This is a genomic window from Enterococcus sp. AZ009, assembly GCF_050548785.1.
Taxonomy (GTDB): domain Bacteria; phylum Bacillota; class Bacilli; order Lactobacillales; family Enterococcaceae; genus Enterococcus_D; species Enterococcus_D entomosocium.
The window spans coordinates 1902514-2133199 of sequence record NZ_CP172960.1; the positions used below are offsets into that span (position 1 = coordinate 1902514).

Annotated in this window: 228 protein-coding genes and 1 other RNA gene (2 of these 229 running past the window's edge); 123 read left to right on the forward strand and 106 right to left on the reverse strand. The window is 41.9% G+C overall.

Features of this window, described 5'->3' with window-relative positions:
* The 8 genes from IGJ74_RS09135 to IGJ74_RS09170 form a co-directional block, all read left to right on the forward strand.
* On the forward strand, positions 1–157 hold the 3' end of the coding sequence (locus tag IGJ74_RS09135; RefSeq protein ID WP_255324184.1) for a BppU family phage baseplate upper protein. It extends 1223 nt beyond the left edge of the window; the window shows 157 of its 1380 coding nt (coding positions 1224–1380); the start codon falls outside the window, past its left edge; its stop codon occupies positions 155–157.
* Between the two features lie 5 nt (positions 158–162).
* Positions 163–477, forward strand: coding sequence for a hypothetical protein (locus tag IGJ74_RS09140; protein ID WP_255324183.1), 315 nt, complete (start codon positions 163–165; stop codon positions 475–477).
* Positions 470–607 carry an XkdX family protein gene (locus tag IGJ74_RS09145; protein WP_218193572.1) on the forward strand — a complete coding sequence of 46 codons (138 nt, stop codon included), beginning with the start codon at positions 470–472 and terminating at the stop codon, positions 605–607. Before IGJ74_RS09140 ends, IGJ74_RS09145 begins: the two co-directional genes overlap by 8 nt.
* Before the next feature lie 79 nt (positions 608–686).
* Positions 687–1121, forward strand: coding sequence for a phage holin family protein (locus IGJ74_RS09150; protein WP_255324182.1), 435 nt, complete (start codon positions 687–689; stop codon positions 1119–1121).
* A 46-nt stretch (positions 1122–1167) separates the two neighbouring features.
* Positions 1168–2211: an N-acetylmuramoyl-L-alanine amidase gene (locus IGJ74_RS09155; protein ID WP_218193570.1), complete on the forward strand. Its 1044-nt coding sequence runs from the start codon at positions 1168–1170 to the stop codon at positions 2209–2211.
* Between the two features lie 314 nt (positions 2212–2525).
* Positions 2526–3005: a hypothetical protein gene (locus IGJ74_RS09160; RefSeq protein WP_218193569.1), complete on the forward strand. Its 480-nt coding sequence runs from the start codon at positions 2526–2528 to the stop codon at positions 3003–3005.
* A gap of 12 nt (positions 3006–3017) precedes the next feature.
* Positions 3018–3629: a hypothetical protein gene (locus tag IGJ74_RS09165; protein WP_218193568.1), complete on the forward strand. Its 612-nt coding sequence runs from the start codon at positions 3018–3020 to the stop codon at positions 3627–3629.
* A complete protein-coding gene (locus IGJ74_RS09170) occupies positions 3622–4041 on the forward strand; it encodes a hypothetical protein (RefSeq protein ID WP_218193567.1) in 420 nt (139 codons plus the stop codon). The genes IGJ74_RS09165 and IGJ74_RS09170 overlap by 8 nt, the downstream gene beginning before the upstream one ends.
* A gap of 463 nt (positions 4042–4504) precedes the next feature.
* Here IGJ74_RS09170 and IGJ74_RS09175 read toward each other — a convergent pair whose 3' ends face one another.
* Complete coding sequence (locus IGJ74_RS09175) at positions 4505–5032, reverse strand: DUF308 domain-containing protein (RefSeq protein ID WP_218193566.1); 528 nt, start codon at positions 5030–5032, stop codon at positions 4505–4507.
* Positions 5033–5203: 171 nt separating this feature from the next.
* Between IGJ74_RS09175 and IGJ74_RS09180 the strand changes: the two genes are divergently transcribed.
* On the forward strand, positions 5204–5641 hold the full coding sequence (locus tag IGJ74_RS09180; RefSeq protein ID WP_218193565.1) for a GNAT family N-acetyltransferase: 438 nt from the start codon (positions 5204–5206) through the stop codon (positions 5639–5641).
* A 792-nt stretch (positions 5642–6433) separates the two neighbouring features.
* Here IGJ74_RS09180 and IGJ74_RS09185 read toward each other — a convergent pair.
* From IGJ74_RS09185 to IGJ74_RS09195, 3 genes are all read right to left on the reverse strand, one after another.
* On the reverse strand, positions 6434–6625 hold the full coding sequence (locus IGJ74_RS09185; protein WP_218193564.1) for a hypothetical protein: 192 nt from the start codon (positions 6623–6625) through the stop codon (positions 6434–6436).
* A 594-nt stretch (positions 6626–7219) separates the two neighbouring features.
* The gene (locus IGJ74_RS09190) at positions 7220–7573 is read right to left on the reverse strand and encodes a hypothetical protein (protein ID WP_218193563.1); all 354 of its coding nucleotides are present in this window, start codon (positions 7571–7573) and stop codon (positions 7220–7222) included.
* Positions 7574–7867: 294 nt separating this feature from the next.
* On the reverse strand, positions 7868–8617 hold the full coding sequence (locus IGJ74_RS09195) for a peptidylprolyl isomerase (protein ID WP_008381897.1): 750 nt from the start codon (positions 8615–8617) through the stop codon (positions 7868–7870).
* A gap of 182 nt (positions 8618–8799) precedes the next feature.
* On the opposite strand from IGJ74_RS09195, the gene IGJ74_RS09200 reads away from it, so the two are divergent.
* The gene (locus IGJ74_RS09200) at positions 8800–9891 is read left to right on the forward strand and encodes a DUF871 domain-containing protein (RefSeq protein ID WP_005236098.1); all 1092 of its coding nucleotides are present in this window, start codon (positions 8800–8802) and stop codon (positions 9889–9891) included.
* Between the two features lie 177 nt (positions 9892–10068).
* Entirely contained in the window at positions 10069–11019 is a 951-nt protein-coding gene (locus IGJ74_RS09205) for an alpha/beta hydrolase (RefSeq protein ID WP_087664158.1), read from the forward strand.
* 50 nt (positions 11020–11069) lie between these two features.
* Here the strand turns inward: IGJ74_RS09205 and gap are convergent, their stop codons facing one another.
* On the reverse strand, positions 11070–12080 hold the full coding sequence (gene gap, locus IGJ74_RS09210) for a type I glyceraldehyde-3-phosphate dehydrogenase (RefSeq protein ID WP_042890377.1): 1011 nt from the start codon (positions 12078–12080) through the stop codon (positions 11070–11072).
* A 249-nt stretch (positions 12081–12329) separates the two neighbouring features.
* On the opposite strand from gap, the gene obgE reads away from it, so the two are divergent.
* The 7 genes from obgE to IGJ74_RS09245 all read left to right on the forward strand — a co-directional run bounded on the left by obgE (position 12330) and on the right by IGJ74_RS09245 (position 19622).
* A complete protein-coding gene (obgE, locus tag IGJ74_RS09215) occupies positions 12330–13643 on the forward strand; it encodes a GTPase ObgE (protein WP_008381892.1) in 1314 nt (437 codons plus the stop codon).
* A gap of 180 nt (positions 13644–13823) precedes the next feature.
* Entirely contained in the window at positions 13824–14399 is a 576-nt protein-coding gene (locus IGJ74_RS09220; protein ID WP_218193562.1) for a DUF456 domain-containing protein, read from the forward strand.
* 72 nt (positions 14400–14471) lie between these two features.
* A complete protein-coding gene (gene rnz, locus IGJ74_RS09225) occupies positions 14472–15428 on the forward strand; it encodes a ribonuclease Z (protein WP_087664157.1) in 957 nt (318 codons plus the stop codon).
* A complete protein-coding gene (locus tag IGJ74_RS09230) occupies positions 15412–16200 on the forward strand; it encodes an SDR family NAD(P)-dependent oxidoreductase (protein WP_016612306.1) in 789 nt (262 codons plus the stop codon). Before rnz ends, IGJ74_RS09230 begins: the two co-directional genes overlap by 17 nt.
* Before the next feature lie 12 nt (positions 16201–16212).
* The gene (locus tag IGJ74_RS09235) at positions 16213–16650 is read left to right on the forward strand and encodes a lipopolysaccharide assembly protein LapA domain-containing protein (protein ID WP_005236087.1); all 438 of its coding nucleotides are present in this window, start codon (positions 16213–16215) and stop codon (positions 16648–16650) included.
* Positions 16651–16797: 147 nt separating this feature from the next.
* Positions 16798–19098 carry a single-stranded-DNA-specific exonuclease RecJ gene (recJ, locus tag IGJ74_RS09240; RefSeq protein WP_218193561.1) on the forward strand — a complete coding sequence of 767 codons (2301 nt, stop codon included), beginning with the start codon at positions 16798–16800 and terminating at the stop codon, positions 19096–19098.
* 11 nt (positions 19099–19109) lie between these two features.
* Positions 19110–19622 carry an adenine phosphoribosyltransferase gene (locus IGJ74_RS09245; RefSeq protein ID WP_005226167.1) on the forward strand — a complete coding sequence of 171 codons (513 nt, stop codon included), beginning with the start codon at positions 19110–19112 and terminating at the stop codon, positions 19620–19622.
* A 76-nt stretch (positions 19623–19698) separates the two neighbouring features.
* Here IGJ74_RS09245 and IGJ74_RS09250 read toward each other — a convergent pair whose 3' ends face one another.
* Both IGJ74_RS09250 and lexA read right to left on the reverse strand, forming a co-directional pair.
* Positions 19699–19911: a hypothetical protein gene (locus tag IGJ74_RS09250; protein WP_005236082.1), complete on the reverse strand. Its 213-nt coding sequence runs from the start codon at positions 19909–19911 to the stop codon at positions 19699–19701.
* Between the two features lie 129 nt (positions 19912–20040).
* The gene (lexA, locus tag IGJ74_RS09255; protein WP_005226165.1) at positions 20041–20661 is read right to left on the reverse strand and encodes a transcriptional repressor LexA; all 621 of its coding nucleotides are present in this window, start codon (positions 20659–20661) and stop codon (positions 20041–20043) included.
* 136 nt (positions 20662–20797) lie between these two features.
* Here lexA and IGJ74_RS09260 point away from each other — a divergent pair, with 136 nt between their 5' ends.
* The 17 genes from IGJ74_RS09260 (at position 20798) to IGJ74_RS09340 (ending at position 39852) form a co-directional block, all read left to right on the forward strand.
* Positions 20798–21037, forward strand: a complete 240-nt coding sequence (locus tag IGJ74_RS09260; RefSeq protein ID WP_005236078.1) for a DUF896 family protein — start codon at positions 20798–20800, stop codon at positions 21035–21037.
* Positions 21038–21137: 100 nt separating this feature from the next.
* Positions 21138–23135 (forward strand): transketolase, encoded by a 1998-nt coding sequence (tkt, locus tag IGJ74_RS09265; RefSeq protein ID WP_430608375.1) that lies wholly within the window; start codon positions 21138–21140, stop codon positions 23133–23135.
* A gap of 372 nt (positions 23136–23507) precedes the next feature.
* Positions 23508–24377 (forward strand): glucosaminidase domain-containing protein, encoded by an 870-nt coding sequence (locus IGJ74_RS09270; protein WP_087664155.1) that lies wholly within the window; start codon positions 23508–23510, stop codon positions 24375–24377.
* 200 nt (positions 24378–24577) lie between these two features.
* A complete protein-coding gene (gene cysK, locus IGJ74_RS09275; protein ID WP_005236064.1) occupies positions 24578–25507 on the forward strand; it encodes a cysteine synthase A in 930 nt (309 codons plus the stop codon).
* 167 nt (positions 25508–25674) lie between these two features.
* Positions 25675–26115, forward strand: coding sequence for a Fur family transcriptional regulator (locus IGJ74_RS09280; RefSeq protein WP_005226158.1), 441 nt, complete (start codon positions 25675–25677; stop codon positions 26113–26115).
* On the forward strand, positions 26112–26498 hold the full coding sequence (locus tag IGJ74_RS09285; protein WP_005236057.1) for a RidA family protein: 387 nt from the start codon (positions 26112–26114) through the stop codon (positions 26496–26498). Before IGJ74_RS09280 ends, IGJ74_RS09285 begins: the two co-directional genes overlap by 4 nt.
* 111 nt (positions 26499–26609) lie before the next feature.
* Positions 26610–27311, forward strand: a complete 702-nt coding sequence (locus IGJ74_RS09290) for a DnaD domain protein (RefSeq protein WP_016611727.1) — start codon at positions 26610–26612, stop codon at positions 27309–27311.
* A 24-nt stretch (positions 27312–27335) separates the two neighbouring features.
* Positions 27336–27992 carry an endonuclease III gene (nth, locus tag IGJ74_RS09295; RefSeq protein WP_005236053.1) on the forward strand — a complete coding sequence of 219 codons (657 nt, stop codon included), beginning with the start codon at positions 27336–27338 and terminating at the stop codon, positions 27990–27992.
* 595 nt (positions 27993–28587) lie between these two features.
* Positions 28588–28962, forward strand: a complete 375-nt coding sequence (locus tag IGJ74_RS09300) for an LPXTG cell wall anchor domain-containing protein (protein ID WP_005236050.1) — start codon at positions 28588–28590, stop codon at positions 28960–28962.
* A gap of 14 nt (positions 28963–28976) precedes the next feature.
* Complete coding sequence (locus tag IGJ74_RS09305; protein WP_034872689.1) at positions 28977–29780, forward strand: WxL domain-containing protein; 804 nt, start codon at positions 28977–28979, stop codon at positions 29778–29780.
* 42 nt (positions 29781–29822) lie between these two features.
* Positions 29823–30635, forward strand: coding sequence for a WxL domain-containing protein (locus tag IGJ74_RS09310; RefSeq protein WP_087664154.1), 813 nt, complete (start codon positions 29823–29825; stop codon positions 30633–30635).
* A gap of 13 nt (positions 30636–30648) precedes the next feature.
* Entirely contained in the window at positions 30649–31776 is a 1128-nt protein-coding gene (locus tag IGJ74_RS09315) for a DUF916 and DUF3324 domain-containing protein (RefSeq protein WP_086372962.1), read from the forward strand.
* 1 nt (position 31777) lies between these two features.
* Entirely contained in the window at positions 31778–34831 is a 3054-nt protein-coding gene (locus IGJ74_RS09320) for a WxL domain-containing protein (RefSeq protein ID WP_255324116.1), read from the forward strand.
* Positions 34832–35130: 299 nt separating this feature from the next.
* On the forward strand, positions 35131–37182 hold the full coding sequence (locus IGJ74_RS09325) for a glucosaminidase domain-containing protein (RefSeq protein WP_087664152.1): 2052 nt from the start codon (positions 35131–35133) through the stop codon (positions 37180–37182).
* A gap of 18 nt (positions 37183–37200) precedes the next feature.
* A complete protein-coding gene (gene lepB / locus IGJ74_RS09330) occupies positions 37201–37680 on the forward strand; it encodes a signal peptidase I (protein ID WP_015509748.1) in 480 nt (159 codons plus the stop codon).
* A gap of 121 nt (positions 37681–37801) precedes the next feature.
* Positions 37802–38653 (forward strand): hypothetical protein, encoded by an 852-nt coding sequence (locus IGJ74_RS09335; RefSeq protein ID WP_254910584.1) that lies wholly within the window; start codon positions 37802–37804, stop codon positions 38651–38653.
* Positions 38653–39852, forward strand: a complete 1200-nt coding sequence (locus IGJ74_RS09340) for a hypothetical protein (protein ID WP_218193040.1) — start codon at positions 38653–38655, stop codon at positions 39850–39852. Before IGJ74_RS09335 ends, IGJ74_RS09340 begins: the two co-directional genes overlap by 1 nt.
* A 75-nt stretch (positions 39853–39927) precedes the next feature.
* Here the strand turns inward: IGJ74_RS09340 and IGJ74_RS09345 are convergent, their stop codons facing one another.
* Together IGJ74_RS09345 and recU are read right to left on the reverse strand one after the other, a co-directional pair.
* A complete protein-coding gene (locus tag IGJ74_RS09345; protein ID WP_430608377.1) occupies positions 39928–42249 on the reverse strand; it encodes a PBP1A family penicillin-binding protein in 2322 nt (773 codons plus the stop codon).
* The gene (gene recU / locus IGJ74_RS09350) at positions 42239–42877 is read right to left on the reverse strand and encodes a Holliday junction resolvase RecU (RefSeq protein ID WP_086372968.1); all 639 of its coding nucleotides are present in this window, start codon (positions 42875–42877) and stop codon (positions 42239–42241) included. The genes IGJ74_RS09345 and recU overlap by 11 nt, the downstream gene beginning before the upstream one ends.
* A gap of 70 nt (positions 42878–42947) precedes the next feature.
* Here recU and IGJ74_RS09355 point away from each other — a divergent pair, with 70 nt between their 5' ends.
* The 8 genes from IGJ74_RS09355 to IGJ74_RS09390 all read left to right on the forward strand — a co-directional run bounded on the left by IGJ74_RS09355 (position 42948) and on the right by IGJ74_RS09390 (position 48602).
* Positions 42948–43493, forward strand: a complete 546-nt coding sequence (locus IGJ74_RS09355; protein WP_008379834.1) for a DUF1273 domain-containing protein — start codon at positions 42948–42950, stop codon at positions 43491–43493.
* Positions 43494–43564: 71 nt separating this feature from the next.
* Positions 43565–43975, forward strand: coding sequence for a cell division regulator GpsB (gene gpsB, locus IGJ74_RS09360; protein ID WP_005226142.1), 411 nt, complete (start codon positions 43565–43567; stop codon positions 43973–43975).
* 19 nt (positions 43976–43994) lie between these two features.
* Positions 43995–44360: RNase P RNA component class B (gene rnpB, locus IGJ74_RS09365), an RNA gene on the forward strand.
* Between the two features lie 66 nt (positions 44361–44426).
* Entirely contained in the window at positions 44427–45590 is a 1164-nt protein-coding gene (locus tag IGJ74_RS09370; protein WP_005236030.1) for a THUMP domain-containing class I SAM-dependent RNA methyltransferase, read from the forward strand.
* Complete coding sequence (locus tag IGJ74_RS09375; RefSeq protein WP_005236028.1) at positions 45587–47101, forward strand: carboxypeptidase M32; 1515 nt, start codon at positions 45587–45589, stop codon at positions 47099–47101. Before IGJ74_RS09370 ends, IGJ74_RS09375 begins: the two co-directional genes overlap by 4 nt.
* A gap of 147 nt (positions 47102–47248) precedes the next feature.
* Positions 47249–47908: an HD domain-containing protein gene (locus tag IGJ74_RS09380; protein ID WP_016620164.1), complete on the forward strand. Its 660-nt coding sequence runs from the start codon at positions 47249–47251 to the stop codon at positions 47906–47908.
* An 83-nt stretch (positions 47909–47991) separates the two neighbouring features.
* Positions 47992–48372 carry a hypothetical protein gene (locus IGJ74_RS09385; protein ID WP_005236023.1) on the forward strand — a complete coding sequence of 127 codons (381 nt, stop codon included), beginning with the start codon at positions 47992–47994 and terminating at the stop codon, positions 48370–48372.
* Positions 48369–48602: a hypothetical protein gene (locus IGJ74_RS09390; protein WP_005236021.1), complete on the forward strand. Its 234-nt coding sequence runs from the start codon at positions 48369–48371 to the stop codon at positions 48600–48602. The genes IGJ74_RS09385 and IGJ74_RS09390 overlap by 4 nt, the downstream gene beginning before the upstream one ends.
* Before the next feature lie 158 nt (positions 48603–48760).
* Here the strand turns inward: IGJ74_RS09390 and IGJ74_RS09395 are convergent, their stop codons facing one another.
* The gene (locus tag IGJ74_RS09395) at positions 48761–49087 is read right to left on the reverse strand and encodes a hypothetical protein (protein WP_005236019.1); all 327 of its coding nucleotides are present in this window, start codon (positions 49085–49087) and stop codon (positions 48761–48763) included.
* Positions 49088–49180: 93 nt separating this feature from the next.
* Here IGJ74_RS09395 and IGJ74_RS09400 point away from each other — a divergent pair, with 93 nt between their 5' ends.
* Together IGJ74_RS09400 and IGJ74_RS09405 are read left to right on the forward strand one after the other, a co-directional pair.
* Positions 49181–50344, forward strand: coding sequence for a VanZ family protein (locus tag IGJ74_RS09400; RefSeq protein ID WP_008379845.1), 1164 nt, complete (start codon positions 49181–49183; stop codon positions 50342–50344).
* A 58-nt stretch (positions 50345–50402) separates the two neighbouring features.
* Entirely contained in the window at positions 50403–51749 is a 1347-nt protein-coding gene (locus IGJ74_RS09405) for a DEAD/DEAH box helicase (RefSeq protein ID WP_218193042.1), read from the forward strand.
* 37 nt (positions 51750–51786) lie between these two features.
* On the opposite strand, the gene IGJ74_RS09410 is transcribed toward IGJ74_RS09405, so the two are convergent.
* A complete protein-coding gene (locus IGJ74_RS09410; RefSeq protein ID WP_218193043.1) occupies positions 51787–52224 on the reverse strand; it encodes a GNAT family N-acetyltransferase in 438 nt (145 codons plus the stop codon).
* A 70-nt stretch (positions 52225–52294) separates the two neighbouring features.
* Here IGJ74_RS09410 and IGJ74_RS09415 point away from each other — a divergent pair, with 70 nt between their 5' ends.
* From IGJ74_RS09415 to cls, 4 genes are all read left to right on the forward strand, one after another.
* Positions 52295–53347, forward strand: coding sequence for a DUF7278 family profilin-like fold-containing protein (locus IGJ74_RS09415; RefSeq protein WP_218193044.1), 1053 nt, complete (start codon positions 52295–52297; stop codon positions 53345–53347).
* A gap of 351 nt (positions 53348–53698) precedes the next feature.
* Entirely contained in the window at positions 53699–56341 is a 2643-nt protein-coding gene (gene alaS / locus IGJ74_RS09420; protein ID WP_005236010.1) for an alanine--tRNA ligase, read from the forward strand.
* Between the two features lie 277 nt (positions 56342–56618).
* The gene (locus IGJ74_RS09425; protein WP_005236009.1) at positions 56619–57761 is read left to right on the forward strand and encodes a cation diffusion facilitator family transporter; all 1143 of its coding nucleotides are present in this window, start codon (positions 56619–56621) and stop codon (positions 57759–57761) included.
* A 24-nt stretch (positions 57762–57785) separates the two neighbouring features.
* A complete protein-coding gene (gene cls / locus IGJ74_RS09430) occupies positions 57786–59252 on the forward strand; it encodes a cardiolipin synthase (RefSeq protein ID WP_008379854.1) in 1467 nt (488 codons plus the stop codon).
* Here cls and IGJ74_RS09435 read toward each other — a convergent pair.
* Positions 59232–59648 carry a ribonuclease HI family protein gene (locus IGJ74_RS09435; protein WP_005236004.1) on the reverse strand — a complete coding sequence of 139 codons (417 nt, stop codon included), beginning with the start codon at positions 59646–59648 and terminating at the stop codon, positions 59232–59234. The genes cls and IGJ74_RS09435 overlap by 21 nt on opposite strands.
* Positions 59649–59713: 65 nt before the next feature.
* Here IGJ74_RS09435 and IGJ74_RS09440 point away from each other — a divergent pair, with 65 nt between their 5' ends.
* The 19 genes from IGJ74_RS09440 to IGJ74_RS09530 all read left to right on the forward strand — a co-directional run bounded on the left by IGJ74_RS09440 (position 59714) and on the right by IGJ74_RS09530 (position 78994).
* Complete coding sequence (locus tag IGJ74_RS09440; protein WP_087664149.1) at positions 59714–60124, forward strand: EbsA family protein; 411 nt, start codon at positions 59714–59716, stop codon at positions 60122–60124.
* A 208-nt stretch (positions 60125–60332) separates the two neighbouring features.
* A complete protein-coding gene (locus IGJ74_RS09445; RefSeq protein WP_207463006.1) occupies positions 60333–62003 on the forward strand; it encodes a formate--tetrahydrofolate ligase in 1671 nt (556 codons plus the stop codon).
* A 228-nt stretch (positions 62004–62231) separates the two neighbouring features.
* A complete protein-coding gene (locus IGJ74_RS09450; RefSeq protein WP_005235998.1) occupies positions 62232–62639 on the forward strand; it encodes a hypothetical protein in 408 nt (135 codons plus the stop codon).
* The gene (locus tag IGJ74_RS09455; RefSeq protein ID WP_005235996.1) at positions 62632–63339 is read left to right on the forward strand and encodes a CBS domain-containing protein; all 708 of its coding nucleotides are present in this window, start codon (positions 62632–62634) and stop codon (positions 63337–63339) included. The genes IGJ74_RS09450 and IGJ74_RS09455 overlap by 8 nt, the downstream gene beginning before the upstream one ends.
* Entirely contained in the window at positions 63336–63821 is a 486-nt protein-coding gene (gene lspA, locus IGJ74_RS09460; protein ID WP_005226122.1) for a signal peptidase II, read from the forward strand. The genes IGJ74_RS09455 and lspA overlap by 4 nt, the downstream gene beginning before the upstream one ends.
* Entirely contained in the window at positions 63805–64713 is a 909-nt protein-coding gene (locus IGJ74_RS09465) for an RluA family pseudouridine synthase (RefSeq protein WP_061054170.1), read from the forward strand. The genes lspA and IGJ74_RS09465 overlap by 17 nt, the downstream gene beginning before the upstream one ends.
* Before the next feature lie 243 nt (positions 64714–64956).
* Positions 64957–65493: a bifunctional pyr operon transcriptional regulator/uracil phosphoribosyltransferase PyrR gene (gene pyrR, locus IGJ74_RS09470; protein WP_005235992.1), complete on the forward strand. Its 537-nt coding sequence runs from the start codon at positions 64957–64959 to the stop codon at positions 65491–65493.
* A 19-nt stretch (positions 65494–65512) separates the two neighbouring features.
* Positions 65513–66793 carry a solute carrier family 23 protein gene (locus tag IGJ74_RS09475; RefSeq protein WP_005235990.1) on the forward strand — a complete coding sequence of 427 codons (1281 nt, stop codon included), beginning with the start codon at positions 65513–65515 and terminating at the stop codon, positions 66791–66793.
* A gap of 47 nt (positions 66794–66840) precedes the next feature.
* Complete coding sequence (locus tag IGJ74_RS09480; protein WP_005235988.1) at positions 66841–67767, forward strand: aspartate carbamoyltransferase catalytic subunit; 927 nt, start codon at positions 66841–66843, stop codon at positions 67765–67767.
* A 36-nt stretch (positions 67768–67803) separates the two neighbouring features.
* On the forward strand, positions 67804–69087 hold the full coding sequence (locus tag IGJ74_RS09485) for a dihydroorotase (protein ID WP_087664147.1): 1284 nt from the start codon (positions 67804–67806) through the stop codon (positions 69085–69087).
* Between the two features lies 1 nt (position 69088).
* Complete coding sequence (locus IGJ74_RS09490) at positions 69089–70168, forward strand: carbamoyl phosphate synthase small subunit (RefSeq protein WP_005235984.1); 1080 nt, start codon at positions 69089–69091, stop codon at positions 70166–70168.
* A 1-nt stretch (position 70169) separates the two neighbouring features.
* Positions 70170–73355, forward strand: a complete 3186-nt coding sequence (gene carB / locus IGJ74_RS09495; protein ID WP_087664146.1) for a carbamoyl-phosphate synthase large subunit — start codon at positions 70170–70172, stop codon at positions 73353–73355.
* A 21-nt stretch (positions 73356–73376) separates the two neighbouring features.
* Positions 73377–74153, forward strand: coding sequence for a dihydroorotate dehydrogenase electron transfer subunit (locus IGJ74_RS09500; protein ID WP_005235982.1), 777 nt, complete (start codon positions 73377–73379; stop codon positions 74151–74153).
* Positions 74153–75076, forward strand: a complete 924-nt coding sequence (locus IGJ74_RS09505; protein WP_016611756.1) for a dihydroorotate dehydrogenase — start codon at positions 74153–74155, stop codon at positions 75074–75076. Before IGJ74_RS09500 ends, IGJ74_RS09505 begins: the two co-directional genes overlap by 1 nt.
* The gene (pyrF, locus tag IGJ74_RS09510) at positions 75076–75795 is read left to right on the forward strand and encodes an orotidine-5'-phosphate decarboxylase (RefSeq protein ID WP_008379878.1); all 720 of its coding nucleotides are present in this window, start codon (positions 75076–75078) and stop codon (positions 75793–75795) included. The genes IGJ74_RS09505 and pyrF overlap by 1 nt, the downstream gene beginning before the upstream one ends.
* Positions 75792–76427, forward strand: a complete 636-nt coding sequence (gene pyrE, locus IGJ74_RS09515; protein WP_005226111.1) for an orotate phosphoribosyltransferase — start codon at positions 75792–75794, stop codon at positions 76425–76427. Before pyrF ends, pyrE begins: the two co-directional genes overlap by 4 nt.
* A 157-nt stretch (positions 76428–76584) precedes the next feature.
* Positions 76585–77262, forward strand: coding sequence for a carbonic anhydrase family protein (locus tag IGJ74_RS09520; protein WP_016620153.1), 678 nt, complete (start codon positions 76585–76587; stop codon positions 77260–77262).
* Between the two features lie 323 nt (positions 77263–77585).
* Positions 77586–78503: a helix-turn-helix domain-containing protein gene (locus IGJ74_RS09525; RefSeq protein ID WP_218193045.1), complete on the forward strand. Its 918-nt coding sequence runs from the start codon at positions 77586–77588 to the stop codon at positions 78501–78503.
* Positions 78503–78994: a pyridoxamine 5'-phosphate oxidase family protein gene (locus tag IGJ74_RS09530; RefSeq protein WP_016620151.1), complete on the forward strand. Its 492-nt coding sequence runs from the start codon at positions 78503–78505 to the stop codon at positions 78992–78994. The genes IGJ74_RS09525 and IGJ74_RS09530 overlap by 1 nt, the downstream gene beginning before the upstream one ends.
* A 253-nt stretch (positions 78995–79247) precedes the next feature.
* Here the strand turns inward: IGJ74_RS09530 and efbA are convergent, their stop codons facing one another.
* Positions 79248–80948 carry a fibronectin-binding protein EfbA gene (gene efbA, locus IGJ74_RS09535; protein ID WP_086332386.1) on the reverse strand — a complete coding sequence of 567 codons (1701 nt, stop codon included), beginning with the start codon at positions 80946–80948 and terminating at the stop codon, positions 79248–79250.
* A 108-nt stretch (positions 80949–81056) separates the two neighbouring features.
* Complete coding sequence (locus tag IGJ74_RS09540; RefSeq protein ID WP_087664143.1) at positions 81057–81455, reverse strand: DUF1622 domain-containing protein; 399 nt, start codon at positions 81453–81455, stop codon at positions 81057–81059.
* 126 nt (positions 81456–81581) lie between these two features.
* On the opposite strand from IGJ74_RS09540, the gene IGJ74_RS09545 reads away from it, so the two are divergent.
* From IGJ74_RS09545 to IGJ74_RS09660, 24 genes are all read left to right on the forward strand, one after another.
* The gene (locus IGJ74_RS09545; protein WP_005235969.1) at positions 81582–82157 is read left to right on the forward strand and encodes a hypothetical protein; all 576 of its coding nucleotides are present in this window, start codon (positions 81582–81584) and stop codon (positions 82155–82157) included.
* A 377-nt stretch (positions 82158–82534) separates the two neighbouring features.
* Positions 82535–83587 (forward strand): tryptophan ABC transporter substrate-binding protein, encoded by a 1053-nt coding sequence (gene trpX / locus IGJ74_RS09550; RefSeq protein ID WP_430608381.1) that lies wholly within the window; start codon positions 82535–82537, stop codon positions 83585–83587.
* Positions 83588–83665: 78 nt separating this feature from the next.
* A complete protein-coding gene (locus tag IGJ74_RS09555) occupies positions 83666–84550 on the forward strand; it encodes an ABC transporter permease (RefSeq protein ID WP_008379889.1) in 885 nt (294 codons plus the stop codon).
* Positions 84550–85308, forward strand: coding sequence for an ABC transporter ATP-binding protein (locus IGJ74_RS09560; RefSeq protein ID WP_008379891.1), 759 nt, complete (start codon positions 84550–84552; stop codon positions 85306–85308). The genes IGJ74_RS09555 and IGJ74_RS09560 overlap by 1 nt, the downstream gene beginning before the upstream one ends.
* A 414-nt stretch (positions 85309–85722) precedes the next feature.
* Positions 85723–86592, forward strand: coding sequence for a shikimate dehydrogenase (locus tag IGJ74_RS09565; RefSeq protein WP_176374274.1), 870 nt, complete (start codon positions 85723–85725; stop codon positions 86590–86592).
* A 40-nt stretch (positions 86593–86632) separates the two neighbouring features.
* Positions 86633–87658, forward strand: a complete 1026-nt coding sequence (aroF, locus tag IGJ74_RS09570; RefSeq protein WP_005226100.1) for a 3-deoxy-7-phosphoheptulonate synthase — start codon at positions 86633–86635, stop codon at positions 87656–87658.
* Between the two features lie 36 nt (positions 87659–87694).
* The gene (gene aroB / locus IGJ74_RS09575) at positions 87695–88750 is read left to right on the forward strand and encodes a 3-dehydroquinate synthase (RefSeq protein WP_086316124.1); all 1056 of its coding nucleotides are present in this window, start codon (positions 87695–87697) and stop codon (positions 88748–88750) included.
* 19 nt (positions 88751–88769) lie between these two features.
* Positions 88770–89936, forward strand: coding sequence for a chorismate synthase (gene aroC, locus IGJ74_RS09580; RefSeq protein ID WP_016620144.1), 1167 nt, complete (start codon positions 88770–88772; stop codon positions 89934–89936).
* A 45-nt stretch (positions 89937–89981) separates the two neighbouring features.
* Positions 89982–91064 carry a prephenate dehydrogenase gene (locus tag IGJ74_RS09585; RefSeq protein WP_008379898.1) on the forward strand — a complete coding sequence of 361 codons (1083 nt, stop codon included), beginning with the start codon at positions 89982–89984 and terminating at the stop codon, positions 91062–91064.
* A 9-nt stretch (positions 91065–91073) separates the two neighbouring features.
* Positions 91074–92363, forward strand: coding sequence for a 3-phosphoshikimate 1-carboxyvinyltransferase (aroA, locus tag IGJ74_RS09590; RefSeq protein ID WP_430608383.1), 1290 nt, complete (start codon positions 91074–91076; stop codon positions 92361–92363).
* Entirely contained in the window at positions 92360–92866 is a 507-nt protein-coding gene (locus tag IGJ74_RS09595; RefSeq protein ID WP_218193046.1) for a shikimate kinase, read from the forward strand. The genes aroA and IGJ74_RS09595 overlap by 4 nt, the downstream gene beginning before the upstream one ends.
* A 1-nt stretch (position 92867) precedes the next feature.
* On the forward strand, positions 92868–93749 hold the full coding sequence (gene pheA / locus IGJ74_RS09600) for a prephenate dehydratase (protein WP_016620141.1): 882 nt from the start codon (positions 92868–92870) through the stop codon (positions 93747–93749).
* The gene (locus IGJ74_RS09605) at positions 93724–94194 is read left to right on the forward strand and encodes a GNAT family N-acetyltransferase (protein WP_005235950.1); all 471 of its coding nucleotides are present in this window, start codon (positions 93724–93726) and stop codon (positions 94192–94194) included. The genes pheA and IGJ74_RS09605 overlap by 26 nt, the downstream gene beginning before the upstream one ends.
* Positions 94195–94310: 116 nt before the next feature.
* The gene (locus tag IGJ74_RS09610; protein ID WP_087664141.1) at positions 94311–95585 is read left to right on the forward strand and encodes an LCP family protein; all 1275 of its coding nucleotides are present in this window, start codon (positions 94311–94313) and stop codon (positions 95583–95585) included.
* Between the two features lie 93 nt (positions 95586–95678).
* Positions 95679–96527 carry a DegV family protein gene (locus tag IGJ74_RS09615; RefSeq protein WP_005235946.1) on the forward strand — a complete coding sequence of 283 codons (849 nt, stop codon included), beginning with the start codon at positions 95679–95681 and terminating at the stop codon, positions 96525–96527.
* A 177-nt stretch (positions 96528–96704) separates the two neighbouring features.
* Positions 96705–97247: a GNAT family N-acetyltransferase gene (locus IGJ74_RS09620; RefSeq protein ID WP_005235945.1), complete on the forward strand. Its 543-nt coding sequence runs from the start codon at positions 96705–96707 to the stop codon at positions 97245–97247.
* A complete protein-coding gene (locus IGJ74_RS09625) occupies positions 97240–97497 on the forward strand; it encodes a TfoX/Sxy family DNA transformation protein (protein ID WP_005235943.1) in 258 nt (85 codons plus the stop codon). The genes IGJ74_RS09620 and IGJ74_RS09625 overlap by 8 nt, the downstream gene beginning before the upstream one ends.
* A gap of 189 nt (positions 97498–97686) precedes the next feature.
* Positions 97687–98166 (forward strand): DUF6530 family protein, encoded by a 480-nt coding sequence (locus tag IGJ74_RS09630; protein ID WP_005235941.1) that lies wholly within the window; start codon positions 97687–97689, stop codon positions 98164–98166.
* 18 nt (positions 98167–98184) lie between these two features.
* Positions 98185–100452, forward strand: coding sequence for an AAA family ATPase (locus IGJ74_RS09635; protein ID WP_430608386.1), 2268 nt, complete (start codon positions 98185–98187; stop codon positions 100450–100452).
* Between the two features lie 321 nt (positions 100453–100773).
* The gene (locus IGJ74_RS09640) at positions 100774–101226 is read left to right on the forward strand and encodes a hypothetical protein (RefSeq protein ID WP_242691943.1); all 453 of its coding nucleotides are present in this window, start codon (positions 100774–100776) and stop codon (positions 101224–101226) included.
* Positions 101227–101313: 87 nt separating this feature from the next.
* Positions 101314–101982 carry a hypothetical protein gene (locus IGJ74_RS09645; protein WP_008379910.1) on the forward strand — a complete coding sequence of 223 codons (669 nt, stop codon included), beginning with the start codon at positions 101314–101316 and terminating at the stop codon, positions 101980–101982.
* A 15-nt stretch (positions 101983–101997) separates the two neighbouring features.
* Positions 101998–102846, forward strand: a complete 849-nt coding sequence (locus IGJ74_RS09650; protein ID WP_005235936.1) for a sce7725 family protein — start codon at positions 101998–102000, stop codon at positions 102844–102846.
* A 120-nt stretch (positions 102847–102966) separates the two neighbouring features.
* The gene (locus tag IGJ74_RS09655) at positions 102967–103119 is read left to right on the forward strand and encodes a hypothetical protein (RefSeq protein ID WP_170927527.1); all 153 of its coding nucleotides are present in this window, start codon (positions 102967–102969) and stop codon (positions 103117–103119) included.
* A 1363-nt stretch (positions 103120–104482) separates the two neighbouring features.
* Positions 104483–104893 carry a hypothetical protein gene (locus tag IGJ74_RS09660; protein WP_016620133.1) on the forward strand — a complete coding sequence of 137 codons (411 nt, stop codon included), beginning with the start codon at positions 104483–104485 and terminating at the stop codon, positions 104891–104893.
* Between the two features lie 160 nt (positions 104894–105053).
* Here IGJ74_RS09660 and IGJ74_RS09665 read toward each other — a convergent pair whose 3' ends face one another.
* Positions 105054–105440 carry a hypothetical protein gene (locus tag IGJ74_RS09665; RefSeq protein WP_016620132.1) on the reverse strand — a complete coding sequence of 129 codons (387 nt, stop codon included), beginning with the start codon at positions 105438–105440 and terminating at the stop codon, positions 105054–105056.
* Between the two features lie 213 nt (positions 105441–105653).
* Between IGJ74_RS09665 and IGJ74_RS09670 the strand changes: the two genes are divergently transcribed.
* The 4 genes from IGJ74_RS09670 (at position 105654) to IGJ74_RS09685 (ending at position 107071) form a co-directional block, all read left to right on the forward strand.
* Positions 105654–106022, forward strand: a complete 369-nt coding sequence (locus tag IGJ74_RS09670; RefSeq protein ID WP_218193048.1) for a hypothetical protein — start codon at positions 105654–105656, stop codon at positions 106020–106022.
* Between the two features lie 36 nt (positions 106023–106058).
* Positions 106059–106337: a hypothetical protein gene (locus IGJ74_RS09675; RefSeq protein ID WP_016611786.1), complete on the forward strand. Its 279-nt coding sequence runs from the start codon at positions 106059–106061 to the stop codon at positions 106335–106337.
* Entirely contained in the window at positions 106334–106621 is a 288-nt protein-coding gene (locus IGJ74_RS09680; RefSeq protein WP_005226077.1) for a hypothetical protein, read from the forward strand. Before IGJ74_RS09675 ends, IGJ74_RS09680 begins: the two co-directional genes overlap by 4 nt.
* 96 nt (positions 106622–106717) lie before the next feature.
* On the forward strand, positions 106718–107071 hold the full coding sequence (locus IGJ74_RS09685) for a DUF2200 domain-containing protein (RefSeq protein WP_005235929.1): 354 nt from the start codon (positions 106718–106720) through the stop codon (positions 107069–107071).
* 313 nt (positions 107072–107384) lie between these two features.
* Here the strand turns inward: IGJ74_RS09685 and rsgA are convergent, their stop codons facing one another.
* Together rsgA and mgtE are read right to left on the reverse strand one after the other, a co-directional pair.
* On the reverse strand, positions 107385–108326 hold the full coding sequence (gene rsgA / locus IGJ74_RS09690; protein WP_016611787.1) for a ribosome small subunit-dependent GTPase A: 942 nt from the start codon (positions 108324–108326) through the stop codon (positions 107385–107387).
* A 152-nt stretch (positions 108327–108478) separates the two neighbouring features.
* Entirely contained in the window at positions 108479–109843 is a 1365-nt protein-coding gene (mgtE, locus tag IGJ74_RS09695) for a magnesium transporter (RefSeq protein ID WP_016611788.1), read from the reverse strand.
* Between the two features lie 409 nt (positions 109844–110252).
* Between mgtE and IGJ74_RS09700 the strand changes: the two genes are divergently transcribed.
* Positions 110253–111239: a DNA/RNA non-specific endonuclease gene (locus tag IGJ74_RS09700; protein ID WP_218193049.1), complete on the forward strand. Its 987-nt coding sequence runs from the start codon at positions 110253–110255 to the stop codon at positions 111237–111239.
* Positions 111240–111271: 32 nt separating this feature from the next.
* On the opposite strand, the gene IGJ74_RS09705 is transcribed toward IGJ74_RS09700, so the two are convergent.
* On the reverse strand, positions 111272–111526 hold the full coding sequence (locus IGJ74_RS09705) for a LexA family protein (protein ID WP_016620130.1): 255 nt from the start codon (positions 111524–111526) through the stop codon (positions 111272–111274).
* 341 nt (positions 111527–111867) lie between these two features.
* On the opposite strand from IGJ74_RS09705, the gene IGJ74_RS09710 reads away from it, so the two are divergent.
* On the forward strand, positions 111868–112353 hold the full coding sequence (locus tag IGJ74_RS09710; protein ID WP_005235922.1) for an AmiS/UreI family transporter: 486 nt from the start codon (positions 111868–111870) through the stop codon (positions 112351–112353).
* 16 nt (positions 112354–112369) lie between these two features.
* Here the strand turns inward: IGJ74_RS09710 and IGJ74_RS09715 are convergent, their stop codons facing one another.
* A complete protein-coding gene (locus IGJ74_RS09715; RefSeq protein ID WP_218193050.1) occupies positions 112370–113614 on the reverse strand; it encodes a glycosyl transferase in 1245 nt (414 codons plus the stop codon).
* Positions 113615–113776: 162 nt separating this feature from the next.
* Here IGJ74_RS09715 and IGJ74_RS09720 point away from each other — a divergent pair, with 162 nt between their 5' ends.
* The 4 genes from IGJ74_RS09720 (at position 113777) to IGJ74_RS09735 (ending at position 116028) form a co-directional block, all read left to right on the forward strand.
* Entirely contained in the window at positions 113777–114169 is a 393-nt protein-coding gene (locus IGJ74_RS09720) for a hypothetical protein (protein ID WP_010748336.1), read from the forward strand.
* A 60-nt stretch (positions 114170–114229) separates the two neighbouring features.
* Positions 114230–114769, forward strand: coding sequence for a sigma-70 family RNA polymerase sigma factor (locus IGJ74_RS09725; RefSeq protein ID WP_218193051.1), 540 nt, complete (start codon positions 114230–114232; stop codon positions 114767–114769).
* Positions 114759–115553, forward strand: coding sequence for a hypothetical protein (locus tag IGJ74_RS09730; protein ID WP_218193052.1), 795 nt, complete (start codon positions 114759–114761; stop codon positions 115551–115553). The genes IGJ74_RS09725 and IGJ74_RS09730 overlap by 11 nt, the downstream gene beginning before the upstream one ends.
* 307 nt (positions 115554–115860) lie before the next feature.
* On the forward strand, positions 115861–116028 hold the full coding sequence (locus tag IGJ74_RS09735) for a hypothetical protein (protein WP_005235914.1): 168 nt from the start codon (positions 115861–115863) through the stop codon (positions 116026–116028).
* Positions 116029–116270: 242 nt separating this feature from the next.
* Here the strand turns inward: IGJ74_RS09735 and IGJ74_RS09740 are convergent, their stop codons facing one another.
* Entirely contained in the window at positions 116271–117596 is a 1326-nt protein-coding gene (locus IGJ74_RS09740) for a dihydrolipoyl dehydrogenase family protein (RefSeq protein WP_218193053.1), read from the reverse strand.
* Between the two features lie 183 nt (positions 117597–117779).
* On the opposite strand from IGJ74_RS09740, the gene IGJ74_RS09745 reads away from it, so the two are divergent.
* Positions 117780–117968 (forward strand): hypothetical protein, encoded by a 189-nt coding sequence (locus IGJ74_RS09745; protein ID WP_005226063.1) that lies wholly within the window; start codon positions 117780–117782, stop codon positions 117966–117968.
* 62 nt (positions 117969–118030) lie between these two features.
* Here IGJ74_RS09745 and IGJ74_RS09750 read toward each other — a convergent pair whose 3' ends face one another.
* From IGJ74_RS09750 to IGJ74_RS09760, 3 genes are all read right to left on the reverse strand, one after another.
* Positions 118031–119008, reverse strand: a complete 978-nt coding sequence (locus IGJ74_RS09750) for a Gfo/Idh/MocA family protein (RefSeq protein ID WP_015509684.1) — start codon at positions 119006–119008, stop codon at positions 118031–118033.
* Between the two features lie 23 nt (positions 119009–119031).
* Positions 119032–119472: a heme-binding protein gene (locus IGJ74_RS09755; RefSeq protein ID WP_308169224.1), complete on the reverse strand. Its 441-nt coding sequence runs from the start codon at positions 119470–119472 to the stop codon at positions 119032–119034.
* Positions 119473–119544: 72 nt separating this feature from the next.
* A complete protein-coding gene (locus tag IGJ74_RS09760; RefSeq protein WP_121261368.1) occupies positions 119545–120570 on the reverse strand; it encodes a Gfo/Idh/MocA family oxidoreductase in 1026 nt (341 codons plus the stop codon).
* A 204-nt stretch (positions 120571–120774) separates the two neighbouring features.
* On the opposite strand from IGJ74_RS09760, the gene IGJ74_RS09765 reads away from it, so the two are divergent.
* The 4 genes from IGJ74_RS09765 (at position 120775) to IGJ74_RS09780 (ending at position 123667) form a co-directional block, all read left to right on the forward strand.
* Complete coding sequence (locus IGJ74_RS09765) at positions 120775–121668, forward strand: MurR/RpiR family transcriptional regulator (protein ID WP_218193054.1); 894 nt, start codon at positions 120775–120777, stop codon at positions 121666–121668.
* A complete protein-coding gene (locus tag IGJ74_RS09770; protein ID WP_218193055.1) occupies positions 121665–122630 on the forward strand; it encodes a Gfo/Idh/MocA family protein in 966 nt (321 codons plus the stop codon). The genes IGJ74_RS09765 and IGJ74_RS09770 overlap by 4 nt, the downstream gene beginning before the upstream one ends.
* Positions 122631–122788: 158 nt before the next feature.
* Entirely contained in the window at positions 122789–123013 is a 225-nt protein-coding gene (locus tag IGJ74_RS09775; protein WP_005226057.1) for a hypothetical protein, read from the forward strand.
* Between the two features lie 177 nt (positions 123014–123190).
* The gene (locus IGJ74_RS09780) at positions 123191–123667 is read left to right on the forward strand and encodes a GNAT family N-acetyltransferase (protein ID WP_208788281.1); all 477 of its coding nucleotides are present in this window, start codon (positions 123191–123193) and stop codon (positions 123665–123667) included.
* A gap of 71 nt (positions 123668–123738) precedes the next feature.
* Here the strand turns inward: IGJ74_RS09780 and IGJ74_RS09785 are convergent, their stop codons facing one another.
* From IGJ74_RS09785 to IGJ74_RS09820, 8 genes are all read right to left on the reverse strand, one after another.
* Entirely contained in the window at positions 123739–124782 is a 1044-nt protein-coding gene (locus IGJ74_RS09785) for an AI-2E family transporter (RefSeq protein WP_005226055.1), read from the reverse strand.
* 172 nt (positions 124783–124954) lie between these two features.
* Positions 124955–125812 carry a triphosphoribosyl-dephospho-CoA synthase gene (locus IGJ74_RS09790; RefSeq protein WP_218193056.1) on the reverse strand — a complete coding sequence of 286 codons (858 nt, stop codon included), beginning with the start codon at positions 125810–125812 and terminating at the stop codon, positions 124955–124957.
* A 12-nt stretch (positions 125813–125824) separates the two neighbouring features.
* Positions 125825–126910 carry an acyltransferase family protein gene (locus tag IGJ74_RS09795; RefSeq protein WP_218193057.1) on the reverse strand — a complete coding sequence of 362 codons (1086 nt, stop codon included), beginning with the start codon at positions 126908–126910 and terminating at the stop codon, positions 125825–125827.
* 24 nt (positions 126911–126934) lie between these two features.
* Positions 126935–127528: a malonate decarboxylase holo-ACP synthase gene (locus tag IGJ74_RS09800; protein ID WP_218193058.1), complete on the reverse strand. Its 594-nt coding sequence runs from the start codon at positions 127526–127528 to the stop codon at positions 126935–126937.
* Between the two features lie 3 nt (positions 127529–127531).
* Positions 127532–129214, reverse strand: coding sequence for a biotin-independent malonate decarboxylase subunit beta (mdcD, locus tag IGJ74_RS09805; RefSeq protein ID WP_430608393.1), 1683 nt, complete (start codon positions 129212–129214; stop codon positions 127532–127534).
* The gene (locus tag IGJ74_RS09810) at positions 129204–129503 is read right to left on the reverse strand and encodes a malonate decarboxylase subunit delta (protein ID WP_005226050.1); all 300 of its coding nucleotides are present in this window, start codon (positions 129501–129503) and stop codon (positions 129204–129206) included. The genes mdcD and IGJ74_RS09810 overlap by 11 nt, the downstream gene beginning before the upstream one ends.
* A 25-nt stretch (positions 129504–129528) precedes the next feature.
* Positions 129529–131175 (reverse strand): malonate decarboxylase subunit alpha, encoded by a 1647-nt coding sequence (gene mdcA, locus IGJ74_RS09815; protein ID WP_218193060.1) that lies wholly within the window; start codon positions 131173–131175, stop codon positions 129529–129531.
* 5 nt (positions 131176–131180) lie between these two features.
* Positions 131181–132095, reverse strand: a complete 915-nt coding sequence (locus tag IGJ74_RS09820; protein ID WP_218193061.1) for an ACP S-malonyltransferase — start codon at positions 132093–132095, stop codon at positions 131181–131183.
* A gap of 117 nt (positions 132096–132212) precedes the next feature.
* On the opposite strand from IGJ74_RS09820, the gene IGJ74_RS09825 reads away from it, so the two are divergent.
* Entirely contained in the window at positions 132213–133067 is an 855-nt protein-coding gene (locus tag IGJ74_RS09825; RefSeq protein WP_042890734.1) for a LysR family transcriptional regulator, read from the forward strand.
* 211 nt (positions 133068–133278) lie between these two features.
* Here IGJ74_RS09825 and IGJ74_RS09830 read toward each other — a convergent pair whose 3' ends face one another.
* The 5 genes from IGJ74_RS09830 to IGJ74_RS09850 form a co-directional block, all read right to left on the reverse strand.
* Complete coding sequence (locus IGJ74_RS09830) at positions 133279–133698, reverse strand: cupin domain-containing protein (RefSeq protein ID WP_061054195.1); 420 nt, start codon at positions 133696–133698, stop codon at positions 133279–133281.
* Positions 133699–134043, reverse strand: coding sequence for a carboxymuconolactone decarboxylase family protein (locus IGJ74_RS09835; protein ID WP_016611809.1), 345 nt, complete (start codon positions 134041–134043; stop codon positions 133699–133701).
* A complete protein-coding gene (locus IGJ74_RS09840; protein ID WP_194188467.1) occupies positions 134012–134578 on the reverse strand; it encodes a flavodoxin in 567 nt (188 codons plus the stop codon). The genes IGJ74_RS09835 and IGJ74_RS09840 overlap by 32 nt, the downstream gene beginning before the upstream one ends.
* Positions 134579–134742: 164 nt before the next feature.
* Positions 134743–135624, reverse strand: a complete 882-nt coding sequence (locus IGJ74_RS09845) for a LysR family transcriptional regulator (protein WP_034878550.1) — start codon at positions 135622–135624, stop codon at positions 134743–134745.
* A 636-nt stretch (positions 135625–136260) separates the two neighbouring features.
* Positions 136261–136968: a flavodoxin gene (locus IGJ74_RS09850; RefSeq protein WP_255324117.1), complete on the reverse strand. Its 708-nt coding sequence runs from the start codon at positions 136966–136968 to the stop codon at positions 136261–136263.
* 345 nt (positions 136969–137313) lie between these two features.
* Here IGJ74_RS09850 and IGJ74_RS09855 point away from each other — a divergent pair, with 345 nt between their 5' ends.
* Complete coding sequence (locus IGJ74_RS09855; RefSeq protein WP_087664118.1) at positions 137314–137826, forward strand: GNAT family N-acetyltransferase; 513 nt, start codon at positions 137314–137316, stop codon at positions 137824–137826.
* A 92-nt stretch (positions 137827–137918) separates the two neighbouring features.
* Here IGJ74_RS09855 and IGJ74_RS09860 read toward each other — a convergent pair whose 3' ends face one another.
* From IGJ74_RS09860 to IGJ74_RS09890, 7 genes are all read right to left on the reverse strand, one after another.
* Positions 137919–138170, reverse strand: coding sequence for a hypothetical protein (locus tag IGJ74_RS09860; RefSeq protein WP_008380019.1), 252 nt, complete (start codon positions 138168–138170; stop codon positions 137919–137921).
* A 273-nt stretch (positions 138171–138443) separates the two neighbouring features.
* Complete coding sequence (locus tag IGJ74_RS09865) at positions 138444–139394, reverse strand: zinc-binding dehydrogenase (protein WP_218193063.1); 951 nt, start codon at positions 139392–139394, stop codon at positions 138444–138446.
* Between the two features lie 529 nt (positions 139395–139923).
* On the reverse strand, positions 139924–140493 hold the full coding sequence (locus IGJ74_RS09870; RefSeq protein ID WP_218193064.1) for an NUDIX hydrolase: 570 nt from the start codon (positions 140491–140493) through the stop codon (positions 139924–139926).
* Positions 140494–140517: 24 nt separating this feature from the next.
* A complete protein-coding gene (locus IGJ74_RS09875) occupies positions 140518–140967 on the reverse strand; it encodes a pyridoxamine 5'-phosphate oxidase family protein (protein ID WP_016620089.1) in 450 nt (149 codons plus the stop codon).
* A gap of 10 nt (positions 140968–140977) precedes the next feature.
* The gene (locus IGJ74_RS09880; RefSeq protein WP_087664115.1) at positions 140978–141823 is read right to left on the reverse strand and encodes an SIR2 family NAD-dependent protein deacylase; all 846 of its coding nucleotides are present in this window, start codon (positions 141821–141823) and stop codon (positions 140978–140980) included.
* A complete protein-coding gene (locus tag IGJ74_RS09885; RefSeq protein WP_218193065.1) occupies positions 141777–142586 on the reverse strand; it encodes a protein-ADP-ribose hydrolase in 810 nt (269 codons plus the stop codon). Before IGJ74_RS09885 ends, IGJ74_RS09880 begins: the two co-directional genes overlap by 47 nt.
* A gap of 60 nt (positions 142587–142646) precedes the next feature.
* A complete protein-coding gene (locus tag IGJ74_RS09890) occupies positions 142647–143492 on the reverse strand; it encodes an SDR family oxidoreductase (RefSeq protein ID WP_005235843.1) in 846 nt (281 codons plus the stop codon).
* Between the two features lie 115 nt (positions 143493–143607).
* On the opposite strand from IGJ74_RS09890, the gene IGJ74_RS09895 reads away from it, so the two are divergent.
* Entirely contained in the window at positions 143608–144075 is a 468-nt protein-coding gene (locus tag IGJ74_RS09895) for an Rrf2 family transcriptional regulator (RefSeq protein ID WP_008380035.1), read from the forward strand.
* A 417-nt stretch (positions 144076–144492) separates the two neighbouring features.
* On the opposite strand, the gene IGJ74_RS09900 is transcribed toward IGJ74_RS09895, so the two are convergent.
* The 6 genes from IGJ74_RS09900 to IGJ74_RS09925 all read right to left on the reverse strand — a co-directional run bounded on the left by IGJ74_RS09900 (position 144493) and on the right by IGJ74_RS09925 (position 148704).
* On the reverse strand, positions 144493–145470 hold the full coding sequence (locus tag IGJ74_RS09900; RefSeq protein WP_087664112.1) for a D-isomer specific 2-hydroxyacid dehydrogenase family protein: 978 nt from the start codon (positions 145468–145470) through the stop codon (positions 144493–144495).
* Positions 145471–145482: 12 nt separating this feature from the next.
* Entirely contained in the window at positions 145483–146115 is a 633-nt protein-coding gene (locus IGJ74_RS09905) for a ketohydroxyglutarate aldolase (RefSeq protein ID WP_218193066.1), read from the reverse strand.
* A 17-nt stretch (positions 146116–146132) separates the two neighbouring features.
* On the reverse strand, positions 146133–146540 hold the full coding sequence (locus IGJ74_RS09910) for a PTS sugar transporter subunit IIA (protein ID WP_087664111.1): 408 nt from the start codon (positions 146538–146540) through the stop codon (positions 146133–146135).
* A gap of 12 nt (positions 146541–146552) precedes the next feature.
* Positions 146553–147371, reverse strand: coding sequence for a PTS system mannose/fructose/sorbose family transporter subunit IID (locus IGJ74_RS09915; RefSeq protein ID WP_005235832.1), 819 nt, complete (start codon positions 147369–147371; stop codon positions 146553–146555).
* Positions 147364–148116 carry a PTS mannose/fructose/sorbose/N-acetylgalactosamine transporter subunit IIC gene (locus tag IGJ74_RS09920; protein WP_005235830.1) on the reverse strand — a complete coding sequence of 251 codons (753 nt, stop codon included), beginning with the start codon at positions 148114–148116 and terminating at the stop codon, positions 147364–147366. Before IGJ74_RS09920 ends, IGJ74_RS09915 begins: the two co-directional genes overlap by 8 nt.
* A 102-nt stretch (positions 148117–148218) precedes the next feature.
* On the reverse strand, positions 148219–148704 hold the full coding sequence (locus tag IGJ74_RS09925) for a PTS system mannose/fructose/N-acetylgalactosamine-transporter subunit IIB (protein WP_005235828.1): 486 nt from the start codon (positions 148702–148704) through the stop codon (positions 148219–148221).
* 286 nt (positions 148705–148990) lie between these two features.
* On the opposite strand from IGJ74_RS09925, the gene IGJ74_RS09930 reads away from it, so the two are divergent.
* Positions 148991–151330, forward strand: coding sequence for a transcriptional antiterminator (locus IGJ74_RS09930; protein ID WP_218193067.1), 2340 nt, complete (start codon positions 148991–148993; stop codon positions 151328–151330).
* A 333-nt stretch (positions 151331–151663) separates the two neighbouring features.
* Here IGJ74_RS09930 and lepA read toward each other — a convergent pair whose 3' ends face one another.
* Positions 151664–153499: a translation elongation factor 4 gene (gene lepA / locus IGJ74_RS09935; RefSeq protein WP_005235823.1), complete on the reverse strand. Its 1836-nt coding sequence runs from the start codon at positions 153497–153499 to the stop codon at positions 151664–151666.
* Positions 153500–153644: 145 nt separating this feature from the next.
* Between lepA and IGJ74_RS09940 the strand changes: the two genes are divergently transcribed.
* The 4 genes from IGJ74_RS09940 (at position 153645) to IGJ74_RS09955 (ending at position 156524) form a co-directional block, all read left to right on the forward strand.
* Positions 153645–154859 (forward strand): GNAT family N-acetyltransferase, encoded by a 1215-nt coding sequence (locus IGJ74_RS09940; RefSeq protein WP_005235821.1) that lies wholly within the window; start codon positions 153645–153647, stop codon positions 154857–154859.
* 51 nt (positions 154860–154910) lie between these two features.
* Entirely contained in the window at positions 154911–155396 is a 486-nt protein-coding gene (locus IGJ74_RS09945) for a nucleoside 2-deoxyribosyltransferase (protein WP_005235819.1), read from the forward strand.
* Positions 155397–156062, forward strand: a complete 666-nt coding sequence (locus IGJ74_RS09950) for a hypothetical protein (RefSeq protein ID WP_008380055.1) — start codon at positions 155397–155399, stop codon at positions 156060–156062.
* Positions 156063–156338: 276 nt separating this feature from the next.
* The gene (locus tag IGJ74_RS09955) at positions 156339–156524 is read left to right on the forward strand and encodes a hypothetical protein (RefSeq protein ID WP_005226019.1); all 186 of its coding nucleotides are present in this window, start codon (positions 156339–156341) and stop codon (positions 156522–156524) included.
* A 59-nt stretch (positions 156525–156583) separates the two neighbouring features.
* Here IGJ74_RS09955 and lepB (IGJ74_RS09960) read toward each other — a convergent pair whose 3' ends face one another.
* From lepB (IGJ74_RS09960) to clpB, 4 genes are all read right to left on the reverse strand, one after another.
* Positions 156584–157153, reverse strand: coding sequence for a signal peptidase I (lepB, locus tag IGJ74_RS09960; RefSeq protein ID WP_060792036.1), 570 nt, complete (start codon positions 157151–157153; stop codon positions 156584–156586).
* A 167-nt stretch (positions 157154–157320) separates the two neighbouring features.
* Entirely contained in the window at positions 157321–158274 is a 954-nt protein-coding gene (locus tag IGJ74_RS09965) for an ABC transporter ATP-binding protein (protein WP_005235811.1), read from the reverse strand.
* A complete protein-coding gene (locus IGJ74_RS09970; protein ID WP_005235809.1) occupies positions 158271–159812 on the reverse strand; it encodes an ABC transporter permease/substrate-binding protein in 1542 nt (513 codons plus the stop codon). The genes IGJ74_RS09965 and IGJ74_RS09970 overlap by 4 nt, the downstream gene beginning before the upstream one ends.
* A gap of 165 nt (positions 159813–159977) precedes the next feature.
* Positions 159978–162584: an ATP-dependent chaperone ClpB gene (gene clpB / locus IGJ74_RS09975; protein WP_008380058.1), complete on the reverse strand. Its 2607-nt coding sequence runs from the start codon at positions 162582–162584 to the stop codon at positions 159978–159980.
* A 307-nt stretch (positions 162585–162891) separates the two neighbouring features.
* Here clpB and IGJ74_RS09980 point away from each other — a divergent pair, with 307 nt between their 5' ends.
* Positions 162892–164418: an ABC-F family ATP-binding cassette domain-containing protein gene (locus IGJ74_RS09980; RefSeq protein WP_061054206.1), complete on the forward strand. Its 1527-nt coding sequence runs from the start codon at positions 162892–162894 to the stop codon at positions 164416–164418.
* Between the two features lie 39 nt (positions 164419–164457).
* Here the strand turns inward: IGJ74_RS09980 and IGJ74_RS09985 are convergent, their stop codons facing one another.
* From IGJ74_RS09985 to IGJ74_RS10040, 12 genes are all read right to left on the reverse strand, one after another.
* Positions 164458–165489 (reverse strand): lysylphosphatidylglycerol synthase transmembrane domain-containing protein, encoded by a 1032-nt coding sequence (locus tag IGJ74_RS09985; protein WP_016620081.1) that lies wholly within the window; start codon positions 165487–165489, stop codon positions 164458–164460.
* Between the two features lie 27 nt (positions 165490–165516).
* A complete protein-coding gene (locus tag IGJ74_RS09990) occupies positions 165517–165789 on the reverse strand; it encodes a DUF1294 domain-containing protein (protein ID WP_005235800.1) in 273 nt (90 codons plus the stop codon).
* A 33-nt stretch (positions 165790–165822) separates the two neighbouring features.
* Positions 165823–166731: a diacylglycerol/lipid kinase family protein gene (locus IGJ74_RS09995; RefSeq protein WP_008380060.1), complete on the reverse strand. Its 909-nt coding sequence runs from the start codon at positions 166729–166731 to the stop codon at positions 165823–165825.
* 101 nt (positions 166732–166832) lie between these two features.
* Positions 166833–168065: a peptidase T gene (gene pepT, locus IGJ74_RS10000; protein WP_218193068.1), complete on the reverse strand. Its 1233-nt coding sequence runs from the start codon at positions 168063–168065 to the stop codon at positions 166833–166835.
* An 11-nt stretch (positions 168066–168076) separates the two neighbouring features.
* A complete protein-coding gene (locus IGJ74_RS10005; protein ID WP_278251911.1) occupies positions 168077–169195 on the reverse strand; it encodes a Nif3-like dinuclear metal center hexameric protein in 1119 nt (372 codons plus the stop codon).
* On the reverse strand, positions 169192–169887 hold the full coding sequence (locus IGJ74_RS10010) for a tRNA (adenine(22)-N(1))-methyltransferase (RefSeq protein ID WP_034872664.1): 696 nt from the start codon (positions 169885–169887) through the stop codon (positions 169192–169194). The genes IGJ74_RS10005 and IGJ74_RS10010 overlap by 4 nt, the downstream gene beginning before the upstream one ends.
* A gap of 95 nt (positions 169888–169982) precedes the next feature.
* Positions 169983–170441 carry a hypothetical protein gene (locus IGJ74_RS10015; RefSeq protein WP_016620078.1) on the reverse strand — a complete coding sequence of 153 codons (459 nt, stop codon included), beginning with the start codon at positions 170439–170441 and terminating at the stop codon, positions 169983–169985.
* A gap of 23 nt (positions 170442–170464) precedes the next feature.
* Positions 170465–171397, reverse strand: coding sequence for a primosomal protein DnaI (gene dnaI, locus IGJ74_RS10020; RefSeq protein ID WP_016611842.1), 933 nt, complete (start codon positions 171395–171397; stop codon positions 170465–170467).
* Positions 171397–172773 carry a replication initiation and membrane attachment family protein gene (locus tag IGJ74_RS10025; protein WP_087664101.1) on the reverse strand — a complete coding sequence of 459 codons (1377 nt, stop codon included), beginning with the start codon at positions 172771–172773 and terminating at the stop codon, positions 171397–171399. Before IGJ74_RS10025 ends, dnaI begins: the two co-directional genes overlap by 1 nt.
* A gap of 13 nt (positions 172774–172786) precedes the next feature.
* Complete coding sequence (gene nrdR, locus IGJ74_RS10030) at positions 172787–173257, reverse strand: transcriptional regulator NrdR (protein WP_005226004.1); 471 nt, start codon at positions 173255–173257, stop codon at positions 172787–172789.
* Positions 173258–173460: 203 nt separating this feature from the next.
* Positions 173461–174102 carry a FusB/FusC family EF-G-binding protein gene (locus IGJ74_RS10035; protein ID WP_086299410.1) on the reverse strand — a complete coding sequence of 214 codons (642 nt, stop codon included), beginning with the start codon at positions 174100–174102 and terminating at the stop codon, positions 173461–173463.
* A 246-nt stretch (positions 174103–174348) separates the two neighbouring features.
* Complete coding sequence (locus tag IGJ74_RS10040; RefSeq protein ID WP_008380072.1) at positions 174349–174678, reverse strand: hypothetical protein; 330 nt, start codon at positions 174676–174678, stop codon at positions 174349–174351.
* Between the two features lie 177 nt (positions 174679–174855).
* Here IGJ74_RS10040 and IGJ74_RS10045 point away from each other — a divergent pair, with 177 nt between their 5' ends.
* Positions 174856–175635, forward strand: coding sequence for an ABC transporter ATP-binding protein (locus IGJ74_RS10045; protein ID WP_087664098.1), 780 nt, complete (start codon positions 174856–174858; stop codon positions 175633–175635).
* Positions 175636–175809: 174 nt separating this feature from the next.
* On the opposite strand, the gene coaE is transcribed toward IGJ74_RS10045, so the two are convergent.
* From coaE to IGJ74_RS10180, 27 genes are all read right to left on the reverse strand, one after another.
* A complete protein-coding gene (gene coaE / locus IGJ74_RS10050; protein WP_086299408.1) occupies positions 175810–176403 on the reverse strand; it encodes a dephospho-CoA kinase in 594 nt (197 codons plus the stop codon).
* On the reverse strand, positions 176400–177242 hold the full coding sequence (gene mutM, locus IGJ74_RS10055) for a DNA-formamidopyrimidine glycosylase (RefSeq protein WP_087664097.1): 843 nt from the start codon (positions 177240–177242) through the stop codon (positions 176400–176402). The genes coaE and mutM overlap by 4 nt, the downstream gene beginning before the upstream one ends.
* A 15-nt stretch (positions 177243–177257) precedes the next feature.
* On the reverse strand, positions 177258–179903 hold the full coding sequence (gene polA / locus IGJ74_RS10060) for a DNA polymerase I (RefSeq protein ID WP_086299407.1): 2646 nt from the start codon (positions 179901–179903) through the stop codon (positions 177258–177260).
* 125 nt (positions 179904–180028) lie between these two features.
* Positions 180029–180721, reverse strand: coding sequence for a Bax inhibitor-1/YccA family protein (locus tag IGJ74_RS10065; protein ID WP_087664096.1), 693 nt, complete (start codon positions 180719–180721; stop codon positions 180029–180031).
* The gene (locus IGJ74_RS10070) at positions 180714–181187 is read right to left on the reverse strand and encodes a MaoC family dehydratase (protein WP_005235769.1); all 474 of its coding nucleotides are present in this window, start codon (positions 181185–181187) and stop codon (positions 180714–180716) included. The genes IGJ74_RS10065 and IGJ74_RS10070 overlap by 8 nt, the downstream gene beginning before the upstream one ends.
* 141 nt (positions 181188–181328) lie before the next feature.
* A complete protein-coding gene (murC, locus tag IGJ74_RS10075) occupies positions 181329–182663 on the reverse strand; it encodes a UDP-N-acetylmuramate--L-alanine ligase (RefSeq protein ID WP_005235767.1) in 1335 nt (444 codons plus the stop codon).
* A 114-nt stretch (positions 182664–182777) separates the two neighbouring features.
* Positions 182778–183242 (reverse strand): SprT family protein, encoded by a 465-nt coding sequence (locus IGJ74_RS10080; protein WP_005235765.1) that lies wholly within the window; start codon positions 183240–183242, stop codon positions 182778–182780.
* Entirely contained in the window at positions 183239–185425 is a 2187-nt protein-coding gene (locus IGJ74_RS10085) for a Tex family protein (RefSeq protein ID WP_087664095.1), read from the reverse strand. Before IGJ74_RS10085 ends, IGJ74_RS10080 begins: the two co-directional genes overlap by 4 nt.
* Positions 185426–185560: 135 nt before the next feature.
* Entirely contained in the window at positions 185561–186295 is a 735-nt protein-coding gene (locus IGJ74_RS10090; protein ID WP_034878541.1) for a metallophosphoesterase family protein, read from the reverse strand.
* 164 nt (positions 186296–186459) lie between these two features.
* Complete coding sequence (locus tag IGJ74_RS10095; RefSeq protein WP_005235761.1) at positions 186460–186831, reverse strand: VOC family protein; 372 nt, start codon at positions 186829–186831, stop codon at positions 186460–186462.
* A gap of 22 nt (positions 186832–186853) precedes the next feature.
* On the reverse strand, positions 186854–187267 hold the full coding sequence (locus IGJ74_RS10100; RefSeq protein ID WP_008380094.1) for a DUF1149 family protein: 414 nt from the start codon (positions 187265–187267) through the stop codon (positions 186854–186856).
* A 93-nt stretch (positions 187268–187360) separates the two neighbouring features.
* Positions 187361–188413: a SepM family pheromone-processing serine protease gene (locus IGJ74_RS10105; RefSeq protein WP_008380096.1), complete on the reverse strand. Its 1053-nt coding sequence runs from the start codon at positions 188411–188413 to the stop codon at positions 187361–187363.
* Entirely contained in the window at positions 188403–188897 is a 495-nt protein-coding gene (gene coaD, locus IGJ74_RS10110; RefSeq protein ID WP_005231326.1) for a pantetheine-phosphate adenylyltransferase, read from the reverse strand. Before coaD ends, IGJ74_RS10105 begins: the two co-directional genes overlap by 11 nt.
* Position 188898: 1 nt before the next feature.
* The gene (gene rsmD, locus IGJ74_RS10115) at positions 188899–189453 is read right to left on the reverse strand and encodes a 16S rRNA (guanine(966)-N(2))-methyltransferase RsmD (RefSeq protein WP_218193070.1); all 555 of its coding nucleotides are present in this window, start codon (positions 189451–189453) and stop codon (positions 188899–188901) included.
* Positions 189454–189553: 100 nt separating this feature from the next.
* Positions 189554–189898: a YlbG family protein gene (locus IGJ74_RS10120; protein WP_005235753.1), complete on the reverse strand. Its 345-nt coding sequence runs from the start codon at positions 189896–189898 to the stop codon at positions 189554–189556.
* Positions 189885–190313: a YlbF family regulator gene (locus IGJ74_RS10125; protein ID WP_005235752.1), complete on the reverse strand. Its 429-nt coding sequence runs from the start codon at positions 190311–190313 to the stop codon at positions 189885–189887. Before IGJ74_RS10125 ends, IGJ74_RS10120 begins: the two co-directional genes overlap by 14 nt.
* A complete protein-coding gene (locus IGJ74_RS10130) occupies positions 190300–191430 on the reverse strand; it encodes a CAP-associated domain-containing protein (protein ID WP_005235750.1) in 1131 nt (376 codons plus the stop codon). The genes IGJ74_RS10125 and IGJ74_RS10130 overlap by 14 nt, the downstream gene beginning before the upstream one ends.
* Positions 191431–191445: 15 nt before the next feature.
* On the reverse strand, positions 191446–194874 hold the full coding sequence (locus tag IGJ74_RS10135) for a pyruvate carboxylase (RefSeq protein ID WP_218193071.1): 3429 nt from the start codon (positions 194872–194874) through the stop codon (positions 191446–191448).
* A 22-nt stretch (positions 194875–194896) separates the two neighbouring features.
* Entirely contained in the window at positions 194897–196060 is a 1164-nt protein-coding gene (locus IGJ74_RS10140; protein WP_008380107.1) for an FtsW/RodA/SpoVE family cell cycle protein, read from the reverse strand.
* A gap of 2 nt (positions 196061–196062) precedes the next feature.
* On the reverse strand, positions 196063–196362 hold the full coding sequence (locus IGJ74_RS10145; protein WP_008380108.1) for a YlaN family protein: 300 nt from the start codon (positions 196360–196362) through the stop codon (positions 196063–196065).
* 371 nt (positions 196363–196733) lie between these two features.
* Positions 196734–197768: a diacylglycerol kinase gene (locus tag IGJ74_RS10150; protein ID WP_005235735.1), complete on the reverse strand. Its 1035-nt coding sequence runs from the start codon at positions 197766–197768 to the stop codon at positions 196734–196736.
* A 10-nt stretch (positions 197769–197778) separates the two neighbouring features.
* Positions 197779–199209, reverse strand: coding sequence for an Asp-tRNA(Asn)/Glu-tRNA(Gln) amidotransferase subunit GatB (gene gatB, locus IGJ74_RS10155; protein WP_005225979.1), 1431 nt, complete (start codon positions 199207–199209; stop codon positions 197779–197781).
* Positions 199206–200678: an Asp-tRNA(Asn)/Glu-tRNA(Gln) amidotransferase subunit GatA gene (gene gatA / locus IGJ74_RS10160; RefSeq protein WP_061054217.1), complete on the reverse strand. Its 1473-nt coding sequence runs from the start codon at positions 200676–200678 to the stop codon at positions 199206–199208. Before gatA ends, gatB begins: the two co-directional genes overlap by 4 nt.
* Positions 200678–200983, reverse strand: a complete 306-nt coding sequence (gatC, locus tag IGJ74_RS10165; RefSeq protein WP_005225977.1) for an Asp-tRNA(Asn)/Glu-tRNA(Gln) amidotransferase subunit GatC — start codon at positions 200981–200983, stop codon at positions 200678–200680. The genes gatA and gatC overlap by 1 nt, the downstream gene beginning before the upstream one ends.
* Positions 200984–201198: 215 nt before the next feature.
* Complete coding sequence (gene ligA / locus IGJ74_RS10170) at positions 201199–203229, reverse strand: NAD-dependent DNA ligase LigA (RefSeq protein ID WP_218193072.1); 2031 nt, start codon at positions 203227–203229, stop codon at positions 201199–201201.
* 13 nt (positions 203230–203242) lie between these two features.
* On the reverse strand, positions 203243–205486 hold the full coding sequence (gene pcrA, locus IGJ74_RS10175) for a DNA helicase PcrA (protein ID WP_061054219.1): 2244 nt from the start codon (positions 205484–205486) through the stop codon (positions 203243–203245).
* Positions 205487–205700: 214 nt separating this feature from the next.
* Positions 205701–207167 (reverse strand): alpha-amylase, encoded by a 1467-nt coding sequence (locus IGJ74_RS10180; RefSeq protein WP_016611862.1) that lies wholly within the window; start codon positions 207165–207167, stop codon positions 205701–205703.
* Between the two features lie 205 nt (positions 207168–207372).
* Here IGJ74_RS10180 and IGJ74_RS10185 point away from each other — a divergent pair, with 205 nt between their 5' ends.
* The 3 genes from IGJ74_RS10185 to IGJ74_RS10195 are packed head-to-tail and all read left to right on the forward strand — an operon-like array spanning position 207373 to position 210981.
* Positions 207373–208128, forward strand: coding sequence for a DeoR/GlpR family DNA-binding transcription regulator (locus tag IGJ74_RS10185; RefSeq protein ID WP_061054220.1), 756 nt, complete (start codon positions 207373–207375; stop codon positions 208126–208128).
* On the forward strand, positions 208125–209042 hold the full coding sequence (gene pfkB, locus IGJ74_RS10190; RefSeq protein ID WP_008380122.1) for a 1-phosphofructokinase: 918 nt from the start codon (positions 208125–208127) through the stop codon (positions 209040–209042). Before IGJ74_RS10185 ends, pfkB begins: the two co-directional genes overlap by 4 nt.
* Before the next feature lie 13 nt (positions 209043–209055).
* A complete protein-coding gene (locus IGJ74_RS10195; RefSeq protein ID WP_218193073.1) occupies positions 209056–210981 on the forward strand; it encodes a fructose-specific PTS transporter subunit EIIC in 1926 nt (641 codons plus the stop codon).
* A 43-nt stretch (positions 210982–211024) separates the two neighbouring features.
* On the opposite strand, the gene IGJ74_RS10200 is transcribed toward IGJ74_RS10195, so the two are convergent.
* A complete protein-coding gene (locus IGJ74_RS10200; protein WP_016620053.1) occupies positions 211025–212356 on the reverse strand; it encodes a hypothetical protein in 1332 nt (443 codons plus the stop codon).
* A 130-nt stretch (positions 212357–212486) separates the two neighbouring features.
* On the opposite strand from IGJ74_RS10200, the gene IGJ74_RS10205 reads away from it, so the two are divergent.
* A complete protein-coding gene (locus IGJ74_RS10205; RefSeq protein ID WP_008380128.1) occupies positions 212487–212666 on the forward strand; it encodes an SPJ_0845 family protein in 180 nt (59 codons plus the stop codon).
* A 111-nt stretch (positions 212667–212777) separates the two neighbouring features.
* Here IGJ74_RS10205 and IGJ74_RS10210 read toward each other — a convergent pair whose 3' ends face one another.
* The 8 genes from IGJ74_RS10210 to IGJ74_RS10245 all read right to left on the reverse strand — a co-directional run bounded on the left by IGJ74_RS10210 (position 212778) and on the right by IGJ74_RS10245 (position 220531).
* Positions 212778–213659 carry a helix-turn-helix transcriptional regulator gene (locus tag IGJ74_RS10210; protein WP_086373007.1) on the reverse strand — a complete coding sequence of 294 codons (882 nt, stop codon included), beginning with the start codon at positions 213657–213659 and terminating at the stop codon, positions 212778–212780.
* Between the two features lie 170 nt (positions 213660–213829).
* On the reverse strand, positions 213830–214414 hold the full coding sequence (gene yihA / locus IGJ74_RS10215; protein WP_008382206.1) for a ribosome biogenesis GTP-binding protein YihA/YsxC: 585 nt from the start codon (positions 214412–214414) through the stop codon (positions 213830–213832).
* A 70-nt stretch (positions 214415–214484) separates the two neighbouring features.
* Entirely contained in the window at positions 214485–215729 is a 1245-nt protein-coding gene (clpX, locus tag IGJ74_RS10220; RefSeq protein ID WP_005235713.1) for an ATP-dependent Clp protease ATP-binding subunit ClpX, read from the reverse strand.
* A gap of 226 nt (positions 215730–215955) precedes the next feature.
* Complete coding sequence (gene tig / locus IGJ74_RS10225; protein WP_005235710.1) at positions 215956–217239, reverse strand: trigger factor; 1284 nt, start codon at positions 217237–217239, stop codon at positions 215956–215958.
* Positions 217240–217358: 119 nt separating this feature from the next.
* Complete coding sequence (locus tag IGJ74_RS10230; protein WP_101699066.1) at positions 217359–218306, reverse strand: hypothetical protein; 948 nt, start codon at positions 218304–218306, stop codon at positions 217359–217361.
* Between the two features lie 37 nt (positions 218307–218343).
* A complete protein-coding gene (locus IGJ74_RS10235; RefSeq protein WP_086332413.1) occupies positions 218344–219174 on the reverse strand; it encodes an RDD family protein in 831 nt (276 codons plus the stop codon).
* 2 nt (positions 219175–219176) lie between these two features.
* Positions 219177–220208, reverse strand: coding sequence for a signal peptide peptidase SppA (sppA, locus tag IGJ74_RS10240; protein WP_218193074.1), 1032 nt, complete (start codon positions 220206–220208; stop codon positions 219177–219179).
* A gap of 32 nt (positions 220209–220240) precedes the next feature.
* Complete coding sequence (locus tag IGJ74_RS10245) at positions 220241–220531, reverse strand: hypothetical protein (RefSeq protein ID WP_005235701.1); 291 nt, start codon at positions 220529–220531, stop codon at positions 220241–220243.
* Positions 220532–220976: 445 nt separating this feature from the next.
* Between IGJ74_RS10245 and glmS the strand changes: the two genes are divergently transcribed.
* Positions 220977–222788: a glutamine--fructose-6-phosphate transaminase (isomerizing) gene (glmS, locus tag IGJ74_RS10250; protein WP_008382201.1), complete on the forward strand. Its 1812-nt coding sequence runs from the start codon at positions 220977–220979 to the stop codon at positions 222786–222788.
* 289 nt (positions 222789–223077) lie between these two features.
* On the opposite strand, the gene glmM is transcribed toward glmS, so the two are convergent.
* From glmM to nifJ, 4 genes are all read right to left on the reverse strand, one after another.
* Positions 223078–224433, reverse strand: a complete 1356-nt coding sequence (gene glmM, locus IGJ74_RS10255) for a phosphoglucosamine mutase (protein WP_008382200.1) — start codon at positions 224431–224433, stop codon at positions 223078–223080.
* A 39-nt stretch (positions 224434–224472) separates the two neighbouring features.
* Positions 224473–225564, reverse strand: a complete 1092-nt coding sequence (locus tag IGJ74_RS10260) for a CdaR family protein (protein ID WP_005235690.1) — start codon at positions 225562–225564, stop codon at positions 224473–224475.
* A complete protein-coding gene (gene cdaA, locus IGJ74_RS10265; RefSeq protein WP_005235688.1) occupies positions 225561–226442 on the reverse strand; it encodes a diadenylate cyclase CdaA in 882 nt (293 codons plus the stop codon). The genes IGJ74_RS10260 and cdaA overlap by 4 nt, the downstream gene beginning before the upstream one ends.
* Positions 226443–226712: 270 nt before the next feature.
* Positions 226713–230396 (reverse strand): pyruvate:ferredoxin (flavodoxin) oxidoreductase, encoded by a 3684-nt coding sequence (nifJ, locus tag IGJ74_RS10270; RefSeq protein WP_218193075.1) that lies wholly within the window; start codon positions 230394–230396, stop codon positions 226713–226715.
* Positions 230397–230623: 227 nt separating this feature from the next.
* Between nifJ and IGJ74_RS10275 the strand changes: the two genes are divergently transcribed.
* Positions 230624–230686 carry the beginning of a DsbA family protein gene (locus IGJ74_RS10275; protein WP_016611872.1) on the forward strand. The gene runs 453 nt beyond the window's last position, so 63 of the gene's 516 nt are visible here — the first part of the coding sequence; it begins with the start codon at positions 230624–230626; the stop codon falls past the right edge of the window.

The following is a 230686-nucleotide window of genomic DNA, read 5'->3' on the forward strand; positions in this document are numbered from 1 at the left end:
ATTTCCACAGTATCATGCGTATGCTCTTCAGCAATTTACTACACCAGAAAGATATTCAAGATTCGAACTTACTAGAGAAGCAATAAAAACAATAGACCAGCAGCAAAACAAAAAAATGAATCAGTTGGCGCAACGAATAACTGATCTTGGAGGATGATAAAAATGGAAGGACACAAAGCAATCTACGACACAAGGGACTTACAAGATCTGCGGCCGCTATTTACGCCGGAGGATCGCCCTGTATTCCATCCCTATACGGAAGTAGCACCACCGACTGATCCGCACGTGGTGGTTATTGGTTTTGATTTTAATCGCCAACGTTGGAATGTAGTGAGTGCTGCAACACCCGAAGAGGTCGAGGAGTTACAAGAAACGACGGATACTTTAGGACGATCGGTTGTACAGCTGACGTTACAAAATCTACAACTGTCACAACAAGTAAGAGAATTGACTCAAGGAGGGCAAGAACATGCTTAATTTTGAGACGATTCAGGATTGGTACAATCGTGGATGGATGACAGAAGAGGATGTCAATCAGTTTCTGTCACTTGGTGTGATCACAGAAGAGCAGGCAAATACTATTTTAGAAGGAGGAGGGAAGTCTTAGGACTTCTCTTTTTCAATTTCGGAAAGTGAAGGTAATCGGTATGTTTTATTTTGTCAGTCTTTTTATAGGAGGAGATTTTATGGTTCATTTATTTGGAGGAAGTTTAGATGTCATTGATGTCTATTTGACCTTTGTCGTTATTGATTTAATCGTAGGATATTTTAAAGCGCTCAAGTCACATAGTTGGATGTCTGCAGTGAATTTAGAGGGATTGTTTACGAAATTCATTACGTTTGCGACAATTTTTGCAGCTGCTTCTCTTGATAAAGTGGCGCCAATCATTGGGATTAGTTTACCAATCAACATTGCGCTTGTATGGACGATCTTACTTATTTTCTATGAGATCAGTAGTATTTTAGAAAATGCTTATGAGTCAGGGGTCAAGGTTGGTTTCTTACAAAAGTGGCTTGCGGTGTTCAAGGAAAGTGTACACAAAGAATCAACACCACCAGATTATGGCGATGGCCAAAGCGAGACGGAGAAAACAATTTATCCGAATAAAGATCAAGAGTAGCCGATTGGTTGCTCTTTTTCTATATCAAAAAATGGAGGAAAACACTATGACAAAAATTGTAGATTTACGAGGCGATTCAAGAATTTTAGGACCATCTAACCCCAACAGATCCGTGGCAGGCATCACAAAAATTGCTCGTCACCATTCAGCAACAGCGACCGGTGATGTGTGGGCATTCCAAAATCACTGGCGAGGAACACTTAGCTGGGGAACTGGTGGTTACCACGAGATTATCTTGCGTGATGGATCAGTTCAATTAATCTATCGGGATAACGTCACGACCAACGGCGTAGGAAATCACAATAGCAAGACTTACCACATTTGTGTGGTAGGTAATGGTTCCTTTACTGCAGAACAAGAAAAAGCTTTTGACGAGCGTGCTCGTGCAGCCATGCAGCGATTCAATCTGAAAGCATCCGACGTGTTAGGGCATAACGAGTTTTCTGGCCATGGATCCAATAGTTGTCCTGGAACGAATATGGCGACTGTTCGTAGTCGACTAGGAGCGTCTGGTGGCTCAACATCGACGCCACAACCAGCTCCTACACCTACTTACAATGTAGAAGCTTGGAACAAACGTCAGGTAGTGAGTACTGACGTGCTAAATGTACGTGCTGCTCAGAACACGAAATCTGCCATCATTAAAACGCTGAAACGTGGACAAACGTTCAACGCTACTCGTATCACTCGGAATGGTGAAAGCGTCAATGGTTTCACTACTTGGTTTGAAGTCGATGGTGCTGGTTGGGTGTCTGGTGCATTAGTTACTGAGGTTTCTAATAATAATACATCTGCAGCAACACCGCCGGCTAACGTTTGGCATAGTCGTTCAGGAACCGTCACAGTGACTGCAGCTAAGGGAATCAATTTGCGAGGAACTTCTAGCGGAGATACCACTAATCCGACTGGATTAGGCATTCTTGCTTTGTTGGGACGTGGCCAACAAGTAAAATATGATCGTGTGTTAGTCCAACGAAATGGTCATGCTTTCGTTCGTCAACCTCGCTCCGGAGGATTTGGGTGGTTAGCGATTGGACAGACAAAAGATGGTAGAGTAACGGAGTACTGGGTTAGCGGTGCTACTGTATAATAAATAAACCTCCATCTTGATATACAGATGGGGGTTTGTTATTTAATAATAATGTAATATTTGTAAACGAAGTTCTGAAGGTTGATACCAAAGCTTATTTTAGTTTTTGTGACACAGGATATACTTTCTGAACTCTCGTGTCAAGGTATATGTGTTGATTTTTGAATATAGTGATGTTATATTAATTGTGCATATTCCACTTTTGTAAATAAATATTATCTAAGTTTTGAAAGTAGACATTTTTAAGCATTATAATTGTTTTCTTTATATTGGCTCAACCAATTTTTTATTTGATTTTCCTAAGGGGTGTTACGTTGCAAATAGAGTACATTGTAAATTGTCCAGAAGATAACTTGGAATTAGCTAAGGATTACATAATAACCACGTTTGGAAACGATGAAAGGATGCTAGATAATTTTTTGCAAATAATTAAAATTATCGAATCTCAATTTTCTAGCTTTGATAATAAACTTGTTAATAAAGATGGTACAAAATTTAGACAGCCATATGAGATAACACTCAGAAATGCACTAGGAGTGGCGCAGAGAGCAGAAATAATTAAAAAATTATATAAACATGATTTAAGCTATGAAATTAGGATTGACAAAACTTATGAACATTTTAGATTGATTTTTTTTGTTAACGATATGATAGCTAAATGTGTTTTTACTTTTGGATTTACTAAAGTTGACCTAAAACCGGAATCTGATCAAACAGATTTTTGTGCATTTCACACAGAAAAAATAGCTCAAGATTTTGTTTTAGGGCATTCAGAAAAATGGTTGAATCCCTAAGGAGGGGTGAACATGAATAACGATTTTTTAACAAATTTACTCACATCAAAATATCCTGCATTAATTGAAAAAGAAAATTCTGTACAAAGACAGAAGTCCTTGGAGCTATTGAATATTCGTTTAAATAATAATATTAATGTAGAAAAATTTGCTGAAATTTTAGGACTAAGCGAGAAAGAATATCTAGAATTTGAATTCGGAGATCTTAATCATGAAGTGTCGGAATATGATGCTTTAATTACCAAGTCTCATAAATATGTAACAGAAAAACTACTATTTAATCACGTCAAAGTAATCATGAAAGACGACTTTTTATCGTTTTTCCAGTTAGATGAAGGTCAAGAAACTGATGAAGTTAAGGTTTTGTACAGTCATGAACAGAAGATTAATTCCAAAACAAATATCTATGAAAATTATATACCCGGACTAACTAGCTTTCAAAACCTCAGTATTCATTGTTCAGATTTTGAAATCTCTCCGGGAGCGCTTAACAAAAATAGTCGTCCGAATAATAAACTGAATGAATTTCGTATTAGGGATAGGAGTTCTGAGTCAGCACGATTTACAAACAAATCTAATAGTCTTATAAGAGGCAACAATAGGGGGAGATATTCGCTTGTCTAGTGAAGAAGCTTTATTTCAATTAAACAAAATTTTTATCGAGCACATCAAATTAGAGCATGCAAGTGATGAAGAAATTGAAGGTTTAGATGATATCGAAATTGATATTAATTTACTGTTTGATGATGCTGAATCAGAATACAAAAATGATGGAATAGTTCGTATCAAACACGATATTTCTGGTTTTTATATGGGAGTTAAGCTTTCGATAGTTTTAATCTCAGAGATATTTGTTAAGAACAATGAGAGTTCCCTCAATGAAATGATTGATGAATCAATGGCGGAATTAGCTAAACCAGGATTAAATCGTGCTTCAATCTTAATTTCCCCACCAATAGAAAGTTTCATACAATTTCCTGTAGTTATTGATTTTTATGAAATGTATAAAGAATTCAAGGAAAAAAATAAAAATTAGTAATTCATTGGGTTTTTAATAGTACAAATAATTACGCCCTCTTACTCAGAACCGAGTAGGAGGGTTTTTCGATAATCGTTTATTTATCTGAACAGTCTCAGGAATACTATAATTACAAAGAATGCAAGGGAAAAGAGCACTAGGTGAAAAACAATTGTTAGAAAAATTGAAAACGCACGCCTCATAGGACCCACCTGCTTTTTGTTTTATTATAGCAAATTTTAAATTGAGAGAACTAGTATGGTGATTGCAGTGTTTATAATTTATTAAACGTAGCTCTTGGTTGACATCGTGCTTGCATCAAGATACAATCAAACTACCAATAAAATAACTTTTTCATTTTTCTATTGCCCACTTCACCCTCATGAAGTGGGCTTTTTGTATCGAAAAAAACAGCTTCATTTCAAACGCTGTTGAAATGAAGCTATATGTTACTTTAAAATTTCTATTGAAAGGTGATGACCTATTGTTTTAACTGGGATCTAAACATAAAGTATCCAATTACTTCTAGAATTCCCATGGCAATTAAGGTAAAGCCAAATACTTGTAGAAGAATCAACAAACTTGCGAATGGATTAAATAGTAACAATGCACCACCTATAACTAGAATTACACTATAAATTATCCAAGCCACAGATTTAGTATTAAGACCCAGTACTAATTGAAAGGCTCCATTAGAAATGATAGATAGACCGAGTAGGATTGGGAGAACAGATGCGATGGTACTCGCAAAAAGAAGTACGACAAGGGCTAATACAAGTAAAAATATCCCACTGAATAGACCTAATCCCCAGTGACCAGATTCTTTTCTCGTTTTAAAATCTTCGAGAATATTAATTAGGCCGATCAAAGTTAAATAACCAGCAAGTACATATCCAATAAAATTGAAGAAACCAGCCGGATTAATGGCAATAACTATTCCAAAAATTACATAAATAATAGCTCGAAGAATTGCGTGACTCTTAAAATTTCTTTTTAATATAACTAACATAATAGACACCTCTTTTTTGTTTTCTCAATTTTACATTTTCTTATGATAAAAAGCGAGTATTTAGGTAATTTAAAAAATATGAAATTAGCATATCATAGGTATTAATTTAAAAAATATGATAGCCTTGGGTCAGATGAAATATAGCGTAATAAAATTTGAAGGAGGTTCATCATGGATTATCATGTTTTAAGGAAAAATGATTCTAATTGGTTAGCGGCAGCCACGGAAATATACAATGCTGATTGGGCAGCAGCTAAGTACTTGTCAAAAAAAATGATAGATGATGAGTTCAACGACTGGGAAGGAATTGTGTTAGCTGAAACTACAGATCAAATTGTCGGTTTTTGTTCATTTGTTAGTAAGGATATAGTTGATTTAATATATAGTCCATATATCGCAATAGTATATGTTGATCCGAATTTTAGGGGCAGCGGTATAAGTAAAGAGTTAGTGAAGATTGCGGAAGAACAATTGCTAAAAGTGGGATTTCAAAGTATATATATTGTTACACAACATGTAGGTCTATATGAAAAGTGGGGTTATTCCCAAATTGAGGAAGCAGAGGATAAGTTCGGAAGAAGCATGAGAGTATTAGAAAAGAAGTTTTAGCATAATACCTTATATAGATGTAAAAGGACAGGCTTTATTCATTCCGTTATCGCTAAATTTTCCGATTAACCAACAAGGTGATTTTCTATAATATAGTACAAAAATATTGCCTAGATTGGAACGGAAAAGCTTTTTGTTTGCACAAAATTCGAATAAAAAGTAAATTTAAATTACCCTTAGCTAACACTTTTTCATTTTTTTAACCTTCTTTCCAATACCACTCCTCCCGGGAGTGGTTATTTTTTTGCGAAAAAAAAGCACAGCATATTCTCATACGCCGTGCAGGTGGAACTATGTTCCGTCATCAATGTAATTATACACTAAATTAATGCTTTATCAAGTAACTTTGCTTACCTATCAATTACGAGTGAGAAACATTAATAGTCTTGGTCCTAACAAAATATCATCTCAATCACATTAAATCAGAGACAGAATTTTGTTAATTCCAATAATATCAATCGTATTTTAATAAGAGAAGTTTAAGGTAAGCCATAATATTTGCGATTCCAATTTCTTTAACGTACCATTATTATGTAACATATATAAGAAAAGAAGAGTGCTAGGCAGGGGGAAGCTTGGGGAAGTGTGCCTAGTACTCTTCTTTTTTATTTTATCATTAATGCATCATAATAGATATTATTGATCAGAATAGCGTCTAATATTTTCGAAAAAGTCCATTTACCTATATTTGAGTAAGGGGAGTCTTGCTGGAACATAGGTTGCATGATTTCATGGAATAAGTTAAGATAATTATGCTAACACTTTTAACATTTTTCCAAAAAAGCCCTGTCCTTAATTGGATAGGGCCTTTTTGCGTTCTGCGATTAACTGCTCTAATTCTACCAATTCCTCAAGAGATGCGTTTTTGATGTAACCCTTAGCTCCAGAGCGATTGCGGACGTGTTTCATTTGTTCCTTGTTTTTTTCTTGCCATTTTCTTGATGCTTTAAGTTGAGCATCAGATGTTTTCTTTTCAGTCAACACTCGCACTCCTTCCTAAAAAAGTTGAATAAGTTTCATTACGATAGAAATGGTGATTAAAACCATAAGTATCACCAAGGCGGAATTTAGAATTTTCCTTCTTTTCATATTCTTCGACATTAGATTCATTCCTTTCATTATGATATAATCAAAGGGAAGGGAGGGCTTTCGCCCTATCCCTAGTCGTTGAGAAGCTTGACTAGCAGTTCGAGTAACTTTTCAATTATGGCTAGTATTGCGAGTACTAAGCCAATTTTGATTGTTAGTTGCTCTTGCTTTTCAAGCTTTTCTTTTTCCCTTCGTTGTTTCCTCAATAATTTCAACTCCTTTCTATACTTATATTATATATCGGATACATATGCTTGTCAACGATTTTATTCAAATTATTGAAAAAAGTAGCCATATTTTGGCTACTTTAAATTTAATTATAAGGTGTTATATAGTAAAGAAAATCGTGTTTTTTTAGAACAAGACTGACATAAAATTCAACACAAGCAGTTCCGAAAATACACTCTTGTGATTCAGACACATGATCAGGAAACTCCTCAACAAATGTTTCCAGACCAATATACTTTTGTTCGTACATAGTAATGATATTCATACGTCAAACCACTTTACTTCAGAGTAATAGTCAACATTTCGTATTTCATCATAATGGACAAGAGTGTCGTCTAAATAAATTCCTAGATCATCGTAACCTTTCAGCATACCTGTAACATCAGGCATGAATTTATCATCTACAGTGTAGTTGAGCTGTATAGCTAGCTTCTTACTTTTTGTGACTGCGGTTTGCAAGAATTCATTGATTTCTTCTTCTGCCATTTCCGGCTTAGCAGGGCAGGTGTACTTCAACTCTTTATCTATTCTTGCGATGTCAGCTGTATGCTCTGACAAGAAGAATCCAATCCACTTCAATTTTTTTCTGTCTTCATACGGTTTTAGAACACTCATACATTTATCCCTCCTTAATTGAATTGTACGAACATCCGTTCTCTCGGTAAAGCGAACAGGAAATTAAATTTTTGGTGATTGTTTTGGTGATTGCTAAATGAAAAACAAGAAAACCGAGAAACTTCTGAAAACCTATTTAGTTGTAAATCATGTTGTAAATACTTGATTTAACGGGAATTTGGAACGCTAAATAAATAAGAAAAGATAGAAAAATAATTTTAAATCGTTGGCGACCAAAAGTAAAAGAAAACCGCTGAAATTCCCGAGTATCGGAGACTTCAGCGGTTTTTTTATTTATTCTTTGGCTTCTTGTAAGACCTTGATCGTTTCGATCTTCACTGGCTCAACCGGTTGAGAATTCTCACCATTGCCAGAGTCTTGGGTTTCTGCTTGCGCAATTTTATCTACGACATCCATGCCTTCGATCACTTGACCAAAAACGGTATAGCTACCGTCCAATTGTGGTGTTCCACCATTTTTGTAGGCTTCGATGATTTTTTCAGGATAGTGTTGGATCGCTAGACCGTCGGATACGTCTTGATCATTTTGAACGATGTAGAATTGACTGCCTTGGCTGTTTGGCGCACTTGATTTTGCCATTGCCAATGCGCCTCGCAAGTGATAAAGCTGGTTCGAGTATTCTTCGCCGAATCCTTCGCCCCATATGCTTTCTCCGCCAGTGCCATCACCATTAGGGTCGCCCCCTTGGATCATAAACTCTTCTACGACACGATGGAAAGTCAATCCGTCATAATAACCATCTTTGGCATGGGTCAAAAAGTTTTCGACTGCTTTGGGCGCAATCTCTGGGAAAAGTTTGATTTTGATCGAGCCTTCCTCCGTCACCATTTCAACTAAAGCTTCATTCTCTTGCACATCCGTTGATAATTGCGGCAATTCCAGGGCATTCAAGTCAACGGATTCTGAGGTTGACGTGCTTTCTGCCGAATTGCTTGATGAGGGATCGGTGGTACTTGAACCTGTACAAGCAGCTAATAATAAAAGGCTAGCAGCTGCTGTCAGTGTGAATAGGATTTTTTTCATTCTTTCATTCCTTCCAGTTTTCTTAATGATAATCATAACAAAAAAGAGACATAGAAGAAAGCGCAGATTTTGTGGAATGAGAAAGAAACAGGCGGAAAGGTGTAGACCACTTTTTAGATGTTTGCTATAATGAAAGAGGATTCATTATAATAAACGGATAGAATTTACAGGAGGTTTTTTTGATGGGAAAATTAGGGATATCGATTTATCCAGAGCGCTCAACGTTTGAAAAGGACAAAGCGTATTTAGACTTGGCACACAAATACGGCTTTAAACGGGTATTTACCAGTTTGCTGCAAATCAACGATGACAAAGAAAAAGTCTTGGCAGACTTTAAACAAGTCGTGGATTATGCCAATCAGTTAGGAATGGAAGTCATGGTAGATATCAATCCTGGTTTATTCGAACAGCTAGGTATTTCTTATGATGATTTATCCTTCTTTGATGAGATGGGCGCTTACGGTGTTCGGTTAGATATTGGTTTTACTGGTTCAGAAGAAGCCAAAATGACGCGTAATCCTTACGGGATTAAAATCGAAATCAATATGAGCAGTGGTACGAGCTACGTGGATAACATCATGAGTTATTCACCTAATACTGAAAATTTACTCGGCTCGCATAACTTCTATCCTCATCGCTATTCAGGGTTGGGCTACGACCATTTCGTTTTTTGTTCGGAAAAATTCCGCAAATACAATTTAAATACGATGGCTTTCGTGAATTCTCACGAAGCTGATTTCGGTCCATGGCCAACACAAGATGGTTTATGCTCTTTGGAAGATCATCGTGATCTGCCACTAGCTACGCAAGTCAAACATTTAGTGTTGACGGGTTTGATCGATGATATCTCTGTTGGAAATGCCTATGCTTCAGAAGCAGAATTGGCAGCAATGGCTGAAGCGTTTCACGCGGATTATCCGACATTAAGAGTCGATGTCGTTGACGGAATCACTGAAGATGAACGAATTTGTCTCTTCGATAATCTGCACAGCTATCGAGGAGATCGTTCGGAATACATCTTGCGTTCAACGATGACGCGGATCTATTATAAAGACAAGGAATTTCCACCTCATGATACCCGTGATATGGTAAGAGGGGATGTCTTGATCGATAATGCTGGCTATGGACAATACAAAGGGGAGACGCAAATCGCCTTGAAAGCAATGAAAAATGATGGTCGAGTCAATGTCGTTGGTAAGATCGCTGATGAGGAACTATTCTTATTAGAATTTTTGAAACCTTGGTCAAGTTTTAAATTGGTCGAAAATAACTAATTACCACGAAAATCAGCCATTGCCAACAAAGATTGTTGGCAATGGTTTTCTTTTTGGGCGCTTGCGATTGACAAACATGAGCAAAAAACGGTAATTTATGTAGTGGGTTCTTTCCTTGAGGAATGACGAAACCATAATAATATTATGTAAACTATATAACAAGAGGACGTGACAAGTGTGAAATTGCGCTGGAAGATTGCCATCGGAGTGGCTGTATTAGCAATTGCGGGGTTAGGGTATGCAGGAAACTATTTTTATGATTATGCGGTGGTTCCTTCAGAAAAAGATTTCTTGGAAGGAGATACCCCTGGTACGGATGAAAATCAGACAGGAAATGAATCGCAAAATTGGTTTACAGATCCAGCAAATCGTGAGATGTGGCAGCTGACTTCTGAAGATGATTTAAAATTATCCGCCATTTATCTACCGGCGGAGGAGAAGAATCGAGGAAAAACGGCGATCATCGCGCATGGCTACATGGGGAATGCAGAAACGATGGCGGACTATGCTAAGATGTATCATGATTTAGGCTATAATGTCTTGGTTCCAGACGCTCGAGGGCATGGTCAAAGCGAAGGAGATTATATTGGTTTTGGGTGGCACGAACGTAAGGATTATCTGCAATGGATCGATGAAGTACTCGCAAAAAATGGTCCTGAAGAAACGATCACTTTGTATGGCATCAGTATGGGGGCTGCCACGGTAATGATGACCAGTGGGGAAGACTTGCCGAAAAATGTCACTTCTATCATTGAAGATTGTGGGTATACCAACGTCAATGAAGAATTGGGTTATCAACTCGATCAATTGTTTGGTCTACCGGCCTTTCCATTGATGAATGTCACTAGTCTTGTCACAAAAATCCGAGCGGGGTATTTCTTCGGTGAAGCAGATGCAGTCAAACAACTGCAAAAGAATACGCGTCCGATCTTTTTTATCCATGGCGATGCGGATACGTTTGTTCCTTATTCGATGCTGGATATTTTGTATAACGCGACCGATGCACCAAAAGAAAAGTGGGTTGTTTCAGGTGCCGAGCATGCGAAAAGCTACAAAACAGATCCAGACCTTTATAAAGAAAACATTGCAGCTTTTTTGGACAAATACGATCATCCAGCAAGTGAATAAAAAAGTGCCGGTTCTAAAAAAGAACCGGCACTTTTTGCTTGACCTTTAGCTTATAAACGAGCAAATTCTTCTAGCAAGCGAATCATTTGGCAAGTAAAGCCGTATTCATTATCATACCAAGCGACGGTTTTCACCAGTTGGAAATCGCCAGCAGTGGTTACTTCTGTTTGTGTCGGATCAAAGATAGACCCTTGAGTGGTACCAATCACATCTCCAGAGACGATTTCACGGTCATCGTAACCGAATGACGGATTATCGACGGTGTGTTTTCTGATCGCTTCATTGACTTCATCGGCGGTTACTTTGGTTTTCAAAATTGAGACTAACTCTGTTAAAGAACCATCGACGACCGGAACCCGTTGGGCGTGGCCTTGTAATTTGCCATTTAATTCTGGAATAACTAGACCGATTGCTTTGGCGGCACCCGTTGAGTGAGGGATCGTGTTATCAGCAGCGGAACGAGCGGCTCTTAAGTTTCCGCCTTTTACAGGACCATCCAATAGCATTTGAGTAGAAGTATACGCATGAACCGTCGTCATCGTACCAACTTCGATCCCGAATTCCTCATTTAAAAAGTAGGCCATTGGAGCTAAGCAGTTGGTCGTACAAGAACCTGCGGATATGATAGTATCATCCGGTGTTAACGTGTCTGAGTTGACATTGTAAACGATCGTTTTCATATTACCAGCTGGTGCGGAGATAACGACTCGTTTGACACCTGCATCAAGATGGGCCTGGGCTTTTTCTGCGGAAGTGTAAAAACCCGTACATTCTAATACGATATCGACGCCATTTTCTTTTGCCCAGGGGATTTTGCTTGCGTCTGGTTCAGCGTACACTCGGGTCTCTTTGCCATCGACAACGATAGCATTATCCGTTGCAGTAACAGTTCCAGGGTACGTGCCGTGGGTCGAGTCAAATTGCAATAGATGTGCTAACATTACGGGGCTTGTTAAATCATTGATTGCCACAACTTCAATATCGGCAGAAACTTCTCTGATCCTACGAAAAGCCAAACGTCCAATTCGTCCAAAACCATTGATTCCAACTTTTACTGTCATTTCTTGTTTCCTCCTTTGATTGTGTACTGGTACACTTAAAAGTTTGCTACGATTTCCTGTGACTGTCAAAGAATAACCCTTAAGAATTCGCGATTTCTTACGGAAACCCATGAGAAAAGATAGACAAAAGGCGTTTCGGTCGTTACAATAAAATAGACTTTCTTATTAGAGAAATAGTAACCACTTAAAGTGAGATAACTGATAATCAAAAAGTATAGAAGGTAGTAAAAAAAGAATGGAGGACAAATAATGTCCATGTTTTTAGATCAAGTGACAATCGATGTCAAAGCAGGAAAAGGCGGCGACGGAATGGTTGCTTTTCGCCGAGAGAAATATGTCCCAGACGGCGGACCCGCAGGTGGGGACGGGGGACGTGGCGGTGATGTCATTTTAGTCGTAGACGAAGGTTTGCGTACATTAATGGATTTCCGCTTTAATCGTCATTTTAAAGCGCAACCCGGGGAAAATGGCATGAGTAAAGGAATGCACGGCCGTGGCTCAGATGATACTTACATCAAAGTACCCCAAGGCACCACCGTTCGTGATGCTGAAACAGGTACCTTATTAGGTGATTTGATTGAGCAAGGTCAAACATTAGTAATCGCAAAAGGCGGGCGGGGCGGCCGTGGGAACATTCGGTTTGCTTCTCCAAAAAATCCAGCCCCAGAATTAGCAGAGAACGGAGAACCCGGTCAAGAAAGAAAGATCGAGCTCGAACTAAAAGTCTTAGCAGATGTTGGTTTAGTTGGTTTCCCTTCAGTTGGGAAGTCAACATTACTCTCTGTGATTTCGTCTGCTCGTCCAAAAATCGGCGCGTATCATTTTACAACACTGGTGCCAAATTTAGGCATGGTAACGACCACTGATGGTCGTAGTTTTGCAGTAGCCGATCTGCCTGGCTTGATCGAAGGTGCTTCGCAAGGTGTTGGTTTAGGGACTCAGTTTTTACGTCATATCGAACGGACGCGGGTCATTTTACATGTGATCGATATGAGCGGCATGGAAGGGCGCGATCCATATGAAGACTATTTATCCATCAACAATGAATTGTCGACCCATAACTTGCGCTTACTAGAGCGCCCACAGATCATCGTTGCCAATAAGATGGATATGCCGGATGCTGAAGAAAACCTAGCCCTTTTCAAAGAGCAGCTGGCAAAAGAAAAAACGGATGAGTTCGCGGATGAACCAATGATTTTCCCAATCTCTGGTGTCACTCGTAAGGGAATCGATGCCTTGCTGAATGCGACAGCGGATCTATTGGAAGTCACTCCTGAGTTCCTCTTGTACGATGAAGAAATCGAAGAAGATGTGGTTCATTACGGCTTCCAATCGGATGAACCGGAGTTTGCAATCGATCGCGATCCTGATGCAACTTGGATCTTGAGCGGTGAGAAAATCGAAAAACTATTCCAAATGACGAACTTTGATCACGATGAGACTGTGATGCGTTTTGCTCGTCAATTACGTGGATTGGGTGTCGATGAAGCATTGCGTGCGAGAGGTGCCAAAGACGGTGATATTGTGCGTATCGGTAATTTTGAATTTGAGTTTGTCGAATAAGCGTTTAAAAGAACATCATTTTTTTAAAAAAATCCTTCATAGTTGAATTGGTTTTGACTGCCGATCATTGATTTTCTCTAAGAAATCAATGATCAGCAGTCTTTTTGGTTTCTTTTTTCATTTAAATGATTTACTGTTAAAATAAAGAAAAGAACAAATAAACCAAAGGGAGCGATTTTTATGTCAAAACGAGTCATTGTAATGAACTTTGATGCTAGTGCCAAAGCGTATCAAGCCTTTTCTGAAGTGAAACGGATGCATATGCAACGAAAGATCAAAGGAGAGCAAATGGCGGTTCTTACCCACACCAATGAAGGCGTGCATCAATTTAAAGTCGAGGATTTTCTTGATTTTACTGGAAACAATAAGACATCAACTGGTGGTTTGATCGGGATGCTCGTTGGTGTGTTAGGTGGGCCTTTGGGAATCATGTTGGGCTGGTTTGGCGGTAGTATGATCGGTGCTACTCGTGACGCAAAAGAGATCCAAAATGCGCAAATGCTCTTCGAACACGTCGGAAACCAAATTGGTGTAGGCGATACGGGGTTATTATTGATTGCCGATGAAGAGGACAATCGTCCTTTGAACCAACTGATCATGAATGAATTAGGCGGTGACATCACTCGTTTTGACTACGATGATGTCGAGGCAGAGATCGAGACGGCCAAAAAAGTCGAAGAATCCACCAAGGCACGTGTTCAAGAGGATTGGAAAAATTCCCATAACGATGAATCCGATAGCCAATCCGAGAAATAAAAACCGCAAGCTTCAATTGCAACTTGATTTCTTTTCCGCTAAAATTGGAAAGAGATGAAAGGAAAGAAGCTTATGGAATTAGAATTTTTAGGAACAGGTGCTGGAGTGCCTGCGAAACATCGAAACGTGACCAGCACTGCGTTACGATTATTAGATGAACGCAATGCCGTTTGGCTTTTTGATTGTGGCGAAGGGACACAAATGCAGATCTTGCATTCTACGATTAGACCGAGAAAGATTGAAAAAATCTTTATTACCCATCTTCATGGTGATCATATTTATGGATTGCCAGGATTGATCAGCAGCCGCTCCTTTCAAGGCGGAGACACACCTCTAGAGATTTATGGACCCAAGGGGATCAAAGCATACATTCAAACCGTTTTGCGGATTTCTCAGACGAAAGTCAGCTATCCATTGCATTTTTTTGAGATTGAAGAAGAAGGGATTCTTTTTAAAGATCAGCAATTTGAAGTATCTTGTCTGCGCCTTGATCACGGGATTGATAGTTTTGGCTATCGTATTGTCGAAGCAAGCCATCAAGGGGAGTTGCAAGTGCAAGCATTGCTTGAATTTGGGCTGAAACCTGGTCCTGTCTTCGGACGTTTGAAAAAAGGTGAAGTAGTTACCCTCGATGATGGTCGTCAAATCAATGGGGCAGATTTTTTAGGTCAAGCCAAAAAAGGACGGATCGTGACAATATTAGGTGACACCCGTAAATGTCAAAACGCCGTGCTTTTAGCGAAAGATGCGGATGTTTTGGTACATGAAAGTACCTTCAACAAAGAAGAAGCCAAGTTGGCTCGCGCTTATTTTCATTCGACGACGCGACAAGCTGCTGAAGTTGCCCAAGAAGCTCACGCCAAGCGTTTGCTATTGACCCATATCAGCGCGCGCTATGTTGGCAAAGATATTACAAATTTAGTAAATGAAGCAAAAGAAGTATTTCCGAATACGTTGATCGTCAAAGATTTTGATATTGTCGAGATCCCTTTTGCCGGAGAGGAAGAATCAGATGAACTTGGAGAATAAAGTTGTCGTTGTAACAGGTGGTTCTGCCGGACTTGGAGAACAAATCTGTTATGAAGCCGCAAAACGTGGTGCGATCGTCGTGACTTGTGCCCGGAGGACGAATTTGATCGGAAAAGTCAAAGAACAATGTATGGAATTAAGCGGCAAAGAAGCGTATGCGTTTCAATTGGACGTAGCAAATCCTGAAAGCGTGGAGCGCTTATTAGAAAAAATCAGTGAGAAAGTCGGAAAGATCGATGTCTTTGTCAATAATGCTGGCTACGGGATCTTTCAAGAGTTTACAGAGATGGATCCTGCGGTCATCCGTAATATGTTTGAAGTCAATGTACTTGGGATGATGGTTTTGACTCAGCAAGTTGCGATTCAAATGGCTGAACAAAAGCATGGTCATATCATAAACGTTGCTTCAATTGCGGGTAAGATAGCTACGCCGAAGACCGCAGTTTACTCTGCAACGAAATTTGCTGTACTTGGTTTTTCTAACGCCTTACGTTTAGAACTAAAACCACTGGGGATTAACGTAACAACGGTCAACCCAGGGCCGATCGAAACGGCATTCTTTGACCAAGCAGATCCTAGCGGTAGTTACTTATCATCGGTGGGCAGCCTTGTCCTTGAACCAAACAAATTGGCACAAACGATCGTCAAAGCCATGATTCATCCAAAACGAGAAATCAATCGCCCACATATTTTAGGGGCGGCAGCAAAACTGTATACACTGTTTCCTGCAATCGGGGATTATATGGCAGGAACGATGTTCAACAAAAAATAGGAGTTGAAACCCATGAAAAATCAATGGCGTGTTATCGTTGGTATTTTACTGATTTTAGTGATCGTTTTATTTGCGGTTGCAAACAATATGACTGTTCCGATCAATTTTGGCTTCACAACGATTCAATCGCCACTGATCTTAGTCATTATTGGTTCTGCTTTGTTAGGCGCATTGATTTTGTTGCTGGTTTCCACAAGTGCAATGTTCCGTCAAAAAAAAGAACTAAAACAATTGAGAAAAGAGCTCTCGGATTATCGCACGAATAACGAGAAAGTTCTGCAAGATGAACGAGAAGCCTTGGAACGAGAATATATCAACAAGCAGGCGGAGTTAGCAGCTAGGCAGCAACAACTCGACGATCAAGAAGCGCAACTTTCGTCACGTGCTGCAGGCGCCTCAACGCCGCCAACGATTGATGAAGAAATGAAGTCTTTTGAATCGCAAGCCTAGAATACATGAGAGCAATTAAGAAAAGAGTTTGCCGGCGCATCGTTCGCTGCAAGCTCTTTTTTGTGACATGAAAAAATAAATTGTTTCTTTCGTTGTTTTTCCTTTTTACATAAACTTTGCTATAATAACCTAGTTAGGAGTGATTTGGTGAAACGTGCAAATTTTCATTGGGTGCTACCGCAAGATAGCGAAGCTACCCCTGTATTTAAAGAATTGATCCAAGCAAGAAAGATTCCTGAGCGCATCGGCGCGTTGCTATGGCAAAGAAATATTCGAACAGCAGAAGCGCTAGACGCTTTTTTATCAACGGATCTGCAATACCTTCATGATCCGTTTCTCTTTCATGATATGGATAAGGCCGTGGAACGGATCCATGAAGCCATTTTAAATGGTGAGCGGATCTTGATTTATGGCGACTATGACGCAGATGGGATTACGAGCACCACCGTATTAAAAGAAACACTGGAGTTGCTAGGGGCTGAAGCTGAATATTATCTGCCCAATCGCTTTTCAGATGGGTATGGTCCCAACATAACTGTCTATAAAGATAAAATTGCGGCAGGGACGCAATTGATCATCACCGTTGATAATGGGGTATCTGGACATGAGGCAATTGCTTATGCTCAAGGGCAAGGGGTCGATGTGATCGTGACGGATCACCATGAACTTCCTGCAGAACTCCCAGAAGCCTTTGCCATCGTTCATCCCCGTCACCCTGAAGGAAACTATCCGTTTGGTGATTTAGCGGGAGTCGGTGTCGCATTTAAAGTGGCTTGTGCCCTATTAGAAGAAGTGCCCGTCGAACTGCTGGACCTTGTTGCAATTGGGACGATTGCTGATATGGTTTCTTTGACAGATGAGAATCGACTACTAGTCAGCAATGGCCTGAAAATGATCCAACAAACTGATCGGCTTGGTTTGAATGAGTTGTTGACGGTCAGTGGATTGAAAAAACGAACAGTCAACGAAACCGATATTGGTTTTGCTGTTGGCCCCCGCCTCAATGCAATTGGTCGGTTGGAAGATCCTAATCCTGCTGTTCGTTTGTTAACCACATTTGATGAAGAAGAAGCAGTAACCTTAGCCAAGACATTAGATACGATCAATCAGCAGCGAAAAACTTTCGTTGAAGAAATCATGAAAGAAGCGCAAGAAAAAATCGACCCTGCCAATCATGTTCATCTGGTCGTAGGTGATAACTGGCACGAAGGGGTTTTAGGAATCGTAGCTGGACGTATCATGCAAAGTACCGGACAGCCCGTGATCGTTTTGACCAAAAAAGAAAATGGGTTAGCAAAAGGGTCAGGTAGAAGTGTCGCTGCGTTGAATCTATTTGAAATGTTGGCTACGATGAAAGACATGTTTACCAGTTTTGGTGGTCATCATGCGGCGGTCGGCTTAAGTATCCCGATTGATCATTTGGACATGTTACAAGCTCAGATGAATCGCTATGTGGAAGAAAATGGAATTGATCTTAGTCAGGGAATCCCCTTAGCGATCGATGAGGAACTGCCATTGGCGGAAGTATCGATCAACTTTATTGAGTCTTTAAACGTTTTAGCGCCTTTCGGAACGGACAATCCGTTACCGAAATTTCTGTTTTCCAATTTATCGACTCAAAATGCCCGCCAGATTGGTACCGAAAACCAGCACTTGAAGTTAGTGATGACAGATGAGTCCAATCTACAGCTAGATGTGATTGGCTTTGGTTTTGGAAAAGACTCAGTAGAGTTTGAAAATGATCGACTATCGATCGTTGGTCAGCTTTCAATCAATGAATGGAATGGCAACAAAAAACCGCAGCTGATGTTGGATGACTTTGCAGTGGAAGGGCTGCAGTTGTTTGATTATCGTTCGAAAAGGAGTCGGCAAGGTGTCTCTCTGGGAAATGAAACATTAGGGGTCGTTTTCAATAAGAAACTGCCTCGAGAGCTGCAAGGATTTTGTGGACAAACGATCTTATTCGACTCGGTGGCTGCTGTGAAAGATACATTTTGTGCTGGTCCGTTCCAAGAGATCGCGTTTTTAGATTGTCCTGCTGATTCTGCTGTGATCAAAGAGGTCGTTCAAGCGCTTCATGCTTCAAGAATTGCGTTTGTGTTTTACTCGACGGAAGATGCCTATTTAGACGGGGGAGGCACCAGAGAGCAATATGGTCGGCTTTTTCAATTGATCAAGCAGCAGCCTCGTTTGGATATTCGCTACAAATTAAAGATGGTCGCTAACTATCTAAAAATTCCAGAAAAATTACTTATTTTTATGATTCAGGTGTTTTCTGAGCTGGAATTTGTTACAATACAAGATGGTGTTTTGAATAAAACGGCTGATCCTGTTTCTCGTCCGCTGACAGAGAGTCATTTGTATCAGCAACGACAAAAAATGATCAAAACAGAAGAATTTTTATTAATGAGTGATTTATCAACCCTACGTCAGTGGTTGACAGTCTAGGAGGAAAAAAAATGGATTTAAAAGAGTATATTGCTAGTATTCCGGATTATCCCCAAGAGGGAATTATTTTTCGGGACATCTCGCCGTTAATGGCTGATGGAGAAGCGTATCGTTATGCGACACAGCAGATCGTTGAGTATGCACAAGAAAAAGGCATCGATATGGTGGTAGGACCAGAAGCCCGCGGATTTATCGTTGGTTGTCCAGTTGCGTACCAGTTAGGTGTCGGCTTTGCCCCAGTACGTAAAAAAGGCAAATTGCCACGGGAAACCATTGAAGCAGAGTATGAAAAAGAGTATGGCGTGGATGTTTTGACGTTGCATGCCGATGCTATCAAACCAGGACAACGTGTCTTGATCTGTGACGATCTACTAGCAACTGGTGGAACGATCAAAGCAACGATTGAACTCGTAGAAAAACTAGGCGGTATCGTTGTGGGCTGTGCCTTTTTGATCGAACTAATGGATTTACATGGAAGAGATAAAATCCAAGGTGTTGAAATCAAGACGTTAATGGAATACTAAAAAAGAAGAAACAAAAAAAGGACTCGCAGGAGTCCTTTTTTGTTTCTTCTGCCTTATGGCGTATGTAGGGGAAGGATCATGGTTCGTAACGATAAAAATCATGATCGTGATAATAATGGCGGTTACGTTTGCGCTCTGCTTGGCGGAATTTCTTTTCATCCCATAGCATGAACCAAAGCATCATTAGAGGACAAAAAATCAGAACAGCACTTAGAACGCCAAAATAGCCAATAACAATACCCATCAATAAAACCCATAACATAAAACCAAATCGACGAACTGCTTTCATCTCATTCACTCCTTAAATAATACGAACTTATGTTTGTATACTTATTATACGAATGTTTGTTCGGTTTGTAAAGAGGAAAGAAAAAAAATCTTCGTAAAAACGAAGATTTCCTAGTCAGCTCGTTGAGCATCAAAGCAGATGTCGATACAACCCAACAACCAATCCTAAAATCGTTACGTCAGGCAAAATGATTGGTTCTAAGTAATCATTTTCCGGTTGTAAACGAATGTAATTCTTTTCTTTATAGAATCGTTTGCAAGTAGCTTCATCTTCATCTGTCATAGCGATCACAATATCACCATTTTGCGCACTTTGTTGTTTGCGAACGATCACTTGATCGCCGTCAAGGATGCCAGCATTGATCATACTTTCTCCTCGGATCGTCAACATAAACAAACTACCGGTACTATTTGCTAAATCTGGCGGAATCGGAAAGAAATCGGATGCATCTTCCACTGCTAAAATCGGTTCTCCCGCAGTTACGACACCAAGCATCGGAATGGATGCTGGCTGAACATCGATTTTTTCAAGACCGGAAGCAGTTAATTCAATGGCTCTGGGTTTTGTAGGATCTCGCAAGATCAACCCCTTTTTTTCAAGTCGGGACAAATGGCCATGAACAGTTGAGGTAGAAGATAACTGAACGGCTTCGCCAATTTCGCGAACAGTCGGCGGATAGCCTTTTTCAGTGACACGGGTATGAATGAACTTAAGAATTTCGATTTGTCGATTTTCTGTTCGTTTTGCCAAAACTGACACCTTCTTTCATTTGATAACATTAGTGTACCATAGGTATATCGAATATTCAAACAAATGTTCGCTTTTTACACTATTGTTTTTATTCGCTAGTTTGTAGTAAAATCAAGAGGGAAAAGGAGGAACGAATATGCTATCTCAAGAAAAATTAGCTCGAATCAATGAACTTGCCAACAAGAAAAAAACAGAGGGTTTGACTGAGGCAGAAACGAACGAACAAAAAGTTCTACGTGACGAGTATTTAACCGCCTTTCGTGGAGGAATGCGTCACCATATCGAAGGAATGAAGATCGTTGATCCTGAAGGTGCTGATGTGACACCAGAGAAATTAAAAGAGATTCAAAAGAAAAAAGGTCTCCACGGCAGATAATTGTGAATTCCTTTTCATTGCTATTGAAATAAGCATCTGAATCACGTATAATAAAAGATGTAATAAAGGTAAAAAAAACCTAAATTAGGAGGAACTACCATTGTTTGATAAAATCGATCAATTAGGAGTGAACACCCTTCGTACATTAAGTATCGAAGCCGTACAAAAAGCCAATTCAGGACATCCAGGATTACCGATGGGGGCAGCACCCATGGCCTATGCCTTGTGGACCAAACACTTGAAAGTCAATCCAACGACTTCTCGCAACTGGGTGGATCGTGACCGCTTTGTTTTGTCTGCTGGACACGGTTCGGCGCTATTGTACAGCTTGTTGCATGTGTCTGGTTACGATGTGACCATTGAGGATCTAAAAAACTTCCGTCAATGGGATAGCCGCACACCAGGACATCCAGAAGTCGATCACACAGACGGCGTGGAAGCAACCACTGGACCTTTAGGACAAGGGATCGCTATGGCAGTCGGTATGGCAATGGCCGAAGCCCACTTGGCTGCAACCTACAATCGCGACAAGTATCAAGTCATCGATCACTATACCTATGCCTTATGTGGCGATGGGGATTTGATGGAAGGTGTTTCGCAAGAAGCTGCATCCATGGCGGGTCACATGAAATTAGATAAACTGATCGTCTTGTACGATTCAAACGACATTTCCCTAGATGGTCCGACCTCAAAAGCCTTTACAGAAAATGTCGGTGCGCGTTTTGAGGCGTATGGCTGGCAACACATTCTCGTTGAAGACGGCAATGATTTAGAAGCGATCTCGAAAGCGATCGACGAAGCAAAAGCTGAAAGCGACAAACCAACCTTGATCGAAATCAAGACTGTGATCGGATACGGTGCGCCAAATCAAGGCACCTCTGCAGTTCATGGTGCGCCGATCGGTGCCGAAGGCATTTCAGCAGCCAAAGCGATTTATGGCTGGGAATACCCAGAATTTACCGTACCTGACGAAGTTGCCGCGCGCTTCAAAGAAACCATGATCGATGAAGGACAAAAAGCTGAAGCAGCTTGGAACGAAACCTTCCGTGCCTATGAAGCAGCCTACCCAGAACTTGCGGCGCAATTCAAACAAGCCTTTGCGGGTGAATTGCCAGCAGATTGGGATGCAGCATTACCAAGCTACGAAGTTGGCAGCTCACAAGCTAGTCGAGTATCCAGCAAAGAGATGATCCAAGCCTTATCCAAAGCCGTCCCTAGTCTCTGGGGTGGATCGGCTGACCTTTCTGGATCCAACAACACGATGGTGGCAGCAGAAAAAGACTTTGAACCTGGCCAATACGAAGGCCGCAACATTTGGTTTGGTGTCCGAGAATTTGCGATGGCGGCAGCGATGAACGGAATCCAATTGCATGGCGGTACGCGAATCTATGGCGGAACCTTCTTCGTCTTCGTTGATTACTTGCGTCCAGCGGTGCGCTTGTCTGCGATCCAGCATGCACCTGTGATCTATGTCTTGACGCATGACTCCGTGGCGGTGGGAGAAGATGGACCGACGCATGAGCCAATCGAGCAATTAGCCAGCGTCCGGTGCATGCCAAATGTCCAAGTGATTCGTCCAGCAGACGGCAATGAAACCCGTGCTGCCTGGAAATTGGCCATGACGACAACGGATAAACCAACGGTCTTAGTCTTAAGCCGACAAAATCTACCAGTGATCGAAGGCACGCAAACCGGTGCGGATGAAAATGTCGCAAAAGGTGGCTACGTGATTTCAAAACAAGCTGGTGAAACACCAGCGGGGATTTTGATCGCCACAGGTTCTGAAGTGAATCTTGCGGTTCAAGCACAAGCTAAATTGGCAGAAGAAGGCATCGATGTATCGGTGGTCTCCTTACCAAGCTTTGATCTGTTTGAAGCGCAAAGCTCAGAATACAAAGAAAGCGTCTTGCCAAAAGCAGTGAAGAAACGGGTAGCGATTGAAGCGGCTTCCCCATTTGGTTGGGAACGTTACACCGGTTGCCATGGAAAAGTGATCGCGATCGATCACTTCGGTGCATCAGCACCTGGCGACAAAGTATTAGCAGAATTCGGCTTTAGTGTTGAAAATGTTGTGAATACTTTTAAATCAATCGATTAATTGATCGACAATCAATCAAAGCTAGCACGTTCGAGAATCTTTTCGATTTTCGAGCGTGTTTTTTTCGAGTACTGCTCACTCTGAAAGTGCCAGAGTGACTTATTTAAGGTAGTAGTGGCTAAGATTTCTGAAAAATGGTTTCACCACAAGATATAGACTCTTTTAAATAGTAAGAGAGAAGCAATACAATCCCATTCTAATAGTTTTTTTAAAAACTTCTCAGTAATTAACAAACTGAGAGGGATGTCCAGAAAGTTTTTTAAAAGTCTTTTGTCGGGTCAAAAGTGAACATTGTTTGCACTGCTAGGCATTTTTCCGTATAATAGCTGTATTGATTTATTTGAAAAAACGTACAGTTACTGGAGGAAAAAGATGGGAAGTTATCAAACAAGAAGTGAAAGACATCATCAACCAAAGAAGACGATGAAAAGACCTAGTAAAAAGGCGGTGGTCTCTTTGATGGGTGCAGGAATGATGTTAGCACCAATGACGGTCACTTTCGTTCCTCAACAGGTACAAGCTGCTGAGAATCAATATGCGACGCAGGACATCTCAGGGTTCATCGAACAAATTGGCTGGTCAGCACAAGATGTTGCTGCCAACAATGATCTATATGCTTCTGTGATGATCGCTCAAGCGATTTTGGAAAGCGGCTATGGTTCTTCCGCATTATCCAATGCCCCCTATTACAATTTATTTGGGGTCAAAGGCAGTTACAACGGACAAAGTGTGTATATGCCTACCCAAGAGTATTTGAATGGTCAGTGGGTAGAGATGAATGAACAGTTTCGTCAATATAACTCTTATTGGGAATCGTTTCAGGATCATGCGAACGTCTTGCGAAGTACAAGTTTCGCGACAGGGACTGCTCATTACAGTGGTGTCTGGAAAAGCCAAACAACCTCATTTTATGATGCAACGAATTACTTGACGGGACGTTATGCTACCGATCCAGGTTACGCACAAAAACTGAACTGGTTGATCGAAACCTATCAGCTTACACGGTTCGATACAGGAACGACACAAAATACAGCTTGGACAAACACAACTAGCACAACGACCAGCGAAACAACGACGACCACGTATTCAGGTAGTACATCTTCAGCACAGAGCTATCAAGTTGCTTCTGGGGATACGCTTTGGGATATCGCCAACCGATTTGGCACAACCGTTGATGCGTTGATGGCATCGAATGGATTATCCAGTGAGATCATCGTTATCGGACAAGAGTTGATCGTATAAGTAAGTTAAAAACCTTAAGATGGATTGCTACAATTGCAGCCAATCTTAAGGTTTTTTTGACGTGGCAATCAAACTCTGGTCAGTGGAAATAGAACAAAGTATAAAACTATATGTAAAAAAATTTGAAATTGCTTACTTTTTATTCGCAACTCCGAGGTATTTTAGGTAGAATGGAAGAATAAGAACGGGAGGGATTTTCAATGACAAAAATCTATCAATCGGTCAATGAATTAGTTGGTCATACGCCAATCGTCAAATTAAATCATATCGTAGAAGAAGGTTCTGCTGATGTGTATGTGAAATTAGAGTTTTTCAATCCTGGGGGTAGCGTAAAGGACAGAATTGCTTTAGCCATGATTGAAAAAGCCGAAAAAAGCGGCTTATTGAAAGCCGGCGATACGATTATCGAGCCAACCTCAGGAAATACGGGGATCGGTTTAGCCATGATCGGTACGGCGAAAGGCTATCGGGTTGTGTTGGTTATGCCAGAAACGATGAGTATCGAAAGACGGAAAATCGTACAAGCTTATGGTGCAGAGTTGATTTTGACGCCTGGGTCTGAAGGGATCACAGGATCCATTAACAAAGCAAAAGAATTAGCGGAGCAAGACGGCTACTATATGCCATTACAATTTGAAAATCCAGCTAACCCAGAAATTCATGAAAAAACGACAGGAAAAGAAATTGAGGATGCATTTGAATCAAAAGGTTTAGATGCTTTTGTCGCTGGAATCGGCACTGGTGGAACGATCACTGGAGCGGGCAAAGAACTGAAGCGCGTCTATCCTAATTTGAAAATAGTTGGTGTTGAGCCTGCTGAATCTGCGATTTTAGAAGGTGGTAAGCCAGGACCGCATAAGATTCAAGGGATCGGTACTGGATTTGTCCCTAAAGTATTAGATACCGAAATTTATGATCAAGTCATTGCAATTGCCAGTGACGATGCGATGAAAACTGCACGGCAAGTTGGGATGAAAGAAGGGATTTTAGTTGGAATCTCTTCAGGGGCTGCGATCCAAGCTGCTTTACAGGTAGCAAAAGAACTAGGCAAAGGCAAAAAAGTTTTAGCAATCGTGCCTGACAATGGCGAACGTTATTTGTCCACAGCACTGTATCAGTTTGAAGACTAACAATCGAGAGAAAGCAGGCATTGAAATGTCTGCTTTTCTTTCTCGAAAAAAGGGGACGGAAGCGGGCTGAAAAAAGCGTTTTGCCTTTGAAAAAATAAGGAAAGCTGTTTGAATTTTTAGGTTTTACATAGTATGATAGGTGAGATAAGAGAAATGGAGGAACTCCTGTGAGTACGATCTACGATGAAGCGATCAAACGATTAAAACATGAAAATATTCGTATTACACCGCAGCGAGTAGCGATATTAGAGTTTTTAGCCAGTCACGATGCCCATCCGACCGCTGAAGAGATTTATCGAGCGATTGAAGTTCATTTTCCTGGTATTAGTGTCGCAACGGTATACAATAACTTACGTTTGTTCACAGAAATTGGCTTTGTAAAAGAAATGAATTATGGAGATGCCTCCAGTCGTTTTGATTTTACAACGGAGCCTCATTATCATGCTATCTGCCAAAAGTGTGGAAAGATCGCTGATTTTTACTATCCAGGATTGGAAGATGTCGAAATGGCGGCTTCGAAATTAACTGGGTATCAAATAAATAACCATCGACTAGAAGTTTATGGTCTATGTCCCGAATGCCAAGTGAAAGAGGAGGAAACAAAATGAAGATAATTTCTACAGATCAAGCACCACAAGCAATCGGTCCTTATGTTCAAGCAAAAATCGCAAACGGCTTTTTGTTTGCTTCTGGTCAAGTGCCATTAGATCCTGTTTCGGGGGAAGTTGTCGGTACGACGATTGAAGTACAGACTCAGCAAGTATTGAAAAATATCAACGCGATTCTTGAAGCGGCGGAACTTACGCCAGATGACATCGTTAAGACGACATGTTTTTTAAAAAATATGAATGATTTCGTTCCTTTCAATAATACCTATAGCACATTGTTCAATGAAGAGTTACCTGCACGTTCTGCTGTAGAAGTTGCCCGCTTGCCAAAAGATGTTTTGGTTGAAGTTGAGATCATCGCAGCAGTCAAAGAAAAAGCGTAACCAAGAATGAATCGTGGGACGTCCGCCTTTGCGTCGTCCCCTTTTTATTGGATCGATCCTGGACCAAAGGATCATAGAGTTTCAGGTGAATCAAGGAGAAGAGGATACAGTATGGTTTCGTTAAAGGACTATTTAGCAAAAGGGCAAACAACGATATCAAATTTGCTTTTAGAAAATTACCATCATCTTGGATTGACAAATGACGAATTTTTGTTATGGCTGCAGTTGTATCGCAGTCATGAGCAAGGAAATGATTTCCCTGATTTACGTGAGATTGCCTCTGTGATGGGGAGTGATCAAAAAGAAATTTATCATTGGTTAAATCAATTACTTAAAAAAGATGTACTGCGAATGGAATCAAAAAAAGATGCTGCCGGAAAAATGGTTGATTATTATGATTTCACAGGAATCTATGACCGTTTAGAATTTCTCTTGACACAGCAATCGAAAAATGAGGCAGTAGAATCAAATGAAGAAAAAATCCGTGGGTTATATCGCTTGTTTGAAGGCGAGTTTGGTCGGCCATTGTCAGCAATCGAATACCAGCGGATCGGGCAGTGGTTGGATGAGGACCATTACGATCCGGAATTGATTCAGTTTGCTTTGCGAGAAGCGGTTTTGAATCAGGCTTATAGCTTAAATTACATCGATCGTATCTTACTTTCTTGGGAACGTAAGAATATCACGTCGAAAGCGCAAGTTGAGGAAGAACAAAAAAGAAGAAAAAAACAATTTCTTCAAAATGAGAGTATTTCACAGGAAGAAGGGCCAATGCCTAAAATCCCTATGCATAATTGGTTAGAAGGAGAGTAATAGACAAGGAGTTCAAATAGTCCTATGATCAGCAAAGAAAAAACAATGATCGCCATCGAAACAATGTACGAGATGTTTCCCGAAGCGCATGGTGAATTGGTATCCAAAAATGCGTTTGAATTATTGATCGCAGTCATTTTAAGTGCGCAAGCAACAGATGTCTCGGTAAATAAAGTCACCCCGGCACTTTTTGAGGCTTATCCTACACCGCAAGCTTTGAGCGAAGCACCTTTAGAAGATGTGATTGCAAAAATCAAGTCGATCGGTCTGTATCGAAACAAGGCAAAAAATATCAAAGCTTGTGCTTCGGAACTATTGCTACGTTTTGGTGGTGAAGTGCCGAAAACAAGAGAAGATTTGGTTTCTTTGCCAGGTGTCGGCAGAAAAACTGCGAATGTGGTACTTGGTGATGCCTATGGGATACCGGCAATCGCTGTCGATACCCACGTCGAACGGGTGTCAAAAAGATTGCGCATTTGTAAATTAGATGCCAATGTACTAGAAGTTGAACAAACGTTGATGAAAAAGATTCCCGAACCATTATGGGTCAAAACCCACCATACGATGATTTTCTTTGGCCGTTATCATTGTACCGCGAGGGCGCCAAAGTGTGAGATTTGCCCGTTGTTGGCGATGTGCCAAGAAGGAAAGCTTCGCATGAAGGGGAAGAAAACCATTTAATGGTGAACATAGACCAAAAGTATCTAGGATCAAGACGCTAAGCGAAATCGCTTAGCGTTTTTTTTTGCACAAATTTATAAAAAAACAGGTAATTAACGTAATACCCTTTATTAAAGCCCTTTCAAGTAACTGGAAAAACATAAGCTTACTGAATTTTTTTGATTACACCACTCAAAATCAGGTGTTTTTTCACAAATAGATCGTGTGAGGGGTGATGCTCGATGCGAAATGAACCTTCCAATACGCCTTTTTTTTGAAACTATTTGTAAGCTTAGTATGATGGGCTTCTTTCGCAAAATTTTTACCCTTTCTTTTTATAAAAATGCTTATTTTTGGTCAATAAAAAGGAATATTAATAAGAAAATTCACCCATTGGTGAAAAATAATATTTCAAATCTGTGAAAATCATCAGTATAGTGAACTTTGTCAAAAGTTATAAGTCTTTCTCTGCTATTTTACGAATGACAGAAAAAGCGTTGCACACTTCAAATGATTCTGAAACGATCTCAAAATCATTTTTGTTAACGGGTCTTAGGCAAACGCTGTTTTGAAAAGATCACTTATAAGACGTGGCAAGTATAGAGGAGGAGGGAGAATGAAAGGAGAAAAGGTATGGAAATTAGTTCGTATGGTTCTGTTTTGCACTCTTTTTTATGGGATAACTATTTCTACGGCAGCGGTGAATGCTCAGGAAGTGCAGTCGGTTGAAACAGAAAGCTCTGTGCTCTTTACCGGTGTTTATGAGCCTATTGGGCAACCCGAACCAGCACCGCCAGCAGGCCCTACAGAGAATATATCGCCACCAAACAAGGTAGCAAAACCAGGTGGTATTTTACCAAAGACCAACGAGACAAGAACTTACGGCGTAATCTTTCTTGGATTACTGCTTGTACTGGTTGTATTGTATGTGCAATATACCAAACATCGATCAAAATTTGTGATGGTTAAAAAGAAAAGACAAATAATTTGAAAGCAGGGATTAATTTGAAATTCGTACGATTTGCATCGGCAGCTGTTTTAGCTGCAACTTTATTTACTATTAGCGCGGAAGCCTTCGCTACTGAAAGTGTAACAAACCATGATACAGAAGGGAAAGTTCTCTTTGTACCAAACGATAGCGAAGCGACAGTGGTTCAACCACCAAATCCTGGTCCTAATGGTCCAGATGTAGAGATCAATCCAGTCGGCCCGGAAGGACAAACGGGACCATTGACGATTGCTTACGCACCTACGCTTAATTTCGGTGAGCAAGTGATTTCTAATACCGATCAAGAATATAAGCTAGTGGCTGAATTACACAAGCTAAAAGACGCGGAAGATAGTGAAGAAAGAGTTCCATATGTTTCATTTGCTCAAGTCCAAGATACGCGTGGGACAAATGCTGGTTGGGACTTAAAAGTTTCCTTAAGTGCTTTTGAATCAGGAACACAGAATAATGAACTGACTGGAGCAAGAATTCGTTTTAATTCGCCAAAATTGGAATATAACGGAAGCAACCAAGAAAATGAGCCACAAATTCATGCGGATGGATTGATTTTAGATGCTACAAATAGTGAACGTTCGGTTCTGACTGCTGCTCAAACAAAAGGTGCTGGCGTATCGTCAGTCGTTTGGGGCGATCAGGAAGAAATCAATCGACAAGTAGAAGCAGGTGCAGAGGTTGTTGAAAATGCTGGAATCGAGTTACTTGTTCCTGGATCAACAGCAAAAGACGCTGCTCTTTATGAAGCAACTCTTACTTGGACTTTGGCTGCAACAGCTGGACCGGACGGAGAAACGGTTGAGTAACTTGGTTTTGTACTGAATAAAAAAAGAAAGAAGGAACTAGAAATGAAAAAGATTCGTTTAACTACGGTCGCTGTATTATCCACCACTTTACTAGCAGGAGGCGTTCAAGCCTTTGCCCAATCTTCATTAGAAACGACTACCGATAACGTTGTAGGGTTTACCTCAGACGGAAGCGATCTAACAGTGGTACAACCGCCAGTCGTGCACCCAGAAGTAGAAACAATCGAACCAACACCGCCAGGACAAACGGGCCCATTTACCATTGCTTATGCACCACAAACATTCGATTTTGGTCAGAATGCTATTTCTACCAGTGATCGTTGGTATTCAATCGTTGCTGACGAGCGTAATTTGGCTGATCAATCAGGGACGACACCGTACGTATCGTTTGCCCAAGTGCAAGATACCCGAGGAACGCATGCTGGTTGGACATTAAATGTTAGTCTAACTGATTTTACTTCTGAATCAGGAGATGTCTTGACTGGGGCAAAAATCAAGTTGGCAAACCCTGAAATCGTGTTCAACAAAGGCGAGGGTGATCGAGACTTACAGCCAAGTGCCGTTATCAATAATGAAGAACAAAATGCGTTGATCCTAGATGTCAACGATCAAGACATTCCTGTCATGCGTGCTTCGGTCGGTCAAGGCGCGGGCGCTTCATCGATTTACTGGGGAGATCAGGAAAAATTGACGGAACAAAATCTTAATAAACAAGAAGGCGAAATGATCAGAAATGATGATATTCAACTATTTGTACCAGGCTCTACCACGCAGCTAGCAACTAACTATACTGCTGAAATGACATGGACGCTAACTGCTTCTGTTGATAGTGGCGGCGAAACAGTAAATCCGTAAGAAGGATCATAGCTTGCAACAAGAAACAACTGGCAGGAATAGTAAATTATTCCTGCCTTTTTTGGAAGGAGAACCACTTTTGACTGAACAACGTATGAGAATGAAATGGATAAAAACGGTTACCTGTGCGGTCATCCTACTATCATTCTTTTTTTCACCAAGAATGAGCTATGCTCAGACAGAATCAGAATTAAACTTTTATGTGACGCCTATCTTACCGGAAAGTCAGCTGGAAGGAGGGGCGTTGGGGTATTTCGATTTAAATCTTGGGGCAGGAGAACGTGATGAATTGGCTTTAGAGATCGAAAATGGTTCTGATCAAGCGATCGAAATAGAAATTTCTGCCCATACGGCATTTACGAATGTGAATGGTGTTGTGGAATATGGCAGGGATGCAGAATCCCCTGATCCGACTTTACCTGCATCAATTGATGAACTGGTAGAGGTGCCTGAAACCGTATTGTTCGATCCATTAGAAAAACGAATCATTTCTTTACCGATTACGATGCCAGAAGAGGAATTCAAAGGGGTTTTGGCAGGTGGCATTCGAATCAAAGAGGTTATTTCGGAAGAGGAGCAAACACAATCTGCTGAAGAAGGATTAGGCATTCGGAACGCATTTTCCTATGTCATTGGTGTGGTAGTAAGCAACAATCGGTCCGCAACGGATCCGGGATTGGAACTGCTTGATGTTTTTGCCGATCAAGTAAACTACCGAAACGTATTTAGTGCTGTTATCCAAAATTATACAGCAACATTTGTCAATCAATTGGAAGTAACAGCTGAAATTCGTTCTGTTGATGGTGAGACGATCTTATATGAAACAAGTCAATCATCTATGCAAATGGCTCCTAATTCACATATGCATTTCCCAATTCCCTTGGATGGCGATCGTTTTCGTAATGGGGAGTATGTATTGAATCTTACTGCGCGGTCAGGAGAGGAAGAGTGGTCTTGGGAACAGATATTTAGCGTAGAGGCAGAAGATGCTCGCCGCTTAAATGAACTCGATGTCACTGTAGATACGTCACTCAATTGGTGGATGATCGCCACGGCTGGTCTAATCAGCTTGCTTCTAATTATTGCGATCATCCTAATTGTTCATAAGAAAAAAAATGCAAAGGAAGGTGGGAAAAGTTGAAATGAAGAATACCCCGCACAAGGTAATAATTGCGATCATTATTGGATTACTAAGTGTGCAAACTTTTTTTCCAAGTCTGAGCAGTATCCTATTGCCGGAAATTCACGCCATCGATCACACGATTGAACCGTTGGACGAAACGCAGAATATGTCCTTGCTTGATAAAGCAACACAACCGATCCAAACAAAAGAATTTGACATCCATCAACCTTTTTTTCAGTTTCCAGTTAGTGTGATTGAAGGTGTCGTGGATCAACCGATCGACGTTTTCGTCGTATCAAGCCAACCTTTAAATGAGATTACGCTAGTTGTAGCGAAAGAAGCAGCGATCGTGGAAGAAGAATTTGCTGCAGAAGTGAAGAATAAGAAGCTGTCTGAAGAAGAACAGGAATGGACGCTCACCTTTGATGAAGAGCTAATGGAGTTCGAGATTCCTATCGTCTTTAATAAAATAGGCGATTATCGACTTTTTATAGGTGAAGCGGAACTAACGATCGAAGTACAGGCAGAAGATGACGGGGAAGAGGACTTGGATGATGATGCAGATAATGAAACGATCGAGACAGAGGTCTCACCATCAGACACGCCGCAGGAAGGGAAACGAACCACGCAACCTTCTAATGACGCGAAACTAAATGAGAATCAGCAAGACACAGAAGCTGACCAAGCAGAAGCAATTGCCCAATTGACAGAACCGGTCACACCGTTAGACGAAATCAGTCATCGGGATGTTTCCAACTGGCAAGAGTTTATGGCGGCAATCGTGAATAGAGAAGTAAATTATATCAATATCGTAAATGACTTTGAATCATCAAACAATCCTACTCAAGGAGTTTCCGGAGTGGCTGCGGGAAGTGCAACTTCCAACCCGTCGAATGGGGTAGCCTATATTTGGACCAATGCTTCTGGAATTTCGAGAACGCTTGTGATCGAAGGCAATGGGTATCAAATCGACTTTAGAGCTGTTGCTGTCGGATTTTATGATAGTACCGTCAATAGTGCATCGCCGTGGGATATCACGTACCAAAATATCGATATCGTTCATGGCAACTATTATGGCTTCATGAATTTTACAAATATGAGTATTCCGCAACAAAATCTATCCAGAATGCGTTACCACAATTTAACCAACGCGGGCAATCAGTTGATCCACTCGTTAGCGACACCTGTTATTATGTCTGGCGAAGTAATATCGCATCAAACTCCGACATATACTTCCAGATCTGGACGTGTGCAAACGATCAATGCAACCAACCAAGCAAATATGGAAGTAACACAATTGGAAATTCTTGATAACGCAACAGTTGACATGTCGACAATAAATTCCGGCAATATCTATTTATATTATGCAACGGGGCGTATGACTATTGGCAATGATGCAAAGATGTCTCTGCGTGCAGCTGGAACAGCCGGTGAGGCTTTTGGAGCAAATATTTATATTGCGAATGGACGGATCAATATCGGTAATCGATCAGAGCTTCATTTGACTGCCCGAGCCAACTCCCCCGCAATCAGTATGTATGCTAGCGGCGCCCACTTTGAAATGTCTGAGGATAGCAAAGTGGTAATCAAAGCTGACGGACGTACCACAAGCCTCAATGGATGGGGCTATAACATTATCTACATGGGTGCTGGAAGCACGATGCTTATTGGAAATAAAAGCAGTGTCGAAATTGATGCAGTGAATCAAGGGACCACCACCTCCGGAGTGATCCATGTAGCCGGTGCCGCCACATTTATTGTTGCTAAAGAAGGAGTCTTGGATATTAAGTCGGACGGAACCAATCCCTCTCATTCCTTGATGACATTTTTGAGCTCGGCCTCAACCTTCACTTTTGCGGATGCACAACGCATCAATTTAGAGAAAACAAGGGCGGTTACCGGAAATGCAGCAAATAGTAGCCTTATTTCGATTTCCGGCAGCGGCGGGCTATTAGATGTGGATATTCAAGCTGCGAAGCAATGGCGGCATGGAAACTTGACGGAGGAACCAGACTTCAGTTGGAGTCCAATCTTCAATTTAAAAGTGAATTTTGCCTCTACCTTGTCATCGATTTCGAATGTTTCTTCCATCTCACAAGAGATCGTTGATCATTTTCGCGCGAATTTTACCACAAGAGCACAACGTATTCTATTTGAATATATTCCAGATGTCGAGGTTCATTTAGAACCATTAACGGAAGATCCGGCACTGGAAGGCTCAAGAATCATTAGGGGAAAAGCCACACCATATAGTGTGATTCGTTTTGACGGAGATCCAGCGATTCCCGCACCGCAACTGCAATCACCCTCTTTTGATGATAACAGCTTGTTTCATCTTCAAGCAGATGCCAATGGTGATTTCAGCTTGACCTTAGCCGAGGGGGAGCGGTTTACAAAACATAATACGGTGACGGCTTACGCTTTCTTAAATGGAAAATTCGATACAGCTGAAACAGTTGTTCAAGAGATTGCCACAATGAATCCACGAGATCCGATCGCGCCAGATATTGAAGTGAATCCAGAAAATAAACCGGATATACCAGAACATTTAGGGTTTATCAGTATCGATTTCATCTCCCAGTATAGCTTTGGAGATGTATCAATAAGTGCAGATACCAAACAGTACAAGGCATTGCCACAACGTCTTAGCAGTGCTGATGGCTCAGTAACTGAGGAACGGCCAAATTACGTGCAGATTTCTGACCGGCGCGCTCAATTTACCGGCTGGGAATTAAACGCGACATTATCCGCTGCAGGATTTCGTAATGATCGAGGAGAAGAACTTCGGGGTGCACGAATTATTTTAGAAAATGCAGTTATGCTGACGAATGCCGCCAATTCAGCAATTCCTCCCACTTATAGTGAATCAATGATCCTTGATCCTGGGGTACCCGCTTTGATCGCTGAAGCGGATGCAAATGAAGGAAGCGGTACCTGGATTCAGCGCTACGGGGATATGGGGACGATGGGGGATAGTGTCAAACTTGAAGTACCCATTGGATCAAATCCGCGTAACATGACCTATCAAGCAACGATTGAATGGGAGTTAAGTTTTGTCCCATCTACCGAATGATCGATGCTCAATCTTATCAAATGGAAGCTGTTGACGCCTATGACAGCTTCCATTCTTGATAGGAAGACAGTGAATAAATCGGTTGAAAAGCAGTGGATTTTAACGCTTTTTTATGGTAGATCACGCTGCTGAGCAAAATCTGCTTAAGCTGGCTAAATCAATCGTTTGCTTCAAAAATAATCGCGAAGATACAGAGTTCACCTAAACTCGTGCAAAAACTATTCAAGCAACTTTGAATCAGTTCGTCAGGTTTTGATCAAAACCAATGATGCCGGCTGAAACAAGAGAAAGGAAACTGTATGAAGAGTAGAAAAAAGAAGTCATATTTAACATTATTCAGTGCTGGGATTTTAGCAAGCCAACTTTTTGTTTCTCCCGTATTACTGGCGAAAGAAAGCCCTCAGCCTGATAACTATTCAGAAAATACAAATGTCGAACAGCAACTTGATGACCAAGATTCATCGGCAGCAGAAGCCCAAGAGAGTCAAGAAGACGTCAGCAAAGAGCAAACGGAGGGCTCGACCGAGTTATCCTCCGAATCAAATGAGCCGCTTATGGATTCAGAAACAGCAGATACCGTTGTAGAATCTCTTGATTCGTCTGAAGAAGCAGACTCAACGCAAACGACCGAGTCATCGGAAACGACCGAACTAGAGGAATCAGAGTCCGCGGAACCTTCCGAGGAAGAGGAAAAAATAGATGCTGAAACGGACGATCTAGAAGTAGAAACAGAGAACAAGCCAAAAAAGACCGACTTGATTGATGAGTCATTGGCACCAAAAGAAAATGAAATTTCAACTGAGAGCAACGAAAATACTGAAAATGCAAAAAAAGAGGAGCCGAAAACACCTCCGATTATTGCACCTGAGCAAGTAATAAACCCTGTCGTTCAATCACCAGATGCTACTTCTCACTTGAAAAATTCTTTTTATGATGGACGTACCATTGATTTACCAGAGAGTTTTCGGGCAGCAAAGATCGCAGATTCGAATCTGTTAGATTTCACCTTGCCGATATTAGCTGATTATGATGCGCAATGGCAAGCGGCATTCGTCTACGAGATCATCGGGCAAATTGGTGAACTAGAAGAACCATTGACGATGGACGAATGGATCAATGAACGGATCAAAGCGGTTATAAAAGGAGAAGCTAGCTGGATAGAAAAAGAACAGCAGGTTGAACAATTACAACCGGGGGATCTTTTATATGACGCAAATAAGTTAATCGGTATCTACCTCGCAGATGGTTACCAAGCAAGTTTAGTGACAAATCAAGAAGAGCCAACGAAAACTGCCATCGAAGTTCAGCGGGTTTCTATCGAAGAGCTGCTATCGATCAGACGGCTATCAAATCCTGAATTGGCTACATATGGCGAAAAGCTAGTTACTGAATATCCAGCCCCTTACGAATTTACAGTGAATCAAAAGACCCAGACGTTTATTGAAACATTGGCACAAGAAGCCCAAAGCTTAGGGCAAGAATACGATGTCTTTGCTTCGGTATTGATCGCGCAAGCGATCCTTGAAAGCGGCAGTGGCGACAGCGGGCTTTCCAGCAGTCCCCATTATAACCTTTTTGGGATCAAAGGCAGTTATCAAGGAAACAGCGTGACTTTACCAACAATGGAAGATAAAGGCAACGGAGAACTATTCCAAATTCAAGCCGCCTTTCGTTCCTATTCAAGTTATCGAGATTCCATGGCTGATTATGTCAAATTGATTCGCGGAGGAATCACTGGAAATCCAACCTTTTATCAAGACGTGTGGCGCTCTGAATCAAAAAACTATCTTCGGGCAGCAGATGCTTTGACGGGCACTTATGCGACCGATGTTAATTATAGTAAAAAAATCAATTCGCTGATTGCGGTCTATGGATTGACGCAATATGACCAAGTGATCGCAACAGAAACAGGCTTGTTTATCCAAGGAAAAGAACAAATTCCAGAAGAGTATCGCTCCCTCATGACATTTCGAGAATACAACGGTCGTGACTACAATCTTTCTGGTTCGTATCCTGTTGGACAATGTACTTGGTATGTGTTCAATCGCGTGAGTCAATTAGGCGGTCAAGTAGATGACTACATGGGAAATGGTGGTCAATGGGGCAATACCGGACGACGTTTAGGTTACAACGTCAGTCAAACACCTAAAGCAGGCAGTATGATCTCTTTTGCACCTGGAACAGCTGGATCTGATCCTCGTTATGGGCATGTCGCTTTTGTTGAAGCCGTTGGTCCAAATGGTATTTTGGTTTCAGAAGGAAATGTCTATGGTGGAACCACAATCTCTTATCGCGTGATCAGCAATGAATTGGCGCACTCATCAAGTGTTTCATATATTATGCCAAAATAAGGATGGAGGGCTGGCAATATGAGTAAAAGGCATAGACAAATAGGTCTTCCTATCAGCGGTATCTTTTTGATGGTCCTTTTGCTTATTGCGTTTCTTCAGCCGTATCGACTGGCGTTAGTCAGAGGAACGTCCATGCTGCCGACGATCGAGGATCGACAAGTTGTGCTGATCCATAAAAAGCGCCAGCCAAATCGCTATCAGCTGATCGCTTTCGAACAGGAAGGGAAATTTTTGATCAAGAGAGTGATTGGTGTGCCGGGGGATTCCTTCGTTCGTACACAGGAGCGTTTGTTGATTGGGGCGGAGGATACTGACTTTGATTTTTCATTTATGATCACTGTGAAGGATGAAGCCGTTGAGGCGTTGCCGATTCGGGGGTACCTCAAAGAAGATGAGTACTTTGTCGTTGGCGATGCACTGCTCACTTCAAGTGATAGTAGAGAATTTGGAATCATTTCAAGTAAAACCTTTTATGGTGTGGTGACCACGTTCTTCTGACACATCAGCTTCTTGAAAGGAAGTTTGCGATGATTCATTTCTTGCAACATATCAACGAGACTAAGTTTGTATCAAAAGGGATGAATAAAACGAATTTTAGTTTTGATGGAAGGAAGAGACTGTGATTTTTATCTATATTGGGATGATACTGCTTGCCATTGGAGCAGGTAGTATCATCGGTTGGCGATTGTATCGAGAATATTTATTAAGAAAAGTTGAAAAGCAGCTGTCGTCAGATGCTTTAGCCAAAAGGAAACTGCGTTTATTTAAGCACAACCTGCGCAGTGGGCACCTGCTAATTGTATTGGGCTGCAGTAGTGCCATAATCGTAAGTGTCTTGCTACTAACAGTTTTTCAGCTGACAGGCGGCATTCATTTGCAAAGGCTGCAAGAAGAAACTAGTCAATTGAAAGAGGAAGTCTTCGCGCTAAGAACTGAGCAAACGGAATGGATGCGTATGCCGATTTTTGCTTATCCTGAGAACGGCTTTGCTTTTGAAGCGATTGATTGGGAGCATTTACTCGTATCCAATGATCGTGAAGCACAGTTTGCAGCTGAATATGAGTTGGCCTATCAGTTATCACCATATCTAGGTCGCACCGTAGCGATGATTTTTGTTGATCAGCCCTTGCAAGAAATCTCGATTGTTCTATCTAGCAAATTACCATCAATTGATGACTTAAACGGATGGGAAGAAAATTTTTCTCGTCTACTCCATGATATGCAGAACGTTCCCTTGATCACCCAAGGAACCTTCTCTGTTCAATTTTCCAAGGATTCTGATCAGTCCTTTGAGCAGACGATCATTCGTGACGAGAATGGAGTTTGGACCCTTTTAGAACGCAGCTTTCCAAACACTGACGCTCAAGAAGTAGCTAATAACGAGGGGAGCGAAAGCATATCCTCTACTCCTCAAACGGATCAAAGTGAAACGATCAATACAAATGAACAAAAAGGCAGTGTGAAAAATTAATGATGAAAAAGAAAAACAAAGGTTTGTTTTCTGTCCAAAAGCTAATGGATGAAGTAAATCAATTATCCATAGGAGAGCTGAATGAATTTGAGGAGACAAATCAAGAAGAGGGAATCATTGAGGATCAAGGGTCCGCAAAGGCTACGCCTGAAAAAAAAGAGAAAGGAACCAATCGACAAGCGGACAATGAACCCCCTAAAACCCAGAAAGAAACAGCGAAACCTGTCGCACAGACTTTAGCAAAACCGATTTCTCACCAAAGAGTGTCTGTTGATCAACAGACAGATCAAAGTGTCAAAAAGATAGCAGTGCAGCAAAAATCCTCTGGGAACCGTGATAACCACGCCAAAGATAGTCAACTCGTTGAAGACAAAGGAGAACGTATGGAGAAAGAATTGAGTATAAACCAGACACATCAGCAAGAGTCAGAAGAACAAGAAAAGGATCATATGATTGAAAATTTATCTTTTGAAATTAAAGAATTGATTTTAGAAAATGAGCAACTACAGGAAGAAAAAAAACAGTTAAAAAAACAGCAGAAGGTAGTGGCTCAACAAGAAGCAGAGGCAAAAGAATTAAAAGCTTCGCTAGTAGAAGCGAATAAGAAAGTCAAAGACCTAGAAGAACAGCTTACAAAAGTAGATACAGAAAAACTTGAAGCAAAGATCCAGCAATTAGAAGCTAAGTTAGCTGTTCAGCAAGAAAAAGAGCAAAAAGAGAAACAAAATTACGAAAAGGAACGCGCTGAATGGACGTTGAAGCGGCAAGAAATCCAGCAGTTGCAAGAAGTAATTGCTGATTTGAAACAGCAATTGGCAGAAAAAGAAGAGCTTGCAGCAAAAGTTTCAGCTAGCGAATCAAATGAAGAAGTCGCAGAGCTTCAGGCGAAGATCGAAGCACTACGGGAAGAAAATGCAACCCTACAAATCGAAAACGAGCAGTTCCAAACAGAAATCAGTGAGGTTTTAGTCTTTGCTAGAAGAAAAGCAAATCGCACGATTCAAGAAGCGAAGATCGAATCTGAACGAATGATCCGTACGACAGAAATGCGAATCGATGGCATTCATGATCGTGCCAAGGAGATTCTTTTTGAAGTGAACGAGACAAAAGAAAATGTGATTCATTTGTTTGACGATCTGCATAAGCAAGTTTATCAGCTTTCAGATAAAAAATTGCTTTTTGAAGAGCTTGAAAAGTAAGCTTCTACATTTATATGGTCGTTAGTAAAAAAACAGTAGATCAAAATCTGATCTACTGTTTTTCACTATTCTCAGTTATTCGGAGTTACCATCATTTGGTTCTGGTGGATCCGGCGGTGAAGAAGGATTTTCTTCACTGCTGGAAGGCGTTGTTGAGCCAGGATCCTGACTAGAAGCAGGTGGTGTAACGACTGAAGATGAATCATCCTCATCAGGTGTTGTCACTGGGGGTGTCACTTCGCTTGATGATTCTGTTGTACTTGATGGTGTTGCTTCACTACTTTCTGTAGAAGGTGTCGTCGGTTCAACGTACGAACTACTGCTGGACGAACTTGGTGCTGAATAGCTTGGCTGCGTGTATGTCCCTTCAAGATAAAGCTCTCTTCCGATCCGTGTCAGTCCATCTGGCATTGTCCAGTCCGTGTTTTCTACAGAAGCAGAAACATAGCGCATCAATTCACGATAGACATCAGAAGCCACATGGGTACTGCTATCAGTGATCGGTGTCATTTTGTCGTTGTATCCGGTCCATACCGCCAATGAGTAGGAGGGAGTATAGCCGGCAAAAGTAATATCCGGATAAGCACCGTTTGATGTATCCAGTTGTGCTAGCTGGTCATCGGTGTAATTGGAAGTTCCCGTTTTCCCTGCTTGGTATAACCCATCGATTTGCGCATTGGTCCCAGTACCGACAGAAATAACATCTTTCAAAATATCGGTCACCATATAAGCCGTCGTATCATCCATTGCTTCTTGACCATCAACTTTAAAGGATTCTTCATCTTCGGTCCCATCTTGCATGACGATTTTGTTGACGTACTGAGGTTCATAATAGGTTCCACCGTTTGAAAAAGCAGCATAAGCAGCGGCCATTTTCAGGCTGGAGATCCCATATTTTGTGCCATCTAATTTATCCGTATTGCTAGAAATCGCATTAGATTGAGTAATCGTGTGGTATTCGATACCCAACCCGCTAAGAAAGTCGGCGATATTATCCGCTCCAACTTCATCAAACAATTTCACTGCTGGTACATTTCTGGATTCTGCTAAAGCAGTTCGAAGCGTGATATTGCCCATATATTGGCGATCCCAGTTGTACACAGGAATATCGGTTCCTTTATAAGTATAAGGTTCATCTAAAATCATTCTACCGGTAGAGTCTTGTAGAAATTGGAAGGCAGGGCCGTAGTCTGTGATCGGTTTAACGGTCGATCCAAAGTCCCGAGCGACGTTGACAGCCAGGTTGTTTGCTAGAACGTCATCAACGTTGCGGGCACCAATTTGAGCCGTGACTTTGCCCGTATTGACATCAACTAAAGTAGCGGCAACTTGCATCTTGTCGTCTGGATAATTAACATAATCATCGCTGTTGACGATGTCATATAACCGTTTTTGCGCATCGATATCGACATTGGTGTAAATATCTAAGCCATCGGTATAAACATCTTTGCCGGTTTTTTCTTTGACTTCTGCGATCACTTCGTTGAAGTAATTATCAAAGTACTTCCACTCTTGGTTTTCTCGCGGGTTTTCTTGCAATCCTTCTTGAATATCTTCGGCAACGGCCGCATCATATTCCGCTTGCGTGATTTTCTCGTTTTCAAGCATTGCGCCTAAAACCACATCTCGACGACTTTTCGCATTATCAGGATGAGCGAAAGGATCAAACGCAGAAGGGGCATTTGGTAAACCAGCAATCAAAGCGGTTTGCGCTAGGTCTAGTTCAGCCAAAGGTTTGCCGTAAAACTTCATAGCAGCTGTTTGCATTCCATAAACCCCGTTGGACATATATACCTTATTAATATAGTAAGTCAAAATTTCCTGCTTTGATTTGGTTTGTTCAAGCCGAACCGCCATCCAAGCTTCTTGTGCTTTTCTTCGTAACGTTTGATCTTCGGCGCTGGTAGAAAAGAAGGACAGCTTGATCAATTGCTGAGTCAACGTACTTCCGCCTTGCATACCGCCGGTTGTGGCATTGGATAATGCAGAACCAACGATTCGGATCGGATCGACACCGATATGCTGATAGAACCGACGATCTTCGACAGAGACGATCGCATCTTCCAGCAGTTGGGGAATCTCACTTGCGGTGATTTTTTCTCTCGTTTCACTTCCGAATTCAGTGATCAATTCACCGTTGGAGGCATAAAAGCGCGAAGAAACAGTCGAATCCAAACGTGTTTCATCAAGTGCTGGTGCATCTTTGGCGTACCACCAAAACAGCCCCATTCCTGATAAAATCCCGATACAGCCTAAGAAAAATAGGCCCATAAACACTTTTAAAAGAATACTCCCAATATTTCGTTTGCCTTTGGCTTTAGGGGGCTTTGGTGCTTTTTTAGCAGTACCTTTCTTAGAGTCATGCCGAGAGGTCCTCGATTGTGATTCATTTGCCATACTCATCATTCTCCTTCATCGTTAAAAATTGATCAACTGCTTTTAAATAGGGAATACGCGGCGCAATAGTGGGGATGATTTCGATTCCATTGGTTTCGATATAGGCCAACGTCAATGATTTTTTTCCCGTTTCCTTTTGCAGGTGCCACTGAGAAACTAAGCACTTGCTATCTAGAAAAAAGCAGCGTTGTAGACTAGAAAACCATAAAAGAACAAAACATAATCCCGCTTGTTCCAAACAGTCTTCCATATGCTTGATTTGGTGTGGATGAAAATTTTTAAAGGGAAATGACGTTTTGTTTTGAGTCTCTTTCGCTTCAAAGTCGATATATTGCCCTTGATAAACCCCATTGTAATCGGTGGTAGAGGCCTCTCGAAAGTAGGCTTCTTTGATTACGGCGGCGCTTCTTCTCGGATAATCTACCTTGACGATTTGAACTGGTGTCGGTTTCTTATGAATGACCGCAAGTTTGCGATTTAAATAATAAAGGTTGCTTTCATTGATCGCTTCTTCAAAACGCATCCCACGATTGGCATACGTTTTTGGCTTTATTAGTTTTTCTTGCATTTTTTGTTTTTTGCCGTCATCATAGGTAGTAGATTGTCCATTCGGGTAACGAATAACCATGTTGTTCACACTCCTAGGCAACATTATACCAAAAAGTCGTTTGGAAAGAAAAGAGATGACCAGAGAAACAATGAAAACCTTATACTTTACTGGCTATCGTAATTATGAATTAGGTGTCTTTCAAGCAAAAGATCCCAAGATTGCAGTTATTAAGAAAGTAATAATGTCGGCATTGACCAATTATGTCGAAGAAGGGCTAGAATGGCTCTTGATCAGCGGGAATCTTGGAGCAGAGCTGTGGTGTGCCGAAGCCATTGAACAATTAAAACAAACATACCCGGAACTGAAACTAGGAATTATTTTTCCTTTTGAAGGGTTTGGTGAAAATTGGAACGAAACGAATCAACAGGCACTGCAAACAGCGAAGTCATTTGCCGATTATGTCAATGCCACCAGCCATAAGCCTTACCAAGACCCCAGTCAATTAAGAAATCACACAGCGTTTTTACTGGAGCATACTGAAGGTGCACTTGTGTTATATGATGACGAATTTCCAGGAAAACCTAATTATTTCTTAAGAGATGCGAAAGCCTATAGTGAGCAAAATCCCTACTTTATTCATCAAATAACAATGGATGATTTACAAAACGCAACATTTGATAGTAATTTACTTTGATTTTCGTATATTTTTTGATAGAATGGTCTAGAAAGTGAAAACCATTTGGAATAAACAATGAGGTGTAAATAATGGCAAATTTAATTTATAGTCCAAAAGATATTCTGCAACAAGAATTCAAAACAAAAATGCGTGGATATGATCCAGTGGAAGTGGACGAGTTTTTAGATAATATCATTAAAGACTACGAAAGCTACAATAAAGAGATCTTAGCCCTGCAAGAAGAAAACGATCGTCTGACAGCGAAAATCGATCAATTGTCGAAAAACCAAGCAATCGCTTCTCGTGTTCAACAAGAAGCACCGAAAAGCCAAACAGTCACAAATTTTGATATTTTAAAACGTTTGTCTAATCTTGAAAAAGAAGTGTTTGGCAAAAAGCTTGATCGTGAATCAGAACCTGTCACTCGTTCTTCTTCATACAACAGCAACTATACAAATGCTGATTTTGAAGACGACAACGAAAAAACCCGTCAATTCTAATGTAGAAAAGATAGTTGTGATTTTCGGGTAATTGCGGCATAACTCGATTATGCTGAGGAAAGTCCATGCTCGCACAAGCTGAGACGCTTGTAGTGTTCGTGCCTAGCGAAACCATAAGCTAGGGTACTTGAGAAAGTAACGGCAGGAAAAATGGCTAAGGTGCAAGCTATGCCAAAGTATCCTTGAAAGTGCCACAGTGACGAAGCAAGCCGGGAAACCGTCTTGGTGGAACGCGGTAAACCCCTCGAGCGAGCAACCCAAACAATGGTAGGGGCACTTTTTGCACGGAAATGAACGGAGCAAGAAGGCAAGTAATTGCAGATAGATAATTACCCAGTGTTTTCTTCTCCCTGAGGAAAATACGGACAAAACATGGCTTATAGAAAATCACAACCTATCAGGGAATCCTTCCAGCAACGGAAGGTTTTTTTATACCAAGAAGGAGAGCGTTATGACTGAAAAAACATTTAATTGTATTGCCACCGCTGCGAGCGGTTTAGAAGCACTAGTGGGCAAAGAATTACGGGATTTAGGGATCGAGTGTGAGGTTGAAAACGGCCGAGCGCGCTTTAAAGGGACAATGGAGACCATTGCTACCGCGAACTTGTGGCTCCGTACAGCCGACCGTATCAAAATCGTCGTTGGGGAATTTGACGTATTGACTTTCGATCAGCTGTTTGAAGAAGTTAAAGCGTTACCGTGGGAAGACTTTTTACCGTTAGACGCTGAATTTCCAGTAGCCGGAAAATCAATCAAATCAAAATTGTATAGTGTACCTGACTGCCAAGCGATTACCAAAAAAGCAATCGTCAATCGCTTAAGAGAAGTATATCATCGTCCGGCAAGTGTGCCGCTGACTGAAACTGGCGCTTTTTTCCAATTAGAAGTCGCTTTATTGAAAGACCATGCGATGATCACATTGGATACGACTGGCCCTAGTTTGTTTAAACGCGGCTATCGTTTAGAAAAAGGGGGCGCACCTCTGAAAGAAAACATGGCTGCGGCTTTAGTGATGCTGACAAATTGGTACAAAGACAAGCCTTTTGTCGATCCCGTTTGTGGATCAGGCACATTGTGTATTGAAGCAGCTTTGATCGGCCATAATATCGCCCCTGGATTTAATCGGGAATTTGTTTGCGAAACGTGGGATTGGTTCCCAGCAGAAGTATTTGAAAAAGTACGGAAAGAAGCAGATGAAGCAGCAGATTATGATGTCGAATTAGATATTACCGGTTCGGATATCAATGGTCGAATGATTGAGATCGCCCGCCGGAATGCGGAAGAAATCGGTCTAGGAGACTCGATCACCTTCAAACAACAAGCTGTTAAAGACTTTAAAACAGAAAAAGAGTATGGTGTCGTTGTGGCTAACCCTCCTTATGGCGAACGCTTAGGAGAAGAAGAGTCTGTTCAGCGACTGTATCAAGAAATGGGCCAAGTGTTTCGACCGCTTAAAACATGGAGTAAATACTTTTTGACCAGTGACTTGACTTTTGAGACCCATTACGGCGAAAAAGCGACAAAAAAACGCAAATTATACAACGGTGCGATTCGTACCGATCTCTTCCAATACTGGGGACAACGTCCGCCACGCAAAAAGGAGTTTGCTGAATGAAAGAACAAGAATTTCTGAAAGAATTAAAAGAAATCGATCTATTACAACAAGCAATGGGGATCTTAGGCTGGGACAATCAAACGGGGATGCCAGAAAAAGCCAGTGATTACCGGGCGGAAGTTGACAGCTATTTATATGGCCTCTATTTTGACAAAAAAATTGGAGAGCCGATCCAAGAAGCAATCAGCTATTTTGGGAAACACCCAGAAGAATTATCAGAAGTTGGGAAAGCGGCTTATCAGCTAGTCAAAGAAGAGTATGAATTGCAAAAAGATGTACCAAATGAGTTGGCGATGGCGGCTTCCGCAGCAACGTCAAAAGCACATACTGCTTGGCTCAAAGCCCGTAAAGAAAAAGATTTTTCTTTATTTAAAGACGCACTTTCTGAAAATATTCGCTTGACGAAAGAATTGATTCCTTATTGGAAGAAGAATGAGCTGACAAACTATGATGTGTTGTTAAACCAATACGAACCAAATATGACGGTTGAGATCTTGGATAATGTTTTCTCACAAGTGAGAGACGGTATCATGGATATTCGTCGTCAATTGGCTGAAAAAGGAACAGCACCAGATACTTCGATCCTGTCACGTAAGATGACCGAAGCGCAGCAACGTAAATTTATCTCAAAAGTGATTGCCGACTTAGGCTATGACTTTTCTCGCGGCCGCTTGGATAATACGGTCCACCCATTTGCTACGGGGATCAATCACAACGATGTGCGTTTGACTACTCGTTGGAGCGAAAACGATTTTTCAATGGGACTATTCGGTGTAATTCATGAAGCCGGACATGGAATGTACGAGCAAAATATTGACGAAAAATACGAAGGAACACCGGTTCATGAAGGAGCGTCTATGGGGATCCACGAATCTCAATCGCTTTTTAATGAAATCATTATCGGCAGTAATCGCAATTTCTGGGCCAAGCAATACCCATTTTTCCAAGAATGTGCGGAAGGCTCGTTTGATGATGTGTCTTTTGACACCTTCTATGATTCTTTGAAGCATTCTAAAGCCAGCTTGATCCGTATTGAAGCTGACAGTTTGACTTACGTAATCCATATCATTATTCGTTACGAGATCGAAAAAATGATCTTTAACGAAACCGTATCGATCGATGAACTGCCGAAAATCTGGAATGACAAATACGAGGAATATTTAGGGATTCGTCCAGAGAATGACCTTGAAGGAATCTTACAAGATGTTCATTGGTCAGGTTCCAGCTTTGGTTACTTCCCATCCTATGCGTTAGGGTATATGTATGCCGCGCAATTACTGCATGCGATGGAAAAAGAAATCAATGTCGATGAAGTGTTGGCTTCAGATGATTATTCACCGATTCGTAAATGGCTGACTGAAAATATCCATCAATATGGCGCATCAAAGAAACCAAATGAATTGATTTTAGATGCAACGGATGAATTATTGAATCCTCAATATCTATTAGACTATTTACGCAAGATATATTTTAGTGTCTATAAAATCAGCGAGACGCAAGATTTCGCTTAAAAATAACGAGTGGAAAGAAGCTTCGCAAGACGTTGCCGCCCTAACTGTTTCGTGGGATGCTCGTTTTGTTGAACTTCTTTTCCTTTTGTATCGATAACCATTGAAAAAAGGAAGGCTTGCTGCTTTCGTATCGAAAGAAGGAGAAAGATGAAGGAAGAAAACAATGTTACCGATCTTAGCAAAGTAATTGCCTATGCCGAAAGTATTTTGGGGAATGATTACACAGGACATGGGTTTGATCATGTCAAACGGGTGGCGGGCTTAAGTCAAGCTATCATCGATGCCGACGAATTGGCGGTTGATCGTTTTGTCGTACAGGCGGCAGCTTACTTGCATGATACGGTGGATGACAAAGTTGTGGCGGATGTCACAGCGGCTTATGCCGAAGTGCGAGTTTGTTTGACCGCAGCAGGGGCAAGTGAAGCACAAACGAAAGAAATTTTTTCTATTATCGAAAATCTGTCTTTTTCAAAAGAACTTTTGCAAGGTGCACAAGTTGTCTCAGTAGAAGGCCGCGTCGTTCGTGATGCAGATCGTCTCGATGCTTTAGGTGCGATCGGTATTTTACGGACGAGCTATTTTGGTGGCAGTCATCAACACCCGATCCATGTCAGTGACTTAGCCCCAAAGACGTTTCAAAATCATGAGGATTACCGAAAAGGGACGACGGTGATCAATCATTTTTATGAAAAACTATTTTTGCTTCCTGAAAAGATGACCACGGATTATGGCAAAAAAGAAGCTCAGCGACGTGTGGTTTTCATGAAGGATTTTTTAGAAGAATTCTATGCAGAATGGGATGTCTAACTTTGTTTAGAGTTTTTTAAACTGAAATTCGATTATTTCCTTTTTCCTTTATTGTTCTTTATAATAGTAAGTACAAAGGAGGGATGGAAATGTACTACCAACAGGCATTACAACCGAGTGAACTATTGCCAGCGATTTCCAATTCAGGGGAATGCTTTTTTGTCATTCGGGCTGAGCTACCCATCCGGCAATATCAAATCGCAGTCTATCTTTACGACGATCAATTCTTTTTGTTGCAAGATGATCGCTTGTTTGATCAAATCGAACAAATCTCTAGTGAGACATTAGGGGACGAGGAAGAGATTTTACCATTTATCGAAGAAGCGTTGGAAGAAAACCATTATTTATTAGTGGAAAAAGCGTTTATTCGTTTAGATCTATCTACTTTACAAAAGATGACCGATCTTACTAGTTTCGATATCTTGTTTTATGAATTTTTTGATTCATGGGGGGAAGAAGAATGAAACGGACTGAATACGTAACACTCCAAGACAAAACATTGATTGACCTATTCCAGCAGTTAGGAGAGGATGTTTCGAATCTCGAGCTGATCGATGAAGAAAAGAATATCGATGTGGTGGTTGTGTCGAATAGTGACTGGCAATATTTATTGGAACAAGTCAATGATGATGTAAAAGAATCTTTTGCTGATACGTCAGAGACAGACCTGGATGAAGAACTAGCCGACGAATAAACGCTTTTTGTGGTTGATAAACTGTTTTACTACGGGAGTGGTGGTTGGATCTTTTGAAGGGATTTAGCAATCTAGGCAGCTTACCAAAAAAAATACGAAGCGATCTCATTTCCCATTAAGAGGAACAGGATCATTTCGTATTTCTAGGTAGGTTGCTTTTATTTTGTCCGCAGACGAACGTTTTTGACTTTTAGATAGCCGCGAATCAAGTTGAGAATAAGTAAAAGAATGCCCACAATCAATGGAATCGCTAATAAGTAGGGCGAGTAAAGGTGGGTTTCTTGCACGTGTTCAAGAGAAGTTTTCTCCACTTCATTGATGGCTTGTTGAATGACTTGTAAACTAAATCCAGTCAGAAAACCAGCAATGATGAATAGGGCAAATCCTAAGTAGGGTATATCGGAAGACCGGCGAAAAAGAGCAAAAGCTACATATAAAACCAAAAGGAATGCCGGTACGCCAAAGGCGAAATAGGGATTTAACATGGTTTTTTAACCTCCTTTTCTTTTATGATACTCCAAAATTTACGTTTTGGGAAATAGCGTGTAAGATAAAAAGAAAACGTGAAGGAGTTCTTTATGTCCGCTTATATTACCCCAATAAAGGTTGCTCTGCTAGTTTTTCCATTTCTAGCATTGGCGATATCAATGATTTTTTTTGTTATCCAATATCGAAAATACGGTCGTTTTATCTTTTCTCGTGCACTGGTTCTTTATTCGTTTGTCTTCTATTTATTATGCGCCTATTTTTTAGTTATTTTGCCATTGCCCTCGATTGAAGAGGTAGCTCATATGACTGGTCCTAAGATGGAATTGCAGCTAGGAGCATCCTGGCACCATTTTGTCCAACAGACGGTCTTAAATATCCACGACCCGCAAACCTATCTTCCTGCCATGAAGCAGGGGGTCTTTCTCGAACCACTCTTTAATTTATTGTTGACCTTGCCTTTCGGCGTTTACTTACGTTATTACTTCAAGTGTTCTTTTCTGAAAACGCTGGCGATTACGTTTTGTCTGACGTTGTTTTTTGAATTGACTCAGCTGACAGGACTTTATTTTATTTATCCCCGTCCTTATCGCTTATTTGATGTTAATGATCTCTTTGTCAATACACTAGGAGGATTGTTGGGGTGGAGCATTGCCCCGCTATTTACGTTCTTATTGCCATCAAGAGAAGAGATGGATGCAGATTCATACGCCAAAGGTACTCGGGTAACCGTAACACGAAGGATATTTGCTTGGTTGATCGATTGGGGAATACTGAATGTGGTCAGTTTCATTGTGGTGATCGCTGTTCGTTTGCTTACTCAACAGACGGTACGAGACTTTAGTGGGGACTATTGGTACTTTGCTCTTGAAGTATTACTGTACTTTGTGTTGTTTGCTTATCTTGCCAAAGGACAAACGATTGGAAAAAAACTCGTACGAATCAAAATCATGCAAGAAGCCCGTCAGAGGGTCAGCTTGGCTGCGTTATTGAAACGTTATGGTTTGTTTTATCTGATTTATGCCAGCATCAGTCGGGTCAACATCTTTTTTGCACCGTTTCTTGATTCGGATAATACGCTGCTTCTGGTCGTCAGTTTATTGATGGTGGTCATTTTTGGCTTGATCCAGTTTGGCTTTTACATGAATCTCTTTTGGGCTGCAATAAAAAAAGAAAGCCGCTTTTTCTATGAACGCCGCAGTGCAACGTATACAATTAGCACGATTGATCCAAAACCCGTGACAAAAGAAAGTTAGGAAATCAAGGCAACATATGCTATAATCCAAAGGATGCTAAAAGAAAGAAGGTGTTTGAATGTCTTTTGAGTCATTTAAATTTCAACCATTTATTTATGAAGCACTTGCTGATAAAAAGTTCTCTAATCCAACAGAAGTGCAAGAAAAATTGATACCTGTTATCCAAAAAGGCCGTAGTGTTGTTGGACAATCTCAGACTGGGAGTGGTAAGACCCATACATTTTTACTGCCATTGATGGATAAAATTGATGCCGAAAAAGATGAAGTGCAAGTCGTGATTACTGCACCGAGTCGTGAATTAGCCACACAAATTTATCAAGCCGCAAAACAGATCGGCGGGTTTCATGATCCGGAGATTCGTGTGTCAAATTTTGTTGGAGGAACGGATAAACAGCGCCAATTGAGCCGTCTGCAAAATCAACAGCCCCATGTCGTGATTGGGACACCTGGTCGTATCTTGGATATGATCAACGAACAAGCCTTAGGGGTTCACACTGCCAATGTATTTGTCGTGGATGAAGCAGACATGACCTTGGATATGGGCTTTTTGGAAGAAGTCGATCAAATTGCGGGGCGTTTGCCTGAGAAACTACAAATGCTGGTTTTCTCCGCAACGATTCCAGAGAAATTGCGCCCATTCTTGAAAAAATACATGGCCAATCCATTGATCGAAGAAATCAAATCGAAAGCAGCCATCTCTGATACGATCGAGAATTGGTTGATTTCTACCAAAGGGAAAAATACCAATAAATTGATCTATCAATTATTGACTACAGGCCATCCCTATCTTGCCATCGTTTTTGCCAACACGAAGAGCCGTGTGGATGAAATTACGGATTACTTAAAGGAACAAGGCTTAAAAGTAGCGAAGATCCACGGCGACATCAGTCCTCGTGAAAGAAAACGGATCATGCGCCAAGTGCAAAATTTGGACTACCAATATGTTGTCGCAACAGATTTAGCTGCGCGAGGAATTGATATTGAAGGGGTTTCTCATGTCATCAATGCCGAGATTCCAGCTGATTTGGATTTCTTTATCCACCGTGTTGGTCGGACCGGTCGAAACCAAATGAATGGGACTGCGATCACGTTGTATGATCCAAGCGATGAAGGAGCAATCCAAGCAATCGAAGATTTAGGGGTTGTTTTCCAACCGAAGGAAATCAAAAATGGCGAGATCGTTGCTACCTATGATCGGAATCGTCGTCAAAAACGGGAAAAATCTCGAGACGAATTAGATCCAACTTTAATTGGTTTAGTCAAGAAGAAGAAGAAGAAAATCAAGCCTGGCTACAAGAAAAAAATTCAATGGGCTGTTGATAAGAAGAACAAAGAAAAACGGAAGATCGAACGTCGTCAAACGACTCGAACTGCTCGCAAAAACAAAAAAAATTCGAATAGTTAATGCTTACCAAAACAGCAGTCAAGGAAGAGTAGTTCTCTTACTTGACTGCTGTTTTTAATTGTTTGGTCATTTCTACACACAATACGCCATCTTCAGCATAGGGCTCAGATGTTTTTTGATATCCACAGGATTCATAAAACGCACAAGCGTCGATCTCTGCGGATAAAACTGATTGGAGGGCTCCCTCTTGGATACCAAGTATTTCGAGGTAATGCAATAATTTGGTGCCGTATCCTCGGTGCCGAAAGGCCTTAGCTACGCAAAAGCGATCAGGTTGCAGAGTGTTCGGTGTAGAGAATTGATAGCGAATGGTAGCGATCGGTGTGTTTCCATCAAGCCAAAGAAAGTATGGACAGGTTTGGTCTTTTTCATCAAATTCCCATTCTGCCGGAATGTGCTGTTCTTCTACAAAAACGGCTTGCCGCAAGGCGAAAACCGCTTGTAGCATCCACGGACTGCGTCCAAAATAAAGCATCAGTCGTTTTCCTCCTTTTTCGTGGTATACTCGTTATATAGTAATTGTAGCAGATGAGAGGAGAAATGACGTGGATTTTTTTGAGGCGTTACAATGGTCACATTGGAAGACACTGTCCTTTGAAATCAAAGAACAGCTGATCCAGCAAATTTTAATGTATTTTGTCAGTCCTTTAAAGGAGATCACCGATGTCCATTTTAGTCAGTTGACGTATGCAGGATTGAAATGTGCTACCTTTGAATTAACGATCGATGGCGAAGACTTTGTCTTTATACCAGGGAATTCTGAGGCGATCTTAGGTTGGGATCTCGGTGTGCAAGGATTACCGGCTACTTGCTGGAGTAAAAATTGGCAGTCACCACCCAATGAGATCATTCGCCAACTGGAAACAATCTATGAGTTAGAAACCAGCCAGGATTGGGGGATTTTTGTCAATGAGTCGACGAGCCCTTTGCGTAAAGCTGTGATTGATCCCATGCTAGTCCAAAAAAGTTCTCTGCCTGCTGGCGCAAGGTATATCGGGCAGTTAAATACGATCACTGGGGAGTTTCACGGGTTAGTCGATCAATTCAGTGTTTTCGAAAAAGAGCTAAAGGCACAATTCACAGCACCAGCGTCCTTTGAGGAAAGCTTGCGTTGGGAATTACCCGCTTTTTATCACGAAGAGAATCGCTATTTTGCTGCACTAGAGCCGTTATCGGAAACCTATCAGTTATTTACCCACGAATCCGTCAGTCAAACAGAATTGAAACAGCAGTTAGATAAACAAGGCTTTCAGCTGCTTTCAGAGGATCAATGGGAATATGTCTGCGGTGCTGCTACTCGGCGACTTTTTCGCTGGGGCAATGAAAAGTCTTGCGACGATGGTGTCTCTTTGCCAACCGCTGAATTGCTTGAACCGAATTTATTTGGCTGCACCTATGGGCTTGCGGATGCGTGGGAGCTGACAGATGGCTTGTCTTTAAAAATGGAGAACTGGCAAATTTGTGGGCATCCCTTATTCGATGCATTGCCTTATGCCAGTTATTACCGTTCACGGAAAATGCTACAGCCAGATCAAAAGCTTTCTCCGCAGAGCTATCGTTACCGCAAAGCGATTCTGATCAATAAAGACCGGATTTGAGGATTGACTTTTTCGACACATTTCCTTATACTTTGAATGACGAAGGATATGGTCGGTTTGATGATTCATTACAGAAAGTTTTTCACTGCTGAGAGAAAAACATGAATTCAGACGGATTGCTCCCTTTGGTGCTCAACTGCAGCAGAAATGTTGCCGTCCACTCCGCGTTAACGAGTCTAAGAGGTAATGAGTCACATCATTGCAAGCAAGGTGGTACCGCGTATCGACGTCCTTGCTCTGCAATGGTGTTTTTTTATCGTCAAAACGACTCTACAGGCATAAGAGCGCCTTACCAGCAATTTTGTCAGCCCCTGTATCTTAAGCGAACACAGAAGAAAGTAGGAGAATAACGTGAAACAATTATCCAGTGCAGAAGTACGCCAAATGTTTTTGGACTTCTTTCAATCAAAAGGTCATTCAATTGAACCAAGTGCGTCCCTTGTCCCAGTCAACGATCCAACCCTATTATGGATCAATTCAGGGGTGGCAACGCTAAAAAAATATTTTGACGGCAGTGTTGTTCCTGAAAACCCAAGAATGACCAATGCGCAAAAATCAATTCGGACCAACGACATCGAAAACGTTGGGAAAACAGCAAGACACCATACGATGTTTGAAATGCTAGGAAACTTTTCGATCGGCGATTATTTCAAAAATGAAGCGATTCATTGGGCATGGGAGTTTTTGACTTCCCCAGAATGGATGGCTTTTGATCCAGAAAAGTTATATGTCACGGTTTATCCAAAAGACACAGAAGCAAAACGGATCTGGGCAGAAGAAGTCGGCTTGACACCAGAGCATATCGTTGAGATTGAAGACAACTTTTGGGACATTGGTGCAGGACCATGTGGACCGGATTCGGAGATTTTCTATGACCGTGGTCCTGAGTTTAATGACGTAGCGGAAGATGATCCCGAAAACTATCCTGGTGGCGAAAACGAGCGCTATTTGGAAATCTGGAATCTGGTCTTTTCAGAATTCAATCATCAACCAGATGGCTCCTATGAACCACTACCACATAAAAACATTGATACGGGGATGGGGCTGGAACGAATGGTTTCCATCGTTCAAAATGCACCAACCAATTTTGAAACAGACTTGTTTCTGCCGATCATCAATGCAGTGGCAGATTTAAGCGGTCGTGTGAACTACGGCGACAGCAAAACGACAGATATCTCCTTTAAAGTGATTGCAGACCATATCCGCGCGCTTTCTTTTGCGATCGGCGATGGGGCACTTCCTTCAAATGAAGGCCGTGGCTATGTTTTACGTCGTTTATTACGTCGTGCAGTCATGCATGGGAAAAAATTAGGGATCGATGCTGCCTTCTTATACAAATTAGTACCGATCGTTGGCGAGATCATGGAAAGCTACTATCCTGAAGTACTAGAGCAGCAAGAATTTATTGAAAAAGTGATCCGCAACGAGGAAGAACGTTTCCATGAAACCATCAATGAAGGGTTAGATATTTTAAATCAAGTGATTGCCCAAGTAAAAGCAGACAACCAAGATACGTTAGCTGGTCAAGATATTTTCAAATTGTATGATACTTACGGCTTCCCAGTTGAATTGACAGAAGAAGTGGCGGAAGACGAAGGGTTGAAAGTGGACCATCAAGGATTTGAACAAGAAATGGATGCACAACGTGCCCGCGCTCGTGCGGCTCGACAAACGGAGCTTTCAATGGGCGTACAATCCGCTTTATTGACGGATATCAAAGTAGACAGCCGTTTCGTTGGCTATGATTCACTTGAAGCTAACAGTGAATTATTAGTGATCATCCAAGACGAAGCGTTACACGATTCTGTTTCGACAGGTGAAGCAAAACTGATTTTTGCCGAAACACCATTTTACGCAGAAATGGGTGGACAAGTTGCGGACACAGGCACAATCGTAGCAGAAGATGGTACGATCGTAGCGGAAGTGACGGATGTCAAAAAAGCACCGAACGGTCAGTTCTTGCATACTGCTACAGTCAAAGCGCCACTACAAGAAGGCGTGAACTATTTCTTACAAGTGGATCAGCATCGTCGCAATAAGATTATCAAAAATCATACGGCGACTCACTTATTGCATAAAGCGTTAAAAGAAGTATTAGGTAGCCATGCGAACCAAGCAGGTTCATTAGTTGCTCCAGGACATTTGCGCTTTGACTTTAGTCATTTCGGGCAAGTGACCAGCGAAGAACTGAGCCAAATGGAACAAATCGTCAACCAAAAAATTTGGGAAGCCCTCCCTGTTGTGACGATCGAAACGGATATCGATACCGCAAAAGGCATGGGAGCGATGGCACTCTTTGGTGAAAAATATGGGCATGACGTTCGCGTCGTCAATGTTGCCGATTGGTCGATCGAATTATGTGGGGGAACCCATGTGGCAAATACGGAGGATATCGGTATTTTCAAAATCGTTTCTGAATCAGGGATCGGTGCTGGTGTTCGTCGGATCGAAGCCGTGACTAGTCAAGAGGCCTATACGTTATTGCATGAAGAAGAAACGCAATTAAAAGCAATCGCAGGAATCGTTAAATCTGCCCAATTAAAAGAAGTCGTTGCCAAAACAGAACAACTGCAAGCGCAGCTACGTGAATTGCAAAAAGAAAACGAAGCTCTTGCCAGCAAGTTAGCAAATCAGCAAGCAGGGGATGTTTTCAAAGATGTCAAAGAAGTAAATGGTCTGCGTCTAATCACAGCGAAAGTGACTGTTAAGGACATGAACCAATTACGTCAACTAGCCGATCAATGGAAACAAAAAGACCATTCTGATATTTTAGTGTTAGCTACCGCGAATGATGGCAAAGTGAATCTTTTAGCTGCTATGAACAAAGTAGCCAATGAAAAAGGATTGAAAGCGGGCGATTTGATCAAAGAGATCGCACCTAAAGTTGGTGGCGGCGGTGGCGGCCGTCCTGATATGGCACAAGCCGGCGGGAAGAATCCTGAAGGAATCACAGCAGCACTTGAGACCGCAGCAGCGTGGTTAGCTGCCAAGTAAGCACACTATGGTTGAATCTGTACCCGCGAGTTCCTTTCCTTCTAAGAAGATAGGTGAAAGAGGAGCGTAGGTCTTTAACACATTCCTTTTTTGAACGAAGATGACGGAGGGGGAGACCCTTCCGTTATCTTTTTCCTTTTTTCCTACGTGTTATCTGAAAATGCGTTCGATAATTGAAGGGAATTCGCTTTTTTTTCGAAAAAGCGATACGAATAGTTGTTTAATTGAATTCCTTCGGGGTAAAATAAGAAAGATGGTTTTTTGAGAGGGTGATGATTTGCTAAACTTTTTTTTAAATCGTAGCAAAAAAAATGGTGTCTACGAACGCACAGCCATTGGGAAGTTAGCGGGTAGCCTCGGGTTGCTTTCCAACCTCCTATTATTTGCCGGAAAATTTATCATTGGCTTATCTGCACAATCTGTTTCGATTATGGCCGATGCCATCAACAGTCTTTCAGATACAGCCTCGTCTATTTTAACATTGATCGGTTTTCGGATCTCGGCGAAACCAGCCGACAGTGAACATCCATATGGACATGAGCGATTTGAAGCCATCAGTGGGTTTGTGGTATCTTTGATCATCACGTTTGTTGGCGGTCAATTTCTCATCAGCTCTGTGCAACGCATCATGGAACCGACGAGTATCCGTCTTTCACCACTATTGTTTATCGTTTTGGTTTTATCGATTTTGATCAAAATCTGGCAGGGAGCAATGTACCGCAAACTGGCGAACCTGATTGGCTCTCAAACACTTAAAGCCAGTGGGCAAGACAGTCTCAACGATGTGTATACAACGGGTGCGGTTTTGTTTTCAGCGACGATCGAGTGGTTGACTGGCCTACGTATCGATGGCTTTGTCGGCTGTCTGATTGCCTTGTATATTTTGATTAGCGGAATCAAAATGATTCGTTCCTTTATCAACGAATTATTAGGGGCACGCCCAACGCAAGAAGAAGTAGCTGCCATGGAGCAGCGCTTGGATCACTATCCGACGATTCTCGGTTACCATGATTTACTGGTTCATAATTATGGACCGAAAAATCGCTTTGCCAGTGTGCATATCGAAGTGGATGAAACGTGGTCTTTACGAGAAGCGCATGAGGTGATTGATGCTATTGAACAAGATTTTCGCCAATCTTTAAAGGTCGACCTTGTCTGTCATCTTGATCCAGTACCAATTCAAGATCAGCAGTATCGGTATTTAAAAAAAGAAGTGTCAAAGATCATTCGCTTCGTTGATCCGCAGTTACGGATGCATGATTTTCAGGTCAAAGGAGATCTGTTGGCTTTTGATTTAGTGATTCCCGCAAAATCGGCGTATAGTGATCAAGAAATCGAAGAAATGCTGAAACAAAAAATCAAAGAAACACTAGGGGACTATGAATTGAAGCTTGCTTTCGATCATAGTTACCTATTATAGGGTTACAGGATATAGGAGGAAACTATGATAAAAATGGATATGAGCATGATTTCCACGGTATTATTGGCACTTTTGTTTATTAATACGATTGCTGCCTTTATTACTGTTTTTCGGAAACCACGCTCGATTGCAAGTGTCTTTGCTTGGATGATGACGTTGGTATTCATCCCCGGCATCGGGTTTTTGTTGTACTTGTTTTGTGGTCGGGGGATCGACGGAGAAATTATTTATAAATTTAGTGAGCACCACCAAAGTAGGATCAATGAGTTGAATCAAATCATCAAAGTGCACAATTATTCTTTTCCTGAACATCCTTACTCAGATGACAATCATCTATTAGAGCGCTATTTTAAGAACCTTGATGAATCGCCCTTGACTAAAGGAAACAAAGTAGAATTTTATACAGATGGAAAAGAAAAATTTGCAGCATTGTTTGAAGACATGAAGCAAGCAGAAGATAATCTGCATGTGGAATATTATTCGTTTTTTAATGATGAGATCGGTGGCCAATTTCTGTCTATCTTGATCGATAAAGCCCGTGAAGGTGTTGAAGTGCGTTTGGTCTATGATCCATGGGGGTCACCGAAAGCCAATCGGAAATTCTTTCAACCGTTGATTGATGCCGGTGGAAAAGTCGTGCCTTTCATCACTTCGAAGAACCTGATCCGTAACACACGATTGAACTATCATCTACATCGAAAAATCGTTGTGATCGATGGTCAAATTGGTTGGACTGGCGGCTTTAATGTCGGCGATCAATATTTAGGGAAAAAGGCCAAATTTGGCTATTGGCGAGACACCCATGCGAGAATCGTAGGTACTGCCAGTTTTACACTACAAGAGATTTTTATTCGTGACTGGAACGCATCTGTAAAAAAAGAAGAGGATCAACTGGAATACGAGGATCGCTACTTTATTCTACCGCCGAAAGAGCTCTCTGGAAATGTTGATTTGCAGATTGTCGCTGATGGTCCTGAAAGTGAGACCCAAATTCTCAAAGGCGGTTTTGTAAAAATGATCTTAGCTGCCAAAGAATCGATTTGGATCCAAACGCCTTATTTGATTCCTGATGACAGTATGATGAACGCATTGGAAATTGCCATCCACTCAGGTGTAGACGTCCGAATCATGATCCCATGTATGCCTGACCACCCATTCATTTACCGGGCAACACAGCATTATGCCAATTATTTGCATCGTCGTGGTGCAAAAATCTACATCTATAACAATGGTTTCCTCCATGCGAAGACGGTCATGATGGATGATACCATTAGTTCCTTTGGGACGACAAATCAAGACATTCGGAGTTATGCCTTGAATTTTGAAGTCAATGCTTTTGCCTACGATCACGATGTCACGCAAACGTTGAAAGGCTTCTTTGAAGAGGATATGGCGCAATCCACATTACTGACGGATGAAATTTTAGCTAAGCAGTCTTACTGGTTGCGCTTCAAACAAAACTTCTCTCGGTTATTGTCTCCGATCCTTTAATTTCAACGCCTTTGCTAATCCTTGGCGTGCCAAATGGTCGGCACCTTTGTTTTGGCTCTCAGGGATCCATTGGATGATCGCTAAAGGGAACTGTTTCAACAAGCATTGAATTTCCGTTAAATAATCAGAAAAAGCAGGGTTTTTGGTATAATTCTTGTCGATAGTCTGCGCAACGACTTTGCTGTCGGTATAGAGCATAATCGTCTGTTCCTGTAACCCTTTGTCAATCAGCAGCTGCAACGCGTTTACCATCACAGCGAACTCTGCTTGGTGGTTAGTTGAATCAGGTAGCGGAAACGCAATTTGCTCATGCAGATCAGTACCGACAATGACGATTCCACCGCCACTAGGGCCGGGGTTGCCTTTCGTGGAAGCATCAAGATAAACTTTTAACATTGTCTCACCCTTTTTTGATATGATAAAGATAGTATACTAGAAATTTTATGTTGTGAGGAACTTTTATGAAGCGTAAATTGTATTGGCAACCGGAAGCTGCTACAGCGATCATTTATTGGTCGTTTACTATGATGATATTATTTATCAGTTTGATTCTTTCGTTAGAAAATACCAGACCTTATTGGAAAAGCAACCTCGTTTTAGCCGTCTTTTTCTTTTTTGTATGGTTAGGTATTCACCGAAGCATGCTCATCAGAAATGATTTGCTCCTTATTCGCTATGCCCGCTTATGGAAGAAACGCCTTGTTTCTTTACCTGAGATAGAAAAATGGCAAATTGAAAACCATTTAATCAGCATTACCGATCATCAAAAAACGTATACCTTCACGTTACGTAAAAAAGATGTGGTATGGTTAGAAACTTTTTTTCAAGAAAAAATCCCTGAAAAAAGGGTGCAGGTCGAAACCAACGAGTAATTCATAGAAATCTAGAAAACAGCGATCACTCCTTTTGGCGGCACAGCCTTAGGAAGGACGTTGTTTTTGTTTACATAGAGGATTCGGCAAACTTCTTGTAAAAGTGTGGAAAATCTCTCTTTCTTTCTGAATAAAATCAAGTATAATAAGAGCATAGCAAACAAAATGCATTTTAAAGTGCTAAATAGTTCGTGAATTGAGGGTAAAAATGAAATCAGATATCGAAATTGCACAAGAATCAATGCCTAAACCGATTATTGAAATTGCTGAACCACTTGGTTTAACAGGGGATGACCTAGAACTTTATGGCAAATATAAAGCAAAAATCGAATGGTCAGCAATCAACGAAAAAGCAAACAATCCGCTGGGTAAACTCATTTTAGTCACAGCGATCAGCCCAACGCCAGCAGGGGAAGGTAAATCAACCGTGACCATTGGACTTGCAGATGCGTTAAATCAAATCGGCAAGCAAACCGTCATCGCCTTACGTGAGCCATCATTGGGCCCAGTAATGGGCATCAAAGGCGGCGCCACCGGCGGCGGCAAAGCACAAGTTCTACCGATGGAAGACATCAACTTACATTTCACAGGTGATATGCATGCGATCACGGCTGCCAATAACGCCTTGTCTGCGTTGATCGACAATCATATCCAACAAGGCAACGAATTAGGGATCGACGGACGTCGGGTCACATGGAAACGCGTTGTCGATTTGAATGATCGAGCGTTACGACAAGTGATTGTCGGTCTAGGGGGACCGTTACAAGGCGTTCCCCGAGAAGACGGTTTTGACATCACCGTTGCTAGTGAAATCATGGCGATTTTGTGCTTGGCAACAAGCATTGATAATTTAAAAGAGCGATTAGGAAAGATTTTAATTGGTTATTCTTTTGAGAAACAACCAATTTACGTAAAAGATTTGGCGGTCCAAGGTGCTTTAGCCTTACTTTTAAAAGATGCCCTCAAACCGAATCTCGTTCAAACGATTGAAGGAACCCCTGCGCTGATCCATGGCGGACCTTTTGCGAATATCGCCCATGGGTGTAACAGTGTCATCGCAACCGAGACGGCTTTGCACTTAGGCAAATACACGGTGACCGAAGCTGGGTTTGGTGCTGACTTAGGCGCAGAGAAATTTCTTGATATCAAAACACCGAATTTATCAAAGGCACCAGATGCGATCGTAGTGGTAGCAACGATCAGAGCACTGAAGATGCATGGTGGGGTCGCTGTCGCTGATTTAGGGACAGAAAACTTAAAAGCATTAGAGCGAGGCTTCAGTAATTTAAAGCGTCATGTTGAAAACATGCGTAAATATGGTATTCCAGTTGTCGTTGCGCTTAATGAGTTCTCACAAGACACAGAAGCGGAGCGAACATTAGTCGAAACCTTGTGCCAGCAAATCGACGTCACCATCGCACGGACAGCCGTTTGGGCAGAAGGTGGCGCCGGTGGAACGGATCTAGCAAAAGCAGTGGTTCAACTAATCGAGGAAAAACCCGCCAACTATCATCGCTTGTATACCGACGATTTGCCTTTAGCGGATAAAGCTTCTTTGATCGTGCGGGAAATCTATGGAGGAGCTGAGGTTGAGTTTGCACCAAAAGCCAAAGCGCAGTTACAAAGCTTCAAAGAGCAAGACTGGGATCAGCTGCCGATTTGTATGGCAAAAACCCAGTATTCCTTCAGTGATGATCCAAAGCGATTGGGCGCACCAGATGACTTTACAGTAACGATTCGCGAATTCGTGCCAAAATTAGGTGCTGGCTTTATCGTTGCCTTGACTGGTGCCGTGATGACAATGCCTGGATTACCGAAGAAACCTGCGGCTATCAATATGGACGTGACTTCTGATGGCCAAGCAATCGGTCTTTTCTAAAAGAGTGATCACAAGCAAAGAAGACATTCGCTGCATTTGAAACGAAAAAACGGAAAGAGATGATTTGAAAGGACGGATGCAAGCGGCATTCGTCTTTTTCTCGTTCATTAGACGTGATGGAAGATAAAAGTAGGGATTCTTGTTATAATAATCAAGGAAGCAAGCAAAAGTCTATTTTCTTTCTTTTGATAATCAAGTATACTTAACCAATTGAGGTGATCTTTGTCAATGGAGCTACAACTAACTAGGAGGACTGGTTTTTATGGAATGGGCAGTCCCTTAGAGGTCATGCAAGGGAAAAAAAGAATCGCTGCCATCAATCATCAGCAAACGATTTTTTTAGAGTTAGCTGAGCAGACACCGATTCGTGTGCGCATGTTTTTTTTAGAAAGTCAGCCTTTTCAGCTACCACAAGGCCAATCAGCGCTCAAGCTGGAGATCGTGATGAATCCTACGCTTAAAAGATTATATATCGGCTTTTATTTAAGCCTTTTTCTCATGATGGGGGTATTGGGCTTATTCTCTATCTCCCTTTACTCGTTGCTTTTTGTCGGGGTGTATTTGGTGGCATATTTTGTCTTTGTTTTGATTTATTTGAAAAAAGCGTATCTTATCAAGGAGGTTCCTCATGGCTAGTGGTGCAGATCAATTTTTGAGTAGTTTTAATCGAATCGAAAAGCGGCTTCGTGACGAATTGGATAATCCACGGAATATGGGTTTTTCTGAAATGGTTCGTCGCTTGTCAAAAAGCAAAAATATCAATGTCAGAAGAGCAGAAGATGATCTATTACAAATGGCTCAGCTGCGCAATGCCATCGTACATGAAAAAATCGGAGAAAACTTTGTCATTGCTGAACCGAATGAATGGGTCGTCAATCGCATTCAAGAAATTGAACGCTCTTTACTGGCACCTGAAAAAGTCATGCCGCGTTTTGCGAAACGAGTGACTGGTTTTGAAAAGCACCTGCCATTACCAGAGTTATTGAAAATCGTTGCCCAAAAGCGCTATTCACAATTTCCGATCTATGATAATGGTCGATTTTTGGGCTTGATCACTTTGCGGATGCTGGGATACTGGTTAGCGAAAGAAAGCCTCCATGGTGAAATCAAGTTGACAGGCAGAACGGCAGATGAATTATTAGCAGGAGATGGGAAACGATCAAATTATTGTTTCGTGTCGGCAGAAACGACCATCGTAGAAGTGGAAGAATTGTTTCAAAAAAATGCCCTGCTTGAGGCGGTTTTGATCACCAAGGATAAAAATCCGAATGGAAATCTCTTGGGCATCATCCGTCCACGAGATATTTTTAAAGAAGAAAGAGTGGAAAATTTATGATCGCGTTGTTTTTTTTGTTAAGTGCTGTTGTCATTGGCTTGGATCAATGGCTGAAAATTTGGATCGTTGCCAATTATCAACTAGGTGAAACACATTCTCTGATCGACAATGTGTTGTCCCTGACCTATCTTCAGAATACCGGTGCAGCTTGGAGTATTCTAGAAGGAAAAATCACTTTTTTTGCGATCATCACCGTTATCGCGGTTGCCGTCGTTGTTTACCTATTGTTTCGTTACCAAAAAAGCAGTTTGTGGTTTCGCTTTGGATTGGCATTTGTTCTAGGTGGCGCTATCGGAAACTTCATCGATCGCTTGCAGCATGGCTTTGTGGTGGACATGTTCCAGCTTGATTTTATCAATTTCCCAATTTTCAATATCGCTGATATGTCATTAGTGTTTGGGGTAATCTTGATTTTTATTTATGCACTGGTAGATGACGAAGCAAAAGGGAAACAAGGAGAATCAAATGGAAAAGCAAATTGAAGTAATCATTAAAGAAGAAAAAGGGCGGGTCGACAAAGTGTTGGCTGAACGCTTGCCTGACCATAGCCGTTCACAAGTTCAACAATGGCTGAAAGAAGATGCCGTTACTTTAGAAGGTGAAACGGTTCGGGCTAATTATAAAGTAAAAGCAGGCGATCACTTGGTCATCCAAGTGCCAGAGCCGGAAGTAGTAGATTTAGAGCCAGAAAATATTCCTTTGACGATCGTCTATCAAGATGCTGATGTGGCAGTCATCAACAAGCCGCAAGGGATGGTGGTTCATCCATCCGCTGGGCATCCAAATGGCACCTTGGTCAATGCGTTATTGTACCATATGGATGATTTATCCACGATCAATGATGTTGTTCGGCCAGGAATCGTTCATCGAATCGACAAAGATACGTCGGGTCTGTTAATGATTGCCAAAAATGATCAGGCGCATGAGTCGTTAGCGAAACAATTGAAAGACAAAACCTCGTTACGCAAGTATGTGGCATTGGTCCATGGCAATATCAGCCACGAAAAAGGCACGATCAATGCACCGATCGGCCGCTCGAAAGTCAATCGGAAAATGCAAGCCGTGATCGAGAATGGCAAACCCGCAGTGACTCATTTCACCGTGTTGGAACGCTTTGATCAATTTACCTTGGTGGAATTGCAATTGGAAACTGGAAGAACCCACCAAATTAGAGTGCATATGCAATATATCGGGTTCCCGTTAGCCGGTGACCCAATCTACGGACCAAAGCGTACCTTAAAAGGCAACGGCCAGTTTTTACACGCCAAGCTTTTAGGTTTCGCACATCCCGCTACGGGTGAGTCAATGGTCTTTGAAGCCCCATTACCAGAGCTGTTCGCGGACACGTTAAAAAAATTGCGAAAAAATGATTGATTTTTTTGTGTGAGAACTGTATAGTAATTGTAACAACTAAATAGCTCCTTTAAATGTAGTCCCGTGAGGCTAAGAAGGAATGAGTAAGCAGACGACTCCCGCGTTGGAGATTCGAACCCTTACTAGATGATAACGTGTACCCAAAATCCACAGAATGGGATTTTAGGCAACGATCGGAAAACATGACTCCTACCTCAAGCAGGTAGGAGTTTTTTTATGTTCAAAATTAGGAGGGAATAACATATGGCAGCGAAAGAAGTAGTAGATGCAGTAACAATGAAACGAGCGTTAACGCGGATCACCTATGAAATTATTGAAAGAAATCGCGGCATTGATAACTTGGTGCTGGTAGGAATCAAGACAAGAGGCATCTATATCGCTCAACGAATAGCAGAACGTTTAAAACAACTAGAAGGCGTAGAAGTACCTGTCGGTGAATTGGACATCACCTTGTACCGAGATGACAAAAAGGCAGAAGATGATCCAGAGATCCATTCATCAGACATCCCGACTGCCATTGATGGCAAAGAAGTCATCTTGATCGATGATGTCTTGTTTACAGGACGGACGATTCGGGCAGCTTTGGATGCCATCATGGATATTGGTCGACCAAAGCGAATCTCACTCGCCGTTCTAGTTGACCGCGGTCATCGTGAACTGCCGATTCGGGCAGATTTCGTTGGGAAAAATATTCCAACTGCTTTAAGTGAAGAAATTATCGTGGAGATGGAAGAATCAGATGGTTCTGACCGGATCATGATCAATAAAGAAAACGACTAGGAAGAAGAGTGACAGCAACATGCAGAAGCAAGAATTTCGTAATCCAGACGCAGTTTTAGACATCAAAGATCGGCCCAAAGCACTGCCTTGGTTAGGTCTAAGCTTACAACATCTTTTCACGATGTTTGGGGCAACAGTATTAGTTCCGATCCTCGTTGGGATCAACCCCAGCATCGCTTTAGTTAGTTCAGGTATTGGAACATTGGTTTACTTGGTCACAACGAAAGGGAAGATTCCTGCGTATCTAGGCAGCAGCTTTGCGTTTATCGCAGCGATGCAGATGCTGATGAAATCTGATGGCTACCCAGCTATCGCACAAGGCGCCATCACGACTGGGTTGGTTTACGTGATCGTTTCGATGATCATTAAACGTGCCGGTGCAGCTTGGTTGGATAAGATCTTACCACCGATCATTGTCGGTCCTGTGATTATGGTGATTGGATTAGGGTTAGCCGCTAACGCCGCCCAGAATGCAATGTACAATGACTCAGTCTACGATTTCAAGTACATTCTGGTAGCTTTGGCTACCTTAGGATTAACGATTTTCTTCAATATGTTTCTGCGAGGGTTTTTAGGATTGATCCCGATCCTTCTGGGGATCGTGGGCGGATACTTGATCGCCTTAGCAGCGGGGATCGTCGATGTGCAGCCCATCATTGACGCCAACTGGTTTGGCATGCCAAGCTTCGAGATTCCCTTCATTAACTATGAACCAAAACTGTATCTGAATGCAATCACTACGATGGCGCCGATCGCTTTTGTTACCATGACCGAACACATCGGTCATCTGATGGTCTTGAACAAATTAACGAAGCGGAACTTTTTTGAAGAGCCAGGCTTGAACCGAACACTATTGGGCGATGGGTTTGCTCAAATTGCAGCCGGTCTCGTTGGGGGCCCCCCAGTGACAAGTTACGGAGAAAACATTGGGGTTTTAGCAATTACACGGGTCCACAGTGTGTTCGTCATCGGTGGAGCAGCAGTTCTAGCCATCGTACTAGGCTTCGTTGGAAAACTAAGCGCATTGATCTTAAGTATTCCTGGTCCAGTCATCTCAGGGATCAGCTTCCTGCTCTTTGGCGTCATCGCTGCCAGCGGGTTGAAAATTTTGATCGACAACAAAATCGATTTTGATCGTAAGAAGAATTTGATCATTGCGTCAGTGATCCTTGTGGTAGGAATCGGCGGTCTTGTCTTCACGGTCGGTACCTTCACATTATCCGCAATGGCGTTAGCAACTGTCCTAGGGATCTTCTTGAATCTTATTTTACCTGACAGCTCTCGCAGCGAAGAAAAATAACTTGTACCAACTCATCGTTTAAACAGAATCAAAGGAGGAATTCATTCATGATTATTCAATCCGAAAGAATCAGCTTAAAGCATCTTTTGACGGTAGAAGCATTGACGGACCGTGAAGTGATGGGACTCATCCGCAGAGGACAAGAATTCAAAAGAGGGGCGAAATGGATGCCCCAAAAAGAACAATATTTCGCAACAAATCTCTTTTTTGAGAACAGTACCAGAACCCACAAAAGCTTCGATGTTGCTGAGAAAAAACTAGGGATCGAAGTCATCGAATTTGAAGCCTCCACCAGTTCTGTTCAAAAAGGCGAGACCTTGTATGACACGGTCTTGACGATGTCGGCTTTAGGTGTAGACGTTGCGGTCATTCGCCACGGCGATGAAAATTACTACGACGCTTTGATCCAAAGCAAAACGATCCAGTGCAGTATCATCAATGGCGGGGACGGCAGCGGCCAACACCCAACGCAATGCTTGCTAGATCTGATGACGATCTATGAAGAGTTTGGGCATTTTGACGACTTGAAAGTCGCAATCGTAGGTGACATCACCCACTCACGGGTCGCAAAATCAAACATGCAAATGTTGAAGCGTCTCGGAGCGAAAGTCTTCTTCTCAGGTCCAAAGGAATGGTATGACGAAGAATTTGAAGTATACGGTCATTGGCTACCATTAGACGAATTGGTCGCAGAAGTCGATGTTATGATGATGCTTCGTGTCCAGCACGAGCGCCATGATGGAACGGAAAGCTTTTCAAAAGAAGAATACTTAAAAAATCACGGGTTGACCGTCGAACGCGCCGCAAGAATGAAAGAGCATGCGATCATTATGCACCCAGCACCGGTCAATCGCGATGTGGAGTTGGCTGATGCCTTAGTTGAAAGCTTGCGCTCGCGAATCATCACACAGATGTCCAATGGCGTCTTTGTTCGAATGGCGATTCTTGAAGCAGTGTTGAACGGTAAGGCCTAACAGGCAAAAAGGAATGAATTAGAGGAGGAAGTTTACATGAAAACACTCATTAAAAACGGTAAAATCATCAAAAAAGACAATCACTGTGTTCCTGCAGCAATTTGGATCGAAGAAGGAATCATTCGCGGGATCGGTACAGCATTTCCCGAAACAGATTTTGACGAAGTCATCGATGCCAAAGAGCAATTGATCACGCCAGGTTTAGTGGATGTTCATGTACACTTCAGAGAACCAGGCTTTGAATACAAAGAAACAATCGAAACAGGCAGCATCGCAGCAGCTCGTGGTGGGTTCACGACAGTTTGCGCAATGCCAAATCTTGATCCAGTTCCCGATACACCGGAAAAATTAACAGCTGTTTACGAAAAAATCAACGCAGATGCGTCAATCAATGTCTTACAATACGCCCCGATCACTGAAAACTTACGCAGTGAAACGTTGACGGATGCAGCTGGAATGAAAGCTGCTGGCGCTTTCGCCTTGACGAACGATGGCGTGGGTGTTCAGACTGCTGGCACAATGTATCTGGCAATGAAGCAAGCAGCCGAAAATGACTTGGCCTTGGTTGCCCATACAGAAGATGACTCCTTACTCTTTGGCGGCGTGATGCATGCTGGTAAAAAAGCAGAAGAACTTGGACTACCGGGGATCTTGAGTGTAACGGAAGCTTCTCAAATCGCTCGTGATGTACTTTTGGCGGAAGCAACGGGTGCTCATTACCATGTCTGCCATGTCTCGACCAAAGAAAGTGTTCGAGTGATCCGAGATGCCAAAAAAGCTGGTATCCATGTGACAGCTGAAGTTTCTCCTCATCATTTGCTTCTAATCGATGAAGATATTCCTGCCGATGAAGGCTTTTGGAAAATGAACCCACCGTTACGTGGGCAAGAAGACCGTGAAGCGTTGATCGAAGGTCTGCTGGATGGCACGATCGATTGTATCGCGACGGATCATGCCCCACATGGCTATGAAGAAAAAATGCAAAGCTTTTCAAAAGCACCATTTGGCATCGTCGGATCAGAATATGCCTTCCAATTGTTGTACACTCATTTTGTCAAAACAGGACGCTTTACCTTGCAGCAACTAGTGGATTGGATGACCGTGAAACCAGCATCAATCTTTGGTCTAAGCGCCGGAACGATGATGGTCGGAGACAAAGCCGATCTCGCGATTTTTGACTTAGAATCAGCTTATAACGTGGATCCTAAGCAATTTCTATCAAAAGGAGTCAATACGCCTTTCGGTGGATGGACGTTATATGGGGATACAAGTTATACATTTGTAAATGGAAAATTAGTATGGCAAAAAGGTGGGCAATAATATGAAACGTTGGCTTATTTTAGAAGATGGAACATACTTTGAAGGCGAAGGCTTTGGTGCCAGTATCAATGTTTTTGGTGAGATTGTTTTTACCACCAGCATGACGGGCTATCAAGAAGCCATTACGGATCAAAGTTTTAACGGACAAATCATTACGTTTACGTATCCGATGGTTGGAAATTACGGCGTCAACCGAGACGACTACGAATCAATTTCACCGACATGTAAAGGGGTCGTTGTGAAAGAACACGCGCGTCTAGCGAGCAATTGGCGGAAACAGCTGACGTTAGATGAATTTTTAAAACGCAAAAATATTCCAGGGATCGCAGGAATCGATACACGCGCGCTGACAAGAAAGATCCGTCAACATGGGACCATGAAAGCGAGTATCGTTGATGCAGGAGATGTCTTTGACCATGCCTTTGATCAATTAAAAGCGGCGGTTTTACCAACCAATCAAGTGGCACAAGTTTCTACCTCAAAACCTTATCCAAGTCCTGGAACGGGTCGCAATATCGTGGTCATCGACTTCGGCTTGAAGCACAGTATTTTACGGGAATTGTCACGCCGCAACTGCAATTTAACGATTTTACCATACAATACGACAGCGCAAGAAATTTTAGACCTCGCACCAGATGGTGTAATGCTGACAAATGGACCGGGTGATCCTAAAAGCTTGCCAGAAGCAATTAAAATGATACAAGGGATTCAAGGCAAGGTACCGATCTTCGGGATTTGTTTAGGCCATCAGCTCTTCTCATTAGCGAATGGGGCAGATACCTATAAAATGAAGTTCGGTCACCGCGGATTGAACCATCCGGTAAGAGAGATCGCCACTGGTCGGATCGATTTTACCTCACAAAACCATGGCTTTGCTGTGGATGAAGCATCCATCGATCCTGAAAAACTAATGGTGACACACGTCGAAGTGAACGATGGCACGATCGAAGGGGTTCGTCATCGCCGCTACCCAGCATTCAGTGTCCAATACCACCCAGATGCGGCACCGGGCCCGCATGATGCGGTCCACTTATTTGACGAATTTTTAGAGATGATCGATGCATGGAAGGAGCAGAACTAATATGCCAAAACGTACAGATATCAAGAAAATCATGGTAATCGGTTCTGGACCGATTATTATAGGACAAGCGGCAGAATTTGATTATGCCGGTACACAAGCTTGTTTAGCTTTACGAGAAGAAGGCTACGAAGTGGTGTTAGTCAATTCGAATCCCGCAACGATCATGACGGACAAAGAAATTGCTGACAAAGTCTACATTGAACCAATCACATTTGAGTTTGTCTCACGGATTTTACGTAAAGAACAGCCTGATGCAATTTTACCGACATTAGGCGGACAAACGGGCTTGAATATGGCAATGGAATTAGCCAACTCAGGTATTTTGGATGAATTAGGAATTGAGTTGCTAGGAACCAAATTAGCAGCAATCGACCAAGCAGAAGACAGAGATCTATTCAAACAATTAATGGAAGAATTGGATCAACCGATCCCAGAATCCGAAATCGTGTCAACGGTGGAAGCAGCAGTTGATTTTGCGAAAAAAATCGGCTTTCCAATCATTGTTCGTCCAGCATTTACGCTAGGGGGAACGGGCGGCGGCATGTGTAACAATGAAGAAGAGCTGCGCCAAATCGCTGAAAACGGCTTGAAGCTCTCGCCCGTGACCCAATGCTTGATTGAACGTAGTATTGCAGGGTTTAAAGAGATCGAATATGAAGTGATGCGGGATTCTGCAGACAACGCGATCGTTGTTTGTAATATGGAAAACTTCGATCCAGTCGGCATCCACACCGGCGATTCCATCGTCTTTGCCCCTAGTCAAACACTGTCAGACCATGAATACCAAATGTTGCGAGATGCGTCATTAAAAATTATTCGCGCATTAAAAATAGAAGGTGGTTGTAACGTTCAGTTGGCACTTGATCCACATAGCTTTAATTACTATGTGATTGAAGTAAATCCGAGGGTTTCTCGTTCCTCTGCACTAGCAAGTAAAGCAACAGGTTATCCAATTGCCAAACTGGCAGCGAAAATTGCCGTCGGTTTAACATTGGATGAAATGAAAAATCCAGTCACAGAAACCACCTATGCAGAATTTGAACCCGCCCTTGACTATGTTGTGGCAAAAATTCCTCGCTGGCCGTTTGACAAGTTTGAAACGGGGGAACGTCGATTAGGAACACAAATGAAAGCAACTGGAGAAGTGATGGCCATTGGTCGTAATATTGAAGAGTCATTACTGAAAGCTGTTCGTTCATTGGAAATCGGCACACATCATATCGAAATGAAAGAACTAGAAGCTCTTTCTGACAATGATCTGATGGAGAAGGTCATCAAGGCGCAAGATGATCGCCTGTTCTACGTCATGGAAGCCATCCGAAGAGGGTATACTATCGAAGATTTGAATGAAATGACGAAAATCGATTTATTCTTCTTAGATAAAATGCTTCACATCTTTGAGATCGAACAAGCATTAGCAAACGATCCACAATCCCTTGATGTTTTGAAAAAAGCCAAGCAAAACGGCTTTACGGATAAAAAGATCGCTGAGCTGTGGGAAACCACGGAAGCTGAGATCCGCACGCTGCGCCATGAGCAAAAGATTTTGCCCGTCTACAAAATGGTAGATACATGTGCCGCAGAATTTGAATCAGCAACACCTTATTTCTACAGCACCTATGAGTTTGAGAATGAAAGCAAGCGCAGTGAAAAAGAATCTGTTCTTGTCCTAGGTTCTGGACCGATCCGAATCGGACAAGGGGTGGAGTTCGACTATGCAACAGTGCACTCGGTGAAAGCGATCCAAGCTGCTGGCTATGAAGCGATCATCATGAACAGTAATCCTGAAACGGTTTCGACTGATTTTTCTATCTCCGACAAGCTGTATTTTGAACCGTTGACCTTAGAAGATGTCTTGCATGTGATCGATTTGGAACAGCCAATTGGGGTCATCGTCCAATTTGGCGGGCAAACGGCGATCAATTTAGCCGAACCTTTGGTGAAAGCCGGAGTCAAAATCCTAGGCACCAGCATTGAAGATCTCGATCGTGCCGAAAACCGCGATCTCTTTGAGCAAGCATTACAAGCACTAGATATTCCGCAACCACCAGGCGACACGGCGACGAACGAACAAGAAGCGATCGCCATCGCACAAAAAATCGGCTATCCTGTTTTAGTCCGCCCAAGTTATGTCTTAGGGGGACGTGCGATGGAAATCGTGGAAAACCAAGCCGATTTAGAAGATTATATGCGTCATGCAGTGAAAGCATCACCAGAACATCCTGTCTTGGTCGATCGTTACTTGGTTGGTAAAGAATGTGAAGTCGATGCTATCTGTGACGGCAAAACTGTTTTGATTCCTGGAATCATGGAACATATCGAGCGTGCAGGGGTCCATTCAGGAGATTCAATGGCAGTCTATCCACCGCAAAATCTTTCGGATGAACTAATTGCTACGATCGAAGAATATACCAAACGCTTGGCATTAGGTTTAAATTGTATCGGTATGATGAATATCCAATTTGTCATCCATGAGAACAAAGTGTATGTCATTGAAGTAAATCCTCGTGCTAGCCGAACCGTGCCATTTTTAAGCAAGGTAACAGAGATCCCAATGGCACAAATTGCCACGAAGGCGATTCTCGGGGAAGAGATCACAGCGTTAGGTTATCAAGACGGACTTGCTCCAACACCAAATGAAGTACACATCAAAGCACCTGTCTTCTCCTTTACAAAACTTTTAAAAGTCGATACTTACTTAGGCCCTGAAATGAAATCAACGGGTGAAGTAATGGGATCAGACAAAGATTTGGCAAAAGCACTTTATAAAGCTTTTGAGGCATCAGGCCTGCATATTCCTGAATTTGGAAAAGCACTTTTCACCGTTGCAGACGAAAGCAAAGAAGAGGCAGCAGCACTGGCGGCGCGTTTCGTAGAGGTCGGCTTCACCTTAATGGCTACCAATGGAACCGCTGATTACTTTGAAGAAAAAGGCCTGCAAGTGACACGAGTTGCTAAAATCTCTGATCAACAAGCAGAAGAAACGGTTGTTGATTTGATCCGTAAAGGAACGACCCAAGTAGTAGTCAATACCATGGACAAAGATCGCCAAAATGCAACGGAAGACGGATTTATCATTCGCCGAGAAGCAGTGGAGCATGGTGTACCGACCTTTACTTCTCTTGATACAGCGGATGCAATTCTAAAAGTGATGGAATCCCGCAGTTTTTCAACAAAAGCAATTTAACGCAGATAAAGGAGTTTTTTGATGAAGCAAGAAATCATGACCATCAGCAAACAGCGTCAACTGGCACCACGGATTTTTGAAATGACATTGACTGGTGAATTAGTCAATGAGATGAGGACCCCAGGGCAGTTTCTGCACCTGCGGGTTCCTCAAAATGCCTTTCTTCTTCGCCGACCGATCAGTATCAATCATATCGATGCTGAGAAAAAAGAATGCCGAATCATTTACCGGGTCGAAGGAGATGGCACACGAATTTTTTCAGAAATGACCGTTGGTGATCCAATCGATGTGATGGGGCCGTTAGGAAATGGGTTTCGCTATCATCATTTAAATCAAGGGGACACTGCATTTATCGTAGGTGGCGGTATCGGTGTACCGCCGCTCTATGAATTATCGAAACGTCTGACCCAACAAGGCGTCCACGTCATTCACTTTTTGGGCTTTGCCAGCAAAGACGTCATGTATTATGAAGAGGAATTTCGTGCACTAGGAGACACGAGGATTGCTACCGATGATGGCAGCGCTGGTTTACAAGGAAATGTTGGCAACCTGTTGTTAGCTGCAGAGCAAACACCTGCGGCGGTCTTTGCCTGCGGAAATAACGGTCTTTTAAAAACCACCGCCCAGCTTTTCGAAGACCTTTCAGATGTTCAATTATCCATGGAAGCGCGAATGGCTTGCGGGATGGGTGCCTGTTATGCCTGTGTTTGCCATACGAAAGATGACGAACAAGGTACAAAAAGTGTCAAAGTTTGTGACGAAGGGCCTGTATTTCAGGCGAGAAAGGTGGTCATTTAATGTCGATCAACGTCGAGCTACCCGGATTGAGTCTAAAAAATCCGATCATGCCTGCCAGCGGCTGTTTTGGGTTTGGTGCAGAATATGATAAATATTATGACATCAGTCAATTAGGTGCGGTGATGATCAAAGCGACCACACCTGAACCACGTTTCGGCAATCCAACCCCAAGGGTAGCGGAAACGCCTAGTGGTATGTTAAATGCCATCGGGTTGCAAAATCCTGGGTTAGAAACGGTCATGAATCAAATATTGCCGGACTTAGCTCAAAAACATCCAGAGTTACCGATCATTGCAAACGTTGCTGGTTCGACCGTCGAAGATTACGTTCTTGTGTGTCAGGAAATCAGTCAGGCAGAAAATGTCAAAGCGATCGAACTGAATATCTCTTGCCCTAACGTCAAACATGGCGGTATCACTTTCGGAACCGATCCTGCGGTTGCTGGTGCATTGACTGAAGCGGTCAAAAAAGTCTCGCAAGTGCCGATCTATGTCAAACTTTCGCCGAATGTGACGGATATTGTCCCAATTGCAAAAGCGATCGAAGCAGGCGGCGCCGACGGGTTTACGATGATCAATACGCTTTTGGGCATGCGGATCGATTTAAAAACACGAAAACCGATTTTAGCCAACCAAACCGGGGGCTTGTCTGGTCCATCAATCAAACCAGTGGCGATCCGCCTAATCAAACAAGTGGCGCAAGTTTCTCAATTACCAATTATTGGCATGGGGGGCGTGATGTCAGTGGATGATGTACTTGAAATGTATCTGGCAGGTGCAAGTGCAGTTGCAGTAGGAACTGCAAACTTTACCGATCCTTACATTTGCCCAAAATTGATTGAAGAATTGCCTATCCGAATGGCAGAATTAGGGATCACTTCTTTGGAACAGTTGATAAAAGAAGTGAGAGAGGAGCACGTGTGATGAGTGAACGACCAATTATTGCCTTAGATTTCCCCAACAAACAGGCTATTGAAACATTTTTAGCGCAATTTCCTGCGGGAGAAAAATTATTTGTAAAAGTTGGAATGGAGATTTTCTACCAAGAAGGACCAGCGATCGTCACTTGGTTGAAATCCTTTGGCCATGACATTTTTTTAGATTTAAAATTACATGATATCCCTAATACTGTTGGACGAGCAATGGAGCGCTTAGCTTCTTTAGGTGTTGCTTTGACGAATGTTCATGCAGCCGGCGGGATTGAAATGATGACTGCTGCTAAAAAAGGTCTGCAACAAGGAACCCCCGCTGGAGACAAAGTCCCTGATTTGATTGCAGTTACCCAATTGACCTCCACTAGTGAGGCACAAATGCATCATGATCAGCAGATCATGACGTCACTGCAAGAAAGTGTTATCCATTACGCCACTTGTGCCCAAAAAGCTGGATTAGACGGTGTTGTTTGCTCCGCACACGAAGCAAAACAGATCAAGCAAAGAACAACCGATGCCTTCATACGCTTGACGCCTGGTATCCGACCAGCTGGCAGTGAAGTTGGCGATCAAAAACGGATCATGACACCTGCACAAGCTCGCAATGCGGGGGCTACCATGATCGTTGTGGGACGTCCAATCACCCAGTCTAAGACACCGTATGAAAGTTATCTGCAAATAAAACAAGAATGGAAGGAAGCTAGCCAATGAAAGAACAATCCAATCAAATTGCCAAAGATCTTTTAGACATCGAGGCGATTTTTTTACGACCGAATGAACCATTTACTTGGGCAAGCGGCATCAAAAGCCCTATTTACTGCGACAATCGAATCACTATGAGTTATCCTCATGTACGTCGCGCCATTGCGAAAGGCTTAGCTGCAGTCATCAAAACGACTTATCCCGAAGCAGAAGTGATTGCAGGGACCGCAACAGCCGGGATTCCCCATGCTGCTTGGGTCGCTGAATTGTTAGATTTGCCAATGGTTTATATTCGCAGCAAAGCAAAAGAACATGGCAAAGGCAATCAAATTGAAGGTCGTATTCAGCCAAATCAAAAAATGGTCGTCATTGAAGATTTATTGTCAACAGGTGGCAGTGTCTTAGAAGCTTGTGAAGCAGCCAAAAGAGAAGGAGCCGACGTATTAGGCGTCGCTGCGATCTTTACTTACGAGCTGCCTCAAGTCCAAGAGAATTTTGACCAAGCAGGTCTATCCTATGTGACTTTGACAAACTATACAGCGTTGATCGAGTCGGCTTTAGAAACGGGTGCTATTCAAGAGTCTGATGTTGCCCTGTTACAAGAGTGGCGAAAAGATCCTGCTGCTTGGTTGAGTGAATAAGGAATTGAAATAAGAAACGGATATGTGAGGGAATGACCAAGCATATTCGTTTTATTTTCACCTATTTTCTGATAGCATTGGGAGAAAGTTTTTTTGATAGGAAGGGCTATTCCTTGCTGTCAACTTGAATTAGGAGGCTGTTTTTTTGAAAAGAAATATGGATGTTCCCTGGAGTTATTCCGGAGACAATGGACCTGAACATTGGCACACTTTGTGCGATTGGTATGCACAAGGCGCCGAATTTCCTTACCAATCCCCAATTGCTTTAGTTCACGATGAAACCGAAGAACCTATCGATCAGGACTTGGCTTTTCACTATAAACGAGAGCGGTTCACGGAAAAAGAATTCAAAAATACGATTCACTTCGTTCCATATAACAAAGAAAGTTATGTCACATTTAAAGGGATCAACTACTATTTGACGGATATTCATTTCCACATGCCGTCTGAACATATTATCGATGATGAACAGCAAGAATTAGAGTTTCATCTCGTCCATATGAATGAGGACGGAGAAAACTTGGTTGTGGGCATCTTATTCAAATTGACGGATAAGCTCAACTGGATCTGCAATCAGCAAGACGACAGCATCTGGGACTTTGAAAACCATACGCAATGGTTTGATCCGACTATGTTCTTACCAGAACGCACCCACCATTTCCATTATGTGGGTTCGTTGACGACACCGCCAACCAAAGGGCCAATCAATTGGTTCGTCTTTGACTGGATCGGGGAGATGAGCCGCCGCTTCATTTTGGAATTCCGGGAAGAAGTGTTAGAAAATAATAATCGCCCATTACAAGACCGCAAAGATCGGCCTATTTATTTCTATTAATTTATAAAAATAGATCCTTTTACGTAGTGTTTATCACTGACTTCATTTGATGGTCAGTATAGAAACCACTTCGTAAGGGTAATTTATAAAAATGATGTTAGAATTTTTAGAATCTCATTGACTAGAAAAAGACGAAAACTCTTCGTCTTTTTTTATTTTTATATTCTAGGACCATGAAGGCTATGCTAAAATATTAAATAAGCTGATTCTCGGCAGTTAATGCATTGTGAAAATAAATACAAATATAGTTTTTTTTGGAAAAAGAGCAGACACGGTAAAGCTTTTTTGGCTGAGTATTTTATAGTGAAAGAAAGGAAATCCATATGCATGCATGGGAAGCAAACCAAAAATCCATCGATTTTATCGAAGACAATCTTGCTGAGTCGCTAGAGATCGAAACGTTAGCACAAGTCGCATCACTTTCTGTATTTTATTGTCAACGCTTATTTACTCGCTTAGTTAAAATTTCTGTTAGGGAATATATAAAACTGCGTCGTCTGGCCAGAGCCGCTGTTTTATTAAAAGACAGAAAAAGTCGAGTCATTGAGGTCGCATTTGAGGTTGGTTTTAACAGCCATGCAGCATTTTCAAGAACCTTTAAGACCGTTTATGGACTTTCACCTTCTCTTTACCAAAAAGCGCCGATCGGTTTGCAAAATTTTGATAAGCCGGATCTATCTTTAGGGTATATTGTCACAGAAGAAGGCAATCCATTGATCAGCGAAGGAGTCGTTTTGGAGATTCAGAAGAAGCGAAATCAGCAACCGCTGGTTTTTTGTGGCGTTGTTGGTTACTATCCATTTAAGTATGGAAAAATGCTGGGCCAACGAACAGGGATTGATCCGATTGATGATATTTGGCATGATTTTTATCAAAAGACTGCCAATCAGCCTCGCACCGATCATTGCCTGATCGGTGTTTCATTTCCGGGAGATGCGCCTGAAGGCTATTCAAGTTATTTTGTTGGTCAAATATCTGATGGTTCGCAATTTCTCAACTGCACTGAATGGACTTTACCAGAACGTGAGTATATTGTTTGCAGTTTTGATACGGTCTCAGAGCAACTGATCATCAATATGGGAAAGGCGATGCGTTATACCCGTTTTTGGCTCAAGAAAAATGGCTGGATTGCTGAGAATTTTTTTCCTGAGCTTTATCAAAAAGGGGAAAATCATGTGGTTCATGTCGAATTATGGATTCCTTTTAAAAAAAGAATTAAGATGCAAGGAGGAACAGAATAATGACCCACCAGTATGAAGAAGGAATAAAGCTGCTTGAAGAAAAATTCGGACATTTTAAAGACAATGTGATTGCCCTTGCGACGACAGCTTGTGACAAAACTGTAGAGGGACACATACAACCAGTCGTTCGAGAAGTTGATGCTTTTTATGAAGAGGGCGTTTTTTACGTGTCGACACACGAGCAATCCAATAAAATCAAGCAAATCAAAAAGAACCCAGCAGTTTCCATTGCCGTTAGCGGTGAATGGTTTACTGCGGTCGGTCAAGGGGAGAATTTAGGTTGGGTGCTAGACCCTAAAAATGCAGAATTAAGAAGCAAAATTCGCAAAGCCTTTGTCTGGTACGACGAAGTCAACAATGAGAATGATAAAGGCTGTTGCTTTCTAGCAATCCATTTGACCAAAGGAACGTTGAATATCAATCATTGGGAAAAGCTGTATCATTTTGATTTCGAGAAGAAAGTCACTATGGAGGATGGTGGAATTTATTAGCCAACAGAACCTACTGGCTGCAGGTGAGTTTCAATTGCCATTCTATCGGATCTAGCAGATACTTCGATGGCTAAATTCTGAGAAGGTTTGCCTTTTGTGGTTTAAGCTAAGGAAAATTGTCGCTGAAAGAGCAGTAGATAGAAGGAAAAAGCATAAAAACCGATCACAAGCGCGTGCCTCTTCGCAGCGCTTTTGTGGTCGGTTCTTTTATTGATTACACTATGATTTTTTGATCCGAATAGACTGAGAGCAGCTAGGACTGTTTTAATCTCAAAATTCCCTCATCAGGTGTCACAAAAAGCGTTTTTTGATTCTCATAAATGACGAATCCAGGCTTGGCACCATTCGGTTTCCGAATATGTTTGACTTGCACGTAGTCCACCGGTACTTGGGCAGATTGACGATATTTTGAGAAATATGCGGCAAGCTCTGCAGCTTCCATTAAGGTTGTCTCACTAGGATCATCCGAACGAATGATGACATGCGAACCAGGAATGTTTTTAGTGTGCAGCCAGATATCACTCTTACGAGCTGTTTTTAAGGTCAGTTGGTCATTTTGTAAATTGTTTTTTCCGACGAAAATTTCAGTTCCGTCTGAAGAAAGAAATCGTTCTGGTTGCGAAGGAGCGGCTTTTTTACGCTGTTTCGTCCGATTTTTGACATAGCCTTGTGCAATCAGTTCTTCCCGAATAACCGCCAGATCCATTGGAGAGGCGATTTCTAATTGGGCTAACACGGATTCGAGATACGCGATTTCTTCTTTCGTTTCGGCAATCTGCTGATGGACCAGTTTGACAGCATTTTTTAATTTCTGATAACGTTGAAAATATTTCTGAGCATTTTGATTGGGAGAAAGAGCGGGATCTAATTTGATCGTCAAAAGCCGATTCTCATCATAGTAATTTTCCAAATCAACTGAAGCAGCACCACGGGGGACTTGATTCATAAAGGTCGTCAAAAGCTCACCTTTTTGACGAAATTCTTCGGCGTTTTCTGAATCGATTAACGTTTGTTGGCGTTTCTTTAACTTCAATTGGTTCCGTTTCAGTTCATTCTCAATCTTCTTTAGTAATTCGCCACCTTGTTGTTTGACCCGATCTCTTTCCGCCTTGTCGTGATAAAACGCATCTAAAAGCTCGCTCAGACTCTGATAAGAGGTGACAGTGGTGGTCGCATCGATCAATGATGGATAGGGAATTGGTGTAAAATATTCCTTTTTCTCTGACTGGAGATAACTTGGTGCTAGCTCCTGGGTAAGCTCTGTAAAGAAAGCTTCCCACTGACGCAGTTTTTCATTGGGATTGGCATTGATTCGAGCGATTAATTCTTCTGCTGTATCGCGGCCTAAGCCTTGGAATCGTTGTTGAAGTTCTTTTGCCGTCAAGGGATCGATGGTCGATAATTCTTCAAAAATTTTGGTGCGAGAGGCTGTAAAAGGATTAAGTGTTGTTTGCTTTGGTGGTGCAATATAAGTAGCACCCGGTAATAAAGTACGATACGTATTTTGTGAATGACCAATGTGTTTGATTGTATCGACAATTTTTCCGCTCGTCTTATTCATTAATAAAATCGTGCTGTGACGGCCCATCAATTCGACAATCAAGACGAGGGATTGTAAATCACCTAGTTCATCTCGTCGAGTAAAATGAAAATGGATCACACGGTCATTGTCGATTTGTTCGATTGATTCTAAGATCGCCCCTTCTAAATATTTCCGCAGCATCATCAAGAAATTCGGTGGGGTTTCTGGATTGCTATAGGCGATCGTTGTGCATTGCACACGAGCATAGGTGGGATGTGCGGATAGCAAAAGTTTATGATTTTTCCCTTGGGCACGGAGCACAAATACGACCTCATTTTCATAAGGTTGATGAATTTTGTTCACACGTCCACTGGTTAATTGATTTTGTAATTCTTTGACCATTAAATGGGTAAAAACACCATCAAAAGACATATTGTTTCCCTCTTTTCTTATAAGGATAGTTTGACTGAGGGATTGATCCTTCCAATGTCAAATATTCCTATCTATTATACCGAAGAATCCAAAGAAAAGCCATGGCAGCTAGCTTTCCTTTTTCTTGTTAGGTTGGTGATCGGTGGTTTGCAGTGCACGCTCAATTTCTTTGTTCAAGAAATAAGAGATGACTGTTCGAATAATAACGACTGCAGCTAGACGTACGATGTCTTCGAAAGTAGGGTGGATGATCGTCTCAATAATATCTGCTGCAATCAAGATCTCAAGACCTAATAAGACATAACTCCCTAAATAATTGCGGATAAAATTATTCTCTCTGGCTGCCACCAAACGGTCCTTTTCTGTTAATTCGTAGCGCACGAAATCAATGCCTGCGATCAATACACCCCAAACGATGACGAAAATGGAGAGAAAGTTTAAACAGACAACAATGAAATCGAAGATTGAATTGGCTCCAGTCATCAAAGAACTAGCTAGATTATGCATAATGACTCCTTTACCGTTTTCTTTTATCTTACCGAATTATCGAAGAAATGTGAAGTTTCTTGACGTTCTAGAAGGGAATTGATAGTATGAATTAATAGTAGGATTTTTAAAAAAGGTGGGCAAATTATGGAACAAGTTAGGAACTTTGTTCATTACACGAAAGAAAAAACAGTGGAAAGCTGGCAGGCTTTGTTAGATGATCTATACCGAGATCAGAAAAAAACGATTTTCACGCTGATCGGAGGCATTCTTTTCGCGCTGGTTTTTGCAGGCTTGATCGTTTTTTCTCAAAATCGCATCAACGCCTCTTTAGTGGATCGAATCGCTTTCGACAAGTTACCTTCGGAAAAAGTACAGCCATTACCATATTTGACAGCTGATAAGACGATTCGAGAAACAAGAGCGATTTCTGTGATGTACAGTAAACCAAATGGCCCACAGCTGGATCAAGTGTTTGATCTGATCCAAGCACAGGAAGACGAAATGAATCGAACATTTTTTTATTATCCGATCGTCTATGACGTGGCATTTTTCTCCAATGAATATGACATTGATCCTGATAAAGTGACCTTTGTCTTCTATGAAGAAGGAGTCGAGAAAAATCGCTTTACTTTTGATTCATTTGAGCAGCCAACGACGGAATTCATCCCAGAATTGAATCGTTTACCCATGTGGACGATTCGTTCTTCTGCCAATGATTGATAAAAAAATCTGACAATTTGACAGAAAATTGTTGACGTTTTTTTATCAATAGGCTAAACTGAATTCAATCAAGAAAGAAAACAAGTTGAGAAGGAGGAACAATCATGAAACTATTTATTCCATTGCAAGTGAAATCATGGCAAAACTGGCGTAGATAGTTGTATTGATGGGACCTCATTCCATAGATACAACTTTTTAGAGAACCTTCTAAAGTGCTGTATCTATGCTGGTAGTTGAATTTATCGCCGCATAGGACAACCTTCTATGCGGCTTTTGCTTACTTGCAATTGCCGTCACATAGGCAGTTGCTTTTTTTGTTCTCAAAAACCGTAAAAACGAAAACACGAAAAACGTAAGCAGAAAAAGGAGAATGAAAAATGAAAAACAAGGGATTAATTGCATCGGTTGCCGTTATTTTATTATTTTTAGGAGCGACCTTTGTCTATCAGTTAGGAATGAGAAGTGGGACCAATCAAGCCAGTGAGACTTCGGAACCAGTAGAAAAAGCTGAAAAAACAGTTGGAATCCTGCAGTTTGTCAGTCATGAAGCGTTAGATGCGATCACCGAGGGGATCAAAGAAGGCCTTAAAGAATCAGGCTATACCGAAGGGGACAACTTGACGATTGAATTCCAAAACGGCCAAGCGGATCAAAGTAAATTGGCAACGATGAGTCAGCAGCTGCTAAATAAAGATGCCGACGTTTTGGTTGGGGTAGCAACACACGCAGCACAAGCGTTGGCGAATGTCACTCAGGATGTACCAATCGTTTTAGGAGCGGTCACTGATCCAGTTGGGGCAAATCTCGTGGCAGATATGGATCAACCCGGTGGAAATATCACTGGTGTTTCAGATAAAGCACCCGTCGCTGCGCAAATCAAACTAGCAAAAGATTTGCTGCCGGAGGCAAAAACAGTCGGCATTTTGTATTCTTCGACTGAAGACAATTCGAAATACCAAGTGGCAGAAGCAGAAGCTGCTGCCGAAGAAAATGGCTTGACCAGCAAATCGTATGCCGTTCCTTCAAGTAACGAAATTGCGCAAATGGTGCAAGTGATGGCACGAGAAGTCGACTTTATCTATATTCCGTTAGATAACACGATCGCAAACGCAATGCAGACGGTAGTACAAGAAGCCAATAAATCAAAAACGCCCATCATCACGTCTGTTGATACGATGGTGGAACAAGGCGGCTTAGCAACGGTTGGGCAAGATCAATTTACGATTGGGGTCGAAACTGGGAAGATGGTGGCAGCAATTCTTGACGGGACGGCCGAACCTGCGACAACTCCGATCTATACATTCAGCGATGGCGCAACGATCATTAATGAAACACAAGCGCAGTTATTGGGAATCACTATCCCAGAAAACCTCAAAGACGAGGCAAAATTGATTACAACGACACCGGAAAGTGAAGCAAGTGATGAGTAACAATTAGGAACAGCAATCACCTGCGATCACCGAGAGAGTCTTGAAAGAGAAAACTTGTAAGAATATGGAGGAAGAATGATGATTGTTTCAGCAATAGGGCAAGGGCTACTTTGGGGAATCCTGGGATTAGGGATTTTTATGACCTATCGTATTTTGAATTTCCCGGATATGACGACGGAAGGGTCCTTTCCGTTAGGCGGTGCTGTCTGTGTGACAGCGATCACCCATGGGGTGTCGCCCGTCTTAGCGACTTTGTTAGGAGTATTGGCTGGGATGTGTGCGGGCTGTGTGACAGGACTTCTTTATACAAAAGGCAAAATTCCCGTGATTTTAGCAGGTATTTTGGTGATGTCTTCATTGAACTCGGTCATGCTGTTTGTGATGCGCTCACCAAACCTCTCTTTATTAAACCAACCGAAAATTCAAGATTTTTTTACTAGAATGAATTTACCGAATTATTATGATACGGTGATTATCGGATTGATCATGGTCTTGTTGATTGGGGGCGTCTTGGTTTACTTTTTCCATACCAACTTGGGTCAAGCTTATATTGCTACCGGGGATAATGAACACATGGCCAAGTCAATGGGGATCAATACGGATCGAATGAAAATCATTGGACTGATCGTCTCCAATGGCGTGATCGCACTCTCAGGCGCATTGATCGCTCAAAACGACGGCTACGCCGACATAAGCAAGGGAATCGGTGTGATCGTTATCGGACTGGCGTCAATCATCATTGGTGAGGTATTATATGGTGAATTGACCTTGCTGGAACGTCTGATCGCTATCGTGATCGGCAGCATTATCTACCAATTATTGATCCTATTTGTGATCAAAGCTGGATTTGATACGACTTACTTGAAGATCTTCTCTGCAATCGTCTTGACGATCTGCCTGTTGATCCCTCAATTTAAACAAGCCTTGCATCTACGCACTGGTTTTGAAACGGAGGATGAATAATGTTAGCCTTAAAAAAAGCCTTTAAAGTTGTCGGCAACGGACCGAATGAGAAAAAAGTACTCTTGAATAAAATCGATCTTTCTTTAAAACCAGGAGAATTTGTCACGGTCGTCGGAGGAAATGGCGCCGGCAAAAGTACGTTATTCAACTGTATCTCAGGCACCATGCCCTTGACGAGTGGGCAAGTGATGATCGATGATCAAAACGTGACCGCACTTTCGGAAGAAAAACGCGCCCGCTTTTTGGCACGTGTCTTCCAAGACCCGAAAATGGGGACGGCTCCCCGTATGACAGTGGCAGAAAATCTTCTATTAGCACAAAAAAGAGGGGAAAAACGGTCACTAGGTCTTCGACAACTCCAAGGGCAAAGAGAAACGTTCTATGCCCTTTGTAAAGAAATCGGCAATGGGTTGGAAAATCATTTGGATACGCCAACGGGCAGTTTATCTGGTGGTCAACGACAGGCACTAAGTTTATTGATGGCAACGATTCAAACACCAAAACTGTTGTTGCTAGATGAACATACGGCTGCGTTAGACCCAAAGACCTCCAAACAGCTGATGCAAATCACAGCAAAACGCGTGGAAGAACAAAACCTAACTTGTCTCATGATCACCCATCGGATGGAAGATGCATTAAAATACGGAGACCGCCTGATCCTGCTCAGAAAAGGGGAAATCGTCAAGGATCTTTCAGCAGATGAAAAAGCTCGCTTAAGTTTACCAGAACTGTTACTGTTCTTTGAAGACGACTTATAAACCCTTGATAGAACAGTGTTTTCAAAAAAAATAATCAAATAAATGAAAAAAATAAGAAAAAATCATTGACATCTTTCAAAGTTAAACCTATACTTAGGTCAATCTTACATCAGTTTGGAGCGAAGGACTATGCAAAAATTATTGCTAACGAACCCCACACAACTGAATAAATATTACTTTAGCTATTTTAGATAGGTTTGTATTCATGAAGGCATGGGTACAAACGCTAAGTTTGTATCTATGATGGCTAGAGCATTTCGTAATGAATTCGCAGCCACGTAGATCGTAAAATCTATAGTGGCTATTTTTTATATTCACATATCTAGCTTTGCCGATATGTAATGTTTGAAGGTGTTCACTGTAGATTCTTAAATTTACGGTGGACATCTTTTTTTGTTGAAAGGAATGAACCAGATGAAACAAATGATAACCGGTCACACACGGTTGGCGGCGCTATTTGCCAAACCAGCCAAACACAGCATCTCTCCAGCGATGCACAATCTTTCTTTTGAAGAACAAGGGATCGACGCCGTGTATCTGGCCTTTGATGTTGAGCCGGATGATTTAGCCGCTAGTATCCAAAGCATCCGTCAGTTGGATCTCTTAGGTGTCAATCTATCAATGCCCCATAAAATGGCAGCAGTACCGTTGATGGATGAATGCTCACCAGCAGCCGAGCTGATCGGCGCAATCAATACAATCGTCAATCAAGAGGGGCGATTGATTGGTCACAATACAGATGGTATCGGCTTTATGCGCGCACTTGAAGACATTCAAGTGTCGATCATTGGAAAAACGATGACTGTGATCGGTGCAGGTGGAGCAGCGACAGCAATCATTAGTCAAGCTGCACTAGATGGTGTCAAAACGATCCGTGTCTTTAACCGCAAGGATGAGTTTTATCCAATCATCCAGGAAAAATTGACACAGATCGCAGAAAAGACCGCCTCTGAGATCACATTAACGGATTTAGAAGATCAGACGGCTCTAAAAACAGCCATCGATCAAAGCAGTCTTTTAGTTAATGCTACTGGCGTGGGGATGAAGCCGAATGATACGGTAAGTCCTCTAAAAGACAAAACACTCTTGCGGGAATCATTAGCTGTCTATGATGTCATCTATAATCCAAGAGAAACGCAGCTTTTGAAAGATGCGAAAGAAGTCGGTGCCAAAACTGCAAACGGCTTAAGCATGTTGCTGTATCAAGGTGCAGCTGCATTTAAACTTTGGACAGGCCAAGAAATGCCTGTTGAAAAAGTAAAAGCACTTATTGAATCCATGTAAAAAATAAAAAAATTAGAAAAAACGAAAGTAGGAAGAAAAAATGATCGTAATTATGAAACCAGGCGCTACGCCAGAACAAGTTGAAGTTGTTGTAACTAGAATCAAAAAAGAAGGCTTAGATGTTCAAGTCAACCAAGGAAAAGAACAGGTCGTTATCGGGTTAAAAGGGGATACACGCCGCATCCAAGATGTTGCTTTTCGCAGCTACGAAGGTGTCGAAGATGCCATTCGGATCTCAAATACTTACAAATTGACCTCTCGTGAGTTCCATCCGCAAGATACGGTTGTGGATGTAGATGGTGTGAAAATCGGTGACGGCAACTTTGTTACGATGGCTGGTCCATGTTCGATTGAAGGATTAGACCAAATTCGTGAATGTGCCCGAATCGCCAAAGCTGGTGGTGCACAAATCTTACGTGGTGGTGCCTTCAAACCCCGCACGTCGCCTTACGCATTCCAAGGGCTTGAAGAAGAAGGGCTAAAATACATTCGCCAAGCAGCTGATGAAACTGGCATGAAAGTCATCACAGAAGTCATGGACGAAGGGCATATCGATATGGTGGCGGAATACAGTGATATTTTACAGATTGGTGCTCGGAACATGCAAAACTTCAAATTGCTAGCTGCCGTTGGAAAAACCGGGAAACCAATTGGCCTTAAACGAGGCATCTCAGGCACGATCGACGAATGGTTGAATGCTGCGGAATACATCGCCGTTCAAGATAAAAGTGAAGTGATTTTCATTGAACGTGGGATCCGAACTTACGAAACAGCAACCCGTAATACCTTTGATCTAAGTGCAGTACCAATCATCAAAAAATTGAGCCACTTCCCAATCATCGTTGATCCTAGTCATGGAACAGGTATTTGGGATCTTGTACCACCAATGGCAAGAGCGGGTGTTGCTGCTGGCGCCGATGGGATGATCGTTGAGATCCATCCAGATCCAGCCAATGCTTGGTCTGATGGCCCTCAATCACTTAATGAAAAAACGTACATGAACATGATGAAAGAAGTCCATATCATGGAAAAAGCGATGAAAGAAATCAAAGCGTTGCAAGACTAAGCGTGAAGACAACCAATAAAAGAGGTGCAAAAATCAATGTTACACATTCACTTAGAAGACCATTCCTATGATATCCTCATTAAACGAGGGGCGTTTCGAAAAGTCGGAACCTGGGTACAACAGTTGTGGGACAAACAGCGCATTGCCGTCATTACAGACAGCAATGTCGCACCCCTGTATGGCGGACAAATCGTTGATTCCATAACCGCTGCCGGGTTTGAAGCGACACTGTTAATCGTACCAGCCGGCGAAAAAAGCAAATCACTAGAGCAAGCAGCTAGTTTATATGATGGTCTTGCCCAATTCGGAATGACCAGAAGCGATGGGATCATTGCCCTTGGTGGCGGTGTGATCGGTGATCTCGGAGGATTTGTTGCTTCTACTTATATGCGCGGCATTGATTTCTTGCAGATTCCGACGACGTTATTGGCACAGGTCGATTCAAGTATCGGCGGAAAAACAGCTGTAAATACTGGCAGTGCCAAGAATCTCGTTGGCACGTTTGCCCAACCAGCCGGTGTGATGATCGATCCAGATTTACTTGAAAGTTTGCCGCTTAAACGCGTCCAAGAAGGCATTGCTGAAATCATCAAGTCAGCCGCTATTGCAGATCCTGAACTTTGGCAAACGTTAGCAGGTTTGAAAGATGAAGCCGATTTGTTGGCCCACGCTGAAAATGTGATCACAGCTTCTTTAAAGGTTAAACAAAAAGTAGTGGAAGAAGACCCCTTTGATCATGGTAGTCGTCTGACACTGAACTTCGGTCATACGATCGGTCATGGCTTAGAAAGAACGGCTGCTTTTGAGACAAGTCACGGAGAAGGCGTTGCGATGGGGATGATTATGATCACCCGACATGCAGAAGTCACCGGATTAACACCAAAAGGTACGACCCAGCAACTTACAGAAATGGTTGAGAAGTTTCACTTGCCGATTACACCAAGGGAAATAGATAAAGAGCAATTATACCAAGCAATCACTCATGATAAAAAAGCCCGCGGGCAACAATTGAAGATTATTCTATTAGAAGCGATCGGTCAGGCGAAAATCGTGACGATCCCGACTGAAAAAATCAAAGACTACCTAGTATAAGAAAGGAAGGTAACGGATCATGCGTTATATTACAGCAGGCGAATCACATGGACCAGAGTTGACCGCCATTATCGAAGGGTTACCGGCAGGATTGCCATTAACAGCAGAAGACATCAATTTTGAATTAGCGAGACGACAAACCGGCTATGGTCGTGGGGGACGGATGTTGATTGAAAAAGACCAAGTCCGTATCACTTCCGGTATCCGTCATGGAAAAACATTAGGCTCTCCTGTGACTTTAGTGGTCGAGAACAAAGATTGGAAAAATTGGACCAAGGTCATGGCAATCGAAGAGGTACCAGAAAAAGACCGCAAACTACGACGAGTGGCACGACCAAGACCTGGTCATGCTGACTTGGTCGGCGGCATGAAATACCACCATCAAGATCTACGAAACGTCCTGGAACGTTCATCTGCCCGGGAAACGACTATGCGGGTAGCCATCGGCGCAATCGCGAAGAAAATTTTGAAGGAGCTTGGCATCGATGTGGCAGGTCATGTAACGATGTTAGGCGGCATCAAAGCAGAAATTCCAGAAGGCTTGACTGTCAAAGAAATCGCACAACGCTCTGAAGCCTCGGAAGTAAGAGTCTTAGATCCATCTGTCGAGGAAGAAATTAAACAGTTGATCGATCAAACGAAGAAAAATGGTGATACGATCGGCGGCGTAGTGGAAGTGCTTGTTGGCGGCGTTCCTGCTGGTCTTGGCAGTTACGTGCAATGGGACAAAAAACTTGATGCGAAGATTGCCCAAGCCGTGGTCAGTATCAACGCCTTTAAAGGTGCTGAGTTCGGTGTTGGCTTTGAGGCAGGTGTTTTACCGGGTTCTAAAGTCATGGATGAGATTTTATGGGACGAACAACGGGGCTACACCCGTCGCAGCAACAACCTAGGTGGTTTTGAAGGCGGCATGACGAACGGGGAACCAATTGTGGTTCGCGGGGTTATGAAGCCGATCCCGACCTTGTACAAGCCGTTGCAAAGTGTTGATATCGACAGCAAAGAACCGTATAAAGCAAGCGTCGAACGCTCAGATAGCACCGCTGTACCAGCAGCTAGTGTTGTTTGTGAGAGTGTGGTGGCAACAGTGGTGGCCAATGAACTATTAGAAAAGTTTCCAAGTGATTCTTTCGAAGAATTGACCGCATCTGTTCAGGCGTATCGAGAATACTTGTTAACCTACTGATTAAAGAAACAGCAAAAAATTCCAGTAGAAATGAGGATTCTTTTCATGAGCCAAAATATCTTCGTCGCCGGTCTAGGATTGATCGGCGCTTCCTTAGCAACATGTATCAAAAAGGCACATCCGCAAGTGCATTTGATGGGGTGGGATTGTCAGGAAACCAATGAGATCGCATTAGCAACAAATTTAGTAGACGAAGTGCCCCCTTCATTTTCTGAAGGTGCTGTCCGTGCCGACGTGATTTTGTTGGCATTGCCGGTAGAGATCACCAAAAACTATCTTGCCGAACTGGGGGCACTTTCATTAAAGCCTTCGGTGCTAGTAACAGACACCGGCAGTACCAAAGCGGAAATCACGCAATTTGCCGAGTCCTTTTCCTTTGATTTTATTGGGGGCCATCCGATGGCTGGCTCTCATAAATCAGGGATCACAGCAGCCGATGAGAACCTTTTCGAGAATGCTTACTATATCTTCACACCGACGAAAAGTCAGCGGGTGGAAGAACTACAAGAGCTTTTTCGCGGCACTAGAGCCAAATATGTGGCACTTGCTCCCCAAGAGCATGATCAAATCACAGGGATGTTGAGCCATCTGCCTCATATTATTGCTTCGGGATTAGTCAATCAGGCAGATGCCTTCAACCACGAACACCCTAGAGCACAGCAACTTGCAGCAGGCGGTTTTCGCGATATCACTCGCATTGCTTCTTCAGATCCTCGTATGTGGACCGATATCTTATTGAGTAATCGACAGGAGCTGCTGCAGCTGATCGATGAGTGGCAAAAACAAATGACGACCATGGCTCACTGGTTGCAGAAAAAAGACGAACGGGCGATCTTTCGGTTTTTTGAATCCGCGAAGGAAACACGGGATCAATTGCCGGTTCATCAAAATGGGGCGATCCCAGCATTCTATGATCTATTCATCGATGTACCGGATCATCCCGGCGTTGTCGCTGAAGTGACGGGGCTATTGAGCGAACATCAGCTCTCTTTGATCAACTTGAAAATTCTTGAAACTCGAGAAGATATTATTGGTGTTTTACAGATTTCATTCAAAACGCAAAATGATTTGCTGCAAGCAGAGCAGCTGATTCAAAAAAAGACGACCTATTCATGTCGAAAAAAATAGGAGGCCGTTATGAAACTAAAAAAAGCAACACATCTAAAAGGGACGATAGCAGTCCCTGCTGACAAATCAATCTCGCATCGTAGTATCATGTTCGGGGCGTTAGCCGAAGGGACAACGATTGTCCGTAATTTCTTGCGTGGAGAAGACTGCTATAGCACCCTTCATGCATTTCAATCATTAGGCGTTCCAATCCATGATGACGGTCAGTCGATCACGATTGAAGGACAGGGCTTTAATGGCCTTAAGCCTGCCCAAGACCCAATTGATATCGGCAATTCTGGTACAACAATTCGCTTAATGATGGGGATTTTGGCTGGACAGCCATTTACAACCACCTTATTCGGCGATAACTCTTTGAATAAACGTCCGATGAACCGAGTGATGCTGCCATTAAGAGAAATGGGTGCCAATGTGAGAGGGCATGAGCAGACGGAGTTCCCACCGATCACCGTTAATGGTACTGCTTCTTTACAGCCCATCAATTATCAGATGCCCGTAGCAAGTGCCCAAGTAAAATCGGCGCTGATTTTTGCGGCAATGCAAGCACAAGGTACCTCGACGATTATTGAAAAAGAGGCGAGCCGTAACCATACTGAAGAAATGATCCGTCAATTCGGTGGCGTCATCACAACACAAGGCAAAACGATCACTGTGACGGGACCTCAAACACTCCAAGGACAAGAAGTAATTGTTCCTGGTGATATTTCCTCCGCTGCTTTTTTCCTAACAGCCGGCGCGATTATGCCAGAAAGTGAGATCGTTTTAAAAAATGTCGGGATCAACCCCACTCGTACAGGAATTCTTGACGTGCTTGAGGAGATGGGTGCTTCAATTGCTTTTTCTAATCAAGACGATCAGAATCAATCAGCTGACCTTACCGTTCGAAGTTCTACCTTGCAGGCAGTAACCATCGCTGGCGATATTATCCCACGCTTGATCGACGAATTGCCGATCATTGCTTTGTTAGCCACGCAGGCTCATGGCAAAACGGTGATCAAAGATGCGGAAGAACTGAAAGTAAAAGAAACCAACCGAATCGATGCAACTGCCGAAGAGTTGACAAAACTTGGGGCGGACATCACTCCCACCGAGGACGGGTTGATCATCAACGGTCCAACCCCTTTGCATGGCGGACGTGTGTCAAGTCGGGGGGACCATCGCATCGGCATGATGCTGCAAATTGCCGCCTTATTGACAGATGAAGAGGTAGAATTAGAAAAAGCCGAAGCCGTAGCAGTTTCTTATCCTGATTTTTTTCAGGATGTCGCACGTTTGGCTAAAGGAGGAAACAGCGAGTGAAAAAAGTGATATTAATTGGATTTATGGGTGCTGGAAAAACCACGATTGGTCGTCTTTTGGCTGAAGAAACGAAACAGTCTCATGTGGATTTTGATGACTTGATCGTTGCTGAGATCGGCATGACCATTCAAGAATTTTTCGACCAACACGGTGAGGAAGCCTTTCGCAAAATCGAAACGGATATTTTAGCTAAAACTTTGGCAAAGGAACAAATTATTTCCACTGGTGGGGGCATCGTATTAAAAGAAGAAAATCGTCAACTTTTAAAAGAGATACCGCTCGTCGTGTATTTAAAAACAGATCCCGAGGAGCTGATTCATCGCTTAAAGGCGGATAATGGCAGCATTCGTCCCTTAGTCGTCTCAAAATCACCAGAAGAAATATTGACTGTTTACCGTCCTCGGATCCCTCTTTATGAAGAAACTGCTTCATTTATCGTTGAAACGACGAATAAAGCACCAGAAGAAATCGTACAGGAAATTTTGATCAAAGCGGGTGCATAAAATGAAGATTGGTTATTTAGGACCGAAAAGTTCCTTTACGCATTTAGCTGCGCAAGAGGCTTATCCGGAAAATACCTGTATCCCCTATGGATCGATTCCGCTTTGTATTCAAGCGCTAGCTAACGGCGTGATCGATCGCGCGGTCGTTCCGAACGAGAACTCATTAGAAGGGTCTGTTCATGCCACGATTGATACGCTCTTTCGTCAAAATCAGTTGAGCATCGAACAGGAAGTTATTTTACCGATCAATCATCAATTGTTAGTTTCTCAGCAATCAGCAAAAGACAACCGTCCCATCACTAAGATAATTTCTCATCCGCAAGCCTTAGCGCAATGTGCCGACTTCATCGAAGCCCGATTTGCTGGAGCTACTGTTGAGGCGGTTGCTTCCACAACGACTGCAGCAGCCTACGTAGCAAAACATCCAGAAGAAGCAGTTGCGGCGATTGCTTCCAAAGAAGCGGCATTGGCCTATCAATTAACGATCAAAGAAACCAATATTCAAGATGTTGCCTTTAATCAAACCCGTTTTTGGGTTTTGACGAAGAAAGTAGCAAACACCCAGTTACCAGAGCAGACTGCTGAGAAAGCAACGATTTTTGTGACGCTGCCAGCAAACCGACCGGGAATCTTGCACAAAATCTTAGCAACCTTTGGCTGGCGAGAAATTGATTTAAGCAAAATTGAATCGCGGCCTTCAAAAACCACCTTAGGGGAATACTTTTTCGTGATCGATCTGGTGATGGACAAGCCGTGGCAACTGATTGTAAATGCCTTTGAAGAGATTCAGTTGTTGGGTGGTCAAGTCCATCTTCTCGGCGTGTATTCCGTAAATGTTGTTGAGGAAGTGACAAAAAATGACTCAAGTCAAAATAAAATTTAGCCAAGATGAAACCCTATTAGCAACGTTTCATAAAGAGATCCAAACACAGCACCATCAATGGTACCCAACGATTTTTAAGCCCTTTGATCAGTCAAGATTTGAACAAGCAATCACACAGCAGCTGCAAGAGCCAAGCCACCACTTTTTTATCGCTTGGTTGGCGGACCAGCCTTGTGGCTTTGTGCATCTTCAAGAGGTCTGTTTGCCACAAAATGCGATGATGCATGAACGAAAGTGGCTGGAAATTGCAGCGATCGCTGTTGACCCTCGGTACCAAGGGATGCATATTGGAAAACAATTGTTGGCATTTGCTGAAAATGTTGCGCTGGAAAAAGGCTTCGATGATCTCTCACTAAACTTTTGGTCGGCAAACCAAGTGAAATCATTTTATGAGCAAGCAGGATTTGTGAGCATACGACAAGGCGCATCAAAGCATCTAAGGTAAAATATGAAGAAATTTCCTAGAAAAAGGTTAAAATTTCAGAAAATAGCTTTCTTTCTATAAGGTCTAGGGTATCCTTATAGAAAGAAAGCTATTTTTTAGTTGGAGGATCAGAAGCAATGAGCAGGATGGAAAAAAATAAAAAACTGCATGAACGGCTAGAAAAGGAATCCAGTCAGGCAGCCAAAGAAAGTATCTTTGCCCGTCGAGAAGCCAAAAGAAGAAACCAGCGCGTCAGACCGAGTGATTCTACTTTTTCTGCTGATGAGCGAGTAGGAGACATTCCTTATCAAAACACCGAGCATCCTAGGGCAAGCGACTCATGTGCGGCTCAAAGTTCTCGAGAACAGTCACAAGTAGGAGCAATAAAATCTGAGGGACGAAAAAGCGCGATCCCTCCGCTATCTGCTCAGAAGCCTGCGATGCATCAAAGCCAGGAACAATGCAAACAAAAACCGCCAAAGCTTAAGAAGACCAAGCAACCCAAACAAAAGAAAAAGCGGAAGCACCCAGTTCTGCGTATTGTGGTTCGGGTACTATTGGTGCTTTTTGCCTATTCATTGATTGCGTTTCTTGTCGGTCAGCAAGTCGCAAGAAGTGACGCTGCTTTTTCTACGACCGATGAAGAGACCTTTAATGGTACGGCCGCTGCAAATGGTGCTCGGAATATATTGCTCATTGGTAGTGATAGTCGTGAAGGAGAAGCTGGACGAGCAGACACTATTATGGTTTTGCAATTAGATGGTCCCAGTAAGCAACCGAAGCTACTTTCCTTTATGCGGGATACTTTAGTTACGATTCCCGGTTATGGTGAAAACAAGATCAATGCGGCTTATGCCTTTGGTGGTGCTGATTTGGTTAGACAAACGTTAGCGGAGAACTTCGGGCTAGAAACCAACTATTATGCAAAAGTTGACTTTCGTTCCTTTGAAAAAGTGATCGACACATTGTTTCCCTCAGGCGTTGCTATCAACGCGGAAAAAGATATGAGTAAAAATCTTGAAGTTGCCATCAAGCAAGGGCAACAACAAATGAATGGGCTTGAGCTGTTGCAATACGCACGCTTTCGGATGGACGAAGAAGGTGACTTCGGTCGTGTAAGACGACAGCAGCAAGTAATGGATGCGATCTTTAGCGAAATGAAAAATCCTTTAGCTATTTTAAAATTGCCTTATGCAGCTGGAAAAGTCTTAGGCTATGCTTCCACCAACCTGCCAATGTCTTTCCTGTTAAAAAATACCTTCTCGATTGCTCGAGGGGCGGGAGGAGTCGACAGCTTGACTGTCCCAGTCGCTGACTCTTGGCAATACGGTTCAAGTGCGAGTGCCGGAAGTGTGTTAGTCGTCAATCTTGAAACCAATCAACAAGCGATCAGGAATTTTCTTAATGAGTAAGCAGAATGAAAAGTTCTGAAAACCATTTGAAAGTAAGTAAATTTATGCTATATTATTAATGACGTTTGAAATTTGTTGAAACGAGGAAAAAGAATGAAATTAGCCGTTGTTACTGACAGTACAGCTTATCTGCCGGAACGGATCAAAAACCATGAAGATTTGTTTATCATACCGATCCCTGTTATTTTAGATGGAAAAGTCTACAATGAGGGCATCGACATTGAAGCTGATGAGTATTACGCTTTGTTGAAAAACAGCAAAGAATTCCCAACCACTTCTCAACCGGTATTAGGAGAAGTGTTAGCCTTATATGAGTCATTGAAAGATCGCGGTTACGACACGATCATTAGTATCCACTTATCAAGCGGTATCTCTGGATTTATCGGAACGCTTTATGGAATTACCGATGAAATCGAAGGCGTTCAAATCATTCCTTACGATTCGAAAATCACAAGTATGCCGATGGGGCACATGGTAGAAACCGCTCTTGATCTGTCAAGTCAAGGCAAAACCGTAGAAGAGATCATTTCCCATCTGGACACTATCAGAGACAATACCTATGCCTATTTGATCGTTGACGACTTGAATAACTTGGTTCGTGGCGGTCGCTTAACCAATGGAGCAGCCTTGATTGGCGGATTATTAAAAATCAAACCGATTTTGACCTTTGATCAAGGAAAAATTGTGCTTTACGAGCGCATTCGTTCCAGCAAAAAAGCATTCAATCGCGCGGAAGATATCATTGGTCAACGGGAGCAAGAAATCGCATTGCCTGTTAAATTTTATGTAATCCACGCCAATAATTTAGAAGTAGCGAAAGAAGAAAAAGCGAAGCTACAAGCGAAATACCCAAATGCAGAAATTGAGATTGGTCACTTCGGACCAGTTATCGGCACGCATTTAGGGGAAAAAGCCATTGGCATCGCTATTTCAGCGCAATAATTTTTATTTTTTCTATGTTTATTCACGCCATTATCTCCTCAAGACAATGTATGTAAGAATCAGTTAGACGTTCGTCTAGCTGGTTCTTTTTTCTGCTTTTTTGAGATTCGCTTGTAAAAAATCACACAAACTCGTACAATAGGATCAAAATGAAGGACTGGCAAAGGAGGAATTGCTATGAAGTGTTCCTTAAGAAGGTGGCAAATGAGCGATGCGCAAGATTTAGCCCATGCGTTAAATAATCAATCCATCCACGATTATTTACGGGAGGGGTTGCCATTCCCGTATACGGTCGCAGATGCACAAGCCTATATTCGATCTGTGGAAGAAGCAGAATTTGCCTTTGCAATCACTGTGGATGACCGAGCAGTCGGCAGTATCCGTGCTGTTCGCAAAGAAAATATCCATTATAGAACGGCTGAGATTGGCTACTCTATTGCACAAGAGTACTGGGGAAAAGGTTTGATGACACAAGCCGTTCAACAACTATGTGACTATATATTTACTACTTCAACTATCGTTCGTATTTCTGCTGAATCTTTTGCGAAGAATCATTCCTCTTGTCGTGTGTTGGAAAAGGCAGGTTTTACATTAGAAGGCGTTTTGCGAAAGCATGCGGAGAAAAACCATCAGCTGTTAGATATGAAACTCTATGCGTTGATTCGTCAAGAGGAAGACGGGCAGGATGACAACAATAAAAAAGGAGAAACCTATGAATGAACTGCAAAAGTTACCAAATGTAGGCCAAGTTTTAGCGGATCACCTGGTTCGTATCGGCATCAGTACCCCTGAACAATTGCGCACAAAAACGGCCGAAGCCATTTTTGTGACGATCCGCCAACAATGTGATGCGGGCGCTTGCCTCCATATGCTCTATGGTATTGAAGGGGCGATCCAAGGCATTCCCAAAGCCCAACTTGCAAGTCAGAGAAAGCAAGAATTGCGCCTTTTTTTCAATCAATTGAGCTAGTGAAGTAATGCGTCATAAAAAAGCACTTTTTAAGAGCGTTTGTTTTTAGATACTTCTTATCAAGTGCTTTTTCTATAGACATCTGTCCCTAGCTACTAGAAAAGACCTTTTGCTTGTCCCAAACTAGCTTCCTCATTATACTTACTCTATCTAGTAAATTAGTAATTTACTAAACAAGGAGTGAGAACAATGAAAATACCAGAAAACTTGAAACATAAGCCCGTCATTAAAGTGGAAGACTATGATACTGTTGACGGAAAAAATGCGTTACATACGGATGCAAAAGGCCTTTCCCTCGGATTGGCACAATGGAACGACCGGGGAAAAGTCGATATCTCAGGCAAGGTTTGGCGCCACACAGGTGAAAAATGGTCTCGTCAGTCAGAAGAACTACCGCTCACTAGAATCTTAGATCTAGCAATCTTAGTGGCGCAATCCAGTTTGTATTTTCAAGAGGCTTATCGCCATGAAAAGTTTTACGATCCTGAAAATCCGTTGATCGAGATCATTGGCTTACAAGGAAATCGTATGACCGTTGAAGTAGACACCGAAAATCCTAAGATCGATGAAGACATTCTACTTTTTTATGATTCCTTGCAAAAAGATGGCGAACTTTATGGTGAACGCTTCAAAATCCTAAAACGGCTTTTGGATGAGCTAGGTTATTAAGAAAAGGAGCAGATTACCATGACACAAATTCAACCGTCTTTTGTCGTAACGAAAGGACGCGCTTTTAGCAAATTAGAACAAACAATGATTTGGAAGAAACCACAAAGTCATCAGACCAGTGCCGAAGAACTGCGAATCGCTTCAGAGATCGCGTTGAACTGGACGGATCCAGAAATGAAGATCTTCAATGTGTTGTTGGAAGGCGATGCTGGTTCCGGCAAGACCCAGTTGGCAAAGGCACTTTCTGCCGACCTGCAACTGCCCTACACCAAAATCACCTGCTTTGCGGATATGGATAAGTCAGATGTGTTTGGTGCTTTATTACCAGTGATCAACACCGACCAAGAAGAGGACAAGGACTTGCTGGATGCGATTTATCAAAGTGATTGTTTTGAAGATGTTTTGGGGTTGATCCAGCGGCATTTTTCCCTGACTCGTGAGCGGGCACGGGCGAAATTTGCAGAACTGATCGAACGAATCGAAACCAGTGATCAACAACCTACGATTCAATACAAATTTTATCCCTCCGAAATCGTACGGGCGCTGGAAAAAGGCTACTTGCTTGAGATTCAAGAGCCAACGGTCATTCGTGATGCTTCGGTACTAGTGGCACTAAACTCGGCCCTTGAACAAAATGGAATGCTGAATATCCCGACTGGCTTCGTCCGACGACACCCTGACTGTGTGGTGATCATCACAACGAATCGGAATTACCAAGGCAACCGCCCCTTGAACGAATCCTTGCGAGACCGGATGCAGCATGCTGAAAAAATGGATTTACCTGAGCTGGCAGTCATGGTGCAGCGAGGCATTGCCAAAACCAATTATCCGGACAAAACGACTGCGGAGAAAATGGCTGAGATCATACGCTTGCTAGACGTGACCGCCAAAGCCAACGCCATCAAAGGAGTGGCGGGCATGCGTTCCTATTTTTATTGGCTAAATGCAGTCAAGCAAGGACAAGATCCCTTTACAGCAATTGATAGCAAAGTGCTCTACAAAATCACCACCGATCCGAATGAGCTTTCTCTTTTACAACAGGCGCTAGAAGCTTCAGGGTTATTGGCGCAATTGCGGCTTTTGTTTTCTGGACAACCGCTAAATGCCTTTAAAGAACAAATCAAAGGACGCCGAATCAGCAGCGAAGAGGCGGACCAGCGCAATGTAGTGGAAGAAGGCACGCCCGTCCTAAAAAATGAGCAAGTCCTTGAGACCGCCAATCAAGAAACTGAGGCGGAAACGATGGAAACCAGTGATTCTGACAAACAAGAAGCGAAAAGCGCAGCAACTGAGGCGACGTTTTCAGAAGAACTAGAACGCAATAGTCATGATGGCCAAGCAAAAGCTGGGAGTGAGGCACAAGAGGCAGCTCCTGCTGCTCATTCTTTGTCGATCGAAGCGTATGAAGCCCAGGAGAAAGAAAAGAAAACTACGGCATCAAAGGCAGCACGACAAGCATTGAAAGAATCAATCCATGCCAAAGAAGGGCTGATCGTTCATCGACCACCCGTCGATTTAGAAAAAGCGACTGAAGCCCAACAGCGTTTGCAGCCGTTGCTGCCGATCGTAGAGTCATTGATCAAGCAAACCCAAGAAGTATTGGAAAATGAACAAGCTTCGGCATACAGTAAAGGTAAGTACAGCGGCACACGCTTTGATGCCAGCAAGGTTGCGTATCAAGATTTCCGGACCTTTGACAAGAAGAATCTACCTCATGAACAGCCTTCCTTAGCTCTTGCTTTGCGCATCGATGAATCGGGTTCGATGATTCGAGAAGATCGGATATTGTATGCGCAACAGGCGGTCTTAGCGGTGAATGCTTTTGCCGAACGTTTATCTTTGCCATTGATGATCTATGGCGATACAGCGGACGTGACCGCTCGTGAAAAAACCTCGCTTTTTGCTTACAAAGAATTTAATGAAGGCTTTGAATTTTTGCCAGAGAAACTCATGACAATGAAGCCTCGGCAAAATAACCGTGATGGGGCTGTCTTGCGCGTGCTAGCTGAAAAGCTCGCTCATCAGCCGGCAACCACTAAATTACTCTTGAATATCAGTGATGGCCAGCCAAAAGCTCTTCCTGATTATACAGGGGTAAAAGCCAAAGAAGATATTCAGCAGGTGATCGCTGACTATGAACGACAAGGGGTGCTGTTTCTGGCAGCTGCCATTGGCCAAGACAAAGAGGTGATCAAAGCGATTTATGGGGAAGAACGCTTTATTGATCTTTCCAATCTAACAGAATTTCCGCAGCGCTTGTTGCAGCTGCTGACAAGGTATTTGTAAACGTTGATAGCTAAAGGGAAAAGAGTGTGGGCTACGTGCCGCACTCTTTTTTGATCATAATTATATTATGTAAACAAGAAGATGTTTGTCTAAATTTGAAAAGTTCTGTAAAATAGACGCCAAAAGGAGGGCTATCATGAACAAATGGCGGTACTTCTACTATCCTTGCCAATTCGGCTGGCACGCAGCACTTCGTAGGCGCAGTTTGCTGATGAGTGGTGTATTGGCGATTCTTCTACTGATCATCGCCATCTTTGCAGAGAATTGGCTAGTTTTTTTCATCAATGGCTGCACTACGAAACAAATAGTGGTGAGAATCAGATGGATCTCACATATGCCAGTTGGCTTTTCTTTTTGCAATTGCTGCGCTTCGTACTTAGCATTCTAGCTATAGGATTGATCGCCGCCTTTTTATGGCACTGCAATCACATGTATCGTTTTCATTTGATGGGGGAGGAGCAGCAATCCCTGAGTATTCGGTTGTTGTTAGGACAGTCTCCGTTGGTGGTCACCTTAGAAGAGCTTTTCTTTGTAGGCATTCAAAGCATTGTTATTGGTTTGATAGGGCTTGTCAGCGGTTTGTGGCTTAGTCAAAAAGCACTGCAGGATTTTTTTCATTTCTTTCATCTTCCCGCAGGCTTTACTTTTGAATTTCCCTTTAAAGGTCTATTAATCACGCAACTTGGTGTGCTCTTGCTGCTTTTTTTGTTACGATTCCGCGGTACAAAGAGGACGGTTGAAGAGATTCTCGGTAACGGATGCCCGAATGAGTGAGGGGATGATAGGTTGCTTTTATTTCCCTCTTTTAAAATGCGAACATATGTTTTATAATGGGTGAAACAAGATAAAGGTCGTGAATTTGTGAAGACATCCTTAACTTTAGAAATGGAAGAGGCACTTTATTATTATTGTCGTGAAAACAGTGATATTGTGGTAGAAGAGGTAGTCATGCCAGATGATCACGGCATCGTGGATACTTTGAGTTGTCGCTTGACGACTGAAAATACCTTTGAATGGCGTTGCTACGAACTCAAAGTTAGTTTGGCAGATTTTCGCTCAAAAGCAAAACTATCCTTTATTGGGAATTATAATTATTTTGTCTTACCCAAGTCATTGTATGAAAAAGTCAAAGATCAGATTGCACCTACAATTGGTGTTTTGGTCTATCATGCATTTCTTGAAAAAGAAACGGGCAGCAAAGGGTATTTTAGTGTCGAAAAGAAACCCCAACGGCAAGAGCTGCAGGTTCCAGAAAATGGCTTATTGTTTCGGTTGATTTCGGCACAAGCGAGAGAAGTCGGCAAAGCAAAACAGACTGCTCGAGGATTGCGGGTATTTTCAACAGAACGTTTGTACCAAGAACTGAAGAAACGCCAGCCTGAGTATGACTTGTTCGGTGGTGGAGTCAATTACTATGATCGATTTATTGAAGATACTCAGCTGCAAGCGATCGAAGCCTTGAAAGAAGAATTGGCCGCTACGAGAGCAGCCTATGAAGCGCTGGAAAAACGTTTTTTATCAGGCGAGTAAGAAGGAGAGAAGAAGATGTACTTCCCGTATATTCGTGGAAAACAATTTGATTTATTGGCGTTGAAAGCACTGTTGGAACAAGATCGCTTGTCAGAAGCGATCCAGCCGATCATTGAACCGGTCAAGCAATCAAAAACGTTTTGGACGACCATTGACCTGTTTCAAAGGAAGCAGCATCCTTTTTATCTTGTTCGCAATCCACAGGCTGGGGCTTTTCTGACTGCAGAGGGGTTAGCAGAGTTGCAAAATGTTGCTACCCCTAAAGCAATGATCGTAGATCGACCCATTGAAACAGTGGAAGAAACGCCTGATCTTTGGATCGTTCATCAAGCGGACCAAGCACTCGCTAGTGATTGGCGGGAAAATACACTGCCGGTGCTGGTAGGCAAAGAGTTTCGTTTGTTAAATAAAATCAACGGCCCGAAACTACTGATGGAAGATCCGTTTACCCGTTTACCTAAAAATAGTTTTTATACAGAATGTCCGGACGAAGGGTTTTCAAAAACCCATCATCTTTATCAAAAATTGGGTTATGCTGGGTTTAGTGATTTTTCTGTCGATAGCAAAATTTATTATGAGCACAGTTATCCCTCAAAGCGGTTGGTTTTGCATTGGATCTATCCGACAACTGAGCAAGATTTGCGAATCGTTCACTTATTTTCTGAGGAAGAATTACCAAATCAGAAAGAAAAGTTTTTCGAAGTCATGGAAGCTTTGTTACAGCATGAAGAAGAGTATCCTACACAAACAGCTGGGCTGCAGCTATTAATTGCTGCCTATCAGCAAAGGTCGTTTCCAGGTATGGGCGTTATTCGGAAAGCTGCGGTTATGAATCACTTAGAACTCGTCAGTCGTCTTATTTAGTCTCTATACGTATACGATGGTAAGCTCTAACAAAATACTGCCATTTATTGTACAAAACACCTTGATTGCACCCATTGTTTTCAGGATAGTGATAAAATCAGGGAAAAGGAGTTGGCGCTCGTGGGAACAAAAGATAGAGAATATTATCGAAATGAAGGAAAAGAATTTGAAAAAAATAAGAAAAACCTGCTTATTCAACGTTTAAATCAACTAATCGTTGTCTTGGTCATTCTGATCATTGTCTTTTCGGCGATCCTGTATTACATAGTTTGAAACTTTCCGTAGCTGTCATTGCTTTATTGGCAGCAATAAAACGAAACTTGTACTTAGATGACTGTGAACCCTTGATTAGGACTCTCTATGGGAATCGGATCCGTTTAGGTGAAAACTGAACGCAACTCAACTTTTGTTGTTTATCGTTGCTGGTTTGCCTGTGATCAAGATTCCCATTAGACTATTTAGTTAGCACAAATTTGGCTGGGTTATGTACGAATCATTGCTGATAAAATCGTGAACAGCGATTCATTAAGCACTGAGTGATTCATTGAGATTGGCCAGCAGTTGCAAGCAATGCTTGAATTCAAAGATTCAAGGATCAACAAGATCAAATACAGACAAAGGTACAGATATAATTTGTCAATTGATTTTCTTGTCAGTCGTAAAATAAACAAAAATCTTAAACTATCGCTTAAATAACCGTTTTTTTGGATTATGCTGCTATTTAGGTTAATTTGAAGGAAATAATCCTAAATAAGAGGGAGGAGAGCCGTAAAATTATCCGCTAAATACGGTGTTCGAAAAATTTTATATTTTAGTTTACATAATATATATTATACAAAGTTACATTCAAAAAAGGGTTCGTGCCATTCTAAATAGTTCAAAACAATTTTGTATCATTTTACCTCCCTCCGAATGACTTTTATCAGTAGATTGTCGCTAATGCACCTAAAATTCAATTAAAACTAAGAATTTCTTGTTTTACATGTTCTTCAGATTCTTTTTTTGATTTGCTGATTAACAGATTGATAACTGTCTGGTAGCAAGTACTTGCGGATTCGTCGTCCTACTTTCTTTATCTCAGCAAATACAGATTCAAGCTATCAGCCTTAGCCTTGATTTACGAACCAATCGGTTTGATTGTATGCTATAATCATTTTGAAAATCTTTGAGCTTTTTTCTCGAACTTTATTCATATATAGCCAATCCGTTTCAAAGTTCTAACACTAGTGCTTAGATGTTGCAAATGCTAACAAATACCCGTTACATGATTCTATAAAAAAGAACCCTAAAATCAGGTAGATAACTTAGGATATTTCGTTGGCAAGTAAAATCAAACCAGCAGCTATCCAGAAGCTTATTTTTCCATTTCGTTGACTGGTGAACGGACTTTGCTTCAAATTGCCACTAGTCAGGATGAAATACATAATCATGCTGAATGATATGAGCAAAATAATTTCTACCCCTAAGCCTAACCATAATCGCTCATTGTTTATTATTGTCATTTTATCACCTCAACTCATTTTAGGCAGACTACTGATTTGCCTAGTCTGCAGCTTGTTTTTCCATTTGTGTAATTAATACCCGATAAAAGCAATTTCATAAGTATGGCTGACAATTCCTAAAAAGGAGAATAAAAATGAAAACGAATAATCAATTAAAGCTAGCCTTTTTACCAAAGCTATGGGCGTCACTCCTCTACTTACTTTTCGTGTTCACAGCCCTTTTCCTCTATTTATCAAAGTACTTGGACATTTCTTTCTTTACTTCGAGGTATGCTGACTTTTATCTTCATATCTCCAATTTTTCGATTAGTTTGATTATTGGCTTACTGGGGTACTTTTGGCTTCTCGTAGGTGCGCCATTTAAAGCCGTCACGCTATTGACCCTGCTCTTACTCATTGCCAATCTATTGAGCGAGACTGTCTTTGGCTTTATGAACACCCCTGATCGAATCGATTTACTTTTTGGTATTGCAGGAACGCTCATCGCATATTTTACTTTGGCAATGATCAAAAGACACGGTTTAGTCAAGAATCAATCGTTTTGATTTAAACAGTCATGACTTCTCCTTATATGATCCCCTCGTTACTTAGGTCTAACCTATTTTTTTGGGAAAAGAAACACCTTGCTGCAGTTATTTAGCCGCAAAAAAGCACTCAATAAAGGGAGTGCTTTTTTGCGTTTCCATTGGCGATACTTTCGTATGGCTAGTCACTTGGCAGCCAATACAATGGACTTAGCTGTAGATTTTCCCAATACGGGTTGTGAAAACCTATCAAATAGTGCAAAGCTAAATACCCGAAAATCATAAAGCCAAATGACAAAGTCACGATCCGTCCCCAACGTGGTATTTCTTTGATAAATAAACCTAGCATACATATCAATAAGGGAAACGAATAATTAAACAGTAAATTACTTCTAATATTTTGGTTCAGAGGATCCTTCATTATTTTGTCATTTAAGCCCCAACTTATGCCGACGATCACAAACATAAGCGCCAGAATAGTCAATCGTTTGCGATCAAAAAGCCACTGTTCTTTATCTTTCCTACTTGCAAAGTAGATCGTAAGCAGGACCACGATTAATCCAGACATACTATTCTCCTTTTTCGCCAGCTATTTTCCAAAGCGTTCATCGTCGCTTCAGGATAAATTATAACAGATATAGTGCAAAAAAACGATACCCACCACTAGCCCCTTGTTTGATGCCCTTTTTAGATGTTTCATAGAAGAATCAGAAATTTAAAAATCTGTTCGCTTTACAAAAGAGAACGTATGTTTGTATTATATAGATAAGAGGTGATTGCTATGGGTATGCTACAACCATATGAAGATCGAAAAAAGCTAAAGTGGCAAGGATTCTTTTTATCTGAGCATACAACTGAAATTGAAGAGGAACCGACACGTAAGTTTGATTGTCCACCTAAGCCGTCACTCACAATGGAAGAAATCAATCAGTGTTTATTTGAAGCCATGAAAAAGAACCTAACTGTGGCGATCCAACGAGAAGAAGTTAATGAAGAAGGCGGCTATCCTCCAGATATTATCGGGAAAATCAGCGGTTATGACCCATTAGGTATTTATTTGACGGGAGAAACAACGGAAAAAATCCATTATGATGAGATTCGTCACGTTGCTTTTTATGAAGAGAAAAAATGGTTTGATCTCAACGAATGATCCGCTTTTTACTACTTACTAAAGGAGGAATACCTGATGGAAACACAAAAAGGATCTGTCTCAAAAATAAGAATCGTCTCCTTTGCCCCCTCCCCTTTGGTCCGCTTTACACTAGGTACCACCAACTGTTTGATTGCGAAACACAGTTTGAATTTTTTAGGGGATGTTGATGACGGTATGTTTCTAACCGTGGGCGGCTATTGGAATAAGCGCCGTCAATTCGTGGTGCAAAAGTATACGGTGTACGGCAAAACGAAAATCATGTTGGATATCGATGCCTATCGACAAAAAACAGTAAAGGCGGGTTCATTATGAGAGCAAGAGACCTCTTGACAGCACTGACAACGTCGTCGAGTGCAGCAGATTACCAAGGAATTTATTTAACTTACAAAGAAAACCTGATTCCTTTTACGACGATCGCCCAAGATAGCCATAACCAATTGATTTTATTTTTTGAACCAAAAAAACCCGCTCTGACGCTGAAAGAATTATATACACAGCTAATGCTGCATAAGAATTTGGACTTACTCTATTGGGATGGCGAGTCACGTCAAAAAGTTCTAGGGTTTCGTGAACAAGAAGAAAAGATCATTCTTTAGTCCCCTCGCCTATTTTTGGCACACAACAAGTGTCGAAAATCTCGGCAAAACGAAGAAAATAAAGTATACTTTGTGTAAAGACTAAAGGAGTATATCATGAAAAATCAAAAGATCACCCAAATGAGTTTCGCGAAAGTCTATCCCCTATATATTGCCAAAGCAGAGCGGAAAAATCGAACAAAAGAAGAAGTGGATCAGATTATTACCTGGCTGACCGGTTATGACCAAGAAACGCTGCAACAGATGAATGAAGAGCTTTCTTTTGAACGTTTTTTTAGTCAAGCCCCTCAGCTCAATCCCGCACGAAAGCAGATCACTGGTGTCATTTGCGGCATTCGGGTAGAAGAGATCGAAGAGCCAATGGTCCAAGAAATTCGTTATCTAGATAAACTGATCGATGAACTGGCGAAAGGAAAAGCCATGACGAAAATTCTGCGCTCTGCTGAATGAGGCGATTTTTTTCGAGTTGCTATTTAAGAATCAACGCTTTATACTTGAAATACCTTGGCAGGGGCAAATCATTGCTCAAAACACAGTGGGAAAACACCCCACTGTGTTTTTTTATACTGACTTTCTTGACGGTAGCTTTCAACCAGACAGGCGTTCTTAGCTTAGTTCAACCATTTAGCATGTAGTGCCCAGTGGAATTGGCCGACTTTTCGTGAAAACACAAGGACATTGTCTACGTCCCTCTTCTTTACTCAACAAGACTCTCTTAACACGTACAAAAAAGCACTCCTCTTAAAGAAAGGAGTGCTAACTTTTACTTTTTCAATTCTTTGATCTGTTCTTTTCGCTTCAAATACGCCAGTTCTTTTTCCATTTTACGATAGCGGGCGAAAGCTTCTTCTGAAAGTTCACCGGCAGCAATGGCCGCTTTGACCGCGCATTTCGGTTCTGTTTCATGACGACAGTCTCTGAAAAAACAACCTTCAGCATACTGGCTGATCGCTTCAAAGGATTGGTCGATCGAAGCTGACCGGACGGTACTGATGCCAACTTCCCGCATGCCAGGAGTATCAATGATCATTGCGCCAGAGGACAGAGTGAACAACTGGCGACTCGTCGTCGTGTGTCGTCCTCGACTATCCTCTCGTATGTCATTGGTTTTTTGAACGTCTTGCGCCATAAGCTGATTTAATAAGCTGGACTTTCCGACCCCAGATGAACCGATAAATGCGCTGATCTGTCCGTCAGAAAAATACGTTTCCATCAGCAATTCGTTTGGTTCAAAAATGGACGTAGCAAATGTTTTCACACCAAATGCATCGTTTAATGCTTGCAGCAGCTCTGCTTTTTTATCAGCAGTAACTTGATCGGCTTTGGTCAAGAGAATCACCGGATTAGCCCCACTGTCCCAAGCGATCGTTACAAAGCGCTCTAACCGAGCCAAATTGAATTCTTCATTGGCACTAGTTGCAATAAAAACTGTGTCGATGTTCGCCGCAATGCCTTGCTCGTCCGTGCGATTTCCAGCTACTTTTCGTTGTAAAAAACTTTTTCGTGGCAGCAAAGCATCAATCAAGAAATGATCTTGATCGTACACCTGTCCTTGTACAAAATCACCAACGATCGGATAATCCTTTGGCGCTAGTGCCTGTTGGCGAAATTTTCCTGAAACCGTTGCTAAACATTCTTCTCCTGTGGTCAAGCGGACTTTTGCAATATCTTTGGCCTGAAAGACCACAATTCCTTGTTTTTCCATGATTTCCCTCCAGTTAGTTAGGAGGCCGCACTTAAAAAGAGAAACCTCCGAGTTGATGTTGCTTCATTTGATTTGTCATAAGACATTTCCCCTTTCTATGTTGTGCTCATCATGTGATGTCGCTTTATTATACCACCGGAACGGACAGTATGCTAAAGCAAATGACCCAAAAGAACATTTACTGAAACGAAGTAGATAAACAAGCCGGCGATATCTTTGATCGATGTGATGATCGGTGCCGAACCGGCTGCTTGGTCGATGTTTAGTTTAATCAGTACAAACGGGACTAAGAAGCCAAGTGCTGCGGCTAAGGTCATGGCAAAAACTAACGAAATACCAACAGCCACACCTAACATCGGGATTCCTTGCCAAAGTGATGCAGCAGCCCCAGAGATGACCCCTACGATCAAACCTAGACTTAAGCCGATCCAAACTTCTTTAAAGAAATGGCGAGTGAAGGTCGAAAGATCAATATGCCCTAATGACATCCCGCGAACAAAAACAGTTGAGGACTGTGTACCAACGTTTCCACCCATATCCATGATCAAAGGGATAAAAATCGCAACGGCTGCCACCGATTCCAATGTTTGTTCAAATTCATCAATGACTACCCCAGCTAAAAGACCGGCAACCAAAGTGATCACTAGGAACGGCAATCGGACTTTCCAAATTTGCCAAAGGGTGCCGTTGATCAGAACGTTACTACGGTCTGCTTCATTAGAAGCAACATCGACTAAACCAGCGGCATTAAACATGTCTTCTGTCGTTTCTTGCTCGATGACATCGATGGCGTCATCGACAGTGATGATCCCAACGATTCGCGATTCCTTGTCTACGACTGGTAGCGCAATGATATCTAGTTCATTTAGCAAACGTGCCGCTTCTTCCTGGTCCGTATCCGTGGTAACATAAATAACTTTTTGGGACATGATTTCACTGATGAGTTGATCCCCTTGCGCCATTAAGAGATCTTTCAGCGACAAAACACCTTCTAATGTTTTCGTTTGATCAGTAACATAAAGCGTATAAATCGTTTCTTTTTCTTTGGCTTGCATTCGCACTTTTTCTAACGCTTGATTGACCGTCATATTTTTTTTCAATGTGATGAATTCCGGTGTCATCAAACGTCCAGCAGTCTCAGCCTCATACCCTAATAAGAGGTTTGTTGCAGCACGTTCATCCGGTGCCATTGATTGTAAAAGTTTTTGTGTTACGGTCGCTGGCAACTCATCCAAGAGTCTTACTCGGACATCTGGTGCCATTTCGTTCACAAACTCGGTTGCCCGTTCATCGGTGAAAGAGCGTAATAAGTGTTGTTGTGTAGCTGGTGTCAAATCTTCAAACAGGATAAGTGCTTTATCTTTTGGTAATAGTCGGAAAACGATCACTTTTTCATCCGCGGATAAATTGCTGAACAATTGTAACAGCGGCAGCTCTTCCATTCCTGATACGAGTTCTTTTAATTTTTCAGAGTCTTTCTGATTTAAATAATGTAAGATGGTTTCTTGCTGGTTCATGGGATACACTCCTTCTCCTGTAATTTTGCTCAAAGAAAGAAAGGAAATCGTTCAGAAAATTATCCAGATTTCTTTCGTTTGAAGGTTGCGTGCTATACAGCTGAAATTTCGTTCCGCAGCTGGAGATGCCTGTTATTAAAACAAGCATCAAAGGGAAATAGCAACAACTTTATTCATTATATCACATAGTTTTTTTAAAACATGAAAAATTTGACTTGCAAATAAAAAAAACCATTCAGGCATGTTCCCTTGGTAAAGAAAGTGGGTTAAGAACATTTGAGATCAAAAAGCAAAAGAAACCTGAAAGTTCTGTAAAACGCTCCATGCAAATGGTATGATGAATGGGTTGCAGTTTTTTTACTCCCCGTTTATGCTAACTATACATCAATGAAAAGAGAGGCAAAAAAAGATGGCAAAGAAAAAAACATTTATCGGATCGGTCACTGCGCTTCTCGCACTCGCAGCAGTCGGATTTAGTTTCCTACACAGTAATGATCTATTCCCAAATCACAAAACACCATCATCAGAAGTGGCAGTCACTTCTGCTAAGGATATTCGTGCAGATGAGCTGGCACAGTTAACTTACCAAGGCACCCAAACGATTGAAGTCAATCAGAACATTCCTGAGTTTTCAGAAGATGATCTTTCCCTTGAAAATGGCGCCTGGGAAGCATACGGCGACCTCGATCACCTCAATCGTGCGACCTCTGCTGAAGCAATGTTGAATCAATCCTTGATGCCCACGGAAAAGCGTGGCGATATTTCCAGTGTGAAACCGACAGGTTGGCGTAATAAACAGCTCCCCAATGGGAAATATTTATATAATCGAACCCACTTGATTGGCTTTGCTTTAGCTGGCGAAAATGCAAACTGGAAGAATCTGATCACAGGGACAAGTCAGTTGAACAATCCCGAGATGTTGCGCTTAGAAATGGATATCAACTATTATCTCAAGCAAGATAAAAATCATTATGTCCGATATTCCGTCACCCCGATCTATCGCGATGACGAGCTGGTTGCCCGTGGGGTACAGATGCAAGCCAAATCTATTGGCGAGGATACGATCCAATTCAACTATTATATCTTCAACATCCAAGATGGTGTCACAATCAACTATGCGGATGGTAGCAGCGAGATTTCCAACGAAGATATGACGCAGCCGAAGAATGCTACAAGTAGTGAAAACAACACGACAACAGCCACTTCTCAAAGCAGTGAAACAGAGGAAAAACAGAAAGAATATGTCGATCAACAAGGAAACGGTTTGATCAAAGGATCAAGAAGCGGCATCTATCATTTGCCCGGATCTAAATACTACGAGGATACTACCAACCCGAAAGAATGGTTCAAAACCATCGCTGAAGCGGAAGCTGCCGGCTACCGTGCACCAAAATAAAAAAGCCTTAGGCTTTTTTATTTTTGTTTTATTTATTCTTCGTTGGCTTGTGCTTGTCGCAACACTTTGACATAGGCCTTCCCTTCGTCTGTAAAACGAACCGAACGTGACTTAAAGCGATAAGCTCGGTAAATCAGGCCTCTTTTTTCAAGACGCAATAAATGACGATAAACCAAAGAAGTTGTTTTTATCTCTTCATTGGCACAGATTTCTCGTATGGTAGGTGCGCAACCTTGAGCTTGCATATATTCGTCAATAAAAAGTAAGATTCGATCTTTTCTCGGCATAATTCCTCCTTTCCGCAAAACAGTCTTCACTGCTGCAAATTCGTAAAAACCGATAAGCTACTGCCTCGTCAGCTTTTTGTCCAATTAATACACTGAAAATCTATTGTTCCTCTCTCTTTTCCCATTCTTCCAACGAGTTAAAGTTCCTTTTAAACGCTGGAATTTTCCTCTTAACGAGAAAAACATCGGCAAGCAGCGCTCTTTGTTATTGATTTTATCAAATTTAACAGCAAAAGATAGTAAATTTGAAAATTATTTTCCTTTTTATTGACATAAAAATAAATAAAGGTATTATTTTTTCTTGGAATTTGTTATTCTAAATTTAAGTAAAGGAGGATTTTATGTTAGGGATCGGCTTATTTTTTGTAGGAATTACTTTGATAATCAACGGCTGGGGAAGTTTACTTCACATTGACTATCGTTCACTTGCTCTAATTAATCTTTTTACAGGTTCGTTATCTTTCATTATCAATCTAATCTATATGCTCCAAGGTGCTTATTATGAAGCAGGCACAGGCTTTCTCTTTGCCTTCACGTATTTACTAGTAGGAATTATTTATCTCTTTGGTTTGGATCTACGGATTTATGGAATTTTTGCGCTATTCGTAGCCATCAATACCTTGCCTTTTGCCTGGGTCTCTTGGCAATGGGAGCAAGATCCCCTTTTTGCACTGATTTGGTTAACATGGGGAGCGTTATGGTTTTGCGGCTTTTTGGATACGATCGTGAAGGTAAACTTTGGTCGTAAGATTCATTATTTTGCGATCGCTTGCGGTATCTTCACTACGTGGGTCCCAGGTTTGCTGATGCTATTAGATCTCTATTAAAAAAAGAGTGATTATCTCAATGATAATCACTATTGTTTATTTCTAAAAAGTGTTCAATCTCCTGCATCGCTTTCTGAGGACCATTTGTCGGGAAATGCTTCTTTAGCTGGCAGGCTTGTTGTCGGATTTTCGGTAAACAAACCTCAGTCAGGGCAACTTCTAGCTTTTTCACAGTTACTGGTTTTGTTAGTGCAATTGCATTGCCATACGCCATGCAGTACTGAATATTGCAGCTTTGCTCATAGTGCATCCCGATTCCGATAAACGGCTTCCCAGAGGCACAAGCTGTTTGAACAGTCCCTTCCCCACCATGGATAAAAGAAAAATCGATATGCTCATGCAATAGATGACTTGGCAGATATTCGGTCAGGAACAAATTCTTTGAGACGTTGTGTTTCCCCTTGAGTAGATGCGTAACCGGAGCAATGATCGCTAGTTCCGAACGGTTTTGTAAGAAAGCTAAGATTTTTCGCACCATGCGCGGATTCCCCGAACTGCCCATTGCAAAATAAACGATTCGTTTTCTTTCCCGCCGCTTTTGTTCAATAAAAGTCAACACTTCTTCTGGCAAGGACGCCCCCATCTTGGCAAAAATCGGCCCCACGATTCGATAATTATCTGGCAGCAGCTCTTTTGTTATAAAGCGTTCAGGAGTGGTGATGAGATTTAAATCAGCGTCCATCATTCGTAAGCTCGTTTCAGGCATAAAAAGTTTTTCTGTTTGAGCAGCGTGTTTGAATGCTCGGGGCATCCAGCGGGATTTTACCAATTGTTTTCTTATCCAATACCAAAGTGGTTTCCTTAGCGGTCCGAAGAAACGCAAACTAGAAGGGATAAATGCGCTATCTGATCGAAAAAAGGGATCGCTCATCGCATAGGGTTTTACGTAGACTAAGGGAATCTGTTTGCTGCGAGCAGATAGAAAGATCGTGACATTCGATCCAGTTACAATGACCTGAGGAGCAAGTTTATCGATCAGCTTTTGTTCGCTCAGAATACGCGCGGCAACCATCTCTTTGGTGAAGGGATTTTTGATTGAGCGTAGTTGATCTAATTTTATGATCTGTTCCTCTTGTTTTTCTGTCAGAGTCGGCGTCAGCAAATGGTACGTAAAGCCACTTTCAGTGATAAGTGAAGCAAAGGTTTTTGAAAAACCAAAGAACTCGCAGTGGTGATTTCCTTGCATTTGTTTAGCGACTTCGATCATCCTTGTCGTTTCAGCCAAGTTGAATACCGCAGGCGCAAAAAGAATCGTTGGCATGAAATCCTCCTTATGTATCGAGTCCATCCACTCGTTTCTTTCAAGTATACTAAAAGTAGGCACATGTAGGAGAAGTTTTTTTGCAGATCTTCTCGTTCATCTTTTTACATTATTTAATTAAAAATTTGCTATAATAAAGAAAACCTTTCAAGGAGTAAACCAATGCGAAAAAAAATATCTTCCTTGCGGCTTAGTACATTATCAAGCGGGCTCATTCTCTTTGCTTTCTTTTTCTTGATTCAACAATTTTGGGAAATGGTTGTTTCTGACTTTGCACTTTTGCCTTCGCTGGCATTCATCCAAATTCTCTTGATGATCCTTTCAACCTTTCTCATTAGCAAGTTTGTTAAAAAACGCTCGTGGCGGCAAGTGCTTTTTGGCAGCTACCTATTCATCATCGGCTCGCTATTTTCTTTCTGGCTAGCAAATAATCCATTGGAGCTGCAAGCAGTCATTCTTTATATGATAGGCGCTTTTTTTGGCGGCATTCTTTGGGAATATTTGGCCCAGCGCTTGGCAACAGATCTTCTGGCCAAAGAACATGAACCTCGTTAACAGAGGTTTTTTCTTTTTCTGATAGAAAAGGCAAACATTCTTCGTATATAGTGTGAAGGGGTGAAAAAGGTGCAGGATGAAGAAATCATTGAACGAATCAAAAAGAAAGACTATGCCGGCTTAGAAGAACTGTTAGCTGTTTATGGTGATAGCATGCTGAGGACGATTCATAGTGTCCTCTCCCAACCGCATGAAGTGAGCGAGCGCCAAGATGTAGCGAACAAAGTGTTTTACGAGGTTTGGCAAAAGATTGCTGCGTACCAACCAGAAAGAAGCCGCTTGATTACTTGGCTGCTTTTGATCAGTCGTAGTCGTGCGATTGACCACAAGCGGAAGTTGAACAAGCGCTCACTAGAAGAAAAACCTGTTGATGAGCAGGAACTAGCTATTGAAGAATCACCTTTGACAAAGGAAAACTTTTTGTGTTTTATTGAAGACCTTGAAGCCCTCGATCAAAGGATCTTTCTGCTCTACTATTTTTACCAAGAGTCACCCGAAACCATCGCAGAGCAGACGGACTTAAATGTCTCAGCAATCTACAATCGTCTTTCCCGTGGCCGCAAACGCTTAAAAGAAAGGATGACTATCGATGGATTTTAAACAGTTAGTCTTAAATGAAAACAGTTCACTGACAAAAATATCTGAACAAGTAAAAGCAACAACTTTCGAGCTATCCAAACAATATGTTTTCTTGCAAGATCTATTAGAGGAGCTTCAGACGCTTTTAGCAAAAGACGAAACGATTCTTGGCTATCTGCCTTTGACGCCAGATGGAAACCTCGCCTTCGCCAATCAAGGACTTGGCGCCTATGCCTATGCAACAACCGAGAAAGCAAAAGCATACCGTGACATCTTTCATGATACCCGCGGCAATCGTTTGTTAGTTTTCACAGAAACCCGAATGCTTTTTCTGGTCATCATCGACTATTTAGAAAGTAACACCTATTTCAATTACCCCTATGAGACCATCAAGGCGTTCACGATCAAGCCAAGAAAGCTGATGAAGCACGAATCACCAGAGGATAAAGAACAATTCCATTGGGGCTATTTCGACTTTCAGGCAGGGACGCACATTTTCTCAGAAGTACTGACGAAAAAAGACTACGAATTATTTACGTCCTATCACGAATCGATCCCTGCACTCAAGAAAATTCCGATTCAAAACAAAGTTTACCGAGCAGCGAAATATCAGTATTTCCTGAGTAATTGGCATTTCAGTTTTCGCTTGATGACCGCTTTCAACCTGCTTTTCCTGCTGCTGTTTGTATTAATGATTCTCGGATTTTTCTTACACATTGGTCCACTAAAAGGATTTTATTATAAGGATCTGTTGGACATTGGTATAGTCATTTCCCTTTTTTATAGTAAGAACATCTTGCCATAAAAAAGGATTGCTGCTCCTTCCTAGGCATTTCTTTGGTATCAATTGAATAAAGCACCAGATTTTCTACAAAAGAGTACCCCTTGCAGGATTCAAGTCAAAATGAATGCTGCAAGAGGTATTTTTTGTCTCGGACTATTGGGATATTCCTAACCGTTCGTTTTTTCATTTCCTTTTGAAATTCTCAGATTTCTTGTGAACTTTTCAGAAGACTCCACTCATAATTTCATACATGCCTAATGGGATTATTTTTTCATTCACGCTTGCTTTTTAGGAAGAAACGTTATGATGATTTTACTTGCTAGGAGGTGTGAAAAATCGAACTTATCGGACATTTGGTCTTTTGGATCCCGTTTTGTCTTTTTCTAGTGATTGGATCGTTTTTCATACAATGGCGGAAACGTTTCGTTTCAACCCTTATTGCAGCGATCCCGTTTCTCTTTTTTATGGTAAAAATATTCAATTATCGGCATTATGAGCCAGATTCTGTTTTCATCATCTATTTGGTCGGACTCTTCTTGTCAGCGATCTTACTGATTGCAGCTGTCCGCCGGCTGTCAAAAAAAGCCTAAACCTAGGGTTACTAGAAAACAAAGACATGGCTTAAATGAAACCCAGCCTAACTTTAAGGTTCATTTAAGGTTCACGGACTATAGTCAATACGGACATAATAATTTAGAGCCTGTGCTAGCGGAAACTAGCGCAGGCTTGTTTGATTATTTATAGAAAATAGGACAAATCGCTAGCAGGTGTTGGGTAGGCAAAAATCATTTGGGCCAGCGCTTCTTTCGATAGCTGATTCTCCAACACAAAAACGAAGTGGTTGATCAACTCATCGGCCAATGCAGAAACAATCGTGACAGCAACGATGGTATCAGATGTGTCATAAACCAATTTGATTTTTGCATCTTGATCATTGATTCGTCGATAGGTATACCAAGAAGAAAGATCCATCACCTCGCTATGATATTCTGAGGCATTATCGGCAATCTCTTGCTCACTGATCCCGACTCTTGCCAGTTTTTCCGCACCAAAAACCAGCGTAGGGATCAGCGGATAGCGGATGGGTGTTTTCTGATCATCTATATGCTCGACAAGATAGGCGGCTTCAAAGCTGGCAACAGGCGTCAGTTTGGGCTGCTTTTTCGCTAGCACATCCCCGATTGCATAGATGTGTCTTTGACTAGTCTGCAAAAACTCATTTACTACGATCCCTTGTTTTGACGTTTCTACCCCTGCCTTTTCCAGTTGCAGCTGATCGCTATTGGGTCTGCGTCCCGTGGCACCAATCACTGCTTCTACGGTGAGAGACAATGCTTGTGTCTGGATCGTATAGTGGTTTTGTTCTTTCGTGATTCGCCGCGTGTTCTGATTAAAGTGGAACGAAACGCCTTGGTCCTGCATTGAACGAACCATTTCTGCGGTCAATTCAGCATCAAATCCTTTTAGCGGCTGGTCATTATGATGGATCACATGAACTTCAGCACCTGCTGCTTGAGCGATCATCGCCAATTCGAAGGTAATATACCCAGCACCTATGAAAGCAATCGTTGCTGGCATCTTTTCAAAGGAAAGAAAATCAGTACTGCTTTGTAAATGCTCCTTGCCGACGATGGGCAGTACGGCTGGACGCTGTCCTGTCGCAATAATTATTTTTTCTGCTTGAATCTCTTCTGCGTCCACGACGACCGTATGGGCATCACGAAAAGCGGCTTGTCCGTAGTAAGTAGTTATCCCTTCTGCTAGTAACCCTTGTTTGGTTGACTCTGGCACCCGATCGGTATACGAGCGCTTAAACGCCATCAGTGCCGGCCAATCAATGGCTACCTGTCCTTGAACACCATTGCCTTGCATACGTTTCGCCTCTGTTTTGACTTCTACGCCTCGCATCAGTAGTTTTTTCGGATCGCACCCGCGATTGGGACAAGTGCCACCCCATAAATCGGCTTCAACGATCGCGACTGTCTTACCTTTGGCTTTTAACCCGTAGGCAGCAGCCGTTCCAGCTGGACCCGCTCCGATAATCAGTACATCCACCTTTTTCATCTGTCTCCTCCTTCTCCTAAAAAAATATTCCTGCGCTTTCTCTTCCCTTCCAGTATAGCGAATCACGGTCAGCCAACAAAATAATTCGCCTTTTGCGGCTCCTGCGAATGATCACAATCAGACCTTGAAGTTGCGTTTGATGTGGTATACTTTTCTTGTCAGTTTAACGACAAAGGAGAATGAATGACTGTGAGTTTTAAACGTTTTTTTCAGCTCTTTCTTTTTTATTTTCTCTCGATTCTGGTGGCATATGGCCTGATTGCATTTCTAGCAGTAGATAACTTTTGGCTGGTGGTCTGTTTGATGACGATTGTCGGCTACCTCACCTTGGGTATCCCACTAACCTTATTGAGTTTAAAAAAGAAAAAATAAGACAACAGACAAAGACACCAGCAACTTTTCTAAGAAGCTGGTGTCTTTCCTCATTGATGCGATTATCCTAATACGATCTGGGCATCTGCCAATGCTTTTTCCACGACTTCCATCACCAGCTTGCTATGGGCAAGGCGTTCCTTGACAAAGGCCTGATCATTTTCGTGAATGGCTTGTGCAAAGCGGACAAATTCTTCAAACATACGATGTCCGTGAACGCTGCGATCCTGATGGCTTTTTGCCCCATGAACCGGTTCAACGTCATAACTGGCAAGCATATTCGTCGGCCCATTGACGATGATCGATCCTTTCGTCCCTTGGATCGTTGAACGAATCGTCGCTGTCGAATCTTTGGCGCCGATACAAACGACTTTTGTTTGTTCATAGTCTAAAAACAGCATGCCAGAAGTATCGATCCCCTGTTCGACATTAGCAAAATAGCGGACACTTTTTGGTTTTCCTAAAAGCCCGACGACAAAATGAATATTATAGATATTGATATCCATCAATGCCCCACCACCCATTTTCGGGTTAAATGCAGGTAAAACGGTTCCCTCTTTGAATAAATCATAACGAGAAGAATACTGCGAATAGTTGCATTCAATCACTTTCAGCTCTCCCAATGTTTCAAGCTGCGCTTTTATTCCTTGATAGTTGGCTAAGTACTGATTTGTGATGGCTTCGATCAAAAGCACCTTGTGGGCAGCAGCCAATTCTGCTAATTCTACTAATTCTCGTGTCTGCAACGTAAATGGCTTTTCACAAATGACGTGTTTGCCAGCGAGGATTGCTTCTTTGGCAAAGGAATAATGCAAATGATTGGGCAGTGCGACATACACGGTATCAACGGATGGATCCGCCAAACATGCCCCTAACTCTGTGTAGACGGTTTGAATCTTGTATTGCTGTTTTAAGTGATTCATTTTTTCTAAATCATTTTCTGTCCCAAAAATAGCGGACAGTTCAAGCTGCGGGACATCCCCTGCCACCGTCAAAAAATCATGGACGATCATGCCTGCCCCTAAAATCGCTAAGTTCATCTTGCTTCCCCTTTTCTATCTTCTTAAATCATTTGTTTCAATACTTCGGTGATCACTTTATGATCCTCTAAATGGGCCAAACCTGACACACAGATAGCACCAGTGACTTTCCTGTCTTCGATAATTGGAAAACCACCACCACAAATTGCATAATGTTCGTCTTGTGCCCATTTAGCAAATTGTATATCTCTATCTTTTTGCGCATAGACGTATAGTGAACTATGCCCGCTTTCTAGTACCGTTCGTTCTTTTCTTTCAAGCCAAGGGCTTTCTTTTCGCCCTGCCATTAAAAATCGAATGATCGGCAAGCTCTGATGAACAACTTTGATCCCTACCGGCTTCGGGTAGTTCCTTTTAACGTACTGATCGATGGCAATAACCAACCGCAATGCGAGGTCATTGTCAAAATGAGCAAACTGCAGCTGCTGTTCTTCTTGCAGGATTTCTGAAGGTTCGATTCGGATCTACTCCTTTACGTTGAGTCAGTTGATGCCTTCAGGCGCTTTGTTTGTCAAAAGCCCCATAATCACCCTGCCTTATGACTCAGTAATCACTTGATTGATGCCTGTTTCTAGCATTTCGATTTGTAAAATCGTTTCTTCGTCTTTCACGATTTTCTCTTTGCCATGGATGATCGTTTCATAGACGCCCTCATACACACGGCTATAATCACCAATTTCAGAGATGACTTTTTCTTCATGGTAGTTCCCGTTAGCATCCATATAAGTTAGTGTGCCATAGTGCTCTGGCAAATCGATCCCAAAATCGGCATGATCTGGGAGATAAAACTGTTTTAGATGCTCTTCTTGTCGATCCTTGGTTTGTTTTACAAAAACGCCGTTTTCGCCATAAACGACAAAACTAGGCCGCTCTTTTAATCGGAAGTAACTAGATTTGACTGAGACTTTCATTCGACCATAAAACAGATCCAAATCGAAGTAATCATTCATGCGATTTTTTCCAAGCAATTGCCGAACCTCATAATGGACATCGTCTGGTTGCCCAAAATAGGAGATCACTTGGTCCAGTGTATGACAAGCGTGTCCGTACAAGTAGCTAGTATTCAATGAAAATTCGGTCACTGACCGTGGAACCTCTGGACGAAAATAATCATAATGCATCTCTACTTCTAAGAGATCTCCGAGCACGCCGCTTTCGATCACTTTTTGCGTAGTCAAAAAATCGGAATCAAAGCGGCGATTTTGATAGCATTGCACAAATAAGCCTTTCTCTTGCGCCAGTGCGAACAATTCCTTTGCTTGTGCCGAAGTTTCCGTAAAAGGTTTTTCGATCAAGACATTTTTCCCATGGAGCAAGACATCCTTGCCTAATTCATAATGCAAATGACTGGGGGTCGTGACCACAACTAATTGAATTTCAGGATCACGGTAGATATCCTCTAAGTCAGAGGTGTAATGAACGCCTTCTAGTGTTGGCCAGGTCAGCTTGCCGCTTGGTGAATAGATCGTCTTTACTTTGATCTTATCCTGCAGCTTGGTTGAAAAAGGCAGATGGTAGCGATTGGTGCTTTTTCCGTTTCCGAGATATGCGATAGTTAACATTATGACGCCTCCTATGAATTGATAGCTTGATTATTGCTGATATCCTTCGAAATGAGAAGTCTTTTGCCAAAAACAGGTTCTTTTGACCAGACTTTTTCGCAAACTGCTCAGTGGTTCTGAACATTTTTACCAAATTGCCAAAAAGGTACAGTTTTTGCTTTTGGTTTTCTTTGTCCTAGGCTATGATTAGAAAGAGGTGGTTTGATGTTATTAAGAGATAAATTACGGCTTCAAGAAGGATTGACCAATACGGAAAAACGGATTGCCGATTATATTTTGCAAAATATCAATGATGTGCCTTCGTTGACGATTGAAGTCATCGCTAAGCATACATACACATCCCACTCTTCCGTCATTCGTCTAGCCAAAAAGATGGGGTATGAAGGATTTAAAAGTTTTCGCTTAGGTCTGGCTGAAATTGCCCATAATCAGATGTTCAACCCAACCTTTGTTGACGCGAATTTTCCCTTTTCGCCTAAGGATCAAACACCTGACATTTTGAAAAAAATGGCCGATCTAACGATCAACTCGATCCACAAAACCCATGCTCAGGTCGCTCCAGAAATGATGGAAGCAGTGGTGCAATCGTTGGAAGCTGCGCAACGGATTTTCTTATTTGCTCGCGGCGATTCTCAGATCCGGGCAAGAAGTTTTCAAAATAAGTTGGTCAAAATCAATAAGTATCTGATCGTTGCTGATGAATATGGGGATGATGCGTGGAATGCATCGAACGTCACGCAAAATGATTGTGCCGTGTTTATTACCTACCGTGGGAAAAATACGCAATACGAAAAAATCATGCAGCACTTTCGTGATGTCGGGGTACCAGTGATCGTGATTTCTGGAAACGCCCATGCGAAAATCATCCCATTAGCGACCCATGCGATCATCGCTTCTCATGATGAACGTGATTTTCTCAAAGTCGGCACCTTTTCTTCACAGGTCGCCTTTGAGTATATTTTAGATTCACTGTTTGCATTGCTGTATGCCAAAGAATACCAAAAAAATATTGTCGAGTTAAGAAAAAAACAAACTGTTTTGGAATCAGGGATTCTCTCAGAATACCCGTCAACTGAAGAAAAGAGGGAAATGAAATGATCAATTGGGGAATTATTGGTGCCGGAAATATCGCCAATCGCTTTGCTGCAAGTTTAGAAAATTTTCAAGACGCCCAGCTTTATGGGGTTGCTTGTCGTACGATGGAAAAAGCGCAAGCGTTTCAAGCAAAATTTCCGTGTGATGCCGTCTTTGATGACTACCAAAACCTATTAGATGATCCAACTATCGATGTCGTTTATATTGCTTTGCCACATTTGTATCACTATGAATGGATCATCAAAGCCTTTCAAGCGAAAAAAGCTGTTTTATGTGAAAAACCAGCAACCTTGACTGCACAAGAAATGCGCGATGTACAAGAACAAGCTCAAGCACACGAAGTCTTCTTTATGGAAGCCATGAAGCCACGCTTCACCCCAGCGTATCGCAAACTAAAAGAACTTGTGGATGGTGGTCATATCGGTGAGCTAACAAGTGTCACGACTACTTTTCGCCGCCATTTACCAGTCGAAGGCAGTTCTTACCATTATCTGCCAAAACAAGGGGGTGCTTTACTGGATATGGGGATCTATAACTTAGCCTTTATCCAAGATTTTTCACCAGAAAATTTAACTGCCGAAATGATCGATTACAGCCTGTATGAAACTGGGGTTGATATCTATGTTGAAGCACGCTTTGTCAGTGAAGACTTTGTTGCAGTGATTGAGACTGGATTTGACCAAACAAAAGAGACGGTGGCGGAGTTACAAGGAACAAAAGGGAAAATCACGATCCCCAACTTCCATCGCCCCGCTTCTTTTACCGTGACGATTGACCAAGAAGACACGGTCTATGATATTGGGTACGAGATCGATGATTTCCATTCGGAGATTCAAGCAGTTCATACCGCTCTTGCACAAGGACAACTCGAAAATCCCCTGATGTCCTTAACGGATAGTATTGCCTGTATCGCTTTAGCTGATGAACTAAGAAGCTTACTAGATGCGGAAAAAAAAGACAATTAAGATCATGCCCCATCGTTTTTGAATAGAACTGACCAGTGGTTGCCACTCGGTCAGTTTTTTTGTCAAAAATTGAGCGCTTTCTTTGACGCTATTGAAATGGTTATATTATATTTATTGAGTATATTTTTATACAAATAAAAAAAGAAAGGAAAACGCTTATGACTCCAGAAATTATAACGTATCTTATTTGTTTATTGACCTTCGCTTATCTAGCTGTGACGGTTTTTACTTTTGTAAAAAATCGTCGGACAGGTGACGGCTATCGCCTCCGTATTTTTTACGTGTTGGCAGCAGCACTCGTCTTTTTGCTTTCCGTTTATGCAATCGCTACCGGTCAAACCTATGACGACTTAGTGACATCGATAAATGATCTTTTTCAATAAAACAACGACGGCACGAACCCCTGCGGATCTCTTCGTTTGTGAACCTGTGGTTGAGGGAAGGATCAAAACAGAAACGAGCCAATGAAAGACTGCTAATCGATGGCTTTTCCATCAGGATCTGCTAAGCCGAATCAATGTCTTTCAATAAATGATGTCTGATTTTTTATGGAGGTGTGCATGCTCATTCAGCTTAAAGAAGCGAAGCTTTCCGATCTGCTTTCAATCTACTTGATACAAAAAGCGGCCTTCAAACCACTCTTTCTCCGTTATCAAGACAAAGAAACTTCTCCCTATTTACAAAGTTTCGAGAAGCTAAACGCAAAGTTTTCTGCGTCGAATACCACTTATTATTTAATCATGACCGCTCAGAAAACCGTGGGCTTTATAAAACTGACGGTTGAGCAGGAACATACGACGAAGCTATCTTCCATCGCCCTTCTTCCCTCCTACGAGAACCGCGGGATTGGTAGACAAGCAATGACCTTGATTGAAAGGCTCGTTCAAACAGATACGTTACGTTTGAATACGATCCTGCAAGAACCTAAGCTGGTTCACTTTTATCACTCGTTAGGGTATTCAGCAACAGGGATGTTTCAAAGCCCCTCTTCAGCAATCTGCTTTGTCTCCTTTACGAAAAAAATTGCTGCGAAATAAAAAAGCCATCTCGCCTTTCATCGGCAGAGATGGTTTTTTCTATCAATTGCCATCCTTTATAGCAATCATTTTTATTGGTCCTGCAAGGTGTCATCGGATTTTTTACGCAATCGCGGAATCTCTTTCACATTCATTAAATCTAAAAAGAAAGTGAACAATGGGATCCCGATGATCAAGCCCCACAAGCCAAAGAGATGTTCGCTAAGATACAGGAGAATAAACGTGTAAAACATCGGGATCTCTGTTTTATTAGCCATCAAGCGCGGATTTAAGATATAGGATTCCAACGCATGAACAAACACTATGATCAATAGAATGTAGATCACGTCATTAAATCCGCCGATAGAATAGGCAATAAACGTCAATGGAATACACGAGATGATCACACCAGCAACAGGAATCAAGCTGAGAAAGAAAATCATCAACGCCAAACTCAACAGCTGCGGAAAGCCCATCACCGCTAAGGCGAAAACAGTGATCGCTGTATTGACTAAGGCGATCACCAACTGCGTCTCGATCACATTTCCGAAAGCCCGCGTAAACTTAGCTCCTAAATAGTAAACATCTTCAAAGAACCACGCCCCTCGCCCTTGCAAAAACAGCCGAGAAAACGCAACGGTCTTTTTGTTATCGATCATAAAGAAGAAGCTAAGCAGAAAGGAGATCAGCACAGTCAACGCCAACTCACCGAAATTATACAGATAATTGATCACGACTAGAACGCCGCTTTGTAATTTCTGGATGTATTCGCTGGTCTGCAATAAATTCAAGACATATTCGATCAATTCATTGTTGGAGTCTGTCCGTTGGTAGAAATCAGCAACGGAATTGACTAATTGGACGGATTGTTTGATGATGATGGGTACATAATTTGTTGCTACTAAATAAAGAATAAAAACAATCAAGCTGTAGGTCAGGATGCTCGTAAGCTTGATGGGCAGATGGCTTTTTCGATGGAGCAAAAGAACCAGCCGATAAATCAGATACGTAAAGATAAAGGTCAGCAAAAGAATGGTCATCAGACTGCGAAACAAAAAAAGAATGCCCGCAAGCATAAACAGGACAGTCCAGCGCCGCAACACAAGATTTTGAAGAAAAGCATTATAGTATTTCATCTGTAACTCCTTTATTCGTTGCAATGGAGCAACGAAGCATTTCAGTAGTGCCTAAGAATTATCTAATCATTAAACTATGCAAATAGCAAGAGATTTTATTTTTCTTAATCGAGCGAAAAAATGAAACAAAAAATCCTTAGAAGAATCGTTGCCTTTCTTCTAAGGAAAAGAGTTATTGGTGAACGGTCGTTCCTTCGTTTACGGGTAAAACCGAGTTGATGGACAATAAAAAGAAGCTGGCAGCCAACAGATCAGCACTGCCGCCGGGAGACACATTTTCTGACTGGCAGAAGGCTGCTAGTGCATGAAATGCTGGGTTCGGCAACGCTTGCTGATTGGCTTTTTGTGCGAGTTGCTGAACCAGTGCCAGTACCTCTTGATTGCTGCGGTATAAAATACACGTATCGTCCAGCGTAGCGATGATTGCCAACAGCATGTGGAGCCTTTTTTTGGTCTCATTGGAACAATCCCGAGAAAAATAATCCGCTAGAGCGATTTGAACATGAGGGAACCCAGCAGCAGCTTCCCCATACGCACCGAGATGTCCATATTTGGCTTGAACAGTTTTGCCATGACTTTCTGTTTGTTGAATCAGCGCACGATCAGGAAATGCAGTGAGAAATTGGATATCAGAAAAGACTTCTGGTAAAAAAATCCGCTGTTTGCGACTTAGTTGGCTACTGACGGCGCTGATGAGCAAGCCTAATGCCCAGATGGCTCCTTTATGAGTGTTGATGCCACCAGTGGCTGCCAACATCGCCTGTTCTGCCTTCCGACCGATTGCAGCGATTGCTTCCCGCAACTCTTGAGACATGCTGCTTCCCCAAGACACCAAGGCCATTTCTTCAAAGTATGGCGTCAATGCTCGAGCTGATAGTAGAAAGAGTGCTTGATCCATATCGTGATGGGCACCTGAATCAATGGCATCCACTAACCCAGGTTTTGGGGACAATGTCACTTCTGCAATCAAGGCTTCTTCTACCAATTGGGCGAGTCGTCGACAATTTTCTTCTACAGCTAATGCAAACATCCAACTCCTCCTCTAGTTTTTGATTTGACCTTTGATCGTTACCCATAAAACATGCAAAACATAGCTTGTTAAAAAACCACAGCTGGCAGTTGCCAAATAAGCGACGATGATCATGCTGCCCATTGGCAGTTGCAGCAACAAATCTTTGAAGCATAGCAACAAGACTTGAAAGACAAAAACATTGGCAAGATAGGTTCGATACGCATAAGTAGACAGCCACTTAAACGTCCCTAACTGTGGGGCATTGTTTTTGATCATGGTTGATCCAAACATAAAGACTGCAAAAATCAATACTAAGCTATATAAGCTTTGCAATGTATTTAAATACGGTGCATGAGCGAAACTTAGATCACCTGCATAATGTAGCAGATGATTGGCAGATAATAGCCCTAATGCTAAGCCCACTGGCAAGAAAGCGTAGCGATTCTTGTATAGGAAGCGATAAACGGTTTCGTGATAAATCAAAGCGGTCTCGCCATAGATCCCGTAGATCACAAAGCTAAAGACAAACCGATCCAATAAATACCAGCTTTCATGATGCGGTCCTTCAAAAATTTGGCGATCATAAAATACATACCAAACGACATACAAAGCAGTTGCGACGATCAATACTGGCCAAACAGCTTTTTTCTTCGTCAACACTTTGTAGCCTAACCAGACAAAAAACGGCATCAACAATTGGATCTGCAGCATCATGATCGTATACCACAAGTGTGGCGCCGCATCCCCCGTCACATATTTCAGTAAAAACGTTGCTGTGTCAGTATAAGGTTTTCCTTGTTGGACAGCGGGAAACAGCCATAAATAAGCCGTCGTCCAAAGCACATATGGCACGACAAGTTCAAAAAACTTTTCTTTCAAAAATTCTAGATAAGACAGATGTTGACTTGTCTTAACCATGTTATAAACAATAGCAAAAATAAACAGGGGTGCGGTAAATTTCACCAAGACATAAAAGGTACCGATGAATGCTGCAGTCTTTTCATCTTGGGTATTGGATAAGGCAAAAGTCAAAATCGTTTGCATCATTACTGCTGTCACGGCAAATACTTTTTGGAAATCACTGATGTTGATTTTTAAGTCGTTGTTCTCAAACATGTTTTTCGCTCACTTTTCTAATAATTACCAAATCTCAGTGGTGAGTTTTGGCCCTTCGTCTGTTTTTACTAAGATTTTTTTTGATGGATGTTCCAAATACTCCTTTAAGGCAAACCCGCCTTGTTTTGTGATAACTTGAACATCGATCTGTTGAAAAAAGACTGCATGCTTTTCCAATAGTTCCAGTGGCAGCTTTTCTTTCGTGTCGGCATAAAGCAACAGATCTAAATCACTGGTCGGCTTGATTGCTGCCTGTTTTGCAGCCAATTCAAAACCCAAGCTGCCACCGATTCCCCAAGAATAGTGCTTCAATAAAAGCCGTGCTTGTTGATAGCTGCGGTAAACTGGATAATTGGCTACTTCATTGAATCGAAAGCTCTCACGAGTGATCAATTCCCAAGGATGGATCGTTCGTTTGATCATGTTGCAGGGTGCCTCAAAGGCAAACCGTTCTTGCCGCTTTTCCCCGCGCAACCCCACTGGTAAATAGCTGGGGTTACGGGGTTTCCCACGACGGACGGTCGCAAAAAGCTGTTCTTTTTCAGAAAACCATTTGGGAATATCAATCATATCAAGAACTTCTTTATCTAATTGAACGATATCGTGGGCACGGTTCATTCGTTACTCATTCCATTCTGCATCCATTTTTTCAAATACGTTATTCGTTTCAAGTCGGCCGCTCTTTTTAGCGATCGGATTGGTGTAGCGACTGGTCAACATCGTGTCATTCGTTTTACGCACATCATCAATCGCCTCATTAATCGCTTCAATTACAGTCGCTTTGCTTTCAGAGGTGACAGACTGATCCGTAATGGAGGATAAGAAAGTGAAGATTGCCCCAAGTTTCGTATAATTTTTGATATCATAAGCAATACTTGGTACTTTTTCCGCAGCGGCTTCAATCGCGGCAATCGACCGTTTGGTGACCCGACTTGCACTTTCTTTTGACATTGCCTGAACAGTGATTTTTTCACTATTTAGTGCGATCAGACGACTTGATTGCAAGCCATGCGCTAAGAAAGCCCCAGAGATCGCATTACCAGCGATAAAACCGATCACTGGATGACCCGCTTGGCGTAGTTTGGCATAAGCTGCCGCACTGTTTGCTAAAGCTGCATGAATACCAATCAATTCTTCATTGTAGCCATACGCTTGGCTAGGGACATCGATGACCGCAATGATTGGTCGTTTGACTGCTTTCTCTTTGTCTTCTTGATAAACAGTTTCTAACAGGTAGCCCATCTCATACCCTTCGACTAAACCAACTTCTCCCTTGCGTACCCGATACATCGGATTAGTTGGGTTTGGCACGATCGCTGTAACAACGACTTCTTCAGTAAAAAGGTCAGATGCAGCTGCATAGACAGTTGCACTAGTTGAGGTTGGGAATTGCAGATTCGTCAATGCTGAAAACCAGTGGTAACCGATACTGTCAGCAGCAGCTTCTTTGCCTTCTGTTACAGTAATAGGTGCCACTCCAGTTGCTTTATGCGCTGCAAGAGCCTTATTGTATGCCTCGATAGTCAGCGGCTTTGATAGATCAAGTTCGTTTAAAAGAGAAAGATAAAAACCACTTTTTTCGCTGCGATGACTGTCTTTCTTTTTAACCATCGCCGCAATCACAGCTTCTTGGATCGATTCGACACTGTCAGTCACTAGTTCATCGATCATTTGTGCTGCCAAACGTTGTTTGGCGCCAATGGTGTTCCAAATCAAATCTTTATCACTGGAATCAAATTCTCTCACGCCAGCTTCTTGTTCGATGACTTCAGGACCGTTCAAACCGATACGGGCTTTCTTCGTCGCTATCAAGTAGCTCATAAGTGCTGAGGTAATCGACATACCGCCAAAAGAACCCACCCGACCTGGCACTAAGCCAATCACTGGCACATACGATTTTATTGCAACGATCAAATTGCCGATTTCTGCAATCGACAATAAGCCGTAATTCGCTTCTTGGAGGCGTACGCCACCAGTATCGAGGATGATGATCGGTGTGATCGGATTGCCCTTTTGGTTTTCTTCCAACACATGAGTCAATGCCGCGATGATTTTAGCACCAGAAACTTCACCGATCCCGCCACCTTGGAATTTTCCTTCCATAGCGATCACGACCACGTTTTCTCCAGAAATCGTTCCACGGCAAACAACGATCCCATCATCGCTTTGTGGCACGATGTCTTGAGCCACCAGATTGGGTGCGATCATTTGGTCGAATGGATCGATCAATTCACGACCGCTCTTGGCATCCAATAATGCGTGCACCCGTTCTCGGGCATTTAATTCTACAAAACTATTCTTCATCTGCTAGTTCCTCCATTGCTTGGGTTAATCGTAGGTAAACCACACCGGGAGTGGCGCCAAAGTCGTTGATCACTATTTGCGCACTGATTGGATAGCGCTCAAAAAAACGTGTCAAGACATTTTGCCACACATCGCCAAAGCCATCACTTCCTGTACAAACTGAAACGGTGGTTTCTTGTTTGTCCGTTGGAAAAAGCAGAATTTCCAAGTCACCAGAACCAACCACGCCAACATGGACTTTTTTGGTGACTGGTTTCGTTGTTTGATACGTATAAGCTAATTTTTCCATCTCTTCTTCTCTCCTCTTGCTCTTATTAAGACCACGTTCTGAATTTCATTGGCGGTTCATACAACCCATCGGACCATTCGATCAAATCATCAACGGTTTGAGCTGCTAGCAATGATCGTTTGGCATCACTGCGTTTGATCCCTAAGTCTTCTGGTAATTTCACGATTCCCGCTTTGCGCAAGGCATCCAGAGAAGCTTTTGTGCTGGTCATTCCTAGTGGGGTTACACCACCGATGGCTGCGATTGCTGCTTGTTTTTCCTCTTTTGAGTTTGCTTTATAAAGATAAGCGATGCCTTCTTCTGTCACGATATGCGTCGTATCTTCGCTATAGATCATAATTGGGGCATTGGCTAAACCAGCTTGCTTTTGGACAGCCAACGCATCTAACGTTTCTACAAAAACAGGTTTTTTATTGGAACCATACGTTTCAACCATTTGAACGACTAATTTTTGTCCTTTTGCTAAAGGATCTGTTTCATCCCGCAAGGATTGCCAAGCTGGAGTCGAATGCCGACGGCCCCCCGGATTATGCCCCATATTTGGTGCACCACCAAATCCAGATAAGCGGCCTTTCGTCACTGTAGAAGAATTTCCTTGATAATCCAGTTGTAAGGTCGAACCGATAAACATATCGATGGCATATTGACCTGCAGTTTGGGATAATGCTCGATTGCTGCGCATCGTGCCGTCTTTTCCGACAAAGAATACATCTGGACGAGCGGCAATGTATTTTTCCATACCAACTTCCCCACCAAAACTGTGGATGCTTTCGACCCAACCAGATTCGATAGCTGGAATCATCGTTGGATGAGGATTCAAGACCCAGTTTTTCGCTACTTTTCCTTTGATTCCAAGCGTTTCTCCATAGGTTGGTAAAAGTAACTCGATCGCAGCGGTATTAAAACCGATCCCATGATTCAACGATTGTACTTCATGTTCTGCATAGATTCCTTTTAATGCCATCATCGCCATCAAAATTTGTAATTCCGTAATGTTTTGCGGATCTCTCGTAAAGAGGGCTTCTAATTGATACGGTTGGTCTGCTACCACGACGACATCGATCCAATCGCTGGGAATGTCGACCCGCGGCAAACGATCGACCACTTCATTAACTTGGACGATCACAATCCCATCTTTAAAGGCTGCTGCTTCGACGATCGTTGGCGTTTCTTCCGTATTGTAACCTGTATAAAGATTTCCTTGGCGATCGGCTTTGTCCGCCGCCACAAGGGCCACATTCGGAATCAAGTCGATAAATAAGCGACCATATAATTCCAAATACGTATGAATGTCCCCTAATTTCATGGTTTTGTCTTCAATCATTTGGGCAACGCGCGTACTTTGTGCGCCTGCATAAGAAAAATCGATTTTCGCTGCAATGCCTTTTTCAAATATCGTCAAATGTTCTGGCCGGGAGATGCTTGACATGATCATATGCAAATTGTTGACTTTTTGAGCATCGACTTGTTCTAAGCTTTCTGATAGAAAGCTTGCTTGTTTTTGATTGTCGCCTTCAAGGACCACTTTGTCTCCCGGACGGATCAACTGTTCTAAGACTTCAATGATTGCTTCCGTTGGGACATATTTTCCATCGAGAAGATGCTCGATTTTTTTCATGGTTTGGGCTTTCTTTTCACGTTTACTTGCCCAGTTTCTTGCAGGTTTTTCCATTGTATTCATCTCCATTTTTGATATAGGAATAAAGCATCATCCATGCCATGTTGATCCAAATTGATCACACGGATCGCTTTGTTTTCACCAAATTTTGCTTGGATCAGTTTTGTTAAGGTGTTGCCCGGAGGAAATTCAAGAGCCAAATCAAGTCCTGCTTCGTAGGCAACATCCATGATCTTGTTCCACTGCACCGGAAAAGCAATATTTTGCAGCAAATCACGACGGATCTCTTCAGGATTCATGGTCATCCGCCCATCTGTATTTTTGAGGTACGGACAGATAGGCACATCAAGGGATACCGTGTTCATAAATGGCGCAAACCGTTTCACGGGTTCTGTCATCAACACACAATGGGACGGCACAGGCACTGCTAAAAGTTTGGCGGTTTGCGCATGATAGTCTTTCGCTTGAGCCAGCGTCTTGCGCAAGCCTTTGAGATGACCAGAGATCGTATGCTGCATGGGGCAATTTTCATTTGACAAATAGACGGGAGCAGCAGGATCAAATGTTTTTGCCACGAGCGCTTCTGCTTCACTTCTCGTTACACCAACAAGTACCCCCATGGCATAATCAGTCGGATAGGCTTCTTTCATCAATGTCGCCCGATGATAGACCAAGCTAGCGGCATTTTCGAAACTTAAGCTTTCACAAGCTAACGCAGCGGAAAAAGCGCCAATCGAATGCCCCGCCACAAGCTGAGGTTGCACACCAGAGGCTTTCATCTGGTCCGTGTAAAAAGCCGCTTTTACTAAAATCGCCAACTGAATATAGACGGTATCTTGTTCGAGATTCTCCGATACACGGTGTAAATCAAAGCCTGTCGCCTGTTCTAGCCGATGGAAATAACTGGCAGGTACGTCTTCAAGCATCTTGCTGGTCTGACTGCCTTGTCCTGGGTATAAGAAACCTGTACTCATGAAACACCTCCTAAACAATTTCTCTTTCCTGTGTCATAATAACGGAAGTTTGTTATAATAAAAAATACCAGTTTCGTGAATATCCATAACCAAAAGGTATGGAAAGAGGAGTATCTGATGAACCTTGATCATTTACGCTACTTTAAAAAAGTAGCCGAATCGAAAAATATTACCCAATCTGCACAAGAATTATACATCTCACAACCTGCCTTGAGCCGTGCCATGAAACACCTAGAAAGTGAACTAGGCGTTCCTTTGTTCTATCATGCCGGTCGGCATATCGAGTTGACGATGTATGCTGAAGAATTTTATCCCTATGTCGTTGAGACGTTAGCACGTTTCGACGAAGGAATGAGTGCGATCCAAGCCTTAAATGGAGAAATGGTCCCGGCGGTGACGATCTACTCTGAAGTCGCATCCGTTTCCTTGCCTAACTTGGTGGCGACATTCGTTGAAAAGCACCCTGAGATCCAACTTTCGATCAAGCAGCACGGCAGTAAGGAGACCAACAAAGAACAAGCCTTCTACATTACCTCAGAGCCAAAGAACGGCTTGACTAATCTGCCGATATTCACGGAACCCATCTTACTGGCGATCCCCCAAAAGCACCCCATGGCAGAAAAAAAAGACTTGCAAGTTGCCGATATCCAACACGTGCCTTTGCTGATGCTGGTTGAAAACAGCCCGCTGCGTAGAACCATCGACGAAGCTTTTGAAGCAAAAAAAATCAGTTTGACTATCGGCTCAACGACGGACGATCCAGCGACGCTGCGCTCCCTTATCAATCAAGGACTAGGAATCACCTTCTTTCCTAAAATTACTTGGGGTTATGAAGATGAGGCACCTTTCGTTTTACGTGAACTAGCAGATTTTCCCTTATCAAGGACGATCTATTTGGCATCAAGCTTTACGAAAGGTCATCCTATGACAAAATTGATTGCAAAAACCTTGATTGAATTTTATCTTGGCTAAACAAAAAGAAGCGTCCACTCGCACGTTAGTTGTGCAAGTGGACGCTTCTTTTTTCTTTCCTATTTACCCCGGTTGAATCATCGAATCGACCGTACATTCATTCACATTGATCTCTTCGATCTCTTTTGACTAGCCACAGTATTGGCTGCCAGTCAGGTGAGACCTCATAAGATTTGTTACACGCCTTCAAGTACGGCTGCCTTACCATCACTTATGCGTCAGGCAATTGATCGTATTCTTCATCACTGACTGCTTCTAACCATTCTGAAGCACCAGCAGTAATCGCTACATGGGCAAACCAACTATTTTTTGCTGCACCATGCCAATGTTTGACCCCTTCCTTGATGACTACGACATCCCCAACAGTAAGTTTTTGCGGTTTCTTACCTGCTTCTTGGTACCAGCCTTTTCCTGCGGTCACCAACAACAATTGATACCCACCATTGATATGCCGATGCCAATTGTTGCGACAACCCGGTTCAAAGGTCACATTGCCAATGTTGACTGGAATCGCTGGATCAGCTACTAACGGATTCAAGTAACTCTGACCGCTAAAATATTGCGCATAGGCATCATTTGTGTTGCCCAATAAAAAGATTCCTGCTTCTTTTGCTGCATCAGCTTTTGACATTTATTTTTCCTCCAATTCTGCTAACTCTTCTTGATAAACCGTTTTGGCGATGTTAAAAGCAGACCAAGCTTTGGGCCAGCCAACATAGAAAGCCAGATGAGTGATTACTTCTGCAATTTCCTCTACAGTGATCCCGTTTTCCTTGCCAATCGTCAAATGGGCAGTCAACTGTTCAAAATTGCCACCGGAAATCAAGGCAGATATCGTCAATAAACTTCTCGTATGAGGAGCCAATTCTGCCTCACGTGACCAAACTTCACCAAATAACACATCATCATTCAGTTGCGCGAATTTCGGCGCAAAGTTGCCTAAGTTATCTCTTCCTGCTGTTTGTTTCTTGACCATATCGATCGACTCCTTCATCTATTTTAATGAAATACTGATTTAACCAATTTTGAATAGCTATATCCGCTTTCTCTATTCTTGAACCACGAACAGCTAATCCAGGATAAACAACTGCATCAGGACAAGTCTTTTTAAAGTCTTCAATGCTATTGCCGAATCCTGAGCCTTCATGAGTACAAAACGGAAAAATAATCTTCCCTTCCAATCGGTGATCTTTTAAAAAACTCGCTAGGATCATCGGGTATGTGCCCCACCAATTGGGAAAACCGATAAACAAGACCCGTTCTTTAAAAAACGCTGCCGATACCTCTTGATAGAAAGGGAATTCATTGGCCGCTTTTTCTTTTTTTGCTAGCTCGACCATTGCTTGATAGCTTTCAGGGTAAGGATAAGCCGGTTCAAGAGAATAAAGCGGGCATTGTAATTTCTCTGCTATTTTCTCTGCTAGAACCCGCGTATTTCCCACTATCAGCTTTTTTCGCTGCCCTTCAATAAGATTCTCCCCTGCTCGTGAATACACAAGTATTGCCGGCATTTTGTCACCTCCTTGGTATCTCTTCTTGGTATATTCAATAGTAAGGCAAAGCGGAGCCGTTGAATAATGCTTTCTCTAAAAAGCCCCTATGCTTACGAAGCATAGGAAGAGGTGGAAGAAAAAAGAAGCGGATCACTCCACTTCTTTTGGCTTTTAGGATGCAATTATTCAAAAGCGTCACGAAAGCGGGCAATGAACGCCGTCACAACCGGCGACATCACACGATTTCTTTTCCACACCAAGACACAGCTGGTTTCGATTTGAGGGACTAAAGGCAAAAATTTGATCGTTTCATCCCTCCGTTCTCCGACAGCTCCGCTGATGGTCAACGCCGAACCAACATGGTTTTCTACTAAGGAAAAGACATTGAAAATTAAGTTATATGTTCCAACGATCGGTAATTCTTCTATTGGTATTTTTGACCATTGACTGAACATTTGCTGCACTTCCGGACGCCTTGACACTAGCAATGGCACCCCTTTGATATCCTCTGGTGTAATCTCTTCTTTATGGGCGAGAAAAGAATCAGCCGATGTCAACATGCCCCAAGTTTCTTTTCTTGGTAGAACGACTTTTTCGTATTTCTCGATTTCGATGGGTTCGATCAAAATCGCCAAATCCAATAAGCCTTTTTCTAAACGCTCGTTGATATCATCTCCTGTGCCACTGTGAATATGAAAGCGGACATCTGGATAGTCACTGATAAATTCTTCCAACATCAAGGAAAGCGTGTCGGAATTATCTGCTTCCACACAGCCAATTGTGAAATGACCACTAAACAACTGTTTCTTACGATCTTCAAACTCTTGCATGGTTTGATCCGTTAGACTCAATATCTCCTCGGCACGGCTTTTTAAAAAACGACCTGCTTCCGTTAAGAGCATTGTACGATTATCACGAATGAAAAGAGCCGTTCCTAATTCATCTTCTAATTCTTTTAATTGACGGCTCAATGTCGGTTGGGTGATGTGGAGCACTTCTGCAGCTTGAGAAATTGTCCCTTCCTCTGCAATCGTGAAGAAATATTTTAATAAACGAAATTCCACTAAATCGCCTCCTCTTTTTTGCAACATTTTAACTCTTAGCAATGAAAAGAATCATCCTACTTCTTGGTCTATTCAATTTTAATAATAACAAAGAATCGCTAATTCAGCGAATCATGCTAAAAAAGCGGAGAAGACTGTAGAATTTTAAGAAGATCGTTTTATGGAATGACATGTAAAACCTGTTCGCACAAACGAACAGGTTTTTCAACTATATACTTTTGCGACATTTGGTATAGGTTATATGAGTATCTGGGTATGACTCTCCATACAATGATTTGGAGGAATAATATTTTATCGGTATCTTAGGATTCATTTTTGAGTGCGCGTATACTGAATAGACCTATCCGGTGTTGCCTTTCTCGGTCATTGATGTGATGCTCCCGATCGTCTCTTTGGTCAAGATTTACCTTTTCTACCTTGAATAAAACAGTGGTAGTCAACAGAGAGCGAATAGACTTGAGAGAACTGAAAATTATCAGGAATAACGGAAAATTAAGTTTCTAATCCATCCACTCTTCCTTAAGGATTCATGAGTCAAACGCACTGGTTCACCATAATATCATTATGTTCCTTTTGATTTTGAAAACATAATGAACTTTTAGCTGATCGAGAAATATATACTAAACCGGAATGTTCCTAATATCCAAGTTCACCGAGCCAATTCAACAAATTCGGTTCAGCATCTTCAACACTTCCCGCTCTAGCTGCAAACCCTTCGAGAAACTGGTAATCTGGATACAATGTTCGAAGTTCGTTTCGACTATTGGTCAATCCACTTCCACCGTGGGTTGCAAAGGGAATGATTTGTTTATCAGAAAGATCATAGGCTTCAATAAATGTTAAAACAGCTCGCGGTGCACGGTTCCACCAAACAGGAAAGCCGATAAAAATAACATCAAAATCAGACATCTGTGCAACGTCAGCCATCAACATTGGTCGAGCATCTTCTTCCACCTCTCTAGTAGCAAAAGCTGTATGTTCATCGTAAACGTTAGGGTAACCTACTTCTGTTTGAATCGAAAATAACTCACCTCCTGTCTGTTCAGCGATCATCTCTGCTATGACTTGGACATCTCCTATTAAAGTGTTATCGATCACATTAAAACTACTTCCAGAAACTGCTTCGACTGCGGGCTCTTGCTCCAAGTTTTCAGGTCGTGTAAAGTAGGCAATTAAAATGTCATCCGTGCTATCAATCAAAGAGATTTCTTCATTTTCTTGTGCTACTAAGTCACGATTGCTTGTTTCACCTGAATTAGTGTCTAATTCTTCATTCGTTGGATCACTGCTGCATCCTGCAAGAAAGATCATAGCCAGATAAAGTCCTTTTCTCCATTTTCTCATCGTATTGCTCCTTTCATCTTCCATAAGTAATGGTAGTTTCAGTATATTTCTTGAAGTGGACTTTAAGGCAAGACACTCAGATAAAACTTGTCTTAATTTTTACACCTTTCTCACAACTCCCTCACAAAAAGTCATTCCTGCAAAAGCACTCAAAAAGACGTAAACAATAATTTGTTGACGACTTTTCCATTTATCTTTCGATTTTCCTCAAATATGTGGTGAAAAAGTCAACGCATTTATGTTAAAAAACGTTAGACAAGCAAAAATAAAATAGAAGCGCGTAAGATGGATTTTAAAAGGATCATTATATGATAAACTATTCCTAAATAGTATAGGAGTGATTGAATGAACGTTTTTTTCAGACCACCAAAAGAAGATGATATTGATCAAATCATGCAGATTGAAAATGCAGGATTTACAGCGGATGAAGCAGCATCCAAAACAGCAATGATGGATCGAATACGTACACTAAGTGACAGTTTTATTGTTGCTATAAATGAGACGGATTGTCCGATCGGCTACGTTGTGGGGCCCATTATTTCTAAACGTTATCTCTCTGACGATCTTTTTGAAAGTACTCGTCCTAATCAGCCTTTTGGTGGCTACCAAAGTATTCTTAGCTTGACTGTCGCTCCTGGTTATAGAAACTGCCAGATTGGTAGTAAACTACTGTCAGTTCTTGAACAACAATGTCGTCTTCAAAATAGAAAAGGAATCACATTAACTTGTTTAGAATCATTGATTCCATATTACAAAAAGCACGGCTATCAACTAGAAGGACTGTCAGAATCACAACATGCAGGTGTTGCTTGGTATAATATGGTGCTAGAGTTGGACGATACGCCTAATGAATTCTAATAAAAACTGCATACTAGATAACCACCATCAAAAACACTAACACAAATAAGCCCACACTCATAAGAGCATGGGCTTATTAATATTTTCTTCAATTACATATACTTCTCAACTTCATTAATTTCTTTTTGTAGTGCTTTTTCATCGTACTTTTCATACTTACCGGCTTCGTGTGCGATCTTTTTGATTTCGTGAATCGCTTTTTTCTCAACGATCCATTTCTTCATACTATGTTTTTTTGCGTCAGCATCTAGTGTGTCTAATTCAGCTAAATTCTCATCTAACTTATCAAGAACCTCGGCAATCTTTACCAATGCTTTTGCTTCCTTTTCTTCATAGTTTGTCATAGATATCACTCCTTAAGTATTTGATATATTTATCTTACTGCTGTAATTAAATATTTTCAAATTAAATGTACTGTTTATCACAAAGTTTTATCTGATTCTCACTGAAGAAACAGAAAACATTAGATTCTTGCAATATTCTACTCATTTTATACTTATTTTTATCCTTAATGATTTATCATAAGAAAAGTATCGATTATATAAAAAGATAATTTAGTGAATTAGCAAACATTCGGTGTATCTTTTCTGATAAAGTCATTTAGCTTTTTTACTTTCTTATGGTTGCAGCAAAATTTTCCCGACACTTTTTCCAGATTCTAAATAATCATGGGCAGCTTTTCCGTCAGCTAAGGAAAAAATGGTTGGTTGACTGATTTTCATTTGATCCTTGCTAAAGTAAGTAAACAGTCGGGTGCTTCTTCTCTCCCGCTCTTGAAAACTTGTCAAGTAATCCCACAGATCCCCTGTCAAAATACTTTTTGATTTTGATAACAAGGGAATAAAGTCGATCGCTGGCGGATTTCCGCCGGCCATGCCAAAAAAGATAACCTTCCCTCTATTTTTGAGCAAGTCGACACTTTCGGCTAATGTATGCCCAATGCCATCATAAACGGTATCAAAGAAAGAAATATAGGTTTCTTGCCATTCTGTATTTCTTAAAAAGACATGTTTTGCTCCTTGGTCTAAAGCCAGTTGTCGCTTTTCTTCCGTAGAAGTGACGCCATAAACTTCTAGACCATCTGCGGTTAATAGTTGCGATAAAATTTGTCCGACACCACCACTTATCCCATGGACGAAGACCTTACTATTATTCACATTATTGCCAAGATCATGAGCTAAAAAATCAGCTGTCAACCCTTGCAGACCAATACTGGCTGCTAATTTAGGTGGTATACCAGATGGAATACGGATGGCATTTTCCTCAGGAACAGCCACCAATTCTGCGTTGGCAAAAGGAACATCCACAAAAAGAATCGTTTCCCCTAGCTGAAATTTGGAGACTGATGTTCCTTTTTGAACAATCTTCCCTACTCCTTCATAGCCATTGATAAAAGGGTCTCGGGATTCAATATGATAGCTGCCCTTTCTTCGATAAATATCTGCATAATTCAACCCAATATACATCATTTCTATCATTAGCTCATTTTCTTGAATGACGGGATCAGGCAATTCACCATAAGTTAACACATCTGAATCGCCAAATTCTTTAAAGTACAATGCCTTCATGCACAAAACATCTCCTATCTTTTGCCAATCAAAATCGTGTGATTTTCTTTATGAAACCAAAGCTCTATCACTTAGCCAACTATCATTAGATTGAAATCATATAAAAATAAATAATTTAAGTTCTTTTGGTCATTTTTTACTATAAAAAAAGCACCTTCTCACGAAGATACTTTCATTCTATTCTTCTAGATGAGATTCGTCAAAGTAGATTATTCGTTCAGATCCTCCTTATCAATTCCAGTTATGTCTAACCCACCTTATTCCTAGATAAATCAACTACTTTTGTGTAAAACAGGATTATAACAAAGCTGACTATTACTAAGAGAAAGAAGTGAGGATTTGAAGCCATCATCTTTTAAGTCTGATAAATCCTCAGAAGTAGTTCATTACATCGGAACCAAACTGACTATCCATGGTTTTTAGAGGATATCAGGAAAGAGATGGCATAAGTCGCCCGGCGATCAATCAATTTTATCATATAAATAATTATCCCCACTCGAAAAAAATTAAGCCACATCGCTTCTACTTGTTAAAGGCCTCTTTGCCTTAATTCGTCGTTCAACCACTTAAATCCATCATGGATGATTTGCGCATGATCAAAAGCAAAAAGAGATTCCCAGTTCTCCGTAGAGGATCGTTCTTTTGACGTAACATATTGATAGAGTACTTTGTCCTTATCAATCCTATACCAAAAAGCCTCAGAAGCATCATCTCCTGCATAAAGAGTCTTCATCTGCTGTAGAACAGTTATATAAACAGCAGAAATAGTCCATCCACGGGGATCCCGATTTTTATCTCCATATACACCTAATAAAGAAACTTCCTGCACTTCCACGCCCGTTTCTTCCTTTAACTCTCTGATGGCGGCCTTAATGATATTTTCTCCTTCGTTAACGAAGCCACCTGGCAAAGCGAACCTTCCTTTGAAAGGATGATTTTTTCTTTTGACAAGTAAAATGTATACTGCATCCGACGTGACATTGAATATCAAATTGTCAACAGTAAATGCTGGTTTTGGATATTGTGGTAATTCCTGCTTCTTATACCAGCTTAACCACTCTTCTTCGTTCATTTCCTCTTCTGATACTTTATTTGCCATGTGATTGTCTCCTTTTGCTTTGAGTTATCCGAAAGATTTAACGTTTTGATAGATAGGCTTTTTGCTTAAATCAAAGATTGACATAACGCCTTTATAAATTTCAAAGACTCGTAAAACATTTCGGTCTTCTACAGAGGGGTATATTTTTGCCATGTAAGGATTTTTCTCAAAAATTTCATCTAAATAGGTAGAGCCTATTTCATTTACTCTCCCTTGTAAGGTAATAGAAAACGATTCCATTGATGTTTCTCCTTCTATACCTGTGATGGAAACGACCGGGTTCATTTTGAGCTGTTTATAAAACGGCTTGGATATTGCAGTCAAAAAATACAGCTTCGTTTCTTTTACCAACATAATATCGATTACTCTGGTGACCGGATTTCCGTTTTCGTCTACTGTGGCGAAAACGGTAGAATGAATCTCATTTTTTAAATAATTCAAATAATCTTCTGTCTTCATTTTTGAATGGTCCATGAATGCGCTCCTATCTAAAATGATCGATTTCTCTGATCGTTTCAACTATATTTCCTTGTAGAATAATCGTTTTATCCATGAGTTCATCTGGTATGCTTTGTGCTTGTTGGTTACAGACGATATAGGTCGACTGATTCGTTGCCCTCGTCATTTCTTGGAATGGATATTTTATAATGGAAGGCGTGTTGTTACCAATACCGATCTCCCAAAAAACGATTTTAGTACCTAAATAATTTTCTAGAAATTCTTTGCATCGGTTAGCTGCGCTTTCCCAACCATCATCTTGTACAAAAAATTGATCTATCCGTAAATTGACCCGCATCGGTTGTCCACATTTGGGGCAATATGGTATGAGGTGCTTGGGAATTTTGAACTGACTCTGCTGATGGAACATTTGCATAATCAATGATTCATTCTCGTACGTCTTGTTATGGCAGGCACGTGAACATTGAAATAACCCATAATCACCTTGTGTATAAAATAATCGTCTCTTATCAAAGCCCGTCTTTTGGAACTGATGATCTACATTAGTAGTAATGACAAAGTAATTTTTTTCTTCTACCAAAGATAGAAGCTCTTTATATAGCGGCAAAGCCTCAGGCTGATATCGATTATGAAAAACATGTTTACTCCAATAACCCCAATACGTCTCTAATGAATCGAAGGGATAAAATCCGGCAGAATACATATCGGTTAAATGATAATAATCAATATAGTCTCTGAAATATTTTTTGAACCGTTCACCAGAATAGGTTAACCCGGCAGCAGCAGAAAGGCCTGATCCAGCACCGATAACGATTGCCTCTGCTTCAGTTATCTTTTGATAAACTTCCTGATAATTGTTGTAGTTTTTCATGGTACAACTCCTTATCAATGTCTTTAAACACATTGAAAATAATTTTTATAGGTGAATGAACACGCGTTACATATTCTTGCGTTGTTTTGATAGCGATCTCTGCAGCTAACTCATTGGGAAAACGAAATTCTCCTGTTGAGATACAACAAAAAGCGACGCTCTTCAATTGATACTCTTCGCAAAGCAACAAGACGCGACGATAACAGTCAGCCAATAAGAATACGTGTTCTTTAGTTACGGTATCTTTTATGATTGGCCCAACAGTATGTATCACTTTTTTTGCAGGCAAGTTATAGCCGTCGGTGATTTTTGCATAGCCGGTTTCTTCCAAATGCCCTTGTGCGTCCATGATTTCTTTGCATGCTAGTCTTAATTGAATACCTGCTGCAGAGTGGATCGCGTTGTCGATGCACCTGTGTAATGGAACAAAACATCCTAGTAGCTGTGCGTTTGCAGCGTTTACGATGGCGTCCACTTCCAACCTCGTGATATCTCCTTGCCAGAGATAAAGGTTTTTTGTATACTGTTGCGCATCGTTTAGTGAAAAAATCTGATTTTCAGCTCTTTCTTCTAAAAGAAGTTGATTTTGAATGTCAATAAAGTCCTTATGAATAGGTCGCGCTTCTCTTATATTTAATAAGCATCGCAATAAATCATTTTGTTCTTTCGGATCATCCGAGCTAGCATCTACTATTTTACTTAAGTGACTGTTTTCCTCTAAAAAATAGTTAATCAGCCATTTCCTCTTTTCGCTATGGTTCATCGTCAACACCTTCTTTATAAAAATTTCCCGATTATTTTCGATAATCGGGAAATAGCAAGACTAATTTAACAACTCTTTGATTGCTTCTACGCGACTCGTCAAAGGCTTACCCAAAGCTTGTTCAAAGTCACTAGATGTCACATCTAATTGATTATTTTTAATATCATGTTGGAAAGACAAGAACATTTCTGCAACAGGTTGTGGTAAACCGCCTGCTGTCAAACTATCTACAAAGGTTTGATCATCAGATGAAACTACTTCGATTTCCTTCCTTGTTGCTTCTTTTAAAGCTGCTGCTAATTCAGCATAAGTAATAGGGCTGCCCGATAATTCAAGGATTTCAGGGTATTCTGTTCCTGCTAGTGCTTTTGCAGCAACCTCAGCATATTCGCGCTTCAAAGCCCAGCCGGTTTTGCCTTCTTTAGCTGCGTAAACGAATTTCCCACTAGCTAAAGCACCTCCAATAATCGGCATTTCATTTTCTAAATACCAGTTATTACGTAAAAATGTATGCGCAATTCCCGCTTCTTTGATTTGTTTTTCAGTAAAGATGTGATCAGCAGCTAATGCACTTGTTGAGTGATCTGCATCAGCAAAACTTGTATAAGCAATATACTGAACACCAGCGTCTTTGGCTGCCTTAACCACATTAGCATGTTCTTCTTGACGATTGCCTGGTGCGCCAGACACAAAAAGCAAGCGGTCAATGCCGTCAAAAGCGTTACTCAACGAATTGATGTCAGAATAATCCCCTACTCTTACATTGTAGCCTTTCTCTTTTAGTGTAGCTGCTTTTTCTTCAGATCGTACCAAAGCATAGATCTGATCTTTAGAAACTAAATCTTTCAAGAATTCAAGTGCATATCCTCCAAAACCACCAGTAGCTCCTGTTACTAAATATGTCATATAAAACACTCCTTTTTAGTTCGTACATTCTGCTGTACAATTATAAGATACACCTATATAATAAATAGTATGTTAAGATAAGTCAAGAAGAAAATCTAAAAAGGACTGAATTCACTTGAAATATTCTATTCAACTCAGTGATGCAATTCATATTATGTGTTATATCGTCATCTATAAAGATACTAATATGCTCTCAAGTGAGATGATTGCTCAAAGTGTAGAAACTAATGCTGCAAATGTCAGAAAAATAATGGCAAACTTAAAAAAATCTGGACTGATTCGAACAACTACTGGGAAACCAAAGCCCTATTTAGCAAAGGACCCCAAAGATATTAGTCTACTTGATATATATAAAAGTATTCATGGAAACACAAATCTCATTCAAGTCGATCCTAAAACGAATCCAGACTGCATTGTTGGTGCAAATATACAAGAAGTACTGGATGGTGCGTATAATGAATTGCAAGTAACTGTCGAAGAAAAAATGGCGAAAATCAATCTGTTCTCTCTATTAACAAGTATTGCAAGTTTAGAGGAAAGCAAACGACCGGAAAACAAATCTTTTCTTGAGCCATTTTTATAAAACCAAAAAACCCATTGAGATACTGACATCTCGGTGGGCTTTTTCGTTACAAATGAAATTGATTTACGTCTTCACATCTTTCGACACCACTCATAAGAAATAGCGTTGTCATTCACTTGCTTTTTCTGCAGCTCTGACTATTTCTTTTAGATAACCGGATGTATCTCATAGGCTGAGCAGATCAATTTTTGTCTGCCATTCAATTCATTCCTGATAGTGATTATTTTTATTTGTTTCTCAATCGTTGGCCTTATTCTTTGATTATTATGCCCGAAAATACAGAACGATTAAAACCGATTTCTCCACTTGCTAATTCTAGGTCAAGTTTTAATCCCATAATGTATGTCTAATCAAATGAATCTATTCTATTCCCATCATTACTGATAAGTTAAGATCTCCGTGCTCAATAATTAAGTTTTATCCTTCCAACAAATGTTTCGGCTCTCCACCAGCATTAACTCTAGCAATGTCATCAACGACACTTTCGCACATCATTTCATTACATTCATGATTATAAGCCCCAATATGAGGTGTCAAAACAATTTTCTCTTGGTTCATAAATGGATGATCAGCTGTTGGAGGTTCATTTTCTAAAACATCAGTGGCATAGCTACCAAATTTGCCAGCCGTTAGTGCCAACACTAAATCTTCTTCATTTACTAAAGCACCTCGAGCAGTATTAACCAGAACCGCGCTGGCTTTCATTTTCTTGAAGGCTGACTTATTGAATAATCCTTTGTTCTCAGCCGTACAGTTCATGTGCAGAGAGATGATATCTGCTTGTGCCAACAATTCGTCAAAGTCCACCTTTTCTCCACCGCGTTTTTCCACTTCTTCGACAGAAAGATACGGATCGTAACAAATTATCTTACAGTTAAATGCCTGCATAATCTCCGCAACTCGTGTACCAATGTTTCCAAAACCACAAATGCCGATCGTTTTCTTGTTCAAGCGATGACCTAAGTATCGTCCACGATCTTTGGACCACTCACCTTCTTTCACTTTTTCAGCAGTGTAGGTAACTAATTTCGCTGCAGTCAAAATCAAAGATACGGCATATTCGGCAACATCGTCTCTTTCCATATACGCCGGAATATTGGAGACCATTACCTTGTTTTCTTTAGCCGCGATAACATCCACGTTATCATAGCCGATCCCAAAGCGTACGACCAATTGAAGTTTAGGCATTTTTTCAAAAAAACTTTTAGGCAATCTAGGTTCGGTCCCGATAATGATGAAGGAAAAATCCTTCAATTCAGCTGCTAAATCCTCAGGAGAGATGTCTGAAGGAAATTTGAAACGTTTTGTTTCCCCGACTTGTTTATTTAACTGATCCATGTATTCTGGAAAGTATTTCCCAAAACTATTCGCGTTTACGATCGCCGTTTTTTTCATTTGATTCCCCTCTTACTTTCCTCGAACTTCACTGACTATAGCTGTCAATTTCTGGGCATTTTGTGCAATCTCTTCTGATGTACCTTTAGTTAGGAGTCCCCCAATACCAATACAATCCACACCATTTTCAAACCATTCATGAAGGTTTTCCAGAGTTGCACCGCCAGATGCTAAAATTGGTGTATGCGGCACAGGAACCTTTATTACCTTCGCTAAACTAGGGCCATAATAATTGGAAATTGGGAAGGCTTTAATAAATGAAGCACCATTTTTCAAGGCCTCCATCATTTCTGTATAAGAGGTACACCCTGGTGCGTAAGGAATTTGATACAAATTACACAGATCTTGAACGCCCTGATCATAAGTTGGAGCAATAACAAATTCCGCGCCATCCATGATTGCCAAGCGTGCAGTGGTACTTTCTAAAACAGTTCCGGCACCGATCAAGATTTGATCACCGAATGTTGCTTTGATTGCTCGGATGACTTCTCCAGCGTTATTGTTGGTATAGCTGATTTCCATAACATCAACCCCACCGTCTAAACAACCTTTTGCAACTTCGATCCCTCGTTCAATCGTTTCTACGCGGACAACGGCCATTATACCAGTATTAAAAATTCGCATTGTGTTTTCTGCTTTTATCATTTTCCGATTCGCTCCTTTTAAATTTCTAATGTCTGTCGAAGATTAACAATAGTAGCAGCGGATATTTCTCCAATGTGCTCTGTTAGTTCTGCTACATTCATTGATTCCTTTGAAGCTAATGCTTCCATCACTATTGGCATATTTACCCCGGCAAAACATTCAATATGATATTCTTTTAACTCTTCAATCATGAGAGCTACGACATTAAATGGCGTGCCAGCTAAAATGTCAACGAATATGAGACATTCCTTCGTTCCAGATTGGACGACAGCTGCTTTGATTTCTTTTTCTAACACCTCTGGGCTTTTTGTTGGAAACAATCCGATCGTAGCTACCTGATCTACCTGATCTCCAAAAAACATCGCACCGCTTTCTTTGAAGGCATCAGCTAAAGGTCCGTGAGTAACAATAATCAACTTAATCATACGTTTATCTCCTTATCCTAATACCCCGATTGCACCGCCTAGGAAACCGATCGCGAAGAGTACCAACAACACACGAGTGACGCTTTGTCCTTTGACCTGCAACCAATAAGCTAAAAAAGTAAAGGCAAGTGGTAAGAAACTTGGAATGATCTTATTCAAGGTTTCACCAACTGACAAAGTTGTCGTCTCTAGTTTCACTTCTAACACTGCTTGAACACTGACATATTTGACGATCATTACACCTAGACAGAACAGGCCGACGATTCCTAAAAAGGAAGTCATTTTTTTGATGAATGGTCCTTCTAAGAAACGATCAATCGAGTCCATCCCTAATTTATAGCCTTGTGTAAACATACCGTATGTCATCGCAAAATCCATCAACGTAAAGATGATCCCAAAGGCAAAAGCTCCCCAAATCTGCCCCTGTGAAGCCCAGCCTAATGTCACACTTAGAACGATTGGCTTCAACAATCCGGCTACAACAGTGTCGCCGATTCCCGCTAACGGGCCCATTAACGCGGTTTTAATTTCCGTGACCATCGATTTATCGATTTCTTCGGTTGGATTATTAGCGATTCCTTCTTCCAAAGCGATCACCATTCCTGGTAGAAAGGCTCCCAAGCGAGGTTCTGTATTGAAATACAGCATATGCCGTTGCAATCCATCGGTAATTTCTTCCTTGTCTCCTTCGTACATCTTGTTCAAAAGCGGTCCCATAACGGTTGTCATCGCGCCTGCCTGTAATCGTTGATAGTTGTAAGTTAAATGTGATGTTAACCACCAAGTGACAGCTGCTTTTTTGATATCCTTTTTTTCTAATGCTTTAGCCATTCTCTGTTTCCCCCTCTTCTTTCGCAAAGCCAAGTTTTAACATTAATAGACCAATCGCCACAGCGATGATGACATACATCATTAAGTCTGTCATGCCGGTATAAGCCGCAATCGCGAAGCCAATGATAAAGAATGGGATAAGTTCCTTTTTTAGCATAAATTTCAACAACATCGACATCCCTAAAGCTGGTAAAATTTTCCCGACGGCTCCAAGACCGTTCATTGCCCAATCAGGCAAACTATTAATAATAATCTGAATGTACTCGCTTCCAAAAAGGGCGATAAAGAAGACCGGTAACGCTCTTAAGAAGAGCACAATAAACGGACCACCAAACATTTGAATTTTGCGAATGCCTTTCCAATCACCCTTGTCGGCTAATTTATCCATTCGCGTCGGCCAAAATGACGCTAGAGTCATGTATGCTACATGAACATAATTTCCTAATAATCCAATCGGAATGGCGAAAGCAGCCGATTGCTCAATACTCATCCCCCCTTGGATCGCAACAAATGTTCCAAGTAATCCCGCCCAATATAGGTCTGAAGCATTCGCCCCACCTGCACTAATCCACCCTAGATAGGCCACGTTGATTGTTGCTCCAATTATTACTCCCTGAACTGGATCGCCGTAGATTAACCCAACCCAGAACCCGGCCATAATCGGTTCGCGGATCAGCCACCAACTTAGCGGCCACTGAATCCCGTTTAGCAGAGCTAACAATCCCATAAATAATGCTTGAACCATTTCTTTTCCTCCTTCGCACTAATGAATCTTGTTCAAATGCCTACTATCATTTCATTAAAGTGTTCATTCAAGAAATTTCTTGAATGAAAAGACAATCCTTTTTTAAAACTTACTTAAAATATTTTTAAATGCATACTCCGTATCTTCGGGAATCGGTTGTCCGTAAACTCGCACCCCACTTTCGTGTAGCGGAACCAGGTCCTGAACATCCTCTTCTGACATGACAATATTTTTATTGATATTTTTTTTGTTTCCGGAACCTTCAATGCCGCCAATTTGTAGCGAGGTATACTTAATTCCGTCTTTCCATGCTTTGGCCGCTGTTTTTGTATCTTTGAAGAGAATAAGTAAATTATTCTTAGGGAAATCATTCTGCTTCCATTTTTCGGTAGCGCTTGCAATCGATTCTACAAAAACATTTACCGATGAGGGTGCCGCATTTAATAGTATTTTTTTCAAGATGGGACTCTTCGCTGATTTGTCGTCAATCACCACGATATCTTTAATGTTGTATTCCTTTACCCATCTGGTCATTACCTGCCCATGGATCAAACGAAAATCGATCCGTGTCAATTTTAAATTTTCCATTTCTGTTTCCTCCTATGCATTGTTTGTAATCTCTTACTTGAATAACGGCTCCTCTCTGGTAAATTTAAGACTACATCCTTTAAGAACATCCTCACTATCACATATCCAAAACCACAAGTCAAAATCTCCCAAAAACCTTTTGTGTACCACAATAAAATACCTTTATAAAAGCATTAAAAGTAATATATTACACTATAGAAACACCAACTATTATTTTGTGGTATAATTCTATGAAAAACAGTGTAAGCGCATTCTTTAATAAATACAACAAATTTAGGAGGAAATTATGGCAACTCAGCAGGAAAAACTACTCCATCGCATCGAAGAGATGACTCAAGAGCAAATCATGCAGGGTACTTATGATTTTTCAGACTGTTGCGCATTGGTTCTATCAGTTGATTTAGTAATTGATCGCTCCAATGTTTCGCGTATGTTGAATAAGCTGCATCAAGAAAAACAACTGATCAAGCTAAAAGGACGACCAACTTTATTCATTTCTACTCAAGTTTTGACAAAGAATTTTCCCTATCTATCTTTGCCTCATACAATTCAAAAAGATGACCACTTGAATAACTACCTTTTTCTAAATGAAACATCAATTCTTAGTGCGACTGAATTTCAGTTGGATGCTTTAGACATTGGTGAAACGAGTTCGTTATACAATGTAGTACAAAATGTTTTACCGATCTTTTATTATCCAAGCAATGAGCTGAAAATAATTATTTTAAGAGGCGAAAAAGGCGTCGGGAGAAAATTCTTTTTAGAAAAATTGATCGAGCAAAATAAAAGGAAAGAAACTTCCAAATCTGCAAGAAAAATCTTCTATGCTCTTTGGTCCGAACAAAACAAGCTTGATATTCTCCCAGAGTTAAAAAGGAAAAAAGAAGGTCTGTCTTCTTTTTTGGTCATCGAGCTAGATTCTTCCATTTCAGCATCAGATGTTTCAAGAAAACTCGATGAGCTCTCTTTTTATTATAAAAATGAAGGCGGCACTCAACCATTGGTGGCTTTACTGATACCACCTCATATGCAAAATATCGAACAGTTTTATGAAATCAGTCCTTATGTGGGATATTTCCCTAAATTTAGCGAACGTCTTTTAAAGGAAAAAGTTGAAATTATTTCAAGCATTTATTTAACAGAATGCAGACAAATTTCACGAGAAATCATGGTTACCAAAAAAGTGATTCAAGCGCTTGCCGCTATTTCAGCCAGTTCAAACATTGCCTATATAAAAAAAGAGATCTTATATTCGATCTCTCAAGCTTTTTTCAATCGAAATATAGAGAGTGCTGCCAGTACAACAATTCTTGTATCAACCAGGCATTTATCTGAGAAAATTGACCAAAACGTTGAAGGCCCACGAGATGAGAAACATTTTTGGGATAAATTTCCAGAAAGGCTTACCTTTTCCACTCAATCCAACTTGTCCACACTAGAAATCTTAAACAGTACACCAGCCGAGAATTGGTTAATCGACCGACATATCTTTGAAAAGCAGACGATCGAACATTTGATTAATACCTTGCCAACAAATTTAGTTTTTTATAGCGAGCAAGACTACCAGCATACCTTGGAAAAACGCTTATTCAACTTTTTATCAGAGACGCCGCTAATCAAAGATCCGATTTTACAGAATTACATTATCAAAACGATCGCGGAAATTATTAGAGGAAGCTTCCCTATTGAGAACTATATTTTTCCAAAACAGGACGATAATTTTAAAGGAATTACTGGCATTATCAAGAAAATCGAGCGTTTCTTGCGTAAGTATCAAAAAGGGATATCAGAGCCAAAAATCACTTTTATTCGGAAGCTGATTATTTTAGGGATCAAAAAAGTAACTGATGTCAGAGTCCCAATGCTGATTTCAGCCAGAGACAATGGAATTGCGGAACATTTGGCTCAGCGGTTTAACGAATTGATTGGAAAGAGAGCAATCTTTTCCATGAGTTCCAGACGAACAGAGGCGATGGATAAGGGAGAGGTTCATTCATTTGTCAGAAAGATGTCTAGAAATCTAAAAACGATCGATCGCGGTGGCGGAACAGTCCTAGTCACTGATTATGACCCATCTAATGATATAGACAATAAGATTCTCCTGGAAATCCGGCTCTTAACCTTCACTACCTACCCACCGACGATGGCCCATATCTATGATATTCTGTGTATTCTGAATGGAAACATCATGAGTGTTGTCTCCGTTTCTTCAACGATTATCAATAAAAAAAATGAACACAAGAAATTTTTGGCAGACGATTCCTTGAATGATCGTGCAGAACGAACAAACAGCGAATACTATGAACTTTTTAATCAGCTTTTTTCACGACTAAATACAGCTAAAACCAATGAAGTTTTATATAAGCTTTTAAAACATATCGCCAGCGATTTAGCTATCACGCTTTCAAATAAACTCATTCTTGACTTTCTTTTTCAAGGAAACTGTCTTTTAGAAAAGCATATGGCGAACGATCACGACTCGTTAGTTACCATTGATCGATCCACATATAAAAGACTAGCAAATCAAAAATTTCAACGAATCAAAAAGCAACTTGATCAAGCAGTTGATCTCTCATTCATTGATTTTACGGATGAAGATATCATGCTGCTAACCTACCTGTTCTAACTACACACAAAAACAGAATGAATGAGACCGTTTCTAAATAGTCTCTACATCCTGTTTCCTTTTGCTTATTTCCAATTTGTTCGCAAGAAATCATGGCTCTATAATTTTTGGGACTAATGAATCACAATTGATTCTTCAGTCCCATTTTCATTGTTGACAAAGAGCCGAAAAAAACCAATTAAGCACTCTGCCTAACTGGTCATGACTAAATTTTCAGTTGTATCTTTCTCTACCAACACTAAAAGTCGAAGAGCCAAATGTTATAGACAACTAGTCACACTTTTTCTGCCACACGAAAAGATTCCTTTAATCGATTTTTCAATTTAAAACAATCTATTTCTTCGGTTCATCCTCATCCATTTTCAGAACTGCCATGAAGGCTTCTTGCGGTACTTCGACAGAGCCGATTTGTTTCATCCGCTTCTTCCCTTCTTTTTGTTTCTCCAGAAGTTTGCGTTTCCGAGAAACGTCACCGCCATAACATTTCGCCAATACGTTTTTACGCAAGGCTTTAATGTCTGAACGGGCAACGATTTTTTGTCCGATGGCTGCTTGGATCGGTACTTCAAATTGTTGTCGTGGGATCAGTTTCTTCAGTTTTTCAACGATGGCTTTGCCTCGTTCATAAGCAAAGTCACGGTGAACGATAAAGCTCAATGCATCGACTTTTTCAGTGTTCAGCAAGATGTCCATCTTCACTAGCTTGCTAGTGCGGTAACCAGACATTTCGTAATCGAGTGATGCATACCCTTTCGTGCTGGATTTCAATTTATCAAAGAAATCAAAGACGATTTCCGATAATGGGATCTCATAAACGACGTTTACTCGATAATCATCCAAGTAATCCATCGTGACAAAGTCTCCCCGTTTGCGTTGGGACAATTCCATTACAGCACCGACGTAATCATTAGGAACCATGATTTGTGCTTTTACGTATGGTTCTTGTACATTGTCGATCGTGACTGGTTCAGGAAATTCTGCTGGGTTATCAACGACGACCATTGAGCCATCTGTCTTGTTGACATGATAGATTACGGATGGTGCAGTCGTAATCAGCTCAAGGTTAAATTCACGTTCTAGCCGTTCTTGCACGACATCCATGTGTAATAGGCCTAAGAAGCCGCATCGGAACCCAAATCCTAACGCTTGAGAGGTTTCTGGCTCAAATTGCAATGCTGCATCATTCAGTTGTAATTTTTCCAATGCTTCTCGAAGGTCGTTGTAGCGTGAGGTATCGATTGGGTACAATCCGCAATAAACCATTGGATTCATTTGGCGGTAGCCTTCCAATGCTTCGGCTGCTGGATTGTTGGCTAAAGTCACCGTATCTCCGACTTGCGTATCTTTAACAGTCTTGATGGCAGCAGTGATATACCCAACATCGCCCACCATCAACGCATCTCGTTGAATGGCTTTGGGTGAAAAGACGCCGACTTCCGTGACATCAAAGGTCTTGCCATTGCTCATCATTTTGATTTTATCTCCAGGTTTGACCATCCCGTCCATAATGCGGACGTTTAAGACCACCCCACGATAGGAATCGTACACGGAGTCAAAGATCAACGCTTTTAACGGTGCTTCAATATCACCTGCTGGAGCTGGGACATACTCAACGATTTGTTCCAAAATGTCTTCGATCCCAATACCTGCTTTGGCACTCGCTAAAACAGCTTCACTGGCATCGATTCCGATAACATCTTCGATCTCTGTTCGTACCCGCTCAGGATCGGCAGCTGGCAAGTCTATTTTATTAATGACTGGTAGGATCTCTAAATCATTGTCTAACGCCAAGTAGACGTTTGCCAATGTCTGTGCTTCGATCCCTTGAGCCGCATCAACGACGAGTACGGCGCCTTCACAAGCGGCCAAACTGCGGGAAACTTCATAGGTGAAATCGACGTGCCCTGGGGTGTCGATCAAATGGAAGATGTAGGTTTCTCCATCTTTGGCGGTATAGTTAAGTTCCACGGCATTTAATTTGATCGTGATTCCTCGTTCACGTTCAAGATCCATGGAGTCTAATAATTGGTTTTGCATTTCCCGAGACGTCACCGTATGGGTTTGTTCCAAAATACGGTCCGCCAGTGTTGATTTCCCATGGTCGATATGGGCGATAATGGAGAAATTACGAATCTTCTCCTGTCGTTTTTTCATTTCTTCTATGTTCATGGATACGTTCCTCATTTCTTTTAGTCAGCTTTTCTATTATACCAACGAAACGCCAATAGTTAAAGTATTTTTCTTAACCGTTATTTAGACATATTCATTCAGGTTTTGCTATACTAGAGCTAGCAAATAAATTGGAGTTGAAAGAATGGACAATAATTTTCATCAAAATCTACATATTCGAGCGGTGGATGAAAAAGACGTTGATCAGTTCAATGAACTGTTAAGCTACGTTTTTCAGATCACTGAATCGGATATTGAAGAAAGCGGCTATGAGAGCAAACGGGAAATGATTAAATCTAAGCGCCCGATCTTAGAGCTTTCCAAGGTCTTTGGCTGGTTCAATGAAGACAAGTTGATCTCGCAAATCGCTGTTTATCCTTGTGAAGTCAATATACACGGCAAATTGATCAAAATGGGCGGAGTGACCGGTGTTGGGACCTACCCTGAATATGCCGGACATGGCCTGATGAAAGACTTGATCAAGCTTGCCTTAGAAACCATGCGGGAAGATCAGCAATGGATCTCCTACCTTTATCCATACAATGTGCCTTACTATCGTCGCAAAGGCTGGGAGATTATGTCCGACAAGCTGACCTTCAAAATTCGTGATACCCAGCTTCCGAAAACCAAAGAAGTCCCTGGGATCGTAGAGCGCAAAGAAGTGGATGACCCTGATGTCTTTACTGTCTATAACCAATTCTCCCGGGAAAACCATGGCGCCTTGCAGCGGACCTCTTTTCACTGGGAAGAGTATTGGCGCTATGAAAATGAAGAAGAGCGCACCGCGGCTGTCTATTACAATGCCAGTGGTCATCCGACTGGTGTACTTTTTTATTGGGTAGCCGAAGAAGTCTTCCATGTAAAGGAAATGTTCTACTTAAATCAAGAAGCCCGCAATGGTCTTTGGAATTTTATCTCTGCTCATTTCTCAATGGTCTATTGGGTCAAAGGAGACATTTATTCAAATGAACCCCTGTCCTTCTACCTGGATGATAGCCAAATCAAAGAAACCATTGAGCCTTATTACATGGCGCGGATCGTCGATGTTGAACAGTTTTTGAAAAACTTCCCATTTGAAGCCTTTCAAACACCCTTTCACTTTGTTGTTTCTGACCCAGTTGCCGATTGGAACAACGGAATCTTCGGTGTCCAATACAATCACGGGGAGATCGTGGTTTCAAGAGAAGCCATCGGAAAAGCTGTCCAGCTGGATATTCAGACATTGTCTTGTCTGTTGATGAATTACCGCCGTCCAGCTTACTTAGAGCGTGTGGAACGGCTAAATACCGATTCAGAAACACTGGCATTACTAGAATCGATCATCCCTGATATGGAAGCCTATTTCAGTGATTATTTCTAAACAACGAATCAACAAAACGTACAACTATGAATGATTAAGGAGTGTTTTTGAATGAAACTATATTTTGCTGCTCCCCTGTTTGCTGCTAGTGACCTTCGCTACAACGCCGAACTTGTTGCGTCGATTCGTCAGCAGTATCCGCAGCTGGAGATTTATTTACCTCAAGAAAATGCCGCGATCAATGATAAGTCCGCCTACGCGGATAGCAAAATGATTGCGTTGGCAGATACCGAAAAAGTACTGGAAAGCGATTTGATGATCGCTTTGCTGGATGGTTTGACCATCGATGCTGGGGTTGCCTCTGAGATCGGCGTCGCCTATGCAAAAGGCATTCCTGTTTTAGGGCTTTATACGGATAGTCGCCAACAAGGTGCCGATAATCAGCAAAAGCTGGCAGCATTACAAACCGTTGCGGAAAATCAGTTCCACTATGTCAATCTTTATACGGTGGGTTTGATCAAGCTAAACGGTGAGATTTATTCCTCTGAAGCAGCACTTGTAGCTGGCTTAGCAGACTATCTTTCGGAGGACAACTAAATGGGGCAAAATTATCAGCGACTGCAAAAGGTATTCACTATTTTCGGTATTCTCGTGTTTTGTTTTTCTTTGTGGGAATTTTTCCGTGGCGTCTATCCGCAAACACAAGGACTGATTTTCTTGGGTCAAGCCTTACTTGGGATTTTATTGATCTTTGTCCCAGAAATGAGTAAAAAGTTCTTAAAAATCCAGCTACCAAATGCCACCGTCTACTTTTATTGGTTTTTCTTGCTGATCTCCGTATTCATGGGGACGATCTTACATTTGATCGAAACCATTGCTTTCTGGGATAAAATTCTGCATGCGGTAAGCCCAATGGTCTTGACGGCTGTAGGCTATGGATTGATCTGTCTCTTACTAAAAGAAGTGCCCGTTTCAAAAGTTTCGCCTTGGTTATTTTTACTGATGGGCTTTGCTTTTGCTGGCTTGTGTGGTGTTTTCTGGGAGTTTTGGGAATTCATCTGCGACTCTGTTGGTGGAATGAATCTCCAACGTTATGCAACCTTAGATGGCACCCCGTTTATTGGTCGTGAAGCATTGATGGATACGATGGGCGATTTACTAACCAACACGATTGGCGCTGCTTTGATGGGCGTGATCGCGTATGTTCAAGGACGAGGCAAACCTGATTACTTTGAAAGTTATCGGATTAAAAAATTATCATAACCAACCTTTAAAAGCTTGTTGAAACCATCGTTTTTCAACAAGCTTTTTTCTTTTGTTCTTTTATTGATAAAGAAAAATTTATAAAAATACTTAAATAACACATCTTATTTTTATGGATTCGCTGTCTAACAAGGTTCGACCTTCCTTACACTTCCCTATAAAACGGTTACAAGTACAAGAAAATTCCCTCGTTTAATCATTTTTATTTCCCCAAAAAACCATGGTCTGTTATAATTACATTATTCATTTGACATTGCGTCAGTAAAGGAGAGGCTTATGGTTCTAACAGTGTTTTTTATTTTATGCTGCTTGATTTTTTCATCGATCACCTATGCGTTCTCTAAAGATGCCCGAAAATTTGTCCAACCTTTATCAATCAAAATTATTTTTATCGCATCAGCTATTATTGCGGTTTGGACGATGTTCTTTTCAATGGTTGCATTTGTCGCTTGGGTCATCTAAAAAAACATTCTTGCCAGTTGCGGCGTTTTCGCTGCATTGGCAAGAATGTTTTTTTGTGATTAGAAAAGTTTGATTTGATTCAAAGGCCAAAAACGCAGCAGCACTTTCCCCTCCATTTGATCTTCTGTTACGACCCCGAAACTACGACTGTCCCGAGAGATCAAACGATTGTCTCCCATCACAAAATAGCTGCCTTCAGGAACAGTTACCGTAAAATCGTCGGTAAAGTGTTCGGCACCAGCGGCGATCTGCTGAAACATTTCGCGATAAGAATATTCGTCTTGTAATTGATCGTCCGCAAATTTCTCTTTAAACTCATCTAAATAGGGTTCTTCGTATACTTCTCCATTGATTGTTAGGACATCATCTTTCATCTCAATCGTATCACCGGGTAAACCAATCAGCCGCTTGACAGCAATTTTGCTTGGATCATCTGGTTCAACACATATCACGATGTCTTGGCGGTCATATGAAGAAATTTTTGATGCAATCAAACGCTGCTTATCGGCCAAAGTTGGATCCATAGAATGGCCACTGACTTGAACTGGCGTCAGGACAAACAAACGGATGAGAACCACGGCGACGATAAAGAAAAGCAGTAACCAATTCTCTTTTAGGATTTTTACCATAGCTGCTCTTTCGCTCCTTTACTGCATCTTTTGTCATTATCAAAGCTCGTTTCTGGCATTCTGACAAAAGATATCTTCCTCAATCTTACGTGGAATTTTTACATTGAGCAAGAGAAATCATCGATTTTTAAAAAAATATGACATTTCTAGTGGCCATAAAGAACCTTTTACGTTCGATCACGACTCAAGAAAGCAAACACATCTTTTCGACTTAGACTCCCTACGAGTTTCTGCTCTTCTTCAATCACTACCGTGTCATGAGTTGCAAATAAGGTATACAACTCATTTAAAGTAGTAGATGCAGCGATTTGAGGAGCCACTGGGTTGACTTCATCGCTGAAAAAGTTCATCCGCATCAAATCCCCTGCAGTGACCAGTTTTGCTTCGTCTTCACCGGTCTCTTCAAAAAAACTTTTCACAAAAGCAGTTTTTGGTTGCGAGACAATCACTTCCGGTGTATCACATTGGACGATCTTCCCTTGATTCATGACAGCAATGCGCGTACCTAGTTTTACCGCTTCTTTCATGTTATGCGTGACAAAAATAATCGTCGTCCCAAGCTCTTGGTGCAAATCGAGGACTAACTCCTGTAAGGAATTTCGAGAAATTGGATCAAGAGCACTAAAGGGCTCGTCCATCAGAATAATTTCTGGGTTAGCAGCTAACGCTCTTAAAATCCCGATCCGCTGCTGTTCTCCTCCTGACAACTCTTTAGGCATTCGATGGCGGTATTGCTCTGGGTCAAGTTTGACCTGTGTCAGCAAACGATCCACGGCTTCTGAGCGATCTTTTTTCGACCACCCTAACATCTCTGGGATTACTTCAATATTTTGCTTCACATCCATTGTCGGAAACAGGGCGATTTGTTGGAGAACATACCCCATTTGCCAACGCATTTTTTGGATATTGTATTCTTTGATTCGTTTTTCTTTGAAGTAAATATCGCCATCCGTTGGTTCTGACAACGCGTTGATCATCTTCAAAGTCGTCGTTTTCCCACTCCCAGAAGGACCGACCAAAACAAAGATTTCCCCTTTATTGATGCTCAGATCTAATTGATCGATCACTATTTTTTGATCAAACTTTTTACTGACGTTTTTAAATTCAATAATTGGTGTCATTCTTGTCCCTCCTTAATTAATCCTTCATCTATCAGGAAGGTACGCGCGACTTCTGCTGGATTTTTTCCTTCGACATTGACCTGATAATTCATTTCACTCATTTGTTCTTCGGTGATTTTACCTGCCAACTTTTCCAATGCACGGACGACTTCTGGATGTTCCTTGGCAAAGGCTTCTTTCATCAAAGGCGCTCCTTGATAAGGTGGAAATAGTTCTTGATCGTCTTCTAGAATAACTAAGCCATATTGACGCAATTCACTGTCCGTGGAATAGGCATCCAGTAGATTGATATCGCCATTATTGATGGCTTGATAACGCAATGCTGGTTCCATACTTTGGACACTTGGAAAATCTAGCCCATAGAGTTCTTGGATGCCCGCATAACCGTCCGTCCGATCAATGAATTCGAGGGTAAAGCCGGCTTTGATTTTATTTTCGATTTTCTTCAAATCAGAGATCGTGGTTAGTCCATTTTCCTCAGCAAATTCTTTTTTCACAGCCAACGCATAGGTATTTTGATACGCCATCGGCTGAAGCAAGGTCATCTCAAACTGATCCTGTAACAGATTGACTGCTTCGGTATAGGTTTCGTCTGAGTCAAGTTTTTGACTCGCAAGCTCTTCTGGTACCTCAACTAAGCTCTCCAACACGGTACCAGTAAACTCTGGATATATATCAACTTGACCATTGTCCAATGCGCTGAATAAGAAAGAGGTTTTTCCAAAATTTGGCTCTAGTTCAACTTGGGCATCAGGATCTTCTTGCTCAATCAATTCTTTGTACATGTTGATCAAGATATCAGGTTCAGACCCTAACTTCCCAGCTATGGTAATGGTTTTCGGCGCGAAAAATCCGCTCTGTGAAAAAGAAACGCCGCCAATCAGCAAGATGATCGCTGCCAGCGTAATCAAGGTATAGCGCGGTTTCAGGTGTTGTAGATAACGGATCAACGTACTGAAAATAATAGCCAGTAAAGCAGACCCGATCGCGCCGATCAACGTTAATTCAGGGGCATTCCGATCGATCCCCAACAAAATAAAGGAACCTAGCCCACCAGCGCCAATCAGAGCGGCTAAAGTCGCTGTTCCGATGATCAAGACCAACGCCGTGCGAATCCCCGAAATAATGACAGGCAAGGCAATCGGCAATTCGACTTTGATCAATCGGCGCATCCGAGACATACCAAATGCCGCCGCAGCTTCTTCGATTGATGGATCGATCTCCGAAAGGCCAATATAGGTATTTTGAAAGATCGGCAATAACGCATAAATAACTAGTGCGATCAACGCAGGCGGCGTTCCGATCCCCACAAATGGAATCAATAAACCTAACAGTGCCAGTGATGGAATCGTTTGTAGCACACTCGTTATTTGTAGGCCGACTTCCGCTGCCCGTTTATGATTAACCAGCCAAATGGCTAACGGGACAGCAATAACGATCGCCACCAGCAGCGCAATGATCGACAATGACAAATGCTCAAAGACAGCTGTCAGCAATTCCCCTTTTCGCTCATTCAACGTTTCAAAAAAAGTATTCATCTTTTCATTCCTCTCCTACTCCATAAGAACAGTATAATCGAAGTGCGAATTTCCTCCAAACAACAAGCAAGGGGAACTTTTTTGTCTTATGTTGAGCGACAAAAAAAACGATGGCTACCAATGAAACGGCAACCATCGTTTTGCATTTATCCATTTTTTATCTTTTTATTCCTCGGTAATTGGCGTATTTTCAAAAACCAGCTGTTCGTTCAATAATTCGATCGTGACTTGGGTCTTTGGTAAGACTCTGCCAGCAACGATTTCTTTTGCCAACGGGGTTTCGACTTCTCTCGTGATAAACCGACGGAGAGGTCGCGCACCATACGCTGGCTCATAAGCATTTTCAGCGATCCAGCGTTTGGCTTCTTCAGTGATAGTCAACAGTATATCTTGGACTTCCAGTCGTTGTGACAGCTGTGCGATGATCTTGTCGACGATGCCTGTCACATCGTTTAGACTAAGCGGTGTGAACAAAATCGTGTCATCGATCCGATTTAAGAATTCTGGTTTAAAATGCCCTCTCAAGAGATTACGGACATTTTCAGCAACGTTTTCTGGGATCGTCCCTTCTGCGGTCACGCCATCTAGCAAGACTTGAGAGCCGATATTGCTAGTCATGATCAAGACTGTATTTTTGAAATCAACGACTCGCCCTTTTGAATCTGTCAAACGGCCATCATCAAGCACTTGTAATAAGATATTGAAAACATCAGGATGGGCTTTTTCGATCTCATCCAATAAGACGATCGTGTATGGATTGCGTCGAACAGCTTCAGTCAATTGGCCACCTTCTTCAAATCCTACATAGCCTGGAGGGGCACCGACTAAGCGAGACACCGAATGTTTTTCCATGTATTCGCTCATATCGATCCGAACCATATGCTCTTCTGAATCAAAGAGGTTGACCGCCAACGCTTTCGCTAATTCGGTCTTACCGACGCCGGTCGGACCTAAGAACAAGAAGGAACCTAATGGTCGATTTGGATCTTGCAGGCCAGCTCGTGAACGAATGACGGCATCACTGACGGCATCGACGGCTTCGTCTTGTCCGATCACTCGTTGATGCAAGGTCTCATTTAATTTCAACAGTTTTTCCCGTTCGCCTTCCACTAATTTCGCAACAGGAATCCCTGTCAAACGTCCAACGACTAGGGCAATCTCATTTTCGGTCACTGATTCTTGGACCATCCGAATGCCTTCATCTTGATTTTTTTCTTCCAGTTCAGCTAGTTCTTTTTCCAGTTGTGGAATCGTCCCATGACGAAGAACAGCTGCCCGTTCCAAATCATAGTTATTTTCAGCATCTTCCAACTCATGCTTGGCTTTATCGATCTCTGCCCGTTTGTTGGAAACTGCATTGACTTCTTCTTTTTCCGTTTCCCACTGCATTTTCATGGTATTGACTTCTTCACGCAATTCCGCCAATTCTTCTTGTAAAATGCCTAAGCGTTTTTTCGATGCATCATCGGATTCCTTTTTCAATGCGGCTTCTTCGATCTCAAGTTGCATCAAACGACGGGTAACTTGGTCGAGCTCAGTAGGCATCGAATTCATTTCCACCCGAATTGTGGCACTCGCCTCATCGATCAAGTCAATGGCTTTATCTGGTAAAAAGCGGTCCGTGATATACCGATCAGATAAGGTCGCCGCAGCAACAAGCGCGTTGTCATGGATGTTGACGCCATGATGGATCTCGAACCGTTCTTTCAAGCCACGTAAAATCGAAATCGTGTCTTGAACGGTTGGTTCCTGTACCAGCACTTTTTGGAAACGACGTTCCAAAGCTTTATCCTTTTCCATGTATTGACGGTATTCATCAAGGGTGGTTGCGCCAATCGTATGCAATTCTCCCCGTGCCAGCATTGGTTTTAGTAAGTTTCCAGCATCCATGCTGCCTTCCGTCTTACCAGCACCTACAATATTGTGGATCTCATCAATAAAGAGAATGATCCGTCCATCGGCTTTTTTCACTTCTTGTAAGACAGCTTTCAAACGCTCTTCAAATTCACCTCTGAATTTAGCACCTGCGATCAAGGCACCCATATCCAGAGAAAAGATCGTTTTGTCTTTTAGGTTTTCTGGGACGTCTTTTCGCACGATCCGTTGTGCCAATCCTTCAACGATGGCTGTTTTACCAACCCCTGGTTCACCAATCAAAACGGGATTGTTTTTTGTCTTCCGAGAAAGGATGCGAATCACATCGCGAATTTCTTCGTCTCGTCCGATAATTGGGTCCATTTTTCCGCTGCGGACTTGTTGCACCAGGTCAACGCCGTATTTTTCTAATGCTTTGTATTGTTCTTCTTGATTTTGTGAGGTCACACGATCCCCTCCTCTTAATGTTTCGATCGTTTGCTTGATTTCTTTCGCAGTGATTCCTTGTTTCTTTAAATACACCGTCAATGGATGATTTTTCAATTTCATCAACGCATAAAGGACGATTTCTGTGGAAAGATACTCGTCTTGAAATTCATTTTTTAATTGATCTGCCTCAGACAAAAGATGAAACAGATTTTGACTCATAGATTGACCATAACGAACATTTCCTCCTTCAACCGAAGGCAGTTCATCTAATAGTCGATCGACTTCTTTTTCAAAAGCATCGACATCGAGACCTGTGTCCGTGTAAAAATTGCGGCCGAATTGATTGGCTTGCAATAAAATCTTCCATAAATGCGGAATATCAATTTCTTGATGGTGACGGGTCATGGCAATCTGCTGGGCTTCAGCGATAGCACTTTGTAATGTAGTCGTCATTTTTTCTGGGTTCATACTTTTCCCTCCCAAAATGGTAGTCAGAAAAAAGTACGCTGCAAGCAGTATCCTTTTTTCTACTCTTCTATTATACAACGTTGGTCAGTAATGGTCAAAAGTTTTCCCTCGAACATCAAGATTTTTTTCAGTATTCTTTCATGAAAATTGACAGATGGGAAGCAGCAATGGTATGCTAGGTCCTGATTGGTCAGGAACAATCGATTTTCCTGATCGTTTTGATCGCTCTTTGGCGATTTTTATTCAGTAAGATTATCTACTTAGCTGTAACGTCTACTGTTTACAGCTTTTTTATATGGAGGAAATGATGTTAACATTAACGAATATTAGCCAACAATTTGGCGACAAATTGCTTTACGAAGACGTTTCCGTTCAAATCAACCGTGGTGAAAAAGTCGGTTTGATTGGACGGAATGGCGCTGGCAAAAGTACTTTAATCAAAATCATTACAGGAGAAATTCTCCCCGATGATGGCTTCGTCCAATTTCCGAAAAATTTGAAAATGGGCTATTTGGATCAATACGTCAATGTTGATGAAACGCAATCGATCCGTGATTTTTTGCGCTCTGCCTTTGCAGAAGACTTCGAAAAAGAGCAACAGATTGCCGATCTTTATACTTCTTATGGCGAAAGCCTCGACGATAAGCTTTTAGAAAAAGCGGGCGAATTGCAAAATCAATTGGATCAAGGAAATTTCTACCAAATGGATACATTGATCGATGATTTAGCAGAAGGGTTAGGTATTTCGGTTCTCGGAATGGATACCCCCCTCGCTTCTTTAAGTGGTGGTCAACGCTCAAAACTGATCTTGGCAAAAATGCTGCTAGAAAAACCCGACATGCTGATTTTAGATGAACCGACCAACCACTTAGATGATGAGCACATCAAATGGCTAGTTGAGTTTTTACAGGACTTTACTGGTACCTATTTAGTCGTTTCTCATGATCGTCAATTCCTTAACGAAATCACGACCCATATCATTGATATCGAATTTGGCAAGCTTTCTAAGTATACGGGGAATTTAGACAAAGCATTAAAACTAAAAACGCTGCAAAATGAAAGCTATATGAAGCAATACGAAGCACAACAAGAGCATATCAAGAAAACCGAAAGCTATATTCGTAAATACAAAGCTGGTTCTCGTTCAACAATGGCAAAGAGTCGTGAAAAGCAGTTGGCAAAAATTGATCGTTTGACCCCACCACAAGATGTCCCTAAACCCCATTTAGGATTTGATTTGGCACCAATCGTTACCACCTTGGCCTTGGAAACCACCAATCTAGTCATTGGATACGACCAAAAGCCCTTACTCTCCCCGATCAACCTAACGATCCGCTATGGCGAAAAAATTGCTATACGGGGATTTAATGGGATCGGTAAATCAACATTGATCAAAACAATTCTTGGTGTGATCCCAGCAATTGAAGGGGCCGTTTCTTACCCACAGCATACAAAATTCAATTACTTTTCTCAAGACCTTGACTGGGAATATCCCTTGCAGACCCCTCTTCAATACCTTGAGGATCTTTTTCCAAAGGCCACCAACAAAGAATTGCGACGGCAACTTTCTCGGGCAGGTTTACCTAGCCAATTAGCCCAAGAAGAATTGAAGCTATTAAGTGGTGGTGAACAGACAAAAGTCAAACTAGCCGAAATGATGTTGATCAAAAGTAACTTCTTGATTCTTGATGAACCGACCAACCATATCGATCAAGATACGAAAAACAATTTGGAAGAAACCCTAGCGGCCTTTCCTGGAACAGTTTTGATCGTTTCCCATGAAGGCGAGTTTTATGAATCCTTTGTTGATCGGATCATTGATTTGAAAGACTAAAAAAACACGCTTATCCTCTATTCGAAGATAAGCGTGTTTTTAACTTTCCACTTTTTCTTTTCTTAATTCAGTCAACTCTTGGCTAATATCTTTGCGTTTTTCTTTCATTACATAAGCAAAACCAATTATGAAGGGCCAAATGAATGTTGCTAAACGGTACAGTAGCATGGAAGACGCAGCATCGACCGTGCCAACTAATGGACCAAAAAGCAGCATATAAATAAATTCAAATGATCCGATCCCTGCCGGTGTTGGAATCACCCCGGACAAGACGACGGCAAAACTGATGAAGGATAACGTCAACAAGAAATCGATCTCTGGATGCTGCACAACAAGAATCACATAAGGAATCACATACCAAGGCAGCATCTTCAAAAGATTCCACAAATAGATACGCAAGAAAGCGGTGCGGTCGGTAATGATCGCATTGACTGTTTCTCGTAAAGAATAAATTTGGGTGTTGCATTTGTCAACGATTCCTCTTAATGTCGCACTTTTGAACAGCTTATTGCTGACGATCACGAAAAAGACTTGAATGTTGATGCTGACCGAAAGTGCTAACAAAGCGGCAATGATCAAAAAAACGAGTACGATCCCCGCTAAAATTACCCAAATCATATTGGGTGCATTGTCATAGAATAGCGAAAATTGAATGATCAACCCAGCGATTGCATAAGTCAATATGGCGAACTTATACATCACCATGTGTAAGGTGGTGACCCCAACGCCCTGTGACAACTGCAAGCCATTTTTACGGTAAAAATTCACCTCTGAGATTAAGGTGCCTGCCCCAAACGTCACAATCCGATAAAAACCACTGTAACAGACGGTCAGAAACCCCGCCTTGGTGGTGAATTCCGGTTGGAAAGTCACGGCAATCTCTTTGACTGTTCGTCCTTCAATCACTAGGTACAGTGTGCCAAGCCCCATAACCAGTAAGACGACGAGAAAGCTGGTCTCTCTTAGCCCCGCCAAAATATCCATCATCGAGTTACGGACAAAAAAATACATCACACCCAGAATCCCTACTAGTAAAAGTAAATTAAGGGCGAACTTCACTTTAGTTTTCATATTAACTCCTTGCTTGTTATACCGAATTTATGCAAAAAAGACCATCAGCAGGATAGCAAAAACGGTGCCAAAAGCAAAAAAGAGGTGAAACTTCTTCTTTCTTGTTTTGTGGCGAAATACGCGTTGCGCAATTAAACCGCCTAATCCTCCGCCAATCGCCCCCATAAAAAGGAGATTTGCTTCGGGAACCCGCCAACCTTGTTTCACTGCCTGATATTTATCATACCCCATCAGACAGAAAAGATAAAGATTGACTGCAATTAAATAAAACCACAATGGATTGTAAATCAGTGCATTCATCCATTTCCTCCATATGATTGATCGTAGGGATCATTATTTTGATTCTTGTGCTTCTTCAGGTACCAGCATCGTCAAACCATGTTTGATAACTTTCATCTCAATCGGTAGATCATCCGTTGGGTCGCCATCGGTTCGAGTATGAACCGTTTTTTCTTTGGCCTTTATTGAGACCTTTGCGGCAGTGAAATATTCAACACTTGGTACTTTGGCAATTCTACCACGAATAATTCTTGGTAAATACAAAATAAATCGTAAAATATTCAGTTTTGGCAAAAGAATGATATGAAACAATCCGTCATCAGGCTTTGCTTCTTCATCGAAGTTCTTAAACCCACCTGCTGAATTCGACATGACGATCGTCAGTAATTGAGTTTTCCCCTGCCATTTCCGTTCGTCAGCAATGACTTCTAATTTGTATTGTTTCTTTTTGATCAACAGATGAATGAACCGTTTCATAAACGCTAACGGCCCATATTGCTGTTTTTCTTCTTGGGAAGTGGCTGCGGCGGTATCTGCCAGAAGACCAATGGTCATGGTCGAGATCATGACTTGATCATTGACCGTCCCGTAGTCGATCGATCGCTCAACCCCCGTTAAGATCGTCTCGAAGGCCTCTTCGGGCTTCACCGGTATCCCCAACATTCTGGCAAAATTATTTACGGTTCCACCAGGAATGATGCCGACCTTCAACTCATCTAACTTTTCTTTAAAGGTTTGCAATCCATGATGGATCGTCCCATCTCCACCGATGATCACAATCGTATCGACTGCGTGTTTTTCGGCAGCCTCTCGAACGTCTTTGGGATCCACGTCTGGATTTGAGGCCTGCAAGAACGCTTGATGCTCTTCGCCTTGTTCTTTCACATAGGCTTGGAATTTTTCTGCTGTTTCTTTTGCTTCACTTTTCCCGGCTGTATCATTGTATAAAACGAGAATTTTCATCCTATTCACATCCTAAAAAGGCCGGGTCTTACGCAAGACCTGCGTGAAGAGTTCCCAGCCCAAGAGTTTTTCATTTATTCCAACAAATCAAAAATCAACGTTTATGCTTGAGCATTCAGTTCGGCGATTTTCACAATCACATCGGTCGCTTTCATCATTGATTGTAGTGAGACGAACTCATAACGTCCGTGCATATTTTCTCCACCAGCAAAGATATTCGGTGTTGGAATCCCTAAATAGGAGATTTTCGAGCCATCGGTTCCACCACGAACAGGTTCTGTTATCGGAGTGATTCCCACTGCTTCCATCGCATCTTTTGCTAGATCAATGATACTCATATCTTTTTCGATGATTTCTTTCATGTTGTAGTATTGATCATATAGATGAACGTGTACTCTCGGTTCATCAAAGCGGGCATTCAAGCTTTCTTGAACCGCTAATAATTGTGCTTTTCTTTCTTCAAAACGGGTCCGGTCATGGTCTCGAATAATGTATGCCGTTTTCGCTTCTTCTACTGAGCCGTTGAGACTCATCAAATGGAAGAACCCTTCTGTCCCTTCGGTTTTCTCAGGAACTTCATCAGCCGGTAGCGCATTTTGAAAATCGACTGCTAGTTGCAAAGCGTTGATCATGGTGTCTTTAGCAGTTCCTGGGTGGACATTTTTTCCTTGGATCGTAATTTCAGCTTGCGCCGCATTAAAGGTCTCGTATTGCAATTCTCCTACTGGACCGCCATCCATTGTATACGCAAAATCAACATTGAAATCTTCAACATCGAATTTATCTGCACCAACCCCAATTTCTTCATCAGGGCCAAATGCGACTTTGATTTCCCCATGTTTGATCGTTGGGTTTTTAAGTAAAATTTCCATGGCTGTCATGATTTCTGCAATACCTGACTTATCATCAGAACCTAATAAAGTAGTACCATCAGTAGTGATCAAGGTTTCCTCAACATAATTTTTTAAATTCGGAAAATCTTTTGTGTTTAATGTGTATTTTCCTTCTTTATCTAATTTAATGGTTGATTCGCCATCGTAATTTTCGATGATCTGCGGATCAACATTCTCTGCATTAAAATCGGCGGTATCCATATGGGCGATAAAACCGATGGAGCGTACGTCATGATCCACGTTACTTGGTAATGTTGCGATCACAAAACCATTTGATTCATTGTAATGAACATCGCTTAATCCTAATTCTTCAAGTTCTTTTTGCAGTTCTTTGGCAAACGCGACCTGGGTTTGGGTAGAAGGTGTTGTCGTGCTTGTCGCATCAGAGCGAGTTTCTGTTTTTACATAATTCAAAAAGCGAGGCAATAAATTTTCGTACATAAAAGATTCTCCTATCTATAGTCAAATGGATTTGTTGAAGTGGTGGAAGGAACAAAGGTCACAGCCCAGTTCTCTTCTGCTTTCCACTGGTTGAATTTCTCAATAAAACGAGGAATACATTCCTTTTCGATGTTGTGCCCTGGATCGATCCCAATCAACCCATTGGCTTGCATGTCATGGGCGAAATGATAACTGATATCGCCAGTGATGTACACATCCGCTTGATGGCGTAAGGCATCCGAATAAAACGATTGGCCACTGCCGCCGCAAATGGCGATTCGCTGAATTTTTTCAGGTGCACCAGGAAAGCTGACGAGGCGTAAAGCAGTCAAACCAAAGCGCTCTTTGACACGTTCGACAAACTGATCAAGGGAAAGAGGCTCAGCGAGGTTGCCAACCCGTCCGATTCCATAGGTTCTCGGCAAATTGTCTAAGGCATACAGATCATAAGCTGGCTCTTCGTAAGGATGAGCAGCGATCATTGCCGAAAGCACCTTTTTCTCGATCGTTTCTGGAAAAATGACTTCGATCTTCGCTTCTTGCACCTGTTCTTCTTTTCCGATCTCACCAATGGCAGGATGTGCCGCTTGCTGTGGCGTAAAGCGACCGGTGCCAATCAAGGAATAGCTGGTATTTTGGTAATTGCCTTGCTGACCAGCACCTGCTTTACCTAATGCCTTTCGTAACGCTGGTGCCGATTCAACAGGGGTAAAAACAGCTAGCTTCTTCATTTTTACTTGATGAGTTTGCTTCAAATACGTGTCGGGTTCAACTTCTAATAGTTCACAAAACCAATCGTTCAAACCATCTTCAATAATATCCATATTGGTGTGGGCGGCGTAAACGGCAATATCATGCTTGACGAGATCCATTAGCATCTTTTGTTGTGGATCATCTGTCAGCAAGCGGTTCAAAGGCCGAAAGATCGGTGGGTGTTTGGCAATGATCAAGTCGATCTTTTTCTCGATGGCTTCTGCAACCACTTCTGGACGTACATCAAGAGTCATCATGACTCGCTCGAGGGGTTTGTTTAATGTACCAACATGCAGACCAACAGGATCGCCTTCTTCTGCCAACCATAAAGGGCAGTATGCTTCAAAGCGTTTGATAAATTCTTGACCAGAAATCATGCCAACACCTCCTTGATCCATTCGATCTGATCCTTTAATTCATTGATTTTTTCAGCAGGTGGTTCTTTGGCTTTCTCTAACTCTTTAATGACGCGTTGTCGTTGCTTTAATTCATGTTGCCATTTTTTAAGGAAAACTGGATTTTTTTCTTTTAATAAAAAAGGACCAAAAAATAATTGCTGGGACGTATACGTCGTTTTTCCAGTTTCCGCAACGATAATTTCATAGTTTTTGTCGTTTTCTTCTAAAAGTACTTCATGAATGATTATAAAGTTGTTGCTAACGAGCCATTCTCGCAAAGTCCGTTCCCCAACATTCGGTTGTAAGACCAAGCGTTTGACTCCCGCTAAGCGATTTTTCCGGCTACCTTCTTCTAAAATCGAACGTATCAGTGTGCCGCCCATTCCAGCAATGACAACGGTGTCGATGTTGTCTTCAGGTTGAATCGCGTCCAGTCCATCTGCCAAGCGAACCACGATTTTATCAGCTAACCCGTTCTTACGCACTTGTTTGCTGGCAGAATCATAAGGTCCTTGAACAACTTCTCCAGCTACAGCATAAGAGATTTTGTTCTGCAGCATCAATGCAACAGGCAAGTAAGCATGGTCGGAACCGATGTCGGCGAAACGTGCTTGGTCGGGAATTTGTGCGCCCACACAAGCCAAACGATCCGATAATGCATGTTCGTTCATATTGTCACTCCTTCTCTCGTAGTATATCACGCTTTCCAAAAATAGAAAAAAATGTGCGTCTTGACTGTGGTGCCATTGCCAAGGCGCACATTGCATTAATCTTCCACTAATTCAACCTTTTGGATCGAGTTGCCCGGAATTTGCGGCGGGATCGACATCGTCATGATCGGTATGCCTTGCAACGTCACCTGGACGGTAGCACCTTCCGTCAATTCCTCCAGATCTCCTGAATAAGCCTCGACTGGGACATGTAGGATGACCCCATCATTTTGAAAACTTTGGACGACTTGATCGTCATCTTCCACTGCCGCCACCTCTTTCAAAAAGAGTGAAAAGGTATCATCCGATCCTGCTATCGCATCTTCTTGGATAACACCAGTAAAAATTGCGGCTGTTTCCGTTTCTGATGTACTATTTGATACGGAACTGGTCTGCTCGCTAGTTTCAGAAGTTCCAGTCTCCCCATTTGCAGCGCTGTTTCCCTGATTGCCGCAAGCTGTTAAAAGCAGCATTGCTGCAAAGGATAATCCTATTATTACCTGTTTTGTCATCATCTTCTTCCTCCAGTAATAGTCAGTTATTGGCCATCATTTCGTCGGTTTTTACCAGTCATTTGAATTTCTTGTGTCAAATAACGGATACGTTCCATAATGCGCTTGGCTTTTAATGGTTCGGATTCACCTCGTTGCGTCACCGAAAGATGCTGTTCTAACTCATGCATAGTAAAATTCGAAGTAAAAAAGGTCGGCAGTTGTTCTTGCATGCGGTATTGCAATATGACACCGAAGACTTCGTCGCGAATCCAGCTGCTCATCGCATCAGCACCGATATCATCCATCATCAAAATTGGGGCTTTTTTCACTGCATTCAGCTTGTCCCCCACTTGATCTTTGCCGATTGCTTGTTTCATCTCTACCGCAAATGTTGGAAAGTGGACAAGTGTCGTTGTATACCCCGCCTCTGCTAAATCTCTGGCGATTGCTCCAAGCAGGTAAGTCTTGCCAATCCCAAAACTTCCTACAAAGTAAAGGCCTTTATGAAATTCTTGCGGATTCGCTGTCAACTCACTAATAAAATCAACGGCGGCTGCGATAGCCTCCATTCGTCCAGGCGTTTGCTGATAATCTGCAAAGCTCGCTTCTTGAATATCTTTAGGCATATCCATCGCTTTGATGCGACTGCGGATCTCTTCTTGTTTCTGGTAAGCCAGTAACTCTTTGGTTGGCACATAAGTGACATCAATAAAATGAAAATTTAACGCTAAGCGTGGTTCATAGCCCGGTGCGATCATGGATGGATCATTGATGCGGAATTTCCGCTTTTCTTGAACGAACTCATACAGTTTCGCATAGCTTTTTTGAATATCCGCTTCGGTCAATGCTTCTTCATTTTCGGCAATAAACGCTTTGACATCAGGATCTTGCAAAACTTCTGCCATCATTGATGAAAACTGATCACGGTAATTGCGTTTATCCAATAATTTCCCTAAGTTTTTTCCAACATCTTCCATTACTTGTCACCAGCTTTCTTATGCAAGTAGTTTTGCAGTTTTTTATCTAATTCTGCTTGTCGCTCTGGCGTTAATGCTGTCTCTTCCACTGGTTTTTCAGCCCAAGAAGGCAGCTTTTCTTCGCGAATGATTTTTTTGCCGCTTGTTTGTGGTCGGCTGCGTTTTTCCTTGGCACTTCGAACAAGGCTCCGAACATGCTTGATCGCATCTTCTGCCGTACCGATTTTTAATTCTGACCACTGGGCGGCAATATTATTTACATAATTTCCGGATAAAGCGGCATTGTTTTGGACTACTAAAACGTAATGAACCAGAACATTGATCACACTATTCGGCAATGGTGATCGTTCGACAAGGCTTTTGATCAACCATTGTTCTGAATCGGTCATAAAACTGTTTTTCTCCGCTTTGATCGCTTTTAGAAAGGCGATCGGCGCATTATTTTCACTTTCTTGAATCAATAATACATCATTTTCCGAAAAACCATTCTGCTTCAATGTATTGAAGCGCCGCAACTGGCTTTCTGCTTGAGGATCTTCTCTTGTCGATGTTTTCGTGAAGGTCTGCCGCGATTTTTTCATGATCGCTTGTTCCAACTTCTTCTGATCGACCTCGCCTGTTGTCAAAGAAACATTGTCCGCCATCAAATCCAACAATTCCAACACATCATAGCCGTATAAGGAATGATATAGAACTAACTTTTGTCGAAAACTCGGCGTGAAATTAGCGGCACGGATATACCGACGTTGCGCTTCATATAAAAGAAAGTCCCAATCTAACTGCTTTTCGTCAAGCACCAAGTTTGCATTGGATTCTTGAAAAGAATTACTGACTGCCTGTAACGTTTCTTCATGAGAGGCGAAACGAGCGGTATTTAACCCATAGGCAACTGAGAAGGATTGGGTCACTTCCTGATAATCGGTTAAAGAACATTGCTTTGGTTGATACAGCTTGACCAGCTGATTAAATTTACGCTCCCCGACTCTTTCCAACAAAAGATAGGTATACAATTCATCTTGAAAAAACGCTGCCGGATGAACCGGTTCTTGCAGCCAATACAGATAGGAGGATCCGTTTTGCAAATCTGCTTTTTCATATGATTTCAGCAAGCCGATACCTTCTAGGTTTTGCTTGGCTTTTATGAAGCGAGGCATTCCGACATTCATGGCATTCAAGATATCTAGATGCACGGTCGTCATCGACTCCTCGCCAGAAATGCTTTGGGCTTGGACATCGCTTGCTAGTGTCAAATACAACGCTAAAGCATCACTTTCAATAATTGGTTGATACAAATAAATGAGGGCGTCTTTCCCTTCCGTTGTAAGTGGACGGCTTTTGAACACTTTGTACGATTGATTCGGTAAACTATTGCCCACTTGTTGTCCCCCTCTATTCTTGTGGTTCTTTCGCTTTTTCGACGATGTCTTGTAGTTCTTTTAAGAAAACTGACATGTCTTTAAACTGGCGGTATACACTGGCAAAACGGATATAAGCGATCTCGTCTAAATCAACTAGATCTTCCATCACATACTCACCAATTTGTGTCGTAGATATTTCATTTTCACCAAGAGCACGGACACGACTTTCCACATGATCGACGATTGTTTCCATCTGATCCATTGTCACTGGTCGTTTTTCAGCAGAACGAATCAAGCCCCGTAAAATTTTCTCTCGGTTGAATTCTTCACGGGCACCATTTTTTTTAATGACAAGTAGGGGTGCCTCTTCGATACGTTCAAATGTTGTAAAGCGATAGCCGCAATTTTCGCACTCACGACGACGGCGAATCACACGTCCATCATCGGCTTGTCGACTATCAACTACCCTCGAATTGTTATGATGACATTTTGGACATTGCATAGTTCCACCTCATTTTCTCTCTTATGCGCTTACGTTTTCACGTAAAGTCATCGGTTTCTATGATTAATTATAACATGAAATCCATTGGTACAATAGCCAAAGTGGTTTATTCTGTTCATTTAATACAAAATTTAAATAATGCTATAACTGTTGTTTTTTTCAATGAGAAAAAACGGCAGAAAGATTTCTGCCGTTTCATTTCGTTATTTATCTTTCATTTGCAGCAAAGAAACAAAATCATGCAAATTTGCTGGCTGTTCCAACTGCTGATTGCACCTTTGGCTATCACGGCAAATATAATTCCCGCGTTTCGTATATGTTCCATCGCCGTTGCTCTTGGTCAAAGAAAGAAACATCGACACATTTCCTTCATGCTGGCACAAGGGACAGATCCCTTTTTTGACCTCGGTTGACACATGACCGTGAAGTCCTGTAAATCCCTGCTCAGTGGCTATGATCATAAACTTGCTTTGACTACCGATATCATCCCAAGCAAGATAAGTGGTCTCTTTTAAATCAACGGAAGCAAAATCAGGTATTTTCAGTTTTTTTACTTTCCGAAACATTTTTTCAATTTGTTTTGTTGTCGGCACCTGAAAGGGTCGGACGTACTCTTTGAGTTCTGTTAACAGCTCATTGCTGCGACTGATCGTCATGCCCTGTTGAAAGAAAGCAGCTAAAATTTCACGTGGTGCTGTTTCTTCTTCAGGAAAAAACTTTTCTATGGCGTCTTTGGTCATCGTTTCAACCGTTTTGATCGTTCGAGGATCATTCACCGATTGATAGGTTCGAACTAATTGGTATACTTGATGTTTAATTGAATGAAATTGGTAAGGTTCGATCATAAAAAAGCCTTCTTTCTAATTTTCCGTTTCCTATTGCGGCTGTTCTACTTTCTTGACAGTCGTACACAATGCATAAATAAGCATTTGATGACCACCTCCCAATTTCTTTGCTTCTCTCTATGCGATCTTAATGGATTATAATGAGATGTTGAGCAATTGTCAACTGAGTAGTAGTCTCTTGACTCTTCATCCACTCTGGTTAACAAAAAAATGCCTCGTCTAGAAGACGAAGGCATCCGTGTTCAGTTATAATTTATCTTCAATTCCAGTATAATGCTTCAGCTGGTCTGCATCTCGACGATCGGCAGAAGAAATTTTATTGGCATCAGGATTTTCAGCTCGCAACAATTCTTCACTGCTGACATTTTCTGGGGTAGTTCGATCATTGCGGGCATCGCGCTCGTCATTTTGATCTTCTAATTCATTGACTCTTTTTTGATCGTGCTCTTTCTTGATCTGACCTTCGTGTGCTTGTTCTTTCCCAGAATGGGCAAGTTCTTCATTATTGGTCCACTCACCGATTTTTTCTTTAGCCTTGCCAACGATCACATCTTTTTCGTCTTTAAAAGTACCCATAGTTATCATCCCTCCTGTATAGTTTCATCATAACAAGCATTCTGAATTCTGACAAAAGATATGAATGCGATACCAAACAGTCAGCAAAATGTTTTTCTTTATGCTATAATATGAGCGATTATTTTCTGAATATTCTTACAACTGGAGGTGAAGAACCTGTTTAAGGTTCGACAATAGATGACAATCCTCGATTTCCAACAGGTTTCATTCGTTCGCGACAAGAACTATTTATTAAAAGCGATCAATTGGCAAGTGAAAAAAAATGAGCATTGGGTGATTTTAGGTCTGAATGGTGCTGGCAAAAGTTTATTACTCCAAATGATCACGGGAAGTTTATGGCCTTCTTCTGGTCAACGAACGGTCTTAGGTGAGCGTTACGGAAAAACGTCTGTGCCCGATCTTCAACGGCGCATTGGTTGGGTCAGTTCAGCGCTGCAAAGCAAGTTTTATGGTCGCGATCTTGCCGAAGAGATCGTTCTTTCGGGGCTTTATTCCAGTATTGGTCTTTATGAGTCCTATGAAGAAGAGCAGCTGATCCAAGCAAAAGCGCTTTTGACTGACTTAGGTTTGTCGCATTTGATCCATCGTTCCTATCACGTCCTTTCTCAAGGAGAAAAACAATTTGTCATGATCGCACGGGCCATGATGGCACAACCAGAGATCCTGATTTTGGACGAACCTTGTACGGGCCTTGATCTATTTGCGCGAGAAGAACTGCTAACCCGTCTGGAGGCTTTTTCACAACTGCCGAATACGCCGACTCTTCTTTACGTTACCCATCATACAGAAGAGCTACTACCGATTTTCACTCATTTGCTGATGTTAAAAAACGGCAAAGTCCACGCCGCTGGTCAACGAGAGACGATTTTTACTGAGGAGGTTCTCACCTCTTTTTATGATCAGCCGATCGTTCTTCACCCCTTTTCCAGCAATCGCGTGATCGTGACCCCAAAATAAATCAGGGCTGGTACTTTGATATTTAACCATTCATAAACGATCGTCTTACTTTCCAAACCAAACAGTTTCCGACATGTTTCAGCGCCAGTTGTTTTTGGAAATGATAGGGCTAGGTTTGCTATTGAAAGATAAAATAGCAGGTTCCCTTTAGTGAAAGGGAACCTGCTGCTTTACCTATTTATTTATAGATGCGAGCCAATCATCGATCTGCTGATTGAGTTGGGCGATCGTTCCTTGATTATCAAAGACAATATCGGCCCGTTGTTTCTTTTTCTCAATTGAAAGCTGACTGTCGATTCGTTGTTGCGCGTCTTGCTCATTCAATTGATTACGTGCCATCAACCGCTCTTTTTGAATCGCTTCTGGCACATAAACGACTGCGGTTTGATCCATGTATTGGTCGTAGTCGGCTTCATAAAGCAAAGGAATGTCAACGATCAACAAGGGCACTTCCTGTTTTTTTTCTTCGATCTGAGACAAAATCTCTTGTCGAATAAAAGGAGATAACGTCTGATTCAGCATGCGGCGTTTTTCTGGATCGTTAAAAATCAAAGCACCGAGGGTTTGTCGATCTAGGTGCCCATCATCGGTCAAAATCTGCGGACCAAAGGCTTGCGTCACCGCCTGCAAGCCCTCCGTATTCGGTTCAACGACTTCTCTTGCGATGATATCGGCATCAATAATCGGTAAACCCAGTGATCGAAAATGCGCGACTGCAGTACTTTTTCCAGTGGCAATTCCCCCAGTGACGCCTAAAACAAAACTCATTTGTTGGACCTCACATGCAGTTTTTGACACTGAGGACAAAAATGCGTCCCCCGTTGGGCAACTTTGATCTTGACGATTGGTGTGCCACATCGGCCACAAGGATTGCCTGTCTGGCCATAGACATTTAATGACATTTGGAATTTCCCGGCTTCTCCTAGTGCATTGAGATAGGTCCGAATGGTAGTTCCTCCTGCTTCAACAGCTCGCTCTAAGACATCGATGATTGCTTCATGCAGCACATCTACTTCAGTTGGCATTAATGAATCCGCTGGTTGCTCTGGATGGATTTTTGCTTGCCACAGCGTCTCATCTACATAAATATTGCCCAAACCAGTAACGAGCTTTTGGTCAAGCAATAACGGTTTGATGGCTTTTTTCGAACGCTTCAATCCTTGTTCAAATGCTTCTAATAAAAACAATTCAGGCTTAGGTTCAGGACCTAATTGCATGATCCCTTTATAGGCTGCGCTTTGGTCTTTATCCACTAAGGTCATACGACCAAATTTTCTTACATCATGGTAATTTAACTGACTGCCATCTGTAAAATGGAAAATGACATGTGTATGTTTATCGACAATCGGGTCTGACTCAAAATACTCGTACTTGCCTTCCATTCGTAGATGAGAGATCAGATCATAATCTGTCAATTTAAAAATCAAAAATTTTCCACGTCGTTCAAATTTTTCAAAACGTTGCCCTTTCAACAGTGCCGAAAAGATCGGCACTTCAGGACTTTCGATGATTCGCGGCCAAAGGATCTCGACCGATTCGATCGTTTTATTTAAAACAAGTTTTTCAAGTCCTTTGCGGACCGTTTCAACTTCTGGTAATTCCGGCACCTCTGTTCACCTCATTTATTTTGCATCGTACCATGTTTTGCCCCAATTGCTGTCTGTCAGTAAAGGGACATGCAATGCAACGGCTTGCTCCATCACTTCTTTCACTAAAGCGTCAAGACGAGGCAATTCAGATTCAGGTACTTCAAAGACTAGTTCATCGTGTACTTGCAGCAGCATCGTTGCTGCTAATTTTTCTTCTTTCAAACGTTTCGCCAGATCGATCATGGCAATTTTTAAGATATCCGCCGCACTTCCTTGAATCGGTGTATTGATGGCGGTTCTTTCAGCAAAAGTTCGAATATTGAAATTGCGAGAATTAATATCAGGTAAGTAACGACGGCGATGATACAAGGTTTCAACGTACCCTTTGTCCTTCGCCTCACGAACCACATCCTCCATATACGTTTTCACACCAGGATATTTTTCAAAATACGTATCGATGTATTGTTGGGCGGCTTTTCTGGTGATTCCTAGATTCTGTGATAATCCATAATCAGAAATACCATAAACGATACCGAAGTTGACCGCTTTGGCTTGACGACGCATATTTGGTGTCACATCTTCTGCTTTTTCGATACCAAAGACTCGCATCGCTGTGCTTGAATGGATATCTTGACCTTCGATAAAGGCTTCTTTCAAATGGGTATCATCTGAAATATGTGCCAACACCCGCAATTCGATTTGAGAGTAGTCAGAAGAATAGATAACCCAATCAGCTTCTCGTGGCACAAAGGCTTCGCGGATCTTTCGACCTTCTTCTAAACGAATCGGAATGTTTTGTAAGTTTGGATCGACAGAACTTAAACGACCAGTTTGGGTCAAGGTTTGTACATATCGCGTATGGACTTTGCCATCTCCTTGGATCACTTTTAATAAGCCTTCTACATAGGTTGATTGGATCTTAGCGATTTGACGATAAGTCAAAATGTCTTCAACGATTGGTGCTTGCTCTTTTAGTTGTTCTAACACATCGACTGCGGTCGAATAGCCAGTTTTGGTTTTTTTGATAACTGGTAAGCCCATTTTTTCAAATAAAATCACACCCAGTTGTTTCGGCGAGTTTAAGTTGAAGGTTTCTCCAGCTTCGGCGTAGATTTTTTCTTCAATTTCATGCAACCGTTGTGCAAATTCGCCCTTCATCTGATGCAAGCGAGACGCATCAACTTTGATGCCGGTAATCTCCATCTCAGCTAAAATCATTGATAAAGGCAGTTCCATTTCTTCAAAGAGCGCTGTTTGATTTTTTGCTGCCAATTCTTCCGTAAGTTTTGGTGTTAGGTTTGTAATCGCCGCTACTTTACGGGCTAAATGAGCAAAGAAGTCTTCCTCATCCGCCGGCAGCCCTTTTTTCGCTCCTTTTCCATAAATCGCTTCATCCGATTGGATCGCATCATAGCCATAGTGAGCAGCAACACCTGCGATGTCATTATTCGTATCATTCGTGTCTAAAAGATAAGCTGCCAATAAAACATCAAAAGCGATTCCCTTTGGTGCTGTCGTGTACCGGTTTAACGCCACGTACGTGCGTTTGGCATCATAGACGAATTTTTTACGTTTCTCGTCTTTTAACCAATCGGTAAAGGCTGGACTTTCAAACAATTCTTCACGATTGCTGACATAAATTTTTTCTTGATTGCCCCAAGCAACACCGACAATGTCTTCCAAATGATAGTTATCCCCCATCATCTCGACATACAATGCTGTGTCTCCCTGGAACATATCTTCCGTTACTTCTTCAACGACCGAAAACAAAATGTCTTCCATCTCAACTGGTTCAGCTGTAATTTGCAGCTTATCTAAGAAGCTATTAAAGTTCATTTCTTGGTAGAATGGCACCAATTTCTCTAAATCTTTGCCTTCATATTTCAGTTTGTCGACATCGACCTCAATGGGCGCATCCACATCGATGGTTGCTAATTGTTTTGAAAGAAAGGCGATCTCACGGTCATTGATCAAGTTTTCTTTCATCTTGCTTTTTTTCATTTCATCGATGTGTTCATAGATTCCCTCAACGGAGCCATATTCCTTTAAAAGCTTAATGGCTGTCTTCTCACCAATTTTGGTGACGCCGGGAATATTATCGGAAGCATCGCCAGCTAGTCCTTTCATGTCGATGATTTGTAAGGGTGTTAGGCCGTCATATTTTTCAGCCACATGAGCGGGCGTATAACTTTCAATTTCGCTAACGCCTTTGACCGTAATGTCAACTTTCACGTGCTCCGTTGCCAGCTGGGTCAAATCGCGATCGCCAGATAAAACGACGACATCAAATAGCTCTTTATCGACTTTATTTGCCAATGTGCCAATGATATCATCGGCTTCATAGTTATCTAATTCGTAGTATTGAACACCTAACGCGTTGATCAATTCGCGAATGTAAGGCATTTGTTCTTTAAATTCCCCAGGGGTTTTTGAACGCCCACCTTTATAATCTTCATACATCGCTGTCCTGAAGGTGGTTTTTCCAGCATCAAAAGCCACTAAAACATGTGTTGGCTGTTCTTTTGCCATCACATTTTCAAACATAGTATGAAACGCATAGATGGCATTTGTGTGCAGCCCGTTGGCATTTTTAAACCGTTCTAATGAATTATGCAACGCAAAAAACGCGCGAAAAGCCACACTATTCCCATCAACGAGTAGTAATTTATTTTTTGGCATTTGATTACTCCTTTTCTCAAAAAGTTCCTCTTTATTCTATCAAAGAACGGGCACAAAAGCGATGAATTGCTTTGTTTTCTCTCTCATTTTATACAAAAAAAAAGGCGAGTTTCCTCGCACTTTTTTTAGTTGTTTTTGCCAAAGATTCGCAATAACGCTAGGAATAAGTTGATGAAGTCTAAATACAGTTGTAATGCCATGAAAACGGCCACTCCTGTATTTGCGCCACCATTCGTTGCGAAGTATACATTGCGGATTTGCTGATTGTCATAAGCGGTGATTCCCATAAAGACAAAGACGGTCACGATCGATAAGAAAAAGTCAACCGGTTGACTGCGTAAAATAAATACATTCAAGAGCGTTGAGATGATGATCCCGATCAACAGACCATAGCCGATACGACCAACCACACTTAGATCACGTTTGGTCATGATCCCAAATGCTGACATGACACCAAAAGTGACGGCTGCTGAAACAAATGCCCCCACGATCGATCCAAAGTCATAGATCATCAATGTCACAGACAAGGTCAATCCATTCAAGAGCGAATAGACTAAAAAGCCAGCAACGGTCAAGGACGGATTTTTCTGCGCCTTCACACCTAATACAATGACTAAAATGATCTGTAAGATCCAAAGACCGGTAAATCCTAGCGGAAAATTGTTGATAAATTGCAGGGTTTGCGCTTTGAAGACTTCCCCAAAAATATAGGCCGAGATCGCACTGATCGCAAGCCCAACGCCGAAGAATAAATACACTTTTGAATAAAAGCGATTTAAGCCTTGAGCTTGGACGGTTTCATTGTTTAAATTATTCATCTTGTTGTTCCTCCTCATTTACTGCTACTGCTTTTGGCGGCTGGACCATGACCACAGCATCTAAAATACGATGATCTTCTGTGTTGATCGCTTCAACCGAAATAGTTACCACGTCTTTCATTTTATCCACTTTGATCACTTCGAATTCAAAGGTCAATGTTTCATAATGATATACAGGTTCAATAAAGTTCACCGAAAAATTGACTACATGAGAGCCAGGACCAGGCAAATGTTTCGATACGGCACTGGTGATGATCCCCATCAACATGATGGATGGGACGATTGGACGCTGATACTCAGTATTTTGCGTGTAGTCATGTTGAATATACAAAGGGTTTGCATCATTAGTAAGTCCTAAATATAACAACAGTTGATTGTCTTCGATCGATTCTGTTAAGGATAACGAATCGCCTTCCTCGATATCTTCAATACTTTTCCCTATTTTTCGCGGTTTTCCTATATTCAAAATTTAATTCCTCCAAAAAGAATAGTTTCATCTGAGTATATTCTATCAGATGCCGACAAAAGTGCAAGTTCGCGGTGCTGCTTTTGCAAAAACTTCAGATGTAAAAAACTCTTGCAGCAAACACGCCACAAGAGTCTTTGATTACAATACGTTACGAGTTGTATTGCTTAGTAGTTTTTCATAGGCTGTTTCAAATTTTTGCACATCGCCTGCTCCCATAAAAATCACGACAGCATTTTGATGATCTAGTAGCGGAGAAACGTTCTCTTCTTTGATCACAGTTCCGCCTCTTTGAATTTTATTGCCCAGATCTTCAATTTTAACATCCCCTCGGGATTCACGAGCAGATCCAAAAATATCACATAGATAGACATGGTCTGCAAGATCTAACGCTTCCGCAAATTCATCCATTAAAGCGATCGTACGGGTAAAGGTATGAGGTTGGAAGACAGCAATAATCTCTTTATCCGGATATTTTTGACGAGCGCCATCAATCGTTGCTTTGATTTCTGCAGGATGATGGGCGTAGTCGTCTACGATCGTCATATCCGCTACGATTTTTTCGCTGAAGCGACGTTTCACTCCAGGGAATGAGAGCATCTCAGCGGCAACTTCTTTCATGTCCAATCCTTCTTTGTAAGCCACAGCGATCACACTGAGTGCGTTGTTGATGTTGTGTTGACCAAACGCTGGCAAGACAAAATGGCCAATATTTTCACCATGGATAAAGACGTCGAACTCTGAACCTTGGGTGGTGCGTTCAATGTTTTTTGCTTGAACATCGTCGTTATCGTTGACGCCGTAATAGTAGATCGGGACATCTGCTTCAAGTTTACGCAGGTACTCGTCATCACCAAAAGCAAAAATGCCTTTTTTTACTTGACTTGCCATCGATTGAAAGGCTGAGAAGACATCGTCAATCGAGTGGAAATAGTCCGGATGATCAAAATCGATGTTGGTCATAATTGCATAGTCCGGTGAATAAGCTAAGAAATGACGGCGGTATTCACAAGCTTCAAACGAGAAGAATTCCGCATCGGGCTCTCCATGACCGGTACCATCGCCAATCAAGAAACTTGTTGGCCGGATGCCGCTTAAGACATGCGAAAGCAATCCTGTCGTACTGGTTTTTCCGTGAGAACCAGTCACAGCAATACTCGTATAGGGCTGAATGAATTGGCCAATAAAGTCATGATAACGAGTGACTTCTAAACCAAGTTCTTTGGCCCGTATGATTTCTTCGTGGGTGTCAGGGAAAGCATTCCCTTGGATAATGACCATTTCTGGTTGAATGTTTGCTTTATCGAAAGGCAACAATTTGATTGCTGCTTTTTCTAGATCACGTTGAGTGAAGAAATATTCTTCCACATCAGAGCCTTGTACTTGGTAGCCTTTTTCGTGCAGAATCAAAGCCAATGAACTCATACCGGAACCTTTGATTCCAACAAAATGATGTATTTTGTTTTGATTTTCCATTATTATAATCCTCTTTTCTCAAATCCGCGTCGTAAAAAAACGCGTGTATTGACAAATATCAGGTTGTCACACGACCTACATTATCATACAAAATGAAAAAAATAGCAACGAGTTTTATTTTTCGACTTGACTTTTCTCATCATTTCCTATTTCTAGCAAACGTCCGCGACATTTTCCACAAACAAATTTTTTGATATCCACACGCCGCTGCCGCCGAATCTCGCAGCCACAATTTTGACATCGATAGCAATGCTTAGCTGTTCTTATGGCAGGAGGTGCATACCGCAGGCCTCCCGTTTTTGCCAGCAATGCTTTAAAAGCAGGATCTTGGTGACGATGACCAAGACCTGCTAAATGCAAATGATAGTGACATAATTCATGCTTGATAATGCCGATAAAAACCTCCATCCCGTGTTCAGTAAGCATCACTGGATTGAAATCCAAGTGGTGATCACTTAGATGGTAACGGCCACCGGTTGTTTTTAAGCGAGAATTAAATACCGCTCGATGCGTAAATGGTTTATTGAAAACAGACAGCGAAAGCTCTTCCACCAAACGCTGCAATTCTTGTTGGGTCATTTAGCATTTCCTGGATCGACCATTGTTAAACTGATACGGCCTTTTTTGACATCTACTTGCTCGATCCAAACGGTTACGACGTCACCAACGGAAACAACGTCTTTCGGATGTTTTACAAACGAACGGCTCAGCTTCGACAAATGAACCAGTCCATCTTGTTTGACACCGATATCGACGAAAGCACCAAAGTCGATCACATTTCGAACAGTTCCTTTCAATTCCATTCCCGGTTTTAGATCCTCCATACTCAACACATCTTTGCGCAATAATGGGGCTGGCATTTCATCCCGCATATCACGTCCTGGCTGCATTAACGCTTTTAAGATATCTGTGATGGTTTCTTTCCCGACAGACAATTTAGCAGAAAGTTCTGCTGGACGCATTTGCGCCAACTTCACTTTATTTTCTTCAGATTGTTCTTTCCCAAGCTCCGCTAGAGAAATATCCGCGAGCGCCAAAATTTCTTTGGCAGTGTCATAACTTTCTGGATGAATCCCGGTATTGTCCAAAATGACTTTTCCGCCAGGAATCCGCATAAAACCGATCGCCTGTTCATAGGCCTTTGGCCCTAAGCGAGGGACTTTTTTCAGTTGATTGCGCTGCGTAAATACCCCGTTTTCTTCTCGATAGGTCACGATATTTTGGGCAGTCGTTTTATTTAAGCCCGCCACGTGCTGTAAAAGTGCCGCACTTGCGGTATTGACATCAACGCCTACTTGGTTGACGACCGTTTCCACGACAAAATCCAATTGTTCGGCTAAGCGCTTTTGCGAAACGTCATGTTGGTATTGCCCGACGCCCACCGATTGTGGATCGATTTTAACTAATTCTGCCAAGGGATCTTGGAGACGGCGACCAATACTGATGGCACTTCGTTCTTCCACTTGCAGATCAGGGAATTCATGCCGGGCGATCGGACTGGCCGAATAAACAGAAGCGCCTGCCTCATTCACGATCACATAATATACCTCTTGATCGATCAATTTTAATTGTTCAGCGACGAATTGCTCTGACTCTCGACTCGCCGTCCCATTACCGATTGCGACCATTTCAACTTTATAGGTTTGCAATAAGCGACGAAACGCTGGTCCAGCCGCTTCTCGTTTATTCATCGGCGCCGGTTTATGGGGATAGATCACTTCGATCGCTAATACTTTTCCTGTCTCATCAACGACGGCCAATTTACAGCCCGTTCGATACGCTGGATCAAACCCTAAAACGACTTTCCCCTTCAACGGAGGCTGCAGCAGCAGATTGCGAAGATTTTCTCCAAAAATCGCAATTGCTTGTTCGTCGGCTTTTTCTGTCAACTCATTGCGGATCTCTCGTTCGATCGCTGGTAAGATAAAACGTTTCAAGGCGTCAGCAGCAGCAGTTTGGACAAAACTGGCTGCGGGTGAATCACTATTTGTGATCAATTTCCGACGTAGGTACTCCATGATTTTTTCTTCATCTGCCACAAGCGTTACCTTCAAAATGTCTTCTTTTTCTCCACGATTGGTGGCTAAAACCCGGTGGGAAACCATCTTATTGATAGGATGTTGGAAATCGTAATACATTTCATAAACGCCTTTTTCATCTTTTTCAGCATTTTTGACCGTGCTCTTATACAGTCCTTTGTTAGAATAATAGCTCCGAATCCAACTTCGAAATTCTGCAGTATCACCAATGACTTCTGCAATGATCTCATGGGCGCCAGCCAAGACATCTTCTACAGTAGGAACAGCATCACTCATAAATTCGGTCGCTTTTTCTTGTACGTCACCTATTTTTGAGAAGCTTAACAGCCACTGAGCAAATGGTTCCAAGCCATTTTCTTTGGCGATCGTCGCTTTGGTGCGTCGTTTTTGTTTATAAGGACGATACAGGTCTTCGACGGCCTGCATTTTTGTCGCAGCTAAAATCGCCTGTGATAGTTCAGGCGTTAGCTTTTCTTGTTCTTCTATCAAGCGCAAAACTTCTTGCTTGCGTTTCTCTAGGTTTTCTAAGTACTGATACCGCTCTTCGATTTCTCGAATTTGAACTTCGTCAAGTCCATTCGTCATTTCTTTACGGTAGCGGGCAATAAACGGAACGGTATTTCCTTCTTGCAATAATTGTAACACCGTACTGATTTGTTTTTGGGTAAAAGAGGTTAGTTCTTGTTTCACTAAATCAAGTACCTCTTGATTCATTTCTGCCATTCGTTCTCACCTTTCCTTTGTTGCTTTTGCTATTTTAACATAAAAAAGTCAGCCATTGAGGAAACAAGAAGGCACGAAAGGAACATTGCTTCGGGGCTCTTGTAATGGCTGCTTTTCTCTTTTTAGAAAAGACTTTTAAAAGTCTGGTTGCCAAGGTCCTGCTAAATTTTGATATTCGATATCCTGAAGGACCCCTTTGTCATCAAAAATCACGCCATGCACCGATCCACCAAATACTGCCCCGCCATCGATGCCGATTTTGTCGTCTTGTTGCCAAAGATCCGTCGTCTGCATATCTCCATGCAGCATTGGCGTGATGGTATGACCAAAAACGATCGTTTTTCCTGTACGGTTTTTTCCTTTATGAAATGGCTCGCGAATCCAGATAAAATCGTGGTCGGCGGTCTTCCGCCAATCTTTTTTACTTAAATCCACGCCCGCATGGACAAAAAGATACTTCCCCCATTCGTAATAAAGCGGCCGCTCCATCAAAAACTCTATTAAGTCTCCATATCTACTTCGGATCATCAAGGCAATTTCCGTTGGCGAATACTCTTCAGTAGCTCCTGAATGTAAAAGACTTTCAATCGTTTCTTTGCCGCCATTGCGTACGTAGGCGGCGAACCAATCCTCTGGGGCATTTAGAAATTGCAGAAAATACTCTTCGTGATTGCCACGTAAATAAATCGCTTGATGTTCTTCAACTAATTTCTTTCCGAGCATTAAACACTCTTTGGACTTTGGTCCTCGGTCATTTAGATCACCAATCAAAAGCAACTGATGGATTTTCGGATCATATTCCGCAAGAAGACTTTTAAAAAGATCGGCCATTCCATGAATATCACTGATTGCATAAAGATAGTTTTGCATAGTCATTCCCTCCTTAAAGGCAATTGAGTCTCTTATTATCAATTTTAGCCCTTTGGCTGCAAAATGTCTTGCATTAAAATCAAAAAACAATCATTCGTCTTGAACGGTTCGACAGCATAGAGTCGGGTTCATAAAGACGAATGATTGATTACGATCGGTAAAACCTATTTTCCTGAAACAGCAAAATAATTGCCATCCGGATCGGCAAAATTGAAAACCAGCTGTTCTTCCATCTGAATCAATTCGCCGACTTCTGCTTCCATCTCTAAAAGTTTTTTATAGAGAGCTGTAATATCCTCAGCAAAAAACATGATCGATGGGGAATTTAATGCGACTTCAGGTGAGTGCGTTTCGATGAACTCACGGTCATATAAGACAAAATGAACCTCTGCCTCTTTTGAAGGAGCGATTTCGACGACGGATGTTCCATCGATCGTTTGCTGTTCAATGATCACAAAGCCTAATTCTTGCCAAAATTCGACAGCTTTCGTCACATCATCAACGTAGAGCATCACTTGCATTTGGTTGGAAAACAATGGAAATCCCTCCTATTTCAACTTATTTTTCTTCTTCGGTCGATTCTTGTGTGGGGTTCGAGTTGGTATTGAAGTTCAGTTGGAGTCCTGGTTTGTCGGTCACGATTTCTGTCACCTCATACGTCAGGCGTTTGACGATATCAAACAATGGCTCAACCAAACGATCAGTTTCAGCTTTTGTTAGATCTTCTCCAGAATTGACTTTACGATTCAAAATATGATTGACCTGTCCGACACGTCCTGACAAAACATAATCAGGGAACACTAATTGAAATTCTAGCCGGGCGCCAATAATACTGTTTTTTTCCATATATTCTTCATCTTTGACTTTTAACGGCGCAAAGCCGACATTCAATTTGGTTTCCATTTCTTTGTCTTTCGGTTTCATATCGAAATGATATGCTTCAACGATCGGTTGTTGTCTTTTTAATTCCACTAGATTCACACTCCTTATCTAAAAGTATAGCATAACCTTTTCTTTGAGCCTACTGTATTCTTTAGACAATAAAAAAAAACGGCGAGTGCCGTTTTAATTTGCTTCTTTTAGTGTTGCTAGATAATCCAAGGCATCTTGGACATTGGCGATCGGAACGATTTTCATATCCGTGTCTAACTTTTTCGCTGCTGCTACTGCCTCTTCATAATTTGTTTTGATGGAAGGATCTATTTCACGCTCTTCGTCAGTGATTTCATCATCTGGGGCAAAGAAGATTTCTGCACCACTTTCACTGGCACTCGCTACTTTTTTATCGATCCCACCGATTCGACCAACGGTTCCGTCAGCTGAAATCGTTCCTGTCCCAGCTATGTTGTGACCTTTACGTAGGTTATCTCCGGTCAACTGTTCATAGATTTCAAGGGTGAACATCAAACCAGCGGAAGGTCCTCCGATATTGCCAGAATCGATCACGATCTCTTCATCAGAAGTGATCTCTGTATGATCGACGAGGGAGATGCCAATACCGGCTTTTTGATTGCTCTCCAGTTCAATTAGTTTGCCCGTTGCTTCTTTTTCTTCGCCATCTTGCAAGTAAGTCACGGTGATTTCATCACCAATGGTTTGACTTTGGACGTAGTCGATAAAATCTTGACTGCTTTTAAATTCTTTACCATTGACTGCGGTGACGGTATCTCCAACGGATATTTTCCCAGCAAAGCTGGAATTTGGATCGATCCCCATGACATAGACCCCTTTATAGGTCATTTCATAAGGTAAGTCTGCCAGCTTTAATGCTTGCTCAATCGCACTATTTTGCGAGGATTCCATATAGTAGCGTTGAATGCGGTTGTACTCCTCATCTGTCGCACCGCCTAAAAGTTCTTCCTCACTGATCAAGTCTTGGAATTCATTGAATTTCGTTCCAATCGCTGTGAACACGGTAGCTTGTCGAATTCCAACACTGGTCAAAGAAAAGGAGCCGGCTGATGTGTCTTCTTTTTGATTGACGGTAATCAGCTCTTTTAAATCGATCGTTGCTCCTGGTTGCTCGATATAATAGGGAATCGGCAAAAAGGCACAAGCGGCGATGATTAGCGCTAAAACAAACAGGAGGAAATATTTGATCGTTGATTTAAGATTCATTGGTATCACGCTTCTTTACTATAGCATCGTAGATATTTTGAGGTAAATATTCGGCAACATCGCCGTTAAAGGTCAAGATTTCTTTCAACAAACTGGAACTGATGAAACTGTGTTTTGCGTCTGCTAAAAGAAAAACGGTCTCTAATGAGGGTTCTAGGTGATGGTTCATCTCCATGATGTCCCGCTCATATTCATAGTCTTTCACACTACGAATGCCTCTTAGCAGAAACTGAGCACCTAGTTTTTTTGCGATCGTAACCGTCAGCTCCGTTTCTTGTGCCAGAATCTTGACGTTAGGAATATGGGCGAGGGCTTCTTCGATCAAATGAACTTTTTCTTCACTCGTAAAAAAACTTTTTTTATTGGTATTTGTAAAAACACCCACGATCAGTTCATCAAAAAGCGTGGCTCCTCGCTCGATCAGGTCAACATGACCGGACGTCAATGGGTCAAAACTCCCTGGAAATAAAGCAATCTTTTTCACGTTATCCCTCATTTCTATAGATCGTCACTGCCGATATGCCATAGGTTTGGGCACGGTCCAAATGCAACGAGCCGATTTGTTCTGGTAAGTCGATGGACTTGTCTGTTTCGCAAACTACGTATGCAGACGGACGAATCAATTCATCCTTCAGCATAGCTTCTAACTGTTGCAGAATCTCTTGCTTTGCGTATGGTGGGTCTAAAAACAAATAGTCAAAACTTTGTCCCTCAGCTGCAAACTGCCGTAAAGCTTGATTCGCATCCATTTTTAACACCGTGAACTTTTCGGGTTCTTTGGTTATAGCAATATTTTTGCGGATCACTTTGGTTGCTGGAAAACTACGGTCGACACAAACCGCATGATTGGCACCACGAGAGACCGCTTCGATAGCCAAGCCCCCGCTTCCACTGAATAAATCCAGTACAACTCCTCCATCTAAATATTGCCCTAACATGTTAAAAATCGCCCCTTTTACTTTGTCTGTCGTGGGGCGAGTGTTGTCTCCAGCGAGACTTTTTAATCTGCGGCCACCATATTCTCCGGCTACTACACGCATACGTTTTTCCCTCCAAGATCTTCGTAAATACAAATATAGCACTGTTTCTATAAATAGCAATAAAAAAATGGCGGTGACTCAAGGCACCCCCACTTTTTTATTACACGTTTTCTGCCAATCGAATCATCGTATTTTTTTCTTCGATATCAAACCCTTCGTCTTTCACTGGATAGGCTGCTGACGTACCAATTTTTTCAGCAAAATCCATTTCGACATCTGGTCGATAGGAAGCTTCAACTTGTCGAACAAAGTGAAACTGCTCGATTTTTGTTTTTTTGCTTTCGTATTCTTCTTCGTTCAAATACATGACCACGTATTTCATCTTGCGTGACACATAATGAACAAAACCAAAACGACGCAAATTCTTTAGTTGACGTAGGCTGTAAACCCATACGATCAATCCTCGACGCTTTTGCATCGTAAAAGGCTCTTTATCCTCGTGCATGACAATTTCCTCCACAACTTGATTTTGATTGAAAAAAGGGACTCCCAGCGTCCACTTTGACAGAGGGAGAAAAACAAGTAGAGATCGCCACAGTCAGTTCATCCAGCAAACGCTGCAGTTGTGTTTCACTCCAGCGATACTCACTTACTTGTTCATTAAGATCCAACTGCCGCTTGGCTGTGCGCAACGCCCGTTTTTTTTCTTTGAAATCAGGCGCATACTCACCGTAAGCTTCAATTCTTTCAAAATCTAGTTTTTTTTCTAAAAACGATCGCATCAATGTCTGAACATCAGGGTCTTGATGCATGACCTGTTTCGCTTTTTGATAGGTTTTACACGTTTCACTTGCTTTGATTGCCTTCACAAGTGCTTCGATTTGATCTTCAATCTCAAAAAAGGCTTCATCGTAAATCATCTGACGTACTATCCTCGGTCCCTTCCACATCTTCTTGCACTAAGACTACCATATTTGCTTCAGAAAAAGCAATTCCTATCTTTTCTGATTGTTCATGGGTCAGGCGCTCAGTAAATCTTGGATTACTGAACCAAGATAAAATCGTAAAAGTTGGATCATAAACAGGCGCTTCGAAGATTGAAGCAGATGCTTCCAATTCCTTTTCCGCTAACAACTCTCGCCATTCGTCATTCGATAAGACAAAATTACTTGTCTTTTCCGAAGAAAGTGCTCGTTGATAAGAATGGATTCGTTGAGAAGTCAAATAGTCTGATAGGTTATTCGTCAAATTAAATAAAAGTCCAGCTGCTTCTTGATGTGTTTGGGTATCCTGTGAGAAGCTGTCTAAGCCGATTTGCTGGCGAATTTTATCGATGATAACAAACGCCAGGGTCTCTTTTTCAAGGTTGGCTTGGGCTTGGTCAATTGTTTGCGAAACTTGAAACAGCGGTCGCTGCCCTTCCGTCAAGGGATAAGGTGCCAGTTTAAGTAATGTGGTCTGATCCAAGTAAGTGACGGCTTGCAGTTGGGCAGTCTCCTGATCAAAGAACAAAACAGCAAATGTCCCGTTGTCAAAAGCCACTAATGGACGGTAGTTCATATCTTCTTCCATCAATTCGAAACTGATCGCACGATCATTTTGTGTCAAGGTAAAGTTAGGATAGATCATGGTCAACTCCGTCAAGTCAGTCAAGGTCATGCCCATCGTAAAAGGTGCCAGGGAAGAGCCCCCGGCGCCGATTACTTTGATTGCTTGCACACTTTCACCATCGGTATTGATCTCAACATACTGTTGATCGTCTAATTGATTGTAGACCCGAATTTCAAACTCGTAACCTGATCGATATGTTTGAACTGGAAGACCATAGACTTCTTCGAAATCCGAAACAGGTTCCCCGATCAATTCAGCTAATCCTTGAGCTGCGATTGGTTCGTAATTCATGTTTGTTGGTGCTTTGATTGGGTTTTCGATCGTCACTCTTGAATCTGAAGCGTTTTGCATGAAAACTGGCTGCAAATACACGATTATTAGGGCTAGGACAAATAAGCCGCAAAACAATAATCCTCTTCGCTTCATCTGTGGATCGACTCCTTACTTCTCTTTGACTTCAATCAAAAGATCTCCTGACTGAATTGGTTCCCCATCGGTTACATACACATGTTCAACTACGCCTGAGAAGCGGGCTTCAACCGAAGTTTCCATTTTCATCGCTTCCGTGACCATCAAGGTTTGTCCACGTGCCACCCGGTCGCCTTTTTTGACTAATACTTCTAAAACTGAGCCACTCATCGAAGCACCGATCTGTTCTTTGTTCGTTGGCTCTGCTTTACGTTTCGTTTGAACAGAGCTGATGATTGAGTTGTCCTTAACGACGATTTCTCGGCGTTGTCCGTTCAAGTTAAAGAAGAGTGTTCGGTTGCCTTCAATATCTGGCTCACCGATCTCATCGAGACGAATGATCAAGATTTTGCCTTTTTCTAATTCAACATTGATCGTTTCACCTAAGCGCATGCCGTTAAAGAAAGTTGGAGTATCAAGAACTTTCACATCTGCAAACTGTTCATAAGCTTTTCGATAATCAAGGAAGACTTGCGGATACATCAAGTAGCTCAAGACTTCTTCATGTTTTGGTTCATAGCCGATTTTCTCCGCTAGTTCTTGCTTCACATCAGCAAAATCAACTGGCTTCGCGAATGTTCCAGGACGTTCGGTAAAGGCTGGGCGTCCTTTCAAGATAATGCGCTGTAATTCTTTCGGGAAGCCACCAACTGGCTGACCTAACTCACCTTGGAAGAATGTGATTACTGACTCAGGGAAGCTTAATGTATCGCCTTTTTCAAAAACATCTTTCTCAGACAAGCCATTTTGAACCATAAAGAGTGCCATGTCCCCAACGACTTTCGAAGAAGGCGTCACTTTCACGATGTCTCCAAACATCATATTGACTTCATGATAGATTTCTTTGATTTCATCCCATTTTTCGCCTAAACCAACGGCTTTGGCTTGCTGCTGGAGATTGGTATATTGTCCCCCCGGCATTTCATGCTTGTACACTTCCGTTTGAGGTGCGTTCAAGCCATTTTCAAAGGAATGGTAGTACATGCGGACATCTTCCCAGTAGTGGTTCAACTGTTGGATATTGTCTACATTGATTTCTGGGCAGCGTTCGCCGTTCAATAGTGCATAATACAAACTACTCATACTTGGTTGACTCGTTGCGCCACTGACCGCTGACATAGCGACATCCACGATGTCAACACCGGCTTTAGTAGCTGCTGAGTAAGTAATGATCCCATTTCCACTCGTATCATGGGTATGCAGATGAATCGGCACATCGATCGTATCCTTTAGCTCACTGATCAAACGATAAGCCGCTTGCGGTTTTAATAATCCAGCCATATCCTTGATAGCAATGATATGGGCACCAAGGTTTTGCAATTCTTTCGCCATATCTTTGTAGTATTGTACTGAATATTTTTGACGGGTCGGATCATTGATATCCCCGGTATAACAAATCGTTGCTTCTGCAATTTTTCCTGTATCGCGAACGGCTTGAATACTTTTCTCCATTTGTGGAACCCAGTTTAAACTATCAAAGATTCGGAACACATCAATTCCTTGCGCTGCAGATTCTTTGATGAATTCTTCCAATACATTGTCTGGATAATTGGAATATCCCACAGCATTGGAGCCTCTAAACAACATTTGCAACAAGGTATTCGGCATTTTTTTCCGGAACATCCGCAATCTTTCCCATGGATCTTCTGTTAAGAAACGGTAGGCAACGTCGAACGTTGCTCCACCCCACATTTCACTTGAGAACAATTGTGGCAGGCCAGCTTCCGTCATCGCGGCAATTTTCTTAAAGTCATGGGTTCTTACACGAGTTGCCAACAAACTTTGATGGGCATCTCGGAAGGTTGTATCCGTCAGTAAGACATTGTTTTGTTGACCGATCCATTCAACGACACCCTCGGCACCTTTCGTATCTAAAATATTTTTGGCGCTGACAAAATCAGGCGTTGCTTGGATGTGTTGTGGCATCCGTGGCTCATTATAAAATGGTTTCTTTTGTTTTTCGATCCCCGGAAATCCATTGATGGTAATTTCCCCGATATACTTCATGGTTTTGTTTCCACGATCACGAATCCGAGGGAAATTGAATAGTTCCGGCGTATTGTCGATAAAGGTGGTTTTGGCTTCACCCGAACGAAAGGCTGGATGAGAAACGACATTTCGCATGAAGAGAATGTTTGTTTTTACCCCACGTACACGAAATTCTTTCAAACAGCGCATCATTTTCTGAATCGCTTGATCAAAGGTTGCCGCATGTGTACAGACTTTTACAAGCAGTGAGTCGAAATACGGGGTTACCACCGCACCTGCGTAAGCATTTCCGACATCTAAACGAACCCCAAACCCACCCGGAGAGCGGTAGGTATCGATCTTACCAGTATCTGGCATAAAATTATTCGCTGGATCTTCCGTTGTCACGCGACATTGAATCGCAACCCCTTCGAAGCGAATATCTTTTTGTTCAGGAATCCCAATTTCTTTATGCAGATCCTTGCCTTGTGCAATTAGTATTTGTGTCGTCACGATATCTAAATTGGTGATCATTTCAGTGATTGTATGTTCCACTTGGACCCGAGGGTTTACTTCGATGAAGTAAAATTTATCGCCTTCAACTAAAAATTCCACTGTTCCGGCATTGATATAGCCAACATGCTTCATCAATTGAACGGCAGCTTGACAAATTTTTTCCCGTTGTTCAGTCGTCATTGACACACAAGGTGCCACTTCGACTACTTTTTGGTGACGGCGCTGAACAGAGCAGTCACGTTCAAATAGATGGACGACATTTCCGTGCGTATCCCCTAGAATTTGGACTTCAATATGTTTTGGATTACTAATATATTTTTCAACGTAAACTTCGTCACTACCAAATGCCGCTTTCGCTTCACTTTTGGCACGTTCGTAGCCATCACGTGCTTCTTTTTCATCATGAGCGACACGCATGCCTCGACCACCGCCGCCAAGAGCTGCTTTGATCATGATTGGATAGTCATGTTCGTCAGCGAATGCTAAAACGTCGTCAATCGATGCCACTGGACCGTCAGATCCGGGAATGGATTGAATCCCCGCCTCGATCGCTGCTGCTTTTGCTTTGATCTTGTCGCCAAAAATATCTAAGTGGTGAGTGGATGGTCCGATGAAAATCAAACCTTCTTCTTCACAGCGCTGAGCAAAGCCTAGGTTTTCTGATAAAAAACCATACCCTGGATGAATCCCTTCAGCCCCGGCTTTTTTCGCTGTGCGAATAATATCTTCAATGTCTAAATACGCATCAATCGGCCGTTTGCCTTTCCCCACTAAATACGCTTCGTCTGCTTTAAAACGATGGACGGAGTATTCATCCTCCGCAGCATAAATACCGACTGTTTTGATTCCTAACTCCGCACATGCGCGGAAGACACGAATCGCGATTTCTCCACGATTGGCAACAAGAATTTTCTTCATCTAATCCACTCCATTCAATTGATCAATAATTCAAATAATATTGTTTCCTCTTTTCTTCGGCACTGATATTTAATACAAAACCAATACAAATCGACAGCATCAGCAAACTTGACCCACCCTGACTTAAAAACGGAAAAGTGATTCCCGTCAATGGGATCAAACCAGTGATCCCCCCTAAGTTGATGAAAATCTGAGACATAAATAATGTCCCTATGCCGATACACATCATGGAATTAAAGGGATCTCTTGAACGGATACCGACAAGAAAGATCCGTCCCACCATATAGAACAAAACGCCTAAAATGATGATCGATGGGATCAAGCCTAATTCTTCCATAACGATCGAAAATATATAATCGGTGTGCGCTTCGTTTAAGAAGCCACGTTTTTGGATACTATTTCCAAGCCCGCGCCCGAAAAGTCCACCGTTGAACATTGCGTAATACCCATTGACCATTTGATGACCTGTATTGTATTCATCAGCAAACGGGTTCAAAAAGGATGAAAAGCGACTATAAACATAAGCTGGTAAAAGCTTACCGCCAGTTAGATTCACAAATAGGACAATCAACATACTCCCAACGATACCTGCCAACCCCAATATCAAAGTGTACAAGTAATTCAATCCACTAGATAATAAAACGACAAAAGCCAGTAGCATGACGATCACAGCATTCCCTAAGTCGGGATAAAAGGCCATGATCCCGGTGTAGACGAAAACGATTCCGATTGGACGCCAAACCGTTTTCCAAAACTCTTGTTGGATGCCTTTTTGACGATAAGATAGCGTCACCGATAAAAACCAGATGACAATAAATTTCAAGTACTCAGCTGGTTGAATAGAAAAGCTCGCAATCGTTAACCAACCATGGGCCCCGTTTCTTCTTGGGAAAAAGAAAGCAGCGATCAATAAAAACAAGATGACGATCATGGCGATCTGGACAAATTTTTTATTCCGAAAAACATCCGTTTTCATTTTATACATGACAGTGATCGCTACTAGGCTCACCAACCAAAATAATGTTTGATTGATGACGTAAGAAGCAGCTGTGGTCGGTTGTGTGGCGGTCATCGCCACATAAGATGTGGAACTATAAACCATCATCAAGCCCGTGACACACATAACAATATATGGTAACAAAATACTATAATCTAATAAATGTCTTTTCTTTACTTTTTCTGGCAAGTTTATGCCTCCTTGCCGATTTCAGGTGTCCGCTGGTCTTCATAGACCTCGCTGTACAATTGGTTCAGATCTTTTTCGAGATCCGCCATCAATTGTTGTCCTGTTTGATTATCGACGATCCCCAAGCGGATCGCAAATGCCACTTGCCGTGATAGACCATACATCTGGGTATCAACCACTTCTTCAAATGCTTTGCATTGTGCGATACATAAACTATTTTCTTGGTTTCGGATCAGCTTTTTGATTCGTTCTGCGTCATCTCTAAGCAGATCTAGCGCTTTTGTAGAATCGATGTGCTCCATTCCGGTCCCCCCATTTCTTCGTTTCACCATTATAGCATATTCTCTCTGGCTTTTGCATCATTAGATTGCATAGAAATACGTAAATGACGAACTTTAACGAGTATATTTTCAAAAAGTTCGTTTTTTAGCGAAGATCGTTCGTTTTTTCAATTTTTCATTCGCTTTATCTTCATGAATCGCGCTAATAGCCGTGAAACAAGCGCCCGATGTGGAACATAACGCAAAAAACGTCCTTTACTAAAATTTAAGAAAAGCTGTTCTATCAACTTTTCTTAAAAATATTCCTGTTACTTTTTCCACAATTTATTTTTTAAAAAAAGAACAGGTCCAAAAGTCCCTGTTCTTTCACTTTGCATGAAAAGAAAAATCGTTTACCTTGTTTCGTCGCCGATCTTGCCATCTCCATTGATGTCCTCATCGGAAAGACGTTCGACTTCTTTAATAAAACCTTCGCTCATCTCTTGATAGTTCTGCTCACCAACGACCGCATCATCAGGAATTTGATCGACATTCGCAAAAAACTCAATATGATTGTGTAGATTTTCAAAGCGCATAGGAGCATCTCCGCCGTATTCACCATCAAGGTTGATCATTAATCGATTGACCTGCTCTGGCGCGTCTACTTCAAGAAAAGATGTTTTCGTATAAATCAGACGACGATCGTTGATGTGTTTCCCACCATTCATCATTAAAGCAACTAAGTGGACGATCTCAAAAATATTGGCCGTTTTGACAATGATCAACGAAAATTTCCCATCGTCAAGCTTTGCATCAGGCGCAATCTGTTCAAAGCCCCCCACTGAATTCGTCAGCCCTAAAAAGAACATTGAGGCTCCGCCAATGTATTCTCCGTCTTCATACTTTAGATGCATTTTGATCGGTTTGACGCGGGGCAGTAATTCGGCTCCTTTTGCTAGATAAGCTAAGTAGCCAAAAACACTTTTCAACTCAGAAGGAACATCATAGGTCAGTTCTGTTAAGTGTCCGCCAGCAGCGATATTGATAAAATACGTATTGGGTGTTTTTCCGACATCCATCTTCACCGTCTGCTGTTTTAAAATCACTTCCGCAGCTGCTTTGATATCGGTCCGAGGAATCTTTAGTGCACGTGCGTAGTCATTGGTGGTTCCTCCAGGAATAATCGCCATCTTCGGGCGTTTTTCTAATGGAGCGATTCCGTTGACGACTTCATTGATCGTACCATCGCCACCGGCCGCTACCACCAAATCAAAACCAGCTTCACCGGCTCTTCTTGCTTCATCACGGGCGGAAAATGGTGCAGCGGTCGTGGCAAACGCACTCGCCTCATAACCGCCTCTTTCCAAAACATCTAAAATATCTGCTAAATTTTTTCGAATCAATTCTTTCCCAGATGTCGGGTTATAGATTACTCTTGCTCTTTTCATCGCTTGCCTCTTATCGCTTTGCTAGTTCTTCTTGCAACAGCTTGTTCACAACGCCTGGATTCGCTTGTCCTTTGGTTGCTTTCATGATTTGACCAACTAAGAAACCAACTGCGCGGTCTTTTCCGTTTTTAAAGTCATCGACGGATTGTTGGTTGTTATCTAATACTTCATTGATCATTGGTAGTAATTGCGCAGGATCTGATAATTGGATCAATCCTTTGGCTTTTACGACTTCTTCAGCGTCGCCGCCGTTTGTGATCAATTCTTTGAAGACTTTTTTCGCAATCTTCGAACTGATGGTGCCATCGGCGATCAAACGAATCATTCCCGCTAAATTGTCTGGGGTTAATTTTGTTTCTGGCAGTTCCAATTTTTCACTGTTCAGATACGCTGAAACTTCCCCCATCAACCAGTTAGAAGCTTGTTTGGGATCAGCACCGGCATCAATGGTTTTTTCAAAGAAATCGGACATTTCTTTTGATAAAGTCAAGACCATTGCATCGTATTCTGGTAAGCCCAATTCAGAGATGTAACGGGCACGACGTTTTTGCGGCATTTCTGGCAAGCTTTGACGTACCCGTTCGATCCATTCATCATCGATCACAAATCGTGGGATATCTGGTTCTGGGAAGTAACGATAATCAGAAGAACCTTCTTTGACACGCATCAATAAAGTTTTGCTGGTTGCTTCATCAAAACGACGAGTTTCTTGTTGGATCTCGCCTCCAGAAAGCAATACTTTGGCTTGACGTTTTTCTTCAAATGCTAAACCTTTTTTCACGAAGGACATAGAGTTTAAGTTTTTCAATTCTGTTTTTGTTCCGAATTGTTCTTGGCCGTAAGGTCGCAACGAAATATTGGCGTCGCAACGCATGGAACCTTCTTCCATCTTCACATCAGATACTTCTGTAAACAAGATGATTGAGCGCAATGCTTCTAGATACGCATATGCTTCTTCTGGTGAACGCATATCTGCTTCGGAAACGATCTCGATCAAAGGGGTTCCTTGACGATTTAGATCAACATAAGAATAACCGCCTTTGCCGTGCATGTTTTTCCCGGCATCTTCTTCCAAATGAACTCGCTCAATGCGGATTTTTTTCTTTTTACCTTCCACTTCGATTTCAATCCACCCATCATGACCTATCGGTTGATCGAATTGTGAAATTTGATAGGCTTTTGGATTATCAGGATAGAAATAGTTTTTGCGGTCGAAATGTGTTTCTTTTGAGATTTCACAATTCAACGCAAGCGCAGCTTTCATCCCAAATTCGATAGCCGCTTTGTTCATTACTGGTAAAACACCTGGATAGCCCCAGTCGATCACATTCGTGTTGCTATTTGGTTCAGCACCAAAGTGAGCAGGTGCTGGAGAAAAAATCTTTGATTCTGTTTTTAATTCTACGTGGACTTCAAGCCCAATGACTGTTTCGAAGTTCATGCCTTATACCCTCCTAAAATCACTGGTTTTTTCGTGTGGAAATCAGTTGCTTGTTCAAAGGCATAAGCCGCTTTATACATGGTTGCTTCATCAAAATGTTTCCCAATGATCTGCAAGCCAACAGGCAGTCCTTCAGAAAAACCTGCTGGGATCGACATCCCTGGCAGTCCTGCTAAGTTCACAGGAATGGTTAAAATATCATTTAAGTACATGGTAATTGGATCATTGATATTTTCTCCAATACCAAATGCTACCGTTGGTGATGCTGGACCAATGATCAAATCGTATTGGCTGAAAACCTTATCGAAATCTTGTTTGATCAACGTCCGAACTTGACCGGCTTTTTTGAAGTAGGCATCATAGTAGCCAGCACTTAGTGAAAAAGTGCCCAACATGATTCGGCGTTTGACTTCTTCCCCGAATCCTTCACTTCGAGAATTGATATAGACATCTTCTAGATTGTGGACATTTTCTGAACGGAAACCGTAACGGATGCCGTCAAAACGCTGTAAATTAGAACTTGCTTCAGAAGAAGCGATGATATAGTAAACAGCTACCCCATATTTTGAATGTGGTAAGCTGACTTCTTCCACGGTCGCTCCTAACGCACGGAAAGTGTCTGCTGCTTTTAAGATTGCTTCTCGAACGCCTTCTTGGATCCCTTCACCTAAGTATTCTTTTGGCAAAGCAACTTTCATGCCTTTGATATCACCAGTCAAACCTGCTGTAAAATCAGGAACAGCTGTCCCGGCTGACGTACTATCTTTTGCATCAAACCCACTGATGGCATTTAATGCGATGGCATTGTCTTTCACACCACGGGTCATCGGACCAATTTGATCTAACGAGGATGCAAACGCGATCAGACCAAAACGAGAAACCCGTCCATATGTTGGCTTCAGCCCGACGATTCCATTGAAAGCTGCTGGTTGGCGAATCGAACCACCTGTATCGCTACCTAATGATAATGGGACTTGTCCCGCTGCAACGGCAGCCGCCGAGCCACCTGATGAACCACCAGGTACTTTTGTCTCATCCCAAGCGTTTTTCGTTTTCTTAAAGAACGACGTTTCGGTACTTGCGCCCATGGCAAATTCATCCATGTTTAACTTACCAACTGGAATCATGTCTGCTTGGTAAACTTTGTCCATGACTGTTGCATCGTAGATTGGGTCAAAGTTGCCTAAAATTTTAGAAGCCGCTGTTGTGCGTAGATCTTTCGTAACAATGTTATCTTTGATCCCAATGGGAATCCCAGCCAACACATTGCTTTCAGTGATACCTTTTTGATCGATAGCTTGCGCTAACGCATGGGCTTTTTCTTCGTTCAATGCAAGAAACGCATCGACTTTCGGCTCTGTTTCTTTAATGCGAGCAAAGGTTTCGCTCGTTAGATCTGTCGCAGTGATTTCTTTTGATACTAATAAGCTATGCAATTCTTCTAAGCTTTTATTATATAGTTCAGTCATTAGGCACCCGCCTCCCCATTGTCAATGATTGCAGGCACTTTAATAAAGCCTTCTTCGGATTCTGGAACATTTTTCATTAATTCATCACGGTCCCAGCCACCGGTCGTTACATCTTCACGCATCACATTGATCGTTTCTGCGACATTCGATGTAAAGGGTACTCCTGTAGTATCCACTTCTTCAAGTGTTTCTACCATATCAATAATTTTTCCTAGCTGAGAGGTAAACTCATGTAATTCATCATCTGAGAATGAAAGTTTTGCTAGTTTGGCAACGTGTTTGACTTGTTCTTCGCTGATCGCCATAAAATCCTCCTCTTTCTCGCATCCGTAATCTACGTTTACGTTTTTCCAATGTATTGTATCATTTTTTTAACAAATCATGAAATAGAATTTGAAAATTATCAAATATAATTGCAAATAAAAGCAGAAATCATTTCTTTCCTCGTACTGCAGGGAAGAAATGATTTCAATTAGACAAGAAGAAACAACTGCTTCTCGTCTGTGACAATACTTAAAAGTTATTGATCTGCCGAATGACTGCCTTCGATCGCAGCCACCATTTGAGCTTCATCCCAAACGGTAACGCCTAGGGACTGTGCTTTGGTCAGTTTACTGCCAGCCTCTTCCCCGGCAACAACGATATCAGTCTTTTTCGACACACTGCCTGTTACCTTCCCACCGAGATTTTCAATTCGTTCCTTGGCTTCTTCGCGGGTGAAATGACTCAATTTTCCTGTCAAAACAACTGTTTTCTCTTTAAATGGCGACTCCACTTCTTCCAATTGATCCGTTCTCAGCCCTAAATAAGCAAAGTTAACACCCGCTTTTTCAAGTTCATCTAAAAGGTCGTGAACTTCTTGATTGTCAAAATACGTAACGACACTTTCCGCAATTGTAGCACCAATGGTTTCCAACGAAATGATCTCTTCTTCTTTGGCTTTGATAAGGGTTCGAAGGTCACCAAAATGTTCCGCTAAAATCCGAGCCGCTTTGGCACCAACATGACGGATGCCTAGCCCGAAAATCAAGCGCTCAACTGAATTTTCTTTGCTTTGATGGATGGCACGCAAAAGGTTATTAGCTGATTTCTCTTTGATTTTATCGAGGGTCAGCAATTGTTCTTCTGTTAAAAAGTACAAGTCGGCCACATCTTTAACTAAGGATTTATCGAACATTTGCTCTAAAACACGTGGCCCTAAACCATCAATATTCATAGCATTTCGGGAAACAAAGTGGCTTAACCCCTCTTTGATCTGCGCCGGACACTTCGGATTGATACAACGCAAGGCAACTTCTTCATCTAAATGGATCAGCTCACTCCCGCATTCGGGACAATGTGTAGGCGATTCAAAGGGTTCACTTGTTTCCGTGCGTTTTTCTTCCAAGACTTTCGCAACCTCTGGAATAATGTCCCCCGCCTTATAGATGATGACCGAATCGCCAATGCGAATGTCCTTCATTTTAATGAAATCTACATTATGCAAACTGGCGCGGCTGACCGTCGTTCCGGCAACCCGGACAGGGGTCATAACAGCGGTCGGTGTCACAACACCCGTTCGTCCCACGGTCCATTCGATCGTTTCGATCACTGTTTCCGCTTCTTCCGGTGGAAACTTATATGCCGCCGCCCATCGGGGTGCTTTTACGGTAAAGCCTAACGCATCTTGATCTTTAAAATTATTGACTTTGATGACTACGCCGTCAATCTCATACGGGAGCTCACTGCGCTTGTCATGAAACTCTTCGATATATGCCCACACTTCATCGATGGTGTGGCACACTCTGCGTTCGTGATTTGTACGAAAGCCTAATTGATCCAGTTCATTCAATGCTGAAAATTGATCATTAGCTTCAATTGGACCAAAGTCAGCTAGTGTGTATAAAAAGGTGCTCAAGTTTCTTTGGGCTGCGATCCGAGTGTCTAATTGACGTAAGCTTCCAGCAGCTGCGTTTCTCGGATTGGCAAAAACCTCCACCCCTTCTTCTTCTCGCTGTTGATTCAATTTCAAAAACGAAGCCTTTGGCATATAGCATTCGCCACGAACTTCCAACGAGATCGGTTCTTTTAATTTCAGTGGGATCGATTTGACAGTCTTTAGGTTTTCTGTAATGTTTTCACCTACCGTACCATCTCCTCGAGTCGCTCCCCGAACAAAGCGCCCTTCTTCATATTTCAAGGAAATTGACAATCCATCGATCTTTAACTCGCAGACATAATCTACCGCTTTCCCCAATGCTTTTTGAACACGAGCATCAAAAGCCACGATTCCTTCTTTGTCAAAGACATCGTTCAGGCTATAAAGTGGGATATCATGGGTGACTTTTTCAAAGCCAGGTAAAATGATGCCGCCTACTCGTTGGGTGGGCGAGTCTTCGGTTATTAGCTGCGGATAATTGGTTTCAATTTCAACCAGTTCTGCATACAGCTGATCATAGAGATAATCTTCAACAGAAGGTTGATCTTTTACATAGTATTCGTACGCGTACTGATTTAATTGCGTACGCAGCTCTTCTGCTCGTGATTGGATTTCTTTTGAAGGGACATCCATCCTAATATCCTCCTTATTTTTCAACTTTTTCAATCGGCGCAAAGGCCGCCAACAGTCGTTTGACGCCTTGTTGTGGGAACGCCACATCTAATTCGATGTCTTGCGCGCTGCCAGTCGTCCGAACGACCGTACCGATTCCCCATTTTTTATGTTGAACTTTCTCGCCTACTTGCCATGTATTACCAGCTGCAGAGGTCTGTTGCTTAGAAGCGACGGTCGTTTGACGCGGCTGTGTATAGCTCGGTTTAAAGACTTTTGGTTGAAACGGTGCAGCAGCTCTCGGTTGTGAACGCTCGCCTAATGATTGCAGCAGATCTTGTTCAATCTCCTCGATAAACCGTGACGGACGATTGTATTGGGTACGACCGTATAATGTTCTGGAAAAAGCGTTGGTCATAAAGAGCTCTTCCTCAGCACGAGTGATTCCCACATAAGCAAGGCGCCGTTCTTCTTCGAGTTCGCTTTCTTCCATTAAAGCCCGAGAAAGCGGGAAGATATTTTCTTCCAAACCAATCAAGAATACCACTGGAAACTCCAGTCCTTTTGCAGCATGCAAGGTCATCAACGTCACTTGACTACTTTCTTCTTCATAACTATCGACGTCTGACAATAAAGCTAAGTCATTTAAGAAAACACTCAACTTCTCATCTGGTGCATCTGCATCGTCTTCGTTTTGCGCCTCAAATCGTTTATCGAATTCTTGGGTAACCGATAAAAATTCTTCCAGATTTTCAAGTCTAGCTTGTGCTTCTAAATTATTCTGGTTGACTAACTCTTGACGATAACCCGTCTTTTCTAATATTTCTTTCGTCAGTTCAGTTACTGAGAGGTAAGGAACCATTTGGGCGAAGCCATCCATCATCATCCCAAAGCTTCCTAATTCTTTGCCGGCCTTTCCAGAAATATTCGCCAACTCGACGTTCATGGCTGCTTCTAGCAATGACCACTCATGAAGATTCGCAAAATCTCGTAGTTTTTCGACGGATGTCGCACCGATCCCACGTTTTGGTACATTGATGATTCGTTCCAAGCTGATGGAATCACGAGGATTGGCGATCGCCGATAAATAAGCCAAAATATCACGGATTTCTTTGCGGTCATAGAACTTTCTGCCGCCGACCATCGTATAAGGAACGTTGGCTTTTAAAAGCATTTCTTCAATGATCCGTGACTGGGCGTTGGTCCGATACAAAATCGCAAAATCACCGAATTTACGGTTCTTTTCTGCAATTTGTTTCTGCATTTCACTGACGATAAATCGCGCCTCATCTCGTTCACTGTCCCCGCGATAATAAGTGATTTTTTCCCCATCACGATTTTCTGTCCACAGATTTTTGTCTGGGCGGTTGCGGTTATTTTTGATTACTTGGTTTGCCGCATTTAAAATCGTTTGCGTTGAACGATAGTTTTGCTCTAACAATATCGTTGCGGCATCCGGATAGTCTTTTTCAAAGTCTAAAATATTTTGCATGTTGGCGCCACGCCAACCGTAAATACTTTGGTCCGCATCCCCAACGACACAAAGATTTCGAAAACGAGCGGCCAATAAATTGACTAGCGTGTATTGGGCATGGTTGGTATCTTGGTATTCATCGACATGGATATAGTGGAATTTCCGTTGATAAAATTGCAGCGCATCTTCATTGTCTTGGAAGAGGCGGATCGTATTCATGATTAAATCATCGAAGTCCATGCATTGATTATTACGCAGCTCTTTTTGATATTTTTCATAACAACGACCTACGATTTGCTCAAAGAGACTACCTTCCATGGCTTGGTAAGCTTCAGGTGTCAACAGTTCATTCTTTGCATGAGAGATCGTTCCCAAAATAGAACGAGGATCATATTTTTTGGGATCGATATTCAATTCTTTTAATACTCGTTTCATCAGCGTATTTTGCTCAGAAGAATCAATGATAGTAAAATTCTTCGAATAGCCGATTCGATCAACATCCCTGCGCAAGATTCTGACACACATCGAGTGGAAGGTTGAAACCCAAACGTCTTCACCACCCGATCCTAATAGTTGACTGACCCGTTCTTTCATTTCACGTGCCGCTTTATTCGTAAATGTGATGGCTAAAATATTCCATGGATTTACATTTTTTTCTTCTATTAAATAGGCGATTCGGTGGGTTAGGACACGGGTCTTCCCGCTTCCTGCCCCTGCCATCAGCAGCAACGGCCCTTCCGTATGCATAACGGCTTCTTTTTGCCGTGGATTCATGCGTTTAAGTAATTCACTTTTGGATGACATGCTTTTAAACATCCTTTCTTTCTCAATCTTCTCAATTATAGCATTATCCGTGAATGGGGAAAACCGAACGCTTTGAAAACTTTTAATTAAAAGCGCTTTGATTTTAGTACTCACGATGCCATCAGTTTTGAAAGAAAAAAGTCAGTCGGTTGTTTGTTTACATAATAAAAAGGCTGTAAACTTACCAGCCTCTTATTATGACTATTGAAAGAGATCAGCTAAAGTATTTCTCTACTAGCTTTTCATTCACATAGATTGACACTTGCCCATCATTGACCGGGAAAACACCTTTTCCGGTATCATCTAAAACAACTTTCGCTTCATTATTTCTCAATATATCCACGAAGGTCTCTCCACCATGGATCGCGCTGATGGTCATTTCTTTTTCCGCACCTTGAGCATTGGTCATCACGACCGCCAATCCAGAAAGCTCATGTTCATAATCGCCCGTTAATACCCAGCCAATACAATTAGGATCATCGAAATAATCGACTTGATTCCCAAATGCAAGCTTCTCTCGAAGTTTTAACATATGGATCAAAGCATCACCAACAGGAGCGATTTCTTGCGCTGGGATTCCGAATAAGTCACCCCAGAAAACAACCGGTACACCCGCTTTTCGTAAAAGGATCAATGAATAAGCATGGACTTTAAACCATCCGTCTATCCAAGATTGTAAACTTTGTCCGACTTGCGTATCATGATTGTCTACAAAAGTCACGGCATAATCTTCGCGCGCGGCAGTCAGTGTACCGGCAAAAATTTGACTCATATCATATTCGCCATTCGAGTGAGATGCTTCATATAAATTATAGTGCAAAGGCACATCGAATAAATAAATCAGATTTCCTGAAGAATCTAAATACTCTTCTAATTTTGGCAGATCCCCTGACCAATATTCTCCGACAACAAATAGTGGTTTGCCTTTTTCTTCCCGACGATTCAAGATCCAATCTGCGTAATAGTTGAACTCAATGTGTTTCACCGCATCTAAGCGATAGCCATCAACACCGGTCAACTCTTGGTACCATTGCCCCCATTTATTGAGCTGTTCCACCGTTTCAGGATTTTCCATGTCCAGATCACAACCCATTAAATAGTCGTAATTACCCATTTCATCATCCACTTGGTTTTCCCAGCCCTTATCAGCGAAGTTAAAAATCCCGTGGTCTTTGTTGCGATCATCATAATCGACACCAGAAAAATTATGCCAGGTCCAGACATAGTCATTGTAAGTTCCTTTACGTCCTGGGAAAGTGAATTTAGTCCAAGCTTCGATCTCTTCTTCATCACTGATCGGTTCATTGCGGTTTTCGGTATTGTATTTAACCGCCGGAACGACCTCCTTTTCATCGGCGCCGATCAAGTGATTAAAGACGATATCGGCATAAACCTCAACTCCTTGTTCTTGTAGTGCTTTGATGGCTTCCAAATACTCATCCTTGGTTCCATATTTTGTTGGCACCGACCCCTTTTGATCGAATTCGCCTAGATCATAATAATCATAGACACCATACCCAACGTCTTCGGACCCAGCTGTCCCTTTATAGGCAGGCGGCAGCCAAATTGCGGTAAATCCATACTCTTTGATTTCTTTACTCATTTCTTTCAATTTGTTCCAGTGCTGGCTATCTGCCGGCAGGTCCCATTCGAACCCTTGTAAAATGACTTTGTTATTCATTTATTTATCCCCCCTTAATTCAATTAAGCCAAATAATAGTAAAAATTGTCAAATATAAGGACAGCAATCTCAGGAAAATGAAGGTTACCATGACCGTTTGTGACCGATTTCTATTATTCACGCTTTCATTTTGAATGTTTTTTACTGTTTATGATTGATTTTGAATGAATCATATGTTACTATGGCAGGTGAAGAGGTGATGTAAATGCTTACAGAGGAGCGGCATCAAGCGATTTTGGCACGATTGGATCAAGAGGAGATCGTCAAAGTCAGTGAACTGATCCAACTGCTGGATGCTTCAGAGTCAACGATCCGCAGAGATCTCCAAGAACTGGAAGATAAAGGGTTTCTAGTTAGAATTCACGGCGGGGCCAAAAAAAGCCAGCAATTAGGTTTTGAACCCAACATGTCTGAAAAAAAAGCGAAATTTCAAACGGAAAAACAAAAAATTGCTCGCGCAGCCGCACAAACGATCAAAAATGGTGAAGTCATTTATCTAGACGCAGGAACAACGACCCTTGAAATGATTCCTTTCTTATCGTCCATCACAGCGCTGAAAGTTGTCACGAACTCCGTCAAGCACGCTTCCCTACTGATTGATCACGGGATCGACACCATGATTTTAGGGGGAACCATTAAGATAGCTACGAACGCTGTGTTAGGAATCAATGCCGGTGAACAGTTGCGTAAATTGCGCTTTAACCGCTGTTTTATGGGCATGAACGGTGCTCATTCGGAAGCTGGTTTCACCACACCCGATCCTGAAGAAGCCCTGATCAAACAGATTGCACTAGAGCACAGTCAACAAGCCTATGTCTTGCTAGACCATTCCAAGTTTCAGCAAACAACTTTTGCTCAAGTTGCTTTTATTGAAGGTGCAACGATCATCACCGATTATTGCCCAAAAAACTATTTAGCGAAATTCAGAGCAAAAACAACCATTATGGAGGTAATACAATGATTTACACAGTAACACTCAATCCATCGATCGACTTTATCGTCCACGTCGATCATTTGGAGATCGGTGCCCTTAATCGAATGAAACAAGACTTTAAACTACCTGGTGGCAAAGGAATCAATGTCTCACGTATTTTGAAGCGAATTGGCATCTCCTCGACTGCCCTTGGTTTTGTTGGCGGATTTACTGGTCGTTTTATTGAAGAGTGGCTGACCAAAGAGGAAATCAACAGCAATTTTACGCAAGTCGCTGCCGATACCCGGATCAATATCAAATTAAAATCCGGCGAAGAAACAGAAATCAACGGCCTTGGTCCAGTCATTCAAGAGCAAGAAATCGCTGAATTGAAACACCAATTAGCCGCTCTTTCTGCCGAAGACATCGTCATCCTATCAGGAAGTAAACCAGCTGGTCTTCCAGCCGACTTTTATAAAGAATTGATCAAAATCGTTAAAGAAGCTGGTGCAGAATTTGTCATTGATACGACTGGTGCGGAACTATTTGATGCCTTATCCGATCAGCCTTTGCTGATCAAACCAAATAATCATGAATTAGCGGAACTTTATGAAACTTCTTTTTCAACAATCGAAGATATTTTGCCTTATGGCCAAAGAATGCTAAAGGATGGCGCTAAAAATGTCATCGTCTCTCTAGGTGGTGATGGTGCCCTGCTCTTTACTGGCAATGAGATCTATCGCTCCAATGTGTTGAAACGACCTTTGAAAAATTCAGTTGGCGCTGGAGATTCCATGATTGCTGGATTCATTGGGCGTTATGCAAAGACCAAAGATGTGGTTGAAGCATTCAAATGGGGAGTCGCTTGTGGCAGTGCCACTGCGTTTTCAGATGATTTAGCTGAGGCGTCATTTATCGAAGAATTACTACCGGAAGTCATAATTGAACAAGTGAATCTATAGGAGGATGGAAAAAATGAAAATCAATGAGTTGATGCTGAAAGATGCCATGATCATGGACTTACAAGCAACAGACAAAAAAGGTGCCATTGATGAAATGGTAGCAAAATTATATGCTGTCGGACGAATTTCAGATATCGAGGTCTACAAAGAAGGAATTCTTGCCCGAGAAGCTCAAACATCAACAGGGCTAGGTGACGGCATCGCAATGCCTCATGCCAAAAACAGTGCGGTCAAAGAAGCGACGGTCTTATTCGCAAAAAGTAATGCGGGTGTTGACTATGAGGCGTTAGATGGACAACCAACGTACCTCTTCTTTATGATCGCAGCACCAGAAGGAGCAAATGATACTCATTTACAAGCATTAGCAGCGCTATCTCGCTTGTTGATCGATCCAGATTTCGTTGCTAAATTAAAAACAGCGACGACTGCTGATCAAGTACAGCAACTTTTCTCAGAAGCTGAGGCACAGCAAGAAGCCGATGCTTTAGCAGAAGAAGCGGCAAACCAAGAAGCAGCACTTGCTAGCGAACGTCCCTATATCGTCGCAGTTACAGCTTGCCCGACAGGAATCGCCCATACTTACATGGCAGAAGATGCTTTGAAAAAGAAAGCCAAAGAGCTGGGTGTTGACATCAAAGTCGAAACAAATGGTTCAGAAGGAATCAAAAATCGTTTAACAGAAGCTGATATCGCCCGAGCTGCTGGTGTGATCGTAGCTGCCGATAAAAAAGTTGAAATGGATCGCTTTGACGGTAAACATTTAGTAAACCGTCCTGTGAGCGATGGTATCCGTAAGACCGAGCAATTAATCAATGAAGCAATGAGCGGAACTGCTCCTGTTTTTCACGGTAGCGGCCAAGCTTCTGATAAAGAGGACGCTTCAGCTGATGGTTCAGTCGGTCAACGAATCTATAAAGATTTGATGAATGGTGTTTCTCACATGTTACCATTTGTTATTGCCGGTGGAATCATGATCGCTATTTCCTTCATGGTGGACCAGTTCATGGGTGTCCCTCAAGATGCCTTGAGTCAATTAGGAAACTACAACCAAGCAGCTTCTTGGTTCAATCAAATCGGTAGCGCGGCATTTGGTTTTATGCTACCTGTCTTAGCTGGTTTCATCGCTTCAAGTATCAGTGACCGACCTGGATTGATCGTCGGTTTCGCAGCAGGTGCCCTAGCAAATACGGGTGGTGCTGGATTCTTAGGAGCATTGATTGGCGGTTTCTTAGCTGGTTATGTCATCAAGTTCTTGCGTTCATTATTCAAAGGTTTACCAAAATCATTAGAAGGAATCAAAACGATCCTCTTCTACCCTGTTTTCGGCCTATTGATCACTGGCTTCTTGATGTTACTGATCAACGTGCCAATGAAAGCCATCAATGACGGTTTGAATAGCTTCTTGACTGGCTTAAGTGGTACCAACGCCGCTTTACTTGGTGCTTTGTTAGCAGCAATGATGGCAGCCGATCTAGGTGGCCCAATCAACAAAGCCGCTTATGTTTTCGGTACTGCAACATTGGCAACGACCGTTGCTGAAGGTGGTAGCGTCGTGATGGCATCTGTAATGGCGGGCGGAATGGTTCCTCCATTGGCAATCTTTGTCGCAACGTTATTGTTTAAAAATAAATTCACCAAAGACCAAAAAGAAGCTGGTTTAACAAACATCGTCATGGGGCTATCCTTCGTCACAGAAGGTGCGATCCCATTTGCAGCAGCAGATCCATTGCGGGCGATCCCAAGCTTTATCGTTGGTTCTGCACTGACTGGTGCGCTTGTCGGTGCCTTTGATATCCAATTAATGGCACCACATGGTGGGATCTTCGTTGTTCTATTATTATCTAAACCAATTTTGTTCTTGCTATTCATCTTAATCGGTGCGATCGTTTCTGGCGTTGTATTCGGTTTGTTGAAAAAAGCGCCTGAACAAGCTGCCTAATTGAAAAAGACCCGCAAGATCCTCGTGATCTTGCGGGTCTTTTTCATTCTTGATTGGTAAAGAGCTGCTGTTCGACTAGCTTTTGGGTATTCATAAAATACACTCGAAGTTTCTTGCCATTCTTTTTTAGATTGACCCACGTATATTTGCGCGTGCGGTGCAAATACCCAAAATGAACATCCGGCATCGCTGCTTTCAATCCGTCTATCGGCAGCTCCTTCAAGGCTGTTTCTGGTAAATAAAATTGTAAGCAAGCTGTGTAGTCTTTAAAGCGATCCTCTGAGTAATCAATTTCGAGGTGATTCCGAATATAAAAGGCATATGCCTCGACCCCATCATCTACAGTCAATTCCGGTTTTAATACAATATAATCCATCATGCGCAACCGATCTTGGTCGATCCAAGGAAAATACGCTTGTGCATTCAAGTAACCTTTCACCCGTCGCTCCTGGTACTCTTCGTTCACCAAATCGAAGCTTCGAGTGACGAAATGTGTCGCGTTACGCTTAGTCGTCGGCTGCAGCCGATCATTTTGGTACTGGATGGTTTGGATCAATTGGTCGCCAAAGGCGTACTCAATATATGGTTCCCTCAAAATACCGACGCCATTATCCCATGTCAATTGATCGATCCCAGTTTGATCGCGAAACAAACGCTGGTATGAAAGATTCAACTCGTGATCCCACTGAAACGGATCGCGATACAATTCCACCATCACTATTCCCTGATCTCTAACTTGGACCTGCTCGACTTGTTGCGCATCCGTAATGATCACCTGAGGAATAATACGGGCATAGAATACCGAAAAGTACATTCGCCAACAAGAGGTCAGTGTGTAGCCATTGTAAAAAACATCGTACCCAGCAAATTGATTGCAATCAATAACGATCTCTTGTTCAAAATTTTTCCGCTTCGGTAACGCGTTGATTTCAGCAATCGATTGAAAATTTTGTCTTTTCTCGATTCGCTCGACGTTATGCATCAGGTACTCATCATATGAACGCAAATAGCCAAACAATCCATCTCTTTGCATCGTTTCATCGAAGTAACTTAAAATCACTGTTTTCTGTGTGGAAAATACGTCTTTCGTAAACAGGTGCCGTTGTAAAACAGCCTCTTGAATGATATGGATACTGGACTCATTTTGGCCGTCCGTCACAATCAATTCAGTATTGATTTCTTCAGGGGCGCTATGCAGCAGTTGACTGACCTCATCAAAATCATAAGATTTCTTTTCTTGCTGATTGTAATAGTATTCCGTCGGCTGATAGCTAAGACGAACCAAAGCGAACCAATTTTCAATCAACAAACGTAACTGTGATGCTTCCATTTGTGTCGATTGTAGAAAGCCGTAAATTTTTTCAGTTTTGATCATCGCTATCCCTCTTTTCTATCCCCTTTCTTTAATTATAGTAAAGGGAGAAACGATTGAACACTATTTCGCTTTTTTTTGGTGAAATCTACGACCGTTCGTGGTAAACTAAAGGCGCTTGGAGGTGAACCTTATGGGCTTAAAATTCCAACGAGAAGACTCGCTAGATAAAATGTTTGATGATTTTGCCTTTCTTCCCGATAACGACAAAGACAATAAAAAGCAGGAAAAGGACATTGAGCGTTTCTTAAAAAACGAACCTGATGATGAAAAAGAGCAAAAAAAAGCAAATAATATAAAAAAAGCAGACTAACAAAAAAGGCACAGGACTGTGAGGTCCTTGCCTTTTTTACCTTTTTAGCTAAGAAATGAGCGACCAAATCAACTTATCTGGGAGAATTAGAATCTGATCCTCCTTCTCACATTACAACTCTTCATATAAAACACTTTGCCGTAAGCGAATCAAGCCGATAATCACCAGACAAAGAATGAAAACGACGCCTGCTAGGATCGTGACCACAAAGCCAGCTACCACGATTGGGGATTGAGTAAAGCGAATCATTGGTTCAAAAAAAGTGGTTTTGATCAAATCCGGGATGTCTGTCGCTAGCAGTTGCTGAATCGCATGATTGAAATCCTTTGCCGTTGCACTCGATGGCAAAACAGCCATAAAACTCCCTACACCATAATTTGCAACTCCAATCCATGCAACAGCAACATTTCCTAATGCAAGTAATCCGATACCAACATTTCCAACAACAACCGATCCAACGGCGATATTTCCTATACCAACGAGCAAGGCAAAACAGAAATGACCAAAAGCGAACGCGCCGATGCTGATGGTCCCGATTGCCAACGCGCCAAAGGACATAACACCGATCGATAGCAGTCCCAAACTGATAAGCCCCATAGCAATGACCCCTTTGGCTTTAACGCCAAGACAGAACCAGCCAGACGCAGTGGGTACCTCTTTCATCAGAACAAAAAACTCTCGAACGCTCGTCACTTGATTCAGTAATAAGAATAAATTGGGAATCAAAATGTGCATTAACGGAAGCCGTAGAACCCTCCGTTCACTTTTGTATTCATAATAGTAGGTTTCTTTCTTTTCTTTTAATAGCTCTTCCACTGGAGTGCCTAATAAATCGGCGAGACGAACCAATGTCTCGATGTCTGGCAAACCATTTCCTCGTTCCCATTTTGAAATGGCCTTATCAGAAACAAATAACCTCGCAGCTAATTCCTTCTGGGTTAAGTTATGTCTTGATCGATAGTCTTTTAATTTTTTACTTAATGTTTCATGCATTCGACCACACCTCCTTGTTACAAGTTTAACAAATATTAAGGAGATTTTCGCTGAAATTGGGCAAATTTGGCACTCTACGCTCCGTAGAATAGCCTAAATCCCCAATTTTTACTTTTAAAAAGCAAAAAAACGAAGGGAGCGACTTGCTCGCTTCGTTTCTTTATTCAAAATTATTTGATTGCTGCTTCGATGGCTTTCCATGCTTCTTCTTTTCCTTGTTTGGTAATGGAAGAAAAAAGAATGAACGTATCAGCTGGATCAAAGGACAACGCTTTTTTGATCATACTTTCATGCTTATTCCATTTCCCACGAGGGATTTTGTCTGCTTTGGTGGCAACAACGATCACAGGGATCTCATAATACTTTAAAAATTCATACATTTGAACATCTTCTTGGGAAGGTGCATGGCGCAAATCTACCAAAGATACTACTGCTCGCAGCTGCTCTCTTTGTTCGAGGTACGTTTCAATCATTTTTCCCCATTTTGCTCGCTCGGTTTTTGATACTTTTGCATAGCCATAGCCAGGGACATCGACAAAATGCAGCGTATTTTCAATCAAATAAAAATTCAATGTTTGGGTTTTCCCCGGTTTTGACGAGGTTCGGGCTAAGTTTTTACGGTTAATCAATGTATTGATAAAGGAAGATTTACCGACATTGGAGCGCCCTGCTAAGGCAATCTCCGGTAAGGGTGTATCTGGGTATTGTGCTGGTGAAACAGCACTAATGACGATCTCAGCTTCATGTACTTTCATTGGATCGCTCCTTTTCATTTTTTTCAAAAAGAAAGCCGGATAGCAATGAAACTATCCGACTTGGTCTCGATTAGACTGCTTTTTTTGTCTCTTCATTGTAAATGATTTTTGGTTCGCCAAGTCCTTTCGCAGCTTCTTCCGTAATAGTGACTTTTTGAATCGACTCATCAGAAGGAACATTGAACATGACTTCCATCATGATATTTTCGATGATCGAACGTAATCCACGAGCACCGGTGTTTCGCTCAATTGCTTGCGCAGCAATCGCACGTAAAGCCTCTGGCTCAAATTCGAGTTCTGTGTCATCTAATGCCATCAATTTTTGATATTGTTTGACAAGGGCATTTTTTGGTTCAGTCAAAATATGCACTAAATCATCTACCGTCAATTTCTCTAAAGCAGCCATCACTGGCAAACGGCCGATAAATTCAGGGATCAAACCGAATTTAAGCAAATCTTCAGGAATGATCTGTTGCATCACGCTCTCGCCTTCTTCAAGACGTTTGTTGTTTGTACCAAACCCAATGGTTTTTTCACCTAAGCGGTTTTTAACAATTGTTTCGATCCCGTCAAACGCCCCACCAACGATAAAGAGAATATTGGTCGTATCGATTTGGATCATCTCTTGATGCGGATGTTTCCGTCCCCCTTGAGGCGGCACACTAGCAGTGGTTCCTTCTAGGATTTTCAGCAAAGCTTGCTGAACACCTTCACCGGAGACATCACGAGTAATCGATACATTTTCACTCTTACGGGCGATTTTATCGATCTCATCAATATAGATAATCCCTTTTTCAGCCATTTCTACATTATAATCAGCAGCTTGTAAAAGCTTCAAAAGAATATTTTCCACATCTTCACCGACATAGCCGGCTTCTGTTAAACTGGTTGCATCAGCGATTGCAAAAGGCACATTCAGTGAACGTGCTAGCGTTTGTGCCAAAAATGTTTTACCTGAACCTGTTGGCCCGATCAAGCAAATATTGCTTTTCTGTAACTCCACATCTTCAGCTGTCGTTTCTACATTGACGCGTTTGTAGTGATTATAAACCGCTACAGCCAATGTTCGTTTGGCACGATCTTGTCCAATCACATATTCATTGAGGACATTCAATAGTTCTTGCGGTTTCGGCACTTCGGTAAACTCCCGAACTGCTTCTTCGTAAAACTCTTCATCAATGATTTCTTTGCACAAATCAATGCACTCATTACAGATATAGACCCCAGGCCCTGCAACGATCTTTTTCACCTCTTCTTGCGTTTTTCCGCAAAAAGAACAACGAACAGCTTCATTACCGTTTGTATTATCGTACATACTGTTCACCCCTTGAAAATTTTCCAACCTATTTAAAGGAGTGGAATTTGGTTTACTAACTTTGCAGTCTTAAACAATCATATCATAACTTTTTTGAAAGAAAAAGTCATTTTTACTTTGCCTAACGTTTTCTTATCATTTGTTAGTAATTCCGAAATATCCCCTATTTACTCCCATGAAAAAACGGCCAACACCACTAGATGTTCGCCGTTTTTAAGAGTTTTGACTACGCTTCTTTTGCAGTGCCTGTTACAAGTTCAACTGCTTTTTTCATTGTAATATCGTGTTTCAACATGTCTTCTGTTAAGACGCGTTTGATTTGATCCACTGGCATATTGTAAGCTTCAGAAAGTTCTTTGATTTCTTTTTCGATATCTTCTTCTGTTGCTTCCAAACCTTCTTCTTTAGCGATTGCTTCAATGACAAGGTTTGTTTTCACGCGTGTTTCTGCTTCGCCTTCAAATTGTGTGTGAAGATCTGCTTCAGTTGAACCAGTTAATTGATAATACATTTCAGGTGAGATTCCTTGACGTTGCATATTGTTCAAGAACTCATCCATTGAACGGTGTACTTCATCATGTACCATTGAATGTGGTAATTCAACGATTTCTGCGTTTTCAACTGCTTGACGGATCGCAGCTTCATCTTTTGCATCTTCTGCTGCTTTTTCTTTTGTTTCAGTCAATTCAGCACGATATTTTTCTTTTAATTCCGCTAATGATTCAACGCTGTCATCAACGTCTTTTGCGAATTCATCATCTAATTCAGGAAGTTCTTTTGCTTTTACTTCGTGAACCGTTACTTTGAAGACTGCTTCTTTACCAGCTAAATCTTCTGCTTGATAATCTTCTGGGAAAGTCACGGTAACGTCTTTGCTATCGCCAGCTTTTGTTCCTACTAATTGTTCTTCAAAACCAGGGATGAATGAGTTTGAGCCAAGTTCAAGTGAGTAGTTTTCACCTTTGCCGCCTTCAAATGTTTCTTCTCCTAAGAAGCCTTCAAAGTCGATAACGACTGTGTCGCCATTTTCAGCTGCTTCGTCTTCTTTGATAACTAATTCAGCTTGTGCTTCTTGTTCGCGTTTGATGCGTGCATCAACGTCTTCTTCTGTTACTTCACGGTCTTGTTTTTCAACAGTTAAATCTTTGTAATCACCAAGTTTTACTTCAGGTTTTACAGTAACTTCTGCTTTGATTACCCAGTCTTGACCTTTTTCCATGCTGTCAACGTCGATTTTTGGTTGCGAAACAGGATCGATCCCTGCTTCTTTTACAGCAGCTTCATAAGCTTCTGGAAGAACAGCGTTCAATGCATCTTCATACAACGCTTCTTCGCCGTACATACGGTTAAATACTTGGCGTGAAACTTTCCCTTTACGGAAGCCAGGTACGTTAAGATTGCCTTTCACTTTATTGAATGCAGTCGTCAAGCCTTTTTGGATTTCCGCTTGAGCGATCGTAAATGTCAAAACACCATCATTGGTGCCTGTTTTTTCCCATTTTGCAGTCATTTATTTCCCTCCGAATATTAATTGATTTACATATGAAATAGCTTCATGCATACCTTTAAATAGTACACTAACGTTGTTTAATTGTAAACATTTTACCATGAAAGTTGCGAATTTTTCTTTCAGCGAATGCTCAAACGTAGGATATTGCGCAAGTGTCGTTTGCGTTCTTCTATTTCATTGTCTGCTTTTGGCTGTTCTTTTTCTTCAAATAACCCGCGATAATCTTCAATGTAGCTTGCCACCCATGCGTTTGCCTCTTCTTTTGCCGGTAAAAACGGGTAACTTATCGCTAAATGATCATCGATTTCTGCTGAGACACTTTCCGCTAAAATCGGGTCCTCTTGGGCGATCGTTTCTTCGATCGCTTTATGGATCGCTTTAACAGCGTCATCCTCCTGTAAAAGTTTCAATTCTTTCGGAACGATTTGCTGCATATTCCCAAGGTAATCGATTAGGTCAAAAGGTTCGTCCACTTCAAGACGCACGAGCTCATCCACTAATTTAGGTAGCAAATACGGATTTTTGATGGAAGCCAACGTGTCATGCATCAGCGAGATAAATTGTGATTTGGTAATTGCTTGGGTAAAAACGTGCCACTCTGTTGCACTCACCGGTTGATTGGCTTCATCTAATGCGCGTAAATGCTTGCGTTTCCCATGAAAATCTTCCAATCCTAAAATTTGTTGTACTTCTTCTACTTTAGCTAGTTCACTAGCCAACTGTTCCTGATAGCGTTTTGGAATTTTTGTTTTCTGACCTAATGTAAGCCAGCGCCGAGTTTTTAAGTATTGACCATCCAAGATCAGCAGATGACCAATTTGTAAAAAACCATCAGTTTGTTTCAAATAATCATCTAGATAGTCTTCCGCAAGATCTAAAGCTTTGGCAAAATCATTCAGCTGTTGCAAGCATTCCACGAGCCATTGATTGATCTCAAAACTGGCGTTTTTTTGATAAAGTTCATTGTACAAACGAAAAGCCTGCAAAAACTCTTTTGACTGGTAGGCTTTTTCTGCCGCCAGACGAAGCCGCTCATTTGGTCCCGGGAAATCAATCGTCTCACCCATTCACGACCCCTCCTTTACTAATTGCTTGATCTGCTAGTTAGTTTTGTGCACCAATCATTACGTGATTGGCATCCACCTGTTTATTAAAGGCCTTGATCAAATTGATGGTTACCACACTTGTTTCTGCAAAATAATCCGCAGCCTGCTGCTTATTTTTATTAAAGACGATTGGTAAATAACCGAGATAAAAGAAAACATTGAATTGCAGCACATAGCGCCCGCAAAGTTCGCGGATCAAGACCGTTTGCCAACTGAGTTCTTCTTCTACAAAAGAAATAACGCGGATGCCAAAGAGCATTTTCCCAATTGTTTGGCCATGATTCAGCTTCGTCATCAGAACAAAATAGCCCAGATAGATCGCTAAGGCACAGACGTTGTAAAGTCCAAACCGCTGGTTAGTTGCCGTTAGATTCGCTAGATTATAGATACTGCCGATCGTTATTTGCGTGATTGCCCGGATCACTAGAAGATCCACTAAAAAAGCAAACAGACGTATCCAAAAACCGGCAAAAAAGTAGCTAGGAAAGTCATTAAAGAACCGTTTGTCTTCGGTCTGTTTTTCAGGTTCTTCAAAATGTTGCCACGCTTTTTGTCTTTCTTCGATTTCACTTTGGTTATACTCTTCTTCTTGAAAAGACGTCAAGACTTGTTGATAAAAATCATCGGGATGGTTTACTTGTGCGTTCTTCATCGCTTTGCTGGCGTTTACTGGTTCGGCTGTTTCTGAAACCTGCGCTTCAGTTCGTACATCCGTATGACCGGTTGACGGTGTGGAGGTTTCGCGCTGTTCCCTTTGATCGATTGATGTACTTGTGTGATTGTCATCTGTTGACGATGCGGCAGCGGAATACTTGTTTTTATCTGTCATAGTTATTCACCTCCATAGTAATAAAGAGGTTTAGGGGCATCGCTTGTTCCTAGGCTTTCCATCAATTGGATCACTCGTTCTGTATTTGATTCTTTTAGTCCTTGCAGTTCGGCTAAACTTGAACCTAACCAAGTAGAAGCAAATCCAGTAGATGAAACGTCATAGCTGAAAATCTCTTCATCTTCCAAGCCTAGATCTGCTTGCATTGCTGCTAATGTATCTTCAGGAAAACCGATTTCATCCACTAAGCCAACAGACACTGCTTGCTGACCATCATAGATGCGGCCATCAGCGATCTTTCTAACGGCTTCTTCTGTCATGCCGCGTCCTTCAGCCACAATTTTAACGAACCGACCATAAGCATTGTCGACATAGGTCTGCAAGACTTCTTTATCGGCTTCTGTTGGCTCTCTCGTTGCTGAACCTACATCTTTTAGTGCACCACTTTTATACGTATTGTCTTCGATCCCTAGCTTTTCGAATAAGCCGGCATAGTTGAGCCCCGACATGATCACTCCGATCGAACCGGTAATCGTTTCATCCGTTGCGAAAATTTTATCAGCACCTGCCGAAATATAATAACCGCCACTGGCTGCCATGTTTTTCATACTGACATACATCGGAATCCCTAACTCTTTGATTTTTGCTAATTCACGAGCAATCTCGGCACTTTCATAGACGCCGCCTCCTGGGGTATTGACTTCCATCAAGATGCCCCCAATAGTTGGATCTTCTTGGATCATCCGTAGTTCTTCTAAAAATCGCTGATGATCATAAGATTCTGTTGTGAATAAGCCGCCACTGGAGCTGCTGGCGATCGTTCCTTCTAAAGATAAGCGAACAATGCGATTGTCTTGATCTCCGGCAACTAACGTTGTCTCTTCGATCGCATTACTTCCGTAGAACAAAGCATTTAAACCTTGCAGCGTTTGAGTTTCCTCTTGCTCTGGACGATTTGTGATTACTGAAAAAACCCCCGAGCAGATAAATAACCCTGCTGCGATCGCCGCTGCGATCCATCTTCTTTTATTCATTTTCCCACCTAACTTTTCGCCTTTCCCATAATTTAGTATAGATTTTTGATGACGATCACTGCTTCTTCGTCACCAACCGCATCAAATTTCTCGCTTTTTTCAGCTAAGACGTAGCCGCCAAAAAATTCCTTTGTTAGTTCATCCTGGACTTTGAATGTTTGCGCGGTTTCCACGGTGACTGATCCGGGTAAAATTTCTTGCAAGCTGTCCCAGCCCGTATCCAACATGACCTTTGTTTCATCTGTGACATTAGGATCTTTTTCTATCGCAGCTACTATTTTCTTTAGCTCTGAAAAAGTCATACAATTTACAAATTCTGGCATTTCATTCCCTCACTTTCTTACTTTTTTATTGTAGCGAACTTAAAAAAAAAAGCATAGCTTTATGAGGAAATTTCTTGGGAATCTTATTCGACAAAGCTATGTCAGCTATTTTGATTCCCTTTAGACTGGTTCAAATCAACCTTACCAATAACTATACCAATTATTTTCATATAACTTACAGTTGACAGAAACAGGAATAAATATTATGATATTGCTTGTATTTCTATAAAATATTTCACAAGGAGGATAGATAGACCAATATGGATAGCGCCTGATCTGGAAACAGATGACGAGGAAAGAGTTTATCGAAACATTCGGCGGATGACTCTAGGGACTGCACTCTACAGGCAAGAACAAATCTCATCGTAAGATGATGACAAAGACTTGCTGCGCAGATAGAAATACATAATGCCAAACTAAATTTTTTGAAAGTAGGATTATCATTATGTGTGGAATTGTAGGAATCGTAGGAAAATCAAATGCAGAACGAATTATTTTAAACGGATTGGAACGCTTAGAGTATCGGGGCTATGACTCAGCAGGCCTTTATGTCGCTGATCGGACTTCGGATCATTTAGTGAAAGCCCAAGGAAGAATCAAAAACTTGGAAGAAAAAGTGACTTCTGAAGTAACAGGAACGATCGGTATCGGACATACCCGTTGGGCGACCCATGGCAAGCCATCAGAAATGAATGCTCATCCTCACACTTCGGCAAACCAAGCACTCGTTTTGGTTCATAATGGTGTGATCGAAAACTTTGAAGAGCTTCATCAAGAATATTTAAGCAACCACCAGTTTGAAGGTCAAACAGATACCGAAATCGTTGTTCATTTGATTGAAGTGTTGAAAGAGCAAGACAACAGCACGACCAAAGCGGCCTTTAAAAAAGCTTTGTCCTTGATTCGCGGCTCTTATGCCTTTGCTTTAGTAGAAAAAAAAGATCCAGAAACCATTTATGTTGCTAAAAATAAAAGTCCCTTATTGATCGGTTTGGGAGATGGATTTAATGTCATTTGCAGCGATGCCTTAGCAATGCTCGATCAAACGACTCATTTTGTTGAGATCGAAGATGGCGAAATGGTGACCGTAACAGCCGATGCGATCGAAATCGAAGATCCAAAAGGAAACCTTGTGTACCGTGAATCTTATGAAGCACAACTAGATCTGACTGACATCGAAAAAGGAACGTACCCTTACTACATGTTAAAAGAAATCGATGATCAACCAACCGTGATGCGCCGCTTGATCCAAGAATATCAAGGAGAATCCGGTGAAGTAGTAATCGATCCAGCGTTAAAAAACGAACTTTTAGCGAGCGATCGAATCTACATCATCGCATGTGGTACCAGTAATCATGCTGGTTGGGCAGCAAAATCCATTTTAGAAAAGCTAACACAAATCCCTGTTGAGGTTCACTTATCTAGTGAGTTTGGCTACAACATGCCATTGTTGTCAGCAAAACCCTTCTTCTTGTTCTTATCACAAAGTGGTGAAACGGCAGATAGCCGTCAAGTATTAGTGACGATCAACCAGTTAGGTCTTCCTAGTCTCACGATTACCAATGTTGCTGGTTCTACTCTTTCTCGAGAAGCGAACCATACCTTATTGCTTCATGCTGGTCCAGAAATCGCCGTTGCCTCTACAAAAGCATATACCGGACAGATCGCTGTCATGACCTTATTAGCAAAAGCCATTGGTGATGAAAAAGCTGTCCCTGAAGCATTGGATTTTGACGTGTTCCATGAACTAAGCATCGTTGCTTCTGCAATGGAGGCTTTAGTGGATGAAAAAGCTGTTATCAGTCAATTTGCTGAAGATTTTCTTTCCGAAACCCGTAATGCATTTTACATTGGTCGTGGGAATGATTACTATGTATCAATGGAAGCGGCATTGAAATTAAAAGAAATTTCTTATATCCAAGCGGAAGGCTTTGCGGCTGGTGAATTAAAACACGGCACCATCGCGTTGATCGAAGAAGGTACACCAGTGATCGGTGTGATCACGGAAGAAGTGACTGGCTCTCATACGCGAGGCAATTTGAAAGAAGTCGAATCTCGTGGGGCTCACACCCTTGTGATCGTTAGTCAAGAGTTAGCAAAAGCGACTGATCAAATCATTTTGCCAAATGTTCATCCATTGGTAACCAGCTTAGTGGCAGTCGTTCCAACACAGCTGCTGGCTTACTTTGCCACTTTACAACGCGGATTCGATGTTGATAAACCAAGAAACTTAGCAAAATCCGTTACCGTTGAATAGTTTTTTAAAAAACTGAAACCGAATTGGTTATCTTCTGTTTAATAAAAAGAACTCCTCGTTCGATGACTCGATCGTTCCTAGGGGTTCTTTTTTCTTGTTTTCTGCCCAATAAATCCGAAAAGACTTTTAAAAGCAACTATACTTCGCAAGGCTTGCCCACGGCGTGTTCCCTTTTAAGCGTTGTCGACAAATTCGTTGACAAGTTTCTCTAGTTCGCAAGTTGGCTTCTTGCTGGTAAGTAGACAAAAAAGACGACCAAAGAATATCTTTGATCGTCTTACTTCTTCATTTATTCCGCACCGATTTCTTCTCGAACGACCGCTGCGATTTTTTCAACATAGTAATCGACTTTTTCAATGGTTGGTGCTTCTGCCATCACCCGAAGCAATGGTTCTGTTCCTGAAGGACGAACCAAGATCCGGCCTTCACCGTTCATTTCTGCTTCTGTCTCTTCCACGATTTTACGGATAGCTGGAACATCCATCGCACCATTTTTATCTGTCACTCGAATGTTGACAAGTTTTTGTGGATAGATCGTTACCTCTCCTGCTAATTCCGACAGTTTCTTGCCCGTTTGTTTCATGATATTCAATAGTTGAATTCCTGATAGTAAACCGTCACCTGTCGTATTGAAATCCAAGAAAATCATATGCCCTGATTGCTCGCCACCGAAATTATAATCGTTTTTACGCATTTCTTCTACGACATAACGGTCACCGACTTGTGTGATCACATCTTTCAGACCAATTGCTTCCACTGCTTTGTGGAACCCTAAATTGCTCATGACTGTTGTAACGATCGTTCCTTGGTTCAAGCGTTTTTGTTCTGCTAAATATTTTGCACAGATATACATGATCTTATCGCCATCAACGATATTTCCTAGTTCATCAACTGCGATGACCCGATCGCCATCTCCATCAAATGCAAGACCAGCATCGGCCCCTTTTTCAACGACGAATTCGGCTAATGTTTCGGGGTGAGTCGAACCAACACCATCATTGATGTTCAACCCATCTGGGGAAGTTCCCATTGTGAAGAATTCTGTTTCTAGATCGGCAAACAAACGATTGACGCTTGTAGCTGTTGCGCCATTTGCTGCATCGACACAAACCGTGATCCCTTCTAAATCGTCAGGAATCGTTTGACGTAGAAATTGAGAGTATTTCAATAACCCTTCTGGGAACTCATCCACCGTTCCTAAGCCATCGGCAGAAGGTCGAGGAAGTGTATCTTCCGGCGCATCAAGCAATGCTTCAATTTCAGCTTCTTGTTCATCGACTAATTTAAAGCCATCATTTCCGAAGAACTTGATCCCATTGTCTTGTGCAGGATTGTGAGAGGCAGAGATCATCACACCTGCGCTTGCTTTTTGTACTTTCGTCAAGTATGCCACTCCTGGTGTGGAAATAACGCCTAATTGAAATACCTCGATCCCAACGGATAACAAACCAGCAATCAATGCGCTTTCTAGCATTTGTCCAGAAATTCGTGTGTCTCGCCCAACCAATACGCGAGGACGACGGTCCCCGGTTTCATGTTGACTTAGTACATAGCCGCCGTAACGCCCCAATTTAAATGCTAACTCAGGTGTCAGTTCCTTGTTAGCTTCTCCTCTAACACCATCAGTACCAAAATATTTTCCCATTTTAATAACCTCTCTTATTCATTCTCTACAGTCAAACGACTAAGAACTACTTGTCGTCGTGCTGCTTGCGGAATTCTCTGTTTGTTCGTTCGTCGTGTCGACTGTTGAAGAGTTGTCTTGAGAATTCTCACTATTCACTGCTTCATTGCTATCATTGTTTGATTGATTCTCCGTAGTAGCTTCTGCAACCGGTGTGATTTGGATCGTCACGACCGTTGGATTGATTGTTGTCCCTTCAGGCACTGGAATGGTTACTGTCCGTTCCGTCGTTGTCGTGATCTCACTAACGTCCACCGGCACACCGATCTGTTGGGTTTCATCCAAGATACTTTGTGGTCCTGTCAGAACGGCACTGATACTGCTCATGCGATAAATGTAATGGGAGATCCCGTCTGGAGTTGTCCCTTGTTGTGTAACAAACAATTCAATTTCTTTGCTTGGAGCCTCCATCACCAATGCAACATCTACCGAATCAGGATCCGCGATGATCGCTAATGGATTGTTGTCGCTATCCCAGGCTTCGATGGTTCCATTGACAGTGATCGAATCCCCAGTGATATCATCTGGATTTACGATCGCTACCACTCGGTCGATTTCAGCTAATGTTTGATCGCCAGTTGTGATTTCTACTTTCTGCGGATCGACACTCATTGAATCGACGCCGTAACCACTCGTTGCTCCGTCAGTGGAGATGACGGGTTCAACGGTAAACGTTTGGGTCACTTTTTTCTCGATCGTCACAGTGACTGTTTTTGGTTCGATTTCAGCTGTGACGCTTGAACTAAGATTTTTTACTTCTAAAGGGACCTCATGGGTTCCTTCATCGAGCCCAGTCAAATCAGCTACGACTCGAAAGCTCCGTGTTTCCTCACTACGTTCTGCATTCAATTGTACACGATTTCGACTAGATAAAGTCACATCCACTGTTGTTTCAAATCCTTGGATGAAGTATTCATCCGTGTCGTAGGTGGTCTGAATCGGTACATTTTCGATCTCTTCCTCATAAGGATTTGATGTTCCCGCAAGATTGACTTGCAGGCTTGATCCGCTGGCGATGAAAAACAAAACCAGACTAAAGAACAGCGCTAGTATACCATAAAATACGTTTTGACGACGCTCTTTCTTGATCATTTTCTTCCTCCTTTGTTGACCCCTTCAAAGAAAGATTGCAGCAAGTTGCGTTTGCCAGGTTTTTCTTCCGGAACTAATTCGCGATTCAACACGTCGAGATACTCTTGGCGAGAAAGTTCAGTCAGCATGCGATTATTTAGCGTAATACTAACGTCGCCGGTTTCTTCTGAGACGATAATGGTCAATGCGTCACTGACTTCTGATATCCCAACAGCTGCTCTATGACGTGTCCCGAATTCTTTCGGAATCAGTGGACTTTCTGACAATGGCAAGTAGGCACTAGCAACAGCGATCTTATCATCTCTTAAAATGACTGCACCATCATGCAGCGGTGTATTAGGAATAAAAATATTGATCAGTAGTTCGCCCGTCACATCCGCATCTAAGGGAATCCCAGTTTCGATGTATTCTTCTAAACCAGTCGTCCGCTCGATCGTGATCAATGCACCGATCTTTCGTTTTGCCATATATTGAACAGCTTTGTCCAGTGCTTGGACCAAAACTTCATCCCGCCGTTTTTCGTTTTTAGAAGTCTTGAAGAAAGAGCTGCGTCCAAGATGCTCTAGCCCCCGTCGAATTTCTGGTTGGAAAATAACAATTGCGGCGATCACCCCATAAGTAATGACTTGATCCATCAACCAAGATAGCGTCTTTAATCCTACGATACCAGCCAAAAACCTTAGAACAATGAACAGTCCGACTCCTTTGAACAACTGGATCGCTTTTGTCCCTCGCACAAGCTGGATAAGCTTATAAACCAAGTACCAAACAACGATCACATCTAAAACATTTACTAAAAAAGACCAAGAAAATATATCAAATGAGAGCAATTCTCTCCAATAATCTAAATTAAAAAAATCCCTGAAATTTATCAACATAAACAGCCTTCCTTTATTCTTAAGACTTCAGATAATAGTATAACATAGGACCTCTTCAAAGATTTGAAAAAAAACAAATTTATGAAAAAGTTTTGAAAAAATAAACAGCTCTTTTATTTAGTTTACCATTATCATGAAATCATTGTTTGTCAAAGGTCTTAGAAGATTTCATCTAAAAGAGCTTCTTGCACGCATTTCATAGGAAAAACAACAAACGACCCTGAAAAAACGTGATAAAGCGTTTTTCCAGGGTCGTTCCTCAGCTAGCGATTATTCTTGCTGACGACGTTTTGCACGCGCTGCACGCCGTGCTGCTCTTTCAGCGAGCTGTTCTTCGCTTAACGGCTGTTTTTCTCTTCGCACACGCTCCGTTTTTACTGCCATTGGTTGTTCTGTATCAGTACTTACATTTTTTTCAAGCTTTGCTCGAATTTTTTCTTCTTGACCTGCTAAGCGGGCATAGTTATAGAAACGAGTTTTCGCATCTGAAACGGTTTTTTTAAACAAGGCTTGCGCCGCATTGGGATTGGCAGACTGCAAGGAAGCAAATCGGACTTGGGTCTGCATAAAGGCAGGCATTTGATCAAATGCTGGCTTTTTGAAATCGAGCGTCATTGGCTGTTTCCCATTTTCTGCCAACAGCGGGTTATAGCGGTAGAGACTCCAATACCCTGATGCAACTGCTTCTTGCGCTTCTTTCAAGGATTGACGCATTCCGCCAGCAAGACCGTGAGTGATACATGGCGTATAGGCAATGATGATTGACGGTCCCGGGAACCGCTCGGCTTCTTCAAAGGCTTTGATCGTTTGCATTTGATTAGCACCAGATGCGATTTGTGCGACGTAGACATGTCCGTAGGTCATCGCCATCATTCCTAAATCTTTTTTGGAAACAAACTTGCCACTAGCAGCGAATTTAGCAATAGCCGAAGTTGGTGTCGCTTTGGAGACTTGCCCCCCCGTATTGGAATAAACTTCATTATCTAACACAAGAATATTGACATCTGCACCAGAAGCGAGAACATGATCGATACCGCCAAACCCAATATCATATGCCCAGCCATCGCCACCTATCATCCATTGGCTTGGCTTAACAAACAAATCTTTTTCCTGCAGAATTTTGTTCAGCTGAGGTGTCGTGGAAGCCTCAGCTTCTAAGGCGGCGATCAATTTTGCTGCTCGCTGCTGTGTCCCAGCACTTTCTTCTCGATGAAGGTCCCAATCATCAATCAAAGCCTGCAATTCTTCTGATACAGCGGCTTTCAATGACTGCAACTGGGCTGCTAATTTCTCCCGTCGGGTTTGGTTGGCTAAGAACATGCCATAGCCATATTCGGCATTGTCTTCAAACAGCGAGTTTGACCAAGCTGGACCCTGTCCTAAGTGATTGGTTGTATAAGGGGATACTGGTGAGGTTCCACCCCAAATCGAAGAGCAGCCGGTCGCATTGGCGATCATCATGCGATCACCAAACATTTGGGTCAGAAGTTTGACATAAGGGGTTTCCCCACAGCCCGCACAAGCACCAGAGAACTCCAATAAGGGCTTATTGAATTGGGAGCCCAAAACAGTTCCTGGTTTTGCTGGATTTTCCTTTTGGCGTAAAGTCATCGCAAAAGCCCAATTTAAAGCTTGCTCTTTTTGTTCTTCGTAAGGACGCATCGTCAAGGCTTTCCCTTTGGCGGGACATGCCTCCACACAAAGGCCGCAACCTGTACAATCTTCAACGGAAACTTGAATTCGATATTTTTGGCCGTTCGCTCCTCGCATCTCTCTGACGATAAAGCCTTCCGGTGCTTCGGTTAATTCATCTTCATCTGCCAAAAACGGGCGGATCGCCGCATGAGGACAGACGAAGGCACACTCATTGCACATGGTACAGCGATCTGATAGCCACTCAGGCACTTCAACAGCGATGCCCCGCTTCTCAACCGCTGTTGTCCCGACAGGGATCACCCCTTCAGTCATTTGGTTCCTTACGAGGGTGCCGACGGATAGTTGATTGCCTTCTTGACGGTTGATGGGTTCCACGATTTCCCGCACAAATTGTGTCATAGCAGTGGATGTCCTTTCCGGCACTTCGATTGTTGCCCACTCGCTTGGAACAGGGATTTCTTGTAATAATTCGATGGTGCGATCAATGGCTGCTTGGTTCTTTTCAACGATCGCCATCGATTTGTGCCGATAACTTTTCAGCGCCTCTTCTTTTAAAATCGGCAAGATTTCCTCGGTCGGAATGATGTTTGCCAAGTAAAAGAAGGCTGTTTCCATCGCGGTATTGATCCGCCCACCTAAGCCAACTTCCATTGCCAACTGCATGGCGTTGATGGTATAAAAACGGATCTCGTTTTCAGCAAGATAACGTTTCATCTTCTTCGGTAGATTATTTAAAATTTGCTCTTGTGACCAGGTCGTATTTAATAAAAAGGTTCCGCCTTTTTTGAGTCCTTTCAGCAAATCATACGTATGCAAATACGCAGGCGTATGACATGCAACGAAATCCGCGTGTTCGATCAGATAGGTAGAACGAATGGGGGTATCCCCAAATCGCAGATGGGAAACCGTTAGACCACCAGATTTTTTCGAATCATAGTGGAAATAGCCTTGCACATATTTTTCGGTATGGTCACCGATGATTTTGATTGCTGACTTATTCGCCCCAACGGTCCCATCAGAGCCGAATCCCCAGAATTTCGCTTGGAAGGTGGATGGATCAGTTAGATCTAGCGTGCATTTTGAGGGCAACGACAATTGTGTCACATCATCCGTGATCCCAATGGTGAAGCGTTTCTTTTGGCTCGCTTTTGGCTTAATCAATTCGTCATAAACGGCAACGATTTGATCAGGCGTCACATCTTTTGACCCAAGACCATAGCGTCCACCAATGATCGTCGGCCGAATCGCTGCATCATACATGGCACTTTGCACATCCAAAAGCAAAGACTCTCCGTTGGCACCAGGTTCTTTGCTGCGATCCAATACAGCGATACTTTTGACGGTAGCAGGCATTTTTTCTAAGAAGACTTCTAATGGGAATGGTCGATACAGATGGATCGACAAGACTCCCACCTTGCGTCCAGAAGCGCACAAATGATCCACCGTTTGCTGGATCGTTTGCGTTGAGGACCCCATCGAAACGATAACTTCTTCGGCGTCCGCAGCACCATAATAATCCACTAAATCATAGTTGGTTCCTCTTAAAACATTGATTTTCTTCATGTAAAAACGAACGATCTCAGGCAATGTTTGATAGTGCTGATTGATCGTTTCCCGCTGTTGAAAATGGATATCAGGATTTTGATTCGTCCCACTCGTTGTTGGGTGATTCGGATTCATCGCTTTTTGACGAAAAGCAGCCAACTTTTCATGATTAACCATTTGTGCGAGTTCTTCATAGTCCAGCACCTCGATTTTTTGAATCTCGTGACTGGTTCGGAAACCATCAAAAAAGTTTAAAAATGGAATGTTGGCTTCAATTGCTGCTAAATGAGCGACTGGCGCTAAATCCATTACTTCTTGAACACTGCTTTCCGCTAGCATAGCAAAGCCTGTTTGTCGAGTGGCCATTACGTCGGTATGATCTCCGAAAATATTCAAGGCATTGGTTGTTACTGCTCGGCTGGCGACATGAAAGACGCCTGGCAGCATTTCCCCAGCAATCTTGTACATATTTGGTACCATTAACAAAAGTCCCTGAGATGCCGTATAGGTCGTCGTTAAGGCACCGGTTTTTAATGAGCCGTGAACCACACCCGCCGCCCCTGCTTCAGATTGCATTTCAACCACTTTCACCGGCTGCCCAAAAAGATTATGCTTTCCCTGAGCAGACCACTGATCCACTAATTCAGCCATGGTTGAACTAGGGGTTATCGGATAGATCGCCGCAAGTTCCGTAAAGGCATAGGAAATATAGGCAGCTGCCGTATTGCCATCCATTGTTTTTCTTTTTCTCATCTATATAACTTCCTTTAATCATCATTTTGCACAATAAAACACAATTCATTATAGCTGAAAAACAAGGAATATAAAAGCACCGGCTGGGTAATTTTCTTTATTTCGTGAAACGAAATACATAGTATTTAGCTAATTTCCCTCCTCATTTCACAGACTCGGATCAAAAGACCTGAGGCTTTTCTTTCAGTAGAAACTTCGGTAAACTAAAAGAAAAAGGAGGAATCTTAATGGATATTTCAATCATCAAAGCACAAGAAACAAATGCGGTAACAGGGATACATATCGGAGAC

Coding starts and splice junctions, on each gene's coding strand:
- IGJ74_RS09140 (WP_255324183.1), top strand. CDS start 163: ATGGAAGGACACAAAGCAATCTACGACACAAGGGACTTACAAGATCTG.
- IGJ74_RS09145 (WP_218193572.1), top strand. CDS start 470: ATGCTTAATTTTGAGACGATTCAGGATTGGTACAATCGTGGATGGATG.
- IGJ74_RS09150 (WP_255324182.1), top strand. CDS start 687: ATGGTTCATTTATTTGGAGGAAGTTTAGATGTCATTGATGTCTATTTG.
- IGJ74_RS09155 (WP_218193570.1), top strand. CDS start 1,168: ATGACAAAAATTGTAGATTTACGAGGCGATTCAAGAATTTTAGGACCA.
- IGJ74_RS09165 (WP_218193568.1), top strand. CDS start 3,018: ATGAATAACGATTTTTTAACAAATTTACTCACATCAAAATATCCTGCA.
- IGJ74_RS09175 (WP_218193566.1), bottom strand. CDS start 5,032: ATGTTAGTTATATTAAAAAGAAATTTTAAGAGTCACGCAATTCTTCGA.
- IGJ74_RS09180 (WP_218193565.1), top strand. CDS start 5,204: ATGGATTATCATGTTTTAAGGAAAAATGATTCTAATTGGTTAGCGGCA.
- IGJ74_RS09190 (WP_218193563.1), bottom strand. CDS start 7,573: ATGAGTGTTCTAAAACCGTATGAAGACAGAAAAAAATTGAAGTGGATT.
- IGJ74_RS09195 (WP_008381897.1), bottom strand. CDS start 8,617: ATGAAAAAAATCCTATTCACACTGACAGCAGCTGCTAGCCTTTTATTA.
- IGJ74_RS09200 (WP_005236098.1), top strand. CDS start 8,800: ATGGGAAAATTAGGGATATCGATTTATCCAGAGCGCTCAACGTTTGAA.
- gap (WP_042890377.1), bottom strand. CDS start 12,080: ATGACAGTAAAAGTTGGAATCAATGGTTTTGGACGAATTGGACGTTTG.
- obgE (WP_008381892.1), top strand. CDS start 12,330: ATGTCCATGTTTTTAGATCAAGTGACAATCGATGTCAAAGCAGGAAAA.
- IGJ74_RS09220 (WP_218193562.1), top strand. CDS start 13,824: ATGTCAAAACGAGTCATTGTAATGAACTTTGATGCTAGTGCCAAAGCG.
- rnz (WP_087664157.1), top strand. CDS start 14,472: ATGGAATTAGAATTTTTAGGAACAGGTGCTGGAGTGCCTGCGAAACAT.
- IGJ74_RS09230 (WP_016612306.1), top strand. CDS start 15,412: ATGAACTTGGAGAATAAAGTTGTCGTTGTAACAGGTGGTTCTGCCGGA.
- IGJ74_RS09235 (WP_005236087.1), top strand. CDS start 16,213: ATGAAAAATCAATGGCGTGTTATCGTTGGTATTTTACTGATTTTAGTG.
- IGJ74_RS09245 (WP_005226167.1), top strand. CDS start 19,110: ATGGATTTAAAAGAGTATATTGCTAGTATTCCGGATTATCCCCAAGAG.
- IGJ74_RS09250 (WP_005236082.1), bottom strand. CDS start 19,911: ATGAAAGCAGTTCGTCGATTTGGTTTTATGTTATGGGTTTTATTGATG.
- IGJ74_RS09260 (WP_005236078.1), top strand. CDS start 20,798: ATGCTATCTCAAGAAAAATTAGCTCGAATCAATGAACTTGCCAACAAG.
- IGJ74_RS09270 (WP_087664155.1), top strand. CDS start 23,508: ATGGGAAGTTATCAAACAAGAAGTGAAAGACATCATCAACCAAAGAAG.
- cysK (WP_005236064.1), top strand. CDS start 24,578: ATGACAAAAATCTATCAATCGGTCAATGAATTAGTTGGTCATACGCCA.
- IGJ74_RS09285 (WP_005236057.1), top strand. CDS start 26,112: ATGAAGATAATTTCTACAGATCAAGCACCACAAGCAATCGGTCCTTAT.
- IGJ74_RS09290 (WP_016611727.1), top strand. CDS start 26,610: ATGGTTTCGTTAAAGGACTATTTAGCAAAAGGGCAAACAACGATATCA.
- nth (WP_005236053.1), top strand. CDS start 27,336: ATGATCAGCAAAGAAAAAACAATGATCGCCATCGAAACAATGTACGAG.
- IGJ74_RS09300 (WP_005236050.1), top strand. CDS start 28,588: ATGAAAGGAGAAAAGGTATGGAAATTAGTTCGTATGGTTCTGTTTTGC.
- IGJ74_RS09310 (WP_087664154.1), top strand. CDS start 29,823: ATGAAAAAGATTCGTTTAACTACGGTCGCTGTATTATCCACCACTTTA.
- IGJ74_RS09320 (WP_255324116.1), top strand. CDS start 31,778: ATGAAGAATACCCCGCACAAGGTAATAATTGCGATCATTATTGGATTA.
- IGJ74_RS09325 (WP_087664152.1), top strand. CDS start 35,131: ATGAAGAGTAGAAAAAAGAAGTCATATTTAACATTATTCAGTGCTGGG.
- lepB (WP_015509748.1), top strand. CDS start 37,201: ATGAGTAAAAGGCATAGACAAATAGGTCTTCCTATCAGCGGTATCTTT.
- IGJ74_RS09340 (WP_218193040.1), top strand. CDS start 38,653: ATGATGAAAAAGAAAAACAAAGGTTTGTTTTCTGTCCAAAAGCTAATG.
- IGJ74_RS09345 (WP_430608377.1), bottom strand. CDS start 42,249: ATGGCAAATGAATCACAATCGAGGACCTCTCGGCATGACTCTAAGAAA.
- recU (WP_086372968.1), bottom strand. CDS start 42,877: ATGGTTATTCGTTACCCGAATGGACAATCTACTACCTATGATGACGGC.
- IGJ74_RS09355 (WP_008379834.1), top strand. CDS start 42,948: ATGAAAACCTTATACTTTACTGGCTATCGTAATTATGAATTAGGTGTC.
- gpsB (WP_005226142.1), top strand. CDS start 43,565: ATGGCAAATTTAATTTATAGTCCAAAAGATATTCTGCAACAAGAATTC.
- IGJ74_RS09370 (WP_005236030.1), top strand. CDS start 44,427: ATGACTGAAAAAACATTTAATTGTATTGCCACCGCTGCGAGCGGTTTA.
- IGJ74_RS09375 (WP_005236028.1), top strand. CDS start 45,587: ATGAAAGAACAAGAATTTCTGAAAGAATTAAAAGAAATCGATCTATTA.
- IGJ74_RS09380 (WP_016620164.1), top strand. CDS start 47,249: ATGAAGGAAGAAAACAATGTTACCGATCTTAGCAAAGTAATTGCCTAT.
- IGJ74_RS09385 (WP_005236023.1), top strand. CDS start 47,992: ATGGAAATGTACTACCAACAGGCATTACAACCGAGTGAACTATTGCCA.
- IGJ74_RS09390 (WP_005236021.1), top strand. CDS start 48,369: ATGAAACGGACTGAATACGTAACACTCCAAGACAAAACATTGATTGAC.
- IGJ74_RS09395 (WP_005236019.1), bottom strand. CDS start 49,087: ATGTTAAATCCCTATTTCGCCTTTGGCGTACCGGCATTCCTTTTGGTT.
- IGJ74_RS09400 (WP_008379845.1), top strand. CDS start 49,181: ATGTCCGCTTATATTACCCCAATAAAGGTTGCTCTGCTAGTTTTTCCA.
- IGJ74_RS09405 (WP_218193042.1), top strand. CDS start 50,403: ATGTCTTTTGAGTCATTTAAATTTCAACCATTTATTTATGAAGCACTT.
- IGJ74_RS09410 (WP_218193043.1), bottom strand. CDS start 52,224: ATGCTTTATTTTGGACGCAGTCCGTGGATGCTACAAGCGGTTTTCGCC.
- cls (WP_008379854.1), top strand. CDS start 57,786: ATGATAAAAATGGATATGAGCATGATTTCCACGGTATTATTGGCACTT.
- IGJ74_RS09435 (WP_005236004.1), bottom strand. CDS start 59,648: ATGTTAAAAGTTTATCTTGATGCTTCCACGAAAGGCAACCCCGGCCCT.
- IGJ74_RS09440 (WP_087664149.1), top strand. CDS start 59,714: ATGAAGCGTAAATTGTATTGGCAACCGGAAGCTGCTACAGCGATCATT.
- IGJ74_RS09445 (WP_207463006.1), top strand. CDS start 60,333: ATGAAATCAGATATCGAAATTGCACAAGAATCAATGCCTAAACCGATT.
- IGJ74_RS09450 (WP_005235998.1), top strand. CDS start 62,232: ATGGAGCTACAACTAACTAGGAGGACTGGTTTTTATGGAATGGGCAGT.
- IGJ74_RS09455 (WP_005235996.1), top strand. CDS start 62,632: ATGGCTAGTGGTGCAGATCAATTTTTGAGTAGTTTTAATCGAATCGAA.
- lspA (WP_005226122.1), top strand. CDS start 63,336: ATGATCGCGTTGTTTTTTTTGTTAAGTGCTGTTGTCATTGGCTTGGAT.
- IGJ74_RS09465 (WP_061054170.1), top strand. CDS start 63,805: ATGGAAAAGCAAATTGAAGTAATCATTAAAGAAGAAAAAGGGCGGGTC.
- pyrR (WP_005235992.1), top strand. CDS start 64,957: ATGGCAGCGAAAGAAGTAGTAGATGCAGTAACAATGAAACGAGCGTTA.
- IGJ74_RS09475 (WP_005235990.1), top strand. CDS start 65,513: ATGCAGAAGCAAGAATTTCGTAATCCAGACGCAGTTTTAGACATCAAA.
- IGJ74_RS09480 (WP_005235988.1), top strand. CDS start 66,841: ATGATTATTCAATCCGAAAGAATCAGCTTAAAGCATCTTTTGACGGTA.
- IGJ74_RS09485 (WP_087664147.1), top strand. CDS start 67,804: ATGAAAACACTCATTAAAAACGGTAAAATCATCAAAAAAGACAATCAC.
- IGJ74_RS09490 (WP_005235984.1), top strand. CDS start 69,089: ATGAAACGTTGGCTTATTTTAGAAGATGGAACATACTTTGAAGGCGAA.
- carB (WP_087664146.1), top strand. CDS start 70,170: ATGCCAAAACGTACAGATATCAAGAAAATCATGGTAATCGGTTCTGGA.
- IGJ74_RS09500 (WP_005235982.1), top strand. CDS start 73,377: ATGAAGCAAGAAATCATGACCATCAGCAAACAGCGTCAACTGGCACCA.
- IGJ74_RS09505 (WP_016611756.1), top strand. CDS start 74,153: ATGTCGATCAACGTCGAGCTACCCGGATTGAGTCTAAAAAATCCGATC.
- pyrF (WP_008379878.1), top strand. CDS start 75,076: ATGAGTGAACGACCAATTATTGCCTTAGATTTCCCCAACAAACAGGCT.
- pyrE (WP_005226111.1), top strand. CDS start 75,792: ATGAAAGAACAATCCAATCAAATTGCCAAAGATCTTTTAGACATCGAG.
- IGJ74_RS09520 (WP_016620153.1), top strand. CDS start 76,585: ATGGATGTTCCCTGGAGTTATTCCGGAGACAATGGACCTGAACATTGG.
- IGJ74_RS09525 (WP_218193045.1), top strand. CDS start 77,586: ATGCATGCATGGGAAGCAAACCAAAAATCCATCGATTTTATCGAAGAC.
- IGJ74_RS09530 (WP_016620151.1), top strand. CDS start 78,503: ATGACCCACCAGTATGAAGAAGGAATAAAGCTGCTTGAAGAAAAATTC.
- efbA (WP_086332386.1), bottom strand. CDS start 80,948: ATGTCTTTTGATGGTGTTTTTACCCATTTAATGGTCAAAGAATTACAA.
- IGJ74_RS09540 (WP_087664143.1), bottom strand. CDS start 81,455: ATGCATAATCTAGCTAGTTCTTTGATGACTGGAGCCAATTCAATCTTC.
- IGJ74_RS09545 (WP_005235969.1), top strand. CDS start 81,582: ATGGAACAAGTTAGGAACTTTGTTCATTACACGAAAGAAAAAACAGTG.
- trpX (WP_430608381.1), top strand. CDS start 82,535: ATGAAAAACAAGGGATTAATTGCATCGGTTGCCGTTATTTTATTATTT.
- IGJ74_RS09555 (WP_008379889.1), top strand. CDS start 83,666: ATGATTGTTTCAGCAATAGGGCAAGGGCTACTTTGGGGAATCCTGGGA.
- IGJ74_RS09560 (WP_008379891.1), top strand. CDS start 84,550: ATGTTAGCCTTAAAAAAAGCCTTTAAAGTTGTCGGCAACGGACCGAAT.
- IGJ74_RS09565 (WP_176374274.1), top strand. CDS start 85,723: ATGAAACAAATGATAACCGGTCACACACGGTTGGCGGCGCTATTTGCC.
- aroF (WP_005226100.1), top strand. CDS start 86,633: ATGATCGTAATTATGAAACCAGGCGCTACGCCAGAACAAGTTGAAGTT.
- aroB (WP_086316124.1), top strand. CDS start 87,695: ATGTTACACATTCACTTAGAAGACCATTCCTATGATATCCTCATTAAA.
- aroC (WP_016620144.1), top strand. CDS start 88,770: ATGCGTTATATTACAGCAGGCGAATCACATGGACCAGAGTTGACCGCC.
- IGJ74_RS09585 (WP_008379898.1), top strand. CDS start 89,982: ATGAGCCAAAATATCTTCGTCGCCGGTCTAGGATTGATCGGCGCTTCC.
- aroA (WP_430608383.1), top strand. CDS start 91,074: ATGAAACTAAAAAAAGCAACACATCTAAAAGGGACGATAGCAGTCCCT.
- pheA (WP_016620141.1), top strand. CDS start 92,868: ATGAAGATTGGTTATTTAGGACCGAAAAGTTCCTTTACGCATTTAGCT.
- IGJ74_RS09605 (WP_005235950.1), top strand. CDS start 93,724: ATGACTCAAGTCAAAATAAAATTTAGCCAAGATGAAACCCTATTAGCA.
- IGJ74_RS09610 (WP_087664141.1), top strand. CDS start 94,311: ATGAGCAGGATGGAAAAAAATAAAAAACTGCATGAACGGCTAGAAAAG.
- IGJ74_RS09615 (WP_005235946.1), top strand. CDS start 95,679: ATGAAATTAGCCGTTGTTACTGACAGTACAGCTTATCTGCCGGAACGG.
- IGJ74_RS09620 (WP_005235945.1), top strand. CDS start 96,705: ATGAAGTGTTCCTTAAGAAGGTGGCAAATGAGCGATGCGCAAGATTTA.
- IGJ74_RS09625 (WP_005235943.1), top strand. CDS start 97,240: ATGAATGAACTGCAAAAGTTACCAAATGTAGGCCAAGTTTTAGCGGAT.
- IGJ74_RS09630 (WP_005235941.1), top strand. CDS start 97,687: ATGAAAATACCAGAAAACTTGAAACATAAGCCCGTCATTAAAGTGGAA.
- IGJ74_RS09635 (WP_430608386.1), top strand. CDS start 98,185: ATGACACAAATTCAACCGTCTTTTGTCGTAACGAAAGGACGCGCTTTT.
- IGJ74_RS09640 (WP_242691943.1), top strand. CDS start 100,774: ATGGATCTCACATATGCCAGTTGGCTTTTCTTTTTGCAATTGCTGCGC.
- IGJ74_RS09650 (WP_005235936.1), top strand. CDS start 101,998: ATGTACTTCCCGTATATTCGTGGAAAACAATTTGATTTATTGGCGTTG.
- IGJ74_RS09660 (WP_016620133.1), top strand. CDS start 104,483: ATGAAAACGAATAATCAATTAAAGCTAGCCTTTTTACCAAAGCTATGG.
- IGJ74_RS09665 (WP_016620132.1), bottom strand. CDS start 105,440: ATGTCTGGATTAATCGTGGTCCTGCTTACGATCTACTTTGCAAGTAGG.
- IGJ74_RS09670 (WP_218193048.1), top strand. CDS start 105,654: ATGGGTATGCTACAACCATATGAAGATCGAAAAAAGCTAAAGTGGCAA.
- IGJ74_RS09675 (WP_016611786.1), top strand. CDS start 106,059: ATGGAAACACAAAAAGGATCTGTCTCAAAAATAAGAATCGTCTCCTTT.
- IGJ74_RS09680 (WP_005226077.1), top strand. CDS start 106,334: ATGAGAGCAAGAGACCTCTTGACAGCACTGACAACGTCGTCGAGTGCA.
- IGJ74_RS09685 (WP_005235929.1), top strand. CDS start 106,718: ATGAAAAATCAAAAGATCACCCAAATGAGTTTCGCGAAAGTCTATCCC.
- rsgA (WP_016611787.1), bottom strand. CDS start 108,326: ATGGAAAAACAAGGAATTGTGGTCTTTCAGGCCAAAGATATTGCAAAA.
- mgtE (WP_016611788.1), bottom strand. CDS start 109,843: ATGAACCAGCAAGAAACCATCTTACATTATTTAAATCAGAAAGACTCT.
- IGJ74_RS09700 (WP_218193049.1), top strand. CDS start 110,253: ATGGCAAAGAAAAAAACATTTATCGGATCGGTCACTGCGCTTCTCGCA.
- IGJ74_RS09705 (WP_016620130.1), bottom strand. CDS start 111,526: ATGCCGAGAAAAGATCGAATCTTACTTTTTATTGACGAATATATGCAA.
- IGJ74_RS09710 (WP_005235922.1), top strand. CDS start 111,868: ATGTTAGGGATCGGCTTATTTTTTGTAGGAATTACTTTGATAATCAAC.
- IGJ74_RS09715 (WP_218193050.1), bottom strand. CDS start 113,614: ATGCCAACGATTCTTTTTGCGCCTGCGGTATTCAACTTGGCTGAAACG.
- IGJ74_RS09720 (WP_010748336.1), top strand. CDS start 113,777: ATGCGAAAAAAAATATCTTCCTTGCGGCTTAGTACATTATCAAGCGGG.
- IGJ74_RS09730 (WP_218193052.1), top strand. CDS start 114,759: ATGGATTTTAAACAGTTAGTCTTAAATGAAAACAGTTCACTGACAAAA.
- IGJ74_RS09740 (WP_218193053.1), bottom strand. CDS start 117,596: ATGAAAAAGGTGGATGTACTGATTATCGGAGCGGGTCCAGCTGGAACG.
- IGJ74_RS09745 (WP_005226063.1), top strand. CDS start 117,780: ATGACTGTGAGTTTTAAACGTTTTTTTCAGCTCTTTCTTTTTTATTTT.
- IGJ74_RS09750 (WP_015509684.1), bottom strand. CDS start 119,008: ATGAACTTAGCGATTTTAGGGGCAGGCATGATCGTCCATGATTTTTTG.
- IGJ74_RS09760 (WP_121261368.1), bottom strand. CDS start 120,570: ATGTTAACTATCGCATATCTCGGAAACGGAAAAAGCACCAATCGCTAC.
- IGJ74_RS09765 (WP_218193054.1), top strand. CDS start 120,775: ATGTTATTAAGAGATAAATTACGGCTTCAAGAAGGATTGACCAATACG.
- IGJ74_RS09770 (WP_218193055.1), top strand. CDS start 121,665: ATGATCAATTGGGGAATTATTGGTGCCGGAAATATCGCCAATCGCTTT.
- IGJ74_RS09775 (WP_005226057.1), top strand. CDS start 122,789: ATGACTCCAGAAATTATAACGTATCTTATTTGTTTATTGACCTTCGCT.
- IGJ74_RS09780 (WP_208788281.1), top strand. CDS start 123,191: ATGCTCATTCAGCTTAAAGAAGCGAAGCTTTCCGATCTGCTTTCAATC.
- IGJ74_RS09785 (WP_005226055.1), bottom strand. CDS start 124,782: ATGAAATACTATAATGCTTTTCTTCAAAATCTTGTGTTGCGGCGCTGG.
- IGJ74_RS09790 (WP_218193056.1), bottom strand. CDS start 125,812: ATGTTTGCATTAGCTGTAGAAGAAAATTGTCGACGACTCGCCCAATTG.
- IGJ74_RS09795 (WP_218193057.1), bottom strand. CDS start 126,910: ATGTTTGAGAACAACGACTTAAAAATCAACATCAGTGATTTCCAAAAA.
- IGJ74_RS09800 (WP_218193058.1), bottom strand. CDS start 127,528: ATGAACCGTGCCCACGATATCGTTCAATTAGATAAAGAAGTTCTTGAT.
- mdcD (WP_430608393.1), bottom strand. CDS start 129,214: ATGAAGAATAGTTTTGTAGAATTAAATGCCCGAGAACGGGTGCACGCA.
- IGJ74_RS09810 (WP_005226050.1), bottom strand. CDS start 129,503: ATGGAAAAATTAGCTTATACGTATCAAACAACGAAACCAGTCACCAAA.
- mdcA (WP_218193060.1), bottom strand. CDS start 131,175: ATGGAAAAACCTGCAAGAAACTGGGCAAGTAAACGTGAAAAGAAAGCC.
- IGJ74_RS09820 (WP_218193061.1), bottom strand. CDS start 132,095: ATGAGTACAGGTTTCTTATACCCAGGACAAGGCAGTCAGACCAGCAAG.
- IGJ74_RS09825 (WP_042890734.1), top strand. CDS start 132,213: ATGAACCTTGATCATTTACGCTACTTTAAAAAAGTAGCCGAATCGAAA.
- IGJ74_RS09830 (WP_061054195.1), bottom strand. CDS start 133,698: ATGTCAAAAGCTGATGCAGCAAAAGAAGCAGGAATCTTTTTATTGGGC.
- IGJ74_RS09835 (WP_016611809.1), bottom strand. CDS start 134,043: ATGGTCAAGAAACAAACAGCAGGAAGAGATAACTTAGGCAACTTTGCG.
- IGJ74_RS09840 (WP_194188467.1), bottom strand. CDS start 134,578: ATGCCGGCAATACTTGTGTATTCACGAGCAGGGGAGAATCTTATTGAA.
- IGJ74_RS09850 (WP_255324117.1), bottom strand. CDS start 136,968: ATGAGAAAATGGAGAAAAGGACTTTATCTGGCTATGATCTTTCTTGCA.
- IGJ74_RS09855 (WP_087664118.1), top strand. CDS start 137,314: ATGAACGTTTTTTTCAGACCACCAAAAGAAGATGATATTGATCAAATC.
- IGJ74_RS09860 (WP_008380019.1), bottom strand. CDS start 138,170: ATGACAAACTATGAAGAAAAGGAAGCAAAAGCATTGGTAAAGATTGCC.
- IGJ74_RS09865 (WP_218193063.1), bottom strand. CDS start 139,394: ATGAAGGCATTGTACTTTAAAGAATTTGGCGATTCAGATGTGTTAACT.
- IGJ74_RS09870 (WP_218193064.1), bottom strand. CDS start 140,493: ATGGCAAATAAAGTATCAGAAGAGGAAATGAACGAAGAAGAGTGGTTA.
- IGJ74_RS09875 (WP_016620089.1), bottom strand. CDS start 140,967: ATGGACCATTCAAAAATGAAGACAGAAGATTATTTGAATTATTTAAAA.
- IGJ74_RS09880 (WP_087664115.1), bottom strand. CDS start 141,823: ATGAAAAACTACAACAATTATCAGGAAGTTTATCAAAAGATAACTGAA.
- IGJ74_RS09885 (WP_218193065.1), bottom strand. CDS start 142,586: ATGAACCATAGCGAAAAGAGGAAATGGCTGATTAACTATTTTTTAGAG.
- IGJ74_RS09890 (WP_005235843.1), bottom strand. CDS start 143,492: ATGACATATTTAGTAACAGGAGCTACTGGTGGTTTTGGAGGATATGCA.
- IGJ74_RS09900 (WP_087664112.1), bottom strand. CDS start 145,470: ATGAAAAAAACGGCGATCGTAAACGCGAATAGTTTTGGGAAATACTTT.
- IGJ74_RS09905 (WP_218193066.1), bottom strand. CDS start 146,115: ATGATAAAAGCAGAAAACACAATGCGAATTTTTAATACTGGTATAATG.
- IGJ74_RS09910 (WP_087664111.1), bottom strand. CDS start 146,540: ATGATTAAGTTGATTATTGTTACTCACGGACCTTTAGCTGATGCCTTC.
- IGJ74_RS09915 (WP_005235832.1), bottom strand. CDS start 147,371: ATGGCTAAAGCATTAGAAAAAAAGGATATCAAAAAAGCAGCTGTCACT.
- IGJ74_RS09920 (WP_005235830.1), bottom strand. CDS start 148,116: ATGGTTCAAGCATTATTTATGGGATTGTTAGCTCTGCTAAACGGGATT.
- IGJ74_RS09925 (WP_005235828.1), bottom strand. CDS start 148,704: ATGGAAAATTTAAAATTGACACGGATCGATTTTCGTTTGATCCATGGG.
- IGJ74_RS09930 (WP_218193067.1), top strand. CDS start 148,991: ATGGCAACTCAGCAGGAAAAACTACTCCATCGCATCGAAGAGATGACT.
- lepA (WP_005235823.1), bottom strand. CDS start 153,499: ATGAACATAGAAGAAATGAAAAAACGACAGGAGAAGATTCGTAATTTC.
- IGJ74_RS09940 (WP_005235821.1), top strand. CDS start 153,645: ATGGACAATAATTTTCATCAAAATCTACATATTCGAGCGGTGGATGAA.
- IGJ74_RS09945 (WP_005235819.1), top strand. CDS start 154,911: ATGAAACTATATTTTGCTGCTCCCCTGTTTGCTGCTAGTGACCTTCGC.
- IGJ74_RS09950 (WP_008380055.1), top strand. CDS start 155,397: ATGGGGCAAAATTATCAGCGACTGCAAAAGGTATTCACTATTTTCGGT.
- IGJ74_RS09955 (WP_005226019.1), top strand. CDS start 156,339: ATGGTTCTAACAGTGTTTTTTATTTTATGCTGCTTGATTTTTTCATCG.
- lepB (WP_060792036.1), bottom strand. CDS start 157,153: ATGGTAAAAATCCTAAAAGAGAATTGGTTACTGCTTTTCTTTATCGTC.
- IGJ74_RS09965 (WP_005235811.1), bottom strand. CDS start 158,274: ATGACACCAATTATTGAATTTAAAAACGTCAGTAAAAAGTTTGATCAA.
- IGJ74_RS09970 (WP_005235809.1), bottom strand. CDS start 159,812: ATGAATACTTTTTTTGAAACGTTGAATGAGCGAAAAGGGGAATTGCTG.
- clpB (WP_008380058.1), bottom strand. CDS start 162,584: ATGAACCCAGAAAAAATGACGACTACATTACAAAGTGCTATCGCTGAA.
- IGJ74_RS09980 (WP_061054206.1), top strand. CDS start 162,892: ATGTTAACATTAACGAATATTAGCCAACAATTTGGCGACAAATTGCTT.
- IGJ74_RS09985 (WP_016620081.1), bottom strand. CDS start 165,489: ATGAAAACTAAAGTGAAGTTCGCCCTTAATTTACTTTTACTAGTAGGG.
- IGJ74_RS09990 (WP_005235800.1), bottom strand. CDS start 165,789: ATGAATGCACTGATTTACAATCCATTGTGGTTTTATTTAATTGCAGTC.
- IGJ74_RS09995 (WP_008380060.1), bottom strand. CDS start 166,731: ATGAAAATTCTCGTTTTATACAATGATACAGCCGGGAAAAGTGAAGCA.
- pepT (WP_218193068.1), bottom strand. CDS start 168,065: ATGTACGAAAATTTATTGCCTCGCTTTTTGAATTATGTAAAAACAGAA.
- IGJ74_RS10005 (WP_278251911.1), bottom strand. CDS start 169,195: ATGATTTCTGGTCAAGAATTTATCAAACGCTTTGAAGCATACTGCCCT.
- IGJ74_RS10010 (WP_034872664.1), bottom strand. CDS start 169,887: ATGAACGAACATGCATTATCGGATCGTTTGGCTTGTGTGGGCGCACAA.
- IGJ74_RS10015 (WP_016620078.1), bottom strand. CDS start 170,441: ATGATGACAAAACAGGTAATAATAGGATTATCCTTTGCAGCAATGCTG.
- dnaI (WP_016611842.1), bottom strand. CDS start 171,397: ATGGAAGATGTTGGAAAAAACTTAGGGAAATTATTGGATAAACGCAAT.
- nrdR (WP_005226004.1), bottom strand. CDS start 173,257: ATGCAATGTCCAAAATGTCATCATAACAATTCGAGGGTAGTTGATAGT.
- IGJ74_RS10035 (WP_086299410.1), bottom strand. CDS start 174,102: ATGATCGAACCTTACCAATTTCATTCAATTAAACATCAAGTATACCAA.
- IGJ74_RS10040 (WP_008380072.1), bottom strand. CDS start 174,678: ATGGGTACTTTTAAAGACGAAAAAGATGTGATCGTTGGCAAGGCTAAA.
- IGJ74_RS10045 (WP_087664098.1), top strand. CDS start 174,856: ATGACAATCCTCGATTTCCAACAGGTTTCATTCGTTCGCGACAAGAAC.
- coaE (WP_086299408.1), bottom strand. CDS start 176,403: ATGAGTTTTGTTTTAGGCGTCACTGGGGGAATTGCCACTGGAAAAAGT.
- polA (WP_086299407.1), bottom strand. CDS start 179,903: ATGCCAAAAAATAAATTACTACTCGTTGATGGGAATAGTGTGGCTTTT.
- IGJ74_RS10065 (WP_087664096.1), bottom strand. CDS start 180,721: ATGAATAATTTAAACAATGAAACCGTCCAAGCTCAAGGCTTAAATCGC.
- murC (WP_005235767.1), bottom strand. CDS start 182,663: ATGGAAAATCAAAACAAAATACATCATTTTGTTGGAATCAAAGGTTCC.
- IGJ74_RS10080 (WP_005235765.1), bottom strand. CDS start 183,242: ATGACCCAACAAGAATTGCAGCGTTTGGTGGAAGAGCTTTCGCTGTCT.
- IGJ74_RS10085 (WP_087664095.1), bottom strand. CDS start 185,425: ATGGCAGAAATGAATCAAGAGGTACTTGATTTAGTGAAACAAGAACTA.
- IGJ74_RS10090 (WP_034878541.1), bottom strand. CDS start 186,295: ATGCAAAACTATCTTTATGCAATCAGTGATATTCATGGAATGGCCGAT.
- IGJ74_RS10105 (WP_008380096.1), bottom strand. CDS start 188,413: ATGAATCTTAAATCAACGATCAAATATTTCCTCCTGTTTGTTTTAGCG.
- rsmD (WP_218193070.1), bottom strand. CDS start 189,453: ATGCGTGTAGTAGCCGGAGAATATGGTGGCCGCAGATTAAAAAGTCTC.
- IGJ74_RS10120 (WP_005235753.1), bottom strand. CDS start 189,898: ATGCACGAGGATAAAGAGCCTTTTACGATGCAAAAGCGTCGAGGATTG.
- IGJ74_RS10125 (WP_005235752.1), bottom strand. CDS start 190,313: ATGATTTACGATGAAGCCTTTTTTGAGATTGAAGATCAAATCGAAGCA.
- IGJ74_RS10130 (WP_005235750.1), bottom strand. CDS start 191,430: ATGAAGCGAAGAGGATTATTGTTTTGCGGCTTATTTGTCCTAGCCCTA.
- IGJ74_RS10135 (WP_218193071.1), bottom strand. CDS start 194,874: ATGAAGAAAATTCTTGTTGCCAATCGTGGAGAAATCGCGATTCGTGTC.
- IGJ74_RS10145 (WP_008380108.1), bottom strand. CDS start 196,362: ATGGAGCACATCGATTCTACAAAAGCGCTAGATCTGCTTAGAGATGAC.
- IGJ74_RS10150 (WP_005235735.1), bottom strand. CDS start 197,768: ATGAAAAGAGCAAGAGTAATCTATAACCCGACATCTGGGAAAGAATTG.
- gatB (WP_005225979.1), bottom strand. CDS start 199,209: ATGAACTTCGAAACAGTCATTGGGCTTGAAGTCCACGTAGAATTAAAA.
- gatA (WP_061054217.1), bottom strand. CDS start 200,678: ATGACTGAACTATATAATAAAAGCTTAGAAGAATTGCATAGCTTATTA.
- gatC (WP_005225977.1), bottom strand. CDS start 200,983: ATGGCGATCAGCGAAGAACAAGTCAAACACGTTGCCAAACTAGCAAAA.
- ligA (WP_218193072.1), bottom strand. CDS start 203,229: ATGGATGTCCCTTCAAAAGAAATCCAATCACGAGCAGAAGAGCTGCGT.
- pcrA (WP_061054219.1), bottom strand. CDS start 205,486: ATGTCATCCAAAAGTGAATTACTTAAACGCATGAATCCACGGCAAAAA.
- IGJ74_RS10180 (WP_016611862.1), bottom strand. CDS start 207,167: ATGAATAACAAAGTCATTTTACAAGGGTTCGAATGGGACCTGCCGGCA.
- IGJ74_RS10185 (WP_061054220.1), top strand. CDS start 207,373: ATGCTTACAGAGGAGCGGCATCAAGCGATTTTGGCACGATTGGATCAA.
- pfkB (WP_008380122.1), top strand. CDS start 208,125: ATGATTTACACAGTAACACTCAATCCATCGATCGACTTTATCGTCCAC.
- IGJ74_RS10195 (WP_218193073.1), top strand. CDS start 209,056: ATGAAAATCAATGAGTTGATGCTGAAAGATGCCATGATCATGGACTTA.
- IGJ74_RS10200 (WP_016620053.1), bottom strand. CDS start 212,356: ATGATCAAAACTGAAAAAATTTACGGCTTTCTACAATCGACACAAATG.
- IGJ74_RS10205 (WP_008380128.1), top strand. CDS start 212,487: ATGGGCTTAAAATTCCAACGAGAAGACTCGCTAGATAAAATGTTTGAT.
- IGJ74_RS10210 (WP_086373007.1), bottom strand. CDS start 213,659: ATGCATGAAACATTAAGTAAAAAATTAAAAGACTATCGATCAAGACAT.
- yihA (WP_008382206.1), bottom strand. CDS start 214,414: ATGAAAGTACATGAAGCTGAGATCGTCATTAGTGCTGTTTCACCAGCA.
- clpX (WP_005235713.1), bottom strand. CDS start 215,729: ATGTACGATAATACAAACGGTAATGAAGCTGTTCGTTGTTCTTTTTGC.
- tig (WP_005235710.1), bottom strand. CDS start 217,239: ATGACTGCAAAATGGGAAAAAACAGGCACCAATGATGGTGTTTTGACA.
- IGJ74_RS10230 (WP_101699066.1), bottom strand. CDS start 218,306: ATGGGTGAGACGATTGATTTCCCGGGACCAAATGAGCGGCTTCGTCTG.
- IGJ74_RS10235 (WP_086332413.1), bottom strand. CDS start 219,174: ATGACAGATAAAAACAAGTATTCCGCTGCCGCATCGTCAACAGATGAC.
- sppA (WP_218193074.1), bottom strand. CDS start 220,208: ATGAATAAAAGAAGATGGATCGCAGCGGCGATCGCAGCAGGGTTATTT.
- IGJ74_RS10245 (WP_005235701.1), bottom strand. CDS start 220,531: ATGCCAGAATTTGTAAATTGTATGACTTTTTCAGAGCTAAAGAAAATA.
- glmS (WP_008382201.1), top strand. CDS start 220,977: ATGTGTGGAATTGTAGGAATCGTAGGAAAATCAAATGCAGAACGAATT.
- glmM (WP_008382200.1), bottom strand. CDS start 224,433: ATGGGAAAATATTTTGGTACTGATGGTGTTAGAGGAGAAGCTAACAAG.
- IGJ74_RS10260 (WP_005235690.1), bottom strand. CDS start 225,564: ATGATCAAGAAAGAGCGTCGTCAAAACGTATTTTATGGTATACTAGCG.
- cdaA (WP_005235688.1), bottom strand. CDS start 226,442: ATGTTGATAAATTTCAGGGATTTTTTTAATTTAGATTATTGGAGAGAA.
- nifJ (WP_218193075.1), bottom strand. CDS start 230,396: ATGAGAAAAAGAAAAACAATGGATGGCAATACGGCAGCTGCCTATATT.